Here is a 230,686-nt window from a genome sequence, read left to right as displayed (position 1 = left end):
CGCCCAATAAGTTCAACATGAAATTATTTAGATTGTTTCTTTTTTTATGTTTTAAGATATCAATCCTCACCGGGAAATAGAAATTAAGGGATTATAATAAAATGAAAATTGATATTTTCAGCGAGTGTGCCTATACCGCTATCGGCATCCGGCAGCTCATCAATCAAACCTGGGCGGAGAAACGCGCGCCGGCCGGCTTTAGCCGCAAAAGGGTCTGCTTTATCGATGTCACCATCGCCAATTTTGAAGCGCGCTACCGCGATGAATATGCCAACCCCAATACCTACAAAATAGTCATTATCACCGACTGCCTGCATGACATGGTGATTGTCGACAGCAAGACCATTATATTATCAAACCTTATATCATTGAGCCGCTTCAGCCACCTGATCGGCGACTTATATAAGCGCTACAGCCACTATACCGAGCCGCCGCAACTCTCTCAGCGCGAATCGCATTTTCTCTCGGAATGGTCGACGGGAAAATCGCTGGCCGACATCAGCAATGCCATGAATATCAGAAATAAAACCGCCAATCATTACAAGTCGCGAATAATGAAAAAACTCGGCGCCAGCCGGATAAAACCGCTCTTGCATATTACCCGCGTACGGTGTTTGACCGATCGTTTAAACATAAGGATCAATAAAGAGTAGCTCTCTCTCCGCCAGCTCTGCATTGGCGGCAGAACGCTTTCGCCGGCGCCTTTTCACCAGCACGGTCGGCGAAGGCAGCCGTTCAACCACGTTGCCGACCTCTTATCCCTGGCGCGCAATCGCACCTCGCACGCATCGTTGTCTGGATCTCGCCGCCGCTTTACTGGCATTATCTCTGCTATCGCCGGGCGGCTAGCGGGCCAAAGATCGCCCACGCCGCTCAGTATCGACTCGACGAGACAGGTAGCTTTACGCCATGGCAAACAAACCGCAACAGACAACGCTGACGATGTACGGCATCAAAAACTGCGACACCATCAAAAAAGCCCGCCGCTGGCTGGAAGATCAGGGCGTGGCCTATCATTTTCACGACTATCGCGCCGACGGCCTGGACGAACAACGGCTGCGCGGTTTCGTCGCGCAACTGGGGTGGGAGCCGCTGCTCAATACCCGCGGCACCACCTGGCGCAAGCTGGATGAAGCGCAGCGCAACGCCTGCGATAACGCCGACGCCGCCATCGCGCTGATGCTGGCGCAGCCGGCGATCATCAAACGCCCGTTGCTGGACGCCGGCAACGGGCGCGCCCTGCTCGGTTTCAACGCCGACGCTTACCAGCAATTTATCGCCGAGGTCGCCGTATGACTTGCCCGGTTATCGAACTGGCTCAGCAGCTGATCAAACGCCCTTCCCTCAGCCCAAATGATGAAGGCTGCCAGCAGCTGATGATCGATCGCCTGCAGGCGATCGGTTTCACCGTCGAAGCAATGGACTTCGAAGACACCCAAAACTTCTGGGCCTGGCGCGGCGAAGGGCAAACCCTGGCGTTTGCCGGGCACACCGACGTGGTGCCGACCGGCGATGAAAAGCGCTGGGACAACCCGCCGTTTGAACCGGCGATCCGCGACGGCATGCTGTACGGCCGCGGCGCGGCGGACATGAAAGGGTCATTGGCCGCGATGGTGGTGGCGGCGGAACGCTTTGTCGCCGCCAACCCGAATCACCGGGGCCGCCTTGCTTTTCTGATCACTTCGGATGAAGAGGCCAGCGCCACTCACGGCACGGTTAAAGTGGTTGAAGCGCTGATGGCGCGCAACGAACGGCTGGATTACTGCCTGGTCGGCGAGCCATCCAGCACCGAGCGCGTCGGCGACGTGGTGAAAAATGGCCGTCGCGGCTCGATCACCGCCAACCTGCATATCCACGGCGTACAAGGGCACGTCGCCTATCCGCATCTGGCGGACAATCCGGTGCACCGCGCCATGCCGGCGCTGAATGAACTGGTGGCGATCGAATGGGATCGCGGCAACGAGTTCTTCCCGCCGACCAGCATGCAGATCGCCAACGTGCAGGCCGGCACCGGCAGCAATAACGTGATCCCAGGCGATTTCTACGTGCAGTTCAACTTCCGTTTCAGCACCGAACTGACCGACGCGATGATCAAGCAGCGCGTGGAAGAGCTGCTGGAACGCCATCAGTTGAATTACAGCATCGAGTGGCGTCTGTCCGGCCAGCCGTTCCTCACCTCGCGCGGCGCGCTGGTGGATGCGGTGGTCAACGCCGTCGAGCACTATTCTGAATTGACGCCGCAGCTGTTGACCACCGGCGGCACCTCCGACGGCCGCTTCATCGCGCAGATGGGCGCGCAGGTGGTGGAGCTGGGGCCGGTCAATGCCACCATCCACAAGGTCAACGAATGCGTCAACGCCGCGGATCTGCAGCTGCTGAGCCGCATGTATCAACGCATCATGGAGCAATTGATCGCATGATCAACGCAGAAATGCTCACCGGCCGCTCGACCGAGCACCTGGCGCCGCTGAGCGGCAACCATCGGCTGCAGCCGGAAGCCGTCAACGCGTTTCTGGCGATGCAGCAGGCGGCGCGTGCGGCGGGATTCGATCTCCAGCCCGCCAGCACCTTCCGCGATTTTGACCGGCAGTTGGCCATCTGGAATGGCAAATTCTGCGGCCAGCGGCCAGTATTAGATAAGGACAGTCAACCGATCGACGTCGCGCCGCTGTCCGCCGCCGAGCGCTGTGAGGCGATCCTGCGCTGGTCGGCTCTGCCGGGCGCCAGCCGCCACCACTGGGGCAGCGATCTGGACGTGTACGATCCGTCGCTGTTGCCGGAAGGGCAAAAGCTGCAGCTGGAACCGTGGGAATATGAGGAAGGCGGCTACTTTGCGCCCCTTAACCAGTGGCTGACGGCGCATATGGCCGAATTCGGTTTCTACCGCCCCTTCACCGAAGACTGCGGCGGCGTAGCGGTGGAGCCGTGGCATCTGAGCTACCGGCCGCTGGCGCAAGAGGCCGAACACTTGCTGACGCCGGCGCTGTTGCTGGCGGCCTGGCAAGACAAGGAGGTCGCCGGTGCCGAATGGCTCGAACGCCATCTGCCATCGATTTTTTCGCGTTTTATACGCAGTAAAGGAAAGGAGTAGCTATGCAATGGTTAGCTGATTACTGGTGGATTATCCTGCTGGTTCTGGTGGGGATGGTCGTCAGCGGCATCAAGGAACTGCGCCGCGTTGACGTCAAAAGCTATCTGGCCAACAAGCCGGAGATTCCGCCGCACCGCGACAACAACGCCCAGTGGGATGACGAAGACGACTGGCCGAAGAAGAAGTGATATCAGGGCGCTCATCGGCGCCCTGAATTTTTAGCGGAAGGCGATCAGCTCGCCGCGCTTGCCGGACAAGGCTTCGTCCCAGTAGCGCTGCGGCACATAGTAATGCAACCTTTCCAGCGCGGCGTTCATCATGCCCTGGTTGATCGCATGCCCAACGTCCTGTTCCACGTCCAGCGTGAAATCGGCGCCGTTGGTCCGCAACGCCTCCGCCGCCGCGTGAGCGTGCTGCACCGCGATCACCGCGTCCTCTTCGCCGTGGATCAAATGCACCACGCTGTCGCCGAACGCCTGCTCAGGCAACTGGGCGAAACGCCCGCTGAACGCGACCACTCGCCCGGCGAGGCGGGTTTCCGCCTTCAACGCCTCCAGCGCCATGATCGCTCCCTGCGAGAACCCCACCAGGGCAGTGCCGGCATAGCCAACGCCGCTCAGCTGCTGCCAATGGCGCACCACGGCCACAAACTGCGGCATCACGTCTGCGATGCGGGCCACGCGGTTCTCTTCGGTCACGTCCTGCACCGAAAACCACTGGCGGCCGACGCCGTTGCCAAACGCTGCGGGGCCACCGATGCTTACCACCTGCGCCTGGGGAAACTCTTTGGCGAAGTAACTGCCGATCTCCCCCATCGCCACCGGGTTGTCGCCGACACCGTGAAACAGCAAGATCAGCTGCGCCGCCGGGGTCGCCGGGCTTTGGACAACGAAATGCTCATGTTTCATCGATGACTCCTTAATAGTAACCAAACCTGACGCAGCGACTGTCGTCGCCGCACCGCTGACAGCCACTATACGCCGCTGAGAAATCGGGAAAATCGGGTTTTATTGAGCAAGTTCTTCAATTTATTGCAATGACTGCGCCCAGTCGCGCCAGTAGCGGCAGTGCTGCGCATTCAGCTGTTCCAGCGCCTGCGCCGTTTCATGCCGCCAATGGCGCAGCAAGGCTTTCTGACCGCTGACGCCCGCCCGCTCTGCGCACTCCGCGGGAGAGTGCCGCCGCTGCAGATGGCCGCGCAGTGCGGGCAGCGGCAGACTGCTGGCCAACAGTAACCGCTGCAACGCCCCCAGGCTGGCCTCCAGCGGCCGATGGGCAAAAGCGAACCCGGCCAGCTCGCGCCAGTCCTCTTCGCCGAGCGACGTATCGCCGTCGTCGCCCGGGATCGCCAGCGTAAGCTCGATACGCTGCCGCAGCCAGGGCCAGTCGCGTGCCAGATGCTTGTGTGCCGCGTGCCGCAGCGCCTCTCCTTGCTCGCTCAGGGGCAAGATCGCCATCGCGGTATAGCAGCCGCTGCTGGCCTCCGGCTTGCTGCCGATGCGCACCAGCTCGAAACCGCAGGATTGCCAAAAGCGCCACAGCGGCTCGGTATAGCCGAAGCTGACCGACAGGAAGTCCAGCCCCTGCGCCTGGCGGCGTTGCCGCTCGATCAATTGGCGCGCGATACCCCGCCGCCGCAATGCCGGCAGCGTCGCGATGCGGGTAATGCGCCGAGACCGCAGCGTCGGCGCCCACCATTGGCCACCATGCGCCGCCAGCGACTGCGCCACCAGATTGCCGCGCGGCCGACGGCGGCCGGCCCACACGTCGTGCGCCAACTCGGCGCTCAATCCGCCCTCTTCCACCAGCCACACGGCGCCGACCACCTCCAAACCGGCCTGCGCCAGCCCGTAATGCATGCCGGGCGCATCCATCAGCCGGCGTAAATCCAGCGGTGAGGTGCGGTAATGCGCGCTGCTCAGCAGGGCGTAGAAACGCGCCAGCCGCTGCGGATCGGCGCACAGCTCGCGTTGTTCAGCCTGGCTGTAATCGATCGCCTGGCCATCCGCCGGCCAGGCGGGCAGCTCGTTGAACAACAGCGCATTGTCCGTTATCCGTTCCAGCGCATCCCCCTGCGCCCAACGCATCGGCTGCTGCAGGCTCAGCGCCTGATAGGCCGGCAGCCCGGCGCAAAACTTCAGCAGAAAACCGCGGCCGGTGCCTTCATAGCCCTGCACCGTGGTGGTCAGCAACACGCGCGGGAAATAGCCGATCAACTGCTGCAACAGCGGCGCGGGGATCGCCGCCGCCTCATCCACCAGCAGCCACCCCACGGCGCTGACGTCGCCTTCCCGGCACTGTGCCAACAAGGCATCGGGCGCCCAAAACTGCGCGCGCCCCTGCGCCCATTCTCCGGCCACCGCCGTGGCGGCGCGGCTCGGCCCGGTGATCCAGCAGATCAGCGGCGACTGCGCCACCAGCATGCCCGCCAGCGTCGATTTGCCGCGGCCGCGAGCGGCGGTCAGCACCCACACGCCGGACTCGGCCTGCAGCAGCGCCGTCAAGATCGCCTGTTGTTCCTCGGTCGGCCGGCCATCCGGCGGCTGCCACCCTTCACGCGCCGGCAGCGCGGCCAGCGTTAGGGGCTCATCCTGCCGCCAGATCGTCACTTCGCTGTCGTCGGTCAGATGCTGTTGCAGATGGCGGATGAAATGCGGGGTGGTGATCGGCTGCGGGCAATCGCTCCAGCGCAGGCTGTCGCCGTCCGGCAGCTGAGCCCATTGCCGCCAGGGCGGCGTCAACAACAGCAACCAGCTGCCGGCGCGCAGGGCGCCGCACAGCGCCGCCAACGCCTCTACGTCCAGCGAATGACCGGCATCAAACACTGCGTGCAGCCGCTCCTGCCCCAGCAATTGACGCACCGCGCCGCTCGCCAACGCCGCCTGACCGGGCGGCGGATTCTCCCCGACCCAAGGCCAGTCGCCGGGCAACGTCGCCGCCAGCCGCTGCGCCTGTTCGCGGCACCACTCGGGTTCGCCGCTGAGCACCAGCAGGCGCCGGATGCCCTGCCGCCGCATGAGTTGTTGCGCTGCCTGTAGCATAAGGCTGTATCTCAATTCGAAAAAAATGCCGGAGTCAGGCTCCGGCACTTGAGGTGTTAACGGGATGCGAAGGTGTTGCAGGTATTGGGATCGCCGCTGTCGAAGCCCTGTTTAAACCAGGTGTAGCGCTGCTGCGAAGTGCCGTGGGTAAAGCTGTCCGGCACGACGCGGCCCTGGCTCTGTTGCTGCAACCGATCGTCGCCAATCGCCTGTGCGGCATTCAGCGCCGCCTGCAGGTCGCCCTCTTCCAGCATCTGCTGCTTCTCGGCGTATTTGCCCCATACGCCGGCAAAGCAGTCCGCCTGCAGCTCCATTTTCACCGACAGGCGGTTCACTTCCGCCTGGCTGGCGCCCTGCTGCATCTGGCGGACCTTCGGCTCGATGCCCAGCAGGTTCTGCACATGGTGGCCGACTTCGTGCGCCACCACATAGGCCTGAGCGAAATCACCGCCGGCGCCCAGCTTGGTCTTCATGTCCTGATAGAAAGACAGATCGATATAGACCGTTCTGTCGCCCGGGCAGTAGAACGGCCCCATCGCCGCCTGACCGGTGCCGCAGCTGGTGCGCGTCACGCCGCGATACATCACCAGCTTCGGCGGTTGGTAGGTTTTGCCCATGCGCTGGAAAATCTCTTTCCAGTTATCTTCGGTCGAGGCCAGCACCACCGAAGTGAATTTGGCCAGCTCATCGTCTTTCGGACTGATGCTGGCGCTCTGTTGTTGACCCTGAGGAGCGACATTACCGCCGTTCAACAGCGGCGACAGATCGATGCCGTAATAGCCGGCCACCAGCACCACCACCAGAATGACGATGCCACCCTTGCCGCGCACCGGCACGCGGAAACCGCCGCCGCCGCCGCCCAAACCTGAAGACTGCCCGCGACGATCCTCAACATTGTCACTTTCCCGACGCCCTTGCCAACGCATAAATACACTCCAGATATTTCCCCTGCTCGTTGAAGATGCCGCGCGTTGGTAAGCGCAAAGGCAGCTTCAAGCCTGAGTGGGGTAGGTTTTAGTCATCTCGCATCCATCATTATAAATGGTCTGCCGCGGAGGAAATGTAGAAATTTTCTGGAAAAATGCAGAACAGCGGGACGATCCGGCCGGATCGCCCCGAATGGCGGTGCCAACGCTTAGTCGAGCTTCACGCCGATGCGGCGCGCCACTTCTTCATAGGCTTCGATCAGCCCGCCCAGGCTTTGACGGAAGCGGTCTTTGTCCATCTTGTCCAGGGTGTTTTTGTCCCACAGACGGCTGCCGTCCGGCGAGAATTCATCGCCCAGCACCACTTCGCCGTTGAACAGGCCGAATTCCAGCTTGAAATCGACCAGGATCAGGCCGGCGTCGTCGAACAGCTTGGTCAATACTTCGTTGGCGCGGTAGCTCAGCTCACGCATGCGCGCCAGATGCTCTTTGCTCACCCAGCCGAAGGTTTCGCAGTAGGATTCGTTGACCATCGGATCGTGCATGGCGTCGTTTTTCAGGAACAGATCGAACAGCGGCGGGTTCAGCACCAGACCTTCTTCGATGCCCAGACGCTTCACCAGCGAACCGGCGGCGCGGTTGCGGATCACGCATTCCACCGGCACCATGTCCAGCTTCTTCACCAGCACTTCGTTGTCGGACAGCAGACGCTCCATCTGGGTCGGGATGCCGGCTTCTTCCAGTTTGCTCATGATGAAATGGTTGAACTTGTTGTTCACCATGCCTTTGCGATCGAACTGCTCAATGCGCTGACCATCCAGTGCTGACGTATCGTTGCGGAACTCCAACACCAACAGATCGGGATTCTCGGTGGTGTAAACGGTTTTTGCCTTTCCGCGATACAGCTCAGCTAGCTTTTGCATCTTACTTACTCCAGTGATGTATCCCCGTTGTCTCCCGAGCGCGGCCCGGAATTAGGGGGTATAGAATTGACCTAATGAATTCTTTAGCGTGCCGGGCACTATTGTGCCAAACCTGCGACGCAAACGATACCGTATAGACAAAACAAAAAGGGGCCGAAGCCCCTTTTTGGTTATTTAACGCTGGTTTTACTGAAGGCAGACTGGAATGCCGCCACCAGTGCGTCGTTTTTCGACTGGGTGAGCGGTTTGCCTTTCGGATCGATGAATTGCAGGCTGGTTCGGTTGTTGAGATCGCCGACCTGCAGCTTGTAATCCCCTTCCGCCAGCTCAGGATCCTTGACGCCCAACGCATCCCAATCGCTGCTGCTCAGGGACTTGTAGGTCACGGCGACGGTGCCCTGCGGACGGCTGCGGTCACCCACTTTCATCCCCAGTTTTTCGAGCGCCGGCGGCAGGCGATCCCACACCACGGTGTACGGGCCGCGCACGACCAACATCGGCAGGCCGGTATCATCGGCGCCGCTCTGCACGTCCAGCGCGCCGAAGCGGCTGGCGGTCTGGCTGCTCGCCAGGTTGTCCTGCTTGTCCAGACCTTCGATCAGGGTGTTGATCATCATGCCGTTGTAACGCTGGATCTCAGATTGATCGGTGACCTGTTCGGTCTTGCCCTGCTGCTGCAGGCCAACGCTTTTCACCACCAGCGCCTGCTGGTAGCCTTGTTGCTGCACGCTGATCTGATAACGGCCTTCGTACTGGTTGTCTTCGTCCAGACGGTTCCACTTCACCCAGTCGGTGGTCAGGGTCTGACCGGCGTCCTGGCGGGAAGCGATCGCGATGTTCTTCGCCTGCAGCAGGCTGACGACGCGCGACCACAGGTTTTGGTTCTGCGGGCTGTTTTCCAGCAGCAGCGTGCCGCTGTCGCCGGCGTATTGCGCGCGAGAACCGCTCAGCAGCGCCAACGGCTGCACCGGCGGACGAATGTCCAGTTGCTTGCCGACGTTGCCTTGCAGCGTCGTGGCGGGCACGTCATAGTTGCCGCTCTGCACCGGCAGGATCATGCCGGACGGCGCGTTCAGCGCCTTGAGCGGAGCCGCGTCGAGGTAAGCCTCGTCGCCGCTGACCTGGCGCTTGTAGCGCTGATCGCTGCTGCAGGCCGCCAGCATCATCACCAAAGAGATGCCCACTACTTTTGCTACCGTCGACTTTTGCAATGAATAAGCCATCAAATTTCCCTTAGAGTTACAGCAAACCGACGCTTTTCAGCGCGCGCTCCACCACCGGGCGGGCGGTTTCGCTCAACGGCGTCATCGGCAGACGCAGCGTATCGGTTGCCATCAATCCCAACGCCTTACAGGCCCACTTCACCGGAATTGGGTTTGCTTCTACAAATAGATCCTGATGCAACGGCATCAAGCGCTGATTTAAGCGGCGCGCTTCGGCGAATTTGCCCTGCGCCGCCAGCGCACAAAGTTCCGCCATCTCGCGCGCAGCCACGTTGGCCGTCACGGAAATCACCCCTTTGCCGCCCAGTTGCATGAAGTCCAGCCCGCTGGCGTCGTCGCCGCTCAGCAAAATGAAGTCTTCATCGTCAACCAGCACTTGGATCTGACTAACGCGACTTAAGTTCCCCGTCGCTTCTTTTACAGCAACAATATTCTTGATTTTCGCCAGCCGAGCGATGGTCGGCGGCAGCATGTCGCAGCCGGTGCGCGAAGGCACGTTATACAGGATCTGCGGCAGCTCGGTGCTCTCGGCGATCGCCTTGAAGTGCTGATACAGCCCTTCCTGCGTCGGCTTATTGTAGTACGGCGTCACCGTCAAACAACCTACCACACCAGTGTTGGCGAAGCGGGTGGTGAGCGCGATGGCTTCGGCGGTAGCGTTGGCGCCGGTGCCGGCGATCACCGGAATGCGGCCGTCGGCCAGCTCCAGCGTCTGCAGCACCACGTCAACGTGCTCGTCATGGGCAAGCGTTGCGGACTCGCCGGTGGTCCCTACGGAAACGATCGCCGCGGTGCCACTGGCTACATGATAATCGATCAATTTTTTCAGGCTCGCGCGATCGACAGCACCTTTGTCGTCCATCGGCGTAACCAGTGCAACAATACTTCCCGTAAACATTGGCCGTCCCCTCCACAAACAAGTCACTCATGGTACTTTTGCTGCCTATCCAAAAGCAAGCGCACAACCGCGTTGTAAGCGCTTGGCAGGCGGTTTTTTTTATGTTTACCATGGTAACCCCATTAAGCACGACAGGAAGCGCCATTTTGCCTCAGTCAGACGAACACTATCTCGTGATTACCGCGCTCGGCGCCGACCGCCCCGGAATCGTCAATACCATCACCCGCCACGTCAGCAGTTGCGGATGCAATATCGAAGATAGCCGTCTGGCCATGCTGGGAGAGGAGTTCACGTTCATCATGCTGCTGTCCGGCAGCTGGAACGCCATCACCCTGATCGAATCCACCCTGCCGCAAAAAGGCGCGGAGCTGGAGCTGCTGATCGTGATGAAGCGCACAAACTCGCATGAAAGGCCGCCGATGCCGGCCACCGTGTGGGTTCAGGTCGAGGTGAAGGACTCGCCGCACATCATCGAACGTTTTACCGATCTGTTCGACTCCAGCCAGATGAATATCGCCGAGCTGGTCTCACGCACGCAGCCGGCGGACGGCGACCTGCCGCCGCAGCTGTATATTCAAATCACCGCCCACAGTTCCGGCGATCGGGACGCCTCAAATATTGAGCAAGCCTTCCATCGCCTATGTACAGAATTGAACGCGCAAGGCAGTATTAGCGTGGTGAACTATCCACAGCATGATGAGAAAGATGGAGAGTAGTGATGAGCCCATTGAAAGCCGGTGACACAGCGCCGAAATTTAGTTTGCCTGACCAGGACGGTGAGGAAATTAATTTGGCCGACTTCCAGGGACAGCGAGTATTGGTTTATTTCTATCCGAAGGCGATGACGCCGGGCTGCACCGTGCAAGCCTGCGGCCTGCGGGACAACATGGACGAATTGAAAAAGGCCGGCGTCGAAGTGCTGGGCATCAGCACCGACAAACCGGAAAAACTGTCGCGCTTCGCCGAAAAGGAGCTGCTCAACTTCACGCTGTTGTCTGATGAAGACCATCAGGTATCGCAACAGTTTGGCGTGTGGGGCGAGAAAACCTTCATGGGCAAGACCTATGACGGCATTCACCGCATCAGCTTCCTGATCGACGCCAAAGGCAAGATTGAAAAAGTGTTTGATGATTTCAAAACCACCAATCACCACGACATCGTTCTGAACTACCTGCAGCAGTAATTCTCACGAAGCGCAGCGGCCTGCTGCGCTTCGTTTCCCTCCGTCAGCCGGCCTTGTCTTCCACCTCGACCCGCAGTTCATCCGGCCAGGCGTGAATCACCGCCTTCACCAGCGTCGCCAGCGGTATGGCGAAAAACACGCCCCAGAAGCCCCACATTCCGCCGAACACGATCACCGACAGGATAATCACCAGCGGATGCAGGTTGACCGCCTCGGAGAACAGGATCGGCACCAGCAGGTTGCCGTCCAGCCCCTGCACCACCAGATAGGCGACGATCAGCGTCCAGAAATCGGCGCCGACGCCCCACTGGAACAGCGCTACCACCACCACCGGTATGGTGACCAGCACCGCGCCGATATAGGGGATCAGCACCGAAAAACCCACTAGCACCGCCAGCAGCAGCGAGTAGCGCATGTCCAGCACGGCGAACACCAGGTAGGTCGCCACGCCGACAATCACCATCTCCAGCACCTTGCCGCGAATATAGTTGGTGATCTGCTGATTCATCTCGTTCCAGACCTGCCCCGCCAGACCGCGATTGCGCGGCAACACGCGGCGCACCGCGTTCAGCAGCTGCTCTTTGTCTTTCAACAGGAAGAACATCATCATCGGCACCAGGATCAGGTAGATAGCCAGCGTCAACAGGCCGACCAGCGACGCCAGCGAGAATTTCACCACCGACTCGCCCATGCCGGACAGCCGGCTGCGCAGATTTTCCGCCATCATGTCGATGATGCCGGCATCCACCAGCGCCGGATAACGCTTCGGCAGCGTCGCGGCAAAGTTATAGAACTGGTTGAGCATGCCCGGCAGATCGCTCATCAGATTGATGCCCTGCTGCCAGGCGGTCGGCGCGACGACGAACACCAGCAGCATGGCGACGCCCGCGAACACCAGCAGCATGATGCTCGCCGCCCAGGTGCGCGAACAGCCGATGCGCTGCAGGCGCGCGGTCGGCCACTCCAGCAGATACGCCAGCACGATGGCGACCAGCAGCGGGGTCAGAATGCCGTGCAGAAAATAGAGAATGAGGAAGCCGGCGACCAGGATCACCAGCAACGCGATAGCCTGTGGATCGGTGAAACGGCGGCGGTACCACTGTAATAGCATCTCCAGCATCAGAGCGGGCTCCTCGGGATTTGACGGGCGGGCATGGCGATTCCTGTGATGGGCCTGATTAAAGCATAGATAGAACGGCGCACGTGGGGGTGTGCAAAGCACTCAGAGTACTCAAAGTTCGCCATACATCAACAGCGATTTGGCTGAATTTATCGCGCCGGTGGGCGATCGGCGCAAAAATCCGCAGACGCCGCGTCAGAGTCGGTGAACGGCCCCGGGCGGGGCCGCAGAAGATTACAGCGAGGCACTGATGGAGAGCGGCGAACCGACCGCCAATGCGAACAACAACACACAGCCGATGGCGATCGCCGCCGCCAGATCATTTTTCATTGTCCTGTCCCTTGATGCGTAAACCGATTATCGCCACGAACTCTGTCGGTTCTTTACGTTGAAGGCCTCTGCCGATGCACACCATTAAAAACCCCCGCCTAAGCGGGGGGAGAAAACGTTCTGGTGCATCAAGTATTACAAGGAGGTCATGAGGGATTGCTAACCCTAAATGACTATTTCAAGCTAGGATTATTCCCAGAGCATGGCAAGCGATCGCGTCGAGGTTCTCCGCACTTTGAGAAAAACCTCATAAAAAAATCCCGCACGGCAGCGGGATGAAGGGATGATAACGTCATAAATTTTTTATGCGGACAATGAGGCGGTATTGTCGTCATTTGGCGACAATACCGCGCCGCTCAGGCGGTCTCAAGGGAAATCTGACCGCCGTAAGGAAATCAGAATTTCGCCAACGCACGCGATCGTGAGCCATTCTGCAGCAACGAAAAGAAATGGGATTTTCGTCAGACCGCCGCCGTGTAAAAACCGGTAACATGGTCGTCATAATCCCAAATGCCGTCGGGGGAGAGATGAACAACAAGCCATTTGAATTTGATGAGGCAATCTGCCAGGCAATTGGGCGCGGCGTGTGCGAAGTCGTGAAAATAGGGGATGAAATCAGCGTCTTCTCTCTGCTGGAAGCTATCGAGAGCTTCATCGAGCGGCAGGCGCTCAGCGAAAGTGAAGTCGCGGCGGCGGACGACGCGCTGGATTTGATCAGCGGATTGGTCCACCGCCAGTAGCGATGCGTTAACGAAAAGAAAAGGAATAGCATGACCATACCTTCCCCACTTGTCTGGCAGCGTGCGGACTATCTCGTCAGCACCGATCCCGCCCTGCTGGATCTCGATGCCATCCATGCTTTTCTGACCCGTTCCTCATGGGCGGAGGGAATCGATAAAGAAACCGTCCGCCAGTCCCTCACCCACAGCCTATGCTTCGGTTTATATCACGAGGCCAGGCAGATTGGTTTCGCCCGGCTGGTCACCGATTACGCCACTTTCGGCTATCTGTGCGACGTGTACGTGCTGGAGACGCATCAAAAAAGCGGGCTGGGTCTGTGGCTGGCGGAATGCTGCCAGGCTCATCCGCTGATGGCGAAGCTGAGGCGAATCATGCTGGTCACCAGCACCGCCCCCTGGCTCTATGAGAAAGTGGGCTATTCGGCCATCAACCACCCCGACTTTGTCTGGCAGATCGCCCGGCCGGACATCTACCGACGGTAATGCTATTTCAGCGCCTGCTCGGCCAGCAGCCCGAGCGCGATGACGATCATCGCCGCACCGGAGATGCGCCCCACCCCCTTCGCTGCCTGCGGGCGCGTGCGCAGCACGGACTGTGAACCGAATCCCACCAGCAGATACACCAGGCCGCAGCTGATCAAATGCACGGCGCCCAACGCCAGCATCTGCATCGGCACCGACCACTCGGCCCGGGCGTCGGTAAACTGCGGCAACAGCGCCAGAAACAGCAGAAACACCTTGGGGTTCAGGCCGCTGACGCACACGCCCTTGCCGGCCCAGCGCAGCCAGGAATCGGAACGCTGATCCTCACCGGCGCCCGGCACCGGCGGATGCAGCAGCATATTGAAACCGATCCACAGCAGGTAAGCCGCCCCCAGCAAGGTGAGCGCCGTCAGCGCCAGCGGATTGCCGACCAGCAACGCGCCAACGCCCGCCACCACGATCGCAATCATCAGCAGGTGGCCGAACAACAAACCGGCGACGGCGGGCACCACCACCCGGCCGCGAATGCCCGCCGAGATCACATAAGCCCAATCCATACCCGGCGTGATCACCAACAGAATCGACACCGCCCAAAAAGCGGCGAACAGAGCGAGCGTCATGCCGGCGCCCTCTCAAACGCACAGCGCCGCACCGAACAGAGAACCATCGCGTTTTCCTCGTAGAATAAGCACGGCCCCCGCCTGGCGGCGGCCGTCAAAACCGTTCAACAGATGGCAAGAATATCCTCAAGGCGTTAAAATGTGCTTTCAATTACTTGCCTGAAATCAGCATAAGCGGGGAAATTTTTCCAAATGGACAAGATTGATCGCAAAATTCTTGCGGAACTGCAAACCGACGGGCGTTTGTCGGTGACCGAGCTGGCCGAGCGGATCGGATTGAGCGTATCCCCCTGCCACCGCCGGGTGCGCGCATTAGAAGAATCCGGGGTGATCAGGGGCTACCGCGCCCAGCTCGATCCCGGCAGCCTGGGCTACAACTTCTCCGCTCTGGTGTTCGTCACCATGCGCGAAGGCGATCGCCGCGCCGTCGAAACCTTCGAAAACGCCATGGTGGACATTCCGCAGGTGGTGCAAGCGCAGCGTTTGTTTGGCGATCCCGACTATCTGCTGCACGTTATCGCCCGCGATCTGCCCGCCTTCCAGCAGCTTTACGACGAGAAGCTCTCCGCCCTGCCGGGCGTGCAGCGCCTGAGCTCCACGCTGGTGATGAAAACCGTGGTGCCGGAACGCTCTTTCCTGCCGCTGGGGAAATGACGACGGGAGCGTTGCCGCTCCCGTTTTTATCTTTTTAAGGCACAATCACGAAATCCGGATTGGCGACGGCGAACAACGCCTCGCGGTCCGCCGCCGGTGGGTAAATCCACTGCGTGTTAATCTCCTGTTTAATCTTTTTGCCTTCCTGACGGGTAAAGCGCACCTGGCGCTGCCAGCCTTCGGTATACAGCGCGCCCCAGGGGCCCAGATCCAGACAGGTCACATACTTCGGCTGGCTATACGGGTGCGTCGGCAACCCGACTAACTCCGCCGCCGCATTGTGACCGGCAACGCGGCCGAGGCTCATCGCATGCTGGCAGGTCATCAGATTGTGGTTACCGAGATCGTCGGTCGCCGCTTTCACCGTATCGCCGGTCACGAAAATGCCCGCCGCCGCCGGCGCGCGCAGGAAGGCATCGCCGATCACTCGGCCATTAGCGTCACGTTCGCCGGGGATTTGCTCGGTCAGCGGATGCGCACGCACGCCTGCCGCCAGGATCACCGTGTTGGCGGCGATGCGCTCACCGTTCGACAGCATCACCCCCTCGGCATCGATAGCCGAAACGCGCAGGCCGGCTCGCGCTTCCACGCCGCACTCCGCCAGCGCCTGGCGAATCACCGCCCCCGGCTCCGCGCCCATTCCTGCGCCCACTTCCGGGGCGCTATCGACGATCACCACGCGCACATTCTCGTTTTGCCCCAGCGCATCGCGCAGCCGCTGCGGCATCTCCGCGGCGCTCTCCAGCCCGGTCAGCCCCGCTCCCACCACCACGGCAGTGTTGCGCGCCGGCGTTGACGGTTTGGCCGCCAGCGCTTTGATATGAGCGCCCAAGCGCTGTGCGCTTTCCAGCGTATCGACGTTGAAACCGTATTCGGCAAAGCCCGGCACCGCAGGCACGGAAAGCCGACTGCCGGTGGCCCACACCAAACGATCGTAGGCCAACTCAAGGGGTTCCCCCACCGCCGGCGCCACCCTGAGCGTTTTGGCGGCGGCATCGATACGTTCCACCGTCCCGGCCAGGTGCCGCGCACCGACGGCGGTGAGCTGCGCGGAAATGTCGGGGTTCATGTTTTCCAGCACCGCTTCATACAGGCGTGGCCGGATGGTGACCGTTGGCGTCGGCGAAACCATCAGCACCTCGATGTCGTCATGCTTACCGGCAAGGGTAATGGCGCGCATGGCGGACACGGCGGCCCAAAAACCGGCAAAACCGGAACCGGCAATCACTATTTTCTGCGTCATGGGATGACTCCTTCATACAGGGTTGACCGGGCGACGAGGCTGCCCGCAGTTTTTTCGGATGAACGGCGCCGTTCCGCTCCCGTCGCAGGGTGCAGAAGGACCGCCCGCCCCTTCCGAAGAGGCGGGAAAAAATGTGTTTTGTTTTAAGGAAAGGCGGAGTTTAGGTCTTGGCGCGAGCCGTTTTGCCGCTGCGCGCGGTGCGTTCCGTCATGCGCTCGTCGAGCCAGATGTTGACCTCGCCGAAGAAGCCCTGTGGCGCCTTGCGGCCAAAACGGGCAGCGACGTCGCCGAGGGTCTGCGCCGCCAGCGCATCGCGCATCGCCTTCTCCGCCTGCAGCATCACCGCATGGATAGCGCATTTGCCGGAGACCGCCCATTCCGGCGGGGAATCATCGAACACCGCACAGCGCCCGCGCACCTCCTGGCAATCGAACAGCGGCTTGTGCCCCTCGATGGCGTCGATAATCTCCAGAAAGCTGATCTCTTTCGCCGGACGGGCCAGCCGGTAACCGCCTCGCACCCCTTCACTGGCGGCGACGATGCCCGCCTTTTCCAGCTTGGGGAAAATCTTGGCCAGAAAGCTGGGGGAGATCCCTTGCAGTTCGGCGAGTTCGCGGCTGCTGAGCGCGCGCTGGTTATCGCCGACCAGCCACAGCAGGCAGTGGATACCATATTCAACGCTGGTTGTGATGTACGCCATATGTCCGTTTTTGACCGTCAGTAAACCTTCAATAACGCAGACTATATGAGTCTGCGTTTATCTTGTCAATAAAACACAGACTAATTTTATCCGCGTTTTATTGAAGTTCCGTCTCGCTCCCGATGGAGAAAACGCCCTTCGAAATGAAAAATAAAACTTTTTTGCCCTATTCGCCCCCGGCTAACGTTTCCTTGTCGCCTGCCGCTGACTATGATGTGATGATTGCCGTCGCGGCGGTTTGTGATCCGCCGCACTTTCACGCGGATCGCGCCGTGGGAATAAAGAACTCTTGTCTGCTGCTGACGTCTTAGAAATGATTATTTAAGGGAAACGCCTGACTATGACCAACCGGTTGACCAAAACCGCGTTAGCGGTGCTGTTGCTCGGCACGTTGAACGCCACCGCCCTGGCGCCAGCACAGGCGGAAAGCCAGGACCAGTTGCCGGATATGGGCACCTCCGCTGGCGGCACCCTGAGCATCGGACAAGAGCTGGCAATGGGCGACTTCTACGTGCGCCAACTGCGCGCCAGCGCCCCGCTGATCAACGATCCGCTGCTGAGTCAATACATCAACCAACTGGGCAACCGGCTGGTGGCCAGCGCCTATTCGGTGCGCACGCCGTTCCATTTCTATCTGGTGCGCAACGACGAAATCAACGCCTTCGCCTTCTTCGGCGGCAACGTGGTGCTGCATTCCGCCCTGTTCCGCGTCAGCGACAACGAAAGCCAGCTGGCCTCGGTGCTGGCGCACGAAATCTCGCACGTCACCCAGCGCCACCTGGCGCGCGCAATGGAAGATCAGCAACGCAATGCCCCGTTGACCTGGGTGGGCGCGCTTGGTTCCATCCTGCTGGCGATGGCCAACCCGACCATGGGCATGGCGGCACTGAGCGGCACCATGGCCGGCACCCAGCAGGGCATGATCAGCTTTACCCAATCGAACGAACAGGAAGCCGATCGCATCGGCATTCAGGTGCTGCAGCGCGCCGGTTTCGATCCGGAAGCGATGCCCGACTTCCTGCAGAAACTCTCGGATCAGTCGCGTTACGCCTCCAAGCCGCCGGAAATGCTGCTGACGCACCCGCTGCCGGACAGCCGTCTCTCCGACGCGCGCAACCGCGCCAACCAGATGCAGAAACACATCGTGCAGTCTTCGCAGGATTACCTGATGGCCAAGGTGCGCGCACTGGGCATGTACAGCTCGGAAGGCTATGGCCTGAACGAAGAGCTGCTCGGCTCGCTCAGCAAGGGGAACGTGCGCGAACAGGCGGCCGCCAAATACGGCCGCGCCATCCTGTTCTATGAAGCGAAAAAATACGACGACGCGCGCAACATCATTCAACCGATGCTGGCGCAGGATGCGAAAAACGTCTGGCTGATTGACCTGATGACCGATATCGATCTCGGCCAGAAACGCGCGCCGCAGGCCATCGCCCGCCTGCAGGCGGCCAACGCCGCCCAGAACAACAACCCGGTGCTGCAGCTCAACCTGGCCAACGCCTATGTCGAAGGCAACCAGCCGGCGCAGGCGTCGAAGATCCTGAACCGCTACACCTTTGCCCATCCGGACGATCCGAACGGCTGGGATCTGCTGGCGCAGGCCAGCGCCGCTCAGGGGCTGCGCGATGAAGAGCTGTCGGCCCGCGCCGAAAGCCTGGCGCTGAACGGCCGGCTCGATCAGGCTATCGGCCTGCTCAGCAATGCCAGCTCGCTGCAGAAACTCGGCAGCCTGAAACAGGCGCGCTACGATGCGCGCATCGACCAGCTGCGCCAACTGCAACAGCGCTTCCGCCAATACCAGCGCAGCTGATTCAACAAGGAATGAACGCCATGAAAAACGTCACGATTTACCACAACCCGCGCTGCTCCAAGAGCCGTGAAACCCTGGCGCTGCTGGAACAGCACGGCGTCGATCCCAAGGTGGTGCTGTACCTCGAAACGCCCCCTACGGTCGATGAGCTGAAAAAGCTGTTGAAGGAACTGGGCTTCACATCCGCGCGCGAGCTGATGCGCAAAAAAGAAGATCTGTACAAGGAATTGAAGCTGGCGGACGAAAGCCTGAGCGAAGAGCAGCTGCTGGCGGCAATGACGGCGAACCCGAAACTGATCGAACGCCCGATCGTGGTGAAAGGCAGCAAGGCGCGCATCGGCCGGCCGCCGGAGCAGGTGCTGGAGATTTTGTAAATTCGAATTCGGGCGCGGACTATTGCGCCCTTTCTTTTACGGTAGCGGCTACAGCCCCAGGATCTCTTTAACGAACGGGATGGTGAGCTTGCGTTGGGCGGTGATCGAGGCGCGATCGAGCTGATCGAGAGTCATAAACAGCGTGCGCATCTCGCGATCCAGTCGTTTCAGCAGGAAGCGGCCCACGTCTTCCGGCAGCTCGAAGCCGCGCAGTTTGCCGCGCAGCTGCAGCGCCAGCAGCTTCTCTTCGTCCGACAGCGGCTGCAGCTTGTAGATCTGCCCCCAGTCCAGACGCGAAGCCAGATCCGGCAAACGCAGGTTCAGCTGACGCGGCGGGCGATCCCCGGTGATGAACAAACGGGTGCGGCCGGTTTCCAGGATGCGGTTGTAAAGGTTGAAGATCGCCATCTCCCACTCTTCGTCGCCGGCGATGCATTCGATATTATCGATGCAGACCAGCGCCAGCTGCTCCATGCCGTCCAACACTTCAGGCACGAAGTAGGCGCGCTTGTCGAGCGGCACATAGCCCACCGCTTCGCCTTTCTGCGAAAGCTCGGCGCAGGCCGCATGCAGCAGATGGCTGCGCCCGCCGCCTTCACGCGACCAGAAATAGATATAGCTGCCATGTTCCTGACGGACGGCGGATTGGATCGCGGCTAATAGGGATGGGTTCTCGCCCGGATAAAAACTGGCGAAAGTTTCATCATCGGGAAGATAAAGTGGCAGTGAAAGCTGTGCCGGCGTATTCAGAGAAGCACCTCAACCAAAACTGGCAGAAAAACGTGGGCAGTTTAACACAGAAAACGGGCGCTGTTGAACCGGCAGGATCTTATGCCGCAATAGTGAACAATGCCTAAGCGCTGCTTGATCGGCGGCGGCACCCGCCGAGGCAAGAATTATCCGATATAATTCCCTAACTCCATGCCTGCGCAGGTTAAATTTGTAATTTAAGTAAAATCTGACCTAGTATAGGTAGGCTAAATGCAATCACCATCAACAAGGTTTCTGCAAGGATATAGACGATGAAAGTATGGAATAAAGTGCTGTTGGCCTCCTTTATCGGGTTGTTGGTTGCCGGCTGTGATGACTCCTCCAAGGTTGACGCCAACCTGGATAAAGCCAAAGACAGCGCCGAGCAGATGAAAGACGCCGCCCAGAAAAAAGCGGACGATCTGACGGACAAAGCGAAAGCGACGGCGGATGAAATCAAAAAAGAGGCCGCCACTCAGGCGGATCAGCTGAAAGACAAAGCTTCGGCGATTAAAGAAGACGCCGCCAAGCAGGCGGACGCCATCACCAACGACGCCAAGGCCAAAGCCGCCGCGATCAAAGACGACGCAGGCAAACAGAGCCAGCAGTTGGTGGATCAGGCCAAGGCCATCAAAAACGACGCCATCAACGGCGCCAACGATCTGACCGAGCAGGCCAAGGCGAAGACCGAAGCCATCAAGAACAGCGCCGAAAACAAAGCGCAAGAGTTGAAACAAGAGACCGATGCGGCGGTGAACGGCAATACTCAGCCGGCCACCCAGCAGTAAGCTATTCTCAGCCACCAAAGAAAGGAGCAGTAAATGGGGATTATTTCCTGGATTATCTTCGGCCTGATCGCCGGTATTTTGGCTAAGTGGATCATGCCCGGCAAAGACGGCGGCGGCTTTATTCTGACCGTCGTGCTGGGGATCATCGGCGCCGTGGTCGGCGGCTATATCAGCACCTTCTTCGGCTACGGCAAGGTTGACGGCTTCAACTTCGGCAGCTTCGTGGTGGCGGTTATCGGCGCCATCGTGGTGCTGTTCGTGTACCGCAAAATTCGCAGCTAAGGCGAATGCCATCAGTCAAAAGGGCAGCCCCTGGGCTGCCCTTTTCGTTACTTCTGCTCCGCCGATTCGTCCGGCGCGTCAAGCACCTCTTCTTCCTTGCGGAACAGGCTGATGACCTTGAACAGCAGGCTCAGGCCGATCCCCACGATGGTCGCCAGCGCCATGCCTTTCAGCTCCGCCGCACCGATGTGCACCTTGGCGCCGCTCACGCCGATGATCAGGATCACCGAGGTCAAAATCAGGTTCTGCGCTTTGTTGTAATCCACTTTGGATTCGATCAGCACGCGAATGCCCGAAGCACCGATCACACCGTACAGCAGCAGCGAAACGCCGCCCATCACCGGCACCGGCACCGCCTGGATCGCCGCCGCCAGCTTACCGATGCAGGACAACAGGATCGCCAGCACCGCCGCGCCGCCGATCACCCAGGTGCTGTAGACCTTGGTGATGGCCATCACGCCGATGTTCTCGCCGTAGGTGGTGTTCGGCGTGGAGCCGAAGAAGCCGGAGAATACCGTCGAGATGCCGTTGGCGAACATCGAGCGGTGCAGGCCAGGATCGCGGATCAGGTCTTTTTTCACGATGTTGGCGGTCACCACCAGGTGGCCGACGTGCTCGGCGATCACCACCAGCGCCGCCGGCAGAATGGTGAAGATGGCGAACCACTCAAAGCGCGGGGTGTAGAAGGTCGGCAGCGCGAACCAGTGCGCCTCGCGGATCGGGGTCAAATCCACCACGCCCATGAAGAACGACAGCGCATAGCCCACCAGCACGCCGATCAGGATCGGGATAATCGCCAGGAAGCCGCGGAACAGTACTGAACCGAGCACCGTGACCGCCAGCGTCACCAGCGAAATGGTGATGGTGGTCGAGTCGGCGCTGGCGCCTTCCGCCGGCAGCAGCCCCGCCATATTGGCCGCCACGCCCGCCAACTCCAGGCCGATGACGGCGACGATCGCCCCCATCGCCGCCGGCGGGAACATGACGTCCAGCCAGCCGGTGCCGGCCTTTTTCACGATCAGCGCCACCAGGCAGAACAGCACGCCGCACATGATGAAACCGCCCAACGCCACTTCGTAACCGAGCGGCAACAGCAGCAGCACCGGCGAGATAAACGCGAAGCTGGAACCGAGGTAGGCCGGGATCTTGCCTTTACAGATGAACAGATACAGCAGCGTGCCGATGCCGTTGAACAACAGCACGGTCGCCGGGTTGATCTTGAACAGGATAGGCACCAGCACGGTGGCGCCAAACATGGCGAACAGGTGCTGGAAGCTGAGCGGAATGGTCTGGAGCAGCGGCGGGCGCTCGCTGACGCCGATGGCGCGACGGGTCATGTGTGCTTTTCCTCGGTTTATTGGTTTTATAGGTTTTAGTCAAAAAAAAGCCGACTCGTTAAGTCGGCTCAAATGTTTACTTAGTACCAAATATCTTGTCGCCCGCATCGCCCAGGCCAGGCACGATGTAGCCCTTGTCGTTCAGACACTGATCGATGGAGGCAGTGTACAGCTCAACGTCCGGATGCGCTTTCTCCAGCGCGGCGATGCCTTCCGGCGCCGCCACCAGGACCAGTACCTTGATGCTGTGGCAGCCGGCTTTCTTCAGCAGATCGATAGTGGCGATCATCGAACCGCCGGTGGCCAGCATCGGGTCGACGACCAGCGCCATGCGCTCTTCGATGTTGGAAACCAGCTTCTGGAAGTACGGCACCGGCTCCAGGGTTTCTTCGTCGCGGTATACGCCCACTACACTGATGCGCGCGCTCGGCACGTGCTCCAGCACACCTTCCATCATGCCCAGGCCTGCGCGCAGGATTGGCACTACGGTAATCTTTTTCCCTTTGATCTGATCCACTTCAACTGGCCCGCACCAGCCTTCGATGGTGACTTTTTCCGTCTCCAGATCGGCGGTCGCTTCATAGGTCAGTAAACTACCCACTTCTGAGGCCAGCTCACGGAAGCGTTTGGTGCTGATGTCATTTTCGCGCATCAGGCCAAGCTTGTGTTTTACCAGCGGGTGTTTCACCTCAACGATCTTCATCATTTTTCTCCTATTAAGGTGGTTGCGGCCAAAAAAATCGCGGGATTATACCTCCTTTTTTTCGCCGCGCCACCCACAATAGCCCGATCGGGATCAACAAAAGTTTGAATATCAGTATAGATGACGAAAAAGCGGAGCCGGTTCACAAGCCGCTCGCAAACGTTTGCCTGCGCTGTTAGAATTGCCGCGCCTTATTCCGGAATCAACATCGGAAGCACAGTTTTCAAACCGCAAATCGTCGTGGGGAATCGCGCAGTGACCGACAAAACCTCTCTCAGCTATAAAGACGCAGGTGTCGATATCGATGCAGGCAACGCATTGGTAGATCGCATCAAAGGTGTAGTTAAACAGACCCGTCGCCCGGAAGTGATGGGCGGTCTGGGCGGGTTTGGCGCCCTGTGTGCGTTGCCGCAGAAATACCGCGAGCCGGTGCTGGTTTCCGGTACCGACGGCGTGGGCACCAAGCTGCGTCTGGCGATGGATCTGAAACGCCACGACACCATCGGCATCGATCTGGTGGCGATGTGCGTCAACGATCTGGTGGTTCAGGGCGCCGAGCCGCTGTTCTTCCTCGACTACTACGCGACCGGCAAGCTGGATGTGGACACCGCGGCCAGCGTGATCACCGGCATCGCCGAGGGCTGCAAACAGTCCGGCTGTGCGCTGGTGGGCGGCGAAACCGCTGAAATGCCGGGCATGTACCACGGCGAAGACTACGACGTGGCCGGTTTCTGCGTCGGCGTGGTCGAAAAATCCGAGATCATCGACGGCAGCAAAGTGCAGTCCGGCGATGCGCTGATCGCCCTGGGCGCTTCCGGCCCGCACTCCAACGGCTACTCGCTGGTGCGCAAAATCCTGGAAGTGAGCAACACCGATCCGACCGCCACTCAGCTGGAAGGCAAACCGCTGGCCGACCACCTGCTGGCACCGACCAAGATTTACGTGAAGTCCGTGCTGGAGCTGATCGAGAAGGCTGACGTACACGCCATCGCTCACCTCACCGGCGGCGGCTTCTGGGAAAACATTCCACGCGTGCTGCCGGAAGGCATGCAAGCGGTGATCGACGAAGCCAGCTGGCAGTGGCCGGCGGTGTTCACCTGGCTGCAGCAGGCCGGTAACGTCAGCCGTCATGAAATGTATCGCACCTTCAACTGCGGCGTAGGCATGGTCATCGCCCTGCCGGAAGCCGAAGTGGAAGCGGCCATCGCGCTGCTGACCGCGGCAGGTGAAAAAGCGTGGAAAATCGGTAAACTGACCGCCTCTTCCGACGAACAACAAGTGGTCATCAACTGATGAAAAAGATCGTGGTGTTGGTCTCCGGCCAGGGGAGCAATCTCCAGGCGCTGATTGACGCCTGCCAGCAGGGCCGCATCGCCGCCGAAATCGTGGCGGTGTTCAGCAACAAGGCGCAGGCATATGGCCTGCAACGCGCCGAAGCGGCGGGCATCGCCGCCCAGGCGCTGGATGCCAAGGCCTACGCCGATCGCACGGCGTTCGACGCCGCATTGGCGGACGCCATCGACCAGTACCAGCCCGATCTGGTGGTGCTGGCCGGCTACATGCGCATCCTCAGCCCGCAGTTCGTGCAGCGCTATGCCGGCCGCATGCTGAACATTCACCCTTCCCTGCTGCCGAAATACCCGGGGCTGCATACTCACCGTCAGGCCATCGACAACGGCGACAGCGAACACGGCACCTCGGTGCACTTCGTGACCGAACAGCTCGACGGCGGCCCGGTGATTTTACAAGCCAAGGTGCCGATTTTCGCTGACGACGAGGAGGATGACGTGGTTGAACGGGTGCAAACCCAGGAACACACGATCTATCCACTGGTGGTGAGCTGGTTCGTTGACGGCCGCCTGGCGATGCGCGACGGCGCCGCCTGGCTGGACGGCGAACGCCTACCGGCGCAGGGCCACGCCGCCGACTGATGCGCGCAGCCTGAACCTTGCCTAAACGGCGCCCACGCGGCGCCGTTTTTTTTCGCTGCCCGCCGCGATGGTTCCAAAAGGCTCGCTGCGCCGTGGCCAAACTGCCCGCTTTAGGGCCAACCCCGTCGTGAGCGCGTCCCAGTATGTCGCATCAATGCCCCGCCCGGAACGGAACGCATCACGGACGCCAAGCCAACTGTGGTTCCGCGCGCAATAATCCTTGTCAAAAAATAAAACCATTATAATACTTTCTACCCTAAACAATATTGGGTGAAATTTTTCAAAAAAGAATATATTTATCCCTTATACATAGTTTTAAATTAAATAAATTAACGTCAACCCCATGATTATTGTGAGCTTCGTTGCAATAACAGAAAACACCCTTGTCAATTGTAATGATGTGTTGCCGTTCTATTACAAGTATGTAAGAGTGTGTCTAACACGATAACTTAACATTACGTACATAGGATTCCTTTCATATTCGCAAGCGCCAGTCATATATGACGCCTTCAAATGCAAATAATTCAATATGAAAGAATTCAGTATCGCCGCTGCTTATTTTTATATAATTAGCGCGATATTAAAATTGATTTTTATTTTTCAGACAAATATTTAATGGGGAATATCCCATTGAGATGAATTCGTTTGAATATATTTCAACGATATGCAGCAGCTCGAATCATGTTATAGCTAACTCATCAATAAACTGATTAATAAGGATATTTATGCTTAATCATACCTCTCTGACTCGTCAATCCCACCGTTTCGATATTGTTCTCGACTCGCCTTCCATGCCCTCTGACGGCATTGATTTATTAGTCGAAGAACTGCCTGAAACGCTGCACTTTGCCAGCGATTGCGCCTCAACCGGCAGCAGCGTCAGCACCGCCTCTACAGCGGGCTGCGGCTGCATTGCAACGGCGAGCTGCATCGGCACAATGGGCAGCGTTACCAGTAGCGGCAGCTAAATCATTACCCACAACCGGTACAAGATACTGTGCCAGTTAGTTATCTGAAACTCTACTCACTGGCTTTAAACAATGAGCACGTACACTGACGCCACTTTAGATTTCGACAGCAGTCATAAGCCAACCCTGGATATATCCTGGGATCGCAAACGGCCGCTATTAGAGGTCGAGTCACTGAATAAGTTTTATGGTGACACGCAAGTTCTTCATGACATCTCGCTGCAAATCAAGCCGGGAGAAATCATTGGATTGGTCGGACCTAACGGTGCCGGCAAAACGACGCTCATGGAAACCTTGTACGGAGGACAGCCCTTTGAAGCCGGCTTGGTGCGTTTATTTGGCGAAGACGTTCGACAAGGGCTTAATCACGTCATCAAGCAACAGTTAGGCGTCGTTCCGCAATCCTTTAGTTTGCCTTCGCTGCTGCGCGTTGAAGAGATCATTTCGCTCTATCAGGTACTTTATACGGATGCGTTGTCGGTTAAGCAGTTATTGGACATTGTGGCGCTAAAAGCGCAGCGTAAAATGCGTTTCTCGCGGCTTTCAGGGGGGCAAAAAAGACGTTTGGTGTTGGCGCTGGCATTGGCCGGCAAACCCAAGCTTCTTTTGCTGGATGAACCCACCAGCGATCTTGACCCGCAAAGCCGACGCTATATTTGGCGGCACATTATTGCGAATTCTCGTCAATCTGGCACGGGCGTATTGATCGCCACTCACCAAATGGATGAGGCGGAGAATTTATGCGACCGGGTGATGATCATCAACCACGGCCGGTTGCTGGAGAATGCCAGCCCACAACAGCTTATTGAGCGTTATTGTCCTGGGCATCATATCCGATTCTCAGTGCCGTTGACGTCGGTTGACGAGTTCCTCGCGCTCTTCCCTGAGGCGACGCAGGAAAGCGATGAACATGATCAAACCTTCCGCCGCCTACATATTCCCACCCAAGAATTGGCACAGGTGTTACCGCAAGTGATTGCGTTATCACAACGATTGGGTTGTGAACCCGAACAAATGCAGGTAAGCAAAAACACCCTCGAGGATGTGTTCATTCATCTGACAGGCGAAGCATTAAGGGATTAACATGAGCCATAGCTGGCAGATTTATCGGCGCTTCTTCGGCGCCAACACCAAAGAATATTTACGCGATCCGCTATCAACCTTATTTTCTCTTGTATTGCCGTTATTTTTCATCTTTACCTTTGGCATAACGGCAAAAATTATTAATGGCAATCATCAACCGTTCTCCATGCAGGTGAGCGTTGTCGGAGACACGCCGGAAACAGAGGCTCTCTGGCTTAAATTGAACAATTATCCTGGCCTGGCCGTCCAGCGCCAGCTTCGAAGCGATCCGGAAGCGCTGGTGCGCGCGAATGAAGTGAACGCGGCGGTGAGTTGGGATGCAGTACAACAACGCCCTGCGATCACCACGACGGAATCCATGAGCTCCGTCGCTCAACTGGTTTCCGCCGCACTCAATCAGCAACCGGCCGACGCCCAGCAGCCGATACGCTTCATTACGCTGAAAACTGAGCGTTTCAACTATTTTAGTTTTATCTTCCCGTCCTTGCTGACGCTGGCCCTGTTGCAAGTCGCCTTATTTGGCACGGCGACGCCGCTGATCGCCGCGCGAGAAAAAGGCACTTACCGCTATTACGGCGTCATTCCGTTGCCGCGCTGGATTCTGCTCGCATCACAGGTCAGCGTCCGCCTGGTGATATCACTGGTTCAGATCGCCCTGTTAATGCTCATTAGCAGTCTGGTCTTTGGCTTTACCCTTGAGCATCCCCTGCTGTTTATCGTGCTGCTCGTCGCCGGCGCACTGTTGCTGGTGAGCTTTGGGTATGCGCTGGCCGGCTTATTCCGCACGAATACCGTCGCGACAATCGCCCTGACCTTACTCAACTTTTGGTGCATGTGTTTCGGGCAATTGTTCCTCGATCTGAGTGCATTCCCGCCACTCAAATGGTTAATTTTGACGACGCCGGTCGGTTTTGTCGCCGATGCACTGCGATACGCCATGAATGGCAGCGAAGGCGTATTCCCCTTCTTCATTAACTGTATCGGCATGGCGATATGGGGTGTGATCACGCTGTTTGTCGGCGTTAAGTGGTTCCTTTTCCAGCCAAAACAATCTTAAAAAAAACAGGTACGCAAAGATGAAAAACAGATCGGCATCTTGGCATTTTTACAAGCTGTATATCGGTAGCCATCATGATGGAATGGACTTTCTGATCACCCAGGGATTGACCCAAGCACTGGCGTACGCTCCTGATTCTCCTTGGTTCTTCTTACGTTATATCGATGAAAAAGGATTACATTTACGCGTTCGTTTTCTGCTGCAGGAAAAGGACAGCCAGCGCCTGGAAACCGCCATTTACGCTGCGCTGCATGATGCGCTGAATAGCCTGCCGTTGCGCCCGGCCAACCTGTGGACGCCATTGGTCAGCTTCCGCGGCAACACGCCGTTTCCCACGCATGAACTCCCGGTCCATTGCGAACGCGCGGAATATGAGCCGGAAACGGACGTCTACGGGGGCGAAACGGGCATTGGCATCGCCGAAGCGCTGTTTCACCAATCCAGTGACATTGCCCGTGCCATATTGCAGGCCGAGGCAGGCGGCGGCATGACGCGCAAAGAGTTTGCGTTGCCTCTGATGCTGGCCATGTTGGAAACGTTCATTCCTGTTGCCCGGCGTTCCGCCTTCCTTGAAAGCTTCTCGACTTTCTGGCTGGCGGGCTCTGCGGATATCGGAATGATCAAAAACAGCTTTACCGATCGCGCATGGGAACTGATTGATGAAAACTCGGTTCTTCTGTCGCCGCAGATACGGCAAGACGCGCAAAGCGCCGAACTGGTGGATCGCTGGCAGTCTGCGCTAGACCAGACCCGGCGTAACTATGAACGCCATTGCGAACGATACAGTGACGGCCTCGCGAAAAATCTGGCATTCCAATTCATGCACCTAATGAACAATCGCCTTGGCTTAAGCACGCTGGATGAAGCCTGGCTGGCCGTGTTGCTAAGTAAAAGCCTGGAAAGCGGAGTTATTCATGCATCATCATAACTTTGCCGTTTCCGCGTCCATGCGCCAGAAATATCCGTTCATGTCGCTGCTCTCGCCGCTGACGGGCGTTGTCGGCAGCGTCTACCCGTTGGAACCGCAGGAGATGCATATCCCCCGCTTTTCGTCGGTTCTGGCCAGCCTGGGCAATCTGTCAATGCCATATCCCCATATCATTGACAATAAAGGCAACGACCTGCAAAAAATCGCGCTTGCCGGCTGCGGCGCCGATGAACACGTCGATATGGCGATCGTCCGCGCTGTCGCCGAAGCGGCAGAGCGATACGCCACCTGCGTCTACCATCCTCGCGATGTTTCGGTCGCCAGCTTCCGCGAACTCGGGGCTGACGGTTTGGCGGCCGACAGCCTGCCCCGTTGCAGCGAGGAGGAGCTCGCCGATCCGCTCTGCCCGGTCAAACCCATTGATGACGCCCAGCCGTTGCGCTGGGTGGAAGGTTACTCGTTGACGGACTCCCGCCCGCGCAAGATCCCGTTGATCATGTCGCATCTGTATGTGCGGCCCTGGGAAAGCGAGCGTTTCTGGTTGCCGATATCGACAGGCGTCGCGGCGCACACCGACCTCACCACCGCCACGGTAACCGCGATCAATGAAGTCATCGAACGCGATGCGATTGCCCTTACCTGGCTATTGCAAATGCCTTTAGCGCGCATCCGCTTCGATGAACCGGTACCGGATAGATTACAAGACAAGTTTTCACGCCTGGCGGCCAGTGGGCTGGAACAGCTGTTCTTCGATGCCACTACCGACATCGGCTGCCCGACAATCTACGGATTGCAGCTGCGCGACGGGCATCCGACCTCGGCCCAGTTCGTCAACTGCTCTACGGGGTTCGATCCCTGGGGCAGCTGCGGCAAAATTATCCGAGAAAGCGCCATGGGGCGTTCGGTACTCGAACATCAACTGCCGGTGCCGGACGATATACGCGATTTTATCGCTCTCGAACATGGCGCCATCTTCATGGGGCGAGCCGAACAGCGCTCCGCATTCGATTTTCTCACCGCCAGCGAGCGGCAGATGCCGATTAGCCGCCTGCAGGCGGGGCAACCGCAAACGCCGGCAGCACAGCTGAAAAAATTGGTGGCGCGTTTTCGTCAACTCAAGATGGACGTCGTGATAGCGGACATGACGACGGATGAACTGCGCGATGCCGGTTTACATGTGGTGCGCGCTGTCATCCCCGCCCTTTTGCCCATGACGGCATGCTATCGCGCCCGCTATCTCGGGCATCCGCGCCTACGGGAACAGCAGCAACGGTTGAGTGAACAATTAGGCAAAGCCGCCACGATAAATCCGTGGCCGCAACCTTTTGCCTGAAGGAGAGTGGTAATGATTATCGTCAGTGACACCGAGTTCGGCAATGACGTGGCCGATTATATGCACTGCCAGGAAGGGATCTCTCAACTGACATTGGCAACCGCACTGAACTATTCCTGGGCCGACAGCAAGGCTTCGTTCGTCGGGATCGCGCTATCCGGCGGCGCGCCGCTTAAGCTTGAACAGCTCACCACGCAGCTGTTTCGCGCCGGGATCCCTCACGCTTGCACCGTGTTGAACGACCATATGCTGTTTTGCGGCCCCCTAGTCATCCCAGGCCGAACCGCCTGTTATGCCTGTGCGGCGAAGCGCCTGCTCAGCCTCGCCGAAACGCCGCGTACGGCAATGATGGATTTGAACCTGCAGCGATATCATGAACAGCAGCCGCAGAACGCATTGCGCGGATATACGCCGGCGCTGGTGCTGATGGCTGGATTACGGTTAAAGCAGTATGCGCAGCTCCCCGAAGACCAATTCGGCAAACTGACCGCCGTGAGCTTTGGCAGCAATCGCACCGCGAGCAGTTCCGTGGTGGCGTTACACGGCTGCAGCTGCCGTGAAAACCGGCATATTTCGCAGGCTCAGGGCACGGCCTTGTTGGCCGAACACCTGGAAGGAGCCTTACGCTAATGAAAGCCACTCATATGTCGACCGTCTTGTCGGGCGCACAGTTTAGCCACCATAACGATCTTTACGCTTTGCTGCCCAAGCGCCCCAAATTAATTCCGGAACTGATTTTCATTCCTGAAAGCGATACCCGCGTAGCCGTGTATGGCGCCTATCAGCCGCGCATCCTGACCTGCGTTCAGGGGATAAACACGCTGGCGGTCTTCCTCGAGCGCCTCGATGGCGTCAACGTGCTGGAAAGCGTGCTGACCGACGACGCGACCATGAGCCGCGAGAATGCCCTGGGCATGCTGTCCTTACTGTTTCGCTATGGCTTCCTTGAAGAAGGTGAAGGCCTGGATGACGGCGCCCCAAGCCATTTGGCAAGCTATTGCGGCCGCTTTGTCGACAATACCCGCCTGCACGCCAACCGCACTGCGGCGCTGCAGTCCGCCCGCCGCCGCAGGCTCGCCCTGGTTTGCCCGGAAGATGTGTCATCGCTGCTGCAACACGCGTTGGCGCCTATGGCCGCCAGCATTGACGTTCTGACCGAGCGCACAACGTCCAGCGCCCTCCCCTGGGATGATGCACTGATCATTTTTGACGGCAGCGAGTCCGACGTTTTCCGCCAGGCATGCGCCGATGGGTTGCACCAGGCCGGCGTGCGTTATCTGAGCTGCATTATTGGCGCGGATCGCACGCTGGTGGGCCCTTATACCCTCCCGAACATCAGCGCCAGTTATCAATGCGCACGCACGCAATGTGAGCAGCCATCGCCCGCCAACGATCGGCAAGAGGTGGCGTTCCGCGCCGTCTATGCCGCCCATGAGCTGGGGCAAATTCTGCTCGGGCTGTCCTCTGAAAGCTACCTCAACAAGGTCGTTTCCCATAGCCATCGGGGCGAGGGGGAGTACACCTTAGCCTATAAGGTCGCCCGCATTCCCGGTACCGCGCTAAGCGGTTTAGGCCATGCCGCCTATCTGCCGCCGGGGGAAGAGGCATTTACTGCCTGGCAGCACCATATCGGCACACGCTTGCCGCCGCAGGGCTTGTTGCCACCGCGTTCGCATCAGATGCACTTCACGCTGGATAACCTCAACCGCCACGCCTCAAGGCCGGTCAGGCTGCATGGGCAGCAGCATATCAACCTGCCCGACAGCGCATTGGCGGAGCGCTGTCCGCCGCCCTGGCGAATGTCGGCAATGCCGTCACAACCGTTGACACTGGCCAATCTGGGCTGGTTGCTGCGCCACGCCACGGGTTATCAAAAAGGTGAAGACGGCACATTACGCCGCATCGCGCCCAGCGGTGGGCAACTGCTCTCGTGCGATATGTTTGTGGTCGTCCGCCGGCCGCTGCCGGAGATACCTTGCGGGGCCTGGTTCTATCTCGGTGAAAAGCACCAGCTCGTCAGGATTGACGGCATTGACTGCCAGCAATTGGAACACTTGCTCCAGCATCCCGAAGAGCCGATTTCACTCATTATCAGCGGCAACCTGAACCGCGTGCGCGGCAAATATAACGACTTCAGCTATAACATCGTTAACCTTGACGCTGGAGTGGTTAATCAATATTGCGCGCTTTCCGCGCGCGCGGCGGGCTGGACGCTGAGAGAAGATCATGGCGTCGACCTGCAATGGTTGGCGTCATTGCTCTTCTTCACGCAACAGGATAACCCCCATATCCTCTGCCAGGTCTTGCATGTGCAAGCGCCCCCGTCACAGGGTGAGCCGTGCCCTGCTCCACTTTATGAAACGGCGAGCAGCCTGGTCGCCGTTAGCCACCGCCCACGGCCGGCCGCCGCGCCAGCGTCGCCCACGCCCGCTGCTCTTTCATCACTGGCGACTGTGCACCGCGATGAGCCGCTCTCCGCGTTGCTGGAGCGCCGCAGGGCGACGTATGACTATGCCGATAGCCCGTTCCCGGAAACCTGGCTGAATACCCTGATCGCCGTCGCGCATGCCGGCCTTGAACAAAGCCGCCTGCGCGGGATGCCGGCGTTGCCAATGGAACCCTGGATATTGCTGCCGGAAGCCAGCGGCGAACTTGCCGCGGGCATTTATCAGTGCAGTCAGGCAGATCGCCGTTACTGGCGGAAACGGGATAGCGGGTTTGGCCGCGCACATTTGGCTGATTGCATCAATCAATTAGCGTTCCATAAAGCCGGCGCGTTGCTGATGTGGGTTGCCGATCTTGAAAAGACCCTGCATGACCATGGCGCGGCGGGATACCGCATGCAGCTGCAAAACGCCGCGGCAAGCGCGATGCAGTGCTGGTTGGCGGCGTTGGACTGCGGCTTGACCGGAACGCTGGCGGGAGGCGTGATCGAAGAAGGACTCATTCGCCACGCGGGCGCCGACGGCTATCGCGAGGCGCCGCTGTTCTGTCTAGTGCTGGCGTCCCCTCCGCCGGCAGAGGGTGTTTAACATGCCGCCTGCATCCCCCCTGTTGCGTTTAAACGAGGATGTGAAACTGATCTCTCCGCAGGCGAATGTGGCGCTGTTGCTGCAAGAAAACAGTAATGCGCCGTTAAAGCTGAGTGGGTTTTCTGCCCGGCTTGCCCAACAGTTGCAAGGGGGCAGCTCCATGGCGGCCCTCCTGGCGGAGCTGGCAGAACACCACCCGAACGCAACGCCCGAACAGTGCCAACAGGCGCTGTCCGCGTTTCTGCTGCGGTTGAAACAGGCGAATATGATCGTTGATGGCGCGCAAAAGCCGCCTGCGGCGGCGAAAGTGGCCGGGCGATATCAGCTGCCTAACCCCGATCGCGCCGCACATAAAATCGCCACTGTGCTGCGGGTTGTCCCGCGCGGGTTAGGTTACGGCCTGCTGAGCCTCGCGATTGCCGCTGCCTTGTGGCGTTTCATCGCGTGTTTGCCAGGGCTAAACGCCTGGCTGCTGCAGGGCGAATGGGCCAGCGTCCAGCTGATGGTGATGCTTGTCGGCATACCGTTATGGCTGTTTTTGCATGAAATGGCGCATGCTGTCGTTTGCCGTCTTTACGGCTGCCCGGTTCTGGGGGCAGGTCTGCAATTTCGCGGCTGGTGGCTGCCCTCCGTGTTTGTCAACACCAGCGCCATCGCGCTATTCCCACTGCGCGGCATGAAGGCCTGGGTGGCGATGGCAGGGCCATTGATGGATCTCTTGTGTCTGGGAGCGCTCGGGGCGCTGAGTGAAAGCGCCGCCGCCACCGCGATACGGCCGTTACTGCTGTTGATATTGTTCGGCCTGCTTTTCAATCTCACCCCTTTTCGGCTTTCGGATGCCACGCGGGCATTTCGCGCTTTTGCCCAACCCGGCGCCAATAAGAAAACCCGCGAGTGGTCTGCCCGAGGCCGCCGCCTATTCCGCAGTTATTGCCTGCTTTACAGCCTCTGCATGGCGGCGGCGATGGGTTGGTTAAGCTTCGTGAGTTGGCAGAAGGTGAATAACTGGTTGGCATCTGGAGTATTATCATGACGTTACCCGCGCAGCCTTTGTTGCTCGTCGCCCCTTTTATCATGCTGCGCACCGCAGGCCTGCCGGCGCACTATGTCAGCCAACTTCCGGATGATTTATCCGCGATTATCCGGCAACACCACTTGCAGGAGCCGGCCTGGCGGCAACTCGGGCAGGCGCTTATCGCCAGGCTGCATGCGAATATCGCATTACCCTCGGCGGACAGCGTTCGCCAGGATATGATTCGCTGTCGCCGCCATATCTTCAACGATCGCTATTTCAACCTGTCTGCCGAAGTGCGCGCCTGGTTGGCGCATTACGACTCAGCCGCTCTGGAGCAACTGACCGAATGGTTGGCGATAGCGAATGAACGCCGGCAGTTGGCGGCAACCTTTAACCAGCGCTGGCAGCGTGTCAACGAACAGACGCAGGCCTTGTTGCTCAAAGCCGCCAACGAACCGGCTCTGCGCCGGGCGCTCTGCCTTGCCTCCCCGCAGTTGCTTTGCGATCTGGAACAAAATTGGCAGAGTTGGCCGGCCAAACGGCGCCGGCGCGTAGAGCGCTCCTTGTTTGCCTACATGATTCGAGCGGCGGGCAAAGTCAGCCCATTCAGCACCTTTTCCTCTTTTAGCCTGGTCCCGTTTGAAAGCTCGGCCGGCGAAGCCACTCTGCAAACCGGTGAAGGCAAGGTGACCTCGACCGTACACCTCAACCGCTCCATCGCATTAGCCTTGCGCGACGCGCTGTATACGCAGCTCTGGTTGGCGAAACATGATCTGCCGCTGTGCCGTAACCCCTCCTTGCAACGCATTTCCGCCAGCCAGATGCGCGGCCATTTCTATCGCTATGAGAAACGCCACGGTTTGTTATGGAACGAAGAGCAGCAATTTGTCCTGGGCCTGGAGGCAGCGGAAATCGACGCCGTTCTGAGCGCCAGCCACCAGCAAAGCTGGAGCGAGTGGCGAGCGCATTTCGAACTGGCCGGGATGGCCCCGCCCGAAGCGGAAAGACTGCTGAGAAAGCTGGTGCGCAAGGACGTCTTGCGCCCGACATTACAGTGGGGAACGCATCATCCTGCCCCTCTGGCCGATGTTTTGGCGCTGATGCCGGCAGAGCTCTCCAGCGACGCTCTGCGCAACCTGCCCGAACTGCCCGAACGCTTTGGTGCGGCAGAAAACTCGGAGCGCGTTGCGCTGCTTGAGCAGGCTCAACAGACGATTCAACAGAGCTGGGAGCGGCTGACCCGCCATCAGATGCCCGAAATTCGCAATATTTTATATGAAGACGCCTGGCGGGAAGGGATCAGGATGACATTGCCTGACGCTTTCATTCCCAATGTACTTGCCCGCGTAGCGAAAGCGGTGGCCAAACGCGCCACGTTGTCGCAGGAGTACCTCTGGCTGCTGCAGAACTTTATCGACAAATACGGCGCAGGTGGCCACTGCACCGATGTCTCATTGTTTTTGCAGCAGAGCTGGCAGGGATTTATTCAATTCACCCAACAACGTATCTCGCAGTCCGCCGCCACAACGGCCCGCTGGCGGCAGCACAATATCAACCCCGCCACCCTGAAGCTGCCGGTAACGCTCTTCCTGCAATTGGATGCCCGTCATGTGGGGCAGCTAGCGCATCCCCGGGGCAAAGTGGTCATCAACAATGCGTATTCGCGTATCGGCTGGCAGTTGGCACGCACCACATTGACCAACGACAGCCAGGCCGACGACAGGCGCCATCAGTTGCAAAACTGGCTGCGCCAGTTCGCCGCGCCGGCGCTGCCATTAACCTTCAGCGTCAGCGGCGAGTCCAGCAATCTCCAGGCTCAGGCCCGCCTGGCGGCTCATCATCTGTGCCTGGATGAGCCGCCCCAGGTTGCCGGCGACCTGACGCTCGACCGGCTCCAACTGCATCATGATACGCAGAGCGGCCTGCTGAAGCTAACGGACAACCAGGGACAAGCGTTCCAATTATGTTACCTCGGCGCGGCGACGCCGATGGTGGCCTGGGGAACCAAATACCTGCTTACCGTACTGGCCGAACCGGTGCAGATTGGCCGCCCCGCCTACAAGCGATTGATGGCCAATGAGCTGGATCATGACTTCCGCCATGCCCCGCGCATGGAGGAGGAAGACTGTGTCCTGATCCGTGAAACCTGGTGGGTCCGCTCTTCCCGCATTTTCCATGAGCTGTCCGGGCATCAGGCGGCGGAGCATCCGGCGCGCCTGTTGGCATTGTTACTGAAGAACGGCATTCCGACAGACAGCTATGTGAACGGGCAATTCAACGATCATCTTAGCTGGCAGTCATTTAACAACGACAAGATTCGCAAGCCGATGTGGTGCAGGCTGGGCAATTCACATTGCCTTGACCAATTGCTGCTACTGGCGCGAAAAGTTGACTGGTTAGTCTTCCGAGAGGCTCTCCCGTCACCGGAAAACAGTTGGATGGAAGTGAAGAATGAAACCTATCTCACTGAAATTCACACTGAGATGGTCATCCCTGGCGATTACCTCGACGCCTCTCTTATGTCCCCTCTGAAGGAGAAATCCCATGCATAAAGTATCAGGCTTGCTGCTTATTATCGGCCTCGTCATGTTCGCTGTCGCCCTGGCCCTCAATATCTACAGTAGCTACACGGCGAGCAACGCCAACGGTGCGTCATTGTTCTCCACCAACTGGTGGGCGCGCTGGTTCCCACTTTACGCTTCGGGAGCCGCTCTGCTCTTCATTGGTGTGATCTTGCGTCTGACAGTAGGGGATCGTTAAGCACCTATGCGTTCCCCATCTTCAGAGGCACCGCGCAACGCCGCCCGCCAGCAGGCGTTGCACCTGCTGAACTCGCCTCATACTCCGCCGCGCGGGCGGCCATGGCGCAAAGCGGCGCTCGTCGGAGCGATTGCGCTGGCGTTAGCCTTAGGTCTCGTTGCCGGCAGGGCATGGTTTACCCAGCCAGCAGCGGCCGAGCGCGCCAGCGCCGCCGAGCCTCAGGCCAACACCGCAGCACCTGTCGAGCCAGCGCCCCCTGCGGCGGCCGCATCTGCAGTCACGGCCGCAGGATTCATCAAGGCCTCGCGCCTCTCCACCGTTTCGGCAGAGATTACGGGAACGGTGCAAGAGATTTATGTGCAACGCGGGGACAAGGTAAAAAAAGGCGAGCGATTGGCATCACTCGACGGGCGCTCGCTAAGAGCGCAGCTTGCGTCGCTCCAGGCCAGCCAGCAAATCGCGGCGGGCAAACTCGCGCAGACAGAGTCCCGCCTGCCGCGCGCGCGCAATCAGCTGCAGCGATTGAACCGTTTGTTGCCGCTCAACTATGTGAGCCAGGATGATGTCGACAGCGCCAAAGCGGAGTTGGATTCGTTCGAGGCGCAGCGCCGCCAATATCAGGCAGAATTACAACAAGTGGGCTGGCAGATAAAAGCCAGTGAAATCGACCTGTTGCGTACGATTATCCGCGCGCCCTTCGACGGCCAGGTGGTGTCGTTAGACGCCTCCCCGGGGGAAACGGTCTCGCCCATTTCCGCCGGCGGCGGTTTCACCCGCACGGGGATCGCCACCATTGTCGGTTTGGATGATTTTGATGCCGAAGTTTGGCTGCCCGAAAGCCAGCTGGCGAAAGTCGCGCCCCAACAACGAGTGACAATCAAGCCGGATGGCCTCCCCGATCGACAGATCTCAGGCACCGTCAGCCTTATCTCTTCGGTGGTGGATGAGCAACGCGCGGCGGTTTTAGTCATTATCAAGCTCGCTCAGCAACAGCCCTGGCTGAAACATAATATGTCAATTCAGGTAGATTTTTATGAATAAAACGGCAACCGCGCCGAGCGATCCGGTCGTACAACTGCAACAGGCCGGCAAAGACTATAAAAAAGGGCGCGAGCACATCACGGTATTGCACGATCTTGATTTTAGCCTGCACGGCAGCGAGATGGTCAGCATCATGGGGCCATCCGGCTCAGGGAAATCGACGCTGCTCAATCTAATCTCCGGCGTTAATGTCTGCGATCGGGGCGAGGTATTTTTGCAAGGGCATTCGCTGCATCGGCTGCGACCTGAAGAACGCACCTCGCTGCGAGCCCGCCATATTGGCTTCGTCTTTCAGTTTTATAACCTGTTGCCCGTGCTCAGCGCCGAAGAGAATGTCGCCCTCCCCCTGCACCTTTGGCATATGGACGCCAAACAGCGCCGGCAACGCGTCGACGCAGCGCTGGAGCTGGTTCAGATGGAACACCGGCGCCGCCACTTGCCGGATGAACTCTCCGGAGGAGAGCGCCAACGCGTGGCCATTGCGCGTGCGATAGTCACTAATCCGGATCTGCTGCTGTGCGATGAGCCTACCGGCGATCTCAGCCAGGAGGCGGGGGAGGAAATTATGGATATTATGACGCTACTGAGCCGGGAGCAGGGCAAGGCTATCATCGTCGTGACGCATGATATTCAGGTCGCCGCGCGGGCACAGCGCCAATTCCAACTCAGGGACGGCAAGCTGATCCGTAGGGATATGCCATGAGAGCCGTGTTTTACCTCTGGTTGTGGCGCTCCGCCACTGAGCAGTCGAGAAGATTTATCATGATCTTGCTGTTTATCGCCAGCGGCGTCATGTTGCTGCTGCTCATGCTGACCTTTGATCGCACCTTCAGCTTAAAGGCAAGCGATCCGCCCGGCGCAGACAACCGACTACTGGTGCTGAATGCCCTCAGTTCCCAGATGCTGCTGCCGCAGTTTTATCATCAGAAAATGAGTCAACTGCCGGCGTTGGATCGGCTGAGCTGGGGAGTTTGGGTCGGTGCTTACTATCGCCACCCCGGATGGTTCGTGCCCGCTATCGCGGTAGAAGACCAACACTACTTCGCCATGATCCCCTCTTTAAAAATAGCGCCGGGCTTACTGGAGCGTTGGCAGAATGACCGGCAAGGCGTGCTGGTCGACAGCCGTTTTGCGGCGCAATATCGCTTAAAAGCGGGCGATCGGCTGCCGCTTTCATCCGCGATTTGGAAGCTCGCGCCTAACCCCATTCTCGATCTTTACATTACTGGCATCGTTGAAGAAACCCAAACCGACACCCCTCCCGCGGTCTGGATGCATTATGACTACCTCGACAGCGTGAGACAAAATGGCAAGCGGCTGGTGAGTTTTTTTATGGCGACCCCTAAACCCGGCATGTCTGCCGAGAACCTCTCCCGGCAGATTGATGCCCTGTTTGGCGCGGAGCGGTTGCGCGGCACCACGCAGACAGCCCCCGTACGCATGCATATAAAATTGTTTATGAGTAAATTGTTCGATTTCCATCGCGTGATTTTTTGGGTCAATCTGGCGCTGTGCCTGTTATTGGCGCTGCTGCTCAGCACCAACTTCTATGTCATGACGCATAAAGCCTTGAGTGACTACCGCACCCTTAATTATCTGGGTTTTCGCAAATCACAGTTGATTAAAGCGGTTGCCGTGCAACTCGGCGCCATCACCTTGGCGGGTGCCATCGTGGGCATAGTGTTGTCGGTTATTTTTATTCTGCTGTTGCCGACGCTGTTCCCCGCCGTATTAAACGCCGTTGAGCCGCATTTCCAGGATTATGCCATCGGCCTCCTGCTGGTCTTTATTTTATCCCTGGTCTGCGCATTGCCCTCCCTCTTGCAAATCGCTCGCCTGCAGGAGGAGAGAAAATGAACCCGCGTTCATCCTCGAAAATCCACCAGCTCGGGATATTGCTGGGCATTGGATTACGCAACCTGTGGCGGCGGCCGCTTTATTTCACCGCGATTCTATCCAGCTTCATTTTTCTCGCGGTCATTGTGACATCGTTATTTTCACTGCGCGCAGGGCTGATCGGCGCGCTGGAGTCGAGTGCGGAACCCGGCCTGTATTTTGCGCAAAGCAAAGACTCCTCTTCCGAACTGACCAGCACGATAACGCGAACGCAGGCGGCGCAACTTTCGCGCTTGCCCGGCCTTGTTGCGGCTTCGCCGGAGTGGGTTGTCCTGGTGCGGCTCCGCCCAGACAACGTGGAGAAAGAGTATCTGGTGCGCGGCGTAACGCCGGCGGCATTCACGCTGATGAACGCGAACAACGGGCAACCGCTGGTCACCCTCACCCGCGGCAGAGCATTTCAGCCGGGGCAAAATGAGCTCGTCGTCGGCGCGTCATTGGCGCGGCATTATCCGACGTTCCACGTGGGCGAGACCATACGCCTGCACGACCGCGATTGGAAAATCGTCGGTGAATTTACCACCGGCGGTTCGCCGCGGCAGTCCGAGTTCATGGCCGATCTGGAACATATCCGCACCAGCTGGGGCGCGGGACTCGATTACAACCTGGTGGCATTGACCAGCAATGTCACCTCTGTCGAGCAACTGCAACAAGCCATCCAGGGGACGCTCAATGACCGAGTCGCCATTAGCGACAGCCGAACCTACTATGCCGGCAGCAGCGAAGGGTTGGGCCAGGTGCTGCTGTGGTTCGGCCTGTTATTTTCATTGCTGGCGGGGGTGTCGGTGACTGCGGGCATCATCGCGCTGTGTGAATCGCTCATCGCCAACCAACAAGACCAGCTGGCAATAACGCTGTTGCTGGGATTCGGCAGGGTTATTGATGTGTCTTATCTCTGCCAAACCCTCTTGCTGGGCCTGGCAGGCTCTTCCATTGGCGCCTTGTTGAGCATGTTGCTGTTCAACGGCATCACGTTCACCACGTTTGGCCACGCGCATGAGCTGGTGTTCCCCATGATGGTCAGCGGAAAAATGCAGATGATCAGTATCGCTTATGGCGTATTCATCAGCTTTATCGCCTCACTGTTTGTGCTGCCGGCCATTCGCGCAGCGACAAAGGGAAAATAATGCCGGGCGCAACAGAGAGCCGGCGAAAAGCAAGCCGCGCGTCGCCGCCGGGGTGCGGCCCAATAGCGATTAAAAAATGATAGCTACTTAATTTATTGCGGTATGCCCGGCGAAACGCGGCAGAAGATTTTGCGATGACCTTGGCGATAAGGGCAAGGCAATTTCCCCGCCGGTCATTGTCGCCAACGAAGAGCGCAGTGCATTCATTGAATGAAATCGCGCAAGGTGAAAAACCCAAAGCACTGAATATCAATTACACAGAGATATTGATTTGATTTTGCAGGCCAAAAGAAAAATGGAAAGCCTGGTAACAAGGCACTTGAGTACCACTCCAGAACAGGAGCCAGAGAAAAAATGAATGATTCATCCCTTAATAATACCCCCCTGGCGGACACCCAGCAGGGCGTATGGTACGCATCGCAAGCGAGCCACTCTTCCAAACTCTATGCGACGGCGCAAGCCCTGCGCCTGCACGGTGAAATTAATCGGACATTATTGCTCAACGCCATCGAACTGGCTCTGCAGGATATTGAGGTGCTCAACCACCGTTTCCTCGATATCGATGGCACTCCGTCTTTCGGCATCCGCCAGCCTGCTGGCCGCGTGACCGTCTGCGATCTCAGCCATCACGCAGACCCGGAGACGCTCGCCTGGCGCGCGATGGAACAGATAACGCAACGGGAACAGGGACCGGAGAATTTACATCTTCATGAACATCAGCTGTATGTTTTGAATGAACGCGAAGCGATATGGTTTTCCCGAATACACCATATCGCTTTCGACGCCTACGCCTATTCCCTGCTCCACCGCCGTGCGGGGGAGCATTACCGAGCGCTGTTGCAAGGAACGCCGCCTCTCCCCAGCCGCTTTGTCAAACTGACCACGCTCTGCCAGGACGACGTCCTCTACAGGCAGAGCGCGCAATATGCGGACGATCACCGCTACTGGATGCAGCGCTGCGCGCAGTTGCCTGCGCCGACCTTTCTGGGTGCGCCAGCGCAAGCCATGGCCGAGCACACGTTGGAAGTCGAGACCGTTATCGATACCGAGCTGGCGCTAGCCTTGGGCAGCTTCTACCAAAGCAGCGGGATCGCGTTATCCGACATCTTGCTCAGCGCGTTCGCCAGCTATTTCTCCCGCTGTCGGTCGGGCGAGCGGCAACTGTTGTTCGGCCTGCCCTGCATGGGGCGGCTTGATACTTATGGCGCCCAGGCGGCGGTCACACGCAGCAATATCCTGCCGCTTCTGCTGGATTTGCCGCAACACGCGCACTTTCGCGACGTTTGCGCCACCGTCGCCCGCAGCCGGCGCGAGCTGCTCGCGCACCAGCGCTACCGCGGAGAATGGATCGGCCGAGCCATCGGCAGGGTAGGCGATACTCTGCCCCTTTACGGCATCGAACTGAACATCTTGCCTCCGCCTGTGACGCTCGATTTTGCGGAGCTAAGCGCCACGGTCAAACATATCGCCACCGGCCCCGTACGCGATCTTAACCTCCACCTGGAACTGGGTACGGACCTGCAACCGCGCCGCCTGCGTCTTATCGCCAATGCCGCGCGCCATCATCACGCAGAGCTGCAATTGCATGTGCGGCGGCTGTTGCATTGGATCATGCAGTTGGTTGCGGCGCCGACCCTTCCGCTGCAACAACTGACGCTGCCAGCACCGGCGGAACTGGCGTTAATCGCGCAATGGAACGACACCGCCCAGCCGTTACCCGCCAACACGATCCTCGGCCTGTTCCTCAAACAGGCTCAAGCCACTCCGCATCAGCTAGCCGTGCTCGACGAAAACGAACGGCTGAGCTATTCGGCGCTGGAACTGCGCTCACGGCGGTGCGCGCATGCCCTTGAACGCCATCTGCAAGGCGCTCGCGGCCAGGTGATCGCCGTCACACTTGAACGCAGCGTAGCCTTAGAAGTGGTTCTGCTGGCCATTATGCGTGCCGGCGCCACGCTATTGCCGCTGTCGCCCGAACTGCCAACGCGGCGACAGCAAAAGATGCTCGAGCAGGCCAATGCGGCATTGCTGATAGCCGATCGCGCCGATGACGACAGGTTGCCGGACAGCGTTCCCCGGCTCGATCTCGCCGCGCTGTACTCACTAGCCGCCCATCAGGGCGACGCGGCATTACCGCTCGTCACGCGGCAAAGCGGCGCAGATCCGGCTTATATTCTGTTCACCTCCGGTTCCAGCGGCGCCCCAAAAGGGGTGATCGTGAGCCATCTTGCCTTGGCCAATCGCCTGCAATGGATGCAGGCCGAATATCCTCTCGGAACGCAGGATCGCGTGCTGCAGAAAACGCCGGCCACCTTTGATGTGTCGATTTGGGAGTTTTTCTGGCCGCTGATCGGGGGCGCAACCTTGGTGATGGCGCGGCCCGGCGGCCATACCGATCCGGCGTACCTGCTGAATTGCATCGTGCAGCATCGCATCACAACGCTGCACTTTGTTCCATCGATGCTGGCGCTGTTTCTCGACGCCGTCGAACGCAGGCCCGAACCGCTGCCGCTGCTCAGGGTATTCGCCAGCGGGGAAGCCTTGTCGCCGGAGCTGGCCCAACGGCAGCGGACATTGCTGACGGCGCCTTTGCATAATCTTTACGGCCCGACGGAGGCCGCCATTGATGTCACTTACCACGCGCTGAGCTGCAGCGACGAGAAGCGCAGCGTGCCTATCGGCCGCCCCATTTGGAATACGCGCATCCACGTGCTGGATCCCTTCGGCAACACCACCCCCATCGGCATCGAAGGGGAATTGCACATTGAGGGCATTTGTCTCGCTGACGGCTATGCGGGCCAACCCGAGCTGACGGCAGAACGGTTTTTCGCCACGGCGGACGGCAAGCGCCTTTACCGCACGGGAGACCTGGCGCGCTGGCGCCCGAATGGCGAAATAGACTATTTGGGGCGGCTGGATCACCAGATAAAAATACACGGGCAGCGTATTGAGCTGGAGGAAATTGACGCGGTTCTCAATCGACATCCGCAGGTGCTCCAGTCCTGCGCCAACATGCATGACGGGCGCATTGTCGCCTATGTCGTGGCCAGCGGCGCCGAGGCCGATGAAAAAGCCTTACTAGCGCTCTGCCGGGAATATCTCCCTGCCTACATGCTGCCGCAGTGCCTGGTGTTTCTCTCCGAACTGCCGCTCAGCCGCAATGGCAAACTGGATAGAAAAGCGCTGCCCGCTCCGCAAAGCCCGCAATCACAGGGCGGTGGCATTCCCTCCTCCCTGACGGAGCAACGGCTGTGCGAATATTTTGCCGATGCGCTGCGCCTGCCTGCCGTGGCGCCTGAAGCCAACTTCTTCGAACTGGGAGGCAACTCGCTGAGCGCCGTTGATGTCGCCGCCCGCATTAATGCCGGCCTGGGTTGGCAAATCACCATCGCCAGCATCTTTGCTCATCCTTCAGCCCGGGCGCTGGCCGAACAAGGCCAGCACTCAGCGCCGGATATGCTCGATGCCACACTGCTGCTGCGCCCTGGCACCGGCGCTTCGCAAAACGCGCTGCCGACGCTGTTTTGCATCCATCCGGCCGGTGGCATCGCCTGGTGTTACAGCGGCCTGGCGCGTTTTCTCAAAACGCCGTGTGAAATCGTCGGCTTGCAAGCTCAAGGCCTGACGCCGGGCAGCAATATCACCCGAACGATGGATGAAATGGCCGCAGAATATGCCAGGCGCATACGCGCCCATCAGCCCGAGGGGCCTTACTGGATCATCGGGTGGTCGGTTGGCGGCATGATCGCCCACAATGTCGCCATCCACCTAGAGCAACAAGATCAGCAGGTCGAATTGCTGGCGATGATGGATGCCTATCCCAGCGATCTGTGGCGACGCTTCGCTTTTGAAACGCTCAATGGCGAAGAGGAGGAGAGCCTGGCGCTGGCCGCCCTGTTGTTCATTGCGGGCATCGCCTTGCCCTTCGATCAAGAATTGCCTTCGCTGGTCGTGCCGAAAGGCGAGATCCTGCAACGCGCGGAAACAATCGCCCTGTTGCGAAAACACGGCAGCGCCCTGGCCAGTCTGGATGACGGCACGCTCGACCGCTTGATTGACGTGGTGATTAATAGCCGCCGCCTGGTCGGCCAGTCGGAACACGGCCACTTCTACGGTAATTTGCTGTTCTTCACGGCAGCAGCGCCGCGCGCAGAAGACTGGTTGGATTTGGAGGCCTGGCGCCCCTATGTACATGGACGAATACAAAATATCGACATCGACTGCGATCACCCCGCGATGGCCAGGGCGGAAGCATTGCGCGATATCGCCGGGCATCTGGACGCCGCTTTTGCTCGTTTCGCGCAGCGCACGTCCGTATCAGAACTGAACTACACCATAGAGTACATCACCCAATGAGCGATTCTTTTTTACTTAAGGACCTGGCGGAAAATTTAGTGCCTTTCACGGCACACCGGGTTACGTCCTCTCTCATTTGGTCCGCCGAAGAAAAGGCAGACGGCGAAGCGCTGCACGCCGCGTGCAGCTATCTGGTCACTCCCGATACGCCAGGCGCCGTCAAAGTTTTCCACGCGGAACGTTACGGCGGAGGCGGTATTCAACGTAACGGCGGCGGCGCCCGCTGCGGTTTTGATGGCCGTTACCAGGTGAAAGGAATCGGTGCTAATCCGCTGGTCGGGCAAGGTTCGGATTGGTATCACTCCAATGGCGAACTGCGCGCCGAACAGGCGATCTATGAAGCCCTATGGAGCGAAATGCTGGCGCAGACGTTGCCTTATGGCGCCGCGCGCACCCACGCGATTTTGCTCACCGACAGCTATACCCATGGGGATTTCACCCGCACAAAGGGCCGCTCTCGCCGCGCCCTTCTGGTTCGCGAGCCCCTGGTCCGCCCGGCACATTTTGAACGAACGCCCTACTTCCGGCCCAAAGCGGAATATGCAGGGCAGCTCATGCATGACGTTCAACGGGTTAAATCCGTGCTTCGCCGCCTGCCGGACTATTTGCCGGTCCCCACCGCGGGCTTCAGCGAACAGGCCGCTCGCGATCCGCGGCGCCGCTGCCTTGAGGGGATGTATGAGCTCACCAAACGTCTGGCTCGGCAAATGGCGTTTTGCCGCACCCGCTTCCTGATGTTGACTACCTCATCCTCCAACATCACCATGGACGGTAGGGTATTGGATTTTAACGGGCTAACCTGTTTATTCCCCAGCGATCATCGTTACGATTTCGAATACCAGCTCAAGTTTGCACAATTGATGAGAGAACCGGCAATCATTCAGAACAGCCTATCCGAGCTGTGCTTCTACCTTGGGAAGTACCTGTTTGATCGGCCTTTCATTGCCATCGCCCAGCAACAGGTAAAAACCTATTTCTGGCATTTTTTTCAGCAGGCCTGTTGCCGCGGCTATTTGACGCTACTGGGCATTCCCATCGACCTGCTCTCACCGGCGGAGACGCCAAAACCCTTAGAGAGGCTGGCAAACAGTTTCCTGCAGCTGCTTATCCACCGTTGCCGAAAGCTCTATGTCTCAGCGGAAATGGCGGGAGACGAATCGCCGCTGGAACGTTTGGTCGTGACCTTGATTCGCTGCAGCCAAGGGCACCCCGTCCCCACGCATGACGATTTCTCACGGGATGCGCGTTTTATGGGCACCCTGCGCGCTTTCTCGCAGGTCAATCATTGGTTGGTCGAAACCTGCCGCGCCCAGGGAATCGATGCCACCGTTATTCAGAAAGGCATGGCGCAACAGGCTCGCCTCAGGCTGCGGCCCCGCCCCCAGTGCGGGAAAATACAGATGCTCAACGAAATCACGGCTCTGGTGGAGGCCAATGGTGATGACGACCAACGCTTGCGGCAACTGTTAACCGACATGCGGATAAAGGCGGTGGCCTTCGCCAAAGAAACCTTTGGCGGGCAGCCGCTTGTCATCCCCTCCAGGAGAAATGAACCAGCATGACGCTCTATATTCGAGAAACCGCCGGCGGCCAAGATCAATGGTCAGACTATGAGCAGCTTGGTTTTGCCGTGAGCTGCATGTTACATCACCGAAATTACAGCCTTCATCCGATAAAAAGCGTTCAAGAGCGCTTGATATTTGCCATACAGCACGGGCAGATCAAGTTTCTTTTCGACACCAATGACCAACCGCTGGCCTATGTTCTCTGGGCCTGTCTGACGGAGGACACCGAAACGCAATTGCAACGCGATCCGGGGTTCCCACTTCACCCTTCCGAATGGAATGAGGGAGACAGGATATGGCTGCTCGATTTTTGTTGCAGGCCCGGTTTCGCACCTCAGGCAATCAAGCGCTTCAACAAGCTCAAACCCTGGGGAGAGGGCCAGGTGCGCTGGCAGAACAGAAAGAGAAAGGTAATGACGCTGGCCTGATCCGCACGGCCCGCTCCTTAAATAAAACGAATGGAGAGCCCCTCGATGGACGGATTTGTACTCATGGCGATCAAACGAATCGCGGTAGAAACGGCATTTTTCTGTGAAGGCCCCTATGACAGCGATAACGGATTTGAGCGTCTGATGGCCTGTAAAACCCGCAGCGACTTGAACAGTAGCGCGTTTGGCGATGTCTTCCTGCATTCGTTTCTTCGCGGCAAAAGCGTGGAAGAAATAAAAAGCGTTGTCCTAAATTCGGCAATTCAATTGATTGTTGCGATTAAAAAAGTATCGGCGGAAATCGCCGAACAAATTTTATTGCAGACTCCATTGCCACCAGAGGCCATAAGTGTCGCCAGGCCAGCTAATACCTGCACCGTCTGAAGTCTGAACCTTGCCTAAACGGCGCCCACACGGCGCCGTTTTTTTTCGCCTTCATCCATTCTGTGAAGTTATACTTTGCACAATTTCACGGCACAGAGGAGCCCACATGTCCAGCACTGCCAGCGTCAGGTTACGCCCATTGGAACGGGACGATCTGTCGTTCGTCCACCAGATGGACAACAACGCCAGCGTTATGCGCTATTGGTTTGAAGAACCCTACGAAGCCTTTGTCGAACTTTCCGATCTCTACGACAAACACATCCACGATCAGAGCGAGCGCCGCTTTATCATCGAGCACGAAGGCGCCAAGGTCGGCCTGGTGGAACTGGTGGAGATCGATCACATCCACCGCCGCGCAGAATTCCAGATCATCATCGATCCCGCCCACCAGGGCAAAGGCTACGCCAGCACCGCCGCCCGCCTGGCGATGGACTACGGCTTCTCGGTGCTGAATCTGTACAAGCTGTACCTGATCGTCGACAAGGAGAACCCGAAGGCGATCCACATCTACAGCAAGCTGGGCTTCAACGTGGAAGGCGAGCTGATCGACGAGTTCTTCGTCAACGGCGAATACCGCACCGTGCTGCGCATGTGCATCTTCCAGCCGCAATATCTGGCGAAGTTCAAAACGCCGGGCGATAAGCCGCTGGTGAAGTGACGGTCTGCGAGAAAAAAGAGAAAACCCGCGCTGGCGGGTTTTTTATTGGCGAATAACCGGCTAGTATTCGGTGATGCCATTTTTACCGGAAAATGAGCTGATAAAAAAGCCAAGAGCGTATTTAACCGGAATAGTGGATGAAACAGTAACGCACCGCAATAACAAGAACCTTTCCTCTGAATTTCTACGAAGGAGTAACGTAAATGGCTAAAGTTTCAAACCTGCTGCTTTTTATCGGCCTGGCGATGCTCGCCATCGCCGCCGGTCTAAATACCTATAGCGGCTACGCGCCTGCAGATCCCAACAGCACCCCGCTGTTTTCCCCGCTCTGGTGGACGCGCTGGTTCCCGCTCTATGCCTCGGGGGCTGCGTTGCTGTTGGTGGGGTTGGTATTGCGGGTTACGGCTAAAGGCCGCGCGCATTAAGGATTACCATTTCAGCACCGCCGAGCCCGCCACAGCCATTATCGACATGAGCAATTATATTGATCATCACCGACAACATAATTGTGGTTGATAATAAATTGCAGAGAATGGATTGAATTCCACATGATGAAAAATGAATAAAACAAACTCGCCGGCAATCAGACTTATGCCATGCATTAATTCATGCCGGCTTAATGCGCGGGTAAAATAAAACAGCAGACGCAGGCCGACTGCAACGGCCATTGCCGGCGACGGAGCGAAAACCTCCGTCGCTCTCCCCTCACCCATACCGCCCGGTAATATAATCCTCGGTGCGGCGCTGGCGCGGCGACGTGAAAATGGCGTCGGTGTCGTTGTATTCCACCAGCCGCCCCTGATGAATAAAGGCGGTGTAGTCGGAGACGCGCGCCGCTTGCTGCATGTTGTGCGTCACCAGCACCACACTGTAACGCTGCTTCAACGCCGAAATCAGCTCTTCGATGGTCAGCGTGGAGATCGGATCCAGCGCCGAAGTCGGCTCGTCGAGCAACAGTACTTCCGGCTCGATGGCGATGGCACGCGCGATCACCAGGCGCTGCTGCTGGCCGCTGGACAAGCGGAAGGCGTTTTCGCGCAGCCGGTCCTTCACCTCATGCCACAGCGCGGCGGCGCGCAGCGAACGCTCCACCGCTTCATCCAGCAAGCGCCGGTCGCGCACGCCCTGCAGCCGCAGGCCGTACACCACGTTTTCATAGATCGATTTCGGGAACGGGTTCGGCCGCTGGAACACCATGCCCACCCGCCGCCGCAGCGCCGCCACGTCGATCTGCGCGCCGGAGATCGCCGCGCCGTTCAGCTGCAGTTCGCCCTCGATGCGGCAGTTGTCCACCAGATCGTTCATGCGGTTGAAACAGCGCAGCAGCGTCGATTTGCCACAGCCCGAAGGGCCGATCAGGGCCGTCACCCGGTGTTTCGGGATACGCAGCGAGATATCGTGCAGCACCTGTTTGTCACCATAAAACAGGTTCAGGCCGTTGACCGCCAGCGCGGTCTGTTCATCGTCGAGATGCTGGACATCCAGCCGGGGCAAACTGCCTGGCGTCATCAAACCCATTACGCACTCCCCAAAAATAGCGTCATTGTTACTGCGACCATGCTCGGTACCGCTCCCTCAGCGAATGGCGGATGCCCATCGCCGCCAGATTCAAACTCACCACGATCGTCACCAGCAAGAAGGCGGTGGCGAACACCAACGGCCGCGCCGCCTCCACGCTCGGGCTCTGGAATGCCATATCGTAGATCTGGAAGCTCAAATGCATGAACTTCCGCTCCAGGTGCAGATACGGGAAAATCTCGTCCACCGGCAGCACCGGCACCGATTTCACGACCCCCACCAGCATCAGCGGCGCGGTCTCCCCGGCGGCGCGCGCCACCGCCAGGATCAGGCCGGTCATCATCGCCGGCGCCGCCATCGGCAGCACGATGCGCCACAGCGTCTCGGCCCGGCTGGCCCCCAGCGCCATCGAGCCCTGCCGCAGCGAGGTGGGTATGCGCGACAGCCCTTCCTCGGTGGCGACGATCACCACCGGCAGCGTCAGCAGCGCCAGCGTCAGCGCCGCCCACAGCACGCCGGGCGTGCCGAAGGTCGGGTTGGGCAGGGATTCAGGATAGAACAGCTGATCGAGCGTGCCGCCTATCATATAGACGAAGAAGCCGAGGCCGAATACGCCATAGACGATCGAGGGCACGCCGGCCAGATTGACCACCGCGATGCGGATCACCCGCGTCAGCAGATTGTTGCCGGCATATTCGTGCAAATACACCGCCGCGATCACGCCAAACGGCATCACCACGATCGACATCAGGATCACCATCAACACCGTGCCGAAAATTGCCGGGAACACCCCGCCCTCGGTATTCGCCTCGCGCGGGCTGTCGATGAGAAACTTCTTCACCTGCTCGCCCCAGTGCGCCAGCTTCTCGGAGGTGCTCATGGCGTTCGGGTACCAGGCATCGCGCACCTGGCTGAGCGGAATGGTCAACGTCTGCCCGTGCATGTCGCGCAGCAGCAACGCGTCGCGCTGGCGATCGCGGTTCAGCCCCGCCAGACGTTCGGACAACAGCTGATACTGCCGCTGCAGCTCCAGCCGTTCGGCCTTGATGGCGTCCTGCGCGCGGGCGTCCAGCTTATCGTCGCGCTGCAGGCGCTTTTCCCGCAGCCGCAGCGCGTCAAACTGCTGATTGATGCGCGCCATGTCGCGGAATTGAATGTCGTGCGCCTGGCGCGAGAGCGCGGCGATTTGCGGCAGGCGCTGCTGCAACGCCTGCCCCAGATTGCGGCCGGTCAGCGGTTGCCCGTCTTCCAGCAGCCCCGCCAGATAGCCGTAAGCGGTGCCGTGGCTGTCGCGTTCCAGCACCAGCAGGCTGCGCGGCGTGCTTTGGCTGCGGATATCGCTGGCCAGCAAGGTGCGGAAATCCTGCCCCTCGCGCTCGCGGTTGCCGACCTTAATCAGATAACGTTCGACGTTCTGCGCCTCGCCCGGCGGCGTGACGCCCGCTTCGGCCAGCTGGCGCCGGGAAATGCTTTGTTGCTGGTACAACTCGCCGATCACCGTCACCGGCCCGGCGCCGTTCTGATTCAGTTCGAACTGATAAACCGGGCTCGGCCAGAAATAGCGCATCCCCTGCCCGGCCAGCAGCAACAGAATGCCGATCAGCGCCAGCAGGCTGACGGCGACCGAACCGGCGGTCAGCCACACCCACGGCGACCCGCTCTTCACCCAGTTTTTCATGGCGCCTCCTGGTTCGGCGTGTAGCGCTTGCGCAGCCGCAGGCGCACCGCCTCCGCCAGCGTGTTGAACACGAAGGTGAAGACAAACAGCACCAGCGCAGTCAGGAACAGCACGCGGTAATGGCTGCTGCCGGAAACCGCCTCCGGCATTTCGATGGCGATATTGGCCGCCAGCGCTCGCAGCCCCTGGAACAGGCTGCCGTCAATAATCGGCGTGTTGCCGGTGGCCATCAGCACGATCATGGTTTCTCCCACCGCGCGGCCAAAGCCGATCATCAGCGCGGAGAAAATGCCGGCGCTGGCGGAAGGCAGCACCACCTTGATCACCGTCTGCCATTGGGTGGCGCCCAGCGCCAAAGAACCCTGGCTCAGGGTGGCCGGCACGCTGAACAGCGCGTCCTCCGCCAGCGAGAAGATGATCGGCACCAGCGCGAAGCCCATCGCCACGCCCACCACCAGCGCATTACGCTGGTCATAATTATCCCCCAGCCAGAAATGCAGCGGCTCACCGAACAGCGCCACCTCCAGCCACGGCCCCAGGCTGAACGCCAGCCACACCGTTAACGCCAGCAGCGGCAACAGCAACAGCAGATCGACGCCCGGCCGGCAGCGCGGCATAAAGCGATGGGTCAACGCGCCGCACAGCAGCACCGCCGCCGCCAGCAGCAGCGGCAACGCCAGCACCGCCAACAGATACTGCTCGATGATCGGCGCCAGCCAGATGCCGGCCACCAGCCCGATCACCACCGTCGGCAACGCGCCCATCACTTCGATAGCCGGTTTGATCACTCGCCGTAGCCCCGGCGTCATAAAGTAAGCGGTATAGATGGCGCCGGCCAAGGCCAGCGGGATGGCGAACAGCATCGCGTAAGCCGCCGCCTTGAAGGTGCCGAAGATCACCGGCATCAGGCTGAATTTAGGTTGGTAGCTGTCTTCGCCGGAGGTGGACTGCCAGACATAGGCCGGCTGCGGGTAGTTCTCGTACCACACCTTGCCCCACAGCGAACGCCAGGTGACGTCCGGATACGGGTTGTCGAGCGCATAGCGCTGCCAGCCCTGCGCGCTCTCCAGCAGCAGGCCATCGCCGCGCGGCGCGAACGCCATTTGCCGCACCTCGGCGCCCAAACGGGTATTCAGCAGCGGCTGGGATTGGATCGTGGAGAATAACGAGAAGCCGCCATCGGGCCGCAGGGTGGCGAACACCCGGCGATAAGGTTCAGCCACCGTCAGCTCCTGCCCGTCGGCGCCGTGGTCGAAATGCTGCACCGGCGTCAGTCGCCAGCGCTGCTCTTTTTCCACCTCGAACCACTCGCGCAGGTTGCCGTCGGCGCCCTTGATCAGCAGCGCGCTGCCGCCGGGCAGCGCCGTCATCTGGTACGGGGCGTGTTCGCCCAAGGTGCGCGTTTCACGCAGTTGAAGCTGCGCGCCGTCGATCTGGTAACGCGCCAGCCGGTTGCCCGCCAGCAGGTAAAGCTGGCGGCCATCCGGCGTCAACACCAACTGCTCTGCATCGTGTTCCAGCGGACGTTCGCTGAACTGCGGCGGCCGATCCGGGCTGAAACGGCCGAACACCAGCCGCCGATCGTCGGTCACCCCGGCCAGCAGATACTGCCCGCGATGCGCGTCCGCCAGCGACAACAGCTTCAGCGGCTTGCGCTGCGGATCCAGCGCCAGCGGCGGTTGCCCGAGCGGGAACAGCCACTGCGGCCGGCCGTTTTCCGCCGTGGCGAAATCCGCGCGAGCCACCACCAACCGGCCGTCGGCCTGCGCCAGTGCAAACAGATCGCGCTCTCCGGCGGCCTGCGCGAGCAGCGCCGGTTTGGCCAGCAGCGTTTGCTGCGCCAGCGGTGTCTGGGCCTGGCCGCTCGGCGCCGGCGACAGACGATAAAATTGCCCCGAGCCCTGCGCATCGATGCGATAACCGACGCGCTGCTGCACGTCCATGCCCAGCGCCAGCGCCGGGGAAGACGCCGCAATCGGCAGCGGCTGAGCCTGCCCAACCGAGGCCGGTTTGAACAGCGGCAGCACCGCAAACAGCAGATAAACGAAGATCAGCATCAACGTCATCAGCACCATCAGCCCGCAGGCGGTCACTGCCGCCTGCACGCCGCGGTCGATGCGCCCGCGCAGGCGATCTCGGGGATGTTGATTTGCCGTCGTCTGTGTCATGTGTCTCGCTGTCGCTGATGTAATCGGGCTTACGCCGTAAGATAACCGGGCATCTTATGTCAGTTTTATGACGTTTGCATGACAAAGTTACCCGACTCAATCCAGGTTTTTTACACTGCCAACAGACAATATGGATTTGATATATTGCTGAAAAATGACCATAAACACGCTTTATAACGCCAAGAATAAGCCTGCTAACCGTCATTTCATGCTGATCGTTTCACTGCCGGGCATCCCGCCGCGGGGAAAATTTATTGCCGGCGAAAAACGCCGCGCGCCAACGCAATGGATATGTTGGACTTTCCTGTCAATCTCTCGCAATAATGATGAAGGACACTAGAGCGGCATCCGGGCGCTGCGTCCCGGATCCTATTCTAAAATTGAACTGGAGTGGCAATGGGTCAGGAAAAGCTCTACATCGAAAAAGAACTAAGCTGGTTATCCTTTAATGAGCGCGTGTTGCAGGAAGCCGCAGATAAGAGCAATCCCCTGATTGAACGAATGCGTTTTCTGGGCATTTACTCCAACAACCTCGACGAGTTCTATAAAGTCCGCTTCGCCGATCTCAAACGCCGCATCCTGATCAGCGAAGAGCAGGGCTCCGCCGGCGCCTCGCGCCACCTGCTGAAAAAGATCCAGGCCAAGGTGCTGAAAACCGATCAGGAATTCGACGGCCTGTACAACGATCTGCTGCTGGAAATGGCGCGCAACCAGATCTTCCTGATCAACGAACGCCAGGTGTCCGAAAACCAGCAAATCTGGCTGCGCCAGTATTTCAAACAGCATCTGCGCCAGCACATCACGCCGATCCTGATCAACCACGACACCAATCTGGTGCAGTTCCTGAAAGACGATTACACCTATCTGGCGGTGGAAATTATCCGCGGCGCGCGCACCGACTATGCGCTGCTGGAAATCCCGTCGGACAAAGTGCCGCGCTTCGTCAATCTGCCGCCGGAAGCGCCGCGCCGCCGCAAGCCGATGATCCTGCTGGACAACATTCTGCGTTACTGCCTGGATGAGATTTTCAAAGGCTTCTTCGACTACGACGCGCTCAACGCCTATTCGATGAAGATGACCCGCGACGCCGAGTACGATCTGGTGACCGAAATGGAATCCAGCCTGCTGGAACTGATGTCCTCCAGCCTGAAACAGCGCCTCACCGCCGAACCGGTGCGCTTCGTTTATCAGCGCGACATGCCGAACGAGATGGTGGAACTGCTGCGCGGCAAGCTGGGCATCTCCAACTACGATTCGGTGATCGCCGGCGGCCGCTATCACAACTTTAAAGACTTCATCAGCTTCCCGAACGTCGGCAAGGCCAATCTGGTCAACAAGCCGCTGCCGCGCCTGCGCCACATCTGGTTCGACGGTTTCCGCAACGGCTTCGACGCCATTCGTGAAAAAGACGTGCTGCTCTACTACCCGTACCACACCTTTGAGCACGTGCTGGAGCTGCTGCGCCAGGCGTCGTTCGATCCGAGCGTGCTGGCGATCAAAATCAACATCTACCGCGTGGCGAAAGACTCGCGCATCATCGAATCGATGATCCACGCCGCGCACAACGGCAAGAAAGTCACGGTGGTGGTCGAGCTGCAGGCGCGCTTCGACGAAGAGGCCAACATTCACTGGGCGAAGCGCCTGACCGAAGCCGGCGTACACGTAATCTTCTCGGCGCCGGGGCTGAAAATCCACGCCAAACTGTTCCTGATTTCGCGCCGTGAAGGCGATGAAATTGTGCGCTATGCTCATATCGGCACCGGCAACTTTAACGAAAAAACCGCGCGCATCTATACCGACTATTCGCTGCTGACCGCCGACTCGCGCATCACCAACGAAGTGCGCCGGGTGTTCAACTTTATCGAGAACCCCTACCGGCCGGTCACCTTCGACAACCTGATGGTGTCGCCGCAGAACTCGCGCCTGAAGCTGTATGAGCTGATCGACAACGAAATCGCCAACGCCCAGGCCGGGGAACAGGCCGGCATTATGTTGAAAATAAATAATCTGGTGGATAAAGGGCTGGTAGATCGGTTATATACCGCGTCCGGCGCCGGCGTGAAGATCCGCCTGCTGGTGCGGGGCATGTGTTCCCTGATTCCCAACCTGCCGGGGATCAGCGACAATATTCAGGTGATCAGCATCGTCGATCGCTTTTTGGAACACGATCGGGTTTACGTTTTCGACAACAAAGGTGACAAACGGGTGTATCTGTCCTCCGCCGACTGGATGACCCGCAACATAGATTACCGTATCGAAGTGGCGGTATCGCTGCTGGATCCGGCGCTGAAACAGCGCGTTCTGGACATTCTGGAGATCCTGTTCAGCGATACGGTCAAGGCCCGTTATGTGGATAAAGAACTGAGCAACCAGTACGTGCCGCGCGGCAACCGCCGCAAAGTGCGCGCCCAGGTGGCTATTTACGAGTATTTAAAAGCTCTGGAACAACCAGGACAGTAGGCCAGCAACTATGCCGCTAAAAAACACTGCAACGAACAAACCGCAGGAAATCGCCGCCATCGACCTCGGGTCGAACAGTTTCCACATGGTGATCGCCCGCGTCGTCAACGGCGCCTTACAGGTATTGGGCCGTTTAAAACAGCGGGTGCACCTCGCCGACGGATTGGACAGCAACAACGTACTCAGTGAAGAGGCGATAGAACGCGGCCTGGCCTGCCTGGCGCTGTTTGCCGAACGGCTGCAGGGCTTCCCGGCGGATAACGTCACCATCGTCGGGACCCACACCCTGCGCCAGGCGGTGAACGCCGAAGTGTTCCTCAAGCGCGCCGCCAAAGTGATCCCCTACCCGATCGAAATCATCGCCGGCCAGGAAGAAGCGCGCCTGATCTTCATGGGCGTGGAGCACACTCAACCGGAGAAAGGCCGCAAGCTGGTGATCGACATCGGCGGCGGCTCGACCGAGCTGGTGATCGGCGAAGACTTCGAGCCGCTGCTGGCGGAAAGCCGCCGCATGGGCTGCGTCAGCTTCGCCCAGCTGTTCTTCCCCGGCGGCGAGATCAGCAAAAACAACTTCCGCCGCGCGCGGCTGGCGGCGGCGCAGAAGCTGGAAACGCTGGCCTGGCAGTACCGCATTCAGGGCTGGCAGTACGCGCTGGGCGCCTCAGGCACCATCAAGGCCGCCCACGAAGTGCTGGTGGCGATGGGCGAAAAAGACGGTCTGATCACCCTCGAACGCCTGGAAATGCTCGCCGAACAGGTGCTGCAGTTCAAAAGCTTCAGCTCACTGAGCCTGCCGGGGCTGTCGGAAGACCGCCAATCGGTGTTCGTGCCGGGGCTGGCTATTCTGTGCGGCGTGTTCGATGCACTCGCGATCCGCGATCTGCGCCTGTCTGACGGCGCGCTGCGCGAAGGCGTGCTGTATGAAATGGAAGGCCGCTTCCGCCACCAGGACATCCGCAGCCGCACCGCCAAAAGCCTGGCCGATCACTACAACATCGACCGCGAACAGGCCAAGCGGGTGCTGGAAACCACCGAACTGCTCTATTCGCAGTGGATGGCGCAAAACACCAAGCTGGTGCATCCGCAATTGGAAGCCCTGCTGAAATGGGCCGCCATGCTGCACGAAGTGGGGCTGAGCATCAACCACAGCGGCATGCATCGCCATTCGGCCTACATTCTGCAAAACTCCAATCTGCCTGGCTTTAACCAGGAACAGCAGCTGCTGTTGGCGGCGTTGGTGCGTTTCCACCGCAAGGCGATCAAGCTGGAAGAGCTGCCGCGCCTCAACCTGTTCAAAAAGAAACACTACCTGCCGCTGATCCAGCTGCTGCGTCTGAGCACCCTGCTCAACAACCAGCGCCAGTCGACCACCACGCCGGAAACGCTGCGCCTGACCACCGACGACAACCACTGGACGCTGCGCTTCCCGGCCGGCTACCTGGCGCAAAACAACCTGGTGCAGCTGGACTTCGAGCGCGAGCAGGCCTACTGGAACGACGTCGTCGGCTGGAAGCTGCTGATCGACGAAGAAGGCTCGCAAGACGAACAGCGCTCCGCCTGATCCTCCGCCCCCCTGCCAGCCAGGGGGTTTTTCTTTCCGCCCCGTTCCGCCAACCTAAACGAAACCCTAATACGGCGCGCCGCTCGCCGGAAAAAAATGGACAACTTTTGTCATCAGCGCCTAAAATCCGGTTACAAATTCTCGAGCGAATAACACAGGACACCGGCATACCGGGTGATATATGCGCAAGAAAACCACCGGACAGATGACGAAGATAGTGTTGTTTATCAGCTTTATCATTTTAGTCGGCCGACTGCTGTACGCCGCCGTGGTGGCGGTGCCTCATCATCAGGAAAAAAAGCAGGCCGCTGCGCAAAACGCCGCCGAAGTCAGCGCGCCGCAACAGGACGCCTCCTCTGAATAACCGCCGCGCCCCGTCCGTTTCATAAAAATGACTCCGGCACTCGCTATGCTCTATCTTTTAATGAGCCTGCGTCAGGAACGCCGAGCGCCCGTTAAGGAACACCATGTCAGCCGCAACCCATAACGTCAAAAAAGTCGCTGAACACCGCCAGCGCATTCTCACTCTGTTGTTGAACAATAAGGAATTGGTCGACGGCATTCTCGGCCGGCCAGGGGATGAACACGCCCTCAGCCAAAGCGAACTGCTGAACCAAACGGCGGAAATTACCGGCCTGCTTGACGACATGCACGCCGCCGACCTGGCGGACCTGCTGGAAGCGCTGCCGCAGGACGAGCGCATGGCGCTGTGGCGGCTGGTGGGCAACAGCAAGCGCGGCCAGACGCTGGTGGAAGTCGCCGAACCGGTCTGGGACAGCCTGATCGAAGAAATGAGCGATAAAGACCTGCTCAAAGCGATCAAAACGCTGGACGTGGACGAACAGGCCTATCTGGCGCAATACCTGCCGCGTAACCTGATGGGTCGGTTGCTGACCTCGCTGGAGCCGGAGCAGCGCGCTCAGGTGCGCGAGATGAGCCAGTACGCCAAAGACAGCGTCGGCTGGATGATGGATTTCGAACTGGTGACAGTGCGGCCGGACGTCACGCTCGGCGCGGTGCACCGTTTTTTGCGCATGCGCAAAACCATTCCCGACGCGACCGATAAACTGTTCGTCACCGATCGCAAAAATACCCTGCTGGGCGAACTGCCGCTCACCGCGGTGCTGCTGAACGACCCGGAAATCCCGGTACGCGAAGTGATGGACAGCGACCCCGCCACCTTTCAGCCTGAGGACAAGGCCGATGAAGCGGCGGGCGCGTTCGAACGTTATGACCTGATCAGCGCCCCGGTGGTTGACGCCAAAGGCAAACTGATGGGCCGCCTGACCATCGAAGAGATCGTCGACGCCGTCAACGAAGAGAGCGACACCAACCTGCGCCGCATGGGCGGTTTAAGCCCGGAAGAAGACGTGTTCGCCCCGGTCAGCAAAGCGGTCAAAACCCGCTGGGCCTGGCTGGCGATCAACCTCTGCACCGCATTCATCGCCTCGCGGGTGATCGGCCTGTTCGAGCACACCATTTCCCAGCTGGTAGCGCTGGCGGCGCTGATGCCGATCGTCGCCGGCATCGGCGGCAACACCGGCAACCAGACCATCACCATGATCGTGCGCGCGCTGGCGCTGCACCAGATTGAAGTCGGCAACATCTCGCGCCTGATGCTCAGAGAGCTGGGCGTCGCCATCATCAACGGCGTGGTGTGGGGCGGCATCATGGGCGTGATCACCTGGCTGCTGTACGGCGACGCGGCGATGGGCGGCGTGATGACGTTGGCGATGCTGCTCAACCTGCTGCTGGCGGCGCTGATGGGCGTGGTGATCCCGATGACCATGCTCAAACTGGGCCGCGACCCGGCGGTCGGCTCGAGCGTGCTCATCACCGCGCTGACCGATACCGGCGGCTTCTTCATCTTCCTCGGCCTCGCCACCCTGTTCCTGCTGTAAGACGCTCAAAGCCGGCCCCGCGCCGGCTTTTTCGTCATTCTGTCGCCGGGTTTGCGCTAACGCAGTAAAGTCGGCCCTCCCGGTAGGTTTTCCTCCCGCGCTGTACTACCCTTTTTCAATAAATCATCTTGATTCATCCACGTCATGAATCCAATCACAGGCAGAGGTCATCGGTAAGGATGTCTATGGATATCAGCGCGCCGAACGCGTTCGGCACACACAAAGGCGTTATGCTGACACATTCTCTGTTCGTGGCGCTGGCGACATTTTTACTCGCCTTGCTGAGCCTGTCGTTATCCAGTGAGGCTCATCACTTCACGCCGCTGTGGTTCCCGACCGCCGCCGCGATCGCCGTGCTGTATCGCCATCCCCCGCGTCATTGGGGTTTGCCGCTGCTGGCCAGCGGCACAGGCATCGTGCTCGCCAGCTTCCTGCTGTTCGGCCTCAGCGCCATTCCCGTCAAGCTGGCCGCCATCAACCTGCTGGAAGCGGCAGTGTGCGCTCTGCTGCTGCGCCGCACGCTGCCGGCGATCGATCCGCTGAGCGATCTGGGCTGTTGGCTGCGCTTCGTGGTCTGCGCGGTGATATTTACCCCATTGTTCAGCGCGCTGCTGGCCGCCGGACTGACCCCCACGCCGGACCAAACGTTTTGGCAATCGTTCGGCACCTGGTTCATCTCTGAGGCGATAGGGGTGCTGTCGCTGGCGCCGCTCGGGCTCACCTATCACCGCCGCCTGTTGGCCGGGCTGAATCCGTATCCGCTGCTGTTGACCCTGATGGGCTCGCTGGCCTTCAGCTATCTGGCGCTGACGCATCTGCCCTTCCCCTTTACCTTCGTCATCCTGCCGCTGCTGTGGGCGGCTATCGCGCTGTCGCGCTTCGAAACTTTCACCGTCTGTTTCTGCACTCTCCTGCTGATCACCGTCCTGCTGTCGCTGGGCCTGCTGCGCCTTCAGTCTTCCCAGCACACTTTCCTGGGCGAACTCGGCCTCTATCTGCCGATGTTGCTGATCCTGATCCCGGCGCACGCCATGGCGATGGTGATGCACACCTTCCGGGTGGAAAAGCAACATATCGTCGAGAGCGAAAGCCGCTTTCGCAGCGCGCTGGAGTATTCCGCCATCGGCATGGCGCTGGTGTCGCCGGAGGGCAAATGGCTGCAGGTTAACCAGGCGCTGTGCAAGCTGCTCGGCTATCCGCCCGAAAGACTTTATCGCCTGACCTTTCAAGAGATCACCCACCCGGACGATCTGAACGCCGACCTGACCCAACTGCACGAACTGCTCGACGGCCATATCAGCAGCTACACCATGGAGAAACGCTATATCCGCAGCGACGGCCAGACGGTCTGGGCGCTGCTGGCGGTCTCGCTGGTGCGCGACGGCGAAGGCCGGCCGTTGTACTTCATCTCTCAGGTGGAGGACATCAGCGACCTTAAGCGCAGCGAGGCGGAGAACAATCGGTTGGTGGAGCGCATCACGCTGGCCAACCAGGTGGGCGGCGTCGGCATCTGGGAATGGGTGATGAGCCAGGAAAACTTCACCTGGGATCAGCGCATGTTCGAACTCTACGATCTCACCCCCGACCAAACGCCGACGCTGGCGTTGTGGCGCACCCTGCTGGTGCCGGAAGATCGCGAGCGCACCGATCGCGAGCTGGCCGAGATCCTGGCGCAGCCGCGGCCATTCATCATGGAGTTTCGCATCACTACGCGCAGCGGCAAAGTGCGCCATATCCGCGGCCAGGGCAACGTGATCCTCGACGATCAGGGCCGGCCGCTGCGCCTGATCGGCACCAATATCGACATGACCGAGCTCAAGAGCCTCGCCGAGGCGCTGCACGAAGAGAAAGAGCGCCTGCACATCACCCTCGACGCCATCGGCGAAGGGGTGATCTCCACCGACAGCCACCTGCGCATCACCTTTATGAATCCGGTGGCGGAACAGATGTGCGGCTGGCCGCTCGAATTGGCGATCGGTATGCCCGTCGCCGGCGTGGTGCGCCTGACCAACGGCAAAGACGGCCCGGAAATCGAAAACCTCACGCAATACCCACGGCAATGGCCGGCGGATTATGCGCTGGTGCTGCACAGCCGCGACGGGCGTTATTTCGACGTACAGCAGTCGGTCTCACCGCTGAAAACCCTCGACGGGGAAACCATGGGTGCGGTGATGGTGCTGCAGGACGTCACCGCCTCGCGCGAACTGATGAAAAAACTCAGCTACAGCGCCTCGCACGATGCGCTGACCGGATTGCCGAACCGCACCCGCTTCGAGAAACAGCTGAAAGCGGCGATCGTCGCCGGCGGGGAACCGTCGTCGCCGCATTCGCTGGTGTTCCTCGATCTGGATCGGTTCAAGGCGGTGAACGACACCGCCGGCCATGCGGCGGGCGATGCCCTGCTGCGGGACATCGCCCAACTGATGCGGCATCAGCTGCGCCATAGCGATTGCCTGGCCCGGCTGGGCGGCGACGAGTTCGGTCTGATCCTGTACGACTGCCGGCTGGAACAGGCCAAATCGCTGGTGCAGCAAGTGGTTAATCAAATCAGCCAGCACCCGTTCTACTGGGAAGGGAAGATTTACCGCGTCGGCGCCAGCGCCGGCATCACGCGCATCAGCGCCGACGCCAAAAGCAGCGAACTGCTGGCGCAGGCCGATATCGCCTGCTACACCGCCAAGCACCAGGGGCGCGGCCAGGTTTATCTGTACGAAACGCGGCAGAAACAGCTGCTGGAGCGGCAGCACGAGGTGCTGAGCCTGCAGGAAGTGCAGACGATCATCAGCGAGGGGCAACTGCGGCTGCTGACTCACGCGGTCGCGCCGCCGGCGACGCCGCTGTCGGCCGCGTTTCACCAGGTGAAGCTGCAGGTGATGGCGCCGGACGAGCGCCCGCTGTCGCACGAGGCGTTCATCGCCGCCGCGCAGCTGTACGGCCTGATGCCGGACATCGACCGCTGGACGGCGGCGCAACTGCTGGTGAAATATGCCGACGACATCAAACGCAAAGGGCTGTCGCTCGCGCTGCCGCTGGCCATCGACAGCCTGCTGAGCGCCGACTTCCAGCGCTACCTGACTGAAACGGTGCGCGCTTCCTCGCTGCCGCCGCAGGCGCTACTGTTCAGCGTCGATGAGGCCGCGATACTGGAGCACGCCGCGCAGTGTCGGGCATTTCTCCGCGAACTGCAGCAGCAGGGCTGCCGGCTGATCGTCAACGGCTTCGGGCATAACATCAATGCGTTCGATGAGCTCAGCGACCAGAGGATCGACATCATTCGCATCGATGAACGCTTTATCACCAACATGCACTGCAACCAGATGGACGAGCTGATGGTCTCGATGCTCAACGGCGCGGCGCATCGCATTAAAGCGCAGACCTTCGCCGGACCGGCTCACCAGCCGGTGACGCTGCAGGCGCTGCGCGACATTGGCGTCGATCTGGCGGACGGCGACCAGGTGGCGCTGGAGCAGCCGCTGGCGGTGTTGCTCAGCGACGGCTATTTCGGCATCCGTTAACCCTCCCCCCCTCTCAGGCGCCGTCTGCCGGGCGGCGCCTCGCATCTCGTTCGTTACATGATATTAACCAAGACAAGATTAGTGATATAAATAACACCTGAAGCTTAAACGATTAAGTAAGATGAAATCCCCATGCGAACATCGACGTATCCGTTGATTTTCCTCGACAGGTGATGGCTCAGAGACAAGGGACTATGGAAAAGAAATGGTTTTCCGCCAGGGAACTGATGGGTAAGGCGGGGTTGCCCTCAACCCCGCAAGGGGTCAATTTGATGGCCCGGCGCGAAGGCTGGGTCAGTCGCCGCCGCAGCGGCGTACAGGGCAAAGCGCTGGAATACCATATCGACAGTCTGCCGTTCGGCGCGCGCAGCCTGTCGGCGTTGCGCGAAACCGACCATCCGGATTACGACGTCAAACGTCAGGATCCGGTACGGGTCTGGATCGAGTATTACTATCACCTGACGCCGGCCGAACGGGAAAAGCTGCTGGCGTTCCTGATGCGTGAAGGCATGAGCCGCCTGCTGCAACTGATCGAGTCTCCCCGCTAGCCGCGTTCAACTCTCCGCTTCCGGCGCCCAGTCGCCGTTGTGCCACAGATGCAGCGTGGCGTAAGAGCGCCACGGGCGCCAGCGCTCGGCGTAGCGTTCAATCTGGCGCGGCGTCATGCCGGGGAAACGCTGTTTGATCAGGTAGTCGCCGGCCAGGAACACGTCCGGCCACGACCAGGCGCGCATCGCGATATAGCTGGCGGTCCAACTGCCGATGCCCGGCAGCGCGGTCAGCGCCTTGATGCCCTGTTCGATATCCAGCACGTTGTCGAGCTGCAGCCGCCCTTCCCCCAGCGCGCGGGCGATCTCGATCAGCGCCGCCGCACGCTTCACTTGCACCCCGAGCGGGCGCAGTTCTTCAGGCTGCAGCTGCGCCACCCGTTCTGCTGTGGGGAAAACGTGGGTGATGCCCTCATGCGGCGTCGCCAGCGCTTCGCCCCAGCGTTCGGCCATCCGCCCGGCGAAGGTCGCCGCCATTTTCACGCTGACCAACTGCCCCAGCACCGCACGCGCCGCCTGCTCGAAACTGTTCACGCAGCCCGGCAGGCGCAGCCCCGGCGCATCGGCCGCCAGCGAGCCCAGCGCCTCATTGATGCGATCCGGCGCGGCGTCCAGATCAAACAGCAGGCGCACCCGGCGCAACACCTCCGTCGTCACCAGACTGAGCGTCGGCGCAATCTCGACCCGAACCCGATTGCGCGCCTCTTCCGGCTGCACGCTGAGCCAGCCGCGGTGTTCCGTGCCGCCCTGGCTGACGGCGATCGAGCGCAGGTAGCGGCGCCCCTCGACCCGCTCCACGCCCTGCACGGCGCGCGCCTGCAAGAAATTCAGCATGCGCTCCCAGTCATAGGGTGGCCGATAGCCCAGGTGAAACACCAACCCGCTGGCGGCGGCCCGTTCACCGCGCGCGCCGCCGCTGCGCAGCGCCGACGGGATCAGACGGTAACGCGCCTTGAACAGCTCATTGAAACGCCGCAGGCTGCCGAAACCGGCGGCGAACGCCACTTCGCTGAGCGGCAGATCGGTGTCCGCCAGCAGGCGCTTGGCCTGCAGCAGCCGGTGCGACTGCGCGTAATCGATCGGCGAGGCGCCAAACTGTTCGGCGAAGATGCGCCGCAGATGGCGATCGGAAATGCCCAGCCGCGCCGCCAGCGCTTCGCAGCTGTGTTCGGACAGATACCCCTGCTCGATGAGCTGCACCGCCACCTGGGCATAGCGGTTGCCCAGGTCGATCAGCGCCAGGCCGGGCGCCAGTTCCGGTCGGCATTTGAGGCAGGGGCGAAACCCCGCCAGTTCAGCCGCCGCCGCGCTCGGATAAAAGGTGCAGTTTTCCAGCTTCGGCGTGCGGGCGCTGCACACCGGGCGACAATAGATGCCGGTGGAAGAGACGCCGACGAAAAAACGGCCGTCGAATTTGCGGTCACGCGCGCGCAGCGCGTCGTACAACGCTTGCTGTTGGGTATTCATGGCAACGCTCGGGTTCGGTTTTTTCTGCATTATGGGACTCGGCTAGCGCGCTGACGTGCGGAATTCGGACATTAAGTTAAGCACGCCGCCACCGCGCCCGCTAAATTTTTCGACACTCGCGCATTGGCGCATTGCCCGCCGGCCCCGTCTCGGGTAAAGTCGCCCCCCTTCATTGGCATGGGGACAAAAAAGAGATGTTTATTGGATTCGATTACGGGACAGCCAACTGTTCCGTTGCAGTGATGCGCGACCACGGCCCCGAGCTGTTGACGCTTGAAAACAACGCGCCCTATCTGCCTTCGATGCTGTGCGCGCCGACCCGCGAAGCGGTGAGCGAATGCCTGCACCGCCATTGGCAGATCTCGACCGGCAGCGAAGAAAACCAGCAGCTGCTGCGCCGCGCCATCAGTTACAACCGCGAAGAAGACATTCCGGTCAACGGCGACAGCGTGCTGTTCGGCCTGCAGGCGCTGGCGCACTATATGGAAGATCCGGAAGAGGTGTACTTCGTGCGCTCGCCGAAGTCCTTCCTCGGCGCCAACGGCCTGAAACCACAGCAGATCGCGCTGTTCGAAGACCTGGTGTGCGCCATGATGTTCCACATCAAACGCCAGGCGGAAAATGTGCTGCAAACCGGCATCGATCAGGCGGTGATCGGCCGGCCGATCAACTTCCAGGGCATCGGCGGCGACGAAGCCAACCGGCAGGCGCAGGGCATTCTGCAACGTGCCGCCGAACGCGCCGGTTTCAAGGACATTGAATTCCAGTTCGAGCCGGTGGCGGCGGGGCTGGACTTCGAAGCGACGCTGAGCGAAGAGCAAACCGTGCTGGTGGTGGACATCGGCGGCGGCACCACCGACTGCTCGGTGCTGCTGATGGGGCCGCAGTGGCGCAACCGCGCCGATCGCCAGCAGAGCCTGCTGGGCCACAGCGGCTGCCGGGTCGGCGGTAACGATCTGGACATCATGCTGGCCTTCAAGCAGCTGATGCCGCTGTTCGGCCTGGGCGGCGAAACCGCGAAAGGCATCGCCCTGCCGGCGCTGCCTTACTGGAACGCGGTGGCGACCAACGACGTGCCGGCGCAAAACGATTTCTACAGCGCCGCCAACGGCCGCGTGCTGCGCGATCTGATCCTCGACGCGGCAGAGCCGGAAAAGGTCAAGCGCCTGCTGAAAGTGTACCAGCAGCGCCTGAGCTATCGATTGGTGCGGGCGGCCGAAGAGAGTAAGATCGCCCTGTCCGGCCAAACGGCCATCAGCGCGCCGCTCAATTTCGTGCAGGCCGATCTGGCGGAGAACATCAGCCAGGATCAGCTCGCCGACGCCATCTCGCAGCCGTTGATGCGCATTCAGGAGCAGGTCAGCGCCGCGCTGGCCAGCAGCCAGACCGCGCCGCAGGTGATCTACCTGACCGGCGGCAGCGCGCGTTCGCCGCTGCTGCGCGCCGCGCTGCAACAGCAGCTGCCGGGCATTCCGATCGTCGGCGGCAACGACTTCGGCTCGGTCACCGCCGGGCTGGCGCGCTGGGCGCAAACGCTGTTCCGTTGACAGCCCGCGGGCGCGGCTCGCCGCGCCCTTGTTCATTGGAGGCTATGCATCATGTCGACCATCCTTACCCTCGACAGCGCCAGGCTGCGGCTGCGCCCCTGGCGCGACGACGACCTGCCGGCCTTCGCCGCGCTCAACGCCGATCCGCAGGTCATGCGCTATTTCCCGGCGACGATGACGGCCGAGGAAAGCCGCGCGCAGGCCGAACGCATCCGCGCCTTCCTGCAACAGCACGGCTGGGGGCTGTGGGCGGTGGAAGTGAAAAGCGGTGCGCCTTTTATCGGTTTTGTCGGGCTGGCGCGGCCGGGCGACGATCTGCCTTGCTCCCCCTGCGTGGAGATCGGCTGGCGGCTGGCAGCGGCCCACTGGGGCAACGGCTACGCCGCTGAGGCGGCGCGCGCCGTGCTGGCGTGCGCCTTCGACACGCTGCATTTGCCGGAAGTGGTGTCCTTCACCGCCGAAGATAACCAGCCGTCGCGCCGGGTGATGACACGCATCGGTATGCGCTTCGACGGCGAAACCTTCCTGCACCCGCGTCTGCCGGCGGGCCATCCGCTGCAAAAGCACGTCTTGTACCGGCTGAATCGACAAACGTGGCGCGAACGCCACGGCGATTAATACAGCGTATCCTTCAGCCGCTGCGGCAGCGCGCTGTCGTACTCCTCACCGTCGAAGCGCGTTTGGCTCACCGCAGCCAAAATATGGCCGGGGCTGGGCAGCGCCGAACGCTCGAGGCGGCTGGCCTCTTCCCATAATCCCGAACGCAAGATCGCCCGGCTGCACTGGAAGAACACCGCCTCCACCCGAATGCGCAGCACCGAACGCGGCAGCTGGTTGCGGTGGGCGAAGCGCTGCAACACCGCCGGCGCCACCACGATCTCCGCCCGCCCGTTAATCCGCAGCGTTTCGCCGATGCCGGGGATCAGCAGCAGCAGCGCCACCCGGTTGTCGTGCAAGATATTGCGCAGGCTATCGATGCGGTTATTGCCGCGCCGATCCGGCAACAGCAGGGTTTTCTCGTCTTCGATATGAATGAAACCGGCCGGATCGCCGCGCGGCGAGACGTCCATGCCGTCCGGCCCCACCGTCGAGAGGGCGGCGAACGGCGCCGCCTCGATAAACGGACGGTACGCCGGGTGGATGTAGCTGACTTCTTTAAAAACCGAGGGCGCGGCGGGCTTGCCGTACAGCTGTTCCAGCGCCGCGAGGTCGTTGATGATATCGCCAGACATTGCAGTTTCCTGAATGAGTCATATTGACCCCTTCAGCATAGAGCAAAATCGCCGGCGGCTCTTACTCGGCGCTGGCGTGGTTCAGCGTCTGAATGTCGTCCGCATCCAGCGTCAGACGCGTGGCGCTGACCAACTCATCCAGCTGCGACAACGAGGTGGCGCTGACGATCGGCGCGGTGATGCTCGGGCGCGCGATCAGCCAGGCCAGCGAGACCTGCGCCGGAGAGACGCCGTGTTTGCCCGCCACCTGATCCAGCGCCGCCAGGATGCGGAAACCGCGCGGGTTCAGGTAGCGTTCGACGATGCGATCGCCGCGCTGACTTTTGCCCTCATCCGCTTTGCTGCGGTATTTGCCGGTCAGAAAGCCGCTGGCCAGTGCGAAGAAGTTGATCACCCCGAGGCCATGGCGCTGCGCCACCCCCTCCAGCTCAGCTTCATACCCTTCGCGCGCATACAGATTGTATTCCGGCTGCAGGGTTTCGTAGCGCGCCAATCCGTTGCTCTCGCTCACCCGCAGCGCTTCTTCCAGGCGATCCGCCTGATAGTTGGAGGCGCCGATCGCCCGCACCTTGCCGGCCTTAATCAACGCATCGAACGCCGCCAGCGTCTCTTCCAGCGGCGTATCGCGGTCATCGTCATGCGACTGATAAAGATCGATATAATCGGTTTGCAGGCGCCGCAGCGAATCTTCCACCGCCTGCTGAATATAGCGCGGCGACAGACCCTGTTTGCCTTCGCCCATCGGTTTGCCCACCTTGGTGGCGATGATCACCTGGTCGCGCTTGCCGCTCTTCTTCAGCCATTCGCCGATGACGGTTTCCGATTCGCCGCCCCGGTTGCCCGGCGCCCAGCTGGAATAAACGTCGGCGGTATCGATAAAGTTGAGCTGATTGTCCACCAGCGCATCCAGCAGGCTGAACGAGGTCGCTTGATCCGCCGTCCAACCGAACACATTGCCGCCAAAGGTCAACGCCGGCACCTGAATGCCTGAGCGGCCCAATTCTCTGTTGCTCATCACCTGCTCCTGTGGGAAAAGATTCGCGGGTTAATTATTAGCGCCAACCAGGATAGAACGCTAAAACGGATTGGCTATAAGCTGAAACAAATCACTTATAAACATAGCACGCTCAAATCACCCACTTATTAGGACAATGCTGACGGTTCCTCCATATTTCCTTCATTTTTATGCCGTCCCCGCTGGCTAAACTAGTATCCTGTAAGGAGTGTCATTTTTGTGGCAATGAGTGCCCGCACCCCTGCCTTTTGGAGAGAATTTTCGCCGCCATGAATGCAAAACCCCAACGCCGTTCCCTGATGCCGCGCCTGCTGGTTGCGGCCATCCTGGTCATCGTCGCCGTCTTCGCCTGGCGTTATTTTAACGCCGCTCAACCGCCGGCCGGCACGGCCCCGGGCGCGCAGCAAGCCGGCGGCAAAGCGGGGGCCGGTCGCGCGGCGGGCGGGCGGCGCGGCGCGCCGATGTCGCCGGTGCAGGCCGCGACGGCCACGCAACAGACGGTGCCGCGCTATCTTTCCGGCTTGGGCACCGCCACCGCCGCCAATACCGTCACCGTCACCAGCCGGGTCGACGGCCAACTGATGGCGATCCACTTTACCGAAGGCCAGCAGGTCAAAGCCGGCGATCTGCTGGCAGAAATCGATCCCCGGCCGTTCCAGGTGCAACTGACCCAGGCGCAGGGGCAGTTGGCGAAAGATCAGGCCACGCTGGCCAACGCCCGGCGCGATCTGGCGCGCTATCAGCAATTGGTGAAAACCAATCTGGTTTCCCGTCAAGAGCTGGATACGCAGGCCTCGCTGGTGCAGCAAACCGAAGGCGCCATCAAAGCCGATCAGGGCGCGGTCGACAGCGCCAAACTGCAGATCACCTACAGCCGCATCACTGCGCCAATCGACGGCCGCGTCGGGTTGAAACTGGTCGACGTCGGCAACTACGTCACCAGCGGCAGCACCACCGGTTTGGTGGTGATCACGCAGACGCACCCGATCGACGTGGTGTTCACGCTGCCCGAAGGCAACATCGCCGATCTGCTCAAGGCGCAAAAAGCCGGGCCGGTGAGCGTCGAAGCCTGGGATCGCACCAACCAGAACAAGCTGACGACCGGTTCGCTGCTGAGCCTGGACAACCAAATTGATACCGCCACCGGCACCATCAAGCTGAAAGCGCGCTTCGCCAACGAAGACGACGCGCTGTTCCCCAACCAGTTCGTCAACGCGCGGCTGCAGGTGGATACCCTGCACGATGCGGTGGTGATCCCGACCGCCGCGCTGCAGATGGGCAACGAAGGCAACTTCGTCTGGACGCTCAGCGAAGACAACAAGGTCAGCAAACATCGGGTCACCGCCGGCGTGCAGGACAGCCGGCAGGTGGTGATCAGCGCCGGCCTCAACGCCGGCGATCGGGTGGTGACCGACGGCATCGATCGCCTGACCGAAGGCATGCAGGTGGAAGTGCTGGCGCCGAACGACGCGCCTGCGGCGTCAAAAGCCAAGCGCGAACCTGACGTTCAGAGGAAGTCCTGATGCAGGTGATGCCACCGACCCGCGGCGGCGGCCCTTCCCGCCTGTTTATCCTGCGCCCGGTCGCCACCACCCTGCTGATGGTGGCGATACTGCTGGCGGGGATCATCGGCTATCGCGCGCTGCCGGTTTCCGCATTGCCGGAAGTGGACTACCCGACCATCCAGGTGGTGACGCTGTATCCCGGCGCCAGCCCGGACGTGGTCACCTCCGCCATTACCGCGCCGCTGGAACGCCAGTTCGGCCAGATGTCCGGCCTGAAGCAAATGGCGTCGCAAAGCTCCGGCGGCGCCTCGGTGGTGACGCTGCAATTCCAGCTGGCGCTGCCGCTCGACGTCGCGGAGCAGGAAGTGCAGGCGGCGATCAACGCCGCCACCAACCTGCTGCCGAACGATCTGCCCTACCCGCCGATTTACAGCAAGGTTAACCCGGCCGATCCGCCGATCCTGACGCTGGCCGTCACCTCCACCGCCATGCCGATGACGCAGGTGGAAGACATGGTGGAGACGCGCGTGGCGCAGAAAATCTCTCAGGTGACCGGCGTCGGCCTGGTGACCCTGGCCGGCGGCCAACGCCCGGCGGTGCGTGTAAAATTGAACGCCGCGGCGGTGGCCGCCTATGGCCTGAACAGCGAAACCATCCGCACCGCCATCAGCAACGCCAACGTCAACTCGGCGAAAGGCAGCCTGGACGGCCCGACCCGCTCGGTCACCCTGTCCGCCAACGACCAAATGAAATCCGCCGACGACTATCGCCAGCTGATCGTCGCCTATCAGAACGGCGCGGCGATCCGCCTGCAGGATATCGCCACCATCGAACAAGGGGCGGAAAATACCCGACTGGCGGCCTGGGCCAACCAGCAACAGGCGATCGTGCTGAACATTCAGCGCCAGCCCGGCGTCAACGTCATCACCACCGCCGACAGCATCCGCGAAATGCTGCCGACGCTGATTAAAAGCCTGCCCAAATCGGTCGACGTCAAGGTGTTGACCGATCGCACCACCACCATCCGCGCCTCGGTCAGCGACGTGCAGTTCGAGCTGCTGCTGGCGATCGCGCTGGTGGTGATGGTGATCTACGTGTTCCTGCGCAACGTGCCGGCGACCATTATCCCCAGCGTGGCGGTGCCGCTGTCGCTGGTCGGCACCTTCGCCGCCATGTATTTCCTCGGCTTCTCCATCAATAACCTGACGCTGATGGCATTAACCATCGCCACCGGTTTCGTGGTGGATGACGCCATCGTGGTGATCGAGAACATCTCGCGCTACATCGAGAAAGGGGAAAAACCGCTCGACGCCGCGCTGAAAGGGGCCGGCGAGATCGGCTTCACCATCATATCGCTGACCTTCTCGCTGGTGGCGGTGCTGATCCCGCTGCTGTTCATGGGCGACATCGTCGGCCGCCTGTTCCGCGAGTTCGCCGTGACGCTGGCGGTGGCGATTTTGATCTCCGCCGTGGTATCGCTGACGCTGACGCCGATGATGTGCGCCCGCATGCTCAGCCACGAATCGCTGCGCAAGCAGAACCGCTTCTCCGCCGCCTCTGAGCGCTTTTTCGAGCGCGTGATCGCGCGATACGGCCAGTGGCTGAAAACGGTGCTTAACCACCCCTGGCTGACGCTCGGCGTGGCCGTGGGCACCCTGGCGCTGACGGTGTTGCTGTACCTGCTGATCCCGAAAGGCTTCTTCCCGGTGCAGGACAACGGCATCATTCAGGGCACGCTGGAGGCGCCGCAGAGCGTTTCGTTCAGCAATATGGCCGAGCGCCAGCAGCAGGTCGCGGCGCAGATCCTCAAAGATCCGGCGGTGGAAAGCCTGACCTCGTTCGTCGGCGTCGACGGCAGCAACGCCACGCTCAACAGCGGCCGGCTGCAGATCAACCTGAAGCCGCTGAGCGAACGCAGCGACCGCATTCCGGCGATCATCAGCCGGTTGCAGCAGCAAACGGCGCAGTTCCCCGGCGTGAAGCTGTACCTGCAGCCGGTGCAGGATCTGACCATCGATACCCAGGTCAGCCGCACCCAGTACCAGTTCACCCTGCAGGCGATGTCGCTGGACGATCTCAGCCTGTGGGTGCCGCAGCTGATGGATGAGCTGAAGCTCACCCCGCAGCTGGCGGACGTCACCAGCGATTGGCAGGATCAGGGGCTGGTCGCCTACGTCAACGTCGATCGCGATTCGGCCTCGCGCCTCGGCGTCACCATGAGCGACGTGGACAATGCGTTGTACAACGCGTTCGGCCAACGTCTGATCTCCACCATCTACACCCAGGCCAATCAATACCGGGTAGTGTTGGAGCACGACGTCAGCGCGACGCCGGGGCTGGCGGCGCTCAATGAGATCCGTCTGAGCGGCAAGGACGGCGCCGTGGTGCCGTTGAGCGCCATCGCCAAAATCGAAGAACGTTTCGGCCCGCTGTCGGTCAACCACCTCGACCAATTCCCGTCGGCCACCGTCTCGTTCAACGTCGCCGCCGGCTACTCGCTCGGCGAAGCGGTAGACGCGGTCACCCAGGCGGAAAAAAATCTCGCCATGCCGAAAGACATCACCACCCAATTCCAGGGCGCGACGCTGGCCTTCCAGGCGGCGCTCGGCAGCACGCTGTGGCTGATTTTGGCGGCGGTGGTGGCAATGTATATCGTGCTGGGCGTGCTGTATGAAAGCTTCATTCATCCGGTGACCATCCTCTCCACCCTGCCGACCGCCGGGGTCGGCGCGCTGCTGGCGTTGATGCTGGCCGGCAGCGAACTGGACGTGATCGCCATCATCGGCATCATCCTGCTGATCGGCATCGTGAAGAAGAACGCCATCATGATGATCGACTTCGCGCTGGCGGCGGAACGCGAACAGGGCTTATCGCCGCGCGACGCCATTTATCAGGCCTGCCTGCTGCGTTTCCGGCCGATCCTGATGACCACGCTGGCGGCCTTGCTCGGCGCGCTGCCGCTGATGCTGAGCACCGGCGTCGGCGCGGAGCTGCGGCATCCGCTGGGCGTCTGTATGGTCGGCGGCCTGATCATGAGCCAGATCCTGACGCTGTTCACCACGCCGGTGATCTACCTGCTGTTTGACAAACTGGCGCGCAACACGCATCGCCAGCCGGATACGCAGGAGCTGCCGTGAAATTCTTCGCCCTGTTCATTCACCGGCCGGTGGCCACCACCCTGCTGACGCTGGCCATCGCCATCAGCGGCGCGATCGGTTTTCGCCTGCTGCCGGTGTCGCCGCTGCCGCAGGTGGATTTTCCGGTGATTTCGATCAGCGCGTCGCTGCCGGGCGCCTCGCCGGAAACCATGGCCTCCTCGGTGGCGACGCCGCTGGAGCGCGCGCTGGGCCGTATCGCCGGGGTCAATGAAATGACCTCGATGAGCTCGCTCGGCAGCACCCGGGTGATTTTGCAGTTCGATCTCAGCCGAGACATCAACGGCGCCGCGCGCGACGTGCAGGCGGCGATTAACGCCGCGCAAAGCCTGTTGCCGACCGGCATGCCGAGCCGCCCCAGCTATCGCAAGGTCAACCCTTCCGACGCGCCGATCATGATCCTGACGCTGACGTCGGACACCTACAGCCAGGGGCAGCTTTACGACTTCGCGTCCACCCAGCTGGCGCAGAAGATCAGCCAGACCGAAGGCGTCGGCGACGTTTCCGTGGGCGGCAGCTCGCTGCCGGCGGTGCGCGTGGAGTTGAACCCTTCGGCGCTGTTCAATCAGGGCGTTTCGCTGGATGCCGTGCGGCAGGCCATCAGCAACGCCAACGTGCGCCGCCCGCAGGGCGCCGTCGAAAACCCGCAGCAACGTTGGCAAATCCAGGCCAACGACGCGCTGAAAACCGCCGACGCCTACCGCCCGCTGATCGTTCATTACAACAACGGTTCGGCGGTGCGGCTCGGCGACGTGGCCGAGGTCAAAGATTCGGTGCAGGACGTGCGCAACGCCGGGATGACCGACGCCAAGCCGGCGATCGTTCTGGCCATCAGCCGCGCGCCGGACGCCAACATCATCGAAACCGTCGATCGCATTCGCGCCGAGCTGCCCGCGCTGCAGGAAAACATTCCGGCCGCAATCTCGCTCAACGTCGCGCAGGATCGCTCGCCGACCATTCGCGCGTCGCTGGCCGAGGTCGAACAGTCGCTGGCGATCGCCATCGGGCTGGTGATCCTGGTGGTGTTCATCTTCCTGCGCTCCGGCCGCGCCACGCTGATCCCGGCGGTCGCCGTGCCGGTGTCGCTGATCGGCTCGTTCGCCGCCATGTACCTGTGCGGCTTCAGCCTCAACAACCTGTCGCTGATGGCGCTGACCATCGCCACCGGCTTTGTGGTGGACGACGCCATCGTGGTGCTGGAAAACATTTCCCGCCACGTCGAGGCCGGCATGAAACCGATCAACGCCGCGCTGTTGGGCGCGCGGGAGGTCGGTTTCACCGTGCTGTCGATGAGCGTTTCGCTGGTGGCGGTGTTTATCCCGCTGCTGCTGATGGCGGGCCTGCCCGGCCGGCTGTTCCGCGAATTCGCCGTCACCCTGTCGGTGTCGATCGGGCTGTCGCTGATCGTCTCGCTGACGCTCACGCCGATGATGTGCGCCTATCTGCTGCGCCACCAGCCGGCGCGTTCGCAGCGGCGCGCGCGCGGCTTCGGCAAAATGCTGCTGGCGCTGCAGCAGGGTTACGGACGCTCGCTGAACTGGGTGCTTGGCCACACGCGCTGGGTGCTGGCGGTGTTCCTCGCCACCATTGCGCTCAACGTCTGGCTGTATATCAGCATCCCGAAAACCTTCTTCCCCGAACAGGATACCGGCCGCCTGATGGGCTTTATCCAGGCCGATCAGAGCATCTCGTTCCAGGCGATGCGCGGCAAACTGGAAGATTTCATGAAAATCGTGCGCGAAGATCCGGACGTGGAAAACGTCACCGGCTTTACCGGCGGCTCGCGCACCAACAGCGGCTCGATGTTCATCTCACTGAAACCGCTGTCGGTGCGCAGCGACGACGCGCAGAAAGTGATCGCCCGCCTGCGCGCTCGCCTGGCCAAAGAACCGGGCGCCAGCCTGTTCTTGATGGCGGTGCAGGATATCCGCGTCGGCGGCCGCCAGGCCAACGCCAGCTACCAATATACGCTGCTAGCGGATGACCTCGCCGCGCTGCGCGACTGGGAACCGAAGATCCGCGCCGCGCTGGCGGCATTGCCCGAGCTGGCGGACGTCAACTCGGATCAGCAGGATAAAGGCTCGGAGATGGATCTGGTCTACGATCGCGAGACCCTGGCGCGCCTCGGCATTTCGGTGTCCGACGCCAACAACCTGTTGAACAACGCCTTCGGCCAGCGACAGATTTCGACCATCTATCAACCGCTCAACCAATACAAGGTGGTGATGGAAGTGGCGCCGCCTTACACTCAGGACGTCAGCTCGCTGGACAAGATGTTCATCATCAACAACGAAGGCAAGGCGATACCGCTCTCTTACTTTGCCAGTTGGCGACCGGCCAACGCGCCGCTATCGGTCAACCATCAGGGGCTGTCCGCCGCCTCGACCATCTCCTTTAACCTGCCGGACGGCGGCAGCCTGTCGGACGCCACCGCCGCTGTCGAACGCACCATGACTCAGCTCGGCGTGCCATCCACGGTGCGCGGCGCCTTCGCCGGCACCGCCCAGGTGTTCCAGGACACCCTGAAGTCGCAGCTGATCCTGATCCTGGCGGCGATCGCCACGGTGTATATCGTGCTCGGCGTGCTGTACGAGAGCTATATCCATCCGCTGACCATCCTCTCCACCCTGCCTTCCGCGGGCGTGGGGGCGCTGTTGGCGCTCGAGCTGTTCGGCGCGCCGTTCAGCCTGATCGCGCTGATCGGTATCATGCTGTTGATCGGCATCGTGAAGAAAAACGCCATCATGATGGTCGACTTCGCGCTCGAGGCGCAACGCAACGGCGGCATCAACGCCCGCGAGGCGATTTTCCAGGCCAGCCTGCTGCGCTTCCGGCCGATCCTGATGACCACGCTGGCGGCGCTGTTCGGTGCGCTGCCGCTGGTGCTGACCAGCGGCGACGGCGCGGAGCTGCGCCAGCCGCTCGGCATCACCATCGCCGGCGGTCTGGTGATGAGCCAGCTGCTGACGCTGTACACCACTCCGGTGGTCTATCTTTACTTCGACCGGCTGCAGGCGAAGTTCCGCCGCAACAAGCAGCTGGCACCGCTGCCGCACTAATGGCCGACCGATGCTGATGAAACACACCGCCACGGTACGTTGGCAACTCTGGATAGTGGCGTTCGGCTTCTTTATGCAGACGCTGGATACCACTATCGTCAATACTGCCCTGCCCTCGATGGCCGCCAGCCTGGGGGAGAACCCGCTGCGCATGCAGTCGGTGATCGTCGCCTATGTGCTGACGGTGGCGGTGACGCTGCCGGCCAGCGGCTGGCTGGCGGACAAGGTCGGCGTACAGCGGGTGTTTTTCAGCGCCATCGTGCTGTTTACCCTCGGCTCCCTCCTCTGCGCCCGCTCGGCAACCCTGAACGAGCTGATCGCCTCGCGCGTGCTTCAGGGCATCGGCGGCGCGATGATGGTGCCGGTCGGCCGCCTGACGGTGATGAAGATCGTGCCGCGCGAGCAGTACATGGCGGCGATGACCTTCGTGACGCTGCCGGGCCAGATCGGCCCGCTGATGGGGCCGGCGCTGGGCGGACTTCTGGTGCAATACGCCAGCTGGCACTGGATTTTCCTGATCAATATTCCGGTGGGCATCGTGGGCGCCATCGCCACGCTGCTGCTGATGCCCAACTACCAAATGCAGACCCGCCGCTTCGATCTCAGCGGCTTTTTCCTGCTGGCGATCGGCATGGCGTCGCTGACGCTGGCGCTCGACGGCCACAAAGGCATGGGCCTGACCGGCGGCGCCATCGCCGGCCTGGTGGCGCTGGGCGCGGCGGCGTTGTTGGGGTATGTTTGGCATGCCTACGGCAATAGCCGCGCCCTGTTCTCGCTGCGGCTGCTGCGCACCCCGACCTACAAGATCGGGCTGCTGGCCAGTCTGCTGGGGCGCATCGGCAGCGGCATGCTGCCGTTCATGACACCGCTGTTTCTGCAGGTGGGCATGGGCTTCACGCCGTTCCACGCCGGGCTGATGATGATCCCGATGATCATCGGCAGCATGGGCATGAAGCGCATCGTGGTGCAGGTGGTCAACCGCTTCGGCTACCGCAACGTGCTGGTGGCCGCCACGCTGCTGCTGGCGCTGGTCAGCCTGAGTTTCCTGCTGGCGGCGATGCTCGGCTGGCTGTGGCTGCTGCCGGTGATACTGTTCTTCCAGGGGATGGTCAACGCATTGCGCTTCTCGGCGATGAATACCCTGACGCTGAAAGATCTGCCGGACCGGCTGGCCAGCAGCGGCAACAGCCTGTTGTCGATGGTCATGCAGCTGTCGATGAGCCTCGGCGTCAGCGTCGCCGGCATCTTGATCGGCAGCTTCGCCCATCACCAGGCGGTGGCCGACAGCCCGGCCATCCACAGCGCATTTATTTACAGCTACTGCTGTATGGCGTTGATTATCACCCTGCCCGCGCTGGCCTTCGCGCGCGTGCCGGCGGATAGCGCGCCTAACCGCACGCTGGCCAAAGAGCCGGGCACCGGCTCAACGAGGTTGCAATGAAGATAGGCATTACCGGGAAGCTGTTCCTGGCCATTTTCGCCACCTGCATGCTGGTGTTGATCACCATGCACTGGGGGGTGCGCGTCAGCTTTGAACGCGGTTTTATCGACTACATCAAGAGCAGTAACGAGCAGCGTATCAACATGCTGAGCGAAGCGCTGGAGGAGCAGTACAGCCATCATGGCAACTGGATATTCCTGCGCAACAACGATCAGGTGGTCTACCAAATCATGCGTTCGTTCGAGCAGAACAGCGACAGCAGCCACAACCTGCCGCCCAAGGGCTGGCGCACCCAGTTTTGGGTGGTGGACAGCCAGTTCAATCGGCTGGTCGGGCATTCCGGCCCGTTGCCGAAAGAGGGGCCGCGCCACCCGATCCGCTACAACAACGAGATCGTCGGTTGGGTGCTCACTACCCCGGTCGAACGCCTGACGCGCAATACCGACATCAACTTCGATCGCCAGCAGCGCCGCACCAGCTGGATCATCGTCGCGCTCTCCACCCTGCTGGCCGCTGCGGTGACCTGGCTGCTGTCGCGCGGCATGCTGGCCCCGGTTAAACGCCTGGTGGCGGGCACCCATCGATTGGCGGCGGGCGACTTCACCGCCCGCGTGGCGGTCAGTAGCCAGGATGAGCTGGGCAGGCTGGCGCACGACTTCAACCAGTTGGCCACCTCGCTGGAGAAAAATGAACAGATGCGCCGCGCCTTTATGGCCGACGTGTCGCACGAACTGCGCACGCCGCTGGCGGTGCTGCGCGGCGAGCTGGAGGCGCTGCAGGACGGCGTTCGCCAGCCGACGCCCGCGTCGCTCAGCTCGCTGCAGGCCGAGGTGTCTACCCTGACCAAACTGGTCGACGACCTGCACCAGCTTTCGCTCTCCGATCTCGGCGCGCTGGCCTATCGCAAATCGTCGGTGGACTGCGTGCATCTGCTGCAGATCGCCGTCGCCGCCTTCCGCGAGCGCTTTCGCGCCAAAGGGCTGGAGATCGTCACCCATCTGCCGCCCCAGGCGCCGCTGTTCGGCGATCCCGATCGCCTGAATCAGCTGTTCAATAACCTGTTGGAAAACAGCCTGCGCTACACCGATGCCGGCGGCCGGCTGGAAATCAGCGCCGAGCTGCAGCCGGGGCGGCTGTCCCTCTGCTGGCAGGACAGCGCGCCAGGCATCAGCGATCAGCAACTGACGCGCATTTTCGAACGTTTCTACCGGGCGGAAGGCTCGCGCAACCGCGCCAGCGGCGGTTCCGGATTGGGGCTGGCGATCTGCCACAACATCGTGGAAGCGCACGACGGGAAAATCCGCGCCGAGCATTCGCCTTTAGGCGGCGTGCGCATTACAGTAGAATTTGCTACCCCGATAAAAAATAAGGCGCCCTGATGGACATTCAGAATCAACCCGTGCAGATCATGATTGTTGAAGATGAGCCCAAGCTGGGCCAGCTGCTGGTGGATTATCTGCAGGCGGCGGGCTACGCCACCCGTTGGCTGACCAACGGCAACGAAGTGGTGCCGACCGTGCACCAGCATCCGCCGGCGCTGATCTTGCTCGATCTGATGCTGCCGGGCGCCGATGGGCTGACGGTGTGCCGCGAGCTGCGCCGCTTCAGCGACGTGCCGATCGTGATGGTGACGGCGAAAATCGAAGAGATTGACCGCCTGCTGGGGCTGGAGATCGGCGCCGACGATTACATCTGCAAACCCTACAGCCCGCGCGAAGTGGTGGCGCGGGTGAAAACCATCCTGCGCCGCAGCTATCGGCCGCAGGAGAATGCGCGGGAAGATGACCTGCTGCACATCGATGAACCGCGTTTCCAGGCCAGCTATCAGGGGCAGTTGCTGGATCTGACGCCGGCGGAGTTCCGCCTGCTGAAGACGTTGGCCAGCCAGCCGGGCAACGTGTTTTCGCGCGAGCAGCTGCTGAACAACCTGTACGACGACTATCGGGTGGTCACCGACCGCACTATCGACAGCCACATCAAAAACCTGCGCCGCAAGCTGGAGCTGATCGACGGGCAAAAATCCTTTATCCGCTCGGTATACGGCGTCGGTTACCGCTGGGAAGCCGAACCCTGCCGGCTGGTGAATGGGGTTTAGGGGAGAGAATCGACCGCGTTCCACCAAGGCGCGCGGTCAGCCACACCCTGTTGTCGCTCATCCGACAGCAGGAAGTCGTGTGGTAGGGCTGTGTTAGCGATCATTCTCAACAGAGGCTCCCAATCTTTATCGCTGCCCTCGCTTTTATCATTTCCTACTGACCGTTCGATTTTTTCCATCCTTGGCGCTCCTGTGCAAAATTTGCCCTATTTTATTTCTGCGAGGTGAACCCGCCAAGATGAAATCGCGAGTGTTCCACGGCTTAGACGTCCCAAATACTGCACTGCGCAATCACCGCCCCTCCCTTAGCTTCCCGTGCGGCGCCGGGCTTCTCGGGCGAAAACTCCGCGCCGGCGCAAAAAAATTGCGCATTTTTTCGACTAAGCTGCTGTGAGGTTTAGCCACCGATTTTCAAGCGATTGGCTACACTTACATCACGAATCGGAACCTACAGGAGAAGAACCATGGCAATCGGTCATTACGAGCTGAAAAAAGCAAAGAACGGACAGTACCACTTCAACCTGAAAGCCAGTAACGGCGAGATCATTCTGGCCAGCGAGATGTACGCCAGCAAAGCGTCGGCGGAGAACGGCATCGCCTCGGTGCAGACCAATTCGCCGCATGAAGCGCAGTTTGAGCTGAAGCACAGCACCAGCAACCAGCCCTACTTTGTGCTGAAGGCCAAGAACCATCAGGTGATCGGCGTCAGCGAAATGTACAGCTCCGAAAGCGCAGCCAAAAACGGTATCCAGTCGGTGATTAAAAACGGCCCGACCACCGATATTCGCGATTTGAGCGCCTGATCCCCCGTTTCGCCCGCGCGGTGGCCGCCATCGCGCGTTTTCCGTTTGACCGGGATCAATCTCCCTTGAATAAATCCGGTTAACTGCTGATTTTTTGCCGCGCCGCGGCTACAATCCCCCGCTTTTACTGCGCCATCAGGTGGCGTGGTGCTGACCTGAAATCAGACCGAGACACACTATGTTTACACCGGAACTTCTCTCCCCGGCCGGAACGCTGAAAAACATGCGTTACGCCTTCGCCTACGGCGCCGATGCGGTTTACGCCGGCCAGCCGCGCTACAGCCTGCGGGTGCGCAACAACGAGTTCAACCACGAGAATCTGGCGCAGGGCATCAACGAAGCGCACGCGCTGGGCAAAAAATTCTACGTGGTGGTCAACATCGCCCCGCACAACGCCAAGCTGAAAACCTTCCTGCGCGATCTGAAACCGGTAGTCGATATGGGCCCGGATGCGCTGATCATGTCCGATCCTGGCCTGATCATGATGGTGCGCGAAGCCTTCCCGCAGATGGACATCCACCTGTCGGTGCAGGCCAACGCCGTTAACTGGGCGACGGTGAAGTTCTGGAAACAAATGGGCCTGACCCGCGTGATCCTGTCGCGCGAGCTGTCGCTGGAAGAGATCGCCGAGATCCGCGCCGAAGTGCCGGACATGGAGCTGGAGATCTTCGTCCACGGCGCGCTGTGCATGGCCTACTCCGGCCGCTGCCTGCTGTCCGGCTACATCAACAAGCGCGATCCCAACCAGGGCACCTGCACCAACGCCTGCCGTTGGCAGTACAAGGCGGAAGAAGGCAAAGAGGACGACACCGGCAATATCGTGCACCTGCACGAGCCGATCCCGGTGCAGACCGTCGAGCCGACGCTGGGCATCGGCGCGCCGACCGACAAGGTATTCATGCTGTCTGAGGCGCAAAAACCAGGCGAATATATGAGCGCCTTCGAGGACGAACACGGCACCTACATCATGAACTCCAAGGATCTGCGCGCCATCCAGCACGTAGAGCGTCTGACGCAGCTCGGCGTACATTCGTTGAAGATCGAAGGGCGCACCAAGTCCTTTTACTACTGCGCGCGCACCGCCCAGGTCTACCGCCGCGCCATCGACGACGCCGTTGCCGGCAAACCGTTCGATCCGACCCTGCTCACCACGCTGGAAGGCCTGGCGCACCGCGGCTATACCGAAGGCTTCCTGCGCCGCCACGTGCACGAAGCGCAGCAGAACTACGACTACGGCTCTTCGCTCTCCGAGCGCCAGCAGTTCGTCGGCGAGTTCACCGGCGTGCGCCGCGAAGGCTGGGCGGAAGTCGACGTGAAGAATAAATTCTCACTCGGCGACAGCGTCGAGATGATGACGCCGGGCGGCAACGTGCTGTTCACCCTCGAAAGCATGCAAAATAAGAAAGGCGAGCCGATTGAGGTCGCGCCGGGCAACGGCCATATCGTTTATTTGCCGATCCCACAGGATATCGATCTCAATTATGCTTTGCTGATCCGCAATTTGGCGGAAGAAAATAGTGCCGGAGCCTAACAATGAATCGCCGTCATTCGGCGGCGATTTTTAGCAAATATTAGAATTGGATCACATCAATGTGCCCGCAGCTTGGTTACTATCACGCTGCTTAAAACGAACAACGAAAATATTTGCATAGCAATACTAGGAACCACCTCCTTAGCCGGCCCAATCTCCCTTGGGCTGGCTTTTTCTTTATGGGCCCGCCATTGCCGCCGGCGCGCCTATTTCTCATTACGTTTTCCCGTTATCCATTTTAATAAAAATAATAACGCCACATCGATATATAAATAACGCTATAGCGATTAATCCTGCCGCCATTAAAATTGCGCTTATTGTCAGGTTAAATTCAGATAAATTCGCATCGTCTTCATATTCACGGCGCAATGGGAAATAACCGGAATTAGCTGAATATTCTGATGGCTTGGCGGCCTAGGCTGGTTTATCTTGAGGCATTATTGGTTTTCCGCCGGAGGAGCTCGGCAATGCCTCAACACTCACATGCACCAGCACTGCTTATCATCAACGGCAAGGGCGCCGGCAACGAAGAGCTGCGCCAGGCCGTCAACCGGCTGCGCGAAGAGCAAATAACGCTGCACGTGCGCGTCACCTGGGAACACGGCGACGCCGCGCGCTACGTCGCGGAAGCCGCTCGGCTCGGCGTAGGCACCGTCGTCGCCGGCGGCGGTGACGGCACCATCAACGAAGTGGCCGCCGCGCTGGCGCAACTGCCGGCGCAAGGTCGGCCGGCGCTGGGCATTTTGCCGCTCGGCACCGCCAACGACTTCGCCATGGCCTGCAACATTCCCCTCTCGCCCGAGCAGGCGCTGCAGCTGGCGATCAAGGGACGCTCGGTGCCTATCGATCTGGCCAAGGTCAACGGCGAGCGCTACTTCATCAACATGGCCACCGGCGGCTTCGGCACCCGTATCACCACTGAAACGCCGGAGAAGCTGAAGGCGGCGTTGGGCGGCGTGTCCTACTTCGTTCACGGCTTGCTGCGCATGGATACGCTGCAGGCCGACCGCTGTGAAATCCGCGGGCCGGACTTCCGCTGGGCCGGCGAAGCGCTGGTGATCGGCATCGGCAACGGCAAACAGGCCGGCGGCGGCCAGGAACTGTGCCCCAACGCGCTGATTAACGACGGGCAGTTGCAGCTGCGCCTGCTGATCGCCGATGAACTGCTGCCGGCGCTGGTGGCCGCCCTGTTCAACGACGAAGAGAGCAACAGCATCCTCAGCGCCGCGCTGCCGTGGCTGGAGATCGACGCGCCGCATGAGATGACCTTCAACCTCGACGGCGAGCCGCTCAAAGGCCGCCATTTCCGCATCGAAGTGGTGCCGCAGGCCATCGAATGCCGCCTGCCGCCGAACTGCGCCCTGCTGGGCTAATCCGGCTCTGCGCCCACTCGCCGCTCGGAACGCCAAGGCAGGCGAGATCGAACAATCAAGCACTTAACGCGCCGGGGGCGATCGCCCCCGCGTATTTGGCCACGCCAATGGCATTTCCTCTCAATCGCATCTATTGTTTGTCCTTGCCGGATCAAGTTCGGTAGCATCGCTTTACAGCTTCAATCACCGCTTTTTTACTACGCCGGTGGTCAAAAACCCTTGCATTGCCGGTGTATGAAGAAGCTTAATCGGGAGTGAATCATGACTGATATTGTGCAGTTGCTAGGAAAGGAAGCGGAAGATCTGCTGCAACACCGCTGTACCACTATCCCCGCCGAGAATCTCTACCTGCCGGGCGCCGACTTCGTCGACCGCGTAATGATCGATAACAACCGCCCCAACAGCGTGCTGCGTTCGATGCAAACTCTGTTCAACCACGGCCGACTGGGCGGCACCGGTTACCTGTCGATCCTGCCGGTCGATCAGGGCATCGAGCACTCCGCCGCCGCCTCGTTCGCCGCCAATCCGCTGTATTTCGATCCGAAGAACATCGTCGAGCTGGCGATTGAAGCCGGCTGTAACTGCGTCGCCTCCACCTACGGCGTGCTGGCGTCGGTATCGCGCCGCTATGCGCATAAAATTCCGTTCCTGGTCAAACTCAACCACAACGAAACGCTGAGCTACCCGACCCAGTACGACCAGACCCTGTACGCCAGCGTCGAGCAGGCGTTCAACATGGGCGCAGTGGCGGTTGGCGCCACCATTTACTTCGGCTCCGAGCAGTCGCGCCGCCAGATCGAAGAGATCTCGATCGCCTTCGAGCGCGCGCATGAGCTGGGCATGGTCACGGTGCTGTGGGCCTATCTGCGCAACCCGGCGTTCAACAAGGACGGCGTGGACTACCACTCCAGCGCCGATCTGACCGGCCAGGCCAACCACATTGCCGCCACCATCGGCGCCGACATCGTCAAACAGAAAATGGCCGAAAACAACGGCGGTTACCGCGCGGTGAAATTCGGCTATACCGACGATCGCGTCTACACCAAGCTGACCACCGATCACCCGATCGATCTGGTGCGCTACCAGCTGGCCAACTGCTACATGGGCCGCGCCGGGCTGATCAACTCCGGCGGCGCCGCCGGTGAGAACGATCTGCAGGAATCGGTGCGCACCGCGGTGATCAACAAACGCGCCGGCGGCATGGGCCTGATCCTGGGGCGCAAGGCGTTCAAGAAATCGATGAAAGACGGCGTGGCGCTGATCAACGCCGTGCAAGATGCCTACCTGGACAAGAAGGTCACCATCGCCTGATGTGACGGACCGCCTGTCCCAAAGCCCGGTTCGCCGGGCTTTTTTGTGCCCGTTTTCTCCCCCTCGTGCCACAGACCTTCTCTTTCTTTCACTTTAAACTTTCAAAATAAAATATTTATCTTTCAAATTGTGATCTATTTAAAACAAATAGCCCAACAAAGTGACTACTGTAAGGCCCATGGCGACAGAGCCGCCGTTCGCTCCAGGCCATATCAGTCCATTACAGGAGAACATAATGATTGAGCTAATCACCCACGGCGCCGAGTGGTTTATCGGCCTGTTTCAGAAAGGCGGTGAAGTGTTTGTCGGCATGGTGACCGGCATTTTGCCTTTGTTGATCAGCCTGTTGGTTATCATGAACGCGCTGATCAAATTTGTTGGCCAGGAACGTATCGAACGATTGGCGCAGCGCTGCGCGGGCAACCCCGTCTCGCGTTATCTGCTGCTGCCGCTGATCGGCACCTTTGTCTTCTGCAACCCGATGACCCTCAGCCTGGGGCGCTTCATGCCGGAGAAATACAAGCCGAGCTACTACGCGGCGGCCTCCTACAGCTGCCACTCGATGAACGGCCTGTTTCCGCACATCAATCCCGGCGAACTGTTCGTTTACCTCGGCATCGCCAGCGGCCTGACCACCCTCGGCCTGCCGCTCGGCCCGCTGGCGGTGAGCTATTTCCTGGTGGGGCTGTTCACCAACTTCTTCCGCGGCTGGGTCACCGATCTCACCACCAGCCTGTTCGAACGCAAGATGGGCATCCGTCTGGATCGCCAGGTGCAACTTTAATTCGTGGAGTTCAGCATGAGTGCTTATATCCGTATTGAAAAAGGCGCCAGCGGCTGGGGCGGCCCCCTGGAGCTGCCGATAGAACCCGGCAAAAAAGTGGTGTACATCACCGCCGGCACCCGGCCTTCCATCGTCGATCGCCTCAGCGAATTGACCGGCTGGCCGGCCATCGACGGTTTCAAAGAGGGCGAGCCGCCGGCGGAAGAGATCGGGGTGGCGGTGATCGACTGCGGCGGCACCCTGCGCTGCGGCCTGTATCCGAAACGCCGCATTCCGACGGTCAACATCCACGCCACTGGCCAGTCCGGCCCGCTGGCGCAGTTTATCCTCGAAGACATCTATGTCTCCGGCGTGCGCGACCACAACATCAGCCGAATCGAAGCGGCAGATAGTCAACCCGCCGCCGCCGTTGCAGCGCCGCCCAAGGCGCGCGACTACGACACCAGCAAGAAGATCACCGAGCAAAGCGACGGGCTGCTGGCGAAGGTCGGCATGGGCATGGGATCGGTGGTGGCGGTGTTCTTCCAGGCCGGGCGCGACACCATCGACACCGTGCTGAAAACCATCCTACCGTTTATGGCGTTCGTCTCGGCCTTGATCGGCATCATCATGGCCTCCGGCCTCGGGGACTTTATCGCCCACGGCCTGACGCCGCTGGCCAACAGCCCGATCGGCCTGGTGACGCTGGCGCTGATCTGCTCATTCCCACTGCTGTCGCCGTTCCTCGGCCCCGGCGCGGTCATCGCCCAGGTGATCGGCGTGCTGGTCGGGGTGCAGATCGGCCTCGGCCATATTCCGCCGCAGCTGGCGCTGCCCGCGCTGTTCGCCATCAACGCGCAGGCCGCCTGCGACTTCATTCCGGTCGGCCTGTCGCTGGCGGAAGCCAAACAGGACACCGTACGGGTCGGCGTGCCTTCAGTGCTGGTTGGCCGCTTTCTGACCGGCGCGCCGACGGTGTTGATCGCCTGGGCCGCCTCGGCCTTTATTTATCAATAGCATGATTTCCAGGGAGACGTTTATGCACACCATTTTTCATACCACCATCACGCAGATCGGCGGCTGCGCCCGCGACGCGTTGCTGGACAACATGCTGATCACTTTCCGTGAAGGCGCGCCGGCGGATATCGAAGAGTTCTGCTTCATCCACCGCCACGGCGCAACCGTCGGTGAGCTGCAGGTGGGCGGCGTGATGGAGCTGGCGCAGCGGCGCTACGCCATCACCGCCGTCGGCAGCGTCGCCACGCAGAATCTGCGCGAGCTGGGCCACATCACCGTGCGCTTCGACGGCGAAGCCGAAGCCGAATTCCCCGGCTCGATCCACGTATCCGGCCCGACGCCGACCGATATCCCGTTGGGCAGCACGCTGTCATTTATCGCATAAGGAGTAGACCATGTCTGAAGTAGCTGTAGTGATTGGCGGCGGCCAAACGTTAGGCGCCTTTTTGTCCCACGGGCTGGCGCAGGCCGGTTATCGGGTGGCGGTGGCCGATCTGAACGCCGACAACGCCAATCGGGTGGCACAGCAGATCAACGAAGCGTTTGGCGCAGGCAGCGCCTGCGGTTTTCAGGCCGACGCCACCGACGAGCAGAGCGTGATCGCGCTGGCGGCGGCGGTTGACCGGGAATTCGGCCAAACCAACCTGCTGGTGTACAGCGCCGGCATCGCCAAGGCGGCGCCGATCACCGACTTCCCGCTGGGCGACTTCGACCGCTCGCTGCAGGTGAACCTGGTGGGCTATTTCCTCTGCGCCCGCGAGTTCTCGCGCCTGATGATCCGCGACGGCATCGCCGGGCGCATCATTCAGATCAACTCCAAGTCCGGCAAGGTCGGCAGCAAGCACAACTCCGGCTACAGCGCCGCCAAATTCGGCGGCGTGGGGCTAACGCAGTCGCTGGCGCTCGATCTGGCGGAATACGGCATTACCGTGCATTCGCTGATGCTCGGCAACCTGCTGAAATCGCCGATGTTCCAATCGCTGCTGCCGCAGTACGCGCAAAAACTGGGCATCGCGCCGGACCAGGTGGAGCAGTACTACATCGACAAAGTGCCGCTGAAGCGCGGCTGCGACTACCAGGACGTGCTGAACACCCTGCTGTTCTACGCCAGCGATAAGGCCTCTTACTGCACCGGCCAATCGATCAACATCACCGGCGGCCAGGTGATGTTCTGACGCCACCGACGCCCCCTTCCGCGGAAGGGGGCATAAGGAGAACCCCATGACACAAGCTTTGATCGCCTCCGCGCTGCTGGCCTGGCTGCTGCAAATCGCCTTCGGCTGGTGGCAACTGCAACGTTTCAACCGCGCCTTCGACAGCTTATGCCGACTGGGCGCCGTCGGCGTCGGCCGCTCCGGCGGCCGTTTTCGCCCGCGGGTGGTGCTGGCGCTGGCCTTCGACGCCGATCGGCGGGTGTGCGGCAGCCTGTTGCTGCGCGGCCTGACCGTTTTCGCCCGGCCCCGCCCGCTGCCTCATTTGCACGGTTTGCATCAGCGGGATTTGCGCCCGGATGTGATCTTCCCCGAGGATCGCGCATGCCAGTCTGCACTATCGTTAGCGATTGCGCCCAAATCGTGATATTTTCACATTAAAAGACATTACCTTTCATAGTGAATTATTCAGCGAGAGGAAATGCCCCACTCTTGTGAACGGGAATCGCGATGAAACCAAAGCAGCGGCAGGCCGCTATCCTTGAATATCTGCAGCGGCATGGCAAAACGGCAGTGGACGCCCTGGCCGAGCATTTCTCCACCACCGGCACCACCATCCGCAAGGATCTCACCCTGCTGGAAGAAGAAGGCGAGGTGATCCGTACCTACGGCGGCGTGGTGCTCAGCCGCGACGACGGCGATCAGCCGATCGACCGCAAAACCCATATCAACACCGAGAAAAAACGCCGTATCGCCAGCGCCGCCGTGGCGCTGATCGCCGACGGCGACTCGCTGATCTTCGACGCCGGCAGCACGGTGCTGCAGATGGTGCCGCACCTGGCGCAGTTCAATAACATCACGGTGATGACCAACAGCCTGACCATCGTCAACGCGCTGGTGGAACTGGACAACGATCAGACCATCCTGATGCCCGGCGGCACCTACCGCAAAAAATCGGCCTCGTTCCACGGCAGCCTGGCCGAATCGGCGTTTCAGCAATTCAGCTTCGACAAGCTGTTTATCGGCGCGGACGGCGTCGATCTCAACGCCGGCGTCACCACCTTCAACGAAGTGCACAACGTCAGCAAAGCGATGTGCGAAGCCGCCGGCCGCATTATTTTGTTGGTGGACTCCTCGAAATTCGGCCGCAAGAGCCCGAACGTGGTGTGCGAACTCAGCGCCGTCGATACGCTGATCACCGACCGAGACATCAACCCCGATTACCTCGCCGCCCTGCAGGCGAAAGGCATCAATATCATTCTGGTAGGAGACCCCGATGAGTAACGCCAACGCCCTGCTCGCCTTCGCCCGCGAAACGCTGGAGATCGAGTTGACCGAAGCGCAGCGCCTGCTGGCGCGCCTGGATGACAATTTCGTCTGCGCCTGCGAGCTGCTGCTGAACTGCCGCGGCAAAGCGGTGATTTCCGGCATCGGCAAGTCCGGCCATATCGGCAAAAAAATCGCCGCGTCGCTGGCCAGCACCGGCACGCCGTCGTTCTTCGTTCATCCGGCGGAGGCGCTGCACGGCGATCTCGGCATGATCGGCGCCGACGACGTGGTGGTGTTCATCTCCTACTCCGGCCGCGCCAAAGAGCTGGACCTGATCCTGCCGCTGCTGGCGGAGAACGGCATTCCGGTGATCGCCATCACCGGCGGCAAAGAGTCGCCGCTGGCGCAGGCCGCGGCCTGCGTACTGGATATCGGCGTCGAGCGCGAAGCCTGCCCGATGGGGCTGGCGCCCACCTCCAGCGCGGTCAACACCCTGATGATGGGCGACGCCCTGGCGATGGCGCTGATGCGCCAGCGCGGTTTCAATGCGGAAGACTTCGCCCGCTCGCACCCGGGCGGCAGCCTGGGGGCGCGCCTGTTGAACCGCGTGCATCACCTGATGCGCACCGGCGATCGCCTGCCGCGCGTGAGCGAAAGCGCCAACGTGATGGAAGCGATGCTGGAACTGAGCCGCACCGGGCTCGGGTTGGTGGCGGTGTGCGACGCGCAGCAGCGGGTAGTGGGCGTGTTTACCGACGGCGACCTGCGCCGCTGGCTGGTGAAGGGCAACAGCCTGCAGGATCCGCTCAGCCCGGCGATCACCCGCCCCGGCTATCGGCTGCCGGAGCAGTGGCGCGCCGGCGAAGCGCTGGAAGCGCTGCACGAACAGCACATCAGCGCGGCCCCGGTGGTCAACATGGATGGCGTGCTGGTGGGGGCGCTCAACCTGCACGATCTGCATCAGGCCGGCATCGGCTGATCGACGCCGGGGGCGGCATCGTCAGCGCCCCCGGTCAGATCATTTCCAGTCGGGATTGTTCTCGAACTGCTGCTTAAGCAGCGCCTTCATGTCGTCATTCGGCTTGCCGAGCCACTGGTACTTGGCGTATTTCTTCGGATGATCGACGGCTTCCGGCCGATCTTCCACTTCCACCCGCACGCCCCAGGCCTGGGATTTGTCCGCGCTGAACGCCACGATCAAAAAGTTGTTGCCGCAGTCGTGCGGTTTGCACAGGTTGCCGACCAGATACTCTTTGCCCTTCCAGCTCAAGTTTTGCGCCGGCGTAGAGGTGCCGACGCCTTTGCGCGCCCAGCCCGGCATCCGCGCCTGGCCCTTGACCATATTTTGCCAGCTGGCCTGATACCCCGGCTGCTGAATCAAATCCGATGTGGTGACAATCTGCTGAGCAAAGCTGCCTGCGCTGAAGCTGAGCAGTGCGCCGAAGAGGGCGCAACGCAGCGCCTGGTGTCCCGTCATAGTCCTTCTCCCTAGGTTAAATCAGGTTTCGCCCGTAAACCGGGCCTGAACTAGTCAGACCACAGTCGCGGCAAAAAGTTGACTCACCACCAGGCGTGAAAATGATGCACCGGCCCAATGCCGTGCCCCACTTCCAGCGTATCCGCCTGTTGCAGCGCTTGTTGCAGATAGTCCTTGGCGGCGGCCACCGTGGCCGCCCAGTCGGCATGGCGCGGGCGCAGCGCCGCCAGCGCGGCCGAGAGCGTGCAACCGGTGCCGTGGGTGTGGCGGGTGGCGACGCGCGGCGCCGTAAAGCGCTGCTCGCCTTCGGCGGTAAACAGCCAGTCCGGGCTCTCGCTTTCGCTCAGGTGGCCGCCCTTCATCAGCACCGCCCGGCAGCCCATCGCGAGCAGCGCCCGCCCCTGCTCGCGCATCTGCGCTTCATCTTCCGCCGGCGCGCACGCCAGCAGCGCCGCCGCTTCCGGCAGGTTCGGCGTAATGATCGACACCAGCGGCAACAGCTCGCGCCGAATAGACGCCACCGCCTCCGGCGCCAACAGCGGATCGCCGCTTTTCGCCAGCATCACGGTGTCCAGCACCACGAACTCCGGCCGGTAATGGCGCAGCCGTTCGGCCACCGCCTGCACGATGTCGGCGTTGGCCAGCATGCCGATCTTGACGCTGTCGATGCGCACGTCGCTGAACACCGAGTCCAGCTGCGCGGCGACGAACGCCGGATCGATGTAATACACCGACTGCACGCCGCGGGTATTCTGCGCCACCAGCGCGGTGATCGCCGAGGTGCCGTAGGCGCCAAGCGCCGAGAAGGCCTTCAAATCGGCCTGAATGCCGGCGCCGCCGCTGGGATCGGTGCCGGCGATGGTCAGGGCGTTAATGCGTTTCATCACAGATCCTCCCCGCGCAGTTGATACAGGGCATCGAGGAACGCCGGCGTAAAGCTGCCCGGCCCGGCGGCCTGCCTGGCCGCCAGACCGCCGCAGTGGGACATCACCCGGCAGGCGGTCGCCACGTTGTCCAGGCGATCGCCCGGCAGGGCGCAAAACGCCGCCACCACCGCCGACAGCGCGCAGCCGGTGCCCACCACCCGCGTCATCAGCGGGGAGCCGCCTTCGATCGCCCAATCGCACTGGCCGTCGGTGACGTAATCCACCGCGCCGGTGACCGCCACCACCGCGCCGCTGCGCTGCGCCAGCTCACGCGCGGCGGGCAAGGCCGCCAGCGAGTCGTCGCCGCTATCCACGCCGCGGCCGCTGGCCAGCAACCCGCTGAGCGCCATGATTTCCGAGGCGTTGCCGCGTATCGCCGCCGGTTTCTCGTCCAGCAGCTGTTTGGCGAAGGCGGTGCGGTAGGAGAGCGCGCCGACCGCCACCGGATCCAGCGTCCAGGGCTTACCGGCCCGATTGGCGGCGGCCACCGCCGCCCGCATCGATTCGGCGCGCAGCGCGTTAAGGGTGCCGACGTTGATCAGCAGGCCGTCGGCCAGCGCGCCGAACTGCGCCGCCTCTTGCGGCTCCACCACCATCGCCGGGGAGGCGCCGAGCGCCAATAGCACGTTGGCGGTCAGCGATTGCACCACTTCGTTGGTCAGGCAGTGGATCAGCGGAGGCCGCTGTTGGAATTGGGTCAGGCAGGCCGCGGCACGGGCGCCGGGTAGTGCATCAGGTCGAGCGATCATATTCCTCCCAACCGGCGTTCAAGAAGGCGGCGCCGGCTGGGCGGCCGTGACTTCCCTACGCTGGCATTATCCAGATCAGGTAATACGGGTATTTCTCAGCCTTCACGTAGAAGGGCACCCCGAGTCATGAAAATCAATAGGTTGTGATCAACGTTGCGTTAATCCCTGCAGGGGATCATGCCAGTGGCGGCGCGGACAAACAAGCGAATAAATCGGCTCGCACCTAAGCGGTGCTTCCCTCTTTTCCCGCCAGATACAGGCTCAGCACGCCGGGCAGCTCCGCCAGCGTGAACGCCACGCTCTGCGGCGCGGTCTTGAAGATATGGTGCAGCGTACCGGCCACCAGGCTTTGCAACAGCCGGGTTTGCTGCAGGATCTCCGCTTCGGCGGTCTCGGGGCGGCGCAGCTGCAGCACGCGGGCGATCAGCGCCAGGAAGCTGGACTTTTCGTCCGGCAGGTTCATTTCCCGCATCACCGGCAGGTAGTCGGTGTGCTCGCGCAGGTACTGCGCATAGGGTGAAAACAGCCGCTGGATCACCGCTTCAGCGGAGAGGCGCCGCCACTCGTCGTCACTGGCCAACGCCATGTCGCGGATCAGCGCCTCGACCGACTCGGTATGCCGATCCGCCAGCGCTTTGATCACCGCGTGGCGATCGGGAAAGAAGTGATACATCGAGCCGATGGAGGTTTTGGCGTGCTTGGCGAGCCGCTGCATGCTGAGCGCCGCCAGCCCGTCCTGGGCCACGATCGCCGCCGCCGAATCCAGAATGGTTTGTACGCGTTGCCGCCCTCTTTCCTGCTGCGGCTCTCGCCCGGTGATGTGTTCGTCGATTTGCATATTCGTTTCTGCCCGCTGTCATCAACGCATTATACCCATTTGCCGCCGCGAAGGCAGGGCGATACAAAAAACTAGATTAATTCCTCTAGTTTAGAGTAGAGTATTTATTCTAGTTTCCCCTGGCGCAAGCGTGGGGAAGACAAACAGTGACCTCACTCACTGAAAAAGAGTCATTTCATTCGGCCCGTCGCCCAAGCCAATCGCCAGAGAACGCCCTATGCCCGACAAAAAACTGCTTATCTCCTGCCTGACCGCGCTGTTGCTCACCGGGTGCTCGCCGGCACCGTCGATAGTGGTGTTCGGCGCTTCGTTCCCCGACTGGCTGTTTTGCCTGTGCGGCGGCGTGGCGGGCATGGTGGCGATCCACCTGCTGCTGCGCACCCCGGAAAAACGCGCCTGGCTGGCGCCGCAGCTGCTGACGTATCCGGCGCTGACCGCGCTGATCGCCATGCTGATCTGGTTACTGGTTTTCCCCCACTGAGACTGACGCCATGACCCAACCACACACCCCAAACCGGCGTAGACTGCTGGTGCTTGCCATCCTGGCGTTGACGTTCATCGTGGCCGCCGTCGTCGTCTGGCGGGTGGAAAACGCCCCCACTACCGACGATGCCTACGCCTATGCCGACACCATCAACGTGGTGCCGGAGGTGAACGGCCGCATCATCGAGATGCCAATCCGCGACAATCAGGAAGTGCGGCAAGGCGATCTGCTGTTCCGCATCGATCCGCGCCCTTATCTGGATGCGCTGGCGGCCAGCGAGGCCCGCCTGATCACGCTGAATGAACAGATCAAGCTGACGCAGCGTTCGGTCAACGCGCAGCAGTACAATGCCGAATCGATGAACGCCATCGTCAAACGCTCGCAGGCGCTGGTGGCGCAGGCGACCGACACCCTTAACCGCCGGCAGAAACTGCTCGGCAAGAACTACGTTTCGGCGGAAGAAGTGGAAACCGCCCGCACCTCCCAGCGCTCGGCGCAGGCGGAGCTGCAGGCCGCGTTGCTGCAGGCGAAACAGGCGGAAGCCGCCGTCAGCGGCGTCGAGGCCCTGGTCGCGCAGCGCGCCGAAGTGCAGGCCGACATCGCCATCGCCAAACTGAACCTGGAATTCACCGAGGTGAGAGCGCCGTTCGACGGCCGCATCGCCTCCCTGAAAACCACCGTCGGCCAATATGCCTCCAGCGCCAAACCGGTGTTCACCCTGATAGACACCCGCCGCTGGTACGTAGTCGCCAACTTCCGCGAAACCGACCTGAAAGGCGTGCATCCCGGCGTGCCGGCCACGCTGTATCTGATGAGCGACGCCGGCCAGACATTCAGCGGCAAGGTGGAATCGATCAGTTACGGCGTGCAGCCCGACGACGGCGGCACCGTGCTGGGCGGCCTGCCCAACGTGTCGCGCAATATCAACTGGGTGCACGTTTCGCAGCGCTTCCCGGTCAAGATCGCAGTAGAAGCCCCCAACCCGGCGCTGTTCCGCGTGGGCGCTTCGGCGGTGGCGAAGCTGAACCTGCGCCATGAAGAGTAAAACGATGTCTCGCGGTTGGCTGCCTCAACTGATCGACGAGCTGCGCCCTTCTGACAGCCGCATCAACCTGGTGATCCGCGCCCTGCTCTCCAGCGCGATCGCCATCGTGATCTCGCAGACGCTGCAGGTGCCGTGGCTGGCGCTGTCGCTGATTGCTGTCTTCTTTATCACGCAGTCCAATATCGTGATCACCCGCGCGATCGGCATTCTGTTCTTCGTCAGCTCCACGCTGGCGATCGGCGCCGCCATCCTGGTGCTGAAGTTTACCTACGACTACCCGATGCTGCGCATCCTGCTCTCCAGCGCGCTGTTTTTCCTCAGCGTGTTCCTGATGCGGGTGACCAAGGTCGGGGTGCTGTTCTTCCTGATGGCGCTGGTGGTGATCTACACGCAAAGCTTTGTCGATCTCACCCCGCAGGCGGAAGTGGTGATACGGCTGGTGCTGTGGGTCTGGGTGGCGATCAACTACGCCATCTTGCTCACCCTGATCGTCAATACCCTGCTGCTGCCGGCTGAACCGATGAAGCAGTTGAAAAGCCGGATGATCGCGGTGTTGGATGAAACTCGCGCTATGTTGGCCCAAGGCGACGAGACGCGCGATCTGAGCGCCATCTCGCAGCACGCCACCGAGCTGCATAAACTGCTGCGCTTTTCAGTGATGCGCAGCGATCGCTGCCGCGCCAACGAGCCCGGTTATCTGGCGCTGATCACCCTGGTGTTGCAGCTCAATATCCTGGCCTACCAGCTGCCGCCGGCTTTCGGCGCAGCCGCGCGTCAATTGGCGCAAGAGATAGACGCTGCCTGCCGCGCGCTGCAAACGGCGATAAGCCACGACAGCGCGCTGCGATTTTCCGTGGCGATGGCCGGCAGCGACGATCCGCAGGTACCGGCGCCGCTCAATGAAATGGCCACCCACCTGCAGGTCTACGCCAACCGCAGCGACTACGCCGACGCTCTGCAGGCCGCCCCACCGCCGAAAGTGCCCTTCTTTACCCCCGACGCCCTGACCAACCCGGTTTACATCCAGTTTTCGTTGAAAACGCTGCTGACCGTGCTGGTCGCCTACGTGTTTTATACCGCCGTCGATTGGTCCGGCATTCATACCATCATGCTGAGCTGCCTGATCGTGGCGCAGCCCAGCCTCGGTGCCACGCAGCGGCGGGCGCGGCTGCGTCTCGGCGGCGCGGCGATCGGCAGCCTGCTGGCGCTGATCTCGGTGGTGTGGATCATGCCTCACCTCGATAGCCTCGTCGGCTTGCTGCTGCTGACGCTGCCGGTGATCGCCCTCTCCGCCTGGATCGCCGCCGGCTCCGAGAAAATAAGCTATGCCGGGGTACAGATCCTGTTCACCTTTTCCCTGGCGCTGCTGGAAAGCTTCGGCCCGGTCACCGAGCTGACCGAGATCCGCGATCGCCTGATCGGCATCGTGCTGGGGGTAGGGGTCGCCACCTTCATTCACGCCACGCTGTGGCCGGAATACGAAGGGGAGTCGCTGCGGCAGCAGGTTGCCACCGTGCTGCGGGAGCTGGCGCGCTTCCTCGGCGGCGAGAACACCAACGCCATCGGCATCTGGCAAAAGATCGAGGGCTGCGAAGCGGTGGTGGCCCGGGTGACACTGGAGCCTACCTGGCAGTTGGCGGATGATAACCATGAAAGCTTCACCCGGCATATCCAACTGATCTTTAACCAGACGCGCAGCCTGTTGCTGACCAGTGAAAAGCTCAACACCTATCTGACAGGCAGCGGGGCGGCGCTGTCCGTGCAGGAACGCGCGGCGCTGCTCGAGGTGCAACGCCAGGGCGGGCGCGTTCTCGCCGAGTATGCGGCGCAACTTGCCAGCGCGCCGCAAGCGCTGCGGGCGCCCGACTTTCATCCACCGCTGGCTGCCCTGCACGCCGACACCGTGCGCCACCTGGCTCAGGAGCTGAGCGACGGGGTCAATCGCCTGCCCGCCTGGGGTGACGCCTAGCATTTTCCGTTTGTGGCCGTGCACGCCCGGCGCCATGCGCTATAGTGAGCACAAACCACCGGGAGATGCCATGCAGATAAGACCCTACCAAGAGACCGATCGCCCCTTCCTGCGCACGCTGTACCTGGCGTCGCGCAAGGCGGCGTTCGGCTGGCGCGATACCTCAAACTATCAGTTGGAAGATTTCGACGGCGCGACGCTGGGCGAAGCGATTTGGGTGGCGGAAGACGGCGGCGTGCTGCTGGGATTTGTCTCCGTCTACCGCGAAGATAACTTCATTCATAACCTGTATGTCGATCCCCATCAGCCGCCGCGCGGCGTCGGCAGTGCGCTGCTGCAGGCGGCGCAAGCCACTTTCACCGCCACCGGCTCGCTGAAATGCCTGGTGAAAAATGAAAAGGCGCTGGCGTTCTACCGCAAGCACGGCTGGCGCATCATCTCTACCGGCAACGACGGTGAAGAAGATTATTACCTGATGCATTCGCCGGCCCCTTAGCCCTCGGCACCGGCAGTCTCCGGCATCCCGCGCAGCGTCAGCCGCCAAAACAGCAATGCGCTCAGGCTGACGCCCGCCCCCAGCCAACAAACACCGCTCCAGCCCGCCCAGGCGTACACATGGGTGCCGGCAAAGGCGCCCAGCCCGCTGCCGACGGCGTAAAACAGCATGTAGCAGGCCACCAGCCGGCTGTGCGACTGCGGGTGTGCGCTGAAAATCATGCTCTGGTTCAACACGTGGATCGCCTGGCCCGCCAGATCCAGCAGCACGATGCCCGCCACCAGCCAAACCAGGCCGCTGCCGAGCAAACCGAGCGGCAGCCAGGCCAGCGTCAACAGCAGCAGACACGCGCCGCTGGCCGCCTGCCCCAACCCGCGATCCGCCAGATGCCCGGCGCGCACCGCCGCCAGCGCGCCCACCGCGCCGACCAGGCCGAACGCTCCCACTGCGGCATGGGTGAAGTTGAACGGCGGCCGGCTCAGCGGCAACACCAGCGAACTCCAAAAGAGGCTGAAAGCGCCGAACATCAGCAGCGCCAGCATGCCGCGAATTTGCAGCGTGCGGTCATGCAGCAACAGGCTCAGCATTGAACCCAGCAGCGCGGGATAACTCAGCGTGCTGGGCGCGGTGCGTGGCGCTGGCAGCAGGCGCGACAGGATCGGCAGCAATACCAGCGTTACTCCGGCAGAGAAGAAGTACACCGTACGCCAGCCGCCAACGTCCGCCAGCGCGCCGGACAAGGTGCGCGCCAGCAGCAACCCCAGCACTACCCCGCCCTGCGCCGCGCCGACCACCCGTCCGCGCTCCTGCGGCGGTGCCAGGGCGGCGGCGAATGCGATCAGCCCCTGCGTCATGGCGGTGCCCAGTAGCCCCACCAGCAACATCCCCGCCAGCAGCCAGGGCGCGCTGGACGCCCAGCCCACCAGCAGAAGCGCAGCGATCAGTCCCAGCTGTTGCCCCGCCAGCAACCGATGCCGGTTCAGCCGATCCCCCAGCGGCACCACCAACAGCAGCGCCAGCGCGCAGCCCAGTTGGGTCACGGTGATCACCATGCCGACCGCCGCCAGACTGATGGAAAAATCATGGGCGATGGCGTCCAGCAGCGGCTGCGCATAGTAAACGTTGGCCACGCTAAAGGCGCTGGCGGCGGCCAACAGCAGCACCAGGGTGGCCGGCAGGCGCCCCAGCACCGCGCAGGGAGGATCCAACAGTTTGTCGCTCATCGCACACCTCAATCTGGTTTCATTATTAAACCCAATGAACTTTAGGCGCAGAGGTTTTATAATGCAACCAGAATGTGCAGCTGGAGATAACCGTCGTGAAACGTAAAAGCCTGGAAGACGCGCCGTGCCCGGTGGCGCGCACGCTGGATGTGATTGGCGACTGGTGGTCGCTGCTGATCGTGCGCGACGCCTTCGACGGCGTCACCCGCTTCAGCGAATTTCAAAAAGGGCTGGGGATGGCGAAGAACATCCTTGCCACCCGGCTGCGCGCGCTGGTGACGCACGGCGTACTGGAGATCGTGCCCGCCGCAGACGGCAGCGCCTATCAGGAATATGTGCTGACCGAGAAAGGCCGCGCGCTGTTTCCGGTGATCGTCGGCCTGCGCCAGTGGGGGGAAGATCATTTGTTCGCCGAAGGAGAGGCGCATTCAACGCTGGTGGAAAGCGACAGCGGCCGCCCCGTCCCGCGCCTGACGCCGATCGGCAACGCCGGGCAGACGCTCACCCCGCTGAATACCCGGGTGGTGAAGGTGGGGGAACGGTGATGAGAGTTAATGACGGTGTCCTCAGCTCACCCGTTGAAAGATTAGGCGGATAAAGAACCATTCCAGACATCCAGCCAACAGATAAACCGCGCCAAAAACGAGCGCGCCAAACCATTCCGTATCGTTAAAATGAAAAAACTCACTGGCGTCAATCAGCCAAGCGGTTTGATTCTGGTTTAGCCTGGGTACAGGAAAAAGCTTTATTGTCAGCACAGCCAGCCCAACAACAGCCAATACGTTAGCGAGCAACAGGGCAAATTTTTTCATAGCCTTTCATTCTACAACCTAACGCAGCCCAACAAACTGAACCTAAGAACATACGTTAATCGTTAACCCTCAGGTTGCCCCGTTCGTCGGAGACAACCATGAATGCGGCGGTAATCAAATGCGAACCTTCGGGTGTCTGTACATCGTAGGCGACGGAATAGCGCCTCCCTGGCCGAAAAGCATAGTCGAATACCGGCATGCACCTCCCCGGTTCAACAAAAAAAGCGTCATTATCGATATCTTTAATGAGCTTATCGCCTGATTCGCTATAAATCTGAACGAAGCGGATATTATCCCCCGCCTTCATAGAAGAAAGAATGCAGACATGGTTATCTTTGGCAGTGACGACGGCGGGGAAACGCGGAGTAAACTTATCGCCAGGCCCCGGACAGCCGACCAAAAAGCAGGCCGTGAATAGAACCACATATTTTTTCATGCTCCCTCTCATCCCCTAATAATTTTTTGATAAAGTGCATGAATGTCACGCAAACTATCGGTTCCCCTGTACCTACCCACTCGTCCAGGACGTTGATAATAACGCCACGTTTCAATACCATAAACCAACAGCAACCAGTAATCAGCAAAAATCGAAGCTTGTTGTTCCAGCGAGTAATCAGTAATTTTATTTCTATCAAGACGATAGTTGTACTCAGCCGCCCAACTAAACAACCCACGCATTCTTACCCATTGTCCATGCTGATGTTGCCATACATGCCCCAATTCATGGATGAAAAGATGTTTATCTTCTATCAGAACCCTATTATCAGAAAAATCGTCTTTATAGAGCTCCCTCCGTAACCATAACTCACCATTAGGTGCCATGGCATAACTTCTGTTTTGTAAGCCAAACGGAAAATAGCTATCACAGCGTATCCATACACGACCATATATAATTGAGTTTCCATATATATGGCGAGCCAATTTTATTTCCCCTATGGTCATACGTCGTAATATCCCTTCTTCGGCCAATGCGTTCATTTATCCCTCCTTGAATTTATCAATATCCTAATACTTTTTTAAAATGAATCTATACATGAACTCTTAAAGAATTGCATTTGGCATAATCCATTTATAACTTGAATGACTTTCAGGGAAATCCCCATCGATTTTCTATAATTAATTAAACGAAAAAAAATATTGCAAATACCTTTGTAGCAACCGTGGTCAGGATACGCTTATCCAGCCCCCCCTGCATGATTCGCTTCGCAGCGCCATCCGGGTAATGTATAGTCCGCGTTTTACGGAGATCCCATGCTGACTAACTCATCCATTCGTCTGAACAAATACATTAGCGAGAGCGGTATCTGCTCGCGCCGCGACGCCGATCGATACATCGAACAGGGCAACGTTTTCATCAACGGTAAACGCGCCACCGTTGGCGCCCAGGTATTTGCCGGCGATGTGGTGAAGGTTAACGGTCAGCTGATCGAACCGCGCAATGAAGAAGATCTGGTGCTGATCGCGCTGAACAAACCGGTCGGCATCGTCACCACCACCGAAGATGGCGAGCGCGACAACATCGCCGACTTCGTCAACCACAGCAAACGCATCTTCCCGATCGGCCGCTTGGACAAGGATTCGCAGGGGCTGATCTTTCTGACCAACCACGGTGACCTGGTCAACAAGATCCTGCGCGCCGGCAACAATCACGAGAAAGAGTATCTGGTGACGGTCAACAAGCCGGTGACCGACGAGTTTATTCGCGGCATGGGCGCCGGCGTGCCGATGCTGGGCACGGTGACCAAAAAGTGCAAGGTGAAGAAAGAAGCGCCGTTCGTGTTCCGCATCACGCTAGTGCAGGGGCTGAACCGCCAGATCCGCCGCATGTGCGAACACTTCGGCTACGAGGTCACCAAGCTGGAACGCACGCGCATCATGAACGTGAGCCTGAAAGGCTTGCCGCTGGGCGAATGGCGCGATCTGACCGATGACGAGCTGATCGAGCTGTTCAAACTGATTGAAGGCTCTTCGTCCGAGGCCAAGCCGGCGAAGAAGGCCCCGGCCAAATCCGCCGCGGCGAAAAAGCCGAGCACCGGCGGGCCGAAAGGCGCCGACAAAGCCGCTGCGCCGGCCGGACGCAAACGCTTTGCCCAGCCAGGGCGCAAGAAAAAAGGGCGTTAAACGCCCTTCGCCCTCGCCAAGCCCGCCGTTGTGCGGGCTTTTTTATCGTGGAAATCAGTCCAGGCTCCCCGCCACCGGCGCCTGCGCCCAATCGAGCGCGAAATCGGCCACCGCCTCCCAGCCCTGTTCGCCGCAGGTATAGTGGCTGCGGCCAGGGAACAGCTTGTAAGCGCTGATGGCCTGCGAACCCTTGGCGTTTTTCTCGTAGTTCTCACGCTGCACCGCCGGCGGCAAAATATGATCGTTGCCACCGGCGATAAACAGCAGCGGTGCGCGATCGCCGTTGGCGAAGTTGTAGGTAGTCGCCGCATCCGGCGTAAAGTTGGCCAATCCGCCCTGGAACAGCATGCGCCCCGATACCGGCACCGAGTAGCGATCGTACACCGCTTTAGAGGCTTCCAGGCTGAGGTTGTTGGTGAAAGCGTAGTGGAATTCCTTCTCGCTAATCGGCACGGCGCGATGCAGGTTAGCCGGGTTGCGCAGCACCGGGAAGGTGGCTTTGATTTCGCTGAACGGCAGCGCTTTCACCCCTTTCACCGCCGCACCGTCGATAGAGACGCCCGCAGAACCGAAGCCGCCATCCAGCAGCAGCTGCACAAACGCGCCGCCGAACGAGTGCCCCATGATGATCGGCTTACCGCCGAGTGCGCCGATCACCGCCGCCAGGTGTTCGTACACCTCGCGCACGCCCAGGTTCACCAACGGCGAAGGATCGCGGCGCAGCGCCTCAACGCCGGCAACGCCGGGTTCAATGCCCGGATAACCGGGCGTGATCACCCTCATGCCCCGCTGCTCGTAGCGAGTGACCCAATGCTCCCACGACAGCGGCGTCATCCAGAGCCCGTGAATTAAAACTACCGTGTCGGTCTGCGCTGCTGGCGCCATAATGCTTACCCCATGCCATCGTTAACGAAAGCGCCTCACCCTACGGCGGAACGCTGCTTTCTCCTCGAATAGCCTTTGACGTCGGCGATATTCTGTAGAGATGATGTACAAATTATAGAAGCGATACAGGCGCACAACATGACCCAAAAGCCGGAATTCTTTGCTGAAACGCCGCCGTATAAAGAGAATGAGGCAGAGCCCTTCGCTTTCAAGCGCGACGCCTTCTCTGAAGTGCTGGAGCTGATTCGCGTGCGCGGCAATACGGTGTTTACCTGCGCGGCATCGGCGCCGTTCGGCTGGCGCTTTCCCGCCGGCAAGCACCGGCTGCACATCATCAGAAGCGGCAGCGTGGCCATTGAGGTGGAAGGCGATTCGCGGATATACCCTGCTTCGCAGGGCGATTTGGTGATGCTGATTCACGGCCACGCCCACACCATCGCCGACCAGCCGGGCCGCCCGGCGCACGATCTGGCGGCGCTGGCGCATAGCCACTATCACCGCGAGAGCCTGACGCTCGGCCACGGTGAAACCACCTGGCTGTGCGGCGATTTCGGCTTTGACGGCATGCTGTCGCAACGCCTGCTGTCGGTGCTGCCGCCGGTCTTGATCCTGAAAGGCCTGCGCGAACGGCCGTTCGAGTGGCTGGAGCTGAGCTGCCACTTCATTCTCGACGAGGCGCTCAACCCGCGCGCAGGCGCCGCCGCCATGATCTCGCGCCTGCTCGACGTGATCTTCGTGCAGCTGCTGCGCACCTGGGCGACGGAAGGCGAAGCCGGGCACGGCTGGCTTTCCGGCGCGATAGACTCGCGCATCAGCCCCGCCATGAGCGCCATTCACGCGGAGCCCGGTCGCGCCTGGAACGTGCCGGAACTTGCCGCGCTGGCCAACCTGTCGCGTTCGGCCTTTGCCGAGCGTTTCCAGCGCATTGTCGGCCAAGCGCCGCTCAGCTATCTCACCAGTTGGCGGCTGGATCGCGCCGCAGAGCTGCTACGCTACAGCCGCGCTTCGGTGGCGCAGATCGCCAACCGGGTCGGCTATACCTCCGAAGCGGCGTTCAGCCGCGCGTTTCGCGGCCGTTACGAACTCTCGCCGATGCAGTGGCGCAAGCTGGCGGCGGTTTAGCCCTCACCATAAAAAAGCCCGCATCACGCGGGCCTGCAAGTACCAGAGAAGTCTAGAGGAAAAATCAGAACGACCAGCGCAGGTTGGCGTTGACCGAATTGACGCGGGTATCGGCGCCGAATTGCCCCTGATAGCCGACATCCAGCGTCGCAGCGCGCGACAGCTTCACGCTCACGCCGATATCGCCCACCATCACGTTGTCATCCACGGCCTGGCCCTGAGTGACGAACGCGTCGCTGCCGGCAAACGCCATGCGCGATGAGGTGTTCTTATCGCCGTAGGCATGCTGCCAGCCGAGCGAGCCGTAAAGGCTGACGTTCTTCGGCAGTTCGGTCACGCCGCGCACCCCGAGCGTGGAGTAGAAGGTGTCCATCGTTTCATTGCGCACGCTCAGCGCCGCCGCGCCACCCGACTCCTGGAAGCTGTCGGTATGCAGGCGGATGTAGCTCAGGTTGATGAACGGTTCGACGTTCATCTCCGGCTGGCCGAAACGGTAACCCGCTTCGGTAAACGCCAGCAGCGAGTTGGCGTCATAATCCGACTTCAGCCGATCCGAGAAGCCGCTGAAATCGACGTTGCGCTTGCCTTCAATCTTGTGCCAGGTGTAACCCAGCGCGCCGCGCAGCGAGAACGCATCCTGTTGCCCGGCCGCATACAGGCCGAGGTGGTAGTTGTCGGTATCGGCCTTGGAGCGGCGGCTGTCGACGTCATAATCGCCGCGGCTGTAACCGAAGTAACCGCCGATGCGCACGTTATGGTCCGCCAGCTTGCGATCCGCCCCCAACAGGAAACCGGTGGTGTTGCCATCCAGTTTGCCCACGTTGCCGTTGCCGCTGTTCCTGCCCCAGGAACTGAAGGTCTGGCCCCAGACGCCGCTATTTTGCGCCTGCGCCGGTTGCACCAGCGACATCGCCAACGGCGGTACCGGCAGACTGTCATTGTCGAACAGGCGCAGCATGCGCTGGTTCAGCACGTTGAACAGCTGGGTGCTACCGGCGATCAGGTTAGACTGCATCGACGGATAGACTTCGCCGGACAGCTGATTGAACGCCTCACGCGCTTCCGGCGCGCTCAGCAGCAGCAGCGAGTTGTACAGCGCCAGTGAAGGACCGCGCTGCGCCAGCGTGGAGAGCGCGCCGGCGGTATTCCACTGGTTGCCGCTCTCGGCCACCGTTTGGAAAATGCCCGGCTTGCCGCTGCCTGGACTCTCGCCCCCCGGATTTTCCCCGCCTGGGTTTTCTCCGCCCGGATTCTCGCCCCCTGGATTCTCACCGCCAGGGTTTTCTCCACCCGGATTCTCACCACCTGGATTTTCCCCACCCGGATTCTCACCGCCCGGGTTTTCACCGCCCGTGTCTTTCTGGGCGATGGTCAGATCCACGGCGTTGGCGCTGTGCTTCAACGCCACATCGAGGAAGGCGGACTTGGAGACCGCCGACGCGAACTGGCCGTCAATGCCGCCGTCCGAGGTCAGAATACGGTAGCTTTGGCCGGTTTTATAGCTGGCTTGCGGATCCAGCGCCGTAACCTGCACCTTGGCTTGATCGCTGATAGTGGTTTTGCCCGCCACCAACAGTTGATCGCTGCGGCCGTCGCCGGCGATATCGACGTCATAGAAGGATTCGCCGATAAAGTTCAGGTAGCGTTTCAGCGTCAACGTGCCGATATTGCCGTCGCCGGGAGAGATATGGCCGCCGGACTGGATCTCGGTCTGGCCCAGCGTGCCGTTGCCGCCCAGCGTGCCGCCGGCCTTGATCGATGCGGCGCTGCTGTACCCTTGCCCGTTATTGACATCGGCACCCGCCGTCGCGTTAAGGATCAGCGTGCCGCCGTTCTCGGCGCCGAGGGTTTGGATCTCGAAGATGTCGTCTTCTTTCTGGGTATTGATGTCGCTGGCGATGATGAGTTTGCCACCGCGCGCGGTGACGTTCGCCTGCAGCCCGGTGAGATCGCCGTTCAGCGTCGTGTGCCCGGCGGTGTTGATCACCTCGCCTTCGCCGCTCATCTTGTTGCTGAAAACGTAATTGCCGTCGGTATGGTTAAAGTACACATAGCTGCCGAACAATCCGCCCCGCAGGGCGATCGCCGTCTGGGCATCGATAGCGCCAGCGGCGCCCGCCGCGCCGAGCGTCGGCTCGGTCAACCCGGTGCCGGTGTCCATATTGCCGCGGCTGCCGATAATCAGCGCACCGCGGTTAGAGCCGGAACCGGTCTCACCCAGCACCACTTCGTTGCCGCCGGCGGAGAATGCCCCGCCGTCCATGACCGCCAACACGCCGTTGCCGTAATCGCCGACGTTAACGGTGCTGCCGCTGGTCACGCGCGAACCGCTGCCGGCGATCACCAGCTCGGCGGTTTTACGCGCGCCGGATACACCCGCCACCTGGATGCTGCCGACGTTGACCGCAGCGCCGTTCAGCACGTCCAGATCGCCGTAGAGCGTGAGCGCACGGCCGACGTTCCACTGGGAATTGGCTCCAGTGACCGTGGCTTTCGGGCTCAACGTATCGGTCTCACCCGGCCCGCTGCCATTGCCGATGCGTGCGTCAAAGGCAGTGCTCAATACCGCGCCGTCTTCAATCGCCAGCGTGGAACGTGCCCCCAGATCGGTGCCGACGCTGAGAAAATTGCTGGTAACGCGAGAACCGGCGCCGGTGGCGATAAGGTGGCTGTCATAGCCACGGGTGGTGCCGACCACGATCTCTTTCGCGCTGGCCAGCGCACCGTCTTCAACCCGCAAAGTGCCCCGCCCCAGATTGAGGCCGCCGCGCAGCACGAACTGATCGTTCACCGCATTCAGCTCGGCGTTCGGCCCGCGGACCGTGACTACGCTGTCATGAATTTGGCCGTTGAACATCCGGCCGATATTGATGTTATAGGCGCTGATCTTGCCATTCTCGATCAGCAGGTTGCCGCTTTGGTTACGGCCGACGTAAACGTCCCCGGTGTAGGCCAATGATTCGGTAATTTTTGAGTCGCCGTCAAAAATGGCATCGTCTGCGCGAGCGATATCGGCGGGCGCCAGCATCAACAGCGGCGCGGAAAATAGAGCGAGGTAAAGTTTGGAAAGCGGTGTTTTAACCGCTAAAGAATGCGATGTCGTGTCATTCACGGGCTATCTCCGTACTCGTTAGCGTGATGTCGCGGAATGTATTGTTATAAGAAAACTCAATGCGCTAGAGGAGGTATGAGGCGTTATTCCGCGCACGCAGGTTTATTGATCGTCGAAGCAAAAGCTTATTGCCCCCCGGCGCTGGCGCTCCGACGATGGAAAACCAGGAAGCGGCAATACCGCCTCCAAAGCGAATTATTTATGGGTGACTACCGGTGTACAGGTCGGCGCGCTCAGCGACGGCGAGGAGCCTAAAATTCCCGGCATCATCAGCGATGAACAATCGAAAATTCGGCCTTTTTCCGTGGTGGCGCGATAAGAAAGTTTTTGGCCGCCCAGCGCATCCGGCTGCGCGCCATTGACATTGGTCACGGTAATTTCGTCCGATGAACCCAGGCCCAACATTTTAGCGGTTTCCGCCTGCAGCAGCGGAATGGCCTGATCGGTTTTCAGGGTGGAACAACCGGCTATCATCATCGTAACGGTTAAAGCGATAAGTGGTTTCTTCATAAATTATCCTTTATAACCAATCAGTTAAAATTACCGATTGGCTTTATGTTTTCTCTTATCCAAATCCTCGAATAATATATTTCCCTTTCCTAAACGAAAAAACCCTCCTAAAGTAGGGAATGTTGATAATAACTCATCAGACCTATCTGATATTTGAAGGCGAAAGGAGAATCCTTTGGGGCAGGATTATGCGTTGGTCGTTGATGACCATCCATTGGTAGCAAGCGGCATCGCTAATTTTCTCAACACGCATTGCCGATTCAAACAGGCGCATGTGGTGACCACTGAAGAGAATTGCTACCGTCATATTAGGGAAAACGGCCCGCCGCGTTTACTGGTGATCGATTTTTGGCTCTCTTCCGGTACGGCGTTGAAATTACTCAAAGAAGTAAAGCAACTTTATCCTCAGGTGCGGATCTTGGTGGTTAGCGGCGACGAGAATAACGATATCTGGCAGAAAGTGCACACTGCCGGCGGGCATGGATTTGTATTAAAAAACGAACCTCCTGAATTATTCGCCAAGGCGGTCTTTGCGCTGAACGATAATCAGGAATGGTTTCCTGACGGGAATGAATTCGCCGTTAAAAGCAACAACGAGCATTTAAAAAAATTTAATTTAACCCCGCGACAAATTGACGTATTAAATATGATGATGCGCGGCCTGCCCAATAAAAGGATCGCCGCGCAGCTGTCTATTTCCGAACCCACCGTCAAAGAACACATCAGCAATATTTTGAAAAAGATCGGCGTCAACAGCCGGGTCGAAGCCATTACGCTGTTGCACGGCAAACGGGAGCCGTCGCAATGAGGTTTTTCCAGAATTTACAAAATGATGGCATCTCACCACGCGCGCAGATCCGCCTGCTGGACAACACCTTCATGCGATTGGTGTTCAGCTTTACCGCCGTGCCTTTCGTCGGCATCCCTTTCGCCATCTGGATTTATTTGCTGGGGGATGAACTTGGCCCAACCATTGCCTGGATCATGGTTTACCTGCTATGCGCCGTGGCGATCAGAATATGGCATCGGCGCTACCTGCGCGAGTCCAAAGAAAATGATGAAGACACCGTGCTGCGCCGCTGGCTGCCGCGCATTAATAAGGTGGCCTTTATTCACGGGCTGGGGATCTCCTCACTCTATTTAATTACCCCGCAGACCCATAACTTTGACTTTTTCCTGCTGCTCAATATCAGCATCGCCGCGATCGTCGCCGCCAACGCAACGCATCTGACGCCCGTCATCAGCACCTTTACGCGTTTTTTCTTCGCTTCCTGGGGGCTGCTGAACTTCGGCATCATCTGGCGGCTGGAAGACGTGATGTTCATCGTGCTGATGCTGAACTTGCTGTACGGCTTCGCCATTTACCGCCACGCGTTAACCTCGCATGCGTTCTTTATTCAGCAAGCGCTGCTCGAAGAACAAAGTTCGCGCCTGGCGGAGCAGTTCCGCCAGGCCAAAGAAGAGGCGGAACAGGCGCTGTTGGACAAGAACCAGTTCCTGACCACCGCCAGCCACGATCTGCGCCAACCGGTGCACGCCATGGGTTTTCTGATCGAAGCCATCATCCACAAAAACCGGGACGACAGCCTGACGCCGCAGCTGCTGGATCTGCAGCAGAGCGTGCGCTCGGTGCATCTGATGTTCAATTCGCTGCTTGATCTCAGCAAAATCGAATCCGGCAACGTGCGCACCGCCGCCACCCATGTGGATATCGGCGCCCTGCTCGACTCGGTGATCACCCTGTTCCGCGAAGAGGCCAACAGCCGCTCGCTGGCGCTGCGCACCTGGCGGCCCAGGCGGCGCATCAGCGTGATGGGCGATCCGCTTCTGGTGCGGCAATCGCTGATCAATCTGATCCAAAACGCCCTGCGCTACACGCAACGGGGCGGCGTGCTGATCGCCATCCGCCCGCGCGGCGCAGAGTGCCTGGTGGAAGTGTGGGATACCGGCGTGGGCATCGCCGACGAAGAGAAAAGCAAAATCTTCTCCCCTTACTACCGCCCCGAACTGGCGTGGAAGATAGACAGCGCCGGGCACGGGCTGGGGTTGGCGGTGGTAGCGCGCTGCGCCAAGCTGATGAAGGTAAAGTACGGCATGCACTCCGTCGAAGGCAAAGGCTCGCGCTTCTGGATGCGCTTTGCGCAATACCTCGGCGAAGACAAAGCGCCGGAGATCGCGACGACGTACGACAACACCGCCGCGCCCATCCGCTACGCGCCGCTGCGGGGTTCCTGCCTGGTGGTGGACGACGATCCTTTGGTGACCTCCGCCTGGGAGAGCCTGATGAGCACCTGGGGCATCACCGTGCGCTGCGCAGCCTCCGCCGAGGAAGCCTTCGCCATCGTCGACGACGGCTTTACGCCGTTCGCCGTGCTGTGCGATCAACGCCTGCGCTCCGGCGAGAGCGGTTTCGACATCCTCAAAGCGTTGTTCGAACGCCTGCCGGACGTGAGTGGCGCCATGGTCAGCGGCGAGTTCAATTCGCAAGTTCTGCAAGAGGCCGAGCAGGAAGGCTATCTGGTGCTGCGCAAGCCGCTGGAACCGGCCAGGCTGCATGCGCTGTTGACGCAGTGGGGGGCAAGTTAACTACGCAGATGGCGCAGGTTATCCGCCAGCAATAAGGCAGGCTCAATGCATAAAACATTAAGCCTGCCGCATTTTACGTGGCGTTATCTAAATACGATTAATCGCATTTAGGCGGTTCTGGTTTGCAGACCGGCGGCTCAGGTTTACATACCGGCGGTTTTGGCGTGCAACCGCCCCAGGCATTATTCCACGCGTTTCCCCAGCTGTTAACAACCTTGCCGATAATAGCCAGACCCAGGCCAATCGTTGCGCCGTTCACCTGCTGAACTTCTGTTGAGTTTAATTCTCTCATTTTTTCATCTCCATTCACTAAAAAGAATCAATTAAAAAAGACTGCTTTTTATGAACCGTCGGTTCACGCTTTAGGTATAAGTCGCTCAATACATTAACTCAATAACGAAAATCTTAATTAAAGATGAAATAAATATAAAATTTTATATTTCATCAAACAATTACGTTATTGCATTTGCGGGTTGCAATGTAATTACCCGATCTGCCGATGCAATCGTCGATGGCCGATGAGCAATGATAACGCGGGTCATTTTCAACGAGGATATGGCTTCGTTCACCCTTTTTTCATTGTCCAGGTCCAAATGACTGGTCGCTTCGTCCATAAACAAAATACTGGGTCTTCGATATAACGCGCGGGCGATAAGCACCCGCTGTTTTTGCCCGCCGGAAAGGCTGCCCCCCAATTCGCCCACCAACGTTTCATATCCCATCGGCATTTTCATAATATCGTCGTGAATATTGCAATGCTTGGCGCATTCAACGATAAATTCCGTATCGGGATGAGCATCAAAACTGCATATGTTCTCGGCAATTGAACCGGCAAGCAGTTTATCTTCTTGCAATACACACGCAATGCACTCCCGATAATTATTAATGCCGATATCATGAATGTTAATGCCGTTGATAAACAAGCGCCCTTCCGTCGGTTCCAACAGCCCGCACATCAGCTTCATCAACGTGGTTTTGCCGACGCCTGAAGGCCCGACGATCGCCACGCTTTCTCCCGCCGCGATCTGCAGGCTGAGCCCGGGGATCACTGGGCGCGAAAGGCTATCATATTGATAAAGCAGATCGCGCACTTCAAAAGTCACCGCCTCGTTGGGATTGCATATCTTGCGATAGGGCTTTTCTTCCTCTGTCGTAGAAAGCACGATGTCCGCCAGCCTTTCATTATGCAAATTCAGCATTCGCAGCCGAATGACCATATCGATAAGATTTGACGCGCGATCGGAGAATTGCCCCCTATAGGCATTAAAGGCGACAAACATGCCTAATGTCATTTGACTGTCGATCACTAAAGACGCGCCCAACCACAAGATAACGATTTGATCGCAGGCCGCAAGAAACGCATTCACGCCGCCAAAGAACATATCGAGCTTCGTCACCCGAATATTGGCGTTTGCCGTATCGATATTTAAATTTAACCAGAATTGCGAACGCGTTCCCGCCAACCCCAACGACTTCAGCGTCGCGATGCTGTACAGCGTCTCCATAAAATGTGAGCTGGCTTTCGCCGACTTCACCAATTGCTCCTCGGACGCTTGCCGATAATAGCGATAGGTCGAAAGGCGCAGCAGAACATATAAGACCGTAAAGCCGGAGGCTACCCACACCAGCCAGCCGCCGTACATGAACATCATGATAAATACGCCGACCGACATGATGCCATCAATGATGCTGGCAACGATACTGGTGGTAAACGTGGTGCGAATGGCGTCCAACGAGCCAAAGCGCGATTGAATATCACCCAGCTTACGCTTTTCAAAATAGGCAAGCGGGAGCTTCATCAGATGATCAAACAGCCCTGATTTCCACTGTATATCGATCAGCGCACCCATCACGATGGAGATCCATGAGCGAAACATCGAAACGCAGGTGCGGAACAAGATAAAAAACAGTAAACCGACGCAAATAATGACCAATAAATTATGGTCGCCGGCCTGGATGACGTGGTCCATCACCAACTGAGTCCCGACGGGCATCAGCAGATTGACGGCCTCAATGACCAGCGACAGAGCGAAAATTTTTACCAGCGCGCTTTTAAGACCGGTGACATTGCTGAGCAGTTTTCTAAAGTGCAGGCGATTTTTCTGCACCACAGGCGTGAATTCACTGCTTGGCCATACCTCTAAAGCGATTCCGGTAAAATGCAGGGAAAACTCCTGCAGGCCGATAACCCGGCGGCCAAAGGCCGGATCGTGCAGGGTTATCCGCCCACCGCGAATGTTGACCAGGACCACAAAGTGATTCATATCCCAGTGCAATATGCAGGGCCTTTTCACCTGGTGAATCTCATCCAGGCTCAAGGATAAAGCCCGCGTTTTCAAATTGAGATTCTCGGCGATCGCGATCAGCGAGCTCAGGGTGGCGCCGCGGGCCGAGATATCAAACTTCTGGCGCATCGACAGCATATCGATGTGCATGCCGTAATAGCCGCACACCATCGCTAAACTGGCCAGCCCGCATTCGGCGGCCTCCGTTTGCAAGACCTGCGGCACTTTTCTTCTGAGCGACAGGTTCAGCTTGCCAACGATATTCTCATAAACTTTATTCACGAAGTGGCCCCGACACACTGTTTTTCATGTCATAAAATGGCGCGAACATCCATTGGTAGATGGGTCTTTTCTCCAGGAAAAGCGTGGCTTGCGCCTTCATGCCGCTTGAAAGGTTCAGCTTCTTTCCCTGATAGCCAAACTGCGTGTTATCGATAGCCACCAGCACTTTGTAGTACGACTCAACCAGTTCAGCCGATTGTCGAGTTGGCGAACTGCTGTAAGTGGACATTTCCTGAATCGATGCGGGAACATAAGCGATGCTTTCGATCACGCCGGGAAACTGACCAAATTTTTCATACGGGAAGGCGTCATAGCGAACGTTGATGTGATCGCCTCGGCTCACGTAAGGCACGCTGCTGTTGGGCAACCATAAAACCAAATAATAGATGGCATGATTACTGGGGATTAATTGCGCCAGGCTGTCTCCTGTATTGACCATTTGCCCAGGCGTCACGCTGAGCGATTCAACGCGCCCGTCCGCCGGCGCATTGACAATCAACGAGCCGCTGGCGTCCGCTTCGGCCAGCTGCCGCAGGAGATCATTGCGCTGAAATTGATATTGTGAGATTTGATTATCGAAATCGGACGCTCTTGTCGCGAGATCGCTATTCAGGTTAGTTATCTGCAAAGACTCTTGAATGCTTTGGTTATAGAGACTGTGGAACGTACTCTGCTGCTGATAGTAGAGGTAAACCTGGTTATTCAGCTGATCCCGATTAATGAGCCCCTTACTGCGATACTCATCGTAATTTTTCATGGTTTCGCGCATGAAGTTAACACCGTTGCGTGAATTCTCGACCATCTGTTTGGACTGGCTGTGCGCCAGTTTATATTGGTCAATCTGCGCTTGCAGATTGACCAGGGTCGTTTTCTTGTTCGCCTCCAATTTGGCGATGATGCTATCGACCTGCGCCAGTTGATTTTCTATCGCCTGCCGCGTGCTTGCGCTGACGGTGCCGGAATCCGTCACCCTGCTGACGTCTATCTGATAAAGATGCTGCCCTTTTTTTACCTGATCGCCCACATTGACAAAGCGTTGTGCAATGAATCCCTGCTGAGTAGCAAATATGTTGACCGATCTTGGCAGCGTCGTGACCTCTCCGCCCACGCTGATACGCCGGGTATAACCGCCATAGGTCACGAAAATGATCAGCACAGAAACGAATGAAAGTGAAATGCCCGCGATGACCCAGGCCGGCAACCCTGCAATTAACAATGCTTTTCCTGCCCATTTAGAACGACTGTGCGATAAGGCCTCTTCCCTAAACAAATTATGACCTCTCCATATATAGCGACACCGTTTATTTTTATCTTTTCCATGGCCCAACACGGCGCTTATTTAGATTTAGTCTTTGTTGGCAAAACCCACAAGTAATAATAATCTTAAAAAACCACAAAACTGCTGAAACGTCACAAAAAGTGCGACCCTAATATTAGCGACGGCGTTATGAGTTGCATATTTCAACGCCGGCCTCTTTAATCTAAGCGTATTCTCATCAAGCCGTCATTCACAGAGGCTGCGAGAATTAAGCGGCGAAACGCTTTACGTTTCGTTCCTGAGGCATAGGGATAAAGTTGAAAGGATTTACTATGAAAGAGCTAAATACTGCAGAGATCGAAATCGTTTCTGGTGCGGGGATTATTTCCGATACGGCAAGCTTTGTATCAGGATTTGCCGGCGATGTTATCATTGATACCGTAAAATTGGCCAATGATGCGCTTAATACCCGATTGATCTCTTCCGTAGGCCAAGGGTTCAACGCGATCGGTTTTGGCTTGGGCGCCGTTCATAATGTCGCGGACTCGCTTGGCTATGCGGCATTTAAAAGCGTTGCAGCCGTAGGCTCCCTGCTGGGTGGGGATGCAAGCCGTATCGAATATCATTACGAGAAAGAATGGGGTGCTTGAAAACAAGCGGCTCCCTCTGAAAGGTTAATGATGCTAACCACCTGCCCAATCAGGTGGTTATTTCAATTACGCACTCACTAACTCTTCTGTTTGAAAACCGCTTTGGTCAATGGAGAGGAGAACACGTTGTGCGGATCGTACTTATTCAGCACGTTGCAGGCATGATTCCAACTGTCATTGTTCCCTGCCCCGGCATTAAAGCTACGCGGAATGTTTTCTTCAAGTACGGTTTTATCCTGCCACGCTGCCTGTGAGGTATAACCCCAGCCTTTACTCCACTCTACGCGAACCGTCGCATAGTCGCCCGCATAGTGGCTAAAAATCCATTTTTCCATTTCACTGTAGAATTTATTGGCATCCGGCGTATCGGGCATGGTCAGAATATCCAACCAGATCGCGACATCCCATTCCGGATGGGATTCAACGGGACGAATAGCCGAAAGATCGGGAGCAATGGCATTGGCCACCGCGCTCTCTTTTGCACTGTCCAATCCGGTGACGCGAATTTCAATCGGGCCATTCATCGGAAATGAATTCTTGCGCTGGTAATCGGCCACCATTTCTTCATATTTTTTCGTGAAATCGTGCAATACGTTTTGAATATTGCTCCGCTTGGTGATTATCGCGTAACCATTGGCCGTCACGCGCAGCGTTGTCGGCTTCACATACAACAGCAGATCCTTGCTCCACCCCCACAGATCCGCCGACACGGTGGCCCCTAAACCAATGCTGACCAACTCCATCTGCGCCTTGCCGAGTGTCGGGGTCAGCTCCGGGTGGCCATTATTGATTTTTTTAATGATATCGGAAATTTTAACCGGCAAATTATCCGAGAACGGATAGTTAAATGGACCATTAACCGGTTTTGACACTTTTGGGAAGCTGTCTTCTTGCTTCCACACTTTCAGCCATGGTTTTTCCGTGAACGGGAACCAGATGACTTCAACGCGCCCGCACAGATCCAAGAAATGGCTGAAGGTATTTTTTGTCGTGCTCGCAGTGGAAAAAAGATCCGCCGCGGTGACATTAACATAACTTTGACAGCGTAAACGCCGGTTGCGCGGCACCTGCAGCGTCACTTCGCTGATAAAAGCCCGGCCGACATGCACCAGGAATGCCGAGCTCTCCGCATTATCACGCGTAAACTCCTTTAATTCATACTTCGACCGCGCCTGATCCCAGACGACAGCTTTTAGCGACACCACGCTATTGCTCACGGAACCAAAACTGGCAAACTCAGCCAGAGGCTCATCTTTTGCCGGGATGCAGGTTCCATGGCCGCCGATGGCGAGCACGCCGCCCAGGGTCAGATCGCCAGGCGCCGGCGTCGCGTAAAAGCCGAGTTTCTTTTTTTCTAATTCAGTGAGCAAAGCCTGCATTGTCACCCCCGTTTGCGCGGTGACGTATCCATGCTCTCCCACTTTATTGATTGAGATGTTTTTGAATTTTCTGGTGAGGTCGATCAGCACGACATTGCTATTATCCTCCCCGTTTGCAATAACGAGCGGGGACCAGTTGTGCTTGATGCCAACCGGACGCACGCAATATTTATTCTCATGCGCCCAGTTAATTACGGCCAAGAGCTCATCCGTATTTTGTGGATAGCAGGTCAGAATATGATTGCCGGAGATTTCTTTTGACCAATTAACAAAATTGACATACTCATAGCCCACAGGGAACGTGTTCAAACTAGAACTAGTCATAACTGACTTCCTTTTAAAATTAAAATAGATAGAGATAAAAACGGCAACAGCCCGAGCGCTAATTGATCACCCTGATAAGCACCTCCTTTTCCTTGGGATAATCCCTCTGTTTTACTGCCCGAATAGCGTCAAGACTTGCCAATATAAATCAACACCTTGACGTTAATTTCCGCGTATTGAAAATTCTTTTCTTTATGCAACTCAATTAAAAAGCCGTTTCTTATTCGCACGCCAAGTAAAGGAAGATAGGCGTCATAGATGCTGTCAAAAAAAACCAGGTATTCGTTCAACCTGCCGTTAAACTCGAACAACAAATACTGCCCTCTTATCAACGTCAGATTGCGTGTCTCGTAGTACCCTTTGCTGAGCGTTACTTCCCAACCGGATGAGGCCAACTTTACCGTGCGCATTGACGTATCGGTATTTTTCCCTGTGCGGCTGCCGTATTTCTGTCGTTCCTCTCCTCCAGAGCTGGAAGCATTCATCGAATGATAGAGAAAAAACTTATATCCCTTAAGCAGGTATATGTTCTTGGGCATTTCGATAAAATGATATGCTGACGGATTTTGTATTAAAAAGGGAGGGAGATGTTTGGAAAAGTCCCATTCCTGGCTCGTTCTAAAGTCCTTTGGGCTTTCACCGAAAAAGCGTTGAAAGGCGCGGCTAAAAGCCTGCTGGGAGCTAAAGCCGATAGCAGTAGCCACTTCCAATACTTTTAAATCCGACTGTTTGAGCATGACGGCAGACTTGCTCAGACGCCTATTTCTGATATACGTCGCTATTTTCATTCCCGTATAACGCTGAAACATTCTTTGCAAGTGCCATTTCGAATAACCAGACAAATCCGATAACTTTTCTATCGAGAGATCATGCTGTATATTCATCTCGATCAAATTAACTAGCTCGACCACAATACTATGCTGGTAACTCATAATGACATCCATGCCCTAACAAAACCCACCCTCAGACAACCTGCTCATTGGGCTTTTATCCATTAAAATGAAAAACAAAGCGCTGCCGCAATCATGCAATTAGGATTAGAATGTGAAAAACGATGAACCTTTTATAGTTGATTGACAAAGAGATACTTCTTTTTGGGTAGACATCCTCCTTGTGACGTTATTGGTATAATTCTTATAAAACTTTTCCCTGGTGAAGGCTTTTCCTGTCTCTTTCATCTTGACCAATATCCATCCTGACGTTGTGCAACTAAGCAGTCAAAAGAAAGCATGTCCTGGCATCCGTTGATAAATCGTTTGCCTCCCTCTCGGCGGTGCATTTTAATACCCTTACATTTAGAGTAGCCTATGTAGATAGCTTAGAAAATATCAAATGCCAGATAATTACACAGTTCGCACTTTATGTTACGACAATAATCAAAAGATAAGAAAAATCATATAATTAGAATTTCAATTCCAAGCAATGAATGCCGATAAAACGTAGATCTCGTCCTTGAGAAGGGTTATTAAAAACAATGAAACCGCTGATTTCCCCAATAAAAACAGAAAGAAAGATTTATAAAATAAGAAATAGACTAATTCACCGCATCCTTCTGATATATTTATTCGTCAGACCAAGTCTTTCAGAAAAATCCCATAAAAGGGCGCACGGAGTCCTTTAATTTTCGCAGAGGATTAATTAGCTACGCCATCGCCCGATGCCGATGAGTCGACGCGCCTCAATACGGCAATTAATTTTAATGCCGCGGCCCGGCGGATACGGTGAATAAAGCCCCGTTATCCGACGACATCATCGCACCGGCGAAGTGCGCGTGGTTGCACAGAATGCCGTTCTGCGGATAGAGCAAAGTCGATACGGATAACGGAAATGAAACTGAGGCAAGCCGTAAGCAAAGCGCAGGCGGCTCCGTGTGGGCTATCCTCTCCATTCGGCCATCTATCATCTATCAGCCGAGTCATCCTTTCGAAGGCCGTCTACGGTATACGGCGCCAACCATCGGGCATAAAAAAGCCCGCGTCATGCGGGCTTGGCTTTCTAGACTGCGCAGCGGCGGAACGGTTTTCATTACTTCATGGATAAAACTCGTCCGCTTACGGATCGCCAGGCACCAACAGAGAACATCGCTCCCTCTGATGCAATCCGTTCGCGTCACACTCGCATGGACGCGCGTTCAAGCCTGCCGCGACGGCATTGAACCAACATCACCCGGCAAGCACGGCAATCGCTTTCTCTGCGGATGATATGGCTGTTGCTCGGTATTCGGGACTCACCGCGATCCCCTCCGCAACAATAAACTCCGGCTCGACGCCAATGAAACGAAAAATACTGCGCAGATACGTTTCTACGTGCTCGTTAGCGGCAAACGGACTTCCCGAACCGTAAAACCCTCCGCGAGCAACGGCGACGATCACCCGTTTCGGGCCAGCTAATCCCTCCACGCCCCCTCCGAATAGCGAAAGGTTTTTCCCTGAATAACCAATCGATCGACCCATGCTTTCAATTGGCTTGAGAGGGTAAAGTTATACATAGGCGCGCCGACCACCACGATATCTGCATCGAGAAATTCGTCCAGGGCGGCAACGGATCCCGCCGCCGCTTCGGAGGCTCCGCCCAACGCGCTCAGCTCCAGATGCTGCAGCGGCGTTTCAACGAGATCCCGATGAATCACCGTCACGGCGGAATTAGCGCGAATGAGAGCCTGCACAATGGAGTGGGTAAGCAATCGCGTTACTGATTGTTCACCAGTAATGCTCGAATCAACTTGCAGTAGCTTCATAAATGTCTTTCCTAAGGATTTAACGTCCTCGCGGTTAAACGTCGTCTGCTCGGTTGATGCCGATCGACAACGTTTTCGCGAAGCGGTCTTTGAATGTCAGGTGTTTTTTTATTCCGCTTCTGATGCACCGAATCAGAAGATCAACACGCGTTTGCCGCGCGTGTGACCCGCCAGCAAGTCGGCAAAGCCTTCGTGCACCTTTTCGAAGGGATAAGCCTGGCTAACCTCCCACTTGATGCGACCGTCAGCGACGCGATCCACGACGTCTTGCAGGTTGGCTGAACTGCGCTTGCTGACCGCGGCGCGAACCCGCTCTGATGGAGCCGGAATGCCCGTGATCGAAACAATGTCGCCGTCCGGTTTCACCGTGGCGAGCGACGCATGCGTGGCTTCCTCAGTACCGCTCAGGATAGCCGCGGCATCGAACCGCTCGGGATGGACCGCCTGGATGCGTTCGGCGAGACCGGGACCATAAGCGACAGGCGTGACACCGAGAGAACGGAGATAGTCATGGTTGGCCTCCGATGCGGTCGCCACGACCTTGATGCCCTTCGCATGCGCGAGCTGCACCAATGCCGTACCGACACCGCCGGCGCCGCCGTGCACCAACAGAGTGCGGATGTCGCCGAACTCCTGGATCAGTGTCACGGCAGTCTGGGCCGTAACCGCCATCGAACCGGCAACCCCCCAGTCGACCGCAGACGGGCGCTTGATAAGGTTTTCAAGCGCAACGTCGATGATTGTCGCGTGGGCGAAGAAGCCCCCGGCTGAGCCCAGCACCTCCGCCCCCACCGACCAACCTTCCGCATTCGAAGGCAGCTCGACGACGGTGCCTGCGAACTCAATGCCGAAACGTTGCGGGAGCGGGCCGAATTTAACCTCGCCCGTCATCTTGCGAGCATCGACAGGGTTGATACCCGCTGCCTTGACCGCGATCCGAGCATGGCCCGGCGCCAGAGCGGCCAATTCCTGCTCGACGATCTGCAACACATCTGCCTGACCGTATCGGTCGGCCACAAGCACCTTCGTTTTCATGATTTACATCCCAACAAATGAACGGATCACCAGTCTGCCTGTTAAATTGTTGGAACGCGATAGCCAAAATGATGTTATTATTGACGACATCGTTCCATATTTGATACATAGAGCAGCTTTTGACGAAGAGGCAAACAATGCGAGACCTAAATGCGCTGAGGACCTTTTTTGACGTGGCAAAAGCGCAGGGTTATTCAGCGGCGCACCGGGAAACCGGACAAGCGCGGGCGACCCTCAGCCGCCATATTTCCACTCTGGAAGACGAATTGGGGACGCGGCTCATTGAGCGCAGCAGCCAGAGTTTTAGGCTAACTGAATCAGGGCAGCTCTTGTTCGAGAGATGTTCCGACATTCTCGGCCAGCTCGATGAGGCGGTGGCGATGGTGGAAGATCGACAGCGCGAGCCGCGCGGTCTGGTTCGTATCTCGGTGCCACCTTCGATACTGGAACTCTATGTCGGCGAGGCGATCCAGCAATATTTAGCAGCCACACCGCATGTGCGGATCCAGATCGACGTCACAAACCGCGACGTGGATATTCGACACGAAGGATTCGATTTCGTCATTCGCGGACGGTCGCGTTTTGACTATCCACTCGACTTTGTCCGCGTCCCGCTATTGCAGGTTGATAGAGTCATCGTAGCGCATCCTCGATGGGCACGAGCGGTGAAAGCGACCCTCGACGAAACGCTTCAATGCATCCCGACGCTAGCATGGAGCGGTATCGCCGGTGAAAGCCGCTGGGAGATCGCGGATGCGGGGGGCAAGATGAGAGAGATCGCAATTCGCCCACTCCTGATTGTTGACAGTATGCCTATGCTCTGCGATGCGGTGCTTGCAGGCATGGGTATGACAATCATTCCGCGAATATATGTAGAGCAAGAAATTGCCACAGGACGCCTTATCACTCTCGAGTTCGGTGCCGCCCTGCCACCCGGCGTGCTTCATGCGGTTCATTTAGGTCATCGAGGAATGCGGCCGGCGGTGCGCCATCTTTTGGATTGGCTAAAAGACGCTGCGCAGAAGCGAGGGGCATACGCCTCACAACAGAAAAGTCTGTAGGCGCGGAGCCTGAGATCGCGCTGTACGCCGAGACATCGCGCAACACCGTCTGGCATAGAACGCTTCCCGCCATAGTCAGAAAGAGAAAACCCCCGAGTGGCAAAGCCGCAACGGGGGTTTTTAAATAATCACTGATAGTCAGTAATTAGCTGTTCATCATTCCCACTCAATCGTCGCCGGCGGCTTGCCGCTGATGTCGTACACCACGCGGGAGATGCCGTTCACTTCGTTGATGATGCGGTTGGAGACGCGGCCGAGGAAGTCATACGGCAGATGCGCCCAGTGCGCGGTCATGAAGTCGATGGTTTCCACCGCACGCAGGGAGACTACCCAGTCGTATTTGCGGCCGTCGCCCATCACGCCGACCGAACGCACCGGCAAGAACACGGTGAACGCCTGGCTGACTTTGTTGTACAGGTCGGCTTTGTGCAGCTCTTCGATGAAGATGGCGTCGGCGCGGCGCAGCAGATCGCAGTACTCTTTCTTCACTTCGCCCAGCACGCGCACGCCCAGACCCGGGCCCGGGAACGGGTGACGGTACAGCATGTCGTACGGCAGGCCCAGTTCCAGGCCAATTTTGCGCACTTCGTCTTTGAACAGCTCTTTCAGCGGCTCGACCAGGCCCAGCTTCATCTCTTTCGGCAGGCCGCCCACGTTGTGGTGCGACTTGATCACGTGCGCTTTGCCGGTGGCGGAAGCGGCGGATTCAATTACGTCCGGATAGATGGTGCCCTGCGCCAGCCATTTCACCTGCTCTTGCTTGCAGGCTTCTTCGTCGAACACTTCAACGAACACGCGGCCGATGATTTTACGCTTGGCTTCCGGTTCGTCGACGCCTGCCAGCGCGGTCAGGAAGCGGTTTTCCGCCTCGACGTGCACGATGTTCAGGCCGAAGTGGTCGCCGAACATTTCCATCACCTGCTTGGCTTCGTTCAAGCGCAGCAGGCCGTTGTCGACGAACACGCAGGTCAGACGCTTGCCGATGGCGCGGTGCAGCAGCATCGCGGTCACGGAGGAGTCAACGCCACCGGACAGGCCGAGGATCACGTGGTCCTCACCCACCTGCTCGCGGATGCGCTCAACCGCATCTTCGATGATGGTGGCCGGGGTCCACAGGGCTTCACACTGGCAGATGTCCAGTACGAAACGCTCCAGCATGCGCTGGCCCTGACGGGTGTGGGTCACTTCCGGGTGGAACTGCACGCCGTAGAAGCGTTTTTCTTCGTTGGCCATAATGGCGAACGGGCAGGTGTCGGTGCTGGCGACGGTCACGAAGTCGGACGGGATCGCGGTCACTTTGTCGCCGTGGCTCATCCACACGTCCAGCAGCGGTTTGCCGGCCGGGCTGATGGCGTCTTCGATGTCGCGCAGCAGCGCGCTCTCGTTGACGATTTCCACCTGCGCGTAGCCGAACTCGCGTTCGTTGGAGCCCTGCACATGGCCACCCAGCTGCATCGCCATGGTCTGCATGCCGTAGCACACGCCCAGCACCGGCACGCCGGCGTTGAACACGTAGTCAGGAGCGCGCGGGCTGCCGGCTTCGGTGGTGCTTTCCGGGCCGCCGGACAGGATGATGCCGCTTGGGTTGAATTCGCGGATCTGCTCTTCGCTAACGTCCCAGGCCCACAGTTCGCAGTAAACGCCGATTTCGCGCACGCGGCGGGCGACCAGTTGGGTGTATTGCGAACCGAAGTCCAGTATGAGGATGCGATGCTTATGGATATTTTGTGTCATTGAGGCGAATTCCAGCAACAAGAGAAAAAGAGCGAAAATGTGTGTTTCGGGATGGGGCTTGGCGCCCCACCCCGGCCTCTCACTCAGGAGAGGTTAAGGCATCAGCCCATGCGGTAGTTCGGCGACTCTTTGGTGATGGTCACGTCGTGCACGTGGCTTTCCTGAATGCCGGCGCCGCTGATGCGCACGAACTCCGCCTTGGTGCGCAGATCGTCGATGGTGGCGCAGCCGGTCAGGCCCATGCAGGAGCGCAGGCCGCCCATCTGCTGGTGCACGATGGCTTTCAGCATGCCTTTATAGGCGACGCGGCCTTCGATACCTTCCGGCACCAGTTTGTCGGCGGCGTTATCGGTCTGGAAGTAACGGTCGGAAGAGCCTTTGGACATCGCGCCCAGCGAGCCCATGCCGCGGTAAGATTTGAACGAACGGCCCTGATACAGCTCGATTTCGCCCGGGGATTCTTCGGTGCCCGCCAGCATGGAGCCGACCATCACGCAAGAGGCACCCGCGGCGATCGCTTTGGCGATGTCGCCGGAGAAGCGGATGCCGCCGTCGGCGATAACCGGAATGCCGGTGCCTTCCAGCGCTTCCACCGCGTCGGCGATGGCGGTGATCTGCGGTACGCCCACGCCGGTCACGATGCGGGTGGTGCAGATGGAGCCAGGGCCGATACCCACTTTCACCGCGCTCACGCCGGCTTCAGCCAGCGCTTTGGCGCCCGCCGCGGTCGCGACGTTGCCGCCGACGATCTGCAGATCCGGGTATTTGGCGCGGGTTTCGCGGATGCGCTGCAACACGCCTTCGGAGTGGCCGTGCGAGGAGTCGATCAACAGGACGTCAACGCCTGCCGCCACCAGCGCATCAACGCGCTCTTCGTTGCCGGCGCCGGCGCCGACCGCCGCGCCCACGCGCAGACGGCCGTGTTCGTCTTTACAGGCGTTCGGCTTACGTTCCGCTTTTTGGAAGTCTTTAACGGTGATCATGCCCAGCAGGTGGAAGCTGTCGTCCACCACCAGCGCTTTTTCTACGCGCTTTTCGTGCATCTTCTGCAGCACCACGTCGCGCGCTTCACCTTCTTTCACGGTGACCAGGCGATCTTTCGGCGTCATCACCGCAGTCACCGGCTGAGTCAGATCGGTCACGAAGCGCACGTCGCGGCCGGTGATGATGCCGACCAGCTCGTTGTCTTCGGTGACGACCGGATAACCGGCGAAGCCGTTGCGCGCGGTCAGCTCTTTCACTTCTTGCAGCGTGGTGGCCGGGGTAACGGTCTGCGGGTCGGTGACTACGCCGCTTTCATGTTTTTTCACGCGGCTGACTTCTTCAGCCTGGCGCTCGATGGACATGTTTTTGTGGATGAAGCCCAGGCCGCCTTCCTGCGCCAGCGCGATGGCCAGGCCGGATTCGGTAACGGTATCCATGGCTGCGGACAGCATAGGGATGTTCAGGCGGATGGTTTTGGTCAGTTGAGTGCCGAGCTCTGCGGTGTTAGGCAGAACCGTGGAGTGGGCTGGAACCAGGAGGACGTCGTCAAACGTCAGAGCTTCTTTAGCGATACGTAGCATGGGCAATATCTCACCAGGGTGGGCTGTGAAAAAGATAAAATATTGCCGCGGCATTATACAGAGCGGAATCGGTTGCCTCCAGCACTTTCTTACAAAAAGTCTTGATTACCTTTTTCAGCCATGTAGTATCGACCAATTAAGTGATTGTTTTGAAATTTGATCTGGGTCACATGTCGCTACCTGTTTCGCCTTCCATTTTTACCGTAAGCCGCCTGAATCAGACGGTTCGCCAACTGCTGGAAATGGAAATGGGGCAGATTTGGCTCTCCGCCGAGATCTCCAACCTCTCCCAGCCCGCCTCCGGCCACTGGTATTTCACGCTGAAAGACGACCGCGCCCAGGTGCGCTGCGCGATGTTCCGCAACAGCAATCGCCGCGTCACCTTCCGGCCGCAAAACGGCCAGCAGGTCTTGGTACGCGCCAGCATCACGCTGTATGAACCGCGCGGCGACTACCAGCTGATCGCCGAGAGCATGCAGCCCGCCGGCGACGGCCTGCTGCAGCAACAGTTCGAGCAGTTGAAACAGCGCCTGAGCGCTGAAGGGCTGTTCGATCAGCAGTTCAAGCAGCCGCTGCCCGCGCCGGCCAAACGCGTCGGGGTGATCACCTCCGCCAGCGGCGCGGCGCTGCACGATATCCTGCAGGTGTTGCAGCGGCGCGATCCGTCGCTGCCGATCGTCATCTACCCCACCTCGGTGCAGGGCGCGGAAGCGCCGATGCAGATCGTGCGCGCCATTGAGACCGCCAACCGCCGCGATGAATGCGACGTGCTGATCGTCGGCCGCGGCGGCGGTTCGCTGGAGGATCTGTGGAGCTTCAACGACGAACGCGTGGCACGAGCGATCTTCGCCAGCCGGATTCCGATCGTCAGCGCCGTCGGCCATGAAACCGACGTCACCATCGCCGACTTCGTCGCCGACCTGCGGGCGCCGACCCCTTCCGCCGCCGCCGAACTGGTGAGCCGCAATCAGCTCGAGCTGTTGCGCCAGCTGCAGTCGCAGCAGCAGCGGCTGGAGATGGCGATGGATTACTACCTGGCGCAGCGTCAGCAGCAGTTCACCCGCATTCATCACCGTTTACAGCAGCAGCATCCGCATCTGCGCCTGGCGCGCCAGCAGACGCTGCTGTTCAAGCTGCAGCGCCGAATGGAAGACGGCATGCAGCAGCAGCTGCGCCTGGCCGCCCGCCGCAGCGAACGCGTCCAGCAGCGGCTGGCGCAGGTGCAGCCGCAGGGCCGCATTCACCGCTACCAACAGCGCGTGCAGCAGCAGGAATACCGTCTGCAGCAGGCGATGGAGCGCCAGCTCAACGCCTACCGCCAGCGTTTCGGCGTGGCCTGCAGCCAGCTGGAGACCGTCAGCCCGCTGGCGACGCTGGCGCGCGGCTACAGCGTGACGCAAACTCCGCGCGGCGAGCTGCTGAAAACCACCAAACAGGCGCAGGTCGGCGAACTGCTGAAAACCCGCCTGCAGGATGGCTGGGTGGAAAGCGAGGTGAAAACCATCACCGTCGCCAAAAAGCCGCGCAAGAAGCGCGCGGCCGAGTAAGCCCTACTCCAGCGTAAAACGCTCGCCGGGTTCACCGTTCACCCACAGCGCGCGCGTTTCGCCTTCCGGCAGGCTGAGCGTCAGCGTGCGCCAGGCCGGGCGGAAATGCCCTTCCGTCGTGATATCCAGCATGATGCGCTGAGGGTCGCAGCGCATTTCCCAGCGCAGCCACAGCGCATCGCCCTGCCGCCAGCCGTCGCTTTCGCCGTCGTCCTCAAACAGCAGCCCGCCGCTCACCCCGCCGCCCTTGAGCGGAAACAGCCGCAGCTCGCGCCGATCGTCGGCGGCCACGTCCACATGCGCCAACCGCTGCGACAGCGGCAGCGCCGCCCCGGCGCGCACCAGCAGCGGCAGACGCTCCAACGGCGCCGCCAGCGTCACCGTCTGGCCGCCGCCGAACCACTGGCCGCTGTAGAAGCAGTACCAGCCTTCGCCGTTATCCGGCAGATACACCGAACGGCGACGCTGCCCCGGCTCCACCACGCTGGCCACCAGCAGATCGCGGCCGATCAGAAAATCGTCGTTTTCGCCAAAGGTGCGCGCATCCTGTTCGTGATCGAGAAAAGTCGGGCGCAGCATCGGCTCGTCGTCGGCGCAGGCCTGCCACAGCAGAGTGTAGAAATACGGCAGCAGCCGGTAACGCAGGTTGATCGCCTCGCGCACCGCCGGGGTGGCGGCCGGGTACATCCAGGGTTCGTTGACCGTGGCGTCGTCATTCCAGGAGTGGATGGTGAAACGCGGGTGCATCACGCCGTTTTGTACCCAGCGCACCAGCAGCTCCGCGTCCGGTTTGTCACCGGAGAAGCCACCGACGTCGTGGCCGAGGTTATACAACCCGGACAGGCTCATGCCCAACCCCATGCGAATGTTGTAGCGCAGCGTCTGCCAGCTGGTGCGATTATCGCCGCTCCAGGTCTGCACGTAGCGCTGCATGCCGGCGCAGCCGGAGCGCGAGATCAGGTACGGCCGCCGCTGCGGCGCAAAGCGCAACTGGGCCTCCATCGAGGCGCGCATCATCAGCAGCGGCATCACCGGGCGGAGATGTTTGATGGCGATCGGCCGCCCGAAGCCGTGGCAGCGCGCTTCACCGTCCCACACTTCGTATTCGTTGTTGTCGTTCCAGGTCGAATCGATGCCCATCTCCAGCAGCTGCTGCGTGACGCCCTGCTGCCACCAGCGCACCGTCGCCGGATTGGTGAAGTCGAGGTGCGATCCTTCGTCGTCCCAGAAGCTGGAGCGTTCCGGCACGTCGCTTTGCGAATCGCGGATAAACAGCCCCTGCGCCGCCACCTCTTGATACTGCGGATGATCCTGCAGCAGGCACGGCTTGATGTTGGCCGCCAGCTTGAGGCCGGCGTCGTGAAACGCCTGGCTGAGCAGCCTGGGCTGCGGCACCTTGTCATAGTTCCAGTTAAACACGTAGCGTTTGTTGTTGATCGAGGTGTAGCCCGACGACAGCTGGAAAGAGTCGCAGGGGATGGCATGTTGGCGGCACAGCGCAATGAACTGTTGCAGCTGCTGCTGGGCGTCCGGCGCGTCGGTGTAGTGCATGGTCGAACCGCTGTAGCCCAGGCTCCACTTCGGCCCGAAGTGGGTGCGGCCGGTCAGGCGCACGAACGCCTTGGTGACGTCCAGCACCCGGGGGCCGAGGAACAGGTAGTAATCCAGATCGCCCGCTTCGGCCTGATAGCGGCGGTAGGCCGTATGGTAGTTGTCGATCTCGTTGCCCAGATCCAGCCAGCAACTGCTCAGGTTGTCGTAGAACAGGCCGAAGCTCGCCTCCGGCCCGCGGGTGATGGTAAACGGAATGTGCTTGTACAGCGGATCGGTGCTGGCGGCGTTGTAGCCCATCGCGTCCAGGTTGCGCATCTCGAAGCGGCGGCCGGTGCGTTCCAGATCGCCGGCCTTCTCCCCCAGGCCGTAATAGCGCTCATCGGCGAAACGCCGCTGGTAATGCGCCACGCCGTCGCCGTGCGCGTTGAGCAGGTAGGCGCTGGTCGGCCGATCCGCCGCCAGCGGCCGCCACTCGCCGGCGGCATTGCAATACTCCCACGCCAGCCACAGCGGCTGATGCACCGTCACGCGCAGCAGCGGCGTGCTGACCACCAGCCGATCGCCCTCCCGGCGCAGCTGATAGCCCGGCAGGTTGAAACCGGCGACGCTGAGCCGATCTCGCCCCTCCCAGGGCACATCCTCCTGCGGCGCAATGCTCCAGGTGCGATCCAGCGCCAGCCCGCCCTCACGTTTGATCAACACGCGGAACAGACCGTCTTCCAGCACGTACAGGCAGAAACGGTGGCGTTCATCGACCAGCAGCTCGACGTGGTCGGCATGCTGCGCCGCCAGCGTCCAATTTTTCAACGTTTTCATAAATATTCCACTTAGCTGTGTGAAGGGGTTTTCTTACCGCCGCGCTCGGCAATCAGGGCAATCAGGAACAGGGCGCCGATCAAATCGAAGAAGCCCATCGCGATAAACAGCGGGTTAAAGCCGATGGTGTCGGATACCGCGCCGATCAGGAGCGTGAACAGGAAGCTGGCGATCCAGGCGCTGGAGCCGCGCATGCCGTTGACCGTCGCCATTTGGTTCTTATCGAACGATTCCACCACCAGGGCGCTGAGCATGCAGGAGATCACCTGATGGCCGAATCCGCCGATCGAGATCAGCGCGATCGCCACATAGGGATCTTGGGTGATCGCCACGAACGCCAGCGACACCATCAGGAAAGCGCCGGTCACCGAGCTGGCGACCACCGAGTTGACGCGGCTACAGCCGAACCATTTGCGGTATAGAGTGGTAAGATAGCCGCTGGCGACGCTGCCGATATCCGCCGCCAGGAACGGCAACCAGGCAAACATCGCGATCTGCTTCAGATCCATGCCGCGTTCGGTGGCCAGGTACAGCGGCACCCAGAAACTGAAGACCGCCCAGGCCGGCTCGGCGAGAAAGGCCGGGATGGCGATGCCATAGAATTTCTTGTTCTTGCACAGGCTGGCCAGTGAAGTGAAGAACGGCAGCTTCGGCAGCACCGGCTCGTTGTCTTCACGGATCAGATCCAGCTCTTGTTGGCTGAGGTTCGGGTGCTGCTGGGGCGAGTGGTAGAACAGCCACCACAGCACTACCCAGATCAGCGCCAGCCCGCCGGAGAACAGGAACGCGCCCTGCCAGCCGAAGGAGACGTGGGCGATGACGATGATCGGCGGCGCCAGCATGGCGCCGATGGAGAAACCGACGCCCGCCCAGCCGGCGGCGATCGGCCGCTCCTTCTTCGGGAACCAGTCGGAGATCGCCTTGGCGTTGGCCGGAGTGGCCGCCGCCTCCGCGCCCCCCATGAAGAAGCGCAAAATGGCCAGTTGCAGCCAACTGCCGGCGCCGGCGTGCAGCATGCATACCACCGCCCAAATGCCCGCGCAGATCAGAAAGCCCATCTTCAGGCCGATAACGTCGATCAGCCAGCCGCAGATCGGCTGAAATACCGTATAAGCCAACTGGAACGACGCCACCACCCAGGCATATTGCTCAGTGCTCATGTTCAGGCTGGTTTTCAGTTCCGGCGCCAGAATGCCCAGCGAGTTGCGGGTAATGTAGTTGACCGTGACGCCCAACAAGAACAGCGCCAGCATCCACCAGCGTAGCGATTTGAACTTGCGCCGGCCGCTCTGCGCGACCGTCTGATTGATCTCCACACTCATCGGTTCTCTCCCCGCGGCCGCCCATGACAGCGACGCGCGCATTGGTAGGGTACGTTGCGCTATCAAAAGGGGACGGTGAACACAGGCCAACGCCCGCATAACAGACCGGCAGTCCATCACAACCCCATGATTTATTTTTTGTTTTCTTCTTTGCACACCGTTAAAATTGGACTGACAAGTCGTTAAAATTGGTGTACCAATGCAGACTACTCAGCGATCACGCACAGCGAAACGGGGTTTTTTGCAAAGATTTTCACGAATGGGCGAAAAAATAGTCATAATGGCCACAGGATCCAGTCAAGGTGCTGAAAAGCCGCAGTGAAAATATTCTCATGGACGAATTTGAAGGAGATCACAAAATGAACGGAAAGCTGAAAATCCAGGAGATCGCCCGCCAAACCGGGCTGTCGATCAGCACCGTTTCCCGCGTGCTGGCGGGCAAGGCCAACACCAGCGCCGAAGCGCGCCGCAAGGTGCTGGAATGCGCGCAGCAAAACGGCATTCTACAGGGCATTTCCAGCGGCCGACTGATGTTGAACAACGTGATGGTGTTCGCGCCGCAGCGCGCGTTCGACGTGCGCACCGATATCTTCTACTACAAGGTCATTCAGGGCATCGCCGCCGCACTGATGCAGCACGAGGTGCGCATCCGTTACTGCGGCCTGGAAGAGCAGCACAGCGACGGCGCGCTGTTTCTGGAAAAAATGAGCGATCCGCACACCGAAGCGGCGCTGATCATCGGCATCGACGACGAACACATCCATACCCTGGCGGCCGATCTGCCCAAGCCCTGCGTGCTGATCAACTGCACCGATCGGCAGATGCGGCTGGACAGCGTCTCGCCGGATCATCAGCTGATTGGCGACTATTCCGCCAGCTATCTGTTCCAGCAGGGGCACAGCCATATCCTCAACCTGCAGTGTCTGCGCCGCCACACCATGGAGCTGCGGCTGGCGGGCATCCGGCAGGCCTACGCGCGGCATCATCTGCCGTTCGACGACGGCCGCCATCTGGTGACCACTTCCGGCTTCGGCAGCGAAGAGGCCGAACAGGCGCTGAGCACCTACCTGAACCGCGCCCCGCTGCCGACGGCGATCCTGGCCGGCGGCGATTACATGGCGGTCGGGGCGGTCAAAGCGCTCAACAAGCTGGGGCTGAGCGTACCGGGCGACGTATCGGTGATGAGTACCGATGGCTTCAACCTGGCGGAAATACACGACGTGCCGCTGACCTCGGTACAGGTGCCGCGCGATGAGCTGGGCTACGAGGCGATCCAGCTGCTGCAGCGGCGCATGCTGCGCGCCGACGCGCCGCCGTGCAACCTGCTGCTGCATGGCCGGTTGGCGGTACGCGCCTCGGTGCGGCGCATCAGTCCCCACAAGACCACCCCGGCGGTGAGCACGCATAACCACAGGCTTTATGACGAGTAGACTACACTTAGGCTCAGTGCATTCATTCGATGAGGTAAATTTTTTGCCTAAGGAGAGCCACTATGCCAGCCCAGCGCATGCGTTCCGTCATTCCTCCCTACATGCTGCGCCGCATTATTGAACACGGTAACGCCCCGCAGCGCGACTGCGCGCTGCACACCCTGAACCACGTGCAAAGCCTGCTCGGCAACAAGCCGCTGCGTTCACCGACCGAGAAAAACGCCCGAGCCGGCGAAGCGCTCCGCGATATCTACGACGCCCAGAACGGCACCCAACTGCCCGGCAAACAGGTGCGCAAGGAGGGCCAGCCCAGCAACCACGACGTGGCGGTGGACGAGGCCTACGACTATCTCGGCGTCACCTACGATTTCTTCTGGCAAGCCTACCGGCGCAATTCGCTGGATAATAAAGGGCTGCCGCTGGTCGGCAGCGTGCACTACGGCAAGGAGTACCAGAACGCTTTCTGGAACGGCCAGCAGATGGTGTTCGGCGACGGCGACGGCGAGATCTTCAACCGTTTCACCATCGCCATCGACGTGGTCGGCCACGAGCTGACGCACGGCGTGACCGAGAGCGAGGCCGGGCTGATCTACTACCAGCAGTCCGGCGCGCTCAACGAATCGCTGTCTGACGTGTTCGGTTCGTTGGTCAAGCAATTCCACCTGCAGCAAACCGCCGATAAAGCCGACTGGCTGATCGGCGCCGGTCTTCTCGCCAAGGGCATCAAAGGCAAAGGGCTGCGCTCGATGTCAGCGCCCGGCACCGCCTACGACGACCCGCTGCTGGGCAAAGACCCGCAGCCCGCCAGCATGAAGGATTACATCCAGACCAAGGAAGACAACGGCGGCGTGCACCTCAACTCCGGCATTCCCAACCGCGCGTTCTACCTGGCGGCAACCGCGCTGGGCGGCTTCGCCTGGGAAAAAGCCGGCTACGTCTGGTATGACACGGTGTGCGACAAAGCGCTGCCGCAAAACGCCGACTTCGCCACCTTCGCCCGCGCCACGGTGAAACACGCGCAGGCGCGTTTCGATCAAAGCGTGGCGGACAAGGTGCAACAGGCCTGGCATCAGGTGGGGGTGGAGTAATGAAACCGCTGCCGACGCTCAATCAGGATACGGTCATTGAGCTGGCGCGCGAGGGAGGCTTCGCCTACATTCCCAAACTGGCGGGCCAGCGCCGCATTGCGCTGGCCGATATCACGCCGGAGCAACGGCAGCGCCTGAATCAGTTGCTGAATCAGACGCTGCCGTACGCCCAGGAAGAGGGCCAACCCAACTCCCCCGGCTGCGGCGACCAGCGCTACTACCGCGTACAGATCAACTACACCAGCCCCACCCTGAGCACCGAGATCGTGCTGTTAATCCCGGAAAGCAGCGCGCCGCAGGCGCTGGTGGATTTGTGGAAAACCGGTCAGGTGGATGAGTGAGGGCTTACAGCGGCTGATAGCTGAAATTCACCCGTTTTTTGGAGATCAGCCCGTGCCCGTTCTGGCACAGGTAATCCACCGCCCCGCAGGCCTTCAACTCTTGCAGCGGCTGCCCGCACTCCGGGCAGCTCGCCAGCTGCCGATAATCGCGCTGACAAGCGGCACAATGGTAGTGACCCGCTACCCAATTCATGGTCTGACGACAGTGCGGACAATGCGCATCCATAACGGCTCCCAGGTTAAATCGCGCCCCATGAGCGCAAGAAATAGATCCCCAACGCGGTGGTGAAGAACGACCCGACGGTGGTGATAGCGATAATGTTGGCCGCCAGCGTGGCGTTGCCGCCCATAGCGCGCGTCATCACATAGCTGCCCGAAGCGGTCGGCGTGGCGGAAAACAGGAAGATAATGCCCAGCGCCGCCCCCTGAAACCCGCACAGCCAGCCGGCCAGCGTCATCAGGAACGGCACCAGAAACAGCTTGGCCGCCGACGACAGCGCCGCCACGTTGGACGAGCGGAACATGGCGCGGAAATCCAGGCTGGCGCCGGTGCACAGCAGCGCCAACGGCAGCGACAGCGCGGAGATATAGCTGCCGGTCTGGCGGATCACGGTCGGGATGCCCAGCCCGGTTTGCGCATACAGCAGCCCGCACACCAGGCCGATGATCAGCGGATTGGTGACAATGCTGCGCAGCAGCGACAGGTGGCTGATTTTCTTGCCCTGCCCGCCCTGCAGGCTGCGCGTGAGGGTGATGACCGACAGTATGTTGAACAGGATCACGGTCACCGTCAGGTACAGCGAGGCGAGCGCAATGCCTTCGCTGCCGTAGGCGGTCATGGCGTAGGCAAGACCGACGATGGCGGTGTTGGCGCGAAAGCCGCCCTGTACGAACACCCCGCGCTCACGTGGTTCTTTCACCACCCACCTGGCCGCCAGCTCCAGCAGCAGGAAGGTCGCCAGCGTGCCGACCGCGCCGAACAGCACCAGCGGCAGATTGCCGAGCAGCTGCGGATGGTTGGTGGCAATGCTGAAAAACAGCAGGCACGGCAGCGCCAGATTGAACACCAGGCGGGTCGCGCCATCGACGAAGCGGTCATCCATCAGGCGCCAATGGCGCAACAGGATCCCCAGCAGCATCATCAGCAGATTCGGCACGGTGACGTCGAACGCAAAACTCCAGGTTTCCCAGGACATGGTGTTCCTTCAGACAGGCGAGGTAATCTTCAGATAATAAAACGATTTCGGGCCAATAAAAAAGGGGCGCGGCATCACTGCCGCGCCCCTCATGAGCGATTACTTGCTCTTTTTCAGGTGGCTCATCAGGCGTTTGCGCTTACGCATCTGGGTCGGCGTCAGCAGGTTGCGTTTGCCGGCGAACGGGTTGTCGCCCTCTTTGAACTGGATGCGGATCGGCGTCCCCATCACGTTCAGCGAGCGACGGAAGTAGTTCATCAGGTAGCGCTTGTACGAATCGGCCAGATCGCTGACCTGGTTGCCGTGGATCACCACGATCGGCGGGTTGTAACCGCCGGCGTGGGCGTATTTCAGCTTCACGCGGCGGCCGCGCACCAACGGCGGCTGGTGATCGTCAACCGCCATCTGCATGATTTTGGTCAGCATCGAGGTGTTTACGCGACGGGTTGCGCACTCGTAGGCTTCCTGCACCGATTCGAACAGGTTGCCGACGCCGCTGCCGTGCAGGGCGGAAATAAAGTGCACACGCGCGAAGTCGACGAAGCCCAGACGCAGATCGAGCATCTCTTTCACGTGCTCGCGATCTTCTTCGCTCATGCCGTCCCACTTGTTGACCGCAATCACCAGTGAGCGCCCACTATTGAGGATAAAGCCGAGCAGCGAGAGGTCCTGATCGGAGATGCCTTCACGCGCGTCAATCACCAGCAGCACGACGTTGGCGTCTTCAATCGCCTGCAGTGTCTTGATCACCGAGAATTTCTCGACGGTTTCGGTCACCTTGCCGCGTTTGCGCACCCCGGCGGTGTCGATCAGCACGTATTCGCGTTCGTCGCGCACCATCGGAATGTAGATGCTGTCGCGGGTGGTGCCCGGCATGTCGTACACCACCACGCGCTCCTCGCCGAGGATACGGTTAGTGAGCGTAGACTTACCTACGTTCGGGCGGCCGACGATCGCCAGTTTGATCGGCAGATCCTGCGGATTGAACGCTTCTTCCGGCTCTTCGTCTTCTTCGCCTTCCAGCGTTTCGCCGTTTTGCTCGGCCCAGTAAGCGGCGTTGGCCTCTTCCTCGGTCAACTCGACGTCTTCCGGTTTTTCCGGCACGAACGGCACCAGCACGTGTTCAATCAGTTGGGTCACGCCGCGGCCGTGAGAAGCGGCGATAGCGAACACTTCCCCCAGACCGAGCGAGTAGAAATCGGCGGTGGCGGTGTCCGGATCCAGACCGTCGGTCTTGTTGGCCACCAGGAAGGTCGCCTTCTGGCGGCTGCGCAGGTGCTGGGCGATGCCCTGATCCGCCGGCATCAGGCCGGCGCGGGCGTCGACCATGAACAGCACGATGTCCGCTTCTTCGATCGCCAGCAGCGACTGACCGGCCATGCGCGTTTCGACGCCGTCTTCGGTGCCGTCGATGCCGCCGGTATCGACGATGATAAATTCATTGCCTTCGATTTCAGCACGACCATACTTGCGGTCACGCGTCAGCCCCGGGAAATCCGCCACCAGCGCATCACGCGTATGGGTTAAACGGTTGAACAAGGTGGATTTACCCACATTCGGGCGCCCGACCAGCGCGACGACAGGTATCATTGTTGAAGCCTCATTACTTAATAATCAATGCGTTACTGCACTGTGGATAGACACCGTCGGTGCAGCTTATAAAATACGAAACGGCCCCTGAACATTCAGGAGCCGTTTTCCCCTTCATCTTTCGCGCCACAGCGGCGTTGTCTGCGCACCTTCGCCTCGGTCACTTAGCTCACTAAGCTCCCGAGGACTCATGCGCTTGCCGCCTGGCTGCAACCCGAAATCATTCGGGTGCAAGAAGGGATACGACGAGCGGCGTTAGCGGGTGAAAGCGTAAACTTTTCCGCCGCGAGCCTGGATGACCAGCTTGTCGCCGGCCACCATCGGCGCAGACAGGAAGCCGGAGCTGTCCACTTCCTGCTGGGCGACAAAACGGCCATCGGTGGTGTTGACCCAGTGCAGATAGCCTTCGGCGTCACCGGTCACCAGATAACCATTATACATCACCGGCGGCGTCAGGTTGCGGTGCAGCAGATCGCTTTGCGTCCACACGGTCACGCCGCCTTCGGTGCTGAGCGCCACCACGCGATCGTTCTGGTCGATCAGGTAGATGCGGCCCGCGTCGACGATGAAATCATTCACCGAACCCAGCTCGCGTTTCCAGATGATCTGACCGGAACGCAGATCCAGCGCCGTCAGGTTGCCGTTGTAACCCAGCGCGTAGACCACGCCGTCAACGATCACCGGCGTGGTGTCCACGTCGTTCAGGCGATCGATTTCGGTCGCGCCGCTCGGCTGAGAAATGCGCTGTTGCCAGATCAGTTGGCCCTGCTGCATCAGCACGGCGCTGACGCGGCCGTTGTCACCGCCGACGATGGCGGCGCCAAAGGCGACGGCCGGCGCGGATTCACCGCGCAGCGACAGCGAAGGCATGTCCAGGTTAACCGTCCACTTCACCGCACCGTCGGCTTCGTTCAGCGCCTGCAGCATGCCGTTGGAGGTGTGCACCAACACCATGCCGTCGCTGACAACCGGACGGGAGATCGCTTCGCCGGCCACTTTGGTCTGCCAGGCGATGGCGCCGTCGGCGGTGTTCAATGCGTAAACCACCGCTTTTTCGCTGCCGACGTAAACCTTGTCACCCGCAACCGTCAGGCCGCCCGACAGCAGCGCAGACAGGTTGCTGGAGAAGAAGCCGGTCTTCTCGGAAAGATTGACCTTCCACTTCTCGTTGCCGCTGTCGGCGTCCATCGCTTTCACGATGCCGAAGCGATCGGCGGCGTAAATGGTGCTGTCCTGATAGGCCGGACGCAGGTGGGAGTAATACTCACCGATGCCGTCGCCCACCGAGGTGCTCCACGCCTTGCTCGGCGTGAACTGATTTTCAACTTTCGGCAACGGCGACATGGTAACCACGTCTTCTTCGCTGTTAAACAGCGAGCAACCACTCAGCAAGGCAGCGGAAACCAGTCCGACCAAGAGTGTTTTACGCAATTGCATGGGAATTCCCCTTAGCTGGACAAGTTATTCAATTTCATGCGCAGCAGAACCTGCAGCGCTTGAGAAGCATTGGACTCAATGCCTTTGCTGTAAGCTTCGCGCGCGCCCTTGGCGTCGCCCTTGGCCAGCAATACATCGCCGCGCACATCCTGCATCATCGCCGCCCAGCCTTCGCCTTTCACGCCATCCAGCGTTTTCAGCGCTTCATCCAGCTTTTTCTCCTGCAGCTGGACGCGCGCCAGACGCAGGTCGATCATCGCCAACAGGTTGTCGTCTTTGGTCTGGCCCTGCGCCAGCGCCAATTGTTGTTCCGCCTTGGCGAAATCATTCTGTTCGACAAAGTGCTTGGCCAACTGCAGCGCGGCCAGTACGCCGTAGCTGTTGCCGTTGGCCTGGACAAATTTCTCTGCGGCAGCCACGTCATCCGGCTTGCCGGCCGCCAGACGGTCGCTGGCTTCCTGATAGGATTGCGATGCCGCCATCATGTTGGAGTTTTCATGGCTCTGCCAGTAACGCCAGCCAACCAGGGCACCAATTCCGAGCACCACGCCCACCGCCAGCGCTTTGCCATTCTCGGCAAAGAACCGACGCAGTGCGTCGACTTGTTCGTTTTCAGTGGTATAGACTTCCACGGTGTCCTTCTCCTTAACCTAACATCAAAGCCAGACGCGCAGCGACTTCGCTTTGCGCCAGCGTTTCTTGTTCACCACTGCGCAGGTCTTTCACCACCACCTGCTGCGCCGCCACTTCGCTCTCGCCCAGGATCAGCGCGATGCGCGCGCCCCATTTGTCCGCACGGGTGATCTGCTTCTTGAAGTTGCCGCCGCCGTAGTTGGTCATCAGCTTCAGCTGCGGCGCCGCGTCGCGCACCTGTTCAGCCAGCCGCATCGCCGCGCTCTGGGTGCCCGCGCCGGAAGAGATGACGTAGACGTCGATAGCCGACGGCGCCTTGAATTCCGGGTTGACCGCCTGCACCAGCAGCACCAGACGCTCCAGGCCCATGGCGAAACCGACCGCCGGAGTGGCGCGGCCGCCCAACTGCTCGACCAGACCGTCGTAACGGCCGCCCGCGCAGACGGTACCCTGCGCGCCCAGGCTGGTGGTCACCCACTCAAACACGGTGCGGTTGTAGTAATCCAGACCGCGCACCAGGCGCTCGTTAACGGTATATGGGATACCTGCCTGCGCCAAAAGTTCACACAGACCGGCGAAGTGAGCACGGGATTCTTCATCCAGGTACTCGGACAGGCGCGGCGCATCGTTCAGCAGCGCCTGCACCTCAGGATTCTTGGAGTCCAGCACGCGCAGCGGGTTGCTGTACATGCGGCGTTTGCAGTCTTCGTCCAGCACCTCGACGTGCTGCTCCAGGAACGCCACCAGCGCATCGCGATAGTTGGCGCGCGCCTCCAGCGAACCGATGGAGTTCAGCTCCAGCTTGACGTGCTCGGCGATGCCCAGCGCTTTCCACCAGCGGGCGGTCAGCAGGATCAGCTCGGCGTCGATATCCGGGCCTTGCAGGCCGAACACTTCCGCGCCCAGCTGATGGAACTGGCGATAGCGGCCCTTTTGCGGGCGCTCGTAGCGGAACATCGGGCCGATGTACCACAGACGCTGTTCCTGATTGTACAGCAGACCATGTTCGATGCCGGCGCGCACGCAGCCGGCCGTCCCTTCCGGACGCAGCGTCAGGCTTTCGCCGTTGCGGTCTTCGAAGGTATACATCTCTTTTTCCACGACGTCGGTCACTTCGCCGATCGCGCGTTTGAATAACGGGGTCTGCTCTACAATCGGCAACCGGATTTCGCTGTAACCGTAGCCGCCCAGCACCTGCTTGAGGGTGCCTTCAATACGCTGCCATAATGCCGTTTCTTCCGGCAGGTAGTCGTTCATGCCGCGGATGGCTTGAATGTTCTTTGCCACGTGAGTTCTCTGTCCGTTGTCTGTAAAAATGAACCTGATTATAGGGACTTTGCCGCCCGGTATTCAACGCGGATGCGGTTTTCCGCCCTTCAGGTGCATAAACAAGCGGGCCAACAGGCCCGCCGTGTAGCGATAACGCTTATTTTTCCAGCAGATTGACCGTGATACGGTTGCTTTCGTCCATCATCGCGGCCTTGGCGCGAATCTTCGCTTCCAGCTGGTCGATCATCTGTTCGTTGTCGAAACGCTCTTTCTGGCGCACGCCGTCTTCGTAGAAGCCGCTCTTCTTGTGGCCGCCGGTCACGCCCATGGTGGACACCAGCGCTTCGCCCGGGCCATTCACCACGCAACCGATGATCGAGACGTCCATCGGCGTGATGATGTCTTCCAGGCGCTGCTCCAGCGCGTTCACCGTGCCGATCACGTCGAACTCCTGACGCGAACAGGTCGGGCAGGCGATGAAGTTGATGCCGCGCGCGCGGATGCGCAGCGACTTCAGGATATCGAAACCGACCTTCACCTCTTCAACCGGGTCCGCCGCCAGCGAGATGCGCAGGGTATCGCCGATGCCTTCAGACAGCAGCATGCCCAGGCCGATGGCCGATTTGACCGACCCGCTGCGGGCGCCGCCGGCTTCGGTGATGCCCAAATGCAGCGGCTGATCGATGCGCGACGCCAGCAGACGGTAGGATTGCACCGCCAAGAACACGTCCGACGCTTTGACGCTGACCTTGAACTGGTCGAAGTTGAGGCGATCGAGGATATCCACGTGGCGCATGGCGGATTCCAGCAGCGCTTCCGGCGTAGGTTCGCCGTACTTTTCCTGCAGATCTTTCTCCAGCGAACCGCCGTTGACGCCGATGCGAATCGGGATGTTCTTGTCGCGGGCGCAGTCCACCACCGAGCGAATGCGCGATTCGTTGCCGATGTTGCCCGGGTTGATGCGCAGGCAGTCCACGCCGTATTCGGCAACCTGCAGCGCGATGCGATAATCGAAGTGGATATCGGCGACCAGCGGCACGTTGACCTGCTGCTTGATCAGCTTGAACGCCTCGGCGGCGTCCATGGTAGGAACCGAAACGCGGACGATGTCGACGCCCACGCGCTCCAGCGCTTTAATCTGATTAACCGTTGCTTCAACATCGGTGGTACGGGTGTTGGTCATCGACTGCACGGCAATCGGCGCGCCATCACCAATAGGCACCTTGCCGACGTAAATGCGTGTAGATTTTCGACGGTTGATGGGCGCTTGGTTATGCATTACTTACTCTCCATTGCTGCTCTGACATCACGACCGGGGCCGCGCGATTACTGCGCGGCGACGGTCAGGCGAGCAACACGGTTTGACTTAACGAACCGGCTCAAATCAACCGGTTTACCCTGATACTGGATCTGTACTGCCGCCGGCGCGCCGATGGTCAGTTTGTACGGCGCAGTGCCGGTCAGGTTCAGCTTGCCGCCCTGCTTCTGGGTACCGCTGAACAGCGTTTTACCGCTCGCGTCGGTCACCTGCAGCCAGCAGTCGGCGGAGAAGTCCATCACCAGCGCGTTCGGATCGGCCGCCGGCGCAGCCACGCCCGCATCGGCGGTCGGCAGCGGCGATTGCGCCGCTGGCGCGGTTTCCGGCAGGGTGGTCTGGCTTGGCGACACCACGGCAGGCTGTTGCTGAGCCGCGCCCGGCGTCTGGGCGGTCGCCGCCGGCGCCTGAGCCGCTGCGCCGGTATCGGCCGGCGCGGCGCTGTTGTCGGTCAACGGCACGTTGGTGCCGGCGTCGGCGTTGCCGTCCGTCAGCGGCACGGACTGCCCTTCGTTATTCTGTGAAAGCTGCGCGGAGGATTGATCGGCCATGGTGGCAATCTCTTCCTGCTGCGCCTTGTGGTTTTGCCACCACCAGGCGCCGGTCAGGCCAATCACCACGAACACGATAAGCCAGGTGAAGCTCATCAGCCAGCCGTCGCGTTTCTTGCGGCGCTTGCCCAGCGAGAAGCTTTGCATCGGCGCCACTTTCGCCATCTTCAACGGCGCCTGCTTGGCCAGCATCGGCAGCAGTTCGTCTTCCGGCAAATGCACCAGCTTGGCGTAGGAACGGATGTAGCCGCGCACGAAGGTGGACGCGAGGTCAGCGGACACGCTGTCTTCCTCGATATCGCGCACGGTGGACATTTTGAGACACAGGCGTTCTGCAACGGCCTGTTGGCTCAGCCCGAGTTGCTCACGGGCCTGACGCAGGCGCTGGCCCGTCGTCATGGATACGGTTTTATCTTGGGAGGCTTCAGTATTCATTAGCTAAGAACTGCTGGTACTGTTTGGATTGTGGAAAACTTCGCGCTAACTGCTTGCCATAGCGTTGAACGCTATCCTGACGGCCGGCTAACGCGGCGAAACGAATCTGTAACCATAAGCTGCTGGCGCTAGCCGGCAGAACATGCTGATAAACATCCAATAAAAGTTGCGACTGGGCGCGCTTCCCTTCTCCAAATTGCTTTTCGGCCTCCGCCAACAGCGGAGCGCCTTTGTCCGGATCGACTTTCAGCGCGCGGCTCAACAGCGTGCGCGCTTCATCGTTTTGTCCGGCCTTGAGAAAACAGTAACCTGCGTTTTCCAGGCTGTCAGCGACCTGACCATAATCGGGCGCCAGCGCCGCAGCGCTAAACTGCTGTTGCGCCGGTACATACTGCCCTAAACTGCAAAGAAACGCACCGTAATTATTCAGTACGGTGCCATTGCCCGGCGCAAGTTTGAGCGCTTGCCGATAACGCTGTTCGGCCGCGGCGTTTTCACCGATCCGCTGCGCGTAGAGCGCCATGCCCAACTGCGTGCGGTAATCCTGCGGGGCCGCGTCCAGCGCCTTTTCCAGGTTCTGGCGCGCGGCGTCCATGTCACCTTGCTGCAGGTACTCCAGCCCCAGCTGCAACCGCGTCTGGCCCGCCTCAGCGACCTGTGCTTCCTTTTCCGGCGATGAGCCGGAACACCCGGCCAACAACCCGACCGCCAGCCACACACCCCACAGTTTCAGCTTCATGCCCGCATTCATTTCCTTATCGGCCGTCAGCTAACGCCCATTAGCGTCAACATCTCGCATAACAGGCTGTTAGATAACAAAAAAGGTGCTATAGGATTCAGACCGCCCGTACGTTGATAGGTTCCCCGGCCATTTTCTTTTTCAGGGTACGCTTGGTACGGTCGATCACTTCACCCGCCAGTTGCCCGCAGGCGGCATCGATATCGTCACCACGGGTTTTACGAACAATAGTCGTAAAGCCGTATTCCATCAACACCTTGGAGAAACGATCCACCCGGCTGTTGGAGCTGCGGCCGTAAGGGGCGCCCGGGAACGGGTTCCATGGGATCAGGTTGATCTTGCACGGCGTGTCTTTCAGCACTTCCGCCAACTGATGCGCATCGTCGGTGCTGTCGTTGATATGATCCAGCATCACGTACTCGACGGTGACGCGCCCCTGGTTGGCGTTGGATTTCTCCAGGTAGCGACGCACCGCGGACAGGAAGGTCTCGATGTTGTACTTGCGGTTGATCGGCACGATCTCATCGCGGATGGTGTCGTTCGGCGCGTGCAGCGAAATGGCCAGCGCCACGTCGATCATGTCGCCCAGCTTGTCCAGCGCCGGCACCACGCCGGAGGTAGACAGGGTCACGCGGCGTTTGGACAGGCCAAAGCCGAAGTCGTCCAGCATGATTTCCATCGCCGGCACCACGTTGTTCAGGTTGAGCAGCGGTTCGCCCATGCCCATCATCACCACGTTGGTGATCGGGCGTTGGCCGGTCACCTTCAGCGCGCCGATGATTTTCGCCGCGCGCCACACCTGGCCGATGATTTCCGACACGCGCAGGTTGCGGTTGAAGCCCTGCTGCGCCGTCGAACAGAATTTGCACTCCAACGCACAACCCACCTGCGAGGAGACGCACAGCGTCGCGCGGTCGGCTTCCGGGATGTACACGGTTTCGACCTGCTGATCGCCCACCTTGATCGCCCACTTGATGGTGCCGTCGGCCGAGCGCTGTTCTTCCGCCACTTCCGGCGCGCGGATTTCCGCCACGCGCTGCAGCTTGCCGCGCAGGACTTTGTTGATGTCGGTCATCTGCTCGAAATCGTCGCAGCAGTAGTGATAAATCCACTTCATCACCTGATCGGCGCGGAACGGTTTCTCGCCCATTTCGGCGAAGAACTCGCGCATTTGCTGGCGGTTCAGATCCAGCAGGTTGATTTTGGCCGCAGCCGGTTGCTCCACGTTAACGGAGGGGGTAGTCAGCGAATTATTTTCAGACACGGTGTGCTCGGACGTGATGGGTTCTAACATAATGATCTCTGGCCTCGTTATTACACGTTATGGCGCTAAAGAATGGAAAGTAAGTTGTGCATTTCAGCCCGCGAGATTCGGGTGGCGGCACTAAAAACACGCCCCTGACAAGTCGTCTTATCAGGGGCGCGGCATTGTACAAATTTTAGTTGCGGGTTTCTATGGCTGAAAGGCATTCAGGGCATTTTTATTGTTTCAGCCGGTGAATACCTGGCTATCAGCTCAGAAACGGCACGATTAACGTGCGCAGATTTCGCTTTCGTTAAAGAAGTAAGCGATTTCACGCTGTGCAGATTCAACGGAGTCGGAACCGTGAACGGCGTTAGCGGTGAAGCTGTCCGCGTAGTCGGCGCGCAGGGTGCCGGCCAGTGCGTTGTCCGGGTTGGTTGCGCCCATGATGTCGCGGTTGCGCTGCACGGCGTTTTCAGATTCCAGAACCTGCACCATGATTGGGCCGGAGGTCATGAACTCTACCAGACCGTCGAAGAATGGGCGGCCTTTGTGCTCAGCGTAGAAGCCTTCAGCTTGCTCGCGAGTCAGACGCAGCATTTTAGCGGCGATGATTTTGAAACCGGCGCGCTCGAAACGCGCGTAGATAGCGCCGATGTCGTTGTTGGCTACAGCGTTTGGTTTAACGATGGAAAAGGTACGTTCTACGGTCATGATGGCCTCTGTATGACTTCCAAAACAGGCCGGTCTGCAATGTTGCCGGCCTTCTCAAGTGGCGCAGATTATATGTGCGCCGTTAACGCTTGCCTACGGGAAAATCAACATTTCATTAAAAAAATATGATCTTCCTGCGGCATTTACGACAACGCGCCGCGTTACTGGGTTTTGTCAGTGGACGGGATCAAATTGCGCAGCCAGCTGCCCCAGCGGCGCTGATAAAACGGCTGCGTATGGGCGATCAGGTAGTGGCTGATGCCGCGCTCTTTCTCCGACACCAGGCAGAAATCGACCGGTTCGTCATTCGGCGCCGTTTCGCTGGCGACGCTGCCGGCCTCGTTGATCAACGCCTCGATCTCCGCCGGTTCTGCATCCACTTCCAGCCCGATCAGCAGATTCGGCTTCTCGTCCGCCGCCTGGTCGTGCATCAGCGCCAGAAACGCGCGGCGCACCGGTTTGCGCTGGCTGAACAGCGTGGTCAGCGCATCCACCATCGCCGACGGGTACTCTTCGGGCTGCCCCAACAGGATTTGGGTCTCTTTGTCGACGTAATGCTCAACCGGTTTGACGACGCCGCCGGTCGCCAGCAGCATCGCCACCTCTTCCGGGTAGAACTCTTTGCCGTATTCCGCCTTCGGGTTGAGGAACAGATCCGCGCCCTGGGTGATTTCAAACAGCACCCGAGCCGGCATGGCGATGAACGGCTGTTCGTCCTCAACGGCCTTCTGCAACGCTTCCAGCGAGGTGAAGAACGGAATGATGCTGCCGCCGTCCTGCTTTTCCCAATGCTGGATATTGACCGGCGTATCCGCGTTCAGCGTAATGTCGCCGTCCTGCTGCACCTGCTCGCTGTCGCCGAGGATCAGCACCGTGGCGTCGAGCAGTTCACGGAAGAACGCCGGACGGTGGGCCGGCTCCGTCACCGCCAGCTTCAGCAGGCGTTCAAGCTCGTTCTCGCTCGGGGCGGCATCGTGATGATGGGAACTCATGGCAAACTCCAGGGATCAAATAGCGAGGCCCAGCATGCTGGGCCCCGAAGATAATGCGCATTCTAGCGCCCGACGCGGCGGGCGTTCAATTATTTGGCTTTGCTCAGCAAGAGATTGGCCAGGGTGCGCACGCCCAAACCGGTCGCGCCGGCCGACCACTGATCCACCGCGCCTTTGCGGTAGGTGGCGGAGCAGTCGATGTGCAGCCAGCCCTGTTGGTAATTCTTGACGAAGTGCGACAGGAAGGCCGCCGCAGTGCTGGCGCCGGCGGTATAAGCCGGGCCGGCCACGTTGTTCAGCTCGGCGAAGTTGGACGGCAGCTGGCTGCGGTGGAATTCGGCCAGCGGCAGACGCCAGAACGGCTCTTGCTCGGCGGCGGCGCTGCTCAGCAGCTCCTGCGCCAGCGCATCGTCAAAGCTGAACAGCGCGTGATAGTCGTTGCCTACCGCGGTTTTGGCCGCGCCGGTCAGGGTGGCGCAGTCGATAATCAGCTGCGGGTTCTGCTCGGCGGCATCGATCAGGCCGTCGGCCAGCACCAGGCGCCCTTCCGCATCGGTGTTCATCACCTCAACGGTTTTGCCGTTGCGGTAGCGAATGATGTCGCCCAGTTTGAAGGCGTTGCCACTGACCATGTTGTCGGCGCAGCACAGGTACAGCTTCACGCGCTGCTTCAGACCGCGCGCCGCCGCCAGCGCCAGGGCGCCGGTGATGGTGGCCGCGCCGCCCATGTCGGATTTCATCGAATCCATGAAGGCGCTCTGCTTCAGGCTGTAGCCGCCGCTGTCGAAAGTGATGCCCTTGCCGACCAGGCAAGCGAACACCGGCGCATCCGGGTTACCGGTCGGGTTGAAGTCCAATGCCAGCAGCACCGGCGGACGTTCGGAGCCGCGGCCGACGGTGTGGATGCCGGCATAGTTCTGCTCGCGCAGATCTTCGCCCTTGGTGATGCGGTAGCTGACGGCATCGCAGCCGACGTCGCACATCAGATCGACGGCGCGGGTCGCCAGTTGCTCCGGCCCCAGCTCTTCCGCCGGCATGTTGATGGTGTCGCGCACCCAGTCGACGATCTTCAGGCGCTTATCCAGCTCCTGACGCGCGGCTTCCGGCAGTTCGGCCCATTCGACGTTGCGCTGCCCTTTCGGCCCGCGATAGCCTTGCCAGAACGCCCAGCTGTTTTCCAAATCCCAACCGTCGCCGGCCAGCTTGACGTTTTTGATGCCCTGGCCGTCAATTTTGCGGCCCGCGCGCTGGATCGCGCCCAGCTTGTCGGCGCCGGTCAGGTGGATGGTCATCCCTTCGCCGTTGGTGCTCAGCAGCGCTTTCTCGCCCCAGCGGGCGTCGGCAGGTTGTTGCGACAGCGTGACCTGCATGAATTCTGTTGTCATAGCCTTCTTACTCCGGATGTTCCCTTTATTATTTCATTAGGGCTTTATTGCATACCCTATGGATTTCAAATTGCAGCTAGGCGCCCAGCGATCTCATCCCCAGGAGCTTACTCAGGTAAGTGACTGGGGTGTGATCGTGCAGGTAACAACGCTGCGGTTTGAAAGACGACGGGTATGTCGGATACAAAATAAACGGGCCGCCCATGGCAGCCCGTTACGCTATTTACTCCGCTTCATCTAACCAGACCAGCAGGATCGCTTCCAGTATTTTTTCGTTGGAAGCCTGTGGATCGTCATCGAACTCTTCCAGATCGCAGATCCACTGATGCATGTCGGTAAAACGCACGGTTTTCGGATCGGTGTCCGGGTATTGGTCGTACAGGGCTTCGCCGATTTCACGGCTGTCGGTCCACTTCAGTCCCATTATGATCTCCGGGTTGACGCTGCGGCTAACAATTAATGCTCACGCGCGTGGTTGACGGTGTAGCGCGGCATTTCGACCACCAGATCTTCGTCGGCGACCAGCGCCTGGCAGCTCAGACGGCTTTCCGGCTCCAGCCCCCACGCTTTGTCCAGCATGTCGTCTTCCAGCTCGCTGCTCTCTTCCAGCGAATCGAAGCCTTCACGCACGATGCAGTGGCAGGTGGTGCAGGCGCAGGATTTCTCGCAGGCGTGCTCGATTTCAATGCCGTTGCGCAGCGCAACGTTGAGGATCGACTCCCCTTTTTCGGCTTCCAGAACCGCCCCTTCCGGGCAAAGGTCTTGATGGGGCAGGAAAACAATTTTAGGCATGGTTAAACCTCATCCACAGAATGGCCAGCCAGCGCGCGGCGAATGGAAGCGTCCATGCGGCGCGCGGCAAAATCTTGCGTTTGTGCATCTAATGTTTTGATGGCGTCTTCGATAGCGGCGGGGTCTTCACCCTGCGCCGCCTGCTGCAACGCCTGGGTCGCGGCGGCGATCGCCTGGCTTTCCGCCTCGCTCAGCAGCGCGGCGTCGGTAGCCAGCGCGCCCTGCAGGCTTTCCAGCACCCGCGCGGCTTCCACGCGTTGCTCCGCCAGCTTGCGCGCGCCCACGTCGCTTTGCGCGTTGGCCATCGAATCCTTGATCATGCCGGCGATTTCGCTGTCCGACAGGCCGTACGACGGCTTGACCTGGATCGAGGCTTCCACGCCGGTGGATTTCTCCATCGCGGTGACGCTCAGCAGGCCGTCGGCATCCACCTGGAAGGTGACGCGAATGTGCGCGCCCCCGGCAGGCAATGGCGGCAGGCCGCGCAGCGTGAAGCGCGCCAGCGAACGGCAATCCTGCACCAGCTCGCGCTCGCCCTGCAGCACGTGGATCATCATCGCGCTCTGGCCGTCTTTAAAGGTGGTGAACTCCTGCGCGCGCGCCACCGGAATGGTGGTGTTGCGCGGGATCACTTTCTCCACCAGGCCGCCCATGGTTTCGAGGCCCAGCGACAGCGGGATCACGTCCAGCAGCAGCATGTCGCTGTCCGGCTTGTTGCCCACCAGAATGTCGGCCTGGATCGCGGCGCCGATGGCGACCACTTTATCCGGATCGATCGACGTCAGCGGCGTGCGGCCGAAGAAGGCGCCCACCTGCTCACGCACCAGCGGCACTCGGGTGGAACCGCCGACCATCACCGCTTCCAGCACCTCGTCGGCGGCGACGCCGGCGTCTTTCAGCGCGCGGCGGCAGGCCATCAGCGTGCGTTTCACCAACGGAGCGATCAGCGCTTCAAACTGGGCGCGGGTCACTTCACCCTGCCAGCCGGCCACCTCGACGCGCACGCTGTCGGCATCGCTCAACGCGATTTTGGCGGCGATGGCGGCATCCAGCAGTTGGCGCTGCACGCCGTGGTCGCTGCGATCGGCCACGCCGGCCTGCTCGCGCAGCCAGTCGGCCAACAGGTGATCGAAGTCGTCGCCGCCCAGTGCGGAATCGCCGCCGGTGGCCAGCACTTCAAACACGCCGCGGCTGAGGCGCAGAATGGAGATATCAAAGGTGCCGCCGCCCAGATCGTAAACCGCGATCACCCCTTCCTGGCCGGAATCCAGCCCATAGGCGATCGCGGCCGCAGTGGGTTCGTTCAACAGACGCAGAACGTGCAGGCCGGCCAGACGCGCCGCGTCTTTGGTGCCCTGGCGCTGCGCGTCGTCGAAGTAAGCGGGAACGGTGATCACGACGCCATCCAGCTCGCCTTCCAGCGCCGCTTGCGCGCGCGCGGACAGGGCTCGCAGGATATCGGCGGAGACGCCGACCGGGTTAACCGCGCCGGCGGCGGTGACGATCAGCGGCAGGCCGTTGTCGCTGGCTTGGAATTGGTACGGCAGGTTCGGGTAACGTTGCTGCACGTCCGCCAACGAGCGGCCCATCATGCGTTTGATGGAGCTGACGGTATTGGCCGGATCCTGCGCCGCCTGTTGGCGCGCCTCCCAGCCGACGCGCTGCGCGTCCGCCTGATAATGCACTACCGAAGGCAGCAAATGGCGACCCTGTTCGTCGGCCAGCGTTTCCGCTTGCCCGCTGCGCACCGTGGCGACCAGCGAGTTGGTGGTGCCCAAGTCGATGCCGGCGGCCAGACGTCGCTGGTGCGGCGCGGCGCTGAGGCCAGGCTCACTAATTTGTAATAAGGCCATGTTGAAGCTTCCACAATCAGAATCAGAAGGTGTTACTCAAAACCCAGCAGTTTTTCTTCGAGTTGTTCAACCTGTTGCTGGAGTTTGTCCAAGAAGCGCAGCTTGCGCACAGTATCGGCGGCGTCCGCCCACTGTTCACTGTCCAACTGCTGCAGCATCAGCGCGCTGCGCTGTTTGACCGAGGCGGCCAGCCGCGCGCCGAAATCGGCCAGCAAGCTTTCCGCCTCCGGCTTGCGCTCAATGGCGTCGAGCTCTTCGCGCAGTTCCAGCTGTTCCATCAGGAACGCGGTGTCGCGCATCGTATGCTGTTCGTTGCCCAGATCGAAGCCGTGCAACGATAGCATATACTCCGCGCGTTTTAACGGGTGCTTCAGCGCCTGGTAGGCTTCGTTGATGGTCGCCGCCTGCTGCAACGCCATCAGGCGTTCGCGCTCCGGCTGGTTGGCGAAACGATCGGGGTGGAATTGGCGCTGCAGATCCTGGAAGCGGGACGCAAGCAGGCTGCCGTCCACGGTGTAGCGAACTGGCAGCCCGAATAAAGTAAAGTAATCCATAGCGTGCTCTGGGCGTTAGCGGATGAAGTTCCCCCGCCGAAACGGGGGAGCACGATGGACTGTCAGACGTTGAAACTCTCGCCGCAGCCGCACTCGCTTGAGACGTTCGGGTTGTTGAACTTGAAGCCTTCGTTCAGGCCTTCCTTAACGAAATCAAGCTCGGTGCCGTCAAGGTAGACCAGGCTCTTGCCGTCGATGATCACCTTGATGCCTTTGTCTTCAAATACGATGTCGTCATCGTTGGCTTCGTCAACAAATTCCAGCACGTACGCCATCCCGGAGCAGCCGGAAGTTCGCACTCCCAGACGCAGGCCGAGACCCTTGCCGCGGTTCGTCAAAAACGCCTGAACACGCTGCGCAGCGCTGTCGCTCATGGTAATAGACATCACAACCTCACACTTCACATCAAAGCCCGGCGCGGCCGGGCCGACTCAGACAAATTACTTGGCGCTATGCTTGCTCTTATAGTCGGCAATCGCTGCTTTGATGGCGTCTTCAGCCAGGATCGAGCAGTGAATTTTGACCGGCGGCAATTCCAGCTCTTCGGCGATCTGGGTGTTTTTGATCGCTTCAGCCTGATCGAGCGACTTGCCTTTCATCCATTCGGTCACCAGCGAGCTGGAGGCGATGGCTGAACCGCAGCCGTAAGTTTTAAAGCGCGCGTCTTCGATGATGCCTTCATCGTTAACCTTGATTTGCAGCTTCATCACGTCGCCGCAAGCCGGCGCCCCTACCATGCCGCTGCCGACGGTAGGATCTTCGTTGTCGAAAGAACCCACGTTGCGCGGGTTTTCATAATGATCGATTACTTTTTCGCTGTAAGCCATGACCTTGCTCCTGAAACCTGAGAATTAATGATGCGCCCATTCGATGCTGTTGATGTCCACGCCCTGCTTGAACATCTCCCACAGCGGGGACAGATCGCGCAGACGGCCGATGGATTTACGCACCAGTTGAATGGTGTAGTCGATCTCTTCTTCCGTGGTGAAACGCCCCAGGGAGAAACGGATCGAGCTGTGCGCCAATTCATCGCTCATGCCCAGCGCGCGCAGCACGTAGGACGGCTCGAGGCTGGCGGAGGTACAGGCTGAACCGGAAGAAACGGCCAGGTCTTTCAGCGCCATGATCAGCGACTCGCCTTCAACGTAGTTGAAGCTGACGTTCAGGATGTTCGGTGCGCCGTGCTCCAGATCGCCGTTCAGATACACTTCTTCCATATCTTTCACGCCGTTCCACAGACGATCGCGCAGGGTGCGCAGACGCGCCATCTCTTCGGTCATCTCTTCTTTGGCGATGCGATAAGCTTCGCCCATGCCGACGATCTGGTGGACAGGCAGGGTGCCGGAACGCATGCCGCGCTCGTGACCGCCGCCGTGCACCTGCGCTTCGATGCGGATACGCGGCTTGCGACGCACGTACAGCGCGCCGATGCCTTTCGGACCATAGATTTTGTGGCCGGAGAACGACATCAGGTCGACTTTCAGCTTGCTCAGATCGATAGGCAGTTTGCCCACGCTCTGGGTGGCGTCAACGTGGTAGATGATACCGCGCGCACGGCACATTTCGCCGATCGCTTCGATATCCTGCACCACGCCGATTTCGTTGTTGACGTGCATGATGGAGACCAGGATGGTGTCATCGCGCATCGCCGCTTCGAGATCCTGCAGGCTGATGATGCCGTTGCTCTGCGGCGCCAGATAGGTCACTTCAAACCCTTCGCGCTCCAGCTGACGGCAGGTGTCGAGCACGGCTTTGTGTTCGGTTTTGCTGGTGATGATGTGCTTGCCTTTTTTCTGGTAGAAATTGGCAGCGCCTTTGATCGCCAGGTTGTCGGATTCGGTCGCCCCGGAGGTGAAGACGATTTCGCGCGGATCGGCGCCCACCAGTTCGGCGATTTGGTTACGGGCGATGTCTACCGCCTCTTCCGCCTGCCAACCGAAACGGTGGGAACGGGAAGCCGGGTTGCCGAAAGTGCCGTCCAGGGTCAAAAACTGCATCATCTTCTCAGCAACGCGCGGGTCAACCGGCGTCGTTGCTGAGTAATCCAGATAAATCGGTAATTTCATTGCTCTTGTGCTCCGTACATCACTTCCAAAAACTAAAATAATTTCGCCAGCTGCTTATGCGCGCAGATTAACGTTGATAGTTTCTTGCGGACGACCGTTGGCCGTGCGGCGCGTATCGTTGTTTTGACGATCCGCCACCACCAGCACTTCCTGGTTGTTGACCAGTTCAGCCAGCGTAATGTTGTTCAGGAACCCGCTGATGCGCTCGCTCAGATCGCGCCACAGGGCGTGGGTCAAGCAGCGATCGCCGCCCTGACAGCCTTCTTTGCCCTGGCAACGGGTTGCATCTACCGATTCATCGACGGCAGTGATGACAGCGCCAACGGCGATCTCACCCGCGTCTTTACCCAGCAGATAACCACCGCCCGGACCGCGCACGCTGGCCACCAGGCCATTCTTGCGCAGACGGGAGAATAATTGTTCCAGATAAGAGAGCGAAATACCCTGGCGTTCGGAAATGTCCGCCAGTGGCACCGGCCCTTCCTGGGAATGCAGCGCTACGTCGAGCATAGCGGTTACGGCATAACGGCCTTTGGATGTCAGTCTCATAGCTCAATGGTTACCTGTTGGTCAAATATGGCCGAAAGTCTGACATTCCTGAGTAAAACAGTCAACTATTTAACCTAGTAATTAACTCAAGTATTAGCACGTTTTGAACTTAGTAAGAACAAAGGTATATAAAATACATGTTATAACCTTTGGATAACTAATACTATTGTCACTCACCGTTATGCCACATCAATTAATTACCTTGATGTTTATCCTGTTTCTCGATCGAGGTCAGCATGCCGCGCAGGATATTCAGCTCCTGCCCTTCCGGGCGTGCGCGGGTGAACAGCCGACGCAGGCGGCTCATCACCTGGCCCGGATGGGACGGGCGAATGAAGCCGGTACGCTGCAGCGTCTGCTCAAGGTGCTGATAGAAACGCTCAAGGTCGTCCACCAGCGGATACGGCGTCTCTTCCAGCTGTGGCGCGCCCGCCTGTTGGCGATCGAGGTAAGCCACGCGCACTTCGTACGCCAGGATCTGCACCGCCATCGCCAGGTTCAGCGAGCTGTAGTCCGGGTTGGCCGGAATGGCGACGTGGTAGTGGCACTTCTGCAATTCATCGTTGGTCAGCCCGACGCGTTCACGGCCGAACACCAGCGCCACCGGCGCGTGCTCGCCCTCGTGCACCGCGCGCACGCCGCATTCGCGCGGCTCCAGCATCGGCCACGGCAGGGTGCGAGAGCGCGCGCTGGTGCCCACCACCAGGCTACAGCCGGCGATGGCGTCATCGAGGGTATCGACGATAGTGGCGTTGCCGATCACGTCGCTGGCGCCGGCGGCCAGGGCGATGGCCTGAGAATCGGGTTTGATCAGCGGATTAACCAGATAAAGGTTGGTTAACCCCATGGTTTTCATGGCTCTGGCGGTCGAGCCCATGTTGCCGGTATGTGAAGTCTCTACCAGAACAATGCGGATATTGTGCAGCATACAAACTCTGAGCGTGGCGGAAAATCGCAGCATCTTAACACAGCCGTAGGCAATTTGCCGAACAGCTGCTATACTTCGCGCCGTTTCCTGTTCTTTAACATCCTAGTTGGAAGATACCCATGCATCCAATGCTGACTATCGCCGTGCGCGCTGCGCGCAAGGCCGGTAACCTGATTGCCAAAAACTACGAAACCCCGGACGCTGTAGAAGCGAGCCAGAAAGGGACCAATGACTTCGTCACCAACGTCGATCGCGATGCAGAGCATCTGATCATCGACGTCATCCGCAAGTCTTATCCGCAACACAGTATCGTGAGCGAAGAACGCGGTGAGCTGATCGGCGAAGATCGCGATGTGCAATGGGTGATCGATCCACTGGATGGCACTGCAAACTTCATCAAACGTTTCCCTCATTTCTCCGTTTCCATCGCCGTACGCATCAAAGGCCGCACTGAAGTGGCCGTGGTTTACGATCCGATGCGCAACGAACTGTTCACCGCCACGCGCGGTCAGGGCGCCCAGCTCAACGGTTACCGTCTGCGCGGCACCAACGCCAAAGATCTGGATGGCACCATCCTGGCGACCGGCTTCCCGTTCAAAGTCAAACAGCACGCAACGCCTTACATCAACATCGTCGGCAAGCTGTTCACCCAGTGCGCAGACTTCCGCCGCACCGGTTCCGCTGCGCTGGATCTGGCCTATGTGGCCGCCGGCCGCGTAGACGGTTTCTTCGAAATCGGCCTGAAGCCGTGGGACTTCGCCGCGGGCGAACTGCTGGTGCGTGAATCCGGCGGCCTGGTCACCGACTTCGTCGGCGGCCACAACCACTTCAGCTCCGGCAACGTGGTAGCAGGCAACCCGCGCGTCGTGAAAGCCATGCTGGCCACCATGCGCGAAGAACTGAGCGAAGCGCTGAAGCGTTAATCGCCAGAAGCGAATCGAAAAAAGCGCTGCCGATGCAGCGCTTTTTTTATGCCCGTCAGCGGGAGAAGGGGCGGATGCCGCCGCCGAATTCCGGCTGCGCGCTGACGTACAGCAACAGCCCGGCGGCCAACAGGATCAGGCCCCCGGCCAGCGCCAACGAGCCCCAGGCCACCGCGCTCCAGGCGGCGGGCGCACGCGAGCGGCTAAGGCGCACCGCCAGCCGTCGGCTGTAATGCACCAGCAGCGCCAGCATGGAGATGGTCAACGACGTGCCGAACGCCATCGCCAGCGCGGAGATCACTCCCCAGCCGAACACGCCGATCACCTTGGAGAACAGCAGCACCAAAATCGCCCCCGAACAGGGACGCATGCCCATCGCCAGCACGATGGCGGTCTGGGTGCGCCAATCGCTTCCCGCCTGCAGCTCGCTGTCGCTCGGCAGATGCCGGTGGCCGCAGCCGCAATCGGCGCTGTGCACATGCTCCGCCGCCAGCGGCGTCAGGCTGTTGATGCGCAGCGCCGGCGCCGGGCGCATCGCCTTGATCGCCGCAAACAGACGTTTCAGCGCGCGCCAACTCAGCAACACGCCAAGCAACATCACCAAAATAAAGCTGCCCTTCTCCAGCCAGAAGCTGCTTTGGTGAAGCTGGCGCGAAGAAAGCTGCAATACCACCAGCATCAGCGTAACCAGCGCGATCGCCACCCCGCCCTGCACCAGCGAAGCGGCGAAGGTCAGCTTAAGGCTGCTTTTCAGCCGCGCCGGGTGAGTGGCAAGATAGGTGGCGATCACCACTTTGCCGTGGCCGGGGCCGAGCGCATGCAAAACGCCATAGCCGAGGCTGAACAGCGTCAGCACCAACCCTGCCTGCTGCGGCGCGACCTTCACCTGCTGCAACAACCCCGCCATCTGCTGGTGCAGCGCTTTTTGCCATACCACGCTCTGCATCAGCAGCTGCGGCCAATAGTGCCACGCCAGCAGCGCGGCGGCCGCCAGCGCCAGCGTGAACGGCAGCAGCGGCCACAGGCCGAAAGCCCAGTGGCGCCGGTTTATCGTCGGTTGCGAGAGATTCAGCGACATTGCAGCGTCACCCGCTGGGCGAACTGCTGCCCCAGCGCCAGGTCTTCACCGGGCGAGTCGTTCTTGTCGAGCGATAGCGCATAGGCCTGCAGCGACGCATTCGGCTTCGGCGTCATCAGCTTGTAGCTGCACTGCTGCGCCATCTCCGGCGGCAAATGCAGCGCATTTTGGTCTTTATAGGTCATATCCACGAAATAAGTCGGATCGTAAGTAGAAAGCTCGAACGGCTTGCCCGCCAGCGGCTGCGGCTCGGCCAACGGCAGCACGAACTCCAGTACCGCCTGGTTGCCCTGGCGCGACAGGTGATATTCGCTGGGCAAGTTCAGGTATTTCACCGGCTTGCCGTCGCGGTAAAGGTCGGTGAAATAGTGCTGTCCCAGCACGTTGGCCATCACTTCCGCCGCCAGCTTTTTCCACACTTCCGAATCGCTCTTGGCGTTTTTCGCATCGTAGAGCAGATCCGCCGAGGTGATTTCATCCATCACCCACACCATTTTCAGGCCGACCAACCGCTGATCCTTGGCGACGAAGGTGGTGTTCATATCGATAAAGCTGTGCGGATGCGCGATCGCACCGGCGCTGAACACGGCGCCAAAGGCAGCCAAAAGTCGACGTAACTTCATCATTATCCTGCTTTACCTATATTTGTTATAACGTAACACAAATAAATGTCGAACGGCCCGCCTCTGCCGGCGATATTTGTGACGAAAGTTGTAAGCCGAAGTAAAAGCCGCGCGTTAACCCTGCCGCTACAAAGCCTTTTGCTATGCTTAGGCATAATCGCAACCTTTTATGCCGGAAGGTGATATGAGCCTGGACACCTCTCCCGTGCCTGAGCTCTCCGGACAACAACGGCGCTGCCATCTGCTGCTGATGCTGTACACGCCGGAGCCCGAGTTACAACTGGAGACCCTCAGCCGAATCAATGGCGTCGCCCCCCCGATAACCCGGCAAGATATAGCCGAGGTGGCCAGTGAAATCCAGCGTTTCCACCATCTGGAGATCGCCGTCGATCCCGACCATGGCTACCGATTGAGGGGCAGCGCGCTCAACCAACGCCTGTGCCTGCTCCATTGGCTAAGGCGAACCCTGCGCTGCAGCCCGCGGTTCGTCGAAGACGATTTCGCCCCGCGCCTGCGGCAAGCGCTGGCGGCCGATGCCGAGTTGACATCGCTGTTGGCCCAGGCGCTCGACGCCTGCGAGCCGCTGCTCAATCGTCACTTTGACGCGCGCGACCGCCAATTCCTGCAGCATTATCTGCTCTACTGCGCCTGGCAAAACCGCCTGCAGCAACACCCACGTTTCGACGCCGTTCAGCGCGACTGGCTGCGGCAAAAACCGGAGCAGCAAGCCGCCGCCTGGCTGCATCAGACCTGCAACCGGCTGTTTAACCAGCCGCCGCACGCGGACGAGCGCGATTTCCTGGCGCTGACCTTCACCCTGTTGAAAAGCCACAGCTACCACAGCAACGACTCGGCGCATGAGCAGCGGTTGATGACGGCGATCGACAGCATGGTCGAGCGGTTCCAGCAGCTGTCCGGCATGGCTTTCAGCAGCAAGGCGGAGCTGGTCAGCCAGCTGTTCGCCCATCTGGCGCCGGCGCTGGAGCGCTGCCGTTTCGCCATCGGCATCGACAATATGCTGCTGGAAGAAGTGGTGCGCAAATACCCGCGGCTGATGCGCACCACGCAGGAAGCGTTGAAACCGCTGGAGCAGGAGTACGGCGTGCATTTTTCCAACGAGGAGGCGGGCCTGGTGGCCATCAGCTTCGGCGCCTGGCTGATGCAGGACAACGCGCTGCAGGAAAAACAGGTGCTGCTGCTGACGCTGGATAACCCGCAGTTGGAAGAGGAAGTGGAATATCAGATCCGCGAGCTCACGCTGCTGCCGCTGAACATCAAGTATCTGCCGCTGAGCGACTATCTGTGCGGCGGAGCGCCGCAGGGCGTCACGTTGGTGATCACCCCCTACGCGGCGGTGCACAGCGCTCCGCACCCGCCGCTGATCTATACCGAACTGCCGCTGGAAAACCGCCAGCGCCAGGCCATCCGCGCGCTGCTGGAAGCCCCTTAATCACCGGCTGACGCTGACCGCCGGCGGCCGGATGAACAAGGCCGGCACCGCGACCGCCGCCATCACCCAGAACACCCCGCCCTGCCAATGTTCGAACAGGAACCCGGCAATGACCGTCATGACGGCGATACCGCCGCCCATCGCCAGCGCCGAATACACCGCCTGCAGTTGGATCACCTCTTGCCCCTGGCGCGCGGCGATAAAGCGCATCGCCGCCAGATGGCACACGGTGAAGGTGCCGCAGTGCAGGATTTGGATCAGCAGCAGCCACCCCAGCTCGGTGCTGTAGGCCATCAGGTTCCAGCGCAACACGCCGCAACAGGCGGAAAGCAGCAGCAGGTTGCGCGCATTCCAGCGGCGGAACAGCACGTTGCTGCTGGCGAAAATAATCACTTCCGCCACCACGCCCAGCGACCACAGATAACCGATGGTCGAGGCCGAATAGCCCGCCTCCTGCCAGTAAATGGAGCCGAAGCTGTAGTAGCCGGCGTGCGCGCCCTGCAGCAGCGTGACGCACAACAGGAAGCGCCACACCGGCCCTTCTTTCAACAGCGCCCACAGCGGACGCTCGGCCCCGCCGTGCGTGCGCGCTTCGCCCTGCGGCATCACGCTCGGCTTCAGCAGCATGCCCAGCAGCATCGCCAGCACGCTGAGGATCAGGCTGTAGAGAATGGCGTTATGGCCCCACACCGCCACCAGTTGCCCGGTCAGCGCCGAGCCGATGACGAACGCCAGCGAGCCCCACAGCCGCACCCGGCCATAGTCCATGCGGATCTGCTTTTGCCAGGTGGCGGCCAGCGCGTCGGTCAGCGGCACCAGCGGCGAGAAGAACAGGTTGAACCCCGCTATCACCAGCATCAGCCAGCCCCAGCCGTTGCCGAAGCAGAAGCCAACCGCGAAAGCCAGGGTCAGCAGCGCCAGCAGGCGCAGCGCGGAAACCAGATGAGAGGGATCTTTAACGCGGGGAGCAATCAGTAAACTGCCGAGGAAGCGGGCCACCAAACCGGCGCCGAGCAATATGCCGATGGTTTCGGACGCGATGCCCTCGCCTTTCAGCCACACGCCCCAGAACGGTAAGAAAATGCCGTAGGAAAAAAAGTAGGTGAAATAACTGAGCGCGAGCCAACGCGTGGATTGCAGAACCATGATCCCTCCGGAGTGAGGGCAATACTTTGACAGAGCTCACACCTGCCCGCAATCTTCATTCCATGTCAATGCGTTAGAGTGCCAGACAGCTCACAGTTTGCCGCGAGCGGCCACAAAAAAACCCGCCGCAGCGGGTTTTTTCAGGCAAAAGCGGGATTATGCGTAAACCGGCAGGCGGGCGCAGATATCCAGCACTTTCTTCTTGGTGCGTTCGATGGTGGCTTCATCGTTGATGTTGTCCAGCACATCACAGATCCAACCGGCCAGTTCGCGCACGTCGGCTTCTTTGAAGCCGCGACGGGTCACGGCCGGGGTGCCGATACGCACGCCGGAGGTGACGAACGGGCTCTTCGGATCGTTCGGCACGCTGTTTTTGTTGACGGTGATGTTGGCGCGGCCCAGGGCGGCGTCCGCTTCTTTACCGGTCAGGTTTTTGTCGACCAGATCCAGCAGGAACAGGTGGTTATGGGTGCCGCCCGAGACCACTTTGTAGCCGCGCTGCAGGAACACGTCAACCATCGCCTTGGCATTGACCGCCACTTGCTGCTGGTAAACCTTGAACTCAGGCTCCATCGCTTCTTTCAGCGCCACCGCCTTGCCGGCGATCACGTGCATCAGCGGGCCGCCCTGGCCGCCAGGGAACACGGCGGAGTTCAGCTTCTTGTACAGCTCTTCGTCGCCGCCCTTCGCCAGGATCAGGCCGCCGCGCGGGCCCGCCAGGGTTTTGTGGGTGGTGGTGGTGACGATGTGCGCGTGCGGTACCGGGTTCGGGTACACGCCGGCGGCGATCAGGCCGGCCACGTGCGCCATGTCGACGAACAGATAAGCGCCGATGCTGTCGGCGATTTCGCGCATTTTGGCCCAGTCAACCACGCCGGAGTAAGCGGAGAAGCCGCCGATGATCATTTTCGGCTTGTGGGTTTGCGCCTGTTTGGCCAGATCGTCATAGTCGATTTGACCTTTGTCGTCGATGCCGTAAGGCACCACGTTATACAGTTTGCCGGACAGGTTAACCGGGGAACCGTGGGTCAGGTGGCCGCCGTGCGCCAGGTTCATGCCCAGAATGGTGTCACCCGGCTGCAGCAGCGCGGTGTAAACGGCGAAGTTAGCCTGGGAGCCGGAGTGCGGCTGCACGTTGGCGTAATCGGCGCCGAACAATTCTTTGGCGCGGTCGATAGCCAGCTGCTCAACGATATCCACGTATTCGCAGCCGCCGTAGTAACGCTTGCCCGGATAGCCTTCAGCGTATTTGTTGGTCAGCTGGGAACCCTGAGCCTGCATCACGCGCGGGCTGGTGTAGTTCTCAGACGCGATCAGCTCGATGTGCTCTTCCTGACGCACCACTTCCTGCTCCATGGCACGCCACAGTTCCGCATCGTAATCGGCAATGTTCATTTCACGCTTTAACATCCGGCATCTCCTGACTTAAATCAGCTAACTAAAAAATCACCAAATAACTACCCGTTTGGGTTCTGGGCCACAGTGTAAACCGTTTCGCCCCACCGAAGATAGGTCTTGACAGAGGTTTTTACGCAAACGATTGGCATAAGGCAGCGCAAGGCTTTGATCCGCTAAACGCCGCCGTTTATCAACGGACATTTCCTCATGCGAACGATGCGCTTTTTTCATGTTCTGTGAGCGCGATCGACGCCCGAAGAACACCGCAACGAAAACAAGGGTATTTACAAGCGGCGTGGAACTCAATAAGATGCATTTAAAATGCATCATTAAAATTCTCGTCAAGATCCCAACCCAAGGAGCGCTCCCATGCTGGATAGCCAAACCATCGCCACCGTTAAATCCACCCTTCCCCTGCTGGCTGCGACCGGGCCGAAGCTGACCGCCCACTTTTACGATCGCATGTTCGCGCACAACCCGGAATTGAAAGACATTTTCAACATGAGCAACCAGCGCAACGGCGATCAGCGTCAGGCGTTGTTCGACGCCATCTGCGCCTATGCCGCCAACATCGAGAACCTGGCGGCGCTGCTGCCGGCGGTGGAGCGCATCGCGCAGAAGCACACCAGCTTCAATATCCAGCCGGAACAATACCAAATCGTCGGCGGCCACCTGCTGGCGACGCTGGACGAAATGTTCAGCCCGGGTCAGGAAGTGTTGGACGCCTGGGGCAAAGCCTACGGCGTGCTGGCCAACGTGTTTATCCAGCGTGAAGAGCAGATTTATCAGCAGAGCGAAACCGACAACGGCGGCTGGCGCGATCTGCGCGCATTCCGCATCCTGAAGAAACAGCCGCAGAGCGACGTGATCTGCAGCTTCGTGCTGGCGCCGGTGGACGGCGGCCGGGTGGCGGACTTCAAACCGGGGCAATACCTGGCAGTCTACATCAAGCACGACAGCCTGGAGCATCAGGAAATTCGCCAGTACTCGCTGACCGCCTCACCGAACGGCGAGTTCTACCGCATCGCGGTGAAGCGTGAAGATCAGGGGAAAGTGTCCAACTACCTACACCGGCAGGCGCAGGAAGGCGACGTGATCGACATCGCCCCGCCGCACGGCGACTTCTTCCTCGACGTGGCGCCGACCACGCCGGTGGCGCTGATCTCCGCCGGCGTCGGCCAAACCCCGATGCTCGGCATGCTCAACAGCCTGCACGACAGCCAACACCAGGCGCCGGTCCACTGGCTGCACGCGGCGGAAAACGGCAGCGTGCATGCCTTTGCCGAGGAAGTGGCGGATATTGCCGGGCGCATGCCGAATCTTAGCCGCCATGTGTGGTACCGCGAGCCGGGCGCCGATGACGTGGAAGGCCGCGACTACCACAGCCGCGGATTGATGGATTTGAGCGCGCTGCAAGGCAGCCTGGCCGATCCGCAGATGCACTATTACTTCTGCGGCCCGGTGGCCTTCATGCAGTTCGTGGGCAAACAGTTGCTGGAGATGGGCGTAGAGGCCGAACGCATCCACTACGAATGCTTCGGCCCGCATAAGGTGCTGTAATGCTTGCGGAGCGCGGCCGTCAGACCGCGCTCCCTCTTCATTTCGCCTGCAGTTGGCGCGCGTCCTGCACCTGCTGCACCGTTACCGGCGCCGCCTGGTTGCCCCAGCTTCCCCGCAGATAGCTCATCAGGTCGGCCGCCTGCCGGTCGTTCAACGCCCAGGCGTAAGCCGGCATCCCGAGCGCCATCGCCTGCTGCGTGATCGGGGTATGCGCCCCTTCCAGCACCACCCGCAGCGCGGTCAGCGGATTGTCCGCCGTTACCGTGGCGTTGCCCGCCAGCGCCGGGATGGTGAAGTCGGTGCCCTCTCCCTTATTGCCGTGGCAGGTCGAGCAGTACATCGCATAGGTCGCCTTGCCGCTCGGGTTATCCGCCTGCGCAGCCTTCGAGGCGGCCCCGGCGACGGGGTCCGGCGCCAGACTGCGCAGGTACACCGCGATGGCGTTCAGATCGCCGTCGCTGAGGTACTGCGTGCTGTGGGCCACCACCTCGCTCATCGGCCCGGCGACCGCCGCATGGCGGCTGCGGCCGGTTTTCAGCAGCGCCGTCACCTCTTCCGGCGGCAGGCCGCGCAGGTTGGAAGCGTACCAGCCGTCCAGCTCGGCGCCGCTCAGGAACACCGGTTCCTTACCGTCCAGCCCCTTCTCCTGCATCGCCCAACCGCGCGGCGTATGGCAGCTGCCGCAGTGGCCCGCGCCCTGCACCAGGTAGGCGCCGCGGTTCCACTCGGCACTTTGCTGCGGATCGGCCTGATACGGCTGGTCGTCGTGGAACAGCTGGTTCCACACCGCCAGCGGCCAGCGCATCGACAGCGGCCAGCTGATGTCGTTGGCGCGGTTGGCGACGTTCTGCGCCGGCACCTCGTTCATCAGATAGTCATACAGCGCGCGCATGTCTTCCGCGCTCATTTTGGCGTAGGAGGTGTACGGCATCGCCGGGTAGAGCCGGTGGCCGTCTTTGGCGATCCCCTGGCGCATGGCGCGATCGAACTCCTCGAACGAATAGGCGCCAATGCCGTGCAGCTTGTCCGGCGTGATGTTGGTGGCGTAGATAGCCCCGAGCGGCGTCGGGAACTTCATGCCGCCCGCCAATTCGGCCCCGCCCGGCGCGGTATGGCAGGCGGTGCAGTCACCGGCTTTGGCGACGTATTCCCCGGCCGACATCGCCTGGGCCGAGCCGCCGGCGGCCAGCAGGCTCAACAGGTACAGCGAACGCAGACTCATGCTCCCTCCTTGGCGGCAACCTTGCCGTAGGCCAGTTCGTTCACCGCGCGCCACGCCTGATCGATCGCCGAGTTGGCGTACGGGCTCCAGTCGGCATCGGAGTTGGCGATAGCGATCTTGCCGATCGGCTGCCGCGCCGTTTCGATGATTTTCTTGGCTTCGTCTTCGTCGTCAAACAGCCCGTTGAGGAAGTAGGAGTAACCGTGTGACCAGCGGTTGACGGTGATCGCCTGAATGTCGCGCTGATGGTCGAAACCGGCGTCGCCTAACATGCCCTGCAATTGTTCGCGGATCATCTGCTCGTGCACTTCGAACGGCGTGCCCAGCAGCAACGCCCGCCCTTTGCGCGACTGTTCGCGCGTGCTGAGACCGCTGCCCGGCAGCGTCGGCACATACACCATATGCAGGCCGATCGGCCGATCCGGATCGCGCGGGTGCTGATAACCGCCCATGCTCACCGGATAGTCCAGCTTCACGCGGCTGTACGGCGCGGCCGGCGAATAAACCTCGTGCACGCCCAGCTTGATGAACGGCTGCCAGTTGCGGATCACCACCTTGCTGTACACCAGCGGCGCCTTGACGTTCTGCTTCAGCGCCTCCTGCTGCTCGTGCGACATCTCCGGTACCAGATACGGGATCATCATGTTGTAGCCGGCCATCACCACCTGCCCGGCGCGCACTTTGGTCATCTTCTCGCCGGTCATGTAGGTGACTTCCACCTTGTCACCGACGTTGGCCGCGTGCAGCCCGGTGCTGTTCAAACGCAGCTTCACCGGCGATTCCGGCCGATCGAGCTGGCTGTAGTCGAATTTGGCCAGCACCACATCGTTCATGTCCTTGCCGGCCGGCGCCACCGCCGGGATCAGCTGGCGCACCATCAGGCGCGCCAGCGTGGCGTTGCCGTCCGGGAAGTGGAACACGTAAGGATCGTCGAGATCCGCCTGAGTCTCTTCGTCCAGCGGCGGCAAATTCATGCCCTTCAGGCCCGGCAGATCGCAGATGCGCGCATCGCTGCACGAGGTGCCGTCGATGCCCACCGCCTGGAAGTCGTTGGTGGTCTGCTGGAAATAGCGGATCGCCAGTTCGCTCAGGCCCACTTTTTCACGCAAGAACTGGCTGTAACTGTGGCTGTCGAGCCACTCGACCTTCTGCTCCAGCGTCATCTCCGGCAGATAATCTTTCTCCACCGTATGCAGCGCGATCAGCGCCTGGCGATCGCTTTCCGGCAGTGGGAAATCGCCAATGAACGCTTCATAAGAACGGCCGTTGAGCCGATCGCGCGGAATGTCGTCCGCCACCGCACGACCCGGATTGCCGCTCACCACCTTATCAACGCCGAAGTTTTTGCGATCGAAGTAAACCCCGCGGCTGAGGTTCAGATCCGGGTAGAAGGTGGTGTCGAAAGCCTGTTCCAGTTGGTCGATATCGACGCCGAGCTTGCGCAGCAGCCCCATCGCCACCGGGTTGAAGTTGGAGCGCGGCGACTGCAGCGATTCGCTGCCGCCGTAGCCGAGCAGCATGCCGTCGTCGCTGTTGAACTCGTTGCGCTTCGCGTGGCCGCCGAAGTCGTCGTGGTTGTCGATCAACAGAATGCGCTGCCGCTCGCCTTTCAGTTGCTGCCAGAAACAGGCGGCCGCCAGCCCGCTGATGCCGGCGCCGACCACCACCAGATCGAACTCTTCAACGGCGGGCACGCTGCCGAAATCAAAGGTTTTGCCGTCGCGCCCCAACTGGTGCGCATGCTCGAACGAGCCCGGATGGTTGCCCCGCAGCCCGGTCAGCGCCGGCGGATAGTACAGGGTTTGATTGGCCGTTTGCGGCGACGCGCGCAAGATTTGCAGCGGCGTCAACCCGGCGGCGATGGTGATCGCCACTCCGTTGAGAAAATCGCGTCTGGTGATACCCATATAGGCTTCCTTTCAATTTTTATTATCATCAGCCGGCCGGAGCCGGCTCGAAGGCCGCGCTATTGTGCGGATAATTACTGTAAAATCAATGTTTGAACATTACATGACGAATGGCCGTGTAATCCTCCAACCCGTACATCGACATATCCTTGCCGTAGCCGGACAACTTCTGGCCGCCGTGCGGCATTTCGCTCACCAGCATGAAGTGGGTGTTCACCCAGGTGCAGCCGTATTGCAGGCGGGCGCTTAAGCGATGCGCGCGGCCCACGTCGCGGGTCCACACGGACGACGCCAGCCCGTAATTGGATTCGTTCGCCCAGGCCAGCACCTGCTCTTCGTCGTCGAACGGCGTCACCGTCACCACCGGGCCGAACACTTCGCGCTGCACGATCTCATCGTCCTGGCGCGCGCCGGCCAACAGCGTGGGCTGGAAGTAATAGCCCGGCCCTTTCACCTTCTCGCCGCCGGTCACCACCTGTACGTGCGGCAACGCTTTGGCTCGCTCGACAAAACCGGCCACCCGCTCCAGATGCTGGGCGGTAATCAACGGCCCCAGCTCGGTGGTCTCGTCGTCCGGCGCGCCGATCTTCAGGCTGGCCACCGCCTCGCCCAGCCGCTTGACCAGCTCGGGATAAATGCTTTTCTGCGCGTAGATGCGGCACGCGGCGGTGCAATCCTGCCCGGCGTTGTAGAAGCCGAAACCGCGAATACCGTCGACCACCTGCTGCAGATCGGCATCGTCGAACACCAGCACCGGCGCCTTGCCGCCCAGCTCCATATGGGTGCGCTTAATGCCGGCGGCGGTGTGGGCGATGATGTGCTCGCCGGTGGCGATCGACCCGGTCAGCGACACCATGCGCACCTTGTCATGACCGGTCAGCCGATCGCCCACGCCGGCGCCGCGCCCGAACAGCACGTTGAGCACGCCCGGCGGGAACAGCCCGGCGGCCAGTTCGGCCAGTTTGAAAGTGGTCAGCGGCGTCTGCTCAGAAGGCTTGATCACCACGCAGTTGCCCGCCGCCAACGCCGGCGCCAGCTTCCAGGCCGCCATCATCAGCGGGTAGTTCCACGGCGCGATCGAGGCCACCACGCCGAGCGGATCGCGGCGGATCATCGAAGTGTGCCCGGCCAAATACTCGCCGGCGGCCATGCCGGTCAGGCAGCGGCTGGCCCCAGCGAAGAAGCGAAACACGTCGGCCACCGCCGGCAGCTCGTCATTCAATACGCAGTGATAAGGCTTGCCGCAGTTGAGCGACTCCAGCCTGGCGAAGGTCTCGGCATGCTCATCGATCAGATCCGCCAGCTTGAGCAGATGCTCGGCGCGCTCCTTCGGCGTGGTTTGCCCCCAGGCGGCGAACGCGGCGTCCGCCGCCAGCACCGCGCGATCGACCTGCTCCGGGCTGGCCTCCGCCACCTGCGCGATCACTTCGCCGGTCGCCGGGTTATACACCGGCTGGGTCGCGCCCTGGCCATTCACCAGTTGGCCGTCAATCAACAGTTGGCTTTGCATAGGGTTATCCTTTTGTCAGAGGTCGGGTAAGGAAATTATTTGCCGCTGCCGGCGACGCTTTCCCCACCTTTGGTCAGGTAGTAAGCGCCGAGGATCGGCAGCATGGTCAACAGCATCACCGACAGCGCCACCACGTTGGTGATTGGCACGTCGCGCGGGCGGCCGAGCTGGTTCAGCAGCCACAGCGGCAGCGTGCGCTCGTGGCCGGCGGTAAAGGTGGTCACGATGATTTCGTCGAACGACAGCGCAAACGCCAGCATGCCGCCGGCCAGCAGCGCCGAGCCAAGGTTCGGCAAGATCACGTAACGGAAGGTTTGCCAGCCGTCGGCGCCGAGATCCATCGACGCTTCGATCAGGCTGTACGAGGTGCGGCGGAACCGAGCGATGACGTTGTTGAACACGATCACCACGCAGAACGTCGCATGGCCGACGACGATGGTCAGGATGCCGGGCTCGATGTTCAGCGCCTTGAACGCCGCCAGCAGCGCCAGGCCGGTGACGATCCCCGGCAGCGCAATCGGCAGCAGCAACAGCAGCGAAATGCTGTCCTTGCCGAAGAAATCGCGCCGATACAGCGCCGCCGCCGCCAGGGTGCCGAGCACCAACGCGATGGCGGTCGCCAGGCAGGCGATCTGCGCCGACAGCAGCACCGCATCGATAATGTCCTGCCGCCCGGCGGCGACATTGAACCAGTGCAGCGTGAAGCCCTTCGGCGGGAAGCTGAAGGCCGCGTCCTCGGTGTTGAAGGCGTAGATGGCGATGATCGCCAACGGGAAATGCAGGAAGACAAGTCCGCCCCAGGCGGCCAGCTTCAGCCCTAAGGGCGCGCGTTCAGAGTGCATCGAAAGCCCCCAGACGTTTGACGATGGAAAGATAGATGGCGATCAGGACGATCGGCACCAGCGTAAAGGCCGCGGCCATCGGCATATTGCCGATCGCGCCCTGCTGGGCGTACACCATGCTGCCGATGAAATAGCCCGGCGGCCCCACCAGCTGCGGCACGATAAAGTCGCCCAGCGTCAGCGAAAAGGTGAAGATCGATCCGGCGGCGATGCCCGGCACCGCCAGCGGCAAAATGACGTGGCGGAAGGTCTGCGCCGGCCGGGCGCCCAGATCCGCCGAAGCGTGCAGCAGCGAGGGCGGCAGGCGCTCCAGCGCCGCCTGGATCGGCAGGATCATGAACGGCAGCCAGATATAGACGAACACCAGAAAACGCCCCAGCCCCGAGGTCGACAGCGTGTTGCCACCGACCCCGGGCACCGTCAGCAGCGACGCCAACAGCGGCTCCAGCCCCAGGTGCTGCAGGAACCACTGCGCCACGCCATCTTTCGCCAGCAGCAAAGTCCAGGCATAGGCTTTGACGATATAGCTGGCCCACATCGGCATCATCACGGCGATGTAAAAGAACGCCTTGACGCGGCCGCTGGTGTAACGCGCCATGTAATAGGCGATGGGGAACGCCAGCGCCGCGCTGGCCAGCGACACCAGCACCGCCATGGTCAGCGTGCGCAGGATAATGTCGTAGTTGGCCGGATTGAACAGCGCCGCGAGGTTGGCGAAGGTCAGATCCGGCGTCACCGCCATGGTGAAATCGTCGAAGGTGTAAAATCCTTGCCACAGCAGCGTCAGCAGCGAACCGAGGTACACCGCGCCGAACCACAGCAGCGGCGGCACCAGCAGTAACAGCAGATACAGCGTCGGCCGGCGATAGAGCCAGGTCGACAGCGCGCGCACGGTGCCGCCGCGCGCCGGGGGGGAATCGATGCTCATGTCCATCTCACCTCTCCTCCAGCAGCGGCACCATCGCCGCGCGCGGCCAGCAGGCGACGATCGGCTGGCCGATCTGCCGCTGTTGCCCTTCGGCGATCCACTGCGGATTGGCCTGGCTGACCAGCAGCTTTTCGCCGCCGTTCAGCGCGATTTCATAGCGTGTGGCCGCGCCCTGGTAATGGATTTCCTGCAGCGTGCCCTGCACCTGGATCTCGTCCTGCGCCGCGCCGCCTTGCTCCAGCAGGCGGATATGTTCCGGCCGGATCGAGAAGGTTCGGCTTTCGCCGAGCAGGCGCTGCGCCAGCTCGCTGCGCACCACGTTGGAGGTGCCGACGAACTCGGCGACGAACGGCGTCTTCGGCCGCATGTAAAGCTCGCGCGGCGTATCCACCTGCTCGATGCGGCCGTTATTGAACACCGCCACCCGATCGGACATCGACAGCGCTTCGCTTTGATCGTGGGTGACGAAGATAAAGGTGATGCCCAGCTGACGCTGCAGCTTCTTCAGTTCGCCCTGCATCTGCTCGCGCAGCTTGAGATCCAGCGCGCCGAGCGGCTCGTCCAGCAGCAGCACCCGCGGCCGATTGACCAGCGCGCGCGCCAACGCCACGCGCTGACGCTGGCCGCCCGACAGGTGCGCCGGTTTGCGTTCGGCAACGAAACCGAGCGCCACGCTCTCCAGCGCCTCTTGCGCCCGCGCCAGCCGCTCGCGTTTGGCGACGCCCTTCACCATCAGGCCGTAGGCGACGTTTTCCAGCACCGACATGTGCGGGAACAGCGCGTAATCCTGAAACACGGTGTTCACGTCGCGCTGATACGGCGGCAGGTTGGCGGCTTCCTGACCGTGAATGCGAATCGAGCCGGAAGTCAGCTGTTCAAAGCCGGCGATCAGGCGCAGGCAGGTGGTTTTGCCCGAGCCGGACGGCCCGAGCATGGAGAAGAATTCCCCGTCCTGAATATCGATGGATACCCGATCCACGGCGCGAACATCGCCGAAAGTCCGCGAAACATCGATGAATTGCACGGCAATGGTCATTTTCTGTGCTCCATACGGATGTGATTCGGGCGCAGCGGGCTGCGCCCCGCGGCTTAGCGGCCGCCCATGATGGCGATGTAGTCCTGGGTCCAGCGGCTGTACGGCACGAACTTGCCGCCCTGCGCCTGAGGCGTTTTCCAGAAGGCGATTTTGTCGAACTGGTTGAAGCCGTTGGTTTCGCAGCCCTTCTCACCCAACAGCGCGCTGGCCTTGCAGCCCGCCGGCGAAGCCGGCACCGACCCGAACCAGGCCGCCACGTCACCCTGCACCTTCGGCTCCAGCGACCAGTTCATCCACTGGTAGGCGCAGCTCGGGTGTTTGGCGTCGCTGTGCAACATGGTGGTATCCGCCCAGCCGGTCACGCCCTCTTTCGGGAACACGGTGGCGATCGGCTGCCCCTCGCCCTTCAGGGCGTTGGCCTGATACGGCCAGGCGCTGGAAGCCACCACGCCTTCGTTTTTAAAGTCGCTCATCTGCACCGAGGTATCGTGCCAGTAGCGGTGGATCAGCGCGTGCTGGCTGCGCAGCAGCTTCAGCGCCGCCTGATACTGCTCTTCGTTGAGCTGGTAAGGATCGCTGATGCCGAGCTGCGGCTGGGTGGCTTTCAGGAACAGCGCCGCGTCGGCGATGTAGATCGGGCCGTCGTAAGCCTGCACCCGGCCCTGATTGCTCTTCCCGTCCGGCAGGCTCTGCTGCTGGAAGATCACCGCCCAGCTGTCCGGCGGCGTCGGGAAGGTTTTGGTGTTGTACATCAGCAGGTTCGGCCCCCACTGGTACGGCGTGCCATAGGTTTTGCCGTCCACGGTGTACCAGGCACCGTTCAGCAGGCGCGGATCGATGTTCTTCCAGTTAGGGATCAGCGCGGTGTTGATCGGCTGCACCCGCTTGCCGAAGATCAGGCGCAGCGAGGCGTCGCCGGAGGCGGTCACCAGATCGTAGCCGCCCTTGGCCATCAGGCTGACCATTTCATCGGAGGTGGCGGCGGTCTTCACGTTCACCGCGCAGCCGGTTTGCTTTTCAAACTGGGTAACCCAGTCGTAGTTTTTGTCGGACTGGCCGCGTTCGATGTAGCCGGGCCAGGCGATGATGTCCAGCCGGCCTTCGCCTTTGCCCAGCGACTGCGGCAGATCGGCCGCCTGGGCCAGGCCGCACAGCACGGTGAGACAGAGCGCGGAGACGGTGGTGGTGACTGCGGTAGTTTTTCTCATCGTAATTACCCCTGTGTTGCGTATCTGTGTGCGGCAGGGAACGGCTGCCGCCCGATTTTGCTTTATAGAACCGCTAGAAGCTGGCTTTGAACTTCGCCATTACGTGCCTGACAACGCTGTAATCCTGCAGCGAATCGCTGGACAGATCCTTGCCGTAGCCGGAGCGTTTCAGGCCGCCGTGCGGCATTTCGCTCGCCAAGGTGAAATGGGTGTTGATCCAGGTGCTGCCGTACTGCAGATGGGCGGCAATGTGCAGCGCCCGATCGATATTTTGCGTCCACACCGACGAAGCCAGCCCGTATTCCGAGTCGTTGGCCCACTCGACCGCCTGCGCCAGATGCTCGAAGCGCGTGACGCTGACCACCGGGCCAAACACCTCGCGCTGCACGATCTCGTCGCTTTGCAGGCAGCCCGCCAGCAGGGTCGGCTGATAGTAGAATCCCGGCCCGGAGTGCGCCGCGGCGCCGGTGATCAATTCGATATGCGGTTGGCTGAGCGCCCGCTCGACAAAGCTGGCGACGCGATCGCGCTGGCGGCTGCTTATCAACGGGCCGATCTCGTTGTCCTGATCGCGCTTGCGGGCGAAGCGCAGGCTGGCGACCGCCTCGCCCAGCGCGTCCACCAGTTTGGGATAGATGCCGGCCTGCGCGTAGATGCGGCAGGCGGCGGTGCAGTCCTGGCCGGCGTTGTAATAGCCATAGGTGCGAATGCCGTTGACCACTTCGTCAAGATCGGCGTCGTCGCAGACGATCACCGGCGCCTTGCCCCCCAGCTCCAGATGGGTGCGCTTGACGCTTTTGGCCGCCGCCTGAAGAATTTTTTGCCCGGTGACGATATCGCCGGTGACCGACACCAGCCGCACCTGCGGGTGCCCCACCAGCTGGCTGCCGACCCCTTCACCGCCGCCGTAGACGATGTTCAGCACGCCCGGCGGCAGGATCTCCTGCAGCGCCGGCACCAGAGCCAGAATAGTCAGCGGCGTGTGCTCGGACGGTTTGAATACCACGGTATTGCCCGCCGCCAACGCCGGCGCGATCTTCCACGCCGCCATCATCAGCGGATAGTTCCAGGGGGCGATCGAGGCGACTACGCCGATCGGATCGCGGCGGATCATCGAGGTGTGGCCCGGCACATACTCACCGGCCAGTTGCCCTTGTTGCGTACGCACCGCGCCGGCGAAGAAGCGGAACACGTCGACCGCCGCCGGCAGATCGTCATTGAGCGCCTGATGCAGCGGCTTGCCGCAGTTGAGGGCTTCCAGCTGCGCCAGCTGCGGCGCCTGCCGCTCGATGGCGTCAGCGATGCGCAGCAACAGCGTGGCGCGCTGGGCCGGCGTGGTGCGCGACCAGTGGCTGAACGCCTGCTGCGCGGCTTTTACCGCGCTGCCGACCTGCGCCGAAGAGGCTTCGGTCAGGGCGATCAGCGTCTCGCCGTTGGCCGGATTGACGATGCATTCCTGCTGGCCTTCGCCGTCGATAAGCTGACCGTTAATGAACTGCTGACAGGACAAACCTGAGAGAACCTGCACATCCGCCATCGCCTGACGCCCCTAAGTGACAAAAACGTTAACCAAATGTGAATAAGTTAGTTTTAATCAGCCTAAGCGAGCCTCTGGCGGGCAACAAATTCTAAATACTGAACGACGCGTTCGATTAAATCGAATGCTTAAGCCCGGCGGCGTGTTTGCTGCCGTTCTCGCGCGCGATGGTGAGGAATGGCGTCACCAGCTCCGGCCGCGCGCTGCCGCGCCGCCATGCCAGCCCGATATCCAGCGGCTCCAGCAGATCGTCCAGCTTGCGCGCCTCGATCATATTGCCCTCCAGCGACCAGGCGCGGTACGCCATGTCCGGCTGGATGGAGACCCCCATCCCCGCCGCCACCAAGCTGCGCACCGCCTCGGTCGAGGCGGTCTTCATGGCGATCTCCGGCTTCAGCCCGGCGCGCGCCCAGATGCGCCGCGCGTGCACGTCCATTTCATCGGCGTTGAGCTGGATCAGCGGCTGTTTGGCCACGTCCGCCAGGCTGATGCTCTCGTGCTCCAGCAGCGGGTGCAGCGGCGGCAGCCACAGGCGGTACGGCGAGTGCATCAGCACCTCGGTCTGCAGCGCGTCACGGTCCTCGATGTTCGACAAGATCAGCACGCCGATGTCGATCTCGCCGCTGACCAGCAGATGCTCGATGTACGGGCGCTCGTCTTCAACCACCTGCACGGTGACGTTGGGATAGGCCGATTTAAAGCGCGTGAGCAGTTCCACCAGGAAGTAGCCCGCCACCAGACTGGTGACGCCGATGGTCAGCTTGCCGGTCAGGCTTTCAGTGCCGATCTGCAGGCTGCGCTTGGCATTGTCCACCGTCGCCAGGATCAGATACGACTGGCGCAAAAACTGGTGCCCCTGATGGGTCAGCGTCATGCCCTTGGCGTGGCGATCGAACAGCCGCACGCCGATCTCGGTTTCCAGCTGCTGGATAGCGAGCGTCAGCGAAGACTGGGAGACAAACACCGCCTGGGCGCCGGCGGAGATCGACCCGGTTTCCGCCACCGCGATGAAGTGGCGGATTTGGCGTAACGTCATCATGGGGGGGATTCCTCAAGCAAAAACATTGCGTTGAGTGTAGACGCCGGCCGTGAAGCGATCGGGAAAAGTATCAAAAACGCGATAGCGTTCGCTTTTTTAGAATGCCGACAGGCAAAAATGGGGGGAACAATGAGGCGAAGAAGTGCGATGTGCGGGGGACAGAAATGACAAGGGCGCAGCAAGCTGCGCCCTGATGACCGATGATCCTGCGGAGGATCAGATCGCTTCTTCGTCCTGCTCGCCGGTACGGATGCGCACCACGCGCGCCACGTCGAAGACGAAGATCTTGCCGTCGCCGATCTTGCCGGTCTGCGCCGTCTGCATGATGGTTTCCACGCAGGTGTCGACGATGTCGTCGGCAACCACGATCTCTATCTTCACCTTCGGCAGAAAGTCGACCATGTACTCGGCGCCGCGGTACAGCTCGGTGTGGCCCTTCTGGCGGCCGAAGCCTTTCACTTCGGTGACCGTCATGCCGGTGATGCCCACTTCGGCCAGCGCTTCGCGGACGTCATCCAGTTTGAACGGCTTGATAATTGCGTCGATCTTTTTCATCTTCTTTCCTTTTACCAATTTTTGCGGCCAAAACCGGATGTGATGGGGTAGCGGCGGTCTTTGCCGAAGTTACGGGCGGTGATGCGCGGCCCGACGGCGGCCTGACGCCGCTTGTATTCGTTGATGTCCACCAGGCGGATCACCTTGCGCACGATCGCTTCGTCGAAGCCTTCGGCCACCAGATCGGCGACCGACTTGTCGCGCTCAACGTAGCCTTCCAGGATCGCATCCAGGATATCGTACGGCGGCAGGCTGTCCTGATCGACCTGATCCGGCGCCAGCTCGGCGGACGGCGGACGATCGATCACCCGCTGCGGGATCACGTAGGAGACGGTGTTGCGGTATTCGGACAGCTTGAACACCAGCGTTTTCGGCACATCCTTCAGCACGTCGAAACCGCCGGCCATATCGCCGTACAGCGTAGCGTAACCGACCGCCATTTCGCTCTTGTTGCCGGTGGTCAGCACGATACTGCGGCGTTTGTTGGACAGCGCCATCAGCACCACCCCGCGGCAACGCGCCTGCAGGTTCTCTTCGGTGGTGTCGCGCTCGGTGCCGGCGAACATCGGCGACAGCTGGCCCATAAAGGCATCGAACATCGGCTCGATGGAGACGATATCGAACTCCACGCCGAGGATTTCCGCCTCTTCCTTAGCGTCGGCGATGCTGATGTCCGCGGTATAGCGGAACGGCATCATCAGCGCCTGCACCTTGTCTTTACCTAACGCATCCACGGCGATCGCCAGCGTCAGCGCCGAGTCGATGCCGCCGGACAGCCCCAGCACCGCGCCTTTGAAACCGTTCTTGGTCACGTAGTCGCGCACCGCCAACACCAGCGCCTGATACACCTGCGCCAGCTGCGGCAGTTCGGCGGCCGGATCGGCCATCGGCACCACGTCCAGCTCGTTGAATTCCAGGCGAGTGACCTGCTCTTCGAAGGCCGCCAGACGGTGGGTCATGGTGCCGGCGGCGTCGAAGACCTTGGAGCAGCCGTCGAAGATCAGCTCATCCTGGCCGCCGACCTGGTTGAGGTACACCAGCGGCAGCTGGGTGCGCTGGCAGTGGCCGGCCATCAGCGTTTTGCGGATATACGGTTTTTCGCGGTTATACGGCGAGGCGTTGATCGACAGGATAATCTCCGCGCCGGCGGCCTTGGCGGCGTCGATCGGCTCCGGGAACCACAGATCTTCGCAAATCAGCAGCCCCAGACGGTAGCCTTTCAGTTCCACCACGCAGGTGTCGTTGCCGGCGTGGAAATAGCGCTTCTCATCAAACACGCCGTAGTTCGGCAACTGCTGTTTGAAGTAGCGGGTCAGCAGGCGGCCTTCGGCGAACAGCGACAGCGCGTTGTACAGTTTGTCGCCTTCGCGCCACGGGTGGCCGACCAGGATCGCCGTCTCGGCGGAAGCCTGCTGCAGGCGCAGCAGCTGCGCATCACAGCGCTGATAGAAATCATTGCGGTACAGCAGGTCTTCCGGCGGGTAGCCGGACAGCGCCAGTTCGGTGAACATGACCAGATCGGCTCCCGCCTTCTGCTGCTCCTGCACGATTTGCAACATGCGTTCGGTGTTGCCTTCAATGTCGCCGACCAGCAGGTTCAGCTGGGCCAGGGCGATGGAAAGTGATCTGCTCATTTGTGTACGATCCCGCTTAATACGTTCCATGGTGCTCTACGCCGGGACGCGCCGCGGCAAAGAGAACGGAGTGTAAATTATTCCGCCGGATTTGTTGAGAACCTGCGTGGCAGGCGCCGGCGGGAATCTGTCATTCTTTGAAATCGTTGGCGTCCAGCTCGTGGCGCGACAGCAATTTGTAAAACTCGGTGCGGTTGCGGCCCGCCATGCGCGCGGCCTGGGTCACGTTGCCCTTGGTGATCTGCAGCAGTTTGCGCAGATAGTGCAACTCAAACTGGTTGCGCGCTTCGGCGAAAGTCGGCAGCGCGGTGTTTTCCCCTTCCAGCGCCTGTTCCACTAGCGCCTCGCTGATCACCGGCGCCGAAGTCAGCGCCACGCACTGCTCGATGACGTTGACCAACTGACGCACGTTGCCCGGCCAGCTGGCGGTCATCAGCCGCTTCATGGCGTCGGTCGAGAAGCTGCGCACGAACGGCTTGTGCCGCTGAGCCGCTTCGCGCAACAGGTGATTGGCCAGCAGCGGAATGTCTTCGGCGCGCTCGTTGAGCGCCGGGATCTTCAGATTCACCACGTTGAGACGATAGTAGAGATCCTCGCGGAACTCGTTCTTCGCCATCGCCTTTTGCAGATCGCGGTGGGTGGCGGAGATGATGCGCACGTCGATGTCCAGATCGCGGTTGCTGCCCAGCGGCCGCACCTTGCGCTCCTGCAGCACGCGCAGCAGTTTCACCTGCAGCGACAGCGGCATGTCGCCTATCTCGTCGAGGAACAGCGTGCCGCCCGCCGCCGCCTGAAACAGCCCTTCGCGGCTGCTGACCGCGCCGGTGAAGGCGCCCTTGGCGTGGCCGAACAGTTCGGACTCCAGCAGTTGCTCCGGCAGCGCCCCGCAGTTGATGGCGATGAACGCCTTGCCGGCGCGCGGGCTGGCGGCGTGGATCGCCTGCGCCAACACCTCTTTGCCGGTGCCGCTCTGGCCGTTGATCAACACGCTGACGTCGGACTGGGCCACCATTTTCACCTGCTCCAGCAGCCGCAGCATCAACGGGCTGCGGGTGACGATGTCTTCGCGCCAGGCGTCGTCACCCGCGGGGGAGGCCGACAGCGACAGCGCCTCGTCGATGGCCTTATAGAGCGCATCGCGATCCACCGGTTTGGTGAGGAAGCTGAACACCCCCTGCTGGGTGGCGGCCACCGCATCGGGAATCGAACCGTGCGCGGTAAGAATGATCACCGGCATGCCCGGCTGATGCTTTTGGATTTCGGCGAACAGCGCCATGCCGTCCATCTCATCCATGCGCAGATCGCTGATCACCAGATCGATCTGTTCGCGCGCCAACAGGCGCAGCGCTTCCTGGCCGCTTTCGGCGGTGGTGACGTGAAAACCTTCGCTGGTCAGGCGCATGCCCAGCAGCTTCAGCAGGCTGGGATCGTCGTCAACCAATAACAGGTTGGCCGGTTTGCGTGCGGTCATTGCGCGTGGGACTCCTTATTGGCGGGATGCGGCGTATAGGTGTCTTCCGGTTCAACCGGCAGCGCGGTGCCTTTTTCCGGTTCGTCCTGCGTTTCAGCGCCTTTGGCGGCCGCGCCGCTTTTACCGGCAGCTTCGCCCTTCTGCTGGCCCGCGCCGTTTTCCGGGATTTCCCCTTGCAGCTGCTTGCGCGATGAGAGCTGGCGTTCGATATCGGTCAGGTTTTCCAGCTTGCGCGAGGTGTCCTGCAGCTGCGACTGCAGGCGCGCCTGATTCTGGCGCAGCGAATCGATCTGGCTGTCGCTGCTCTCCTGCAGATGCTGATAGCGAGCTTTCTCATCGAACAACGTGATCTGCAGCATCTGCTGCTGGCGCCACAGCTGCGTCAACGGACGCAGCGAACCGGGGAACTCCATCCGGTAACTGTTGATCCTGTCGATCATCTGGCGGCGTTCACCGGAGGTCGGCTGTGCGCTCCCCAGCAGGATGCTCTGTTTGAAAACGCCGGACCAGCTGTCACCCGGCACCGTTTTCGCCAGCGCACGCGCCTGGGTCGAGCCGATGCGATCGGCGCAGTCCATCGCGCGCAGCCAGTAGAGCGCGTTATCCAGCGCGTCCTTGTCGTCCAATTGCCACAGGGTATCGCAAGCCGCGGTGCGGTAATCGATCACCTTGGTATCCGGGATCGCCTCTTGCTGCTGAGCGCTCAATCCGCCGCTGACGGCGCGATCGACGCAGCCCGCCAGCAACAGCGGCATAAAGAAAACGGCGCCCAGCCAGGTGATCGGGCGTTTGCCGAGCGGCGCTCTGTGCGTGGCACGCGGTGAACGTTCGGTCTGTGAAAGACGAAGGCGTTTAGACCATGTGTACATTATTTATTCATTCTCGGCGGTTAACGGCAGTTCAATGCGGAAGCAGACGTCTGCACCGGCGACCGTCGCCAGTTGCAGCTCACCGCGCATGCGACGGATACAGTCCTGAGCGATGCTCAACCCCAGTCCGCTTCCTTTTACCGCCCCTTTTCGCTGGTGACTACCCTGGAAAAAAGGCTCGAAAATCATGGCTCTTTCAGCCTCGGGGATCGGCGTGCCGGTATTGGCGACGTCGATTTGCACCCGTTGTCCAACCTGACGGCTGCGGATCCAAATGTTACCGGATTCCTTGCCGTAGTGCACCGCATTGGAGTAGAGATTATCCAGCACGCGCATTAATAGCGTAGGCTCTGCCCAGCAGATTTCCGCTTCCAGCGCGATTTCGGTGGAAATCATCTTCGCCCGCGCCGGCAAACTGTGCGCGGCGACCACCAAATCGACCATCTCGCGCAGCTCGACGTTCTCGTGCTCCGCCGGGCCATCGGCCAGTTTGCGGTTGTAATCCAGCAGTTGTTCAATCAGCTGCTGCAGGTGGCGGCTGCTGTTGTCGAGGATCGTCACCACCTCTTTCTGGTCGGAAGTCAGCGGCCCCGCCACCTCGTCGGCCAGCAGTTCGGTGCCTTCGCGCATGCTGGCCAGCGGCGTTTTCAATTCGTGCGAGATATGGCGCAGGAACTCGTGGCGCTGCGACTCCAGCCACGCCAGCCGTTCGCTCAGCCAGATGATGCGCTGCGCCAGCGAACGCAGCTCGCGCGGCCCTTTGAACGATGCGGTGCTGCCCAACGCGCGCCCTTCCCCCAGGCGGTTGATCATCCGCTCCACGGCCTTGACCGGCCCGATGATCATGCGGGTGAACAGCACCACCAGCAGCACGCTGACCAGGAACAGCAGCAGCGCCTGCCAGCCGAAGAACTGGCCGCGCTCGGCGATGGCCTGCTGCAGCTGCTGGCCGCGCGAGAACACCACCGCGCGCGTGGCCTGCACCATTTCGGCATTGGAGCGCGAGAACGACTCGAGCAAGGCGGAGGCTTCTTGGTCCGGCCCGCTGTTATGGCACTTGATCGCCGCCAGCTGGGTCAGCAACTGACGCAGCGTTTGGTAGTAGCGCTCGTCCGGCAAGATCGGCGCGTGGGCGTCCAGCATCTGCGAATACTGCTTGCGCTGATTTTGGTACAGCTTCTGCAGCGTGGGCTCAACCAGCACGCAGTACTGACGATAGCTGCGCTCCATCTCCAGCGCCACGCTGGTCATCGCCTCGCTGCGCCGCGCGTCCACCAGCGTGGTGCGGTTGATGTCCGCCGCCTGCGCGCTCAGGTGATCCAGGCTCTGGTAGGCCTGATAGGCCAGCACCAACAGCGGCAGCAGCACCAACAGGAACGCCAGCAGCACCAATTGCCGCAGCGAACGTGGGAATAAACGCCATTTTTTCAACGAAATCATCTCATTCTCTCAGGCCTGTCACGATGCTAACTGACTCGCCGGAAAGAGAAAAGCCCGGCAAGGGAGAATCCTGAACGCACAAGGAAAAAGCCGCGGGATCGGTGAACCGCGCCGATAAGGTTGGCCTGCCGATGGCATACGGCCCCGGTAACAAAAACCGATACGAAAGCGAGAGTGTGGGAATAGCGTCTGCGTTCGAGGGCATAGGCAACGAAACAGGAGTAAGCGCAGCGTTGAGAATTGACGCCGGGGCAATAAGCTTGCCCCGCCGCAAGGAAAGTGTGGATGCCCTTGAACCTCGTCCCCAGGGTGATGTAGCGCAGCGGCTGGCATCGAACAGGACGAATAGCATCCGTAAGTATCCAGGATTGATGAACCCTTCATCACAGTTGGATACAGGCGGTGCCTCACTCCACGTGTCGCCCGATGCTTGATAAAGCCGCTTGCGCGGTCTGTTATCGGTTTGGTTGGACGATAGGCACCATTTCTTTGGCATCATTCGGAGGCTTATGAGGTAATTTGCCGTCTAATTACGGCACCGTCATAAAAAGGTGAATGAGCAACCGCAGAGAATAATGCACGTTACGTGCCAACTTTGCAATTAAATTAATAACAAATTGATTTTGCTAAAAAATAAATAAAATCCTGCCGTTTGATTCGCCGATTCCGCGCCGAGCAATGATGAAATAAACGCCGCTCTGTCGCCAAATGCAGACAACTAAAGTCAAACCTGTTTACCGATAATAAAATCAATGGGTTAAATGTCTCCATTTAGCGACAAGCAAACCAGCGCTTGTCGCAAAATGCAGACACTGCCGCCAATCGCCGAGTGCCGGCCATAAAAAAGGGCGCAATTGCTTGCGCCCTCTGTACGGTGGTGGCCGTTTTTAGCCCAGTTGCTTACGGGCGTTGCGGAACATGCGCATCCACGGGCTATCCTCGCCCCACTCTTCTGGGTGCCAGGAGTTGCTGACGGTGCGGAACACGCGTTCCGGGTGCGGCATCATCACCGTGGCGCGCCCGTTGGCGCTGGTCACGGCGGTAATGCCGTTCGGCGAACCGTTCGGGTTAGCCGGATAAGCCTCCGTGACCTGACCGGCGTTGTTGACGAAACGCAGCGCCACCAGGCCATGGCTTTCCAGCGCCGCCAGATGCGCCGCATCGCGCACTTCGACGTGCCCTTCACCGTGGGAAACGGCGATCGGCATGCGCGAACCGGTCATACCTTGCATGAACAGCGACGGGCTGGCCGCCACTTCCACCAGGCTGAAGCGCGCCTCGAAGCGATCCGACAGGTTGCGCACGAAGCGCGGCCAGTGTTCGGCGCCCGGGATCAGCTCGCGCAGGTTGGACATCATCTGGCAACCGTTGCATACGCCCAGCGCCAGCGTCTGCGGACGGTGGAAGAACGCTTCAAACTCGTCGCGCACCCGCTCGTTGAACAGGATAGACTTCGCCCAGCCTTCGCCGGCGCCCAGAACGTCGCCGTAAGAGAAGCCGCCGCAGGCCACCAGCGTGTGGAAGTCCTGCAGATCGCGGCGCCCGGCCAGCAGATCGCTCATGTGCACGTCCACCGCGTCAAAGCCGGCGCGGTGGAACGCCGCCGCCATTTCAACGTGGGAGTTCACCCCCTGCTCGCGCAGCACCGCCACTTTCGGGCGAGCGCCCTTGGCGATGTACGGCGCGGCGATGTCTTCCTGCGGCGCAAAGGTCAGTTTCACGTTCAGGCCGGGATCTTGTTCATCCTGCTTGGCCTGATGTTCCTGATCGGCGCACGCCGGGTTGTCGCGCAGACGCTGCATCTGCCAGGTCGTTTCCGCCCACCAGGTGCGCAGCGTATTGCGGCTTTCGCTGTACAGCGCCTTGCCGTGTTGGTTGATGACGAAACGATCGCCGGCCTGCGCGCTGCCGATGTGATGCACGTTGTCGGTCAGCCCGTGCTGCGCGAACGCCCGCTTCACGTCGTCAAGACGTTCGGCGCTCACCTGGATCACCGCGCCCAGCTCCTCGTTGAACAGCACCGCCAGCGCATCGTCGCCGAGGCCATCGAGGTTAACCTCTACGCCGCAGTGACCGGCGAAGGCCATCTCCGCCAGCGTCACCAGCAGGCCGCCGTCGGCGCGATCGTGGTAAGCCAGCAGCGCGCGATCGGCTACCAGCTGCTGCATGGCGTTGAAGAAGCCCGCCAGCTGCGCGACGTTGCGCACGTCGGCCGGTTTGTCGCCCAGTTGGCGATAAACCTGCGCCAGCGCGGTGGCGCCCAGCGCGTTATGCCCGTTGCCCAGGTCGATCAACAGCAGCGCGCTGTCGCCCTTATCGGTGCGCAATTGCGGCGTCACGGTATGGCGCACGTCTTCCACACGGGCGAAGGCGGTGATGACCAGCGACAGCGGCGAGGTCATTTCACGTTGCTCATTGCCTTCCTGCCAGCGGGTTTTCATCGACATGGAGTCTTTACCCACCGGAATGGTGATGCCCAGTGCCGGGCACAGTTCTTCACCCACCGCTTTTACCGCCTCGTACAGGCCGGCGTCTTCACCCGGGTGGCCTGCGGCGGCCATCCAGTTGGCGGACAGCTTCACGCGCTTCAGGCTGCCGATTTCCGTGGCGGCCAGGTTGGTCAGCGCTTCCCCGACAGCCAGGCGGCCGGAAGCGGCGAAGTCCAGCAGCGCCACTGGCGCGCGTTCGCCGAGCGACATCGCCTCGCCGTAATAACTGTCCAGGCTGGCGGTGGTGACCGCGCAGTCGGCCACCGGGATCTGCCACGGGCCGACCATTTGGTCGCGCGCCACCATGCCGGTGACGGTGCGGTCGCCGATGGTGATCAGGAAGGTTTTCTCCGCGACGGCCGGCAGATGCAGCACGCGCTTCACCGCGTCGGCCAGCGTGATGTTCTCACGCTGCACCGCCTGGCCCTGCGCCTGCAGACGGGTCACGTCGCGGGTCATCTTCGGCGTTTTGCCGAGCAGCACGTCCAGCGGCATGTCGATCGGCTGATTGTCGAAGTGACGATCGTTCAACGTCAGATGTTGCTCTTCGGTCGCTTCGCCGATCACCGCGTAAGGCGCGCGCTCGCGGCGGCAGATCTCGTCGAACTGCGCCATCTGCGCCGGGGCGATCGCCATCACGTAACGTTCCTGCGATTCGTTGCACCATACTTCCAGCGGGCTCATGCCCGGCTCGTCGTTGAGGATGTCGCGCAGTTCGAAACGGCCGCCGCGGCCGCCATCGCTCACCAGCTCCGGCATGGCGTTGGACAGGCCGCCGGCGCCGACGTCATGGATAAACAGGATCGGGTTCTGGTCGCCCAGCTGCCAGCAGCGGTCGATCACTTCCTGACAGCGGCGTTCCATTTCCGGGTTATCGCGCTGCACCGACGCGAAGTCCAAATCGGCATCGGACTGGCCGGACGCCATCGATGACGCCGCGCCGCCGCCCAGACCGATATTCATCGCCGGGCCGCCCAGCACCACCAGCTTGGCGCCGACGGTGATTTCCCCTTTCTGCACGTGATCGGCGCGGATGTTGCCGATACCGCCCGCCAGCATGATCGGTTTGTGGTAGCCGCGCAGCTCAACGCCGTTATGGCTGTTGACGCGCTCTTCATAGGTGCGGAAGTAACCCAGCAGCGCCGGGCGACCGAATTCGTTGTTGAACGCCGCGCCGCCCAGCGGGCCTTCGGTCATGATGTCCAGCGCGGTGACGATGCGCTCCGGTTTGCCGAAGTCCTGCTCCCACGGCTGTTCAAAGCCGGGAATGCGCAGGTTGGACACCGAGAAGCCCACCAGGCCGGCCTTCGGCTTGGCGCCGCGGCCGGTGGCGCCTTCGTCGCGGATCTCGCCGCCGGAGCCGGTCGCGGCGCCCGGCCACGGCGAGATCGCCGTCGGGTGGTTGTGGGTTTCCACCTTCATCAGGATGTGCGCGTCTTCCTGATGGTAATCGTACGTGCCGTTCTCCGGCGCGGCGAAGAAGCGGCCGACCTGCGAGCCTTCCATCACCGCGGCGTTGTCTTTATACGCCGACAGCACATAGTCCGGCGTCTGCTCATAGGTGTTCTTGATCATTTTGAACAGCGACTTGGGCTGCTGTTCGCCGTCGATGATCCAGTCGGCGTTGAAAATCTTGTGGCGGCAGTGCTCAGAGTTGGCCTGCGCGAACATATAGAGTTCGATATCCGTCGGGTTGCGCCCCAAACCGGTAAAGGCATTCAGCAGGTAATCGATCTCGTCCTGCGCCAGCGCCAGGCCGAGCCGGACGTTGGCCTGCTCCAGCGCGGCACGCCCTGCGCCCAGCACGTCGACCGACTGATACGGCGCCGGCTGATGGTGCGCGAACAGCTGTTCAGCCTGTTGCAACTCGCTGAAGACGGTTTCCATCATGCGATCGTGCAGCAGCGCGGCGAGCTGGTGCCACTGGGCTTCGGTCAGCTCAGGCGCCTTGACGTAGAACGCCAGACCGCGCTCCAACCGCAGCACCTGTTGCAAACCGCAGTTGTGGGCGATGTCGGTGGCTTTGGAAGACCAGGGGGAAATGGTGCCCGGGCGCGGCGTGACCAGCAGCAGCCGGCCTTCGGGGGCGTGTTCGGCGAGAGAAGGACCGTACTTGAGCAAGCGCTGAAGTTTGGCGTGTTCTTCGGCACTTAGCGGTGCGCTAACATCGGCAAAGTGGACGTACTCGGCGTAGATATCACTGACGGGCAGGTGGGCGTCCTGGCAGCGGGACAGCAGTTTGGTAATGCGAAAAGCCGATAAAGCGGGCGAACCACGCAGAATTTCCATAATCAAAGTTCTCTCGTCTTCGAAGCGACGGATAAGACGCTTCATTGGGCGCAACAGGGGAAAACGCGCGTCATTATAGAGAATCCTCGCCGCCGACGAAACCGTTTGCGTAGGGATTATTGATAAAAGCGCGCCGCACCGTCGAATTGTCATAACGTGTCAATAAAGTTGCACACTGGCGTTTTGTTGCGCAAAATGCCCCCCGCACTGGTGATTTAACCATGAGAAAAGTCGCGGTTGTCGTCGCCGGCGTACCTGTGCCACCACTGGATAACTATTTGAAACGTCTTAAAATAAACTACATCCTCATCGGCGTTGTCACTCTGCTTCTGGCTCTCGCGCTGTGGCCCAATATCACCTGGCGCAGCGGCCAGGGCGGGCAACTCCAGGAGATCATTTCCCGCGGCGAGTTGCGTATCAGCACGCTGAATTCACCGCTGACCTATTTCAACACCAAGCAAGGGCCGGGTGGGCTCGACTACGAACTGGCCAAGCGCTTCGCCAACTACCTCGGGGTAAAACTGGTGGTGATCCCCCATCAGAACATCAATGACCTGTTCGACGATCTGGACGACGACGACGCCGACCTGCTGGCGGCGGGCCTTATCTACAACCAGGAGCGCCTCAGCCGCGCGCGCACCGGCCCCGCCTACTACTCCGTTTCCCAACAGCTGGTGTACCGGCTGGGCACCCCGCGGCCAAAAGGCTTCGCCGACATCAAAGGCAAGCTGGCGGTCGCCTCCGGTTCCGCGCACGTCAGCACGCTAAAGCAGCTCAAACAGGATAAATACCCGGATCTCGCCTGGGAGTCCTCCAGCGATCTCACCTCCAAAGAGCTGCTGGAGCGGGTTGCCGACGGCAAGCTGGACTATACCCTCGGCGATTCGGTGACCATCGCGTTGCTGCAGCGCATCCATCCGCAGCTGGCGGTGGCGTTCGACGTCACCGACGAAGAGCCGGTCACCTGGTACCTCAAACGCGACGGCGACGACAGCCTGTACGCGGCGATGCTGGATTTCTACAGCCAGATGGTGGACGACGGCACCCTGGCGCGGCTGGAAGAGAAATACCTCGGCCACGTCGGCAGCTTCGACTACGTGGATACCAAAACCTTCCTGTCGGCCATCGACTCGGTGCTGCCCAACTTCCGCCCGCTGTTCGAGAAACACGCCAACGAGATCGACTGGAAGCTGCTGGCGGCCATCGCCTATCAGGAATCGCACTGGAATCCGCAGGCCACCTCCCCCACCGGCGTGCGCGGCCTGATGATGCTGACCCGCGCCACCGCCGACGGCCTGGGGGTCAACGATCGCCTCGATCCGGAAGAGAGCATTCAGGGCGGCGCCCTTTACCTGCAGCGGCTGATGGCCAAGGTGCCGGACAGCGTGCCGGAAGACGAGCGCATCTGGTTCTCGCTGGCGGCCTACAACATGGGCTGGGGCCATATGCTGGATGCGCGCAAGCTGACCAAAACGCAAAAAGGCAACCCGGACAGCTGGGTCGACGTCAAACAGCGCCTGCCGATGCTCAGCCAAAAGCGCTACTACCCGCAGCTGACCTATGGCTATGCGCGCGGGCGTGAAGCCTACAACTATGTAGAAAACATCCGCCGCTACCAGGTCAGCCTGGTGGGTTATCTGCAGGAAAAAGAGAGAAAGGCGGCGCAAGCGGCCGCCGAGCAGGAAGCGTTGGGAAAAGGCTATCCGACGGTGATGCCGGAACTGGCGCTCAACTACTGATTATTCCGGCTTATCCGCCGCCCGCTGCGCCAGCTTGAGCGCTTTTTTCTGTTCGCGGCGCAGGCGGAAGAAATTGCTCAGGGTGGCGGCGCATTCGTCCGCCAGCACGCCCGAGACGATCTCCACCTGATGATTCATGCCCGGATGGCGCAAAATATCCACCAGCGAACCGGCCGCGCCGGTTTTCTCGTCGGCGGCGCCGTACACCAACCGGCGGATGCGGCTGTGCACCATCGCGCCGGCGCACATCACGCAGGGTTCCAGCGTGACGTACAGCGTGGCGTTCAACAAGCGGTAGTTTTGCAGCACCGCGCCGCCCTGGCGCAGCGCCATGATCTCGGCGTGCGCGGTAGGATCGTGCCGGCCGATCGGCCGGTTCCAGCCCTCGCCGATGACCTGATTGTCCAGCACCAGCAGCGCACCCACCGGCACCTCGCCCTCTTCCTGCGCGCGCAGGGCCAGCTGCAATGCCTGACGCATCCAGTACTCATCGTTATATTCAGTCATCGCATAATTCCTCGTGCGCTTTTGCGGCGGGCATTATACACACTAGCCTCCCTTTGTCGTAGCCGCCCGCCAATGGCTATACTGGCCACATCAGCGTGTGATTCAGGGACAAGAAACATGAAACTCAGTAAAAAGAACGCCGTCGTGGTGCGCAAGGCGCTGGACGGCTGGGTTGGGGAAGGCGCCTTGAGCCCCGAGCAACAACAGCAACTGCTGCTGCATGTGGACGTGCAGCCTTTCGACTGGCGACGGCTGGCGCGCTATGCGTTTCTCGCCGCGCTGGCCTCGTTGCTGATCGCCGTCACCAGCCTGTTCGCCGACAGCGCACTGCTTGAATGGCTGAGCGAACTGTTCCGCTTCGACGCGCCGGTGCGCATGGCGATCGCCGGCGTACTGGCGGCGCTGGCCTACGTCTGGGCGCTGCGTCGTCGTCAACGCCACCCGGAAAAACGCTACGGCAATGAGGCGGCGCTGTTTGTCGCCGTGTTGCTCACCGCCTGCGCCTTATGGCAACTGGGCGTCTGGCTGGATAACGGCAGCGGGCGAGTTTCCGTGCTGCTGCTGGTCGCCGCGCTGCTGTACGGCGCCATCGGCTGGTTCAGCCGCTCCGGGCTGGTGTGGTGGTTCGCCCTGCTGTCGCTCGGCAATGCCTTCGGCGCAGAGACCGGCTACCTGTCCGGCTGGGGCGCCTACTGGCTCGGCATGAGCTACCCGATTCGCTTTATCGCCTTCGGCGCGGTGCTGATCGCCGCCGCATTGCTGCTGCGGCCGCTATTGGCGCAGCGCGGCCTGCAGCGGGTGTCGCTGGCGATGGGCCTGCTGTACCTGTTCATCGCGCTGTGGCTGCTGTCCATCTTCGGCAACTACGGCGATCTCGACAGCTGGTACCGCGCGCGCCAGATTGAGCTGTTCCACTGGAGCCTGCTGTTCGGGCTGGCCGCCTTCGCCGCCATCTGGCTGGGGTTGAAGCATGACGACGCCATGCTGCGCGGTTTCGGGCTGACCTTCCTCGGCATCAACCTGTACACCCGCCTGTTCGAGTTTTTCTGGGACAGCATGCCGAAGACGATTTTCTTCGCGCTGCTCGGCCTGAGCCTGTGGGCGTTGGGGCATTATGCGGAGAAGATTTGGCAGCTCGGACGCAAACCGCACGACGTAACCGACGACTGATCGCGGCAGCGATAACAGCAAAGGGCGGAATTCTCCGCCCTTTGTTTATTCCAACTGCTGCAGCTCGCCCTGCTTGCTCACCCGCCAACGGTGCTCGCAAAAAAACAGCAGCGGGTTATCCTGCTTGCTGTCGCTGTAACCGCTGTACAGCTTCAGCGGCGCGCCGAGCCGTTGCTCCAGCTGCACCACTTTTTGTACGCCCAGACAACGCAAGGTCAGCACCCAGCCGCCATAGCGGCGCGCGATGCGGCTGCCGACCAACCGCACCCGCGGCAGAAACGCCGAATCCCGATACACCTGCGCCACCAGTTGCTCCGGCGAACCGGTAATCAGCCACACCTCGGCATCGTGCTCATCCAGATACTGCCGCAAGCGCATTTGCACCACCGGAAACGCAGTGACCTTCTGGCGGAAAACCTCGATGAACTGCCGCTCCAGCGCCTTCAGCGTCGCTTCGGTACGCCCGAAGGTGATAGCCCACAGCAACAGGCTCATCGGCCAGCGCGCGGCGCGCCCCAGCAGCAACAGCGCCAGGCCAATCAATGGCAACAGCGGTATCACCAGCAGCAAATTCAGCGGTAAACGGCGCAGCAGGAAACGCAAGAAACTGCCGAACATATCCTCCTGATGCAGAGTGCCGTCCAGATCGAAAAAGACCACGCGGCGCCCTGCTGCGGCCGACGGTTGCTGCTTGTCGCTCAAACGCTACTCCTCGGGATCGTTGAACCCCATCATCCAGGTGAAGAGAAAACCAGCGATAATCGTAATCAGCATCCCCGCCAGATACAACATCACCTTACCTGAGACGATGGTCAACGCCAAAGGCAGCCCCGAAATGCCGAAGGTAATCACCGTCGCCACTTTCCAGTAGCTGATCAGCGCGCCGCCTACCGCACCGCCGAGGCAGGCGCCGATAAACGGCCGGCCCAGCGGCAGCGTCACCCCGAAGATCAGCGGCTCGCCGATGCCGAGAATGCCGACCGGCAACGCCCCTTTGATCACCTTCTTCAGCCGCGCGTTACGGGTTTTCAACAGCACCGCCAGCGCTGCCCCCACCTGACCGACGCCGGCCATCGCCAGGATCGGCAACAGCGGGTTGGAACCGTGCGCCTGCACCAGCTCGACGTGGATCGGCACCAGCCCCTGGTGCAAGCCGGACAGCACCAGCGGCAGGAACAGCCCGGAGAGCAGCGCCCCGACAAGCAGCCCGCCCTTGTCGATCGCCAGATTGGCGCCGTGGGCGATGGCATCGGAAATGGCGCCGCCGATCGGCTGCAGGATCAGGATCGCCAACGAGGCGGTCACCAGCGTGGTCAGCAGCGGATTGAGGATCAGTTCGACCGACTCCGGCAGCAGCGTGCGCAGGCGTTTCTCCACCCAGCACATCAACGCTACCACCAGCAGCACGGCGATCACCCCGCCGCGCCCCGGCTGCAGCGCCTCGCCGAACAGGGTGATCTGCGCCAGCGCCGGGCTGGAGAGGATCCCGGCCATCACGCCGCCCATCGCCTGTGAGCCGCCGAACACCCGCGCGGCGTTCACCCCGACCAGAATGTTCATGATGGCGAACACCGCGCTGCCGAAGATCGCCAGCAGCCCCAGCGCGTTCGGGTAGTCCAACGCCAACTGTCCGGCGATGTCGGGCCGTTTCAGCAGGTTGATGATGCCGGTGATCAGCCCCGAGGCGATAAACGCCGGGATCAGCGGAATAAAAACGTCGGCCAGCTTTTTCAGCGCGCCGCTCATCGGCGCCGCGTATTTCTGTTTGGCCTGCGCCTTGGTGCGGGCGGCGTCACCAACCGCGGGCTGCGCGCTGCCGCTCAACAATGCGCGCATGGCGTCCACCACCTTGGCGGCGGCGCCCGGGCCGACGATAAACTGATGCTGTTCACCCTGCTTGATATAGCCCTTCACGCCGGGCAACTGCTTGAGGGCCGCCAGATCCAGACGCTGTTCGTCGCTGACCTCGACGCGCACCCGCGTCATGCAGTTCTCCAGTTTGAGGATATTGCCCTCGCCCCCCACGCCCGCCAGGATCTGTGTCGCCAATGCCGTTGTCTTGTCCATCGCCGCCCCCACCGTGGATTAACGCGCCAACGCCGCGCGCAGGTAGCCGTCGTGCCGCTGCAGCCGCTGCTGCGCCTCATCGGCGCTGACGCCGGCTAAAATCATCAGGATCGCCGGTTTGACCTCAAAGCCGGTCTGCGCCAGCGCCGCCTCCGCCTGAGCGCGTTCGGCGCCGGTGGCCTCCACCACGATGCGGCAGGCGCGATCCACCAGTTTGACGTTGGTGGCCTTCACGTCCACCATCAGGTTCTGGTAGACCTTGCCCAGCTTGACCATCGCGCCGGTCGACAGCATGTTGAGCACCAGCTTCTGCGCGGTGCCGGATTTCAGGCGCGTCGAACCGGTCAGCGCCTCTGGCCCCACCACCGGCGAGATCGCCACCTGCGCTTCGTGCGCGATCGGCGAATCCGGGTTGCAGGAGATGGCCGCCGTCGGGCAACCCAGCCCGCGCGCATAGCGCAGCGCGCCGATCACGTAAGGCGTGCGCCCCGAGGCCGCCAATCCCACCACCATATCGACGGCGGTCAGGTTCAGCGCGCTGAGGTCGGCCTCACCCAGGGCTGCGTCATCTTCCGCCCCTTCCACCGCTTTGAGCAGCGCGCCCGGCCCGCCGGCGATTAGCCCCACCACCACACCGTGCGGCACGCCGAAGGTCGGCGGGCACTCGGAGGCATCCAGTACGCCCAGGCGCCCGCTGGTGCCGGCGCCCAAATAAATCAGCCGCCCGCCGGCCTTCAGCGCCGCCGCGGCCAAATCGACCGCCTGCGCGATCGCCGGCAGCACCTTTTCAATCGCCTCCGGCACCTTGCGATCTTCCTGGTTAAAGCAGCGGACCATGTCCAGCGTCGACATCTCATCCAGCCCCATGGTGGCCGGGTTGCGGGTTTCCGATACCAGTGCGCCTAAGTTCATCTGTTCACCTTTGAATTTTTAATTCACAAAACTAAATTAATATTTGAATATTTTATTCAACAAAGCGAGCGCTATTTGCTATTTTAACGACGAGCTCACAAAAATTTTCACCGCGCGTTTTCGCCGCCTGCGTGGCAAAATGGCCGCTGGTTTCCAGGGAAAGATCAATGAGTACCCTTCTGCGCATTCGCCAGATGTATCCGACACTGGCGCAAAACGACCGCAAGCTGGCGGATTTTTTGCTGAACAACGCCGAACAGGCGCGCCATCTCAGCTCGCAAAAGCTGGCCCAGCTGGCCGGCGTCAGCCAGTCGAGCGTGGTGAAGTTCGCCCAAAAGCTGGGCTATAAAGGTTTCCCGGCGCTGAAGCTGGCGCTGAGCGAGACGCTGGCCCAGCCGCAGGCCGAACCGGTAGTGACCGTTCATAACCACATTCTCAGCAGCGACACGCTGAAAACCGTCGGTGAAAAGCTGTTGGCGGAAAAGCAGGCGGCGCTGCGCGCGACGCTGGACATCAACAGCGAAGAACGGCTGCATCAGGCGCTGGACATGCTGCGCCAGGCGCGCCGGGTGATGCTGATCGGCATCGGCGCCTCCGGGCTGGTGGCCAAGGATTTTTCCTTCAAGCTGCTGAAAATCGGGGTGATGGCGGTGGCCGAAGCGGATATGCACGTTCAACTGGCGGCGGTGCAGGCGCTGGACAAACGCGATCTGCTGGTGGCGATCTCCTTCAGCGGCGAGCGGCGTGAAATCAATCTGGCGGCGGAAGAAGCGCGCCAGGCCGGCGCCAGGGTGCTGGCGCTGACCAGCTTCTCGCCCAACGGCCTGCAGCAACGCGCCGATCACTGCCTCTATACCATCGCCGAAGAGCCCCGCACCCGCAGCGCGGCCATCTCTTCCAGCACCGCCCAGTACGCTCTCACCGACCTGCTGTTTATGGCGCTGATCCAGCACGACCTCGATCATGCCCGCGACCGTATCAGGCACAGCGAACAATTGATGAAAAAGTTGGTTTAACCGGTATAATCGCCGCTGCGAAAAATACCCCTGTTAATAATGAGAGATACGTCATGGCCCTGCTAATCACACGCAAATGCATCAACTGCGACATGTGCGAGCCGGAATGCCCGAACCAGGCGATTTCGATGGGCGATGAGATCTACCAAATCGATACCGACCGCTGCACCGAGTGCGTTGGCCATTACGATACGCCAACCTGTCAGCAGGTCTGCCCCATCGACAACACCATCATTACCGATCCGCAGCATCGCGAGACTAATGAGCAGCTGTGGGATAAGTTCGTGGTGTTGCACCACGCCGATCGCATTTAACCCGCCGCAGGACTGACAAGGGCGCCATAGGCGCCCTTTCTATTTTCAGCTTTCGACGATCACCGTCGCGCAGGCGTAGCGCCGTTCATCGGCCAGCGAAACGTGGATCGCGGTGACCCCCATCTCCCCCGCCAGCTCGGCGGCGCGGCCGTGCAAACGAATATTCGGTTTGCCCAGCGCATCGTTGAACACCTCGAACTGGTTGAACGCCAGGCCGTTGCGAATGCCGGTGCCGAACGCCTTGGCGGCGGCCTCTTTCACGGCGAAACGCTTGGCCAGAAAGCGAATCGGCTGCTGGTGCTGCTGGTACAACGCCCATTCGGCGTCGCTCAGCACGCGGCGCGCCAGACGATCGCCGCTGCGTTCCACCACCGCTTCGATACGCGCCATCTCGACGATGTCGGTACCCAGCCCGAGCACCGCCATTACCGGCGCGCTTCCCGCATCAGCACTTTCATGTCGGCAACCGCGGCCGGCAGCCCGCTCATCACCGCCTGGCCGATAATCGCATGGCCGATGTTCAGCTCGTGCATTTCCGGCAGCGCAGCGATCGGCTGCACGTTGTGATAGGTCAGGCCGTGGCCGGCGTTGACCTTCAGCCCCTTCTCGGCCGCGTAGGCGGCGGCGACCGCGATGCGGCGCAGCTCGGCCTGTACCGCCAGCTCGCCCTGCGCTTCGGCGTAGGCGCCGGTGTGGATTTCGATATAGGGGGCGCCCACCGCCACCGCCGCGTCGATTTGGCGATGATCGGGATCGATGAACAGCGAGACCAGAATGCCCGCCTGCGCCAGGCGCTCGACCGCCACGCTCATTTTGTCCAGCTGGCCGGCAACGTCCAGGCCGCCTTCGGTGGTCACTTCTTCGCGCTTTTCCGGTACCAGGCAACAGAAATGCGGCTTCAGCTCCACGGCGATGTCCAGCATCTCGTCGGTCACCGCCATCTCCAGATTCATGCGCGTCTGGATGGTCTGGCGCAGCAAACGCACGTCGCGGTCGGTGATGTGGCGGCGGTCTTCGCGCAGATGCACGGTAATGCCGTCGGCCCCCGCCTGTTCGGCAATGAATGCCGCCTGAACCGGATCCGGGTATTGGGTTCCGCGCGCGTTACGTAACGTGGCGATGTGATCGATATTGACGCCCAGCAGTAAATCAGCCATGACAACCTCTAAATACGATTTTCAGTGCCAGCAGTTTACACGCGGGTGCAGAACGGCAAAAGGGGAAAAGGTCAGGCGTCGTCGACCGGCGTATTCGGCTGTTTGCGCACGAATTGGCGAAACAGTTCGCGGCTCTTCAACGGCTTGCCGCCGAGGTAGGGTTTCAGCGCCATGCGGGTGAAGCGCTTGGCGGCGCGCAGCGTCTCGGCATCGGGAAACTGCCGCTCCGCCAGCGCGCGCAGTTCGCGCCCGGTGAAGCTGTAGTGATCCACCACCAGGCTGGCGATAAAGCCCTTCTCTTCGCGGTAGCGGTAGGTCATGGCGTCATCCACCGGCAGGCCGCTGCCGGCGCAGTGCAGGAAATCGAGACCGTAACCCAGGTGCTGCAGCAAGGCCAGTTCGAACTGGCGCAACGCCTGTTCCGGCGAGCTGTCTTCCGCCGCCAGCGCCTGCAGGCATTGCAGGTAGTCGAAGAACAGCACTGAGTAGTTGGTTTCCTGCTCCAGCACGCGCGCCAGCAGTTCATTCACGTACAGGCCGCTGTAAAGCATCATGCCGCTGAGGGGTAAACCGAGAGAGACCGCTTCGGCGTTGCGCAGCGTTTTCACTTCGCCGCGGCCGCCCCAGCGCACTAACAGGGGGGTAAAGGGCTGCAGACACCCCTTCAGATTGGAGCGGCGGCTGCGCGCGCCTTTCGCCAGCAAGCGCACCCGCCCATGACCTTCGGTAAACAGATCCAGCATCAGACTGGTTTCACTGTACGGCCGCCCATGCAGGACGAAAGCGCGCTCCCAGCCGTCCACGGATCGTTACTTCAGATCGTCAACATAGCCCAGGCTGCGCAGCGCACGTTCGTCGTCCGCCCAACCGGATTTCACTTTCACCCACAGCTCCAAATGCACTTTGGCATCGAACATCTGTTCCATGTCCTGGCGCGCTTCGATGCCGATGGTTTTGATCTTGGCGCCCTTGTTGCCGATGACCATTTTCTTCTGGCCTTCGCGCTCGACCAGGATCAAGCCGTGCACATCGTAGCCGCCGCGATCGTTGGCCACGAACTGTTCGATTTCCACCGTCACCGAATACGGCAGCTCTTCGCCCAGGAAACGCATCAGCTTCTCGCGGATGATCTCGGACGCCATAAAGCGCTGGGAGCGATCGGTGATGTAGTCTTCCGGGAAGTGGTGTTCCGCTTCCGGCAGCAGCTTGCGCACGATGCCGGCGATGGTGTCGACGTTCATCCCTTTCTCGGCGGAGATAGGCACCACGTCGAGGAAATTCATCTGCTGGCTGAGGAACGCGATGTGCGGCAACAGCTTGGATTTGTCGGTGACGTTATCGACCTTGTTGATCGCCAGCAATACCGGGCAGCGCAGGCTGCGCAGCTTGTTGACCACCATTTCGTCGTCGGCGGTCCAGTTGGTGCCTTCGACCACGAAGATAACCAGTTCGACGTCGCCGATCGAGCTGCTGGCCGCGCGGTTCATCAAACGGTTGATGGCGCGTTTTTCTTCGATGTGCAGCCCTGGGGTATCGACGTAGATCGCCTGATAGGCGCCATCGGTGTCGATGCCCATGATGCGGTGACGGGTCGTCTGCGGCTTACGCGACGTAATGGAAACCTTCTGCCCCAGCAGTTGGTTCAGCAACGTCGATTTGCCCACGTTCGGGCGGCCGACGATGGCGATAAAACCGCAGTGTTGTTTTACTTCACTCATTCAAGCTCCAGCTTTTTCAGCGCTTGTTCCGCTGCCGCCTGCTCGGCTTTACGGCGGCTCGAGCCGGTGCCCACCACGGGCTCGCTCAAACCACTCACCTGGCAGTGGATGGTAAACTCTTGGTCGTGCGCTTCACCGCGAACCTGCACCACCAAATAAGAAGGCAACGGCAGATGACGCCCCTGCAAAAATTCCTGCAAACGGGTTTTCGGGTCTTTCTGCTTATCACCGGGGCTGATTTCGTCCAACCGGCTGCGATACCAGTCCAAAATCAGGCGCTCGACGGTCTGGATGTCGCTGTCCAGGAACACGCCGCCGATCAATGCCTCCACCGTATCCGCCAGGATTGACTCGCGGCGGAACCCACCACTTTTCAATTCGCCCGGCCCAAGCCGCAGACATTCGCCCAGGTCAAACTCGCGCGCCATCTCCGCCAGCGTGTTGCCGCGCACCAGCGTGGCGCGCATGCGGCTCATATCGCCCTCGTCTACGCGAGGAAAGCGGTGATAGAGCGCATTGGCGATGACAAAGCTAAGAATCGAGTCACCCAGAAACTCAAGACGTTCATTGTGTTTACTGCTGGCGCTGCGGTGAGTCAAAGCCTGCAGTAAAAGCTCCTGCTGTTGAAAAGTGTAGCCCAGCTTCCGCTGCAGCCTGTTTATTACGATGGGGTTCATGAGTTACCAATAGATCAAGAATGCGTCAAAAACTTGCAGCATACGGAACAGGCCTGCTTCGCCGAAAGCCGATCCAAAGCTGTTTCGTTTGCAGTGGCTCCCAGCAGGAGCCAACTTTTATCGCTCGAGAAAGTATTCTACAACGAGTGGAAACATAATGCTGTGTTTATATCCCCTTAATCTTTCACGCCGCAGCAGGCCGCGGCGTGAAATTGACAGGGAATAAATCAGCGATTAATGAATGCCGCCAATCCGGCTGAAACGCACGCCGGTAGGCCACTCGCCTTCCTGCTTTTCAAAGCTCATCCAGATGGCCGTGGCTTTACCCACCAGATTCTTCTCCGGCACAAAGCCCCAGTAACGGCTGTCCGCGCTGTTGTCGCGGTTGTCGCCCATCATGAAGTAATGCCCGGCCGGCACCACCCACTCCGCCAGCGGTTTGCCCGGCTGTTGGTAGTAAGCGCCCACCTGATCCTGCGTGCCCGGCACGGTCAGGATGCGGTGCGTCACGTTGCCCAGGCTCTCCTGACGTTCACGCAGACGAATGCCGCCCTGCGGCACGTTGTCATTCAGCGGGATCTGGTAGAAACCGTTGCTGGCCTCGCCCATGCCGCTGCGGCTGAACAGCTGTACGAAGTCGCTCGGCTGCGCGTCGGCGTAGGTGACCGCCAGCGCGGTATCGCAGGACTGCCCGCTGTTGCACGACGGCTGCACCGTAACGCGCTTATTCACCGGATCGTAAGTAATACGGTCGCCCGGCAGGCCAATCACGCGCTTGATATAATCCAGCTTCGGATCCAGCGGATATTTAAATACCGCAATATCGCCGCGCTTCGGATGACCGGTTTCAATTAGCGTGGTCTGGGTTATCGGATCTTTAATGCCGTAAGCATATTTCTCCACCAGAATGAAATCGCCAATCAACAGCGTCGGCATCATTGAGCCGGACGGGATTTGGAACGGTTCGTAAATAAACGAGCGCACCACAAAGACCAGCAGCAACACCGGGAAGACCGATGCCCCGGTCTCTACCCAGCCTGGCTGCTTAGCCACTTTCGCCAGCGTTTTATCGTCTACTGCGCCCGCGGTCTGCTCGTTGACCGCCGCAATCTTCGCGCGGCGGGCCGGCGCCCATTTAAAGCGCTCGAAGCACCAGATGATCCCGGTGACCAGGGTGGCCAACGCCAGGATCAGGGCAAACATATTCGCCATGCAAACTCCCTCGTTTCGCGAACTCGTCGCGGTTACTTGCCGTCTTTACCGACGTGCAGAATGGCCAGGAACGCTTCCTGCGGCAGCTCGACGTTGCCGACCTGCTTCATGCGCTTCTTACCGTCTTTCTGTTTCTGCAGCAGCTTTTTCTTACGGCTGACGTCACCGCCGTAGCATTTCGCCAGCACGTTTTTACGCAGCTGCTTCACGGTGGAACGCGCGATGATGTGCGTGCCGATCGCCGCCTGAATCGCGATGTCGAACTGCTGACGCGGGATCAGATCTTTCATCTTTTCCACCAATTCACGGCCGCGATACTGCGAGTTGTCGCGGTGGGTGATCAGCGCCAGCGCATCCACGCGCTCGTTGTTGATCAGCACGTCCACGCGCACCATGTCGGAGGCCTGGAAGCGCTTGAAGTTGTAATCCAGCGACGCATAACCGCGCGACGTGGACTTCAGGCGGTCGAAGAAGTCGAGCACCACTTCCGCCATCGGGATTTCATAGGTCAACGCCACCTGGTTGCCGTGGTAGACCATGTTGGTCTGCACGCCGCGTTTCTCAACGCACAGGGTGATGACGTTGCCCAGGTACTCCTGCGGCATCAGCATGTGGCATTCGGCGATCGGCTCGCGCAGTTCCTGGATGTTGTTCAACGGCGGCAGCTTGGATGGGCTGTCGACGTAGATCACTTCTTTGCCGGTGGTTTCTACTTCGTAGACTACCGTCGGCGCGGTGGTGATCAGATCCAGATCGTATTCACGCTCCAGACGCTCCTGAATGATCTCCATGTGCAGCAGACCAAGGAAGCCGCAGCGGAAGCCGAAGCCCAACGCGGTGGAGCTTTCCGGTTCGTAGAACAGGGAGGCGTCGTTAAGGCTCAGCTTGCCCAGCGCATCGCGGAAAGATTCATAGTCGTCGGAGCTGATCGGGAACAGACCGGCGTACACCTGCGGCTTCACTTTTTTGAAGCCCGGCAACGCTTTATCCGCCGGCTGACGCGCCTGCGTCAGGGTATCGCCCACCGGCGCGCCGAGGATGTCTTTGATCGCACAGACCAGCCAGCCCACTTCGCCGCAGTTCAGCACGTCGCGATCGACCTGCTTCGGCGTGAAAATGCCCAAACGATCGGCGTTGTACACCTGGCCGGTGCTCATGACCTTGATCTTGTCGCCCTTGCGCAGCGTCCCGTTCTTGACGCGCACCAGCGACACGACGCCCAGGTAGTTATCGAACCAGGAGTCGATGATCAGCGCCTGCAGCGGCGCATCCGGATCGCCCTGCGGCGCAGGAATGTCGCGCACCAGGCGCTCCAGCACGTCGGGCACGCCGACGCCGGTTTTGGCCGAGCAGCGCACGGCATCGGTGGCGTCGATGCCGACGATGTCTTCAATTTCCTGCGCGGCGCGATCCGGATCGGCGGCCGGCAGGTCGATTTTGTTCAACACCGGCACCACTTCCAGATCCATTTCGATCGCGGTGTAGCAGTTGGCCAGCGTCTGGGCTTCTACGCCCTGGCCGGCGTCCACCACCAGCAGCGCGCCTTCGCAGGCCGCCAGCGAGCGGGACACTTCATAGGAGAAGTCAACGTGGCCAGGGGTGTCGATAAAGTTAAGCTGATAGGTCTGCCCATCCAGCGCCTTGTAATCCAGCGTGACGCTCTGCGCCTTGATGGTGATGCCGCGCTCGCGCTCCAGATCCATGGAATCGAGCACCTGCGCAGCCATCTCACGGTCGGACAGGCCACCGCAAATTTGGATAATGCGGTCAGACAGCGTCGACTTACCGTGGTCAATATGGGCAATAATGGAGAAATTTCGTATATGCTTCATTATAAAAGTTTTTCTGCCTTGGTATTTCTGAATTACTCGCCTATAGAAACCCGCATGGACCTAAAGCGACAGTGAATGGGTTAGGCCGTCTTGCACCTGAATCGCTGCATTCTACATGCCACACCACTGAAAACCTAGCGATCGGTGCAGTGAAGGCATTCTATTATGCGCAGCTAAATGTTACAGGGCGCCCCGGCTGATGAAAACAGATGTTAACACGGGTCATACGGCCTGAACCCAAGGCTTGCAGGTGCTCCGTGGCCGTCAAACTCCGGTGCTAATACATAACCGGCCGCAGCGCAATAAACCCCTTCTGAAATTATCGAAAAAGAATATTTGGATCAACCTCTTAGAATTCGATTTTGCCCCACATCCTTTAGGAAAAACCCCATATACGCCACCACCGTCCCTCGGATAGAAAGGGCATGAACTCCGCGACAAAACATTATTCCGGGCACTACATCGGCAGCCCACCGGGGTTCACCAGCATATCTGCGTACGTTGATTGGAAGGTGCATTATGATCGATAAAGGGCAAATGCTGAGCCGGCACGATTTTTCGAAGGTCAACTGGGGCATTCTGGCGGCGGCGGCGCTGCTGTTCAGCGTGGGTGCGGCGCTGTTGGTGCTGCCGCTGCTGAGCAGCATTGATGAGAACGACGTCATCACGCTGTTGCAGGCCGGCGCGGGCACAATTTTACTCGGCTGTACGCTGCTGGCGCTGCGGCATTACCTGCGCCCGGTGTTGACGTATCGGCTCTACGAGCACGGCGTGCGGGTCTTTGACGGCCACCATCACAAAGAGCGTTTCATTCCGTTTGAGAAAATCGGCGACATCTATCGCTTTCGCGGCGGCAAGGCTTTTGGCGGGTTGTTTGACGTCACGGCGTTCCGCGCCGGCGCGGATCAGCCCTGGTGCACGGTCTTCAGCAATGTCGCCCATTCGTGGCGACTGGCGGACGTGATCGTCGATCAGCAGCTGCAGCAGCGCGGGCCATTGGCGTTGAACGCGCTCTATCAGGGGGAGACGGTGTCGTTTCACACGGTTGAGGGCGACGCACGCTGGCTGTGGCAGTTGCTGCTCGGCAAACGGCAAGGCACGCCGACCGAAACGCTGCGGCTGAGCGCCACCCTGCTGACCACTGAACGGGGCAACGTGCCTATCGAGCAGATCCGCGCGTTGGAAAATCATCCGCAGCGCGGCATCCGCTTATTCGACGGCCAGGGCAATGTGCTGTTCGCTATCAACGATGATTCGCTGCTCAGCGCCGATCTGTTCATCGCGCTGCTGGAACATATGATCCACAACCGCATCCCCGCCTATCACAACCCGGCGATGACGCGGCCGTCGGTTTAAATCAGCGGGGAGTTTTCCGCCTGCATGCGCAGTGCGGTAGGCGGTAAGCCAATCTGCAGCACCACCGGCTGATAGTCGGCCTGCTCGCCCAGACGCCGGGCCAAGCGGCGCGCCAGCATAAAGGCCGCCCCGCCGCCCAGTACGGCGCCGACTGCCGCCGAGGCGTCGCTGCCGAAACAATATTGCAATAACGCGCCGCCCAGCATCATGCCCAGCAACGGCGTCAGGTAAACCAGCATGGCGGAGCGCAGCAGGCTGCCTTCCGCGATGCCGACCTCGACGCGCTGCCCCGGCTCGAGCGGCTGATCGATATGCACCTGCAGCTGATGCTCGGTTTCAGGCACCAGCTCGTTCAACGCACGCGCGCCACAGCCGGAGCGCGCGGTGCAGCTGCCGCAGCCGGCCTTGGGTTCACAGCGCAGCAGCGCTACGCCCTGTTGCCACGAAACCACCGTGGCCCACTCTTTCATCATTACGGCGATACCTTGAAAGAAATGCTGTCGGCGATGCGTTTGGCCGTCGCCGGCGGCAATTCGCCCACAATCGTGATTTCGTTGCCCGCGCGCACTTCGGTCTGGATGGTGCGGCGCCCTTGACGGTAGTACTGCTGCCCGGCTCCGCTGCCCGCCGGGCTGACGTTGACCGAGAAGCTGAACAAGCCGTCGCTGTAAAGGCGGGATTCAACCGGCACGGCGACGTTCGGCAATTTGCGGCGGTTGCGCGCCACCTCGTCTACCCCCGCCGGCAGCCAGCCGGTGCTCCAGCTCAGCTGGACGTTTTCCACCGCCGGCAGCGACAGCAGCGGCGGCAGGTTGGCTTTGAGCAGCCCCTGCATCGCGCCCTGCACGTCGGCGCCGACCGCGAAGGAGATCACCCGATATTGCTCCAGCGTTTCGCCGTCGCGATCGAGCAAATCCACCCGCAGCGGCAGCTTGGTGTCCTCGTCCATCCAGACGATGTAGCTGTAGCGGGAACCGTCGCGCGCCACCACGCGCAGCACTTCACACGGCCGATCGGCGATGCGGGTGCTGCCCACGGAGATGAAGTCGTAGTACTTGGCCAGGCGGGTGAAATCGGCATAAACGATCGCCGGCAGCGCATCGACGATGTGATCGCCGGTGAGCGTGAACGGCTCCAGGCCGGGTTCGAAGTAGCTGATCCCGCCGCCGCGCTGCAGCACTTCGCGGCGCGGGCCGTCCATGTGCAACAGCTGGCCGAGCGGCACGTTGCCGATCACCGCATGGCGATAGCGCAACGACTCGATTCCCTGCTTGCTGATGCTGATGTAGGCGAGCTCGTAATTGAGAGAACGGCTGGCGCTGCTCATCTGTTGCAATAACGCCCCGGACGCAGTCGGCTGCGCCGGGGCGATGCTGGAATAGAGCAGGCTGCCCGTCAATAAACAAACGGAGAACCAGATTTGCTTCATTACTGCTGTTGCATTCCTAAAGACTGAGTTCCGGGAACCTGAATGGCAGCCTGTTGCGGATTGCTTTGCTCAAGCTGCAGCTGATCCGAATGCAGGCGACGTTGCAGCTCATAGTCCTGCAGCATGGCGTTGATACGCTTACGCTGTTCCTGCACCTGCTGCTGTTGGCCGCTGCCGGTGGAGAAACTGTCGGCAGGAACGCCCAGGCTGACCGGTGAGGCCTGGCCCATGATCGGCAGCGTGGTGAAGGCCGGCGATTCGGACGCGTTCGATGACGCAGAAGGTTGGTTGTAGTGCTGCACGCCAACGATGACCGCCAGCGACACGCAGGCCGCCATGCCGATTTGCGTAATCTGGCTAGCCCAAGGACGCACTTTGTCCCAGAACGGCATTTTCTGCCAGGTGTGAGGCTGCGGCTGAGATTCCTGAACGGCGGAAGGCACCAGCCGGGCAGGTTCTTTCTCAAGTGCAGCGGCGACGCGATCGGCGATATCGAAATGCATCACTTGTCCGATATCACCCCGCAGTGTGTCACGTATCAGGTGATAGCTCTGCCAGCTTTGCTGAAGCGTTCGATCTTGCGACAGAGAACTCAACAGCTCGCTGTCGAACGATTCACCATCCATCAGAGCGGAAAGCTTTTCTTTCTGCATGCCTAAGTACCCTTCCTGTGCCCGCCATTGCTAACGCTGGATCAGCGGTTGAACTTTATTATCGATAGCTTCCCGGGCGCGGAAAATACGCGAACGTACGGTTCCGACCGGGCAATCCATGATGGCGGCTATCTCTTCGTAGCTTAGACCATCCAACTCCCGCAGGGTAATCGCCATGCGAAGATCCTCAGGGAGAGACTCAATGGTACGGAAAACTATCTGTCTCAGCTCTTCTGACAACATTAAGTTCTCAGGGTTCGAAATTTCTTTCAGTGCGCCCGCACTTTCGTAATTTTCCGCATCGTTGGCGTCCACATCACTGGATGGCGGACGGCGCCCCTGAGCAACCAGATAATTCTTTGCCGTGTTCACGGCGATTCGATACAACCAGGTATAAAAAGCGCTGTCGCCACGGAACGATTCCAGTGCGCGATAGGCCTTGATAAACGACTCCTGCACCACATCGGGCACATCGCCCTGCGGCACATAGCGGGAAACGAGACTCGCCACCTTATGCTGATAGCGCACTACCAGTAGGTTAAACGATTTCTGGTCGCCCTTTTGGACCCGCTCAACCAGAACTTGATCCGTTAACTGCTCGCTCATCCGAGGTAAACTCTCCCCAAATCCGTCTCCACGCGTAAAATTGTACTGCCAGCCATACATTATTTTCCTGAGCAAGCACTCGCTTGGAGTTCATATAGAACACGAAGTTCCATATCGCCATTGTTTTTTCTGTTGATGTCACCCTATCCGTGGCTTTTGCCCGGACAGTTAGGCTAACATGAAATTCACTCTTCTTCTGCACACATCATACGTTATGCAACCATCATCTGAACATGTTAGCGATGTACTGATCGTCGGCAGCGGCGCTGCGGGCCTGTCACTGGCGCTGCGCCTGGCGCAGCATTGCAAGGTTACCGTTCTCAGCAAGGGGCCGCTCAGCGAGGGGGCCACCTTTTACGCCCAAGGCGGGATCGCCGCGGTGTTCGATGAGACGGACAGCATTGCCTCACACGTTGATGACACTTTGATTGCCGGCGCCGGCCTGTGCGACAAAGAGGCCGTCGAATTCATCGCCGGCAACGCGCGCCACTGCGTGCAGTGGCTGATCGATCAGGGCGTGCTGTTCGACACCGAGGTCAACGCGCAGGGCGAGGCGCATTATCACCTCACGCGCGAAGGCGGCCACAGCCATCGCCGCATCCTGCACGCCGCGGACGCTACCGGTAAGGAAGTAGAGACCACGCTGGTGGGGAAAGCAAGCGCTCACCCCAATATTTGCGTGATGGAACGCCGCAACGCGGTTGACCTTATTACCTCGAACAAAATAGGCCTGCCGGGCACCCGCCGAGTCGTGGGCGCTTACGTCTGGAACCGCGAGCTCGAGCGGGTGGAAACCTACCGCGCCAAAACGGTGGTGCTGGCCACCGGCGGCGCGGCCAAGGTATACCAATACACCACCAACCCGGACATCTCCTCCGGCGACGGCATCGCCATGGCCTGGCGCGCCGGCTGCCGGGTCGCCAACCTGGAGTTCAACCAGTTCCACCCGACCTGCCTGTTCCACCCGCAGGCGCGCAACTTCCTGCTGACCGAAGCGCTGCGCGGCGAAGGGGCTTACCTGAAGCGCCCGGACGGCAGCCGCTTTATGCCGGATTTCGACCCGCGTGGCGAACTGGCCCCGCGCGATATCGTCGCCCGCGCCATCGACCATGAAATGAAGCGCCTGGGCGCCGACTGCATGTACCTGGACATCAGCCACAAGCCGGCGGAGTTCATCACCCAGCATTTCCCGATGATCCACGAAAAGCTGCTGACGCTGGGCTTCGATCTGACTCGGCAACCGATCCCCATCGTCCCGGCGGCGCACTACACCTGCGGCGGCGTGATGGTCGATCAGCACGGCCGCACCGATCTCGACGGGCTGTACGCCATCGGCGAGGTCAGCTACACCGGCCTGCACGGCGCCAATCGCATGGCGTCGAATTCGCTGCTGGAGTGCCTGGTTTACGGTTGGTCGGCGGCGGAAGACATTCTGCAGCGCCTGCCGTTCATCCAGCAGGCCAAACAGGTGCCGCACTGGGATGAAAGCCGGGTGGACGATGCGGACGAACGGGTGGTGATTCAACACAACTGGCACGAGCTGCGGCTGTTCATGTGGGATTACGTCGGCATCGTGCGCACCACCAAGCGCCTTGAGCGCGCCCTGCGCCGCATCAACACGCTGCAGGCGGAAATCGACGAGTACTACGCTCACTTCCGCATCTCCAACAACCTGCTGGAGCTGCGCAATCTGGTGCAGGTGGCCGAGCTTATCGTGCGCAGCGCCATGGCGCGCAAAGAGAGCCGCGGCCTGCACTACACGCTGGACTACCCGGATTTGCTGCCGGAAGCGCTGCCGACCATTTTGCAGCCTTAAACTCTGCGACAGGGCGCCTTATCGACGCCCTGTTCTTTTCAGTAGAACAGGTAGAAGTCGGTGATCAACCGGCGGAAATCGTCGGTATAGCTGCCGTCGGCCTGTTTGATCGCCAGCGCCTGCTCCCGCAGCGGCGTTTCCCGCCGTGTCAGCGCCAGCAACACCCGGTGCAGCGGCGTATCGGCCCGATCGCTGACGTTCACTTTCGCCGCCGTGTGCCAACCGCTTTGCTGCGCCAGGCGTTCGAATTCGGCGCCGATGTCGTGCGGCAGCACCACGCAGAACGTACCCTGTTCCGCCAGCAGCTGTACTGCACAGGCTAACAGCGCCTCGTGCGTCAGGGTTTCGGTGTAGCGCGCGTTGTGGCGCGCCTGGTCTCGGCAGGCCACCGCCGGCTCAAAATAAGGCGGATTGCTGACGATCAGATCATACTCAGCGGCATGCTGCTGCGCATAATGGTGAATATCCTGCGCATGCACGCGGATGCGCTGCGGCCACGGCGATTCCGCCGCGTTTTCGCGCGCCTGGCCGGCGGCGGTTTCATCCAGCTCCACCGCATCGATGGTCACTTCGTCGCCGCTGCGCTGCGCCAGCATCAGCGCGATCAGCCCGCTGCCGCTGCCGATGTCCAGCACCCGGCGTGCTTGCCCCAGCGGCGCCCAGGCGCCGAGCAGCACCCCGTCGGTGCCCACTTTCATGGCGCAACGATCGTGGGCGACAAAGAATTGTTTAAAGGTAAAACCCCCGCGGCGCGGGGTAAAATCGGCTTTCGATCGCTTGCTCACACTCACCACCTGGCTATAAAACTGGCGTAGCATAAGGCAATCTGATCGGCGGGAAAAGAGCGGCTTTCCGCTTAAATAGGTGAAGATCGCGGCCAACCCGTCTATAATCGGCGCCCCAAGTAGAGGTAGACCATGACAGCAACCACTTTTTCCGAACTCGAACTCGATGATCGCCTGATCGACGCGCTGCGCGACAAAGGCTACGATCGCCCCACCGCCATTCAGGCCGCTGCGATCCCGCCGGCGATGGACGGGCGCGACGTCTTAGGTTCGGCTCCGACCGGCACCGGCAAAACCGCCGCCTTCCTGCTGCCCGTGTTGCAGCACCTGCTGGACTTTCCACGCAAGAAATCCGGCCCGCCGCGCGTGCTGATCCTGACGCCAACGCGTGAACTGGCGATGCAGGTCGCCGACCAGGCGCGTGAATTGGCTGCTCATACCTCGCTGGATATCGCCACCATCACCGGCGGCGTCGCTTACATGAACCACGCGGAAGTGTTCAGCGAAAACCAGGACGTGGTGGTCGCCACCACCGGCCGCTTGCTGCAATACATTAAAGAAGAGAACTTCGACTGCCGCGCGGTGGAAACCCTGATTCTCGACGAAGCCGACCGCATGCTCGACATGGGCTTCGCGCAGGACATCGAAACCATCTCCGCCGAAACCCGCTGGCGCAACCAGACGCTGCTGTTCTCCGCCACGCTGGAAGGCGAAGCGATCCGCGAATTCGCCGAGCGCATCCTGAAAGAGCCGGTGGAAGTGGAAGCCGATCCGTCGCGCCGCGAACGCAAAAAGATCCTGCAATGGTACTATCGCGCCGATGACGTGCAGCACAAAACCGCGCTGCTGATCCACCTGCTGAAGCAGCCGGACGTGCAGAAATCGGTGATCTTCGTGCGCAAGCGCGAGCGCGTGCACGAACTGGCCACCTGGCTGCGCGAAGCGGGCATCAACACCTGCTATCTCGAAGGCGAAATGGTGCAGGCCAAACGCAACGAAGCGGTCAAACGCATGATGGATGGCCGGGTTAACGTGCTGGTGGCCACCGACGTTGCCGCGCGCGGCCTGGATATCCTCGATATCACCCACGTGTTCAACTTCGACATGCCGCGCACTGCGGATACCTACCTGCACCGCATCGGCCGTACCGGCCGCGCCGGGCGCAAAGGCACTGCCATTTCGCTGGTGGAAGCGCACGACCATCTGCTGCTGGGCAAAGTGGGCCGTTACCTGAACGAGCCGCTGAAAGCGCGCGTGATCGACGAACTGCGGCCGAAAACCAAGGTGCCGAACGAGAAGAGCAATGGTAAACCGTCGAAGAAAGTGCTGGCCAAGCGCGCGGAAGACAAGGCGAAGAACAAAGAAAAGGCCAAGGTGAAAGTGCGCCATCGCGACGCCAAAAACGTCGGCAAACGCCGTCAGGCGAAGGCCAAACCGGCCGGCGACGCGCAATAACCGCCGCTGCCTAAGAAAAAACCGCCTGTACAGGCGGTTTTTTTATGGGCGTTTACTGCTGCGCGTAATGCGTGGCCAGGCGGCGCCCCTGCAGCCATTTATCCAGCTCGCGGAACTGCGCCTTCAGCTCGTCATTCTGCAAATGCGCCGGCGTTTGCGAGAAGTAAAACTGGAACGCATAACCCTGCTGATTGCGCGCCCGGGCATCGGCACCGGCCTGCAACAGCAACAGCGCCAGGTGCGGCGCGTTGATCTTCGCCGCCAGATGCAGCGGGGTATCCCCCAGCCGATCGCTCAACGTGGTGTCCGCCCCGGCCGCCAACAGCAGCCGCAGCGGCTCCTCACGCCCGGCCAGCACCGCCGCCGCGAGCGGCGTGGCGCCGGTAACGGCATTGCGCACATTCACCTGCGCCCCTTCGGTCAGCAACAACCGCAGATACTGTGCGTCTTGCAACATCGCCGCGGTGTGCAGCGCGCTGTTGCCGTCCAGCCCCGCCGTCGCCGGGTCGGCACCGAGCTCCAGCAACGTCTGCACGCTGGCCGGCTGCTGCGAAAGCACTGCCCACTGCAACAGCGTGACCTGCCGATCGCCCCGTTCGCGCAAGCGCTCCTGTATGGCCTGCGCACCGATGCCCTGCGTATCGCCGCGCGCCACCGCCTGAGCCAGCGCCTGGTTGCTGCGGCCGTCAAACGGTGAAATCTCCTGCCCCATCTGTTGCTCCTTAGCCATCATCAGTAAACCGGTCACCGCGACCAGCGCCAGTAAGGCTATCGCCAGCGCCCGCCGCAAGCGACGCCCTTCAGGCATTGGCCTTCGCCTCCCACGGCTTTTGTTCCGCCATCGAGCTTATCACCTTGTCGATGCCGTGCGCCGTCAGGCTGCGATCCAGATGTTTGCTCGGCCGCCAGTCATCGATGCCGGTCAGGGTATCGTTGTTGGCCAGGGTAATGTTGTGGCCGATGGCGTCCGGGATCAGCGAAGTCGATTCCTGGGTGCTGGTCAGCATGTCATATTGCTCGCTGTAACGGCGAATGCCCCCGGCTTCGGCGTCTTTCTTCGCCGCCGCCGGATCGATCCCCAGGCGATTCAGGGTGTAATCCGACACCCCGGCCGCGTTGAAGGTGACCGCGACGGTGCCGGTCGCCAGCGCCGCCGTGGCCGCCAGACCGCCGCCGAGCGAATGACCGGCGATCACCAGCGCATCGCCGAAGGCCGCCTTGGCGCTTTTGGCGGCGGCAACCGCCTGATTGTACTGCACATCGTCATAACCCGTCGCCTGCCGCACGTTGCTCAGCCAGTCGCGCCAGTCGTTGGTGCCGGCGAACGCCAACACATACTGCTTGTCGTTGCTGTAAATCCCGGCCTGGAAACCGCTGCCCGCGTCGTGCAGGCTGGCGGGATCGATGCCGAACCCGAGCAACGCGCTGTCGCTCAGACGGTTGAACCCGGCGGCGCCCTGGCCGTTCAGCGAGTAAACGTCCTTGGCCAACAGCGCCAACGCATAATCGCCTTCCTGAGATTGTTGTCCCCGGGTCACGCCCGGCGCAACCGCCGTCGGCGCCGCCGCGGAGATATCGCCGACCAGCGTATTCAACAGGTTCTGCGCGTTCAGCGTATTCTGAGAAGGGGTGGCCACCGGCGCCGGATTTGCCGGCGCTGCCGCAGGCTGCGATGCCGTCGCCGTTTCGGCAGCGGCGCGAGGTGTAGGGATCGCGGCCACCGGGGATACTGCAGAGGTAAAACTTAAAGGCATACTCATGCCGACTCCTTGTCGATAGACTTTTTTATTTAGCACCTGAATAGGTGCTGATTTAGCTATCGGCAGGTCGGATGAGTTCTGTATCAGGAATGCTTATCTTTGTGCAGAATGTGATCCGCCTTCAGTTTTCGGTCATCAAGTGCAAAAAAGGGAGCCGAAGCTCCCTGATTGACTGCGCCGCCGATTACAGGCTTTCGGTAAAGGTGCGGGCGATAACGTCGCGCTGCTGTTCCGGCGTCAGGGAATTGAAACGCACCGCATAGCCGGACACGCGGATGGTCAGCTGCGGGTATTTTTCCGGATGCTTGACCGCGTCTTCCAGGGTTTCGCGACGCAGCACGTTGACGTTCAGGTGCTGGCCGCCTTCCACGCGCACGGTCGGCTGCATTTCCAGCGGCACTTCACGGTATTCGATCTGACCCAGATCGCTGACCGCGACAACCTGATCTTCCGCGTAGTTGGCCTTGGCGCACACGCAGCGAGCTTCCGCTTTTTCATCGTCCAGCAGCCAGAAAGAATTCACCAGCGCCTGGTCGTTCGCTTTGGTAATTTGAATACCGGTAATCATTATGTTGCCTCCGTACAAGGGCGTAAAAATTCACATCGTGAGAAAACCCAATTCTGGTTTCGGCCATTTGGTAAAACCATTGTTGTCTTGTTGTTCTGTATACCAGCCTGACCGGGCCAGTTCTTTGATTAAAGTCAATTTTTACCGGGTAGGCACAAGGCGTGAAGGGGCAAATTTATGTTTTATATCAATTTTCCCGTCGCGCTAAAAAACAATTATTTTTGTAAATTTTCAAAAATAATTGCATTACGCGTGACAGTGAGAAATGAAAAGCGGGTTTCGCTGCGCGGGCCGACACGGTAAGCTATAGCCCATGAATTGCTAAAGAAAACAAAGGAGAGCGTTTATGGCCACCTCCCTCACCTGGCATGACGTGATCGGCAAAGAGAAAGAGCAGCCCTATTTTGTTGAAACGCTCGCCTTTGTTGCCGCTGAGCGCCAGGCCGGTAAGACCATTTATCCACCGCAGAAGGACGTGTTCAACGCGTTCCGCTTTACCGAGCTGGCGGATGTCAAAGTCGTCATCCTCGGCCAGGATCCCTACCACGGCCCCAATCAGGCGCACGGCCTCTCTTTCTCGGTGCGCCCCGGCGTGCCGGCGCCGCCGTCGCTGGTGAACATGTATAAAGAGCTGGCGACCGACATTCCCGGTTTCGAGCGCCCGGATCACGGCTACCTGCAAAGCTGGGCCGAACAGGGGGTGCTACTGCTCAACACCGTGCTGACGGTGGAAGGCGGCCGCGCGCACTCGCACGCCAACCTGGGCTGGGAAACCTTTACCGATAAGGTGATTGCCGCCCTGAACGAGAACCGCGAAGGCGTGGTGTTCCTGCTGTGGGGCTCGCACGCGCAGAAGAAAGGCAACTTTATCGACCGCAACCGCCACCATGTGCTGAAAGCGCCGCACCCGTCGCCGCTCTCCGCGCACCGCGGTTTCCTCGGCTGCCGCCACTTCTCGCAGGCCAATCAGCTGCTGGAGCAGCAAGGGCTCACGCCGATCGACTGGATGCCGCGCCTGCCGCAGGCGTAGTCCAGAGACAAAAAAGGCACCCTCGGGTGCCTTTCTTTATATCGTTGCCGGGGCGATTACGCCTTGGCCTTGGAGACCGCGACCATCGCCGGACGCAGCAGGCGGCCGTTCAGCGTATAGCCTTTCTGCATCACCATCATCACGTGGTTCGGCTGGTGATCGGCGGATTCCATCATGCTCATCGCCTGATGCACTTCCGGGTTGAACGGCACGTTGACGTCGCCGACGATTTCGATGCCGTACTTGCGCACCACGTCCAGCAGCGATTTCAGCGTCAGCTCGATGCCTTCGATCATCGCAGCCAGTTCCGGATTGTTTTTATCCGCCAGATCCAGCGCGCGCTCCAGGTTGTCGATCACCGGCAGCAGATCGCCGGAGAATTTCTCCAGGGCGAACTTGTGCGCTTTCTCGACGTCCAGTTCGGCGCGGCGACGGATGTTCTCCGCTTCCGCTTTGGCGCGCAGCAGGCTGTCGCGCTCGTGCTGCTGAGCTTCCGCCAGTTGGGCTTCCAGTTCGGCGATACGCGCATCGCGCAGATCGACGCCTTCCGCCGCTTCCGGCAGCGTATCCTCGTGATGAGCGTGTTGTTCCATTTCTTCCGAGACTTGCTCGTTTGGCGTCTTCTGTTCTTTACTACTCATGAATATCTCCGCGTTTTAGCATTAATCTCGCAACTTGGCTTATTATGGGGATCAAAACCGGGGTTTCAAGTCAACCGGTCACAATGTGGGGCATAAACGGGTCCCGGTGAGGAAAATCACAACAAATGAATAAAAAATTCGCCTGTATTGGCATTGTTGGCCACCCGCGTCACCCTTCAGCGCTGGCAACCCACGAGATGCTGTTCCACTGGCTGGTCGCCCGCGGCTATTCGGTGATGGTCGAACGCCAAATCGCCCATGATTTGGGGCTGAAAGACGCCGTCACCGGCAGCCTGGCGGATATCGGCCAGCGCGCCGATCTGGCGGTGGTGGTCGGCGGCGACGGCAACATGCTCGGCGCCGCGCGCGTGCTGGCGCGCTACGACATCAAGGTAATCGGAGTCAACCGCGGCAACCTCGGTTTCCTCACCGATCTCGATCCCGACAACGCCCTGCAGCAGCTGGCGGACGTGCTGGAAGGCGAGTACATCGACGAACAGCGTTTCCTGCTGGAAACCATCGTGCATAAAGAGCACCAGCAGTGCCGCATCAGCACCGCCATCAACGAAGTGGTGCTGCACCCCGGCAAAGTGGCGCACATGATCGAATTCGAGGTGTACATCGACGATCGCTTCGCCTTCTCGCAGCGCTCGGACGGCCTGATCATCGCCACGCCGACCGGCTCCACCGCCTACTCGCTCTCCGCCGGCGGGCCGATCCTCACCCCGTCGCTGGAGGCGATCGCGCTGGTGCCGATGTTCCCGCACACCCTTTCCGCCCGGCCGTTGGTGATCAACGGCGACAGCACCATCCGCCTGAAATTCTCGCAGATCGGCAGCGATCTGGAGATCAGCTGCGACAGCCAGATCGCACTGCCGATCCAGGAAGGCGAAGAAGTGCTGATCCGCCGCAGCAACTTCCATCTGAACCTGATTCACCCGAAGGACTACAGCTATTTCAACACGTTAAGCACCAAGTTGGGCTGGTCGAAAAAATTGTTCTAAAATCTGCATCGGCCACTTTACTGTATATAAAACCAGTTTATACTGTATGAAACTACAGTTATGTGTTTATACACAGGAAGGTTCCCATGCTGGCGCAATTAACCATCAGCAACTTTGCTATCGTTCGTGAGTTGGAAATCGATTTTCAACCGGGCATGACGGCGATCACCGGTGAAACCGGCGCCGGCAAATCCATCGCCATCGATGCGCTGGGGCTGTGCCTCGGCAACCGCGCCGACGGCAACGTGGTGCGCCTGGGAGCCGCCCGCGCCGACATCTGCGCCCGCTTCTCGCTGGCGGACACCCCGTCCGCGCGCGCGTGGCTGGAGCAAAACCAGCTGGACGACAGCAACGAATGCCTGCTGCGCCGGGTGATCAACGCCGACGGCCGTTCGCGCGGCTTTATCAACGGCACCGCCGTGCCACTGTCGCAGCTGCGTGAGCTGGGGCAACGCCTAATCCAAATCCACGGTCAACACGCCCATCAGCTGCTGCTCAAGCCGGAGCACCAAAAAGCGCTGCTCGACGCCTACGCCGACGAACCCGCCCTGCTGGCGGCGATGAGCCAGGCCTACCAACGCTGGCATCAGAGCTGCCGCGAGCTGGCGCACCATCAGCAGCAGTCCATCGAGCGCGAAGCGCGCAAGCAGCTGCTGCAATACCAATTGAAAGAGCTGAACGAATTCGCGCCGCAGGCCGGCGAGTTCGAACAGACCGACGCCGAGTACAAGCGCCTGGCCAACAGCGGCCAACTGCTGACCCTCAGCCAGCAAACGCTGCAGCTGCTGGCCGACAGCGACGAGAACAACATGCTCAGCCAGCTTTACAGCGCCAAACACCTGCTGCTTGAGCTGGCCGGGCTGGACGATAAGCTCAGCGGTCTGCTGGACATGCTGGAAGAGGCCTCTATCCAGATCAGCGAAGCCAGCGACGAACTGCGCCATTACGCCGATCGCATGGATCTCGATCCCAATCGCCTGCACGAGCTGGAACAGCGCCTGTCGCGTCAAATCAGCCTGGCGCGCAAACACCAGGTCGCGCCGGAAGAGCTGCCGCAGCTGCATCAGCAGTTGCTGGATGAACAGCAGCTGCTGTCTCAGCAGGAAAGCGACCATGAGCACCTGAACGAGGCGGTGACCCTGCATCATCAGCAGGCGCTGGCGCTGGCGGAAGAGCTGCACCAGAAACGCCTGCACTACGCCGCCGAGCTGACCACGCTAATCACCGACAGCATGCAGGCGCTCTCCATGCCGCACGGCAAATTCAACATCGACGTGCGCTTCGAACCGCAGCACCTGAGCGCCGAAGGGGCCAGCCGCACCGAGTTCTGCGTCTCCACCAACCCGGGGCAGCCGCTGCAGCCGCTGGCGAAGGTCGCCTCCGGCGGTGAGCTGTCGCGCATCGCGCTGGCCATTCAGGTGATCACCGCCCGCAAGATGGAAACCCCGGCGCTGATCTTCGATGAGGTGGACGTGGGCATCAGCGGCCCGACCGCCGCCATCGTCGGCCGCCTGCTGCGCCAGCTCGGCGAATCCACCCAGGTGATGTGCGTCACCCACCTGCCGCAGGTGGCCGGATGCGGGCATCAGCACCTGTTCGTCAGCAAGCAGACCGACGGCACGGTTACCGAAACCCAGATGGCGCCGCTGGATAAACGCGCCCGGCTGCAGGAGCTGGCGCGCCTGCTCGGCGGCAGCGAAGTCACCCGCAATACGTTGGCGAACGCCAAAGAACTGCTGGCGGCATAAAAAAGCTCAACTTTTTCACTTTCCTGCGGTCTGACAGTGACGCTGTTGGCCCGAGAAATATCTAAAGTGCGGCGCGGCGGTGATCCAAAGCCATCTCAACAGCCTGAAAAAGGCCAAGCGCTTGAGGTGCTAAAGGAAAGCCAACGCGTCGCAACGTGAAAGATGAAGGGTATAAAGGTTTCCAACTGCCGCAAGGTCTATTATCATCGGCATCCTATGCCCTAAAGGAATGTGATTACTATGCGCTGTAAAACGCTGACTGCCGCCGCTGTAGTTTTTGTGATGCTGACTGCAGGCTGTTCTACTTTTGAAAAGGTGGTTTATCGTCCTGACATCAATCAGGGGAACTACCTGACGTCGACCGACGTGGCGAAAATTCAGAAAGGGATGACCCAACAACAGGTCGCTTACACATTGGGCACACCAATGCTGCAAGACCCGTTCGGGACTCAGACGTGGTTCTATGTGTTCCGCCAGCAGCCTGGCCATGAAGACATCACCCAGCAGACGCTGACGCTGACCTTCGACAGCGCAGGCGTGTTGACCGATATCCAGAACAAACCGGCGCTGACCAAGTAATCGGCGCCGCCCGCTCTTCCGGCCCATGAGGTGGCACGATGTTCCTCATGACAGTCGCAGGCTGCAACGCGGAAGAGAAAATCAGTCTCAGATAAAAAATAAGGCGCTTAAGCGCCTTATTTTTTTGCCTTTTCTGCCCGTTGCCGGCGCAGCTCTTTCGGATCGGCGATCAGCGGCCGGTAGATCTCCACCCGGTCGCCGTCGTTCAGCGTATCGCCCAGCTTGGCCGGGCGGCTGTAGATGCCGATTTTGTTGCTTTTAAGATCGATATCCTGGCGCAGCTCCAGCAGGCCCGAAGCCTGGATCGCCTGCTCGACGCTGCTGCCCTCGGCCAGCTTCACCTTGCGCAGGTACTGCCGCTCCGGCAAGGCGTACACCACCTCGACCTGGATGTCAGACACTGTAGACCTCTTTCGCCCGCTGGGTAAATGCCTGCACCATGCTGCCCGCCAGCTCTTTGAACACCTTGCCGAACGCCAGCTCTATCAGTTTGTTGGTGAACTCGAAGTCCAGGTGCAGCTCCACCTTGCAGGCCTCTTCGCTCAGCGGCGTGAACTGCCAGCCACCCATCAGCTTGCGGAACGGACCATCGACCAGCTGCATATTGATGCTCTGGTTATCCAGCAGCGTATTGCGCGTGGTGAAGGTCTTGCTGATACCTGCCTTGGCGACGTCCACCGCGGCGGTCATTTCGTTGGAGGTAGCGTTAAGCACCCGGCTGCCGGTGCAGCCTGGCAGAAAATCGGGATAAGAATGAACATCGTTAACCAACTGATACATCTGCTCGGCGCTGAACGGCACTAATGCAGACCGACTGATCTGGGGCATATCATTTCCTGTAAGACATAAAACGTACAGATAATACCATTTATCTGGCGGCAAACAAAAAATCTGCTAAGGGATGAGGGCACCAAAAATGCGAAAAATTGCGCAGGTGCTGAACGGGAAAGGATTTCTTTCGCTGAAGCATCCAGTATAATGAACGCACTATGACAAAGAAAAAAGCACACAAACCCGGTTCCGCCACCATTGCCCAAAACAAGCGCGCGCGTTTCGAATACTTCATTGAAGAAGAGTTCGAGGCGGGCCTGTCGCTGCAAGGGTGGGAAGTTAAATCGCTGCGTGCAGGCAAAGCCAACCTCAGCGACAGCTACGTGACGTTCCGTGACGGTGAAGCCTACCTGTTTGGCGCCACCATCACCCCGCTCAACGTGGCTTCGTCGCATGTGGTGTGCGATCCGACGCGTACCCGTAAACTGCTGCTGAACCGACGAGAGCTGGACACCCTGCTCGGCCGCGTCAACCGCGACGGTTACACCGTGGTGGCCTTGTCCCTGTATTGGAAAAATGCCTGGAGCAAGATCAAGATCGGCGTAGCCAAAGGCAAGAAAGAGCACGACAAACGCGATGACATCAAAGATCGCGAATGGCAGACGGCGAAAGCCCGTATCATGAAGCACGCCAATCGTTAAGCCGCTGGCTTATCGAGGTAAACTTCTGGTATACTGCACAAAGTTACTTGGGGCTGATTCTGGATTCGACGGGATTTGCGAAGCCCTAGGAGCATGCCGAGGGGCGGTTGGCCTCGTAAAAAGCCGCAAAAAAATAGTCGCAAACGACGAAAACTACGCTTTAGCAGCTTAATACCCTGCTTAGAGCCCTCTCTCCCTAGCCTCCGCTCTTAGGACGGGGATCAAGAGAGGTCAAACCCAAAAGAGATCGCGTGGATGTCCTGCCTGGGGCTGAAGCGTTAAACTCAATCAGGCTAGTCTGTCAGTAGCGTGTCCATCCGCAGCTGGCCGGCGAATGTAAAGATTGGACTAAGCATGTAGTGCCGACGGTGTAGTAATTTCGGACGCGGGTTCAACTCCCGCCAGCTCCACCACTTTATTAGTTGTTCGAAGTACAATGAAGTCTACTAAGCCCGCACAGCACAAGCTCTGCGGGCTTTTTTACGTCTATTGTCGTCCAGTGAGAATTGCTGAGAACTACGAGTTATGGCACCCTGAATGGGACCCACTAAGAAGGGTCCAAAAACCGAGGGTCCCAAAATGGCAAAAATTGCTAAGAAGCTCACTGACACTGAAATCAAAAGCACCAAGCCAGCCGATAAAGAAATCAACTTGTTTGACGGTGATGGTTTGATTCTACGAATCGCTCCTTTGGCGAAAGGAGGCAAGAAAAATTGGTATTTCAGGTATGCAGTACCAGTGAGCAAGAAAAGAACCAAAATGAGCCTTGGGACATATCCTCACCTTACCCTTGCAAGAGCCAGAGCCTTACGTGATGAATATCTCTCCTTTCTGGCAAATGGTGTTGATCCCCAAATCCATAACAACGATAAGGCGAAGGCATTAAAGAGTGCTACTGAGCACACTCTCCAAGCTGTAGCGCGGAAATGGTTAGATGAGAAGGTAAAGACATCAGGTATCTCACAAGACCATGCAGCAGACATCTGGCGCAGCTTAGAGAGAAATGTCTTTCCTGGTCTGGGTAATGTCCCTATCAATGAGATCCGACCTAAGCTCTTAAAACAACACCTTGATCCGATTGAGCAACGAGGCGTATTGGAAACTCTACGCCGTATCATTTCTCGTCTGAATGAAATCTTCCGGTGGGCAGCCACTGAAGAACTTATTGAGTTCAACCCGGCTGACAACCTTGGTCAAAGATTCAGTAAACCAAAAAAGCAAAATATGCCTGCCCTTCCACCAAGCGAATTGCCAAGGTTTATGGAATCTTTGACGAATGCGTCAATCCGGTTGGAAACACGTATGCTAATTGAATGGCAATTGTTGACATGGGTTCGTCCGGGTGAAGCTGTTCGCGCAAGGTGGTCTGATATTGATACAACTAACAGCATTTGGAACATTCCTGCTGATTTTATGAAAATGAAAAAGCCACACAAAGTTCCTTTGAGTAAAGAAGCTTTGCGCATCCTTGAATTAATGAAATCAATAAGTGGGCATAGAGAATGGGTTTTCCCCAGCATTAAAGCGCCTCTTAATCATATGCATGAACAAACAGCCAACGCAGCTATCATCCGAATGGGGTTCGGAGGCGAGCTTGTAGCTCACGGTATGCGTTCTATTGCAAGAACAGCGGCAGAGGAGTCTGGTAAGTTCAGAGCCGAAGTTCTTGAGGCAGCGCTTGCCCACTCAAAAAAAGATGAAATTATCGCAGCATACAATCGTGCAGAATATCTGATAGAGCGACAGAGTTTGATGCAATGGTGGAGTGATTACGTTCAAACTCAAAGAGCTAAAGCTATCGCTGCTTGACTGATACAGGGGATTAGCAAGAAGGATAGGGATAGCCTGAAATGCCCATATGCTGACGAATGCCCCGTAGCTAAAACATTCTCTCGAATTAAAAGCGCATATGTACATAAAACCAGTATAAAAACATAAGGTTATATAACTAAACTTTGATACGTGTGCTTCCATATGTTTTTAGTGTTTGCTATGGTGAATAAATGATACTGATGTTTTTTTATGCTTTCATTGCTTGTTTCCTTAGTGGACTACCATATGGATTTCTTTGAAAAAACTAATGCTGACAAAAATTCAATAGGTTTTACCTATCAAGATTACGTTGCTTTAAAACATGCCTTAGAGCTTAAACCAGAAGAACACATTGGGATTGAAGTTTATGACGATCTCCATCTTGAGAGCATCGAGGGTCATAAAACCTTTATCCAAGTTAAACATTCAATTAACAAGTCTAATATAACTAATAAAGACATAGACTTATGGAAAACATTATATAATTGGTCAGAGGCGATTAAGACCATAGGCGACAAAAGCATTAGCCTTATTTTTTACACTAACAAAGGTCTTACCTTAGAGCCTGGTATCGTGCAACTTTTGACTAACGACACTAAGGACATTGAAAAAATAAAAGATGAAATAGAAAAGATAGAACAAGATCATAAAAATAAGTCAGATGACCTCTATAAGTATATTTCTATCATAAACTCACTCGATAGCAATTCTTCTAAACGTTTATTTAATAGTATAAGTTTTCAACATAGCGAAGATGGGATCATCCGCCAAATAAAAACATTACTAAAAACATTAGCAATCCCTGATGATAAAATAGATGATGCTTTTAATTATATTTCAGGTGCTTTTTTTAAACATAAATATGATTTGGTTAAAAACCATACCAAAATAAATATAAGTTATGATGATTTTCGAAATAATTTGGGAATAGATAGGATTATTCAAATTTCAAGAAATTGTATAAATAATTTCGACCAATACTACGATTTTGAATCTGCATACCCAACTAACGTTGAGTCAAAGATCTCTTACAAACAACTCAAAGATTTGGATTTGAATAGCGATTCAATCGTAAAATATATAAATGAAATGGCCAAAACAGAAGCTTTCATTCAAAAATTGCAAAGCTCTGGAGATTTAACAACTCAAGAAGAAAGACTAATATATCAAAAAGCGTTTGATGAATGGCAATCACGTCATTCAGCAACGTATATACGAAGCCGTTTTACAGAAATAAATGAAGATCATCTCAATAAAGCCTTCTCTGTCTATACTGAATTGACAGGAAACTGTAATATTGTGTTGGATAAAAATCAATTACCTAAATCTATGACTACAGGAACGTTCTTGCTCCTTTCAGATAAGCCCAAAATAGGATGGCTTCAAAACTGGGAGTCAGTCTATAAATGAAAATATATAACAATGAGCTTTTGGGTATATTCTCTTTGCAAGAGGTGTTATCAATAGCATCAAATATTGAAATAAGCAATGCAATGCTAATTTTACCAATTATATTTCATAAAAAAAGCTTAGATTACCTTGCCCACAAGAGAACCAATACACTATCTTTTCAAGATCTACTATTAACCAAGCCCGAAATAATAGTATCCATAAATAAAAGATTCTATAATTTCCTTCCATCCTCAGTTAATTGTGTTTCATTGTGCCTTGAAAATGGAATAGCTGAATTACAACACGGTAAATTAGCATTTAAAAAAAAGTTAATATTAGATAATGCGATCCCGTTTATTGGCAAAAGAGCCGTAAAAATACAGGCAGCATCGATAAATGTTGCACGTTTATTATTAGAAGAACCACACAATATATATGACATTTGTGGAGTTAGATTATAATGCAGATTACTAATATTTTAATATGGCAAATTGATTCAACCTTGAGGAATTTAGAACTTAAGGAAAATAAGGTAAATGTAATAACAGGTGATTCTGGCAAAGGGAAATCCTCAATACTGGCTATCATTGATTATTGCCTTTTATCCTCATCATCTGATGGCATATCAAAAACAAATGTCGATAATTTTGTAAATTGGTATGGGATTAGATTAAGTATAAACGGTAAATATTTCACTATTTGTAGAAAAGCGACACACTTTGAAGAAGATGATCTAGTTTACTTTGACAAAAATGGAGACATTCCACAAATCCCTATTAACAATATCAAAAAAGATGTTTTAAAGGAACATCTGAATTATGAGTTTGGTATTAATAGTTCTCTAAAAATCCCTTATGGTGGTAGATTCATACAACAAGGGTCAAAAGTATCCTATAGATATTTTATCCCGCATTGCTTTATAGATCAAACAACACTAACCTCTTCAGAACATCTTTATTCAAAAATCTCTGATTTAAAGACAAGAGAGCGTATTGACCGAACCTTTGACATGGCTCTTGGCAGTGAAAACGCCGAAACTATGATAATGAGAACGCGGTTAGAAGAATTACAAAGGAATCTTGCTCGTATCGAATATAAACAGTCGGCTAGCAAAGACTCTTATTTCAATTTCGAAAGTGAAATAGAATCACTATACGACAGGGCGTGTTATTTTGGTTTAATAAGTGAAAACCGTAAGAATGAACCAACTGTAAGTGATAAACTTGAAAATTTGAAAGCGATAGTTAATTACAAGGATATAAACGAAATCCCAGCGATTAATGAAAGAACAAAAATTGAAAAAGAACTTTTTCTCTTAAAAAAAGAACTGACAGATATTAATGAATATATAGAAACAAACACTGAATATAAGAAGTTTTTAAAAGACAACCAAGACTCTCTTTTAATAGCCAAATATTTAGATGATAATTATAGCGAAATATTATATACAAAAAACATCTATTCAATCATTAAATCCTTATTGAACCAAAGCTCAGAGATAAAAAAGGCTATAGCCGAAAAAGGACAAAACTCACTCATATCAAAAACAAATGCTAAGAGAAAAGAGTTAGAACTTAAAATATCATCCTTGAGTAAAAAACTTACAACTGTTAGTGATGAAAAGATTACACCAATCGAACTTTATCGGTTCATGGGCGAACTCAGTTCTGAAATTAAACGGATAGTTGTTCTCCCTAAATATGATTACACTGATACTATAGAAAAGATAACTACGAAAATTGATGAGTTAGAAAGCAAGATAACAGATAATAATGCCTTTAAAGAATATACATTGAGTTTACTGAACGGAAAAATAAAGGAAATATTCACACGGATGCCTTTAAAAGGATTTGAGGATGCAACTCCTATATTTAACAAGGCAAAAAAAACACTTGATCTGATAAATAAAAATCAAGTTGAAAAAATGATAGATATTGGAAGTGCTTCTAACTATATGTATGTACATGTAGCTTATTTCCTTGCACTTCACGAATTGGTAAGAGATAGAAACGTACCGTGGGTTCCACGATTCTTAGTAATTGACCAGCCCAGCACTCCATATTTTAGTACTGCTGGTAAAAAAACTGATGACTTTGCAAGCCTTGATGCAGCCCTAAATGAAATTAATTCTTTTGTTGAGAAAATGCGGTCTCATGGTGGTTTCCAAATAATACTGTTAGAGCATATTGAAGAGTCTTATTGGCTTGACAGAGAAATGACGAACTTTACTCTTGTTGATAATGAATTAAGAGGCAATTATGGTTTAATTCATTTCAAATAAAATCGTACAGAGATTATGAGGGCACTATGATTGCATACATAGTGCCACAGCTTATCAGCTACGAGGTTTATAACCAACATCCAGGATAAATTTTGAAAGTTCTGAACGTGTTATATCAATATCATATGCGCTGCATAACATAGCAAGTGCTTGAGCAAATTTTATTCTTATCTTTTGCAGATTTTTATACATCTTCACATTAGCATCAGCGGAATTAGAAATCTTATGAAGACTCATAAGTTCTTCACTCATAGTCAAAACCAAATTTAATAAAACTAATGAAACCGACTCATCATTGCATTTCAGCCTAACATTTTCCGTCTCTTTCTTTATTTCTTCCAGGCTTTTTATAACTGCATAAATAATTTCCTCATCAAGAGGAGCCGTTAAGACTTTCTTTGGTTCAAGAAATTTTATATAACGTTCAATTTCAACTTTATTAGGGTTTTTCTTGATTAAATCCTTCAGGGTAATACCAGATATCGAAACACCAGAACCAATAACAGAGATAATATCCATTATGATCGACATAGATAACTCCTATCATACTCAAAATTAATTTCTCTCGAAGTATATTCCTTATCGTATTACTAAGCAAAATCAATGAGAAAAAAGCACTTTTTGCCCAAGAAAGCTGGACAGTGCTAGATAATCAAACGATAATATTATTATGATTGCTAAAACATCTACTTTCCCTTTATAAACAAAGAGTTAACTTAAATTATGGATATAAGAGAGTTTATCGGGAACTATCGAAATCATCCAGTACTGTTCATTGGAACTGGATTCAGTTTGAGATATCTGTCAAATTCCTTTGATTGGAATGGTCTCCTATCTCATATCTGCTTTGAGCTTACCGGTGATAAAGAATCTTATCTTGACATTAAATCAAAATGTCAAATAAATGGTGAGTATAAATATGAAAAAATTGCAAGCAATATAGAAAGATTATTTAACGAAACTTTATCTAATGACAGAAATGGTAAATTCAAAGAAATAAATGATATTTTCTATACTGAAATGGATAAAGGTGTTAATTTAAGTAGATTTAAAATATATATAACTAAAATATTATCAACCACTTTAGTTAAAGAAGAAAAAAATGACGAAATAGCTGAACTGATAAAAATGAGAAAAAATATTGGTTCAATTATTACTACTAATTATGACACTTTGATTGAACAATTTTTTGAATTCGAACCCCTAATAGGTAATAGCATACTTTTAAGTAATCCTTATGGTTCTGTATATAAAATACATGGTTGTGTCTCTGCCCCTTCCGAACTAACGATTACAGAAGAAGATTATGACTATTTCGATAACAAATATGAACTAATTAGAGCACAATTACTCTCATTATTCATTCATAATCCGGTTATCTTTATTGGTTATAGCATAAGCGATAGAAATATACAGCAAATTTTAAAGACTATTTTTTCCTATGTGCCTACTAACTCAGATATAGCTAATAAAATAAGAAGTAATTTTTTACTTGTCGAATATGAAAAAGATTCACGATCTAATACCATATCTGAACACGATATATATATAGGAAATGCTACCACAATAAGAATAAATAAAATAAAGACTGATGATTACGCTTCTATATATGAAAGCTTGTCAGATTTAATCTTACCAGTTTCAGCAATGGATATTAGAAAAGTTCAAAAAGTCTGGAATGAAATAAGAAGTGGTGGGGATATAGAAGTAAAAATCACAGAAGATTTAGACCAGTTAAAAAATGGACAAATGGTTTTAGCCGTAGGATCTCATAAACGAGTCAAGTATGAGTTCCAAACCAAGCCTGAGATGATGCAAGATTATTTCAAGATTGTTGAGGAAGCAAATAAGCAATTAATTATATTGTTAAATAAACAGAAAATACAAAGTTCCCAGTTCTTTCCAATCTTTGCATTCAGTGAAATCTGCCCTGAACTTGATAATGTAGAAATTTATAAGGAACAACAAAGAAGGAAACTTGCTGATCATTTTGAGCGGACAACTGCAAACAATTGCAGCAATATTCACAATACTATTTCAGAAATTATTGATGATAGGGCATTACCTATCTCAAAAAAAGATGACTGCATCTTTCATAGTTATTATCAAGATAGAATACAATCTGAGGATATTAAGAGTTATTTATTATCTTTCGAAGATAAAAATAGCACAGTATATAGACGATTATTATGCTTGTACGATTATAAACATTATGACATTTAAATTTCAATTAAAACATTCGAGGAAAAAATGAATAAACTCTTTTCAATATTTTTATTATTACCTTTAGCTGTCTACGCAGAACCACCAAAGATTGTTTCTCCAATTGATCATGCGCCGTTGTTCCATGCCTGCTCCGAAAAGCAAGAAAACTTAAATATTTCAAGCAACCAATTAATTGATAAATTAGTTGCTATATATCATATAAATAGAAAGACAGCAGAAAGGGTAGTATCTCTATTAGATACAATACCTGCTGCTGCGCAACCAGGTTTTGACTGTTCGAATGTTGACACAGAATATAATAACATCCATAAATAAAGAGAAGTAAAAGGCCTTCTTGTTCATAAGCAGGCCTTTTACTAAAATTGACAACATGGTTAAAACATTGTAGTTATTTATCACATTAATAATAATTACAGAGGTTCACACCATGAAAATAACTCAATTACTTTTTCTTCTGACAAGCATAGCTTTCTCAACAAATAGTTTTGCTAATGAATCAAATAATGCAAGTGATGACGTGCAAGAAATGCTTGGTTCTCAATATTCACAGATTGCTTATGAATATCTTACTTTACATAAAGATAAGAATATTTTTATTGATGAGAAAAATATAAATGAAAAATATACGCAAGAAGAATTCAAAAGATTATACACTCGTCAATTTAACACGAATTACAAATATTACTCACTTATGATAAAGAATCATCCAGAAGAATTCAAAAAGACAATTTCTTTATTAAATAAAATTAGAGAAACAAACAAGCCATGTCCACATAACGGTTTGATTAATCAATGTTTGTTTTCAAGGTCTCAATTTTTAGACTTCAATATAAAATTATCAAGCATGATTTTAAATGGTGAATCAAAACCGGAGATCGACCGAATATTTAAATCAAAAAAATTAGAAGAAAAACAATTTCAATTATTGAAAAACATGTTAATTGAACAAGCCACAAGAACCAAGCTATAAGCAAGGGCTAACTCTCAGCATCTCCTTCGGTGATACTTTGAGTTGCTCCTTGTTTTTTCGCCCTTTGGTTGAAAAAATTAAAAGCAAAATCAACTGCATACATTGACATTTTCAGCATCTATCATATAAGTAAAATAAGCATAACGGACATGCTTATTTTACTTTACAATATGAAAGGAGTTCATATGAATGATAGAAATCATACTTTTAATAATATCAAGCCATTCAGAATCTGTAGCTATGAAAATTTTGCTTCTGCTGAATTACCCTCTCAGCAGACACGTTCTCATTGTATTAGTATCAGATTAAATGATGCCGAGTTGTCTTACGTTGATAGCCTACGAGAGGATCTCAACCGTGCTGTTTGGATACGTATGTCAGCATTGAATCGTCTCCCTCCCAAAATTCCAGAAATAAATCTAACTGTCTGGAAAAACCTTGCCAAAGCATCTCAGGATCTGAACTACCTTGTTCAGCATCTCAACACTAAATCACACGATAGTCCTTTTACTATCACTGAAATTTATACGGTGCAAAAAAGAATAAAAGCACTAAGAGATGCCCTTCTGTCAGCAAATCGATCTGTCAGTGATAAATAATGAAAGGGATGCAAAAAATCCGCAGAGGAAAGAGTTTTGCTGGTGTAGTCCTCTATACGTTAAAGCCCGGTTCTCATCATAAAAATGACCCTATCGTGATCGGTGGAAATGTAACGATAGTTGGCAATGCCGCTAAAGATCTGATCGCTGAATTTGATAGCACCAAACAGCTTCGTCCTGACGTGCAAAAGGCTGTTTGGCACAACTCGCTTCGTTTGCCTAAAAACGAGGCATTGACTGATGCTCAGTGGGCTGAAATAGCAGATGATTATATGTCCCGAATGGGCTTCTCTGAGACGCATCTAAGATGCTATGTCCTTCATGACGATAAGGCTGGTCAGCACATCCATATCATCGCCAGTCGCATCGAACTCAGTTCGGGGAAGCTCTACCTTGGAAAAAATGAAAATCTCATCAGCACCCGCATCATCCAGCAGCTTGAACTCGACTATTCACTGACAAGAACCAAAGGGCCGGAAGCTAAGGCACCTCCGGCATCGCCCTCCCCTGAACCAAAACACAAAAAATCACGTAATGAAGCGATGATGGAGGAAAGGATTGGTGAGTTATGCCCTAAAACCATCATCCAGAACGCTCTTGAAGTATTCCTTGCCAATAAACCATCAACCACTGAGTTTGTGCATCAGCTTGTGGCACAAAACATCAGAGCAATCCCGAACATCGCTTCTACTGGCCGCATGAACGGCTTCTCATTCGAATACCAGGGGATTGTGTTCAAAGCATCTCAATTAGGAAAAGGGTATTCTTGGGCTGAATTACAAAACAAGATCGATTACCAAGCTGAACGCGATAATGCTTTTCTGTTCGAACTGAAAGCATCTGTCAATGAAGATTCTGAAATAGTCATCCCTACAGAAACCATAACAGAAGACGTGAATAAAGCCATCGAAGTGATTATCCCCGTTAACAGTACTGGTCTGGGCGAAGAGTGTTTACACGAAGCTGACGAAAGCCCTCAAGGTTTACTGAGAGTGGAAATAATATCTGGTTCTATTGCAACAGAAGAGGCTGCCGCAGCACTTCTCTCAGAAGCTTGTGGAGGTACTAAAGAAGTGTATGCAACCGAAGCGGTAAAAGAAGCTCGCAACAATCAGTCCCTGCCTATGGTGCAGACTGGTTTCAGATGGTTGGAAACCATCCCCTATCTCGATATCTTTATGAGAATATTGAAAAAGCTAAAAATCCCATTTTTGAAACCCCCAGTAAAGCACAAGACTATCACCTGCGTTAAGGTAGTTGAGACGTTTCCCTCAAGACCAAAAAACTATATTGAGACGCCTTCATTTCGTCGTAAAGCAACACACTCAATGTGAGCATGGCTCACGGTGGCAAGCCTTCTTGATAAGTGCAGCCAAATAAATTGATCGATAGCACCGATCGATAAAACAAACACGATAGCCATAAACTATCAAAGTTTTTAAATCGATCGGTACAAGTGATTTGCCTTTGCTGCAAACTCAGTCAAAATGTCAATTTACAAATATTCATCTAATAGACTGATTTAACTAGTCTATTTTTTATTTCAATGAGAAGAAGGTTTTGAAATGGCAGATACCATCTCGTGTGTATTCCTTGATTTCTCCATAAAACGAATATGACTTCATTCAGAACACATAGGAACTTGTATGAGTATCTCCACTACGAAACACCACAACATTAGTCTGTCTGAGCGCCAGCAACAAGAAATCATTACTAATGAATTCGAACTGTTTGGTGAAACTTTCGAGTTTGCGGAAATTTTCTCTGCGACTGTCATCAGTTCCAACCCAACAAATGCTCAAATCTTGGTAAAAACAAATGATGGTGATGAAAAGCAGATTTCAGCCTATGGTATCGCGGTAAGGAACTCACACAGGATTCGTCTATACGAGCTTCGAAAGTATAGCAACGATAACTCCTGTGTCGTATATGCCGATGCGCTCATTATTAATTCAAACACAGGCGAATATAAAGTAAACTTAAACAGGAAAACCGTCATTATTCCAGCTTTTCTGACAATGCTATTTCATAATGCTTCGACAGCATCTTTCTTCAGAGTAATGCCAGTTCCGAAGTGGTTTTATATTCTCTTCACTTTGCTTTGTTTGGCTTCTTTCATTGCATTTTGCTCATTGCTTGTGGGATTCAAAGATGGATATGTGTGGGATGAGCACAAGTATATGTGGCTCACATATTTCTTCTCAAGGATCGGAAGCTTCGTTTGTATCAAATGGATTAAAAGAAGAAGCGAGAGATTTTATCATAAACTCAGAAATCTTATCGATTTAGTAAAAAGATAAAAATTATCAGCAACAAAGAGTTAGCCCGTAGATTCCTACTGCGGGCTTATTAAATAATCACAGTCCATATTTTCTTTTCTTCTCTTTGATGGATAACTCTTTTTTTAGAATATTAGCACTATATTTCTTTTTCTCATGCATATAGATTTTTTCAGTTCTGCTTCCATTATTAATGATGAAATCAATCAATGAAGAACATATACTTTTCATTCGTTCTTTATCGATCATGTCATTTTCAATTTTATTGATATAGCAATAATAAGAAAGAAGCAAAAAGTTTAATACAACTTCCCTGTTTGAGAACGTTAACCTTTCAATTTCGGACTGGTATTTAATGTAAAAACCAGCACAAAAAAGATAGGACTGCTCGATTGTTTCTCTTTCTGCGAAGCCTGATTGCGTTAGTTTATCAACGAATCGATCAAGTAGAAGAAGATATCTTTCCATGATATTGATCTTTATTTTTTCCATAATATGCATCCATGCAATTTATTTTTGTCATCCAGACAATTAAAGAAATATCAGAATTATTAATCATGTCAATAGTTAAAATCTATCAAATTATATTTAAATATCTTTTACAGGTAAGGGTCTATTAAGCTCTTCAACTGTTATTTGCTTCAAATGAGAATTATAAAGCCATATCTTGAACTGCTCTAAATATCTGTTATTTAATGCTATCAAAGCTTCGTTTTCAGTTTCGAGCCTCTTTATTCTCTGACAAGCGATTTCTAAATTAGCAGGCTTAATAGAACATGTTTCTTTAATACCAAACTTGAGAATCTTCTTTTTAGAATTAAAACAATCCGAAACCTTGACATGGCTACTTAGAGATTGTCTTGAAGGTCTCTTACCAATAATCTTTACTAACTTGTCGCATAAAGCATCCCAGGTTAGCTTCTCATCTTTATTCCAGTTATTTATAACATTTGTTATGCGTTTTTCATCATAACCAGTAATATGTTTAGCCATTTATTCTCCTTTTATAATTTTAGTTTGAAACTCATACCATTTTTCAGCATTGAGATTCCCATCATTTTTATCATGATACGTTTTTTCAATAATTTTATTATGAATTACCAATAGTCGATCATCATCCTTTCCAGAGTCTTGTATTGGATAATAACCGCATACGTCAAAAGCATATGAGTGCTTGCAGTAACCATACTTAGTAACGAGCACAGCTCCATCATTCAATGAATCGAAATCAGTTATGTCCATGATAGCTATTTCTTTTTTCCTATGGCTATTACTTGCCTCGATTGTCGTTTTTTCTCTTATGAGCTTAGTCATTTGTAAGTGTGATCGGTGATCATAGGAAACATTTTGTGAGACCAACTTTCTTCCAGACCATCGAGCGATACTAAACTCATCCATGCCATTAATTTGAGAAAAAGTATTCAATAGATGCCTTAATTGATGAGTTCTAATAGAATAGGGAATACCATCCTCATTGATATAGCCGTGTCTTTTGAACAGGTTTGTTGTGCCTTTAATACTTGCAACAGCATTAATATCCATTCTAAAAAACTCAGCCGTGGGTCTGAAAAAAGATGTAAAATCTTTTCTTGTCTTCTGACACAGTTGCCTATCAAATAAAAGACATAAAGCATTTGAATATTTAATTCTTTTTTCTTCATCATACCAAGGAAAATTCTGAGGCTTTGTGGGAATGAGTGCATACTTGGATGACTCAGTGCCTTGGCCTTCCATTGTTCTTGAGGCAAACCTTGCATGGTTGGACAGTTTTTTTAATCGAGCTATCGCCTTTTGAGCTATAGGGACCATTACTGTAGGAATCCATTTAATATCCCCAGCATAACCCTTTGCGGAAAAAAATCTTAAACCATATCGTTCAATGCCTTTGTCATCTTTTTCAGTAATCTCACAATCTGCTGGAAGACTTAAAATTTCTGAAATTCTTCCTGGAGCACACATGAGTAGTGTAAGAACAGAAGTAGTGAAAATGTCCCTCGTAGACAATTGGCTTTCATCTTTAGAGAAAATCTCAGCAATAGCTATTACAGATTTTATGTCTGGTAGTTTTGAGTGTCCTTCGAGTGAAGGTTCATAACCTTTCCAGCTCTGAGTTATTTTATGTCTTAACGGATTTACCCAGAAAAAGTATGATGAAGTCGTCATTCTGTTTCCTGTTAAGAATAAACATAGTTTCTCAAGTTCTTTACCAATTCCAACTGCTTGTACTTTTGAATATTTGGCAGATGCTAACCTTGCACATTCATCAAATATGATATTATTGCACTTAATAATATTAGCTTCTCCGTATAATTTCAATAAAACAAACTCAATGATTTTCAACATTGACAAAGTATTTTGGTTTGACTTTGACCTGTTAAACGAGTGAATATGAAACATATAAGCTTTAGCGAAATCAATGAAACTACCATCTAATCTATCTTTGCTATTTCGATTATTGTTCATGTCAAATTTATTGAATCTATAATATCTCTTCCATACATTGCTTTTCCATGAAATCGCTAACTTCGAGTTGAGAATATTACTCTTACAAAATTCAATAAATTCATCAACATTTAAACTCGGATTATTAGCATTGGCTGGCTCGAATAGTATGATATTGGTCATTGGGAACTCCAGGCTCTAAAGTTTTTACAAGTGAAACATTCAATTTGATCATTTTTATCATTAAAAAATCCGAACGAATTTAAAATATATTCAGTAAAGAGCTTCTTGTTTTTTGACTGTTCTTCTCCAAGAAATATCTTTGATAGCGGTTCAAAAAAAGGATTGAGCATCTTGTCTATATCATGAACATTGTCTGGACAATTTTTTACGTATATCCCTGATGAGTTTATAGATTTATGGTCTAATGCTTTAGCTATTACTTCAACTGATGCACCTTCCTTTGCTAAACGAGTTCCCAGGGTATACCTAAATCGTCTTGCATTAATCCGTATAGGGCCGTTATTACTTGATGACCCAATGTTGAATTTAGTAGTCAAATTATTTAGTCTGTTTGAGATAAAAGAATTCTTCATATGTAAAAAATCAGTTGTCATGATGGTATCTAAACTTTGTCCAGTATCAATTAATACATATTGTTTAATGTCCATGAGTATAGGTAATTCATTTTTTAAATGACTAATTTTCCTCTTGACCCTATCTTCGATATGTTTCTTGTTCAGATCAATCAAGGTTATAAGTTCCTCATACAGGCTATCGTCGATTCTCATCATGCTGAACTCACTTCTGAAGTTCTTCCTTTGTTTTACTTTCGGTATATTTAGAAAACAACCCTCTTCCGTTCTGATGAGATCTTTCGCTTTCAACGAAGTTAGCTGTGATGGCCTCCTTCCCGTTTTTGCTAATAGAATAACGTAGCAATACATAAACAGAGGGATTTTATCTTCTTTCAACAATTTCCTGATACTTTCAAGTATGATTTTCAGCTCTTCTTCCGTTAGTGGTCCACTATTCGGATCTCTTCGTTTAACGGCTTCCCCTGTTAAATTAGGTTTAATGGTTATTTTTTCCAGCATTCTTAGAGCTGAGTTATCTACTCCTTCATAACCGAGTTTTTTCCATTTACTAAGAAAGTTCTTTATTGAATTTAGCTTATAGTTTTTCTCAGGGCCTAAGCTAACATTAAATTGATAAACCGCTTTGGAATTAATCATTTCAAGATCCATCAATCTTAGCCATTGGCTAAAGATGTGATTTATATTCTTTATGTAGCCTGCACTATATTCAGACGAAAAATATGCCAAGGTATTAAGATAACCAACACGCATCGACCCTGGCATTTTATCGGCAACCTTATGTGGGCAAACACAATTATTTATATCTAATTGCCATTTATTATCTGAAATCCTGAACCTATACCCCTTCATCATTGCAAAAACTACATTCTCTTTTTTTAAAGTGCTTGTTTTCATTTCATTCCCCTTTAGTTATTTTCCTCAAAGAGTCATAAACTCTTCCAATAACTTCCTTTTCTTTCATTGATATGTGTTTGAAGTTATAATTTTCTGACATCTTTGAATCTTTTGACCACCCCATGAGATAGCACCTCAAACCTGATTTTCGGCTGATATCTAAATTCGAATCATCAATTTCACTTGAATAGAAATAGTTCCAGGAGTGTCTCAATTTATGACCTGATAAATTCTTTAATTCCGGGCTTGATTTTTTAATGGTCGAAATTATCTTTTCATATGCTGAAACAGATAAAGGTTCTCCAACTGTTTTACATGAACTGTGTGTAACAAACAGGAAGTCATGCTTCTTCTTTTTGGTGTATTTATTTCTATAGTTATTTATGTAATCCAAAATCTCCAATGCTAACTCGTCCGACAAGGGAATTTCCCTTTCACCAGTTTTGACTAAAGGTTGATTCAGCCTTCGATCTTCAATGCAATCATGTCTTCTGAAAATACTTAGTGTGTAATCCCTAGGATTTAAATCATTAACTTTTAGATTTAATAGCTCTCCTGCTCTTAAACCACAATTCAATAGTAAGGTAAAAATGAGTCTGTTTCTCACTTGAACATCCTTCTGAAAAGGATTTTGGCTTCCTTCAATTTCTAATAACTCAAACAGTTTTTTTATCTCTTCTTTGCTCAGTGATTTATCTTTTCTGTCATTCATGCTAAGAGATTTATTTAGCGGGAGATGTGCTCTAATACTTTCTATGAAACTCTCGACTTCATATCTAGCATGAATTCCCTTAATAGAATGAAGTAAACCGCACAGCCAATTAAGATAGCTCGAAAAAACATGAATTCTATAACCGAAAGTTCTTCTTGCAATCTGATACCCTTTTATTAATCTTACATTTGTAATCTTTTGCTTATCAAATCTCTGCCTTGCATAACGGATCAGG

Annotated in this window: 211 protein-coding genes, 1 other RNA gene, 1 pseudogene and 1 riboswitch (1 of these 214 running past the window's edge); of the genes and pseudogenes, 102 read left to right on the top strand and 111 right to left on the bottom strand. The window is 58.4% G+C overall.

Translation table 11 applies throughout. The features are described from left to right. Window positions 1-101 precede the first annotated feature (101 nt). The 5 genes from ACSBQV_RS19025 (at window position 102) to ACSBQV_RS19005 (ending at window position 3,279) form a co-directional block, all read left to right on the top strand. Entirely contained in the window at window positions 102-653 is a 552-nt protein-coding gene (locus tag ACSBQV_RS19025) for a LuxR C-terminal-related transcriptional regulator (protein ID WP_033643996.1), read from the top strand. A gap of 256 nt (window positions 654-909) precedes the next feature. Then, entirely contained in the window at window positions 910-1,296 is a 387-nt protein-coding gene (locus tag ACSBQV_RS19020; RefSeq protein WP_033651524.1) for an ArsC family reductase, read from the top strand. Then, window positions 1,293-2,420, top strand: coding sequence for a succinyl-diaminopimelate desuccinylase (dapE, locus tag ACSBQV_RS19015; RefSeq protein WP_033651525.1), 1,128 nt, complete (start codon window positions 1,293-1,295; stop codon window positions 2,418-2,420). The genes ACSBQV_RS19020 and dapE overlap by 4 nt, the downstream gene beginning before the upstream one ends. Further along, window positions 2,417-3,091, top strand: a complete 675-nt coding sequence (locus ACSBQV_RS19010) for a M15 family metallopeptidase (RefSeq protein WP_033643999.1) — start codon at window positions 2,417-2,419, stop codon at window positions 3,089-3,091. Before dapE ends, ACSBQV_RS19010 begins: the two co-directional genes overlap by 4 nt. 2 nt (window positions 3,092-3,093) lie before the next feature. Continuing rightward, window positions 3,094-3,279: a YpfN family protein gene (locus ACSBQV_RS19005; protein ID WP_004941720.1), complete on the top strand. Its 186-nt coding sequence runs from the start codon at window positions 3,094-3,096 to the stop codon at window positions 3,277-3,279. Between the two features lie 30 nt (window positions 3,280-3,309). On the opposite strand, the gene ypfH is transcribed toward ACSBQV_RS19005, so the two are convergent. From ypfH to dapA, 6 genes are all read right to left on the bottom strand, one after another. Further along, window positions 3,310-3,999, bottom strand: a complete 690-nt coding sequence (gene ypfH / locus ACSBQV_RS19000; protein WP_099785460.1) for an esterase — start codon at window positions 3,997-3,999, stop codon at window positions 3,310-3,312. Between the two features lie 120 nt (window positions 4,000-4,119). Next, a complete protein-coding gene (locus tag ACSBQV_RS18995; RefSeq protein WP_099785458.1) occupies window positions 4,120-6,132 on the bottom strand; it encodes a tRNA(Met) cytidine acetyltransferase TmcA in 2,013 nt (670 codons plus the stop codon). Window positions 6,133-6,188: 56 nt separating this feature from the next. Then, complete coding sequence (ypfJ, locus tag ACSBQV_RS18990) at window positions 6,189-7,058, bottom strand: KPN_02809 family neutral zinc metallopeptidase (protein WP_033644002.1); 870 nt, start codon at window positions 7,056-7,058, stop codon at window positions 6,189-6,191. A gap of 209 nt (window positions 7,059-7,267) precedes the next feature. After that, a complete protein-coding gene (gene purC, locus ACSBQV_RS18985) occupies window positions 7,268-7,981 on the bottom strand; it encodes a phosphoribosylaminoimidazolesuccinocarboxamide synthase (RefSeq protein ID WP_033644003.1) in 714 nt (237 codons plus the stop codon). A gap of 170 nt (window positions 7,982-8,151) precedes the next feature. Continuing rightward, complete coding sequence (bamC, locus tag ACSBQV_RS18980; RefSeq protein WP_033644004.1) at window positions 8,152-9,204, bottom strand: outer membrane protein assembly factor BamC; 1,053 nt, start codon at window positions 9,202-9,204, stop codon at window positions 8,152-8,154. 16 nt (window positions 9,205-9,220) lie between these two features. Next, window positions 9,221-10,102: a 4-hydroxy-tetrahydrodipicolinate synthase gene (gene dapA, locus ACSBQV_RS18975; protein ID WP_033644005.1), complete on the bottom strand. Its 882-nt coding sequence runs from the start codon at window positions 10,100-10,102 to the stop codon at window positions 9,221-9,223. A gap of 110 nt (window positions 10,103-10,212) precedes the next feature. On the opposite strand from dapA, the gene ACSBQV_RS18970 reads away from it, so the two are divergent. Continuing rightward, window positions 10,213-10,818, top strand: coding sequence for a glycine cleavage system transcriptional repressor (locus ACSBQV_RS18970; RefSeq protein ID WP_369795937.1), 606 nt, complete (start codon window positions 10,213-10,215; stop codon window positions 10,816-10,818). 2 nt (window positions 10,819-10,820) lie between these two features. Continuing rightward, entirely contained in the window at window positions 10,821-11,285 is a 465-nt protein-coding gene (gene bcp / locus ACSBQV_RS18965; protein WP_033635500.1) for a thioredoxin-dependent thiol peroxidase, read from the top strand. 43 nt (window positions 11,286-11,328) lie between these two features. Here bcp and ACSBQV_RS18960 read toward each other — a convergent pair whose 3' ends face one another. Beyond that, window positions 11,329-12,405 carry an AI-2E family transporter gene (locus ACSBQV_RS18960; protein ID WP_033644006.1) on the bottom strand — a complete coding sequence of 359 codons (1,077 nt, stop codon included), beginning with the start codon at window positions 12,403-12,405 and terminating at the stop codon, window positions 11,329-11,331. Window positions 12,406-13,262: 857 nt separating this feature from the next. Between ACSBQV_RS18960 and ACSBQV_RS18955 the strand changes: the two genes are divergently transcribed. Together ACSBQV_RS18955 and ACSBQV_RS18950 are read left to right on the top strand one after the other, a co-directional pair. Continuing rightward, entirely contained in the window at window positions 13,263-13,475 is a 213-nt protein-coding gene (locus ACSBQV_RS18955) for a hypothetical protein (protein WP_033651528.1), read from the top strand. A 30-nt stretch (window positions 13,476-13,505) separates the two neighbouring features. After that, on the top strand, window positions 13,506-13,958 hold the full coding sequence (locus ACSBQV_RS18950; protein ID WP_033651529.1) for a GNAT family N-acetyltransferase: 453 nt from the start codon (window positions 13,506-13,508) through the stop codon (window positions 13,956-13,958). Window positions 13,959-13,960: 2 nt separating this feature from the next. Here the strand turns inward: ACSBQV_RS18950 and ACSBQV_RS18945 are convergent, their stop codons facing one another. Beyond that, window positions 13,961-14,578 carry a LysE family translocator gene (locus tag ACSBQV_RS18945; protein WP_033651530.1) on the bottom strand — a complete coding sequence of 206 codons (618 nt, stop codon included), beginning with the start codon at window positions 14,576-14,578 and terminating at the stop codon, window positions 13,961-13,963. Between the two features lie 192 nt (window positions 14,579-14,770). On the opposite strand from ACSBQV_RS18945, the gene ACSBQV_RS18940 reads away from it, so the two are divergent. After that, complete coding sequence (locus ACSBQV_RS18940) at window positions 14,771-15,232, top strand: Lrp/AsnC family transcriptional regulator (protein WP_021504394.1); 462 nt, start codon at window positions 14,771-14,773, stop codon at window positions 15,230-15,232. Between the two features lie 34 nt (window positions 15,233-15,266). Here the strand turns inward: ACSBQV_RS18940 and ACSBQV_RS18935 are convergent, their stop codons facing one another. Then, on the bottom strand, window positions 15,267-16,475 hold the full coding sequence (locus ACSBQV_RS18935; protein WP_042785178.1) for an NAD(P)/FAD-dependent oxidoreductase: 1,209 nt from the start codon (window positions 16,473-16,475) through the stop codon (window positions 15,267-15,269). 160 nt (window positions 16,476-16,635) lie between these two features. After that, a complete protein-coding gene (locus tag ACSBQV_RS18930) occupies window positions 16,636-17,175 on the bottom strand; it encodes an RrF2 family transcriptional regulator (protein WP_033644016.1) in 540 nt (179 codons plus the stop codon). Window positions 17,176-17,515: 340 nt separating this feature from the next. Between ACSBQV_RS18930 and ACSBQV_RS18925 the strand changes: the two genes are divergently transcribed. Further along, window positions 17,516-18,985 (top strand): beta-barrel assembly-enhancing protease, encoded by a 1,470-nt coding sequence (locus ACSBQV_RS18925; RefSeq protein WP_033651532.1) that lies wholly within the window; start codon window positions 17,516-17,518, stop codon window positions 18,983-18,985. Between the two features lie 20 nt (window positions 18,986-19,005). Continuing rightward, a complete protein-coding gene (gene arsC, locus ACSBQV_RS18920; protein ID WP_033644018.1) occupies window positions 19,006-19,359 on the top strand; it encodes an arsenate reductase (glutaredoxin) in 354 nt (117 codons plus the stop codon). A 48-nt stretch (window positions 19,360-19,407) separates the two neighbouring features. On the opposite strand, the gene hda is transcribed toward arsC, so the two are convergent. Beyond that, window positions 19,408-20,109: a DnaA inactivator Hda gene (gene hda, locus ACSBQV_RS18915; protein ID WP_025159568.1), complete on the bottom strand. Its 702-nt coding sequence runs from the start codon at window positions 20,107-20,109 to the stop codon at window positions 19,408-19,410. A 272-nt stretch (window positions 20,110-20,381) separates the two neighbouring features. Here hda and ACSBQV_RS18910 point away from each other — a divergent pair, with 272 nt between their 5' ends. Then, complete coding sequence (locus ACSBQV_RS18910) at window positions 20,382-20,897, top strand: hypothetical protein (protein WP_016926729.1); 516 nt, start codon at window positions 20,382-20,384, stop codon at window positions 20,895-20,897. 33 nt (window positions 20,898-20,930) lie between these two features. Further along, the gene (locus ACSBQV_RS18905; RefSeq protein WP_016926728.1) at window positions 20,931-21,179 is read left to right on the top strand and encodes a GlsB/YeaQ/YmgE family stress response membrane protein; all 249 of its coding nucleotides are present in this window, start codon (window positions 20,931-20,933) and stop codon (window positions 21,177-21,179) included. 47 nt (window positions 21,180-21,226) lie between these two features. On the opposite strand, the gene uraA is transcribed toward ACSBQV_RS18905, so the two are convergent. Continuing rightward, window positions 21,227-22,516 (bottom strand): uracil permease, encoded by a 1,290-nt coding sequence (gene uraA / locus ACSBQV_RS18900; RefSeq protein WP_033651534.1) that lies wholly within the window; start codon window positions 22,514-22,516, stop codon window positions 21,227-21,229. A 76-nt stretch (window positions 22,517-22,592) separates the two neighbouring features. Further along, a complete protein-coding gene (upp, locus tag ACSBQV_RS18895) occupies window positions 22,593-23,219 on the bottom strand; it encodes a uracil phosphoribosyltransferase (RefSeq protein ID WP_004941642.1) in 627 nt (208 codons plus the stop codon). A 255-nt stretch (window positions 23,220-23,474) separates the two neighbouring features. Between upp and purM the strand changes: the two genes are divergently transcribed. From purM to ACSBQV_RS18785, 22 genes are all read left to right on the top strand, one after another. Further along, window positions 23,475-24,512, top strand: a complete 1,038-nt coding sequence (gene purM / locus ACSBQV_RS18890; RefSeq protein WP_025303843.1) for a phosphoribosylformylglycinamidine cyclo-ligase — start codon at window positions 23,475-23,477, stop codon at window positions 24,510-24,512. Further along, window positions 24,512-25,150 (top strand): phosphoribosylglycinamide formyltransferase, encoded by a 639-nt coding sequence (gene purN, locus ACSBQV_RS18885; RefSeq protein ID WP_033644022.1) that lies wholly within the window; start codon window positions 24,512-24,514, stop codon window positions 25,148-25,150. The genes purM and purN overlap by 1 nt, the downstream gene beginning before the upstream one ends. A gap of 725 nt (window positions 25,151-25,875) precedes the next feature. Then, window positions 25,876-26,118: a hypothetical protein gene (locus ACSBQV_RS18880; RefSeq protein WP_127897176.1), complete on the top strand. Its 243-nt coding sequence runs from the start codon at window positions 25,876-25,878 to the stop codon at window positions 26,116-26,118. Window positions 26,119-26,190: 72 nt separating this feature from the next. Then, window positions 26,191-27,201, top strand: coding sequence for an ABC transporter ATP-binding protein (locus ACSBQV_RS18875; protein WP_050594439.1), 1,011 nt, complete (start codon window positions 26,191-26,193; stop codon window positions 27,199-27,201). Window position 27,202: 1 nt separating this feature from the next. After that, window positions 27,203-28,258 (top strand): ABC transporter permease, encoded by a 1,056-nt coding sequence (locus ACSBQV_RS18870; RefSeq protein ID WP_099782439.1) that lies wholly within the window; start codon window positions 27,203-27,205, stop codon window positions 28,256-28,258. A gap of 19 nt (window positions 28,259-28,277) precedes the next feature. Further along, window positions 28,278-29,186, top strand: coding sequence for a thiopeptide-type bacteriocin biosynthesis protein (locus tag ACSBQV_RS18865; protein WP_099782438.1), 909 nt, complete (start codon window positions 28,278-28,280; stop codon window positions 29,184-29,186). Beyond that, a complete protein-coding gene (locus ACSBQV_RS18860) occupies window positions 29,173-30,519 on the top strand; it encodes a YcaO-like family protein (protein WP_050594440.1) in 1,347 nt (448 codons plus the stop codon). The genes ACSBQV_RS18865 and ACSBQV_RS18860 overlap by 14 nt, the downstream gene beginning before the upstream one ends. Before the next feature lie 12 nt (window positions 30,520-30,531). Then, entirely contained in the window at window positions 30,532-31,149 is a 618-nt protein-coding gene (locus ACSBQV_RS18855; RefSeq protein ID WP_099782437.1) for a hypothetical protein, read from the top strand. Continuing rightward, window positions 31,149-33,551: a nitroreductase family protein gene (locus ACSBQV_RS18850; protein ID WP_099782436.1), complete on the top strand. Its 2,403-nt coding sequence runs from the start codon at window positions 31,149-31,151 to the stop codon at window positions 33,549-33,551. Before ACSBQV_RS18855 ends, ACSBQV_RS18850 begins: the two co-directional genes overlap by 1 nt. Before the next feature lies 1 nt (window position 33,552). Next, window positions 33,553-34,584 carry a PqqD family peptide modification chaperone gene (locus ACSBQV_RS18845; protein ID WP_099782435.1) on the top strand — a complete coding sequence of 344 codons (1,032 nt, stop codon included), beginning with the start codon at window positions 33,553-33,555 and terminating at the stop codon, window positions 34,582-34,584. Next, the gene (locus ACSBQV_RS18840) at window positions 34,581-37,118 is read left to right on the top strand and encodes a lantibiotic dehydratase (protein WP_434991477.1); all 2,538 of its coding nucleotides are present in this window, start codon (window positions 34,581-34,583) and stop codon (window positions 37,116-37,118) included. Before ACSBQV_RS18845 ends, ACSBQV_RS18840 begins: the two co-directional genes overlap by 4 nt. Then, the gene (locus tag ACSBQV_RS18835) at window positions 37,111-37,326 is read left to right on the top strand and encodes a hypothetical protein (RefSeq protein WP_033644030.1); all 216 of its coding nucleotides are present in this window, start codon (window positions 37,111-37,113) and stop codon (window positions 37,324-37,326) included. Before ACSBQV_RS18840 ends, ACSBQV_RS18835 begins: the two co-directional genes overlap by 8 nt. A 6-nt stretch (window positions 37,327-37,332) precedes the next feature. Then, the gene (locus ACSBQV_RS18830; RefSeq protein WP_072055784.1) at window positions 37,333-38,367 is read left to right on the top strand and encodes an efflux RND transporter periplasmic adaptor subunit; all 1,035 of its coding nucleotides are present in this window, start codon (window positions 37,333-37,335) and stop codon (window positions 38,365-38,367) included. Next, window positions 38,360-39,070 carry an ABC transporter ATP-binding protein gene (locus tag ACSBQV_RS18825; RefSeq protein WP_069101083.1) on the top strand — a complete coding sequence of 237 codons (711 nt, stop codon included), beginning with the start codon at window positions 38,360-38,362 and terminating at the stop codon, window positions 39,068-39,070. Before ACSBQV_RS18830 ends, ACSBQV_RS18825 begins: the two co-directional genes overlap by 8 nt. A 59-nt stretch (window positions 39,071-39,129) precedes the next feature. Next, a complete protein-coding gene (locus ACSBQV_RS18820; RefSeq protein WP_099782433.1) occupies window positions 39,130-40,224 on the top strand; it encodes an ABC transporter permease in 1,095 nt (364 codons plus the stop codon). Next, window positions 40,221-41,390 (top strand): ABC transporter permease, encoded by a 1,170-nt coding sequence (locus ACSBQV_RS18815; protein WP_099782432.1) that lies wholly within the window; start codon window positions 40,221-40,223, stop codon window positions 41,388-41,390. Before ACSBQV_RS18820 ends, ACSBQV_RS18815 begins: the two co-directional genes overlap by 4 nt. A 354-nt stretch (window positions 41,391-41,744) precedes the next feature. Next, the gene (locus ACSBQV_RS18810) at window positions 41,745-45,746 is read left to right on the top strand and encodes a non-ribosomal peptide synthetase (RefSeq protein WP_099782431.1); all 4,002 of its coding nucleotides are present in this window, start codon (window positions 41,745-41,747) and stop codon (window positions 45,744-45,746) included. Continuing rightward, entirely contained in the window at window positions 45,743-47,308 is a 1,566-nt protein-coding gene (locus ACSBQV_RS18805) for a hypothetical protein (protein WP_047025625.1), read from the top strand. Before ACSBQV_RS18810 ends, ACSBQV_RS18805 begins: the two co-directional genes overlap by 4 nt. After that, window positions 47,305-47,739 carry a toxin-activating lysine-acyltransferase gene (locus ACSBQV_RS18800; protein ID WP_033644038.1) on the top strand — a complete coding sequence of 145 codons (435 nt, stop codon included), beginning with the start codon at window positions 47,305-47,307 and terminating at the stop codon, window positions 47,737-47,739. The genes ACSBQV_RS18805 and ACSBQV_RS18800 overlap by 4 nt, the downstream gene beginning before the upstream one ends. 45 nt (window positions 47,740-47,784) lie before the next feature. Continuing rightward, complete coding sequence (locus ACSBQV_RS18795) at window positions 47,785-48,123, top strand: hypothetical protein (RefSeq protein WP_044030693.1); 339 nt, start codon at window positions 47,785-47,787, stop codon at window positions 48,121-48,123. 106 nt (window positions 48,124-48,229) lie between these two features. Continuing rightward, window positions 48,230-48,781: a spermidine N1-acetyltransferase gene (speG, locus tag ACSBQV_RS18790; RefSeq protein ID WP_033644040.1), complete on the top strand. Its 552-nt coding sequence runs from the start codon at window positions 48,230-48,232 to the stop codon at window positions 48,779-48,781. A 203-nt stretch (window positions 48,782-48,984) separates the two neighbouring features. Then, a complete protein-coding gene (locus tag ACSBQV_RS18785; RefSeq protein ID WP_033644041.1) occupies window positions 48,985-49,206 on the top strand; it encodes a hypothetical protein in 222 nt (73 codons plus the stop codon). A 280-nt stretch (window positions 49,207-49,486) separates the two neighbouring features. Here the strand turns inward: ACSBQV_RS18785 and pstB are convergent, their stop codons facing one another. Genes pstB through ACSBQV_RS18770 form a run of 3 tightly spaced genes read right to left on the bottom strand, consistent with a single transcriptional unit; the run spans window position 49,487 to window position 54,145 of the window. Further along, entirely contained in the window at window positions 49,487-50,299 is an 813-nt protein-coding gene (gene pstB / locus ACSBQV_RS18780) for a phosphate ABC transporter ATP-binding protein PstB (protein WP_004941613.1), read from the bottom strand. Between the two features lie 28 nt (window positions 50,300-50,327). After that, entirely contained in the window at window positions 50,328-51,977 is a 1,650-nt protein-coding gene (gene pstA, locus ACSBQV_RS18775; protein ID WP_033644042.1) for a phosphate ABC transporter permease PstA, read from the bottom strand. Then, window positions 51,974-54,145, bottom strand: coding sequence for an ABC transporter permease subunit (locus ACSBQV_RS18770; protein ID WP_099789572.1), 2,172 nt, complete (start codon window positions 54,143-54,145; stop codon window positions 51,974-51,976). Before ACSBQV_RS18770 ends, pstA begins: the two co-directional genes overlap by 4 nt. Window positions 54,146-54,541: 396 nt before the next feature. Here ACSBQV_RS18770 and ppk1 point away from each other — a divergent pair, with 396 nt between their 5' ends. The 6 genes from ppk1 to ACSBQV_RS18740 all read left to right on the top strand — a co-directional run bounded on the left by ppk1 (window position 54,542) and on the right by ACSBQV_RS18740 (window position 64,130). After that, window positions 54,542-56,605 (top strand): polyphosphate kinase 1, encoded by a 2,064-nt coding sequence (ppk1, locus tag ACSBQV_RS18765; RefSeq protein ID WP_033644044.1) that lies wholly within the window; start codon window positions 54,542-54,544, stop codon window positions 56,603-56,605. A 10-nt stretch (window positions 56,606-56,615) separates the two neighbouring features. After that, entirely contained in the window at window positions 56,616-58,166 is a 1,551-nt protein-coding gene (gene ppx, locus ACSBQV_RS18760; protein WP_033632396.1) for an exopolyphosphatase, read from the top strand. A 181-nt stretch (window positions 58,167-58,347) separates the two neighbouring features. Then, window positions 58,348-58,530 carry a YfgG family protein gene (locus tag ACSBQV_RS18755; protein ID WP_004941600.1) on the top strand — a complete coding sequence of 61 codons (183 nt, stop codon included), beginning with the start codon at window positions 58,348-58,350 and terminating at the stop codon, window positions 58,528-58,530. Between the two features lie 103 nt (window positions 58,531-58,633). Further along, complete coding sequence (gene mgtE, locus ACSBQV_RS18750) at window positions 58,634-60,067, top strand: magnesium transporter (protein ID WP_004941597.1); 1,434 nt, start codon at window positions 58,634-58,636, stop codon at window positions 60,065-60,067. Between the two features lie 185 nt (window positions 60,068-60,252). Next, window positions 60,253-63,582, top strand: coding sequence for a diguanylate cyclase (locus ACSBQV_RS18745; protein ID WP_099782429.1), 3,330 nt, complete (start codon window positions 60,253-60,255; stop codon window positions 63,580-63,582). 194 nt (window positions 63,583-63,776) lie between these two features. Then, entirely contained in the window at window positions 63,777-64,130 is a 354-nt protein-coding gene (locus ACSBQV_RS18740; RefSeq protein ID WP_033644048.1) for a DNA-binding protein, read from the top strand. A gap of 6 nt (window positions 64,131-64,136) precedes the next feature. Here ACSBQV_RS18740 and alkA read toward each other — a convergent pair whose 3' ends face one another. After that, window positions 64,137-65,627 carry a DNA-3-methyladenine glycosylase 2 gene (gene alkA / locus ACSBQV_RS18735; RefSeq protein WP_099782428.1) on the bottom strand — a complete coding sequence of 497 codons (1,491 nt, stop codon included), beginning with the start codon at window positions 65,625-65,627 and terminating at the stop codon, window positions 64,137-64,139. A 164-nt stretch (window positions 65,628-65,791) separates the two neighbouring features. Between alkA and yegD the strand changes: the two genes are divergently transcribed. Together yegD and ACSBQV_RS18725 are read left to right on the top strand one after the other, a co-directional pair. After that, entirely contained in the window at window positions 65,792-67,144 is a 1,353-nt protein-coding gene (gene yegD / locus ACSBQV_RS18730; RefSeq protein ID WP_099782427.1) for a molecular chaperone, read from the top strand. Between the two features lie 51 nt (window positions 67,145-67,195). Then, window positions 67,196-67,762 (top strand): GNAT family N-acetyltransferase, encoded by a 567-nt coding sequence (locus tag ACSBQV_RS18725; protein ID WP_099782426.1) that lies wholly within the window; start codon window positions 67,196-67,198, stop codon window positions 67,760-67,762. On the opposite strand, the gene ACSBQV_RS18720 is transcribed toward ACSBQV_RS18725, so the two are convergent. Beyond that, window positions 67,759-68,376: a pyridoxamine 5'-phosphate oxidase family protein gene (locus tag ACSBQV_RS18720; RefSeq protein ID WP_033651545.1), complete on the bottom strand. Its 618-nt coding sequence runs from the start codon at window positions 68,374-68,376 to the stop codon at window positions 67,759-67,761. The two genes, ACSBQV_RS18725 and ACSBQV_RS18720, sit on opposite strands and share 4 nt — an antisense overlap. Window positions 68,377-68,437: 61 nt before the next feature. Beyond that, entirely contained in the window at window positions 68,438-69,391 is a 954-nt protein-coding gene (locus ACSBQV_RS18715) for an aldo/keto reductase (RefSeq protein ID WP_099782425.1), read from the bottom strand. A gap of 269 nt (window positions 69,392-69,660) precedes the next feature. On the opposite strand from ACSBQV_RS18715, the gene ACSBQV_RS18710 reads away from it, so the two are divergent. The 6 genes from ACSBQV_RS18710 to baeR are packed head-to-tail and all read left to right on the top strand — an operon-like array spanning window position 69,661 to window position 80,646. Next, window positions 69,661-70,914 (top strand): MdtA/MuxA family multidrug efflux RND transporter periplasmic adaptor subunit, encoded by a 1,254-nt coding sequence (locus tag ACSBQV_RS18710; RefSeq protein WP_099782424.1) that lies wholly within the window; start codon window positions 69,661-69,663, stop codon window positions 70,912-70,914. Beyond that, entirely contained in the window at window positions 70,914-74,033 is a 3,120-nt protein-coding gene (locus ACSBQV_RS18705; protein WP_099782423.1) for an MdtB/MuxB family multidrug efflux RND transporter permease subunit, read from the top strand. Before ACSBQV_RS18710 ends, ACSBQV_RS18705 begins: the two co-directional genes overlap by 1 nt. Beyond that, on the top strand, window positions 74,030-77,110 hold the full coding sequence (gene mdtC / locus ACSBQV_RS18700) for a multidrug efflux RND transporter permease subunit MdtC (protein WP_099782422.1): 3,081 nt from the start codon (window positions 74,030-74,032) through the stop codon (window positions 77,108-77,110). Before ACSBQV_RS18705 ends, mdtC begins: the two co-directional genes overlap by 4 nt. Window positions 77,111-77,120: 10 nt before the next feature. Next, complete coding sequence (gene mdtD / locus ACSBQV_RS18695) at window positions 77,121-78,551, top strand: multidrug transporter subunit MdtD (protein ID WP_099782421.1); 1,431 nt, start codon at window positions 77,121-77,123, stop codon at window positions 78,549-78,551. Next, window positions 78,548-79,930 carry a two-component system sensor histidine kinase BaeS gene (gene baeS, locus ACSBQV_RS18690; RefSeq protein ID WP_033644061.1) on the top strand — a complete coding sequence of 461 codons (1,383 nt, stop codon included), beginning with the start codon at window positions 78,548-78,550 and terminating at the stop codon, window positions 79,928-79,930. The genes mdtD and baeS overlap by 4 nt, the downstream gene beginning before the upstream one ends. Beyond that, the gene (baeR, locus tag ACSBQV_RS18685; protein ID WP_033644062.1) at window positions 79,930-80,646 is read left to right on the top strand and encodes a two-component system response regulator BaeR; all 717 of its coding nucleotides are present in this window, start codon (window positions 79,930-79,932) and stop codon (window positions 80,644-80,646) included. Before baeS ends, baeR begins: the two co-directional genes overlap by 1 nt. Here baeR and ACSBQV_RS18680 read toward each other — a convergent pair. Beyond that, complete coding sequence (locus ACSBQV_RS18680) at window positions 80,643-80,825, bottom strand: hypothetical protein (protein ID WP_046687632.1); 183 nt, start codon at window positions 80,823-80,825, stop codon at window positions 80,643-80,645. The two genes, baeR and ACSBQV_RS18680, sit on opposite strands and share 4 nt — an antisense overlap. A 285-nt stretch (window positions 80,826-81,110) precedes the next feature. Between ACSBQV_RS18680 and ACSBQV_RS18675 the strand changes: the two genes are divergently transcribed. The 11 genes from ACSBQV_RS18675 (at window position 81,111) to gutQ (ending at window position 90,843) form a co-directional block, all read left to right on the top strand. After that, window positions 81,111-81,449 carry a YegP family protein gene (locus ACSBQV_RS18675; protein WP_033644064.1) on the top strand — a complete coding sequence of 113 codons (339 nt, stop codon included), beginning with the start codon at window positions 81,111-81,113 and terminating at the stop codon, window positions 81,447-81,449. Between the two features lie 178 nt (window positions 81,450-81,627). Beyond that, window positions 81,628-82,980 carry a tRNA 5-hydroxyuridine modification protein YegQ gene (gene yegQ / locus ACSBQV_RS18670; protein WP_046687633.1) on the top strand — a complete coding sequence of 451 codons (1,353 nt, stop codon included), beginning with the start codon at window positions 81,628-81,630 and terminating at the stop codon, window positions 82,978-82,980. 467 nt (window positions 82,981-83,447) lie between these two features. After that, the gene (gene yegS, locus ACSBQV_RS18665; protein WP_033644066.1) at window positions 83,448-84,353 is read left to right on the top strand and encodes a lipid kinase YegS; all 906 of its coding nucleotides are present in this window, start codon (window positions 83,448-83,450) and stop codon (window positions 84,351-84,353) included. Window positions 84,354-84,614: 261 nt separating this feature from the next. Further along, complete coding sequence (gene fbaB / locus ACSBQV_RS18660; protein ID WP_015378749.1) at window positions 84,615-85,664, top strand: class I fructose-bisphosphate aldolase; 1,050 nt, start codon at window positions 84,615-84,617, stop codon at window positions 85,662-85,664. 235 nt (window positions 85,665-85,899) lie between these two features. After that, window positions 85,900-86,448, top strand: a complete 549-nt coding sequence (gene srlA / locus ACSBQV_RS18655) for a PTS glucitol/sorbitol transporter subunit IIC (RefSeq protein WP_004941528.1) — start codon at window positions 85,900-85,902, stop codon at window positions 86,446-86,448. A 15-nt stretch (window positions 86,449-86,463) separates the two neighbouring features. Continuing rightward, the gene (gene srlE / locus ACSBQV_RS18650; protein WP_099782420.1) at window positions 86,464-87,444 is read left to right on the top strand and encodes a PTS glucitol/sorbitol transporter subunit IIB; all 981 of its coding nucleotides are present in this window, start codon (window positions 86,464-86,466) and stop codon (window positions 87,442-87,444) included. A gap of 22 nt (window positions 87,445-87,466) precedes the next feature. Further along, window positions 87,467-87,829: a PTS glucitol/sorbitol transporter subunit IIA gene (srlB, locus tag ACSBQV_RS18645; RefSeq protein WP_099782419.1), complete on the top strand. Its 363-nt coding sequence runs from the start codon at window positions 87,467-87,469 to the stop codon at window positions 87,827-87,829. A 10-nt stretch (window positions 87,830-87,839) separates the two neighbouring features. Continuing rightward, window positions 87,840-88,619, top strand: a complete 780-nt coding sequence (gene srlD / locus ACSBQV_RS18640; protein ID WP_099782418.1) for a sorbitol-6-phosphate dehydrogenase — start codon at window positions 87,840-87,842, stop codon at window positions 88,617-88,619. 46 nt (window positions 88,620-88,665) lie between these two features. Further along, window positions 88,666-89,022 carry a transcriptional regulator GutM gene (gene gutM / locus ACSBQV_RS18635; protein WP_099782417.1) on the top strand — a complete coding sequence of 119 codons (357 nt, stop codon included), beginning with the start codon at window positions 88,666-88,668 and terminating at the stop codon, window positions 89,020-89,022. Between the two features lie 83 nt (window positions 89,023-89,105). Then, window positions 89,106-89,879 (top strand): glucitol operon DNA-binding transcriptional repressor SrlR, encoded by a 774-nt coding sequence (gene srlR, locus ACSBQV_RS18630; RefSeq protein ID WP_016926692.1) that lies wholly within the window; start codon window positions 89,106-89,108, stop codon window positions 89,877-89,879. Next, window positions 89,872-90,843: an arabinose-5-phosphate isomerase GutQ gene (gene gutQ, locus ACSBQV_RS18625; RefSeq protein ID WP_049278613.1), complete on the top strand. Its 972-nt coding sequence runs from the start codon at window positions 89,872-89,874 to the stop codon at window positions 90,841-90,843. Before srlR ends, gutQ begins: the two co-directional genes overlap by 8 nt. A 39-nt stretch (window positions 90,844-90,882) precedes the next feature. Here gutQ and ACSBQV_RS18620 read toward each other — a convergent pair whose 3' ends face one another. The 4 genes from ACSBQV_RS18620 to ACSBQV_RS18605 all read right to left on the bottom strand — a co-directional run bounded on the left by ACSBQV_RS18620 (window position 90,883) and on the right by ACSBQV_RS18605 (window position 93,854). Then, a complete protein-coding gene (locus ACSBQV_RS18620; protein WP_099782416.1) occupies window positions 90,883-91,341 on the bottom strand; it encodes an inhibitor of vertebrate lysozyme family protein in 459 nt (152 codons plus the stop codon). An 83-nt stretch (window positions 91,342-91,424) separates the two neighbouring features. Continuing rightward, the gene (gene thiD / locus ACSBQV_RS18615; protein ID WP_099782415.1) at window positions 91,425-92,225 is read right to left on the bottom strand and encodes a bifunctional hydroxymethylpyrimidine kinase/phosphomethylpyrimidine kinase; all 801 of its coding nucleotides are present in this window, start codon (window positions 92,223-92,225) and stop codon (window positions 91,425-91,427) included. Further along, window positions 92,225-93,016, bottom strand: coding sequence for a hydroxyethylthiazole kinase (thiM, locus tag ACSBQV_RS18610; protein ID WP_099782414.1), 792 nt, complete (start codon window positions 93,014-93,016; stop codon window positions 92,225-92,227). The genes thiD and thiM overlap by 1 nt, the downstream gene beginning before the upstream one ends. 35 nt (window positions 93,017-93,051) lie before the next feature. Continuing rightward, window positions 93,052-93,148: riboswitch (TPP riboswitch) on the bottom strand. Between the two features lie 91 nt (window positions 93,149-93,239). Beyond that, window positions 93,240-93,854, bottom strand: coding sequence for a TetR/AcrR family transcriptional regulator (locus ACSBQV_RS18605; protein ID WP_099782413.1), 615 nt, complete (start codon window positions 93,852-93,854; stop codon window positions 93,240-93,242). Window positions 93,855-94,071: 217 nt separating this feature from the next. Here ACSBQV_RS18605 and ACSBQV_RS18600 point away from each other — a divergent pair, with 217 nt between their 5' ends. From ACSBQV_RS18600 to ACSBQV_RS18585, 4 genes are all read left to right on the top strand, one after another. Beyond that, window positions 94,072-94,335 (top strand): YtcA family lipoprotein, encoded by a 264-nt coding sequence (locus tag ACSBQV_RS18600; RefSeq protein ID WP_099782412.1) that lies wholly within the window; start codon window positions 94,072-94,074, stop codon window positions 94,333-94,335. A gap of 10 nt (window positions 94,336-94,345) precedes the next feature. Beyond that, window positions 94,346-95,383, top strand: a complete 1,038-nt coding sequence (gene mdtN / locus ACSBQV_RS18595) for a multidrug transporter subunit MdtN (RefSeq protein WP_193160475.1) — start codon at window positions 94,346-94,348, stop codon at window positions 95,381-95,383. A 4-nt stretch (window positions 95,384-95,387) separates the two neighbouring features. Further along, complete coding sequence (locus tag ACSBQV_RS18590; protein ID WP_099782410.1) at window positions 95,388-97,352, top strand: FUSC family protein; 1,965 nt, start codon at window positions 95,388-95,390, stop codon at window positions 97,350-97,352. A gap of 70 nt (window positions 97,353-97,422) precedes the next feature. Then, on the top strand, window positions 97,423-97,848 hold the full coding sequence (locus ACSBQV_RS18585; protein ID WP_099782409.1) for a GNAT family N-acetyltransferase: 426 nt from the start codon (window positions 97,423-97,425) through the stop codon (window positions 97,846-97,848). Here the strand turns inward: ACSBQV_RS18585 and ACSBQV_RS18580 are convergent. Next, entirely contained in the window at window positions 97,845-99,071 is a 1,227-nt protein-coding gene (locus tag ACSBQV_RS18580; protein ID WP_099782408.1) for an MFS transporter, read from the bottom strand. The two genes, ACSBQV_RS18585 and ACSBQV_RS18580, sit on opposite strands and share 4 nt — an antisense overlap. Before the next feature lie 95 nt (window positions 99,072-99,166). Here ACSBQV_RS18580 and ACSBQV_RS18575 point away from each other — a divergent pair, with 95 nt between their 5' ends. Beyond that, window positions 99,167-99,616 (top strand): winged helix-turn-helix transcriptional regulator, encoded by a 450-nt coding sequence (locus ACSBQV_RS18575; protein WP_042785200.1) that lies wholly within the window; start codon window positions 99,167-99,169, stop codon window positions 99,614-99,616. Window positions 99,617-99,637: 21 nt separating this feature from the next. Here ACSBQV_RS18575 and ACSBQV_RS18570 read toward each other — a convergent pair whose 3' ends face one another. Genes ACSBQV_RS18570 through ACSBQV_RS18560 form a run of 3 tightly spaced genes read right to left on the bottom strand, consistent with a single transcriptional unit; the run spans window position 99,638 to window position 100,861 of the window. Further along, window positions 99,638-99,883, bottom strand: coding sequence for a DUF1158 family protein (locus ACSBQV_RS18570; protein ID WP_047025601.1), 246 nt, complete (start codon window positions 99,881-99,883; stop codon window positions 99,638-99,640). Window positions 99,884-99,938: 55 nt separating this feature from the next. Continuing rightward, a complete protein-coding gene (locus tag ACSBQV_RS18565; RefSeq protein WP_049866702.1) occupies window positions 99,939-100,319 on the bottom strand; it encodes a putative T6SS immunity periplasmic lipoprotein in 381 nt (126 codons plus the stop codon). A gap of 8 nt (window positions 100,320-100,327) precedes the next feature. After that, a complete protein-coding gene (locus ACSBQV_RS18560; protein WP_099782407.1) occupies window positions 100,328-100,861 on the bottom strand; it encodes a type IV secretion protein Rhs in 534 nt (177 codons plus the stop codon). A gap of 273 nt (window positions 100,862-101,134) precedes the next feature. On the opposite strand from ACSBQV_RS18560, the gene rluF reads away from it, so the two are divergent. Beyond that, window positions 101,135-102,004, top strand: coding sequence for a 23S rRNA pseudouridine(2604) synthase RluF (gene rluF, locus ACSBQV_RS18555; protein WP_038873794.1), 870 nt, complete (start codon window positions 101,135-101,137; stop codon window positions 102,002-102,004). Between the two features lie 54 nt (window positions 102,005-102,058). On the opposite strand, the gene ACSBQV_RS18550 is transcribed toward rluF, so the two are convergent. Further along, window positions 102,059-102,889: an alpha/beta hydrolase gene (locus ACSBQV_RS18550; protein WP_099782406.1), complete on the bottom strand. Its 831-nt coding sequence runs from the start codon at window positions 102,887-102,889 to the stop codon at window positions 102,059-102,061. A 138-nt stretch (window positions 102,890-103,027) separates the two neighbouring features. On the opposite strand from ACSBQV_RS18550, the gene ACSBQV_RS18545 reads away from it, so the two are divergent. Continuing rightward, window positions 103,028-104,011 (top strand): AraC family transcriptional regulator, encoded by a 984-nt coding sequence (locus ACSBQV_RS18545; protein WP_099782405.1) that lies wholly within the window; start codon window positions 103,028-103,030, stop codon window positions 104,009-104,011. Window positions 104,012-104,075: 64 nt separating this feature from the next. On the opposite strand, the gene ACSBQV_RS18540 is transcribed toward ACSBQV_RS18545, so the two are convergent. Next, window positions 104,076-107,123, bottom strand: coding sequence for an autotransporter outer membrane beta-barrel domain-containing protein (locus ACSBQV_RS18540; RefSeq protein WP_099782404.1), 3,048 nt, complete (start codon window positions 107,121-107,123; stop codon window positions 104,076-104,078). A 195-nt stretch (window positions 107,124-107,318) separates the two neighbouring features. Beyond that, complete coding sequence (locus ACSBQV_RS18535) at window positions 107,319-107,633, bottom strand: hypothetical protein (protein WP_025303891.1); 315 nt, start codon at window positions 107,631-107,633, stop codon at window positions 107,319-107,321. A gap of 175 nt (window positions 107,634-107,808) precedes the next feature. Here ACSBQV_RS18535 and ACSBQV_RS18530 point away from each other — a divergent pair, with 175 nt between their 5' ends. Continuing rightward, complete coding sequence (locus ACSBQV_RS18530; protein ID WP_099782403.1) at window positions 107,809-108,441, top strand: response regulator transcription factor; 633 nt, start codon at window positions 107,809-107,811, stop codon at window positions 108,439-108,441. Continuing rightward, a complete protein-coding gene (locus ACSBQV_RS18525) occupies window positions 108,438-110,219 on the top strand; it encodes a hybrid sensor histidine kinase/response regulator (protein WP_099782402.1) in 1,782 nt (593 codons plus the stop codon). Before ACSBQV_RS18530 ends, ACSBQV_RS18525 begins: the two co-directional genes overlap by 4 nt. Before the next feature lie 97 nt (window positions 110,220-110,316). Here ACSBQV_RS18525 and ACSBQV_RS18520 read toward each other — a convergent pair whose 3' ends face one another. The 3 genes from ACSBQV_RS18520 to ACSBQV_RS18510 form a co-directional block, all read right to left on the bottom strand. Then, window positions 110,317-110,511 carry a hypothetical protein gene (locus ACSBQV_RS18520; protein WP_127897174.1) on the bottom strand — a complete coding sequence of 65 codons (195 nt, stop codon included), beginning with the start codon at window positions 110,509-110,511 and terminating at the stop codon, window positions 110,317-110,319. A 160-nt stretch (window positions 110,512-110,671) separates the two neighbouring features. After that, entirely contained in the window at window positions 110,672-112,786 is a 2,115-nt protein-coding gene (locus ACSBQV_RS18515) for a peptidase domain-containing ABC transporter (protein WP_244590520.1), read from the bottom strand. After that, window positions 112,779-114,074, bottom strand: coding sequence for an HlyD family secretion protein (locus tag ACSBQV_RS18510; protein ID WP_168177216.1), 1,296 nt, complete (start codon window positions 114,072-114,074; stop codon window positions 112,779-112,781). The genes ACSBQV_RS18515 and ACSBQV_RS18510 overlap by 8 nt, the downstream gene beginning before the upstream one ends. A gap of 302 nt (window positions 114,075-114,376) precedes the next feature. Between ACSBQV_RS18510 and ACSBQV_RS18505 the strand changes: the two genes are divergently transcribed. Then, complete coding sequence (locus ACSBQV_RS18505) at window positions 114,377-114,694, top strand: hypothetical protein (RefSeq protein WP_079007635.1); 318 nt, start codon at window positions 114,377-114,379, stop codon at window positions 114,692-114,694. A gap of 77 nt (window positions 114,695-114,771) precedes the next feature. Here ACSBQV_RS18505 and ACSBQV_RS18500 read toward each other — a convergent pair whose 3' ends face one another. The 4 genes and pseudogenes from ACSBQV_RS18500 to ACSBQV_RS18485 all read right to left on the bottom strand — a co-directional run bounded on the left by ACSBQV_RS18500 (window position 114,772) and on the right by ACSBQV_RS18485 (window position 120,169). Beyond that, window positions 114,772-116,397 (bottom strand): cholesterol oxidase substrate-binding domain-containing protein, encoded by a 1,626-nt coding sequence (locus tag ACSBQV_RS18500; RefSeq protein WP_042785207.1) that lies wholly within the window; start codon window positions 116,395-116,397, stop codon window positions 114,772-114,774. Window positions 116,398-116,525: 128 nt separating this feature from the next. Then, window positions 116,526-117,329, bottom strand: coding sequence for a helix-turn-helix domain-containing protein (locus ACSBQV_RS18495; RefSeq protein WP_033644341.1), 804 nt, complete (start codon window positions 117,327-117,329; stop codon window positions 116,526-116,528). A gap of 1,230 nt (window positions 117,330-118,559) precedes the next feature. Further along, window positions 118,560-119,134 (bottom strand): annotated as a pseudogene (locus ACSBQV_RS18490) (FMN-dependent NADH-azoreductase). A gap of 132 nt (window positions 119,135-119,266) precedes the next feature. After that, a complete protein-coding gene (locus tag ACSBQV_RS18485) occupies window positions 119,267-120,169 on the bottom strand; it encodes an NADP-dependent oxidoreductase (RefSeq protein WP_099782399.1) in 903 nt (300 codons plus the stop codon). Window positions 120,170-120,306: 137 nt separating this feature from the next. On the opposite strand from ACSBQV_RS18485, the gene ACSBQV_RS18480 reads away from it, so the two are divergent. Next, entirely contained in the window at window positions 120,307-121,230 is a 924-nt protein-coding gene (locus tag ACSBQV_RS18480) for a LysR family transcriptional regulator (protein WP_099782398.1), read from the top strand. Window positions 121,231-121,386: 156 nt separating this feature from the next. Here ACSBQV_RS18480 and guaA read toward each other — a convergent pair whose 3' ends face one another. Both guaA and guaB read right to left on the bottom strand, forming a co-directional pair. Further along, window positions 121,387-122,964: a glutamine-hydrolyzing GMP synthase gene (guaA, locus tag ACSBQV_RS18475; protein ID WP_099782397.1), complete on the bottom strand. Its 1,578-nt coding sequence runs from the start codon at window positions 122,962-122,964 to the stop codon at window positions 121,387-121,389. 101 nt (window positions 122,965-123,065) lie between these two features. Beyond that, window positions 123,066-124,529: an IMP dehydrogenase gene (gene guaB, locus ACSBQV_RS18470; RefSeq protein WP_004941460.1), complete on the bottom strand. Its 1,464-nt coding sequence runs from the start codon at window positions 124,527-124,529 to the stop codon at window positions 123,066-123,068. Between the two features lie 170 nt (window positions 124,530-124,699). On the opposite strand from guaB, the gene xseA reads away from it, so the two are divergent. Continuing rightward, window positions 124,700-126,076 carry an exodeoxyribonuclease VII large subunit gene (gene xseA / locus ACSBQV_RS18465; protein WP_033644342.1) on the top strand — a complete coding sequence of 459 codons (1,377 nt, stop codon included), beginning with the start codon at window positions 124,700-124,702 and terminating at the stop codon, window positions 126,074-126,076. A 3-nt stretch (window positions 126,077-126,079) separates the two neighbouring features. On the opposite strand, the gene ACSBQV_RS18460 is transcribed toward xseA, so the two are convergent. Further along, on the bottom strand, window positions 126,080-128,446 hold the full coding sequence (locus ACSBQV_RS18460) for a TIM-barrel domain-containing protein (protein WP_193160478.1): 2,367 nt from the start codon (window positions 128,444-128,446) through the stop codon (window positions 126,080-126,082). An 11-nt stretch (window positions 128,447-128,457) separates the two neighbouring features. After that, entirely contained in the window at window positions 128,458-129,768 is a 1,311-nt protein-coding gene (locus tag ACSBQV_RS18455; RefSeq protein WP_074055535.1) for an MFS transporter, read from the bottom strand. Window positions 129,769-130,127: 359 nt separating this feature from the next. On the opposite strand from ACSBQV_RS18455, the gene ACSBQV_RS18450 reads away from it, so the two are divergent. The 3 genes from ACSBQV_RS18450 (at window position 130,128) to ACSBQV_RS18440 (ending at window position 132,627) form a co-directional block, all read left to right on the top strand. Beyond that, entirely contained in the window at window positions 130,128-131,198 is a 1,071-nt protein-coding gene (locus ACSBQV_RS18450; RefSeq protein WP_033651630.1) for a LacI family DNA-binding transcriptional regulator, read from the top strand. A gap of 62 nt (window positions 131,199-131,260) precedes the next feature. Continuing rightward, window positions 131,261-132,286: a M4 family metallopeptidase gene (locus tag ACSBQV_RS18445; RefSeq protein ID WP_046687648.1), complete on the top strand. Its 1,026-nt coding sequence runs from the start codon at window positions 131,261-131,263 to the stop codon at window positions 132,284-132,286. After that, window positions 132,286-132,627, top strand: coding sequence for a protealysin inhibitor emfourin (locus ACSBQV_RS18440; RefSeq protein ID WP_016929750.1), 342 nt, complete (start codon window positions 132,286-132,288; stop codon window positions 132,625-132,627). The genes ACSBQV_RS18445 and ACSBQV_RS18440 overlap by 1 nt, the downstream gene beginning before the upstream one ends. Before the next feature lie 4 nt (window positions 132,628-132,631). Here ACSBQV_RS18440 and ACSBQV_RS18435 read toward each other — a convergent pair whose 3' ends face one another. The 22 genes from ACSBQV_RS18435 to trmJ all read right to left on the bottom strand — a co-directional run bounded on the left by ACSBQV_RS18435 (window position 132,632) and on the right by trmJ (window position 152,868). Continuing rightward, window positions 132,632-132,853 (bottom strand): zinc ribbon domain-containing protein, encoded by a 222-nt coding sequence (locus ACSBQV_RS18435; protein ID WP_004941446.1) that lies wholly within the window; start codon window positions 132,851-132,853, stop codon window positions 132,632-132,634. A gap of 13 nt (window positions 132,854-132,866) precedes the next feature. Further along, a complete protein-coding gene (locus tag ACSBQV_RS18430; RefSeq protein WP_033651565.1) occupies window positions 132,867-133,823 on the bottom strand; it encodes an AEC family transporter in 957 nt (318 codons plus the stop codon). Window positions 133,824-133,922: 99 nt separating this feature from the next. Next, entirely contained in the window at window positions 133,923-135,413 is a 1,491-nt protein-coding gene (der, locus tag ACSBQV_RS18425) for a ribosome biogenesis GTPase Der (protein WP_004941442.1), read from the bottom strand. Between the two features lie 255 nt (window positions 135,414-135,668). Beyond that, a complete protein-coding gene (gene bamB / locus ACSBQV_RS18420) occupies window positions 135,669-136,850 on the bottom strand; it encodes an outer membrane protein assembly factor BamB (RefSeq protein ID WP_099782394.1) in 1,182 nt (393 codons plus the stop codon). Between the two features lie 11 nt (window positions 136,851-136,861). After that, complete coding sequence (locus tag ACSBQV_RS18415; protein WP_033635592.1) at window positions 136,862-137,482, bottom strand: YfgM family protein; 621 nt, start codon at window positions 137,480-137,482, stop codon at window positions 136,862-136,864. A gap of 13 nt (window positions 137,483-137,495) precedes the next feature. Beyond that, window positions 137,496-138,770: a histidine--tRNA ligase gene (gene hisS, locus ACSBQV_RS18410; protein ID WP_049299977.1), complete on the bottom strand. Its 1,275-nt coding sequence runs from the start codon at window positions 138,768-138,770 to the stop codon at window positions 137,496-137,498. Window positions 138,771-138,909: 139 nt separating this feature from the next. Beyond that, window positions 138,910-140,031, bottom strand: a complete 1,122-nt coding sequence (gene ispG / locus ACSBQV_RS18405) for a flavodoxin-dependent (E)-4-hydroxy-3-methylbut-2-enyl-diphosphate synthase (RefSeq protein ID WP_016929756.1) — start codon at window positions 140,029-140,031, stop codon at window positions 138,910-138,912. Window positions 140,032-140,078: 47 nt separating this feature from the next. Continuing rightward, a complete protein-coding gene (gene rodZ, locus ACSBQV_RS18400; RefSeq protein ID WP_033644090.1) occupies window positions 140,079-141,053 on the bottom strand; it encodes a cytoskeleton protein RodZ in 975 nt (324 codons plus the stop codon). Then, entirely contained in the window at window positions 141,043-141,792 is a 750-nt protein-coding gene (gene pilW / locus ACSBQV_RS18395; protein ID WP_033644344.1) for a type IV pilus biogenesis/stability protein PilW, read from the bottom strand. Before pilW ends, rodZ begins: the two co-directional genes overlap by 11 nt. Window positions 141,793-141,889: 97 nt before the next feature. Further along, window positions 141,890-143,086: a bifunctional tRNA (adenosine(37)-C2)-methyltransferase TrmG/ribosomal RNA large subunit methyltransferase RlmN gene (locus tag ACSBQV_RS18390; RefSeq protein ID WP_004941426.1), complete on the bottom strand. Its 1,197-nt coding sequence runs from the start codon at window positions 143,084-143,086 to the stop codon at window positions 141,890-141,892. A 237-nt stretch (window positions 143,087-143,323) separates the two neighbouring features. Then, window positions 143,324-143,749 carry a nucleoside-diphosphate kinase gene (gene ndk / locus ACSBQV_RS18385; protein WP_004941424.1) on the bottom strand — a complete coding sequence of 142 codons (426 nt, stop codon included), beginning with the start codon at window positions 143,747-143,749 and terminating at the stop codon, window positions 143,324-143,326. Window positions 143,750-143,910: 161 nt separating this feature from the next. Continuing rightward, on the bottom strand, window positions 143,911-144,741 hold the full coding sequence (gene sseB / locus ACSBQV_RS18380; RefSeq protein WP_033644091.1) for an enhanced serine sensitivity protein SseB: 831 nt from the start codon (window positions 144,739-144,741) through the stop codon (window positions 143,911-143,913). An 89-nt stretch (window positions 144,742-144,830) separates the two neighbouring features. Beyond that, window positions 144,831-146,126: an aminopeptidase PepB gene (gene pepB / locus ACSBQV_RS18375; protein WP_044030667.1), complete on the bottom strand. Its 1,296-nt coding sequence runs from the start codon at window positions 146,124-146,126 to the stop codon at window positions 144,831-144,833. Window positions 146,127-146,349: 223 nt separating this feature from the next. Further along, complete coding sequence (gene iscX, locus ACSBQV_RS18370) at window positions 146,350-146,550, bottom strand: Fe-S cluster assembly protein IscX (protein ID WP_006327336.1); 201 nt, start codon at window positions 146,548-146,550, stop codon at window positions 146,350-146,352. Between the two features lie 32 nt (window positions 146,551-146,582). Continuing rightward, complete coding sequence (gene fdx / locus ACSBQV_RS18365) at window positions 146,583-146,918, bottom strand: ISC system 2Fe-2S type ferredoxin (RefSeq protein ID WP_004941417.1); 336 nt, start codon at window positions 146,916-146,918, stop codon at window positions 146,583-146,585. Window positions 146,919-146,920: 2 nt separating this feature from the next. Next, window positions 146,921-148,771: a Fe-S protein assembly chaperone HscA gene (gene hscA, locus ACSBQV_RS18360; protein WP_033644093.1), complete on the bottom strand. Its 1,851-nt coding sequence runs from the start codon at window positions 148,769-148,771 to the stop codon at window positions 146,921-146,923. Between the two features lie 32 nt (window positions 148,772-148,803). Beyond that, a complete protein-coding gene (gene hscB / locus ACSBQV_RS18355; protein WP_033644094.1) occupies window positions 148,804-149,325 on the bottom strand; it encodes a co-chaperone HscB in 522 nt (173 codons plus the stop codon). 62 nt (window positions 149,326-149,387) lie between these two features. After that, complete coding sequence (gene iscA, locus ACSBQV_RS18350) at window positions 149,388-149,711, bottom strand: iron-sulfur cluster assembly protein IscA (RefSeq protein ID WP_004941410.1); 324 nt, start codon at window positions 149,709-149,711, stop codon at window positions 149,388-149,390. 54 nt (window positions 149,712-149,765) lie between these two features. Then, the gene (iscU, locus tag ACSBQV_RS18345; protein ID WP_004941408.1) at window positions 149,766-150,152 is read right to left on the bottom strand and encodes a Fe-S cluster assembly scaffold IscU; all 387 of its coding nucleotides are present in this window, start codon (window positions 150,150-150,152) and stop codon (window positions 149,766-149,768) included. 24 nt (window positions 150,153-150,176) lie between these two features. Further along, on the bottom strand, window positions 150,177-151,391 hold the full coding sequence (gene iscS / locus ACSBQV_RS18340) for a cysteine desulfurase (RefSeq protein ID WP_015378780.1): 1,215 nt from the start codon (window positions 151,389-151,391) through the stop codon (window positions 150,177-150,179). 54 nt (window positions 151,392-151,445) lie between these two features. Beyond that, entirely contained in the window at window positions 151,446-151,940 is a 495-nt protein-coding gene (gene iscR / locus ACSBQV_RS18335) for a Fe-S cluster assembly transcriptional regulator IscR (RefSeq protein ID WP_004941404.1), read from the bottom strand. Window positions 151,941-152,133: 193 nt separating this feature from the next. Continuing rightward, a complete protein-coding gene (gene trmJ / locus ACSBQV_RS18330; protein WP_025303916.1) occupies window positions 152,134-152,868 on the bottom strand; it encodes a tRNA (cytosine(32)/uridine(32)-2'-O)-methyltransferase TrmJ in 735 nt (244 codons plus the stop codon). Window positions 152,869-152,987: 119 nt separating this feature from the next. On the opposite strand from trmJ, the gene suhB reads away from it, so the two are divergent. Beyond that, the gene (gene suhB / locus ACSBQV_RS18325) at window positions 152,988-153,791 is read left to right on the top strand and encodes an inositol-1-monophosphatase (protein WP_033644096.1); all 804 of its coding nucleotides are present in this window, start codon (window positions 152,988-152,990) and stop codon (window positions 153,789-153,791) included. Window positions 153,792-153,846: 55 nt separating this feature from the next. Here the strand turns inward: suhB and ACSBQV_RS18320 are convergent, their stop codons facing one another. Together ACSBQV_RS18320 and ACSBQV_RS18315 are read right to left on the bottom strand one after the other, a co-directional pair. After that, window positions 153,847-154,869, bottom strand: coding sequence for a nickel/cobalt transporter (locus ACSBQV_RS18320; RefSeq protein ID WP_099782391.1), 1,023 nt, complete (start codon window positions 154,867-154,869; stop codon window positions 153,847-153,849). After that, window positions 154,860-155,495 carry a DUF1007 family protein gene (locus ACSBQV_RS18315; protein WP_046687657.1) on the bottom strand — a complete coding sequence of 212 codons (636 nt, stop codon included), beginning with the start codon at window positions 155,493-155,495 and terminating at the stop codon, window positions 154,860-154,862. The genes ACSBQV_RS18320 and ACSBQV_RS18315 overlap by 10 nt, the downstream gene beginning before the upstream one ends. Before the next feature lie 181 nt (window positions 155,496-155,676). On the opposite strand from ACSBQV_RS18315, the gene csiE reads away from it, so the two are divergent. Continuing rightward, the gene (csiE, locus tag ACSBQV_RS18310) at window positions 155,677-156,942 is read left to right on the top strand and encodes a stationary phase inducible protein CsiE (RefSeq protein WP_072627125.1); all 1,266 of its coding nucleotides are present in this window, start codon (window positions 155,677-155,679) and stop codon (window positions 156,940-156,942) included. Here csiE and ACSBQV_RS18305 read toward each other — a convergent pair whose 3' ends face one another. Together ACSBQV_RS18305 and glyA are read right to left on the bottom strand one after the other, a co-directional pair. Further along, a complete protein-coding gene (locus ACSBQV_RS18305) occupies window positions 156,943-158,088 on the bottom strand; it encodes a 3-phenylpropionate MFS transporter (RefSeq protein WP_099782390.1) in 1,146 nt (381 codons plus the stop codon). Window positions 158,089-158,244: 156 nt separating this feature from the next. Further along, window positions 158,245-159,498, bottom strand: coding sequence for a serine hydroxymethyltransferase (gene glyA, locus ACSBQV_RS18300; protein ID WP_025303922.1), 1,254 nt, complete (start codon window positions 159,496-159,498; stop codon window positions 158,245-158,247). 357 nt (window positions 159,499-159,855) lie between these two features. Here glyA and hmpA point away from each other — a divergent pair, with 357 nt between their 5' ends. Continuing rightward, on the top strand, window positions 159,856-161,046 hold the full coding sequence (hmpA, locus tag ACSBQV_RS18295) for an NO-inducible flavohemoprotein (protein WP_099782389.1): 1,191 nt from the start codon (window positions 159,856-159,858) through the stop codon (window positions 161,044-161,046). A gap of 37 nt (window positions 161,047-161,083) precedes the next feature. On the opposite strand, the gene ACSBQV_RS18290 is transcribed toward hmpA, so the two are convergent. From ACSBQV_RS18290 to purL, 15 genes are all read right to left on the bottom strand, one after another. After that, on the bottom strand, window positions 161,084-162,268 hold the full coding sequence (locus tag ACSBQV_RS18290) for a c-type cytochrome (RefSeq protein ID WP_099782388.1): 1,185 nt from the start codon (window positions 162,266-162,268) through the stop codon (window positions 161,084-161,086). Continuing rightward, complete coding sequence (locus ACSBQV_RS18285; RefSeq protein ID WP_099782387.1) at window positions 162,265-164,175, bottom strand: NAD(P)-binding protein; 1,911 nt, start codon at window positions 164,173-164,175, stop codon at window positions 162,265-162,267. The genes ACSBQV_RS18290 and ACSBQV_RS18285 overlap by 4 nt, the downstream gene beginning before the upstream one ends. A gap of 85 nt (window positions 164,176-164,260) precedes the next feature. After that, window positions 164,261-165,685, bottom strand: a complete 1,425-nt coding sequence (gene patD / locus ACSBQV_RS18280) for an aminobutyraldehyde dehydrogenase (RefSeq protein ID WP_046687663.1) — start codon at window positions 165,683-165,685, stop codon at window positions 164,261-164,263. Window positions 165,686-165,720: 35 nt separating this feature from the next. After that, complete coding sequence (locus tag ACSBQV_RS18275) at window positions 165,721-166,527, bottom strand: ABC transporter permease (RefSeq protein WP_016929774.1); 807 nt, start codon at window positions 166,525-166,527, stop codon at window positions 165,721-165,723. Further along, a complete protein-coding gene (locus tag ACSBQV_RS18270; RefSeq protein WP_016929775.1) occupies window positions 166,517-167,461 on the bottom strand; it encodes an ABC transporter permease in 945 nt (314 codons plus the stop codon). The genes ACSBQV_RS18275 and ACSBQV_RS18270 overlap by 11 nt, the downstream gene beginning before the upstream one ends. Before the next feature lies 1 nt (window position 167,462). Continuing rightward, entirely contained in the window at window positions 167,463-168,491 is a 1,029-nt protein-coding gene (locus ACSBQV_RS18265; RefSeq protein ID WP_015378790.1) for an ABC transporter ATP-binding protein, read from the bottom strand. A 53-nt stretch (window positions 168,492-168,544) separates the two neighbouring features. After that, window positions 168,545-169,699: a putative ABC transporter substrate-binding protein YdcS gene (gene ydcS, locus ACSBQV_RS18260; protein WP_099817919.1), complete on the bottom strand. Its 1,155-nt coding sequence runs from the start codon at window positions 169,697-169,699 to the stop codon at window positions 168,545-168,547. A gap of 73 nt (window positions 169,700-169,772) precedes the next feature. Beyond that, on the bottom strand, window positions 169,773-171,236 hold the full coding sequence (locus ACSBQV_RS18255; RefSeq protein ID WP_043138131.1) for a gamma-aminobutyraldehyde dehydrogenase: 1,464 nt from the start codon (window positions 171,234-171,236) through the stop codon (window positions 169,773-169,775). A 115-nt stretch (window positions 171,237-171,351) separates the two neighbouring features. After that, a complete protein-coding gene (locus tag ACSBQV_RS18250; RefSeq protein ID WP_015378793.1) occupies window positions 171,352-172,275 on the bottom strand; it encodes a LysR substrate-binding domain-containing protein in 924 nt (307 codons plus the stop codon). A gap of 216 nt (window positions 172,276-172,491) precedes the next feature. Continuing rightward, window positions 172,492-172,830 carry a nitrogen regulatory protein P-II gene (gene glnB / locus ACSBQV_RS18245; protein ID WP_004847623.1) on the bottom strand — a complete coding sequence of 113 codons (339 nt, stop codon included), beginning with the start codon at window positions 172,828-172,830 and terminating at the stop codon, window positions 172,492-172,494. An 11-nt stretch (window positions 172,831-172,841) separates the two neighbouring features. Next, window positions 172,842-174,464, bottom strand: a complete 1,623-nt coding sequence (locus ACSBQV_RS18240) for an NAD+ synthase (protein WP_033651582.1) — start codon at window positions 174,462-174,464, stop codon at window positions 172,842-172,844. Window positions 174,465-174,594: 130 nt separating this feature from the next. Beyond that, window positions 174,595-175,935 (bottom strand): two-component system response regulator GlrR, encoded by a 1,341-nt coding sequence (gene glrR / locus ACSBQV_RS18235; RefSeq protein WP_033644111.1) that lies wholly within the window; start codon window positions 175,933-175,935, stop codon window positions 174,595-174,597. Beyond that, window positions 175,932-176,804 (bottom strand): two-component system QseEF-associated lipoprotein QseG, encoded by an 873-nt coding sequence (gene qseG / locus ACSBQV_RS18230; RefSeq protein WP_099782385.1) that lies wholly within the window; start codon window positions 176,802-176,804, stop codon window positions 175,932-175,934. Before qseG ends, glrR begins: the two co-directional genes overlap by 4 nt. Before the next feature lie 3 nt (window positions 176,805-176,807). Further along, window positions 176,808-178,244 (bottom strand): sensor histidine kinase, encoded by a 1,437-nt coding sequence (locus ACSBQV_RS18225; protein ID WP_033644112.1) that lies wholly within the window; start codon window positions 178,242-178,244, stop codon window positions 176,808-176,810. Window positions 178,245-179,131: 887 nt separating this feature from the next. Next, complete coding sequence (purL, locus tag ACSBQV_RS18220; RefSeq protein WP_099782440.1) at window positions 179,132-183,022, bottom strand: phosphoribosylformylglycinamidine synthase; 3,891 nt, start codon at window positions 183,020-183,022, stop codon at window positions 179,132-179,134. 278 nt (window positions 183,023-183,300) lie between these two features. On the opposite strand from purL, the gene mltF reads away from it, so the two are divergent. Further along, the gene (gene mltF / locus ACSBQV_RS18215) at window positions 183,301-184,761 is read left to right on the top strand and encodes a membrane-bound lytic murein transglycosylase MltF (RefSeq protein WP_033644113.1); all 1,461 of its coding nucleotides are present in this window, start codon (window positions 183,301-183,303) and stop codon (window positions 184,759-184,761) included. Here the strand turns inward: mltF and tadA are convergent, their stop codons facing one another. Beyond that, window positions 184,762-185,268 carry a tRNA adenosine(34) deaminase TadA gene (tadA, locus tag ACSBQV_RS18210; protein ID WP_033644114.1) on the bottom strand — a complete coding sequence of 169 codons (507 nt, stop codon included), beginning with the start codon at window positions 185,266-185,268 and terminating at the stop codon, window positions 184,762-184,764. A 117-nt stretch (window positions 185,269-185,385) separates the two neighbouring features. Here tadA and ACSBQV_RS18205 point away from each other — a divergent pair, with 117 nt between their 5' ends. Continuing rightward, window positions 185,386-186,438, top strand: a complete 1,053-nt coding sequence (locus ACSBQV_RS18205) for a DUF2157 domain-containing protein (protein ID WP_099782384.1) — start codon at window positions 185,386-185,388, stop codon at window positions 186,436-186,438. Between the two features lie 45 nt (window positions 186,439-186,483). Here ACSBQV_RS18205 and yfhb read toward each other — a convergent pair whose 3' ends face one another. Genes yfhb through murQ form a run of 3 tightly spaced genes read right to left on the bottom strand, consistent with a single transcriptional unit; the run spans window position 186,484 to window position 189,417 of the window. After that, window positions 186,484-187,140, bottom strand: coding sequence for a phosphatidylglycerophosphatase C (yfhb, locus tag ACSBQV_RS18200; protein ID WP_042785222.1), 657 nt, complete (start codon window positions 187,138-187,140; stop codon window positions 186,484-186,486). A 3-nt stretch (window positions 187,141-187,143) separates the two neighbouring features. Further along, the gene (locus ACSBQV_RS18195) at window positions 187,144-188,505 is read right to left on the bottom strand and encodes a PTS transporter subunit EIIC (protein ID WP_033644117.1); all 1,362 of its coding nucleotides are present in this window, start codon (window positions 188,503-188,505) and stop codon (window positions 187,144-187,146) included. An 18-nt stretch (window positions 188,506-188,523) separates the two neighbouring features. Beyond that, entirely contained in the window at window positions 188,524-189,417 is an 894-nt protein-coding gene (gene murQ / locus ACSBQV_RS18190; RefSeq protein WP_094141981.1) for an N-acetylmuramic acid 6-phosphate etherase, read from the bottom strand. 167 nt (window positions 189,418-189,584) lie between these two features. Here murQ and ACSBQV_RS18185 point away from each other — a divergent pair, with 167 nt between their 5' ends. Both ACSBQV_RS18185 and ACSBQV_RS18180 read left to right on the top strand, forming a co-directional pair. After that, the gene (locus ACSBQV_RS18185) at window positions 189,585-190,433 is read left to right on the top strand and encodes a MurR/RpiR family transcriptional regulator (RefSeq protein ID WP_033644119.1); all 849 of its coding nucleotides are present in this window, start codon (window positions 189,585-189,587) and stop codon (window positions 190,431-190,433) included. Window positions 190,434-190,486: 53 nt separating this feature from the next. Then, window positions 190,487-190,747 carry a YfhL family 4Fe-4S dicluster ferredoxin gene (locus ACSBQV_RS18180; RefSeq protein ID WP_033632309.1) on the top strand — a complete coding sequence of 87 codons (261 nt, stop codon included), beginning with the start codon at window positions 190,487-190,489 and terminating at the stop codon, window positions 190,745-190,747. Window positions 190,748-190,792: 45 nt separating this feature from the next. On the opposite strand, the gene acpS is transcribed toward ACSBQV_RS18180, so the two are convergent. The 7 genes from acpS to lepA all read right to left on the bottom strand — a co-directional run bounded on the left by acpS (window position 190,793) and on the right by lepA (window position 197,343). After that, complete coding sequence (acpS, locus tag ACSBQV_RS18175; RefSeq protein ID WP_004929169.1) at window positions 190,793-191,173, bottom strand: holo-ACP synthase; 381 nt, start codon at window positions 191,171-191,173, stop codon at window positions 190,793-190,795. Next, window positions 191,173-191,904 (bottom strand): pyridoxine 5'-phosphate synthase, encoded by a 732-nt coding sequence (pdxJ, locus tag ACSBQV_RS18170; RefSeq protein ID WP_033651585.1) that lies wholly within the window; start codon window positions 191,902-191,904, stop codon window positions 191,173-191,175. Before pdxJ ends, acpS begins: the two co-directional genes overlap by 1 nt. Before the next feature lie 71 nt (window positions 191,905-191,975). Then, window positions 191,976-192,707, bottom strand: coding sequence for a DNA repair protein RecO (recO, locus tag ACSBQV_RS18165; RefSeq protein WP_015378804.1), 732 nt, complete (start codon window positions 192,705-192,707; stop codon window positions 191,976-191,978). A gap of 6 nt (window positions 192,708-192,713) precedes the next feature. Beyond that, window positions 192,714-193,622: a GTPase Era gene (era, locus tag ACSBQV_RS18160; RefSeq protein WP_004929162.1), complete on the bottom strand. Its 909-nt coding sequence runs from the start codon at window positions 193,620-193,622 to the stop codon at window positions 192,714-192,716. After that, window positions 193,619-194,299, bottom strand: a complete 681-nt coding sequence (gene rnc / locus ACSBQV_RS18155; RefSeq protein WP_004929158.1) for a ribonuclease III — start codon at window positions 194,297-194,299, stop codon at window positions 193,619-193,621. The genes era and rnc overlap by 4 nt, the downstream gene beginning before the upstream one ends. A 234-nt stretch (window positions 194,300-194,533) precedes the next feature. Then, window positions 194,534-195,511 (bottom strand): signal peptidase I, encoded by a 978-nt coding sequence (lepB, locus tag ACSBQV_RS18150; RefSeq protein WP_033644122.1) that lies wholly within the window; start codon window positions 195,509-195,511, stop codon window positions 194,534-194,536. A 32-nt stretch (window positions 195,512-195,543) separates the two neighbouring features. Beyond that, window positions 195,544-197,343, bottom strand: a complete 1,800-nt coding sequence (gene lepA, locus ACSBQV_RS18145) for a translation elongation factor 4 (protein WP_019452315.1) — start codon at window positions 197,341-197,343, stop codon at window positions 195,544-195,546. A gap of 519 nt (window positions 197,344-197,862) precedes the next feature. On the opposite strand from lepA, the gene ACSBQV_RS18140 reads away from it, so the two are divergent. Further along, complete coding sequence (locus ACSBQV_RS18140) at window positions 197,863-198,699, top strand: hypothetical protein (protein ID WP_033644123.1); 837 nt, start codon at window positions 197,863-197,865, stop codon at window positions 198,697-198,699. Here ACSBQV_RS18140 and rseC read toward each other — a convergent pair. Genes rseC through rpoE form a run of 4 tightly spaced genes read right to left on the bottom strand, consistent with a single transcriptional unit; the run spans window position 198,696 to window position 201,387 of the window. After that, on the bottom strand, window positions 198,696-199,172 hold the full coding sequence (gene rseC, locus ACSBQV_RS18135; protein ID WP_072627116.1) for a SoxR-reducing system protein RseC: 477 nt from the start codon (window positions 199,170-199,172) through the stop codon (window positions 198,696-198,698). The two genes, ACSBQV_RS18140 and rseC, sit on opposite strands and share 4 nt — an antisense overlap. Further along, window positions 199,172-200,128 (bottom strand): sigma-E factor regulatory protein RseB, encoded by a 957-nt coding sequence (rseB, locus tag ACSBQV_RS18130; RefSeq protein ID WP_025303948.1) that lies wholly within the window; start codon window positions 200,126-200,128, stop codon window positions 199,172-199,174. The genes rseC and rseB overlap by 1 nt, the downstream gene beginning before the upstream one ends. Continuing rightward, window positions 200,128-200,781: an anti-sigma-E factor RseA gene (gene rseA / locus ACSBQV_RS18125; protein WP_033644125.1), complete on the bottom strand. Its 654-nt coding sequence runs from the start codon at window positions 200,779-200,781 to the stop codon at window positions 200,128-200,130. The genes rseB and rseA overlap by 1 nt, the downstream gene beginning before the upstream one ends. A gap of 30 nt (window positions 200,782-200,811) precedes the next feature. Then, a complete protein-coding gene (rpoE, locus tag ACSBQV_RS18120; protein ID WP_004929136.1) occupies window positions 200,812-201,387 on the bottom strand; it encodes an RNA polymerase sigma factor RpoE in 576 nt (191 codons plus the stop codon). A 214-nt stretch (window positions 201,388-201,601) separates the two neighbouring features. Between rpoE and nadB the strand changes: the two genes are divergently transcribed. Then, window positions 201,602-203,203, top strand: coding sequence for an L-aspartate oxidase (nadB, locus tag ACSBQV_RS18115; protein ID WP_016929796.1), 1,602 nt, complete (start codon window positions 201,602-201,604; stop codon window positions 203,201-203,203). A gap of 38 nt (window positions 203,204-203,241) precedes the next feature. On the opposite strand, the gene trmN is transcribed toward nadB, so the two are convergent. After that, entirely contained in the window at window positions 203,242-204,021 is a 780-nt protein-coding gene (trmN, locus tag ACSBQV_RS18110) for a tRNA(1)(Val) (adenine(37)-N(6))-methyltransferase TrmN (RefSeq protein ID WP_099782383.1), read from the bottom strand. A 99-nt stretch (window positions 204,022-204,120) separates the two neighbouring features. Here trmN and srmB point away from each other — a divergent pair, with 99 nt between their 5' ends. Beyond that, the gene (gene srmB, locus ACSBQV_RS18105) at window positions 204,121-205,443 is read left to right on the top strand and encodes an ATP-dependent RNA helicase SrmB (RefSeq protein ID WP_004929122.1); all 1,323 of its coding nucleotides are present in this window, start codon (window positions 204,121-204,123) and stop codon (window positions 205,441-205,443) included. 52 nt (window positions 205,444-205,495) lie between these two features. Here srmB and ACSBQV_RS18100 read toward each other — a convergent pair whose 3' ends face one another. From ACSBQV_RS18100 to grcA, 3 genes are all read right to left on the bottom strand, one after another. Next, a complete protein-coding gene (locus tag ACSBQV_RS18100; RefSeq protein ID WP_099782382.1) occupies window positions 205,496-206,251 on the bottom strand; it encodes an ankyrin repeat domain-containing protein in 756 nt (251 codons plus the stop codon). Next, window positions 206,244-207,203, bottom strand: a complete 960-nt coding sequence (locus ACSBQV_RS18095; protein WP_033644128.1) for a DUF2974 domain-containing protein — start codon at window positions 207,201-207,203, stop codon at window positions 206,244-206,246. Before ACSBQV_RS18095 ends, ACSBQV_RS18100 begins: the two co-directional genes overlap by 8 nt. A gap of 184 nt (window positions 207,204-207,387) precedes the next feature. Continuing rightward, on the bottom strand, window positions 207,388-207,771 hold the full coding sequence (gene grcA / locus ACSBQV_RS18090; protein ID WP_004929114.1) for an autonomous glycyl radical cofactor GrcA: 384 nt from the start codon (window positions 207,769-207,771) through the stop codon (window positions 207,388-207,390). 346 nt (window positions 207,772-208,117) lie between these two features. On the opposite strand from grcA, the gene ung reads away from it, so the two are divergent. Next, entirely contained in the window at window positions 208,118-208,801 is a 684-nt protein-coding gene (gene ung, locus ACSBQV_RS18085) for a uracil-DNA glycosylase (RefSeq protein ID WP_004929112.1), read from the top strand. A 56-nt stretch (window positions 208,802-208,857) separates the two neighbouring features. Here the strand turns inward: ung and grpE are convergent, their stop codons facing one another. After that, the gene (grpE, locus tag ACSBQV_RS18080) at window positions 208,858-209,442 is read right to left on the bottom strand and encodes a nucleotide exchange factor GrpE (protein ID WP_025159545.1); all 585 of its coding nucleotides are present in this window, start codon (window positions 209,440-209,442) and stop codon (window positions 208,858-208,860) included. A gap of 125 nt (window positions 209,443-209,567) precedes the next feature. Here grpE and nadK point away from each other — a divergent pair, with 125 nt between their 5' ends. The 3 genes from nadK to bamE all read left to right on the top strand — a co-directional run bounded on the left by nadK (window position 209,568) and on the right by bamE (window position 212,773). Continuing rightward, window positions 209,568-210,446, top strand: coding sequence for an NAD(+) kinase (gene nadK / locus ACSBQV_RS18075; protein ID WP_004929107.1), 879 nt, complete (start codon window positions 209,568-209,570; stop codon window positions 210,444-210,446). A gap of 86 nt (window positions 210,447-210,532) precedes the next feature. Then, a complete protein-coding gene (recN, locus tag ACSBQV_RS18070; protein WP_048325148.1) occupies window positions 210,533-212,194 on the top strand; it encodes a DNA repair protein RecN in 1,662 nt (553 codons plus the stop codon). Window positions 212,195-212,434: 240 nt separating this feature from the next. Next, window positions 212,435-212,773, top strand: a complete 339-nt coding sequence (gene bamE, locus ACSBQV_RS18065; protein ID WP_044030646.1) for an outer membrane protein assembly factor BamE — start codon at window positions 212,435-212,437, stop codon at window positions 212,771-212,773. A 116-nt stretch (window positions 212,774-212,889) separates the two neighbouring features. Here bamE and ACSBQV_RS18060 read toward each other — a convergent pair whose 3' ends face one another. After that, window positions 212,890-213,174, bottom strand: a complete 285-nt coding sequence (locus ACSBQV_RS18060; protein WP_004929098.1) for an RnfH family protein — start codon at window positions 213,172-213,174, stop codon at window positions 212,890-212,892. Continuing rightward, window positions 213,167-213,601 (bottom strand): type II toxin-antitoxin system RatA family toxin, encoded by a 435-nt coding sequence (locus ACSBQV_RS18055; protein WP_004929096.1) that lies wholly within the window; start codon window positions 213,599-213,601, stop codon window positions 213,167-213,169. Before ACSBQV_RS18055 ends, ACSBQV_RS18060 begins: the two co-directional genes overlap by 8 nt. A 161-nt stretch (window positions 213,602-213,762) precedes the next feature. Here ACSBQV_RS18055 and smpB point away from each other — a divergent pair, with 161 nt between their 5' ends. The 6 genes from smpB (at window position 213,763) to ACSBQV_RS18025 (ending at window position 219,730) form a co-directional block, all read left to right on the top strand. Beyond that, window positions 213,763-214,245, top strand: a complete 483-nt coding sequence (gene smpB, locus ACSBQV_RS18050; protein WP_016929804.1) for an SsrA-binding protein SmpB — start codon at window positions 213,763-213,765, stop codon at window positions 214,243-214,245. Between the two features lie 49 nt (window positions 214,246-214,294). Beyond that, window positions 214,295-214,658, top strand: a transfer-messenger RNA (tmRNA) gene (ssrA, locus tag ACSBQV_RS18045). A gap of 166 nt (window positions 214,659-214,824) precedes the next feature. Continuing rightward, a complete protein-coding gene (locus ACSBQV_RS18040) occupies window positions 214,825-216,054 on the top strand; it encodes an integrase domain-containing protein (RefSeq protein ID WP_063268356.1) in 1,230 nt (409 codons plus the stop codon). A gap of 249 nt (window positions 216,055-216,303) precedes the next feature. Beyond that, complete coding sequence (locus tag ACSBQV_RS18035; RefSeq protein WP_241911111.1) at window positions 216,304-217,467, top strand: hypothetical protein; 1,164 nt, start codon at window positions 216,304-216,306, stop codon at window positions 217,465-217,467. Continuing rightward, complete coding sequence (locus ACSBQV_RS18030; protein ID WP_063268354.1) at window positions 217,464-217,910, top strand: three component ABC system middle component; 447 nt, start codon at window positions 217,464-217,466, stop codon at window positions 217,908-217,910. The genes ACSBQV_RS18035 and ACSBQV_RS18030 overlap by 4 nt, the downstream gene beginning before the upstream one ends. Then, window positions 217,910-219,730, top strand: coding sequence for a DUF3732 domain-containing protein (locus ACSBQV_RS18025; RefSeq protein WP_080213949.1), 1,821 nt, complete (start codon window positions 217,910-217,912; stop codon window positions 219,728-219,730). Before ACSBQV_RS18030 ends, ACSBQV_RS18025 begins: the two co-directional genes overlap by 1 nt. A 54-nt stretch (window positions 219,731-219,784) precedes the next feature. On the opposite strand, the gene ACSBQV_RS18020 is transcribed toward ACSBQV_RS18025, so the two are convergent. Continuing rightward, entirely contained in the window at window positions 219,785-220,261 is a 477-nt protein-coding gene (locus tag ACSBQV_RS18020) for a hypothetical protein (protein WP_048990929.1), read from the bottom strand. 192 nt (window positions 220,262-220,453) lie between these two features. Here ACSBQV_RS18020 and ACSBQV_RS18015 point away from each other — a divergent pair, with 192 nt between their 5' ends. The 6 genes from ACSBQV_RS18015 (at window position 220,454) to ACSBQV_RS17990 (ending at window position 225,825) form a co-directional block, all read left to right on the top strand. Next, a complete protein-coding gene (locus tag ACSBQV_RS18015; RefSeq protein WP_099803157.1) occupies window positions 220,454-221,953 on the top strand; it encodes an SIR2 family protein in 1,500 nt (499 codons plus the stop codon). Window positions 221,954-221,980: 27 nt separating this feature from the next. Continuing rightward, window positions 221,981-222,271 (top strand): hypothetical protein, encoded by a 291-nt coding sequence (locus ACSBQV_RS18010; protein ID WP_141128349.1) that lies wholly within the window; start codon window positions 221,981-221,983, stop codon window positions 222,269-222,271. 112 nt (window positions 222,272-222,383) lie between these two features. After that, window positions 222,384-222,926, top strand: a complete 543-nt coding sequence (locus ACSBQV_RS18005; protein ID WP_143557095.1) for a hypothetical protein — start codon at window positions 222,384-222,386, stop codon at window positions 222,924-222,926. 185 nt (window positions 222,927-223,111) lie between these two features. Beyond that, entirely contained in the window at window positions 223,112-223,525 is a 414-nt protein-coding gene (locus ACSBQV_RS18000) for a hypothetical protein (RefSeq protein ID WP_099784661.1), read from the top strand. Continuing rightward, on the top strand, window positions 223,525-224,859 hold the full coding sequence (locus ACSBQV_RS17995) for a relaxase/mobilization nuclease domain-containing protein (RefSeq protein ID WP_099784659.1): 1,335 nt from the start codon (window positions 223,525-223,527) through the stop codon (window positions 224,857-224,859). The genes ACSBQV_RS18000 and ACSBQV_RS17995 overlap by 1 nt, the downstream gene beginning before the upstream one ends. 312 nt (window positions 224,860-225,171) lie before the next feature. Beyond that, on the top strand, window positions 225,172-225,825 hold the full coding sequence (locus ACSBQV_RS17990) for a hypothetical protein (RefSeq protein WP_099784657.1): 654 nt from the start codon (window positions 225,172-225,174) through the stop codon (window positions 225,823-225,825). A gap of 57 nt (window positions 225,826-225,882) precedes the next feature. On the opposite strand, the gene ACSBQV_RS17985 is transcribed toward ACSBQV_RS17990, so the two are convergent. The 5 genes from ACSBQV_RS17985 to ACSBQV_RS17965 all read right to left on the bottom strand — a co-directional run. Further along, the gene (locus ACSBQV_RS17985) at window positions 225,883-226,296 is read right to left on the bottom strand and encodes a hypothetical protein (protein ID WP_099784655.1); all 414 of its coding nucleotides are present in this window, start codon (window positions 226,294-226,296) and stop codon (window positions 225,883-225,885) included. 96 nt (window positions 226,297-226,392) lie between these two features. Further along, entirely contained in the window at window positions 226,393-226,797 is a 405-nt protein-coding gene (locus tag ACSBQV_RS17980; protein ID WP_080213943.1) for a hypothetical protein, read from the bottom strand. After that, window positions 226,798-228,429 carry a DNA-binding protein gene (locus ACSBQV_RS17975; RefSeq protein ID WP_099784653.1) on the bottom strand — a complete coding sequence of 544 codons (1,632 nt, stop codon included), beginning with the start codon at window positions 228,427-228,429 and terminating at the stop codon, window positions 226,798-226,800. It abuts the gene before it with no gap. After that, window positions 228,426-229,739, bottom strand: a complete 1,314-nt coding sequence (locus ACSBQV_RS17970; RefSeq protein WP_099818079.1) for a site-specific integrase — start codon at window positions 229,737-229,739, stop codon at window positions 228,426-228,428. The genes ACSBQV_RS17975 and ACSBQV_RS17970 overlap by 4 nt, the downstream gene beginning before the upstream one ends. 1 nt (window position 229,740) lies before the next feature. Next, window positions 229,741-230,686, bottom strand: partial view of a tyrosine-type recombinase/integrase gene (locus ACSBQV_RS17965; RefSeq protein ID WP_080213940.1) — the 3' portion only. Its footprint extends 260 nt past the window's final position; the window shows 946 of its 1,206 coding nt (coding positions 261-1,206); its start codon lies beyond the right edge, outside the window — the gene reads right to left on this strand; the stop codon is at window positions 229,741-229,743.

It is taken from the genome of Serratia sp. B501 (assembly GCF_051172315.1).
Classification (GTDB): domain Bacteria; phylum Pseudomonadota; class Gammaproteobacteria; order Enterobacterales; family Enterobacteriaceae; genus Serratia; species Serratia ureilytica.
This window is presented reverse-complemented; position numbering and strand designations above follow the sequence as displayed.

Coding starts and splice junctions, on each gene's coding strand:
- ACSBQV_RS19025 (WP_033643996.1), top strand. CDS start 102: ATGAAAATTGATATTTTCAGCGAGTGTGCCTATACCGCTATCGGCATC.
- ACSBQV_RS19020 (WP_033651524.1), top strand. CDS start 910: ATGGCAAACAAACCGCAACAGACAACGCTGACGATGTACGGCATCAAA.
- dapE (WP_033651525.1), top strand. CDS start 1,293: ATGACTTGCCCGGTTATCGAACTGGCTCAGCAGCTGATCAAACGCCCT.
- ACSBQV_RS19010 (WP_033643999.1), top strand. CDS start 2,417: ATGATCAACGCAGAAATGCTCACCGGCCGCTCGACCGAGCACCTGGCG.
- ACSBQV_RS19005 (WP_004941720.1), top strand. CDS start 3,094: ATGCAATGGTTAGCTGATTACTGGTGGATTATCCTGCTGGTTCTGGTG.
- ypfH (WP_099785460.1), bottom strand. CDS start 3,999: ATGAAACATGAGCATTTCGTTGTCCAAAGCCCGGCGACCCCGGCGGCG.
- ACSBQV_RS18995 (WP_099785458.1), bottom strand. CDS start 6,132: ATGCTACAGGCAGCGCAACAACTCATGCGGCGGCAGGGCATCCGGCGC.
- ypfJ (WP_033644002.1), bottom strand. CDS start 7,058: ATGCGTTGGCAAGGGCGTCGGGAAAGTGACAATGTTGAGGATCGTCGC.
- purC (WP_033644003.1), bottom strand. CDS start 7,981: ATGCAAAAGCTAGCTGAGCTGTATCGCGGAAAGGCAAAAACCGTTTAC.
- bamC (WP_033644004.1), bottom strand. CDS start 9,204: ATGGCTTATTCATTGCAAAAGTCGACGGTAGCAAAAGTAGTGGGCATC.
- dapA (WP_033644005.1), bottom strand. CDS start 10,102: ATGTTTACGGGAAGTATTGTTGCACTGGTTACGCCGATGGACGACAAA.
- ACSBQV_RS18970 (WP_369795937.1), top strand. CDS start 10,213: ATGGTAACCCCATTAAGCACGACAGGAAGCGCCATTTTGCCTCAGTCA.
- bcp (WP_033635500.1), top strand. CDS start 10,821: ATGAGCCCATTGAAAGCCGGTGACACAGCGCCGAAATTTAGTTTGCCT.
- ACSBQV_RS18960 (WP_033644006.1), bottom strand. CDS start 12,405: ATGCTGGAGATGCTATTACAGTGGTACCGCCGCCGTTTCACCGATCCA.
- ACSBQV_RS18955 (WP_033651528.1), top strand. CDS start 13,263: ATGAACAACAAGCCATTTGAATTTGATGAGGCAATCTGCCAGGCAATT.
- ACSBQV_RS18950 (WP_033651529.1), top strand. CDS start 13,506: ATGACCATACCTTCCCCACTTGTCTGGCAGCGTGCGGACTATCTCGTC.
- ACSBQV_RS18945 (WP_033651530.1), bottom strand. CDS start 14,578: ATGACGCTCGCTCTGTTCGCCGCTTTTTGGGCGGTGTCGATTCTGTTG.
- ACSBQV_RS18940 (WP_021504394.1), top strand. CDS start 14,771: ATGGACAAGATTGATCGCAAAATTCTTGCGGAACTGCAAACCGACGGG.
- ACSBQV_RS18935 (WP_042785178.1), bottom strand. CDS start 16,475: ATGACGCAGAAAATAGTGATTGCCGGTTCCGGTTTTGCCGGTTTTTGG.
- ACSBQV_RS18930 (WP_033644016.1), bottom strand. CDS start 17,175: ATGGCGTACATCACAACCAGCGTTGAATATGGTATCCACTGCCTGCTG.
- ACSBQV_RS18925 (WP_033651532.1), top strand. CDS start 17,516: ATGACCAACCGGTTGACCAAAACCGCGTTAGCGGTGCTGTTGCTCGGC.
- arsC (WP_033644018.1), top strand. CDS start 19,006: ATGAAAAACGTCACGATTTACCACAACCCGCGCTGCTCCAAGAGCCGT.
- ACSBQV_RS18910 (WP_016926729.1), top strand. CDS start 20,382: ATGAAAGTATGGAATAAAGTGCTGTTGGCCTCCTTTATCGGGTTGTTG.
- ACSBQV_RS18905 (WP_016926728.1), top strand. CDS start 20,931: ATGGGGATTATTTCCTGGATTATCTTCGGCCTGATCGCCGGTATTTTG.
- uraA (WP_033651534.1), bottom strand. CDS start 22,516: ATGACCCGTCGCGCCATCGGCGTCAGCGAGCGCCCGCCGCTGCTCCAG.
- upp (WP_004941642.1), bottom strand. CDS start 23,219: ATGAAGATCGTTGAGGTGAAACACCCGCTGGTAAAACACAAGCTTGGC.
- purN (WP_033644022.1), top strand. CDS start 24,512: ATGAAAAAGATCGTGGTGTTGGTCTCCGGCCAGGGGAGCAATCTCCAG.
- ACSBQV_RS18880 (WP_127897176.1), top strand. CDS start 25,876: ATGCTTAATCATACCTCTCTGACTCGTCAATCCCACCGTTTCGATATT.
- ACSBQV_RS18875 (WP_050594439.1), top strand. CDS start 26,191: ATGAGCACGTACACTGACGCCACTTTAGATTTCGACAGCAGTCATAAG.
- ACSBQV_RS18870 (WP_099782439.1), top strand. CDS start 27,203: ATGAGCCATAGCTGGCAGATTTATCGGCGCTTCTTCGGCGCCAACACC.
- ACSBQV_RS18865 (WP_099782438.1), top strand. CDS start 28,278: ATGAAAAACAGATCGGCATCTTGGCATTTTTACAAGCTGTATATCGGT.
- ACSBQV_RS18860 (WP_050594440.1), top strand. CDS start 29,173: ATGCATCATCATAACTTTGCCGTTTCCGCGTCCATGCGCCAGAAATAT.
- ACSBQV_RS18855 (WP_099782437.1), top strand. CDS start 30,532: ATGATTATCGTCAGTGACACCGAGTTCGGCAATGACGTGGCCGATTAT.
- ACSBQV_RS18850 (WP_099782436.1), top strand. CDS start 31,149: ATGAAAGCCACTCATATGTCGACCGTCTTGTCGGGCGCACAGTTTAGC.
- ACSBQV_RS18845 (WP_099782435.1), top strand. CDS start 33,553: ATGCCGCCTGCATCCCCCCTGTTGCGTTTAAACGAGGATGTGAAACTG.
- ACSBQV_RS18840 (WP_434991477.1), top strand. CDS start 34,581: ATGACGTTACCCGCGCAGCCTTTGTTGCTCGTCGCCCCTTTTATCATG.
- ACSBQV_RS18835 (WP_033644030.1), top strand. CDS start 37,111: ATGCATAAAGTATCAGGCTTGCTGCTTATTATCGGCCTCGTCATGTTC.
- ACSBQV_RS18830 (WP_072055784.1), top strand. CDS start 37,333: ATGCGTTCCCCATCTTCAGAGGCACCGCGCAACGCCGCCCGCCAGCAG.
- ACSBQV_RS18825 (WP_069101083.1), top strand. CDS start 38,360: ATGAATAAAACGGCAACCGCGCCGAGCGATCCGGTCGTACAACTGCAA.
- ACSBQV_RS18820 (WP_099782433.1), top strand. CDS start 39,130: ATGATCTTGCTGTTTATCGCCAGCGGCGTCATGTTGCTGCTGCTCATG.
- ACSBQV_RS18815 (WP_099782432.1), top strand. CDS start 40,221: ATGAACCCGCGTTCATCCTCGAAAATCCACCAGCTCGGGATATTGCTG.
- ACSBQV_RS18810 (WP_099782431.1), top strand. CDS start 41,745: ATGAATGATTCATCCCTTAATAATACCCCCCTGGCGGACACCCAGCAG.
- ACSBQV_RS18805 (WP_047025625.1), top strand. CDS start 45,743: ATGAGCGATTCTTTTTTACTTAAGGACCTGGCGGAAAATTTAGTGCCT.
- ACSBQV_RS18800 (WP_033644038.1), top strand. CDS start 47,305: ATGACGCTCTATATTCGAGAAACCGCCGGCGGCCAAGATCAATGGTCA.
- ACSBQV_RS18795 (WP_044030693.1), top strand. CDS start 47,785: ATGGACGGATTTGTACTCATGGCGATCAAACGAATCGCGGTAGAAACG.
- speG (WP_033644040.1), top strand. CDS start 48,230: ATGTCCAGCACTGCCAGCGTCAGGTTACGCCCATTGGAACGGGACGAT.
- ACSBQV_RS18785 (WP_033644041.1), top strand. CDS start 48,985: ATGGCTAAAGTTTCAAACCTGCTGCTTTTTATCGGCCTGGCGATGCTC.
- pstB (WP_004941613.1), bottom strand. CDS start 50,299: ATGGGTTTGATGACGCCAGGCAGTTTGCCCCGGCTGGATGTCCAGCAT.
- pstA (WP_033644042.1), bottom strand. CDS start 51,977: ATGAAAAACTGGGTGAAGAGCGGGTCGCCGTGGGTGTGGCTGACCGCC.
- ACSBQV_RS18770 (WP_099789572.1), bottom strand. CDS start 54,145: ATGACACAGACGACGGCAAATCAACATCCCCGAGATCGCCTGCGCGGG.
- ppk1 (WP_033644044.1), top strand. CDS start 54,542: ATGGGTCAGGAAAAGCTCTACATCGAAAAAGAACTAAGCTGGTTATCC.
- ppx (WP_033632396.1), top strand. CDS start 56,616: ATGCCGCTAAAAAACACTGCAACGAACAAACCGCAGGAAATCGCCGCC.
- ACSBQV_RS18755 (WP_004941600.1), top strand. CDS start 58,348: ATGCGCAAGAAAACCACCGGACAGATGACGAAGATAGTGTTGTTTATC.
- mgtE (WP_004941597.1), top strand. CDS start 58,634: ATGTCAGCCGCAACCCATAACGTCAAAAAAGTCGCTGAACACCGCCAG.
- ACSBQV_RS18745 (WP_099782429.1), top strand. CDS start 60,253: ATGGATATCAGCGCGCCGAACGCGTTCGGCACACACAAAGGCGTTATG.
- ACSBQV_RS18740 (WP_033644048.1), top strand. CDS start 63,777: ATGGAAAAGAAATGGTTTTCCGCCAGGGAACTGATGGGTAAGGCGGGG.
- alkA (WP_099782428.1), bottom strand. CDS start 65,627: ATGCAGAAAAAACCGAACCCGAGCGTTGCCATGAATACCCAACAGCAA.
- yegD (WP_099782427.1), top strand. CDS start 65,792: ATGTTTATTGGATTCGATTACGGGACAGCCAACTGTTCCGTTGCAGTG.
- ACSBQV_RS18725 (WP_099782426.1), top strand. CDS start 67,196: ATGTCGACCATCCTTACCCTCGACAGCGCCAGGCTGCGGCTGCGCCCC.
- ACSBQV_RS18720 (WP_033651545.1), bottom strand. CDS start 68,376: ATGTCTGGCGATATCATCAACGACCTCGCGGCGCTGGAACAGCTGTAC.
- ACSBQV_RS18715 (WP_099782425.1), bottom strand. CDS start 69,391: ATGAGCAACAGAGAATTGGGCCGCTCAGGCATTCAGGTGCCGGCGTTG.
- ACSBQV_RS18710 (WP_099782424.1), top strand. CDS start 69,661: ATGAATGCAAAACCCCAACGCCGTTCCCTGATGCCGCGCCTGCTGGTT.
- ACSBQV_RS18705 (WP_099782423.1), top strand. CDS start 70,914: ATGCAGGTGATGCCACCGACCCGCGGCGGCGGCCCTTCCCGCCTGTTT.
- mdtD (WP_099782421.1), top strand. CDS start 77,121: ATGCTGATGAAACACACCGCCACGGTACGTTGGCAACTCTGGATAGTG.
- baeS (WP_033644061.1), top strand. CDS start 78,548: ATGAAGATAGGCATTACCGGGAAGCTGTTCCTGGCCATTTTCGCCACC.
- baeR (WP_033644062.1), top strand. CDS start 79,930: ATGGACATTCAGAATCAACCCGTGCAGATCATGATTGTTGAAGATGAG.
- ACSBQV_RS18680 (WP_046687632.1), bottom strand. CDS start 80,825: ATGGAAAAAATCGAACGGTCAGTAGGAAATGATAAAAGCGAGGGCAGC.
- ACSBQV_RS18675 (WP_033644064.1), top strand. CDS start 81,111: ATGGCAATCGGTCATTACGAGCTGAAAAAAGCAAAGAACGGACAGTAC.
- yegQ (WP_046687633.1), top strand. CDS start 81,628: ATGTTTACACCGGAACTTCTCTCCCCGGCCGGAACGCTGAAAAACATG.
- yegS (WP_033644066.1), top strand. CDS start 83,448: ATGCCTCAACACTCACATGCACCAGCACTGCTTATCATCAACGGCAAG.
- fbaB (WP_015378749.1), top strand. CDS start 84,615: ATGACTGATATTGTGCAGTTGCTAGGAAAGGAAGCGGAAGATCTGCTG.
- srlA (WP_004941528.1), top strand. CDS start 85,900: ATGATTGAGCTAATCACCCACGGCGCCGAGTGGTTTATCGGCCTGTTT.
- srlE (WP_099782420.1), top strand. CDS start 86,464: ATGAGTGCTTATATCCGTATTGAAAAAGGCGCCAGCGGCTGGGGCGGC.
- srlB (WP_099782419.1), top strand. CDS start 87,467: ATGCACACCATTTTTCATACCACCATCACGCAGATCGGCGGCTGCGCC.
- srlD (WP_099782418.1), top strand. CDS start 87,840: ATGTCTGAAGTAGCTGTAGTGATTGGCGGCGGCCAAACGTTAGGCGCC.
- gutM (WP_099782417.1), top strand. CDS start 88,666: ATGACACAAGCTTTGATCGCCTCCGCGCTGCTGGCCTGGCTGCTGCAA.
- srlR (WP_016926692.1), top strand. CDS start 89,106: ATGAAACCAAAGCAGCGGCAGGCCGCTATCCTTGAATATCTGCAGCGG.
- gutQ (WP_049278613.1), top strand. CDS start 89,872: ATGAGTAACGCCAACGCCCTGCTCGCCTTCGCCCGCGAAACGCTGGAG.
- ACSBQV_RS18620 (WP_099782416.1), bottom strand. CDS start 91,341: ATGACGGGACACCAGGCGCTGCGTTGCGCCCTCTTCGGCGCACTGCTC.
- thiD (WP_099782415.1), bottom strand. CDS start 92,225: ATGAAACGCATTAACGCCCTGACCATCGCCGGCACCGATCCCAGCGGC.
- thiM (WP_099782414.1), bottom strand. CDS start 93,016: ATGATCGCTCGACCTGATGCACTACCCGGCGCCCGTGCCGCGGCCTGC.
- ACSBQV_RS18605 (WP_099782413.1), bottom strand. CDS start 93,854: ATGCAAATCGACGAACACATCACCGGGCGAGAGCCGCAGCAGGAAAGA.
- ACSBQV_RS18600 (WP_099782412.1), top strand. CDS start 94,072: ATGCCCGACAAAAAACTGCTTATCTCCTGCCTGACCGCGCTGTTGCTC.
- mdtN (WP_193160475.1), top strand. CDS start 94,346: ATGACCCAACCACACACCCCAAACCGGCGTAGACTGCTGGTGCTTGCC.
- ACSBQV_RS18590 (WP_099782410.1), top strand. CDS start 95,388: ATGTCTCGCGGTTGGCTGCCTCAACTGATCGACGAGCTGCGCCCTTCT.
- ACSBQV_RS18585 (WP_099782409.1), top strand. CDS start 97,423: ATGCAGATAAGACCCTACCAAGAGACCGATCGCCCCTTCCTGCGCACG.
- ACSBQV_RS18580 (WP_099782408.1), bottom strand. CDS start 99,071: ATGAGCGACAAACTGTTGGATCCTCCCTGCGCGGTGCTGGGGCGCCTG.
- ACSBQV_RS18570 (WP_047025601.1), bottom strand. CDS start 99,883: ATGAAAAAATTTGCCCTGTTGCTCGCTAACGTATTGGCTGTTGTTGGG.
- ACSBQV_RS18565 (WP_049866702.1), bottom strand. CDS start 100,319: ATGAAAAAATATGTGGTTCTATTCACGGCCTGCTTTTTGGTCGGCTGT.
- ACSBQV_RS18560 (WP_099782407.1), bottom strand. CDS start 100,861: ATGAACGCATTGGCCGAAGAAGGGATATTACGACGTATGACCATAGGG.
- rluF (WP_038873794.1), top strand. CDS start 101,135: ATGCTGACTAACTCATCCATTCGTCTGAACAAATACATTAGCGAGAGC.
- ACSBQV_RS18550 (WP_099782406.1), bottom strand. CDS start 102,889: ATGGCGCCAGCAGCGCAGACCGACACGGTAGTTTTAATTCACGGGCTC.
- ACSBQV_RS18545 (WP_099782405.1), top strand. CDS start 103,028: ATGACCCAAAAGCCGGAATTCTTTGCTGAAACGCCGCCGTATAAAGAG.
- ACSBQV_RS18535 (WP_025303891.1), bottom strand. CDS start 107,633: ATGAAGAAACCACTTATCGCTTTAACCGTTACGATGATGATAGCCGGT.
- ACSBQV_RS18525 (WP_099782402.1), top strand. CDS start 108,438: ATGAGGTTTTTCCAGAATTTACAAAATGATGGCATCTCACCACGCGCG.
- ACSBQV_RS18520 (WP_127897174.1), bottom strand. CDS start 110,511: ATGAGAGAATTAAACTCAACAGAAGTTCAGCAGGTGAACGGCGCAACG.
- ACSBQV_RS18505 (WP_079007635.1), top strand. CDS start 114,377: ATGAAAGAGCTAAATACTGCAGAGATCGAAATCGTTTCTGGTGCGGGG.
- ACSBQV_RS18500 (WP_042785207.1), bottom strand. CDS start 116,397: ATGACTAGTTCTAGTTTGAACACGTTCCCTGTGGGCTATGAGTATGTC.
- ACSBQV_RS18495 (WP_033644341.1), bottom strand. CDS start 117,329: ATGAGTTACCAGCATAGTATTGTGGTCGAGCTAGTTAATTTGATCGAG.
- ACSBQV_RS18485 (WP_099782399.1), bottom strand. CDS start 120,169: ATGAAAACGAAGGTGCTTGTGGCCGACCGATACGGTCAGGCAGATGTG.
- ACSBQV_RS18480 (WP_099782398.1), top strand. CDS start 120,307: ATGCGAGACCTAAATGCGCTGAGGACCTTTTTTGACGTGGCAAAAGCG.
- guaA (WP_099782397.1), bottom strand. CDS start 122,964: ATGACACAAAATATCCATAAGCATCGCATCCTCATACTGGACTTCGGT.
- guaB (WP_004941460.1), bottom strand. CDS start 124,529: ATGCTACGTATCGCTAAAGAAGCTCTGACGTTTGACGACGTCCTCCTG.
- xseA (WP_033644342.1), top strand. CDS start 124,700: ATGTCGCTACCTGTTTCGCCTTCCATTTTTACCGTAAGCCGCCTGAAT.
- ACSBQV_RS18460 (WP_193160478.1), bottom strand. CDS start 128,446: ATGAAAACGTTGAAAAATTGGACGCTGGCGGCGCAGCATGCCGACCAC.
- ACSBQV_RS18455 (WP_074055535.1), bottom strand. CDS start 129,768: ATGAGTGTGGAGATCAATCAGACGGTCGCGCAGAGCGGCCGGCGCAAG.
- ACSBQV_RS18450 (WP_033651630.1), top strand. CDS start 130,128: ATGAACGGAAAGCTGAAAATCCAGGAGATCGCCCGCCAAACCGGGCTG.
- ACSBQV_RS18445 (WP_046687648.1), top strand. CDS start 131,261: ATGCCAGCCCAGCGCATGCGTTCCGTCATTCCTCCCTACATGCTGCGC.
- ACSBQV_RS18440 (WP_016929750.1), top strand. CDS start 132,286: ATGAAACCGCTGCCGACGCTCAATCAGGATACGGTCATTGAGCTGGCG.
- ACSBQV_RS18435 (WP_004941446.1), bottom strand. CDS start 132,853: ATGGATGCGCATTGTCCGCACTGTCGTCAGACCATGAATTGGGTAGCG.
- ACSBQV_RS18430 (WP_033651565.1), bottom strand. CDS start 133,823: ATGTCCTGGGAAACCTGGAGTTTTGCGTTCGACGTCACCGTGCCGAAT.
- der (WP_004941442.1), bottom strand. CDS start 135,413: ATGATACCTGTCGTCGCGCTGGTCGGGCGCCCGAATGTGGGTAAATCC.
- bamB (WP_099782394.1), bottom strand. CDS start 136,850: ATGCAATTGCGTAAAACACTCTTGGTCGGACTGGTTTCCGCTGCCTTG.
- ispG (WP_016929756.1), bottom strand. CDS start 140,031: ATGCATAACCAAGCGCCCATCAACCGTCGAAAATCTACACGCATTTAC.
- rodZ (WP_033644090.1), bottom strand. CDS start 141,053: ATGAATACTGAAGCCTCCCAAGATAAAACCGTATCCATGACGACGGGC.
- pilW (WP_033644344.1), bottom strand. CDS start 141,792: ATGAAGCTGAAACTGTGGGGTGTGTGGCTGGCGGTCGGGTTGTTGGCC.
- ACSBQV_RS18390 (WP_004941426.1), bottom strand. CDS start 143,086: ATGTTAGAACCCATCACGTCCGAGCACACCGTGTCTGAAAATAATTCG.
- ndk (WP_004941424.1), bottom strand. CDS start 143,749: ATGACCGTAGAACGTACCTTTTCCATCGTTAAACCAAACGCTGTAGCC.
- sseB (WP_033644091.1), bottom strand. CDS start 144,741: ATGAGTTCCCATCATCACGATGCCGCCCCGAGCGAGAACGAGCTTGAA.
- pepB (WP_044030667.1), bottom strand. CDS start 146,126: ATGACAACAGAATTCATGCAGGTCACGCTGTCGCAACAACCTGCCGAC.
- iscX (WP_006327336.1), bottom strand. CDS start 146,550: ATGGGACTGAAGTGGACCGACAGCCGTGAAATCGGCGAAGCCCTGTAC.
- fdx (WP_004941417.1), bottom strand. CDS start 146,918: ATGCCTAAAATTGTTTTCCTGCCCCATCAAGACCTTTGCCCGGAAGGG.
- hscA (WP_033644093.1), bottom strand. CDS start 148,771: ATGGCCTTATTACAAATTAGTGAGCCTGGCCTCAGCGCCGCGCCGCAC.
- hscB (WP_033644094.1), bottom strand. CDS start 149,325: ATGGATTACTTTACTTTATTCGGGCTGCCAGTTCGCTACACCGTGGAC.
- iscA (WP_004941410.1), bottom strand. CDS start 149,711: ATGTCTATTACCATGAGCGACAGCGCTGCGCAGCGTGTTCAGGCGTTT.
- iscU (WP_004941408.1), bottom strand. CDS start 150,152: ATGGCTTACAGCGAAAAAGTAATCGATCATTATGAAAACCCGCGCAAC.
- iscS (WP_015378780.1), bottom strand. CDS start 151,391: ATGAAATTACCGATTTATCTGGATTACTCAGCAACGACGCCGGTTGAC.
- iscR (WP_004941404.1), bottom strand. CDS start 151,940: ATGAGACTGACATCCAAAGGCCGTTATGCCGTAACCGCTATGCTCGAC.
- trmJ (WP_025303916.1), bottom strand. CDS start 152,868: ATGCTGCACAATATCCGCATTGTTCTGGTAGAGACTTCACATACCGGC.
- suhB (WP_033644096.1), top strand. CDS start 152,988: ATGCATCCAATGCTGACTATCGCCGTGCGCGCTGCGCGCAAGGCCGGT.
- ACSBQV_RS18320 (WP_099782391.1), bottom strand. CDS start 154,869: ATGTCGCTGAATCTCTCGCAACCGACGATAAACCGGCGCCACTGGGCT.
- ACSBQV_RS18315 (WP_046687657.1), bottom strand. CDS start 155,495: ATGATGAAGTTACGTCGACTTTTGGCTGCCTTTGGCGCCGTGTTCAGC.
- csiE (WP_072627125.1), top strand. CDS start 155,677: ATGAGCCTGGACACCTCTCCCGTGCCTGAGCTCTCCGGACAACAACGG.
- ACSBQV_RS18305 (WP_099782390.1), bottom strand. CDS start 158,088: ATGGTTCTGCAATCCACGCGTTGGCTCGCGCTCAGTTATTTCACCTAC.
- glyA (WP_025303922.1), bottom strand. CDS start 159,498: ATGTTAAAGCGTGAAATGAACATTGCCGATTACGATGCGGAACTGTGG.
- hmpA (WP_099782389.1), top strand. CDS start 159,856: ATGCTGGATAGCCAAACCATCGCCACCGTTAAATCCACCCTTCCCCTG.
- ACSBQV_RS18290 (WP_099782388.1), bottom strand. CDS start 162,268: ATGAGTCTGCGTTCGCTGTACCTGTTGAGCCTGCTGGCCGCCGGCGGC.
- ACSBQV_RS18285 (WP_099782387.1), bottom strand. CDS start 164,175: ATGGGTATCACCAGACGCGATTTTCTCAACGGAGTGGCGATCACCATC.
- patD (WP_046687663.1), bottom strand. CDS start 165,685: ATGCAAAGCCAACTGTTGATTGACGGCCAACTGGTGAATGGCCAGGGC.
- ACSBQV_RS18275 (WP_016929774.1), bottom strand. CDS start 166,527: ATGCACTCTGAACGCGCGCCCTTAGGGCTGAAGCTGGCCGCCTGGGGC.
- ACSBQV_RS18270 (WP_016929775.1), bottom strand. CDS start 167,461: ATGGACATGAGCATCGATTCCCCCCCGGCGCGCGGCGGCACCGTGCGC.
- ACSBQV_RS18265 (WP_015378790.1), bottom strand. CDS start 168,491: ATGACCATTGCCGTGCAATTCATCGATGTTTCGCGGACTTTCGGCGAT.
- ydcS (WP_099817919.1), bottom strand. CDS start 169,699: ATGAGAAAAACTACCGCAGTCACCACCACCGTCTCCGCGCTCTGTCTC.
- ACSBQV_RS18255 (WP_043138131.1), bottom strand. CDS start 171,236: ATGGCGGATGTGCAGGTTCTCTCAGGTTTGTCCTGTCAGCAGTTCATT.
- ACSBQV_RS18250 (WP_015378793.1), bottom strand. CDS start 172,275: ATGATGACGTTACGCCAAATCCGCCACTTCATCGCGGTGGCGGAAACC.
- glnB (WP_004847623.1), bottom strand. CDS start 172,830: ATGAAAAAGATCGACGCAATTATCAAGCCGTTCAAACTGGATGACGTC.
- ACSBQV_RS18240 (WP_033651582.1), bottom strand. CDS start 174,464: ATGAGCAGATCACTTTCCATCGCCCTGGCCCAGCTGAACCTGCTGGTC.
- glrR (WP_033644111.1), bottom strand. CDS start 175,935: ATGACCGCACGCAAACCGGCCAACCTGTTATTGGTTGACGACGATCCC.
- qseG (WP_099782385.1), bottom strand. CDS start 176,804: ATGTACACATGGTCTAAACGCCTTCGTCTTTCACAGACCGAACGTTCA.
- ACSBQV_RS18225 (WP_033644112.1), bottom strand. CDS start 178,244: ATGATTTCGTTGAAAAAATGGCGTTTATTCCCACGTTCGCTGCGGCAA.
- purL (WP_099782440.1), bottom strand. CDS start 183,022: ATGGAAATTCTGCGTGGTTCGCCCGCTTTATCGGCTTTTCGCATTACC.
- tadA (WP_033644114.1), bottom strand. CDS start 185,268: ATGACTGAATATAACGATGAGTACTGGATGCGTCAGGCATTGCAGCTG.
- ACSBQV_RS18205 (WP_099782384.1), top strand. CDS start 185,386: ATGAAACTCAGTAAAAAGAACGCCGTCGTGGTGCGCAAGGCGCTGGAC.
- ACSBQV_RS18195 (WP_033644117.1), bottom strand. CDS start 188,505: ATGGACAAGACAACGGCATTGGCGACACAGATCCTGGCGGGCGTGGGG.
- murQ (WP_094141981.1), bottom strand. CDS start 189,417: ATGAACTTAGGCGCACTGGTATCGGAAACCCGCAACCCGGCCACCATG.
- ACSBQV_RS18185 (WP_033644119.1), top strand. CDS start 189,585: ATGAGTACCCTTCTGCGCATTCGCCAGATGTATCCGACACTGGCGCAA.
- ACSBQV_RS18180 (WP_033632309.1), top strand. CDS start 190,487: ATGGCCCTGCTAATCACACGCAAATGCATCAACTGCGACATGTGCGAG.
- acpS (WP_004929169.1), bottom strand. CDS start 191,173: ATGGCGGTGCTCGGGCTGGGTACCGACATCGTCGAGATGGCGCGTATC.
- pdxJ (WP_033651585.1), bottom strand. CDS start 191,904: ATGGCTGATTTACTGCTGGGCGTCAATATCGATCACATCGCCACGTTA.
- era (WP_004929162.1), bottom strand. CDS start 193,622: ATGAGTGAAGTAAAACAACACTGCGGTTTTATCGCCATCGTCGGCCGC.
- rnc (WP_004929158.1), bottom strand. CDS start 194,299: ATGAACCCCATCGTAATAAACAGGCTGCAGCGGAAGCTGGGCTACACT.
- lepB (WP_033644122.1), bottom strand. CDS start 195,511: ATGGCGAATATGTTTGCCCTGATCCTGGCGTTGGCCACCCTGGTCACC.
- lepA (WP_019452315.1), bottom strand. CDS start 197,343: ATGAAGCATATACGAAATTTCTCCATTATTGCCCATATTGACCACGGT.
- ACSBQV_RS18140 (WP_033644123.1), top strand. CDS start 197,863: ATGATCGATAAAGGGCAAATGCTGAGCCGGCACGATTTTTCGAAGGTC.
- rseC (WP_072627116.1), bottom strand. CDS start 199,172: ATGATGAAAGAGTGGGCCACGGTGGTTTCGTGGCAACAGGGCGTAGCG.
- rseB (WP_025303948.1), bottom strand. CDS start 200,128: ATGAAGCAAATCTGGTTCTCCGTTTGTTTATTGACGGGCAGCCTGCTC.
- rseA (WP_033644125.1), bottom strand. CDS start 200,781: ATGCAGAAAGAAAAGCTTTCCGCTCTGATGGATGGTGAATCGTTCGAC.
- rpoE (WP_004929136.1), bottom strand. CDS start 201,387: ATGAGCGAGCAGTTAACGGATCAAGTTCTGGTTGAGCGGGTCCAAAAG.
- nadB (WP_016929796.1), top strand. CDS start 201,602: ATGCAACCATCATCTGAACATGTTAGCGATGTACTGATCGTCGGCAGC.
- trmN (WP_099782383.1), bottom strand. CDS start 204,021: ATGCTACGCCAGTTTTATAGCCAGGTGGTGAGTGTGAGCAAGCGATCG.
- srmB (WP_004929122.1), top strand. CDS start 204,121: ATGACAGCAACCACTTTTTCCGAACTCGAACTCGATGATCGCCTGATC.
- ACSBQV_RS18100 (WP_099782382.1), bottom strand. CDS start 206,251: ATGCCTGAAGGGCGTCGCTTGCGGCGGGCGCTGGCGATAGCCTTACTG.
- ACSBQV_RS18095 (WP_033644128.1), bottom strand. CDS start 207,203: ATGAGTATGCCTTTAAGTTTTACCTCTGCAGTATCCCCGGTGGCCGCG.
- grcA (WP_004929114.1), bottom strand. CDS start 207,771: ATGATTACCGGTATTCAAATTACCAAAGCGAACGACCAGGCGCTGGTG.
- ung (WP_004929112.1), top strand. CDS start 208,118: ATGGCCACCTCCCTCACCTGGCATGACGTGATCGGCAAAGAGAAAGAG.
- grpE (WP_025159545.1), bottom strand. CDS start 209,442: ATGAGTAGTAAAGAACAGAAGACGCCAAACGAGCAAGTCTCGGAAGAA.
- nadK (WP_004929107.1), top strand. CDS start 209,568: ATGAATAAAAAATTCGCCTGTATTGGCATTGTTGGCCACCCGCGTCAC.
- recN (WP_048325148.1), top strand. CDS start 210,533: ATGCTGGCGCAATTAACCATCAGCAACTTTGCTATCGTTCGTGAGTTG.
- bamE (WP_044030646.1), top strand. CDS start 212,435: ATGCGCTGTAAAACGCTGACTGCCGCCGCTGTAGTTTTTGTGATGCTG.
- ACSBQV_RS18055 (WP_004929096.1), bottom strand. CDS start 213,601: ATGCCCCAGATCAGTCGGTCTGCATTAGTGCCGTTCAGCGCCGAGCAG.
- smpB (WP_016929804.1), top strand. CDS start 213,763: ATGACAAAGAAAAAAGCACACAAACCCGGTTCCGCCACCATTGCCCAA.
- ACSBQV_RS18040 (WP_063268356.1), top strand. CDS start 214,825: ATGGCAAAAATTGCTAAGAAGCTCACTGACACTGAAATCAAAAGCACC.
- ACSBQV_RS18035 (WP_241911111.1), top strand. CDS start 216,304: ATGGATTTCTTTGAAAAAACTAATGCTGACAAAAATTCAATAGGTTTT.
- ACSBQV_RS18030 (WP_063268354.1), top strand. CDS start 217,464: ATGAAAATATATAACAATGAGCTTTTGGGTATATTCTCTTTGCAAGAG.
- ACSBQV_RS18025 (WP_080213949.1), top strand. CDS start 217,910: ATGCAGATTACTAATATTTTAATATGGCAAATTGATTCAACCTTGAGG.
- ACSBQV_RS18020 (WP_048990929.1), bottom strand. CDS start 220,261: ATGTCGATCATAATGGATATTATCTCTGTTATTGGTTCTGGTGTTTCG.
- ACSBQV_RS18015 (WP_099803157.1), top strand. CDS start 220,454: ATGGATATAAGAGAGTTTATCGGGAACTATCGAAATCATCCAGTACTG.
- ACSBQV_RS18010 (WP_141128349.1), top strand. CDS start 221,981: ATGAATAAACTCTTTTCAATATTTTTATTATTACCTTTAGCTGTCTAC.
- ACSBQV_RS18005 (WP_143557095.1), top strand. CDS start 222,384: ATGAAAATAACTCAATTACTTTTTCTTCTGACAAGCATAGCTTTCTCA.
- ACSBQV_RS18000 (WP_099784661.1), top strand. CDS start 223,112: ATGAATGATAGAAATCATACTTTTAATAATATCAAGCCATTCAGAATC.
- ACSBQV_RS17995 (WP_099784659.1), top strand. CDS start 223,525: ATGAAAGGGATGCAAAAAATCCGCAGAGGAAAGAGTTTTGCTGGTGTA.
- ACSBQV_RS17990 (WP_099784657.1), top strand. CDS start 225,172: ATGAGTATCTCCACTACGAAACACCACAACATTAGTCTGTCTGAGCGC.
- ACSBQV_RS17985 (WP_099784655.1), bottom strand. CDS start 226,296: ATGGAAAAAATAAAGATCAATATCATGGAAAGATATCTTCTTCTACTT.
- ACSBQV_RS17980 (WP_080213943.1), bottom strand. CDS start 226,797: ATGGCTAAACATATTACTGGTTATGATGAAAAACGCATAACAAATGTT.
- ACSBQV_RS17975 (WP_099784653.1), bottom strand. CDS start 228,429: ATGACCAATATCATACTATTCGAGCCAGCCAATGCTAATAATCCGAGT.
- ACSBQV_RS17970 (WP_099818079.1), bottom strand. CDS start 229,739: ATGAAAACAAGCACTTTAAAAAAAGAGAATGTAGTTTTTGCAATGATG.